Origin of the sequence: Amycolatopsis orientalis, assembly GCF_000943515.2 — a bacterium.
Lineage (GTDB): Bacteria > Actinomycetota > Actinomycetes > Mycobacteriales > Pseudonocardiaceae > Amycolatopsis > Amycolatopsis orientalis.
Genome location: NZ_CP016174.1, coordinates 3,646,931 through 3,877,616, shown reverse-complemented (window position 1 = coordinate 3,877,616; position 230,686 = coordinate 3,646,931). Strand labels below are relative to the sequence as shown.

General features: G+C 70.5%; 142 protein-coding genes (2 of these 142 cut by a window edge). 55 read left to right on the top strand and 87 right to left on the bottom strand.

All coding sequences use genetic code 11. From position 1 onward, the window contains the following. The 3 genes from SD37_RS17100 to SD37_RS17090 form a co-directional block, all read right to left on the bottom strand. On the bottom strand, positions 1-514 hold the 5' portion of the coding sequence (locus SD37_RS17100; protein WP_044850575.1) for a non-ribosomal peptide synthetase. It extends 17,540 nt beyond the left edge of the window; only the first 514 of its 18,054 coding nucleotides appear in the window; its start codon is at positions 512-514; its stop codon lies beyond the left edge, outside the window. Between the two features lie 108 nt (positions 515-622). Continuing rightward, positions 623-1,867 carry a serine hydrolase domain-containing protein gene (locus SD37_RS17095; RefSeq protein WP_256376592.1) on the bottom strand — a complete coding sequence of 415 codons (1,245 nt, stop codon included), beginning with the start codon at positions 1,865-1,867 and terminating at the stop codon, positions 623-625. A gap of 631 nt (positions 1,868-2,498) precedes the next feature. After that, entirely contained in the window at positions 2,499-2,972 is a 474-nt protein-coding gene (locus tag SD37_RS17090) for a hypothetical protein (RefSeq protein ID WP_044850576.1), read from the bottom strand. A 230-nt stretch (positions 2,973-3,202) separates the two neighbouring features. Between SD37_RS17090 and SD37_RS17085 the strand changes: the two genes are divergently transcribed. The 7 genes from SD37_RS17085 (at position 3,203) to SD37_RS17055 (ending at position 11,541) form a co-directional block, all read left to right on the top strand. After that, a complete protein-coding gene (locus SD37_RS17085) occupies positions 3,203-4,081 on the top strand; it encodes a VOC family protein (RefSeq protein WP_052674831.1) in 879 nt (292 codons plus the stop codon). Positions 4,082-4,084: 3 nt separating this feature from the next. Beyond that, on the top strand, positions 4,085-5,317 hold the full coding sequence (locus tag SD37_RS43760) for a carboxylesterase/lipase family protein (RefSeq protein ID WP_044850577.1): 1,233 nt from the start codon (positions 4,085-4,087) through the stop codon (positions 5,315-5,317). Between the two features lie 184 nt (positions 5,318-5,501). Further along, positions 5,502-6,485, top strand: coding sequence for an Lrp/AsnC family transcriptional regulator (locus tag SD37_RS17075; RefSeq protein WP_044850730.1), 984 nt, complete (start codon positions 5,502-5,504; stop codon positions 6,483-6,485). A gap of 155 nt (positions 6,486-6,640) precedes the next feature. Continuing rightward, positions 6,641-7,105: a hypothetical protein gene (locus tag SD37_RS17070; RefSeq protein ID WP_044850578.1), complete on the top strand. Its 465-nt coding sequence runs from the start codon at positions 6,641-6,643 to the stop codon at positions 7,103-7,105. Positions 7,106-7,143: 38 nt separating this feature from the next. After that, complete coding sequence (locus SD37_RS17065; protein ID WP_044850579.1) at positions 7,144-7,512, top strand: hypothetical protein; 369 nt, start codon at positions 7,144-7,146, stop codon at positions 7,510-7,512. Beyond that, positions 7,509-8,528, top strand: a complete 1,020-nt coding sequence (locus SD37_RS17060) for a hypothetical protein (protein WP_065912862.1) — start codon at positions 7,509-7,511, stop codon at positions 8,526-8,528. The genes SD37_RS17065 and SD37_RS17060 overlap by 4 nt, the downstream gene beginning before the upstream one ends. Positions 8,529-8,601: 73 nt before the next feature. Continuing rightward, positions 8,602-11,541 (top strand): AfsR/SARP family transcriptional regulator, encoded by a 2,940-nt coding sequence (locus SD37_RS17055; RefSeq protein ID WP_167369646.1) that lies wholly within the window; start codon positions 8,602-8,604, stop codon positions 11,539-11,541. A 60-nt stretch (positions 11,542-11,601) separates the two neighbouring features. On the opposite strand, the gene SD37_RS17050 is transcribed toward SD37_RS17055, so the two are convergent. After that, entirely contained in the window at positions 11,602-12,003 is a 402-nt protein-coding gene (locus SD37_RS17050; RefSeq protein ID WP_145926645.1) for a hypothetical protein, read from the bottom strand. Positions 12,004-12,276: 273 nt separating this feature from the next. On the opposite strand from SD37_RS17050, the gene SD37_RS17045 reads away from it, so the two are divergent. Continuing rightward, positions 12,277-12,678 (top strand): hypothetical protein, encoded by a 402-nt coding sequence (locus SD37_RS17045; protein ID WP_052674834.1) that lies wholly within the window; start codon positions 12,277-12,279, stop codon positions 12,676-12,678. A gap of 285 nt (positions 12,679-12,963) precedes the next feature. Continuing rightward, the gene (locus tag SD37_RS43160; protein WP_167369645.1) at positions 12,964-13,140 is read left to right on the top strand and encodes a hypothetical protein; all 177 of its coding nucleotides are present in this window, start codon (positions 12,964-12,966) and stop codon (positions 13,138-13,140) included. A 93-nt stretch (positions 13,141-13,233) separates the two neighbouring features. On the opposite strand, the gene SD37_RS17040 is transcribed toward SD37_RS43160, so the two are convergent. After that, positions 13,234-14,898, bottom strand: a complete 1,665-nt coding sequence (locus SD37_RS17040; protein WP_044850582.1) for a helix-turn-helix domain-containing protein — start codon at positions 14,896-14,898, stop codon at positions 13,234-13,236. A gap of 286 nt (positions 14,899-15,184) precedes the next feature. Here SD37_RS17040 and SD37_RS17035 point away from each other — a divergent pair, with 286 nt between their 5' ends. Then, positions 15,185-16,084, top strand: coding sequence for an RICIN domain-containing protein (locus tag SD37_RS17035; RefSeq protein WP_044850583.1), 900 nt, complete (start codon positions 15,185-15,187; stop codon positions 16,082-16,084). Positions 16,085-16,229: 145 nt separating this feature from the next. Then, the gene (locus SD37_RS42005) at positions 16,230-17,525 is read left to right on the top strand and encodes a hypothetical protein (RefSeq protein WP_083254994.1); all 1,296 of its coding nucleotides are present in this window, start codon (positions 16,230-16,232) and stop codon (positions 17,523-17,525) included. A 55-nt stretch (positions 17,526-17,580) separates the two neighbouring features. Here the strand turns inward: SD37_RS42005 and SD37_RS17025 are convergent, their stop codons facing one another. After that, positions 17,581-18,444: a LysR family transcriptional regulator gene (locus SD37_RS17025; RefSeq protein WP_044850584.1), complete on the bottom strand. Its 864-nt coding sequence runs from the start codon at positions 18,442-18,444 to the stop codon at positions 17,581-17,583. Positions 18,445-18,537: 93 nt separating this feature from the next. Here SD37_RS17025 and SD37_RS17020 point away from each other — a divergent pair, with 93 nt between their 5' ends. Both SD37_RS17020 and SD37_RS17015 read left to right on the top strand, forming a co-directional pair. Next, positions 18,538-19,275 (top strand): SDR family NAD(P)-dependent oxidoreductase, encoded by a 738-nt coding sequence (locus tag SD37_RS17020; protein WP_044850734.1) that lies wholly within the window; start codon positions 18,538-18,540, stop codon positions 19,273-19,275. Between the two features lie 72 nt (positions 19,276-19,347). Next, entirely contained in the window at positions 19,348-20,016 is a 669-nt protein-coding gene (locus SD37_RS17015) for a 3-oxoacid CoA-transferase subunit B (RefSeq protein ID WP_044850585.1), read from the top strand. Positions 20,017-20,116: 100 nt separating this feature from the next. Here SD37_RS17015 and SD37_RS17010 read toward each other — a convergent pair whose 3' ends face one another. The 9 genes from SD37_RS17010 to SD37_RS16970 all read right to left on the bottom strand — a co-directional run bounded on the left by SD37_RS17010 (position 20,117) and on the right by SD37_RS16970 (position 46,273). Continuing rightward, the gene (locus SD37_RS17010) at positions 20,117-21,061 is read right to left on the bottom strand and encodes a TauD/TfdA family dioxygenase (protein WP_044850586.1); all 945 of its coding nucleotides are present in this window, start codon (positions 21,059-21,061) and stop codon (positions 20,117-20,119) included. Continuing rightward, a complete protein-coding gene (locus SD37_RS17005; protein ID WP_044850587.1) occupies positions 21,058-22,335 on the bottom strand; it encodes an ATP-grasp domain-containing protein in 1,278 nt (425 codons plus the stop codon). Before SD37_RS17005 ends, SD37_RS17010 begins: the two co-directional genes overlap by 4 nt. After that, positions 22,332-23,603 carry an ATP-grasp domain-containing protein gene (locus SD37_RS17000; protein ID WP_044850588.1) on the bottom strand — a complete coding sequence of 424 codons (1,272 nt, stop codon included), beginning with the start codon at positions 23,601-23,603 and terminating at the stop codon, positions 22,332-22,334. The genes SD37_RS17005 and SD37_RS17000 overlap by 4 nt, the downstream gene beginning before the upstream one ends. Next, positions 23,600-29,032, bottom strand: a complete 5,433-nt coding sequence (locus SD37_RS16995) for a non-ribosomal peptide synthetase/MFS transporter (RefSeq protein WP_065912860.1) — start codon at positions 29,030-29,032, stop codon at positions 23,600-23,602. Before SD37_RS16995 ends, SD37_RS17000 begins: the two co-directional genes overlap by 4 nt. Then, positions 29,029-32,067 (bottom strand): non-ribosomal peptide synthetase, encoded by a 3,039-nt coding sequence (locus SD37_RS16990; protein ID WP_044850590.1) that lies wholly within the window; start codon positions 32,065-32,067, stop codon positions 29,029-29,031. The genes SD37_RS16995 and SD37_RS16990 overlap by 4 nt, the downstream gene beginning before the upstream one ends. Positions 32,068-32,165: 98 nt before the next feature. Continuing rightward, positions 32,166-37,478: a type I polyketide synthase gene (locus tag SD37_RS16985; RefSeq protein ID WP_044850591.1), complete on the bottom strand. Its 5,313-nt coding sequence runs from the start codon at positions 37,476-37,478 to the stop codon at positions 32,166-32,168. A 10-nt stretch (positions 37,479-37,488) separates the two neighbouring features. Continuing rightward, positions 37,489-40,944 carry a non-ribosomal peptide synthetase gene (locus SD37_RS16980; RefSeq protein ID WP_065912859.1) on the bottom strand — a complete coding sequence of 1,152 codons (3,456 nt, stop codon included), beginning with the start codon at positions 40,942-40,944 and terminating at the stop codon, positions 37,489-37,491. Beyond that, positions 40,941-44,369, bottom strand: a complete 3,429-nt coding sequence (locus SD37_RS16975) for a beta-ketoacyl synthase N-terminal-like domain-containing protein (RefSeq protein ID WP_065912858.1) — start codon at positions 44,367-44,369, stop codon at positions 40,941-40,943. The genes SD37_RS16980 and SD37_RS16975 overlap by 4 nt, the downstream gene beginning before the upstream one ends. A 494-nt stretch (positions 44,370-44,863) precedes the next feature. Continuing rightward, the gene (locus tag SD37_RS16970; protein ID WP_052674836.1) at positions 44,864-46,273 is read right to left on the bottom strand and encodes an alpha/beta hydrolase family protein; all 1,410 of its coding nucleotides are present in this window, start codon (positions 46,271-46,273) and stop codon (positions 44,864-44,866) included. Between the two features lie 216 nt (positions 46,274-46,489). Here SD37_RS16970 and SD37_RS16965 point away from each other — a divergent pair, with 216 nt between their 5' ends. Together SD37_RS16965 and SD37_RS16960 are read left to right on the top strand one after the other, a co-directional pair. Next, a complete protein-coding gene (locus tag SD37_RS16965) occupies positions 46,490-47,500 on the top strand; it encodes a hypothetical protein (RefSeq protein ID WP_145926643.1) in 1,011 nt (336 codons plus the stop codon). Between the two features lie 123 nt (positions 47,501-47,623). Further along, positions 47,624-49,183, top strand: coding sequence for an alpha/beta hydrolase (locus SD37_RS16960; protein WP_044850595.1), 1,560 nt, complete (start codon positions 47,624-47,626; stop codon positions 49,181-49,183). A gap of 178 nt (positions 49,184-49,361) precedes the next feature. Here SD37_RS16960 and SD37_RS16955 read toward each other — a convergent pair whose 3' ends face one another. Continuing rightward, on the bottom strand, positions 49,362-51,647 hold the full coding sequence (locus SD37_RS16955) for a cellulase family glycosylhydrolase (protein ID WP_044850596.1): 2,286 nt from the start codon (positions 51,645-51,647) through the stop codon (positions 49,362-49,364). A gap of 198 nt (positions 51,648-51,845) precedes the next feature. Further along, positions 51,846-52,328: a hypothetical protein gene (locus tag SD37_RS16950; RefSeq protein ID WP_044850597.1), complete on the bottom strand. Its 483-nt coding sequence runs from the start codon at positions 52,326-52,328 to the stop codon at positions 51,846-51,848. 250 nt (positions 52,329-52,578) lie between these two features. On the opposite strand from SD37_RS16950, the gene SD37_RS16945 reads away from it, so the two are divergent. Next, a complete protein-coding gene (locus tag SD37_RS16945; RefSeq protein ID WP_044850598.1) occupies positions 52,579-52,809 on the top strand; it encodes a hypothetical protein in 231 nt (76 codons plus the stop codon). 81 nt (positions 52,810-52,890) lie between these two features. Then, the gene (locus tag SD37_RS16940; RefSeq protein ID WP_044850599.1) at positions 52,891-53,688 is read left to right on the top strand and encodes a class I SAM-dependent methyltransferase; all 798 of its coding nucleotides are present in this window, start codon (positions 52,891-52,893) and stop codon (positions 53,686-53,688) included. Positions 53,689-53,694: 6 nt separating this feature from the next. On the opposite strand, the gene SD37_RS16935 is transcribed toward SD37_RS16940, so the two are convergent. The 4 genes from SD37_RS16935 to SD37_RS16920 form a co-directional block, all read right to left on the bottom strand. Then, the gene (locus SD37_RS16935) at positions 53,695-55,065 is read right to left on the bottom strand and encodes an aspartate aminotransferase family protein (protein ID WP_044850600.1); all 1,371 of its coding nucleotides are present in this window, start codon (positions 55,063-55,065) and stop codon (positions 53,695-53,697) included. Then, the gene (locus SD37_RS16930) at positions 55,062-59,126 is read right to left on the bottom strand and encodes a Pls/PosA family non-ribosomal peptide synthetase (RefSeq protein WP_044850601.1); all 4,065 of its coding nucleotides are present in this window, start codon (positions 59,124-59,126) and stop codon (positions 55,062-55,064) included. Before SD37_RS16930 ends, SD37_RS16935 begins: the two co-directional genes overlap by 4 nt. Continuing rightward, positions 59,123-60,391 (bottom strand): aspartate kinase, encoded by a 1,269-nt coding sequence (locus SD37_RS16925; protein ID WP_083254992.1) that lies wholly within the window; start codon positions 60,389-60,391, stop codon positions 59,123-59,125. Before SD37_RS16925 ends, SD37_RS16930 begins: the two co-directional genes overlap by 4 nt. A gap of 516 nt (positions 60,392-60,907) precedes the next feature. Beyond that, positions 60,908-61,498: a DinB family protein gene (locus SD37_RS16920; RefSeq protein WP_044850736.1), complete on the bottom strand. Its 591-nt coding sequence runs from the start codon at positions 61,496-61,498 to the stop codon at positions 60,908-60,910. Positions 61,499-61,775: 277 nt separating this feature from the next. Here SD37_RS16920 and SD37_RS16915 point away from each other — a divergent pair, with 277 nt between their 5' ends. Next, entirely contained in the window at positions 61,776-62,564 is a 789-nt protein-coding gene (locus tag SD37_RS16915; RefSeq protein ID WP_044850737.1) for a hypothetical protein, read from the top strand. Between the two features lie 569 nt (positions 62,565-63,133). On the opposite strand, the gene SD37_RS16910 is transcribed toward SD37_RS16915, so the two are convergent. The 3 genes from SD37_RS16910 to SD37_RS16900 form a co-directional block, all read right to left on the bottom strand. After that, positions 63,134-65,794 carry a tetratricopeptide repeat protein gene (locus tag SD37_RS16910; protein WP_236725464.1) on the bottom strand — a complete coding sequence of 887 codons (2,661 nt, stop codon included), beginning with the start codon at positions 65,792-65,794 and terminating at the stop codon, positions 63,134-63,136. 152 nt (positions 65,795-65,946) lie between these two features. Continuing rightward, positions 65,947-66,384 (bottom strand): hypothetical protein, encoded by a 438-nt coding sequence (locus tag SD37_RS16905; protein ID WP_236725391.1) that lies wholly within the window; start codon positions 66,382-66,384, stop codon positions 65,947-65,949. 61 nt (positions 66,385-66,445) lie between these two features. Beyond that, complete coding sequence (locus SD37_RS16900; protein ID WP_044850604.1) at positions 66,446-66,799, bottom strand: TfoX/Sxy family protein; 354 nt, start codon at positions 66,797-66,799, stop codon at positions 66,446-66,448. 136 nt (positions 66,800-66,935) lie between these two features. Here SD37_RS16900 and SD37_RS16895 point away from each other — a divergent pair, with 136 nt between their 5' ends. Then, positions 66,936-67,298, top strand: a complete 363-nt coding sequence (locus tag SD37_RS16895; RefSeq protein ID WP_044850605.1) for a VOC family protein — start codon at positions 66,936-66,938, stop codon at positions 67,296-67,298. Between the two features lie 6 nt (positions 67,299-67,304). Here SD37_RS16895 and SD37_RS16890 read toward each other — a convergent pair whose 3' ends face one another. The 13 genes from SD37_RS16890 to SD37_RS16830 are packed head-to-tail and all read right to left on the bottom strand — an operon-like array spanning position 67,305 to position 82,137. Beyond that, the gene (locus tag SD37_RS16890; RefSeq protein WP_236725390.1) at positions 67,305-68,204 is read right to left on the bottom strand and encodes a class I SAM-dependent methyltransferase; all 900 of its coding nucleotides are present in this window, start codon (positions 68,202-68,204) and stop codon (positions 67,305-67,307) included. Beyond that, positions 68,186-68,440 (bottom strand): helix-hairpin-helix domain-containing protein, encoded by a 255-nt coding sequence (locus SD37_RS16885; protein WP_044850606.1) that lies wholly within the window; start codon positions 68,438-68,440, stop codon positions 68,186-68,188. The genes SD37_RS16890 and SD37_RS16885 overlap by 19 nt, the downstream gene beginning before the upstream one ends. Before the next feature lie 5 nt (positions 68,441-68,445). Then, positions 68,446-69,963, bottom strand: a complete 1,518-nt coding sequence (locus tag SD37_RS16880) for an MFS transporter (protein WP_044850607.1) — start codon at positions 69,961-69,963, stop codon at positions 68,446-68,448. Beyond that, positions 69,953-70,795: a DUF4346 domain-containing protein gene (locus SD37_RS16875; RefSeq protein ID WP_052674837.1), complete on the bottom strand. Its 843-nt coding sequence runs from the start codon at positions 70,793-70,795 to the stop codon at positions 69,953-69,955. The genes SD37_RS16880 and SD37_RS16875 overlap by 11 nt, the downstream gene beginning before the upstream one ends. Continuing rightward, positions 70,789-72,600, bottom strand: coding sequence for a B12-binding domain-containing radical SAM protein (locus tag SD37_RS16870; RefSeq protein ID WP_065912857.1), 1,812 nt, complete (start codon positions 72,598-72,600; stop codon positions 70,789-70,791). Before SD37_RS16870 ends, SD37_RS16875 begins: the two co-directional genes overlap by 7 nt. After that, complete coding sequence (locus SD37_RS16865) at positions 72,593-73,954, bottom strand: alkaline phosphatase family protein (RefSeq protein ID WP_044850609.1); 1,362 nt, start codon at positions 73,952-73,954, stop codon at positions 72,593-72,595. Before SD37_RS16865 ends, SD37_RS16870 begins: the two co-directional genes overlap by 8 nt. Next, entirely contained in the window at positions 73,951-75,189 is a 1,239-nt protein-coding gene (locus SD37_RS16860; protein ID WP_052674838.1) for a GTP-binding protein, read from the bottom strand. The genes SD37_RS16865 and SD37_RS16860 overlap by 4 nt, the downstream gene beginning before the upstream one ends. 7 nt (positions 75,190-75,196) lie before the next feature. Beyond that, a complete protein-coding gene (gene cysD / locus SD37_RS16855) occupies positions 75,197-76,003 on the bottom strand; it encodes a sulfate adenylyltransferase subunit CysD (protein WP_044850610.1) in 807 nt (268 codons plus the stop codon). Then, entirely contained in the window at positions 75,984-76,661 is a 678-nt protein-coding gene (locus SD37_RS16850; RefSeq protein WP_044850611.1) for a hypothetical protein, read from the bottom strand. The genes cysD and SD37_RS16850 overlap by 20 nt, the downstream gene beginning before the upstream one ends. Further along, a complete protein-coding gene (locus SD37_RS16845) occupies positions 76,658-78,001 on the bottom strand; it encodes an alkaline phosphatase family protein (protein WP_044850612.1) in 1,344 nt (447 codons plus the stop codon). Before SD37_RS16845 ends, SD37_RS16850 begins: the two co-directional genes overlap by 4 nt. After that, a complete protein-coding gene (locus SD37_RS16840) occupies positions 78,001-80,322 on the bottom strand; it encodes a beta-ketoacyl-[acyl-carrier-protein] synthase family protein (protein WP_052674839.1) in 2,322 nt (773 codons plus the stop codon). The genes SD37_RS16845 and SD37_RS16840 overlap by 1 nt, the downstream gene beginning before the upstream one ends. Before the next feature lie 11 nt (positions 80,323-80,333). Then, entirely contained in the window at positions 80,334-80,591 is a 258-nt protein-coding gene (locus SD37_RS16835) for an acyl carrier protein (protein WP_044850613.1), read from the bottom strand. A gap of 13 nt (positions 80,592-80,604) precedes the next feature. After that, positions 80,605-82,137, bottom strand: a complete 1,533-nt coding sequence (locus SD37_RS16830; RefSeq protein ID WP_044850614.1) for an alkaline phosphatase family protein — start codon at positions 82,135-82,137, stop codon at positions 80,605-80,607. 107 nt (positions 82,138-82,244) lie between these two features. On the opposite strand from SD37_RS16830, the gene SD37_RS16825 reads away from it, so the two are divergent. Genes SD37_RS16825 through SD37_RS16815 form a run of 3 tightly spaced genes read left to right on the top strand, consistent with a single transcriptional unit; the run spans position 82,245 to position 84,028 of the window. Then, positions 82,245-82,946: an HAD-IA family hydrolase gene (locus SD37_RS16825; RefSeq protein ID WP_052674840.1), complete on the top strand. Its 702-nt coding sequence runs from the start codon at positions 82,245-82,247 to the stop codon at positions 82,944-82,946. Continuing rightward, positions 82,939-83,397, top strand: coding sequence for a type II 3-dehydroquinate dehydratase (locus SD37_RS16820; RefSeq protein WP_044850616.1), 459 nt, complete (start codon positions 82,939-82,941; stop codon positions 83,395-83,397). The genes SD37_RS16825 and SD37_RS16820 overlap by 8 nt, the downstream gene beginning before the upstream one ends. Positions 83,398-83,401: 4 nt before the next feature. Continuing rightward, positions 83,402-84,028 (top strand): PIG-L deacetylase family protein, encoded by a 627-nt coding sequence (locus SD37_RS16815; protein ID WP_044850617.1) that lies wholly within the window; start codon positions 83,402-83,404, stop codon positions 84,026-84,028. Positions 84,029-84,176: 148 nt separating this feature from the next. On the opposite strand, the gene SD37_RS16810 is transcribed toward SD37_RS16815, so the two are convergent. Genes SD37_RS16810 through SD37_RS16780 form a run of 7 tightly spaced genes read right to left on the bottom strand, consistent with a single transcriptional unit; the run spans position 84,177 to position 92,047 of the window. Beyond that, positions 84,177-85,043, bottom strand: a complete 867-nt coding sequence (locus tag SD37_RS16810) for a glycosyltransferase family 2 protein (protein ID WP_065912856.1) — start codon at positions 85,041-85,043, stop codon at positions 84,177-84,179. Beyond that, a complete protein-coding gene (locus tag SD37_RS16805) occupies positions 85,040-86,074 on the bottom strand; it encodes a Gfo/Idh/MocA family protein (protein ID WP_065912855.1) in 1,035 nt (344 codons plus the stop codon). Before SD37_RS16805 ends, SD37_RS16810 begins: the two co-directional genes overlap by 4 nt. Positions 86,075-86,076: 2 nt before the next feature. Further along, positions 86,077-87,282 carry a DegT/DnrJ/EryC1/StrS family aminotransferase gene (locus tag SD37_RS16800; protein WP_236725389.1) on the bottom strand — a complete coding sequence of 402 codons (1,206 nt, stop codon included), beginning with the start codon at positions 87,280-87,282 and terminating at the stop codon, positions 86,077-86,079. Then, positions 87,279-88,103: an ROK family protein gene (locus tag SD37_RS16795; protein WP_044850619.1), complete on the bottom strand. Its 825-nt coding sequence runs from the start codon at positions 88,101-88,103 to the stop codon at positions 87,279-87,281. Before SD37_RS16795 ends, SD37_RS16800 begins: the two co-directional genes overlap by 4 nt. Further along, positions 88,097-88,855 carry an SDR family NAD(P)-dependent oxidoreductase gene (locus SD37_RS42000; RefSeq protein ID WP_052674842.1) on the bottom strand — a complete coding sequence of 253 codons (759 nt, stop codon included), beginning with the start codon at positions 88,853-88,855 and terminating at the stop codon, positions 88,097-88,099. Before SD37_RS42000 ends, SD37_RS16795 begins: the two co-directional genes overlap by 7 nt. Then, entirely contained in the window at positions 88,852-90,939 is a 2,088-nt protein-coding gene (locus SD37_RS16785) for an AMP-binding protein (protein WP_065912854.1), read from the bottom strand. The genes SD37_RS42000 and SD37_RS16785 overlap by 4 nt, the downstream gene beginning before the upstream one ends. Continuing rightward, positions 90,932-92,047: a radical SAM protein gene (locus SD37_RS16780; protein ID WP_044850621.1), complete on the bottom strand. Its 1,116-nt coding sequence runs from the start codon at positions 92,045-92,047 to the stop codon at positions 90,932-90,934. Before SD37_RS16780 ends, SD37_RS16785 begins: the two co-directional genes overlap by 8 nt. A gap of 108 nt (positions 92,048-92,155) precedes the next feature. Between SD37_RS16780 and SD37_RS16775 the strand changes: the two genes are divergently transcribed. Both SD37_RS16775 and SD37_RS16770 read left to right on the top strand, forming a co-directional pair. Then, on the top strand, positions 92,156-93,370 hold the full coding sequence (locus SD37_RS16775; protein WP_044850622.1) for a 3-deoxy-7-phosphoheptulonate synthase: 1,215 nt from the start codon (positions 92,156-92,158) through the stop codon (positions 93,368-93,370). A gap of 91 nt (positions 93,371-93,461) precedes the next feature. Beyond that, a complete protein-coding gene (locus tag SD37_RS16770) occupies positions 93,462-94,727 on the top strand; it encodes a helix-turn-helix domain-containing protein (protein ID WP_044850623.1) in 1,266 nt (421 codons plus the stop codon). A 389-nt stretch (positions 94,728-95,116) separates the two neighbouring features. Here SD37_RS16770 and SD37_RS16765 read toward each other — a convergent pair whose 3' ends face one another. Further along, positions 95,117-96,100, bottom strand: a complete 984-nt coding sequence (locus tag SD37_RS16765) for an SAM-dependent methyltransferase (RefSeq protein ID WP_052674843.1) — start codon at positions 96,098-96,100, stop codon at positions 95,117-95,119. 429 nt (positions 96,101-96,529) lie between these two features. On the opposite strand from SD37_RS16765, the gene SD37_RS44110 reads away from it, so the two are divergent. The 4 genes from SD37_RS44110 to SD37_RS16750 all read left to right on the top strand — a co-directional run bounded on the left by SD37_RS44110 (position 96,530) and on the right by SD37_RS16750 (position 100,192). Then, positions 96,530-96,652, top strand: coding sequence for a hypothetical protein (locus SD37_RS44110; RefSeq protein ID WP_256376583.1), 123 nt, complete (start codon positions 96,530-96,532; stop codon positions 96,650-96,652). Positions 96,653-96,753: 101 nt separating this feature from the next. After that, on the top strand, positions 96,754-97,899 hold the full coding sequence (locus tag SD37_RS16760; protein WP_044850624.1) for a YcaO-like family protein: 1,146 nt from the start codon (positions 96,754-96,756) through the stop codon (positions 97,897-97,899). Continuing rightward, positions 97,896-99,011 carry a TfuA-like protein gene (locus tag SD37_RS16755; protein WP_052674844.1) on the top strand — a complete coding sequence of 372 codons (1,116 nt, stop codon included), beginning with the start codon at positions 97,896-97,898 and terminating at the stop codon, positions 99,009-99,011. Before SD37_RS16760 ends, SD37_RS16755 begins: the two co-directional genes overlap by 4 nt. Before the next feature lie 8 nt (positions 99,012-99,019). Further along, the gene (locus SD37_RS16750) at positions 99,020-100,192 is read left to right on the top strand and encodes a pyridoxal phosphate-dependent aminotransferase (protein WP_044850625.1); all 1,173 of its coding nucleotides are present in this window, start codon (positions 99,020-99,022) and stop codon (positions 100,190-100,192) included. Positions 100,193-100,200: 8 nt separating this feature from the next. On the opposite strand, the gene SD37_RS16745 is transcribed toward SD37_RS16750, so the two are convergent. Next, positions 100,201-100,740: a GNAT family N-acetyltransferase gene (locus tag SD37_RS16745; protein ID WP_044850748.1), complete on the bottom strand. Its 540-nt coding sequence runs from the start codon at positions 100,738-100,740 to the stop codon at positions 100,201-100,203. Between SD37_RS16745 and SD37_RS16740 the strand changes: the two genes are divergently transcribed. Together SD37_RS16740 and SD37_RS16735 are read left to right on the top strand one after the other, a co-directional pair. Further along, on the top strand, positions 100,739-101,365 hold the full coding sequence (locus SD37_RS16740; RefSeq protein ID WP_236725388.1) for a hypothetical protein: 627 nt from the start codon (positions 100,739-100,741) through the stop codon (positions 101,363-101,365). The two genes, SD37_RS16745 and SD37_RS16740, sit on opposite strands and share 2 nt — an antisense overlap. Before the next feature lie 64 nt (positions 101,366-101,429). Further along, positions 101,430-101,984, top strand: coding sequence for a hemerythrin domain-containing protein (locus SD37_RS16735; RefSeq protein ID WP_044850627.1), 555 nt, complete (start codon positions 101,430-101,432; stop codon positions 101,982-101,984). A gap of 31 nt (positions 101,985-102,015) precedes the next feature. Here the strand turns inward: SD37_RS16735 and SD37_RS16730 are convergent, their stop codons facing one another. Next, positions 102,016-102,432, bottom strand: coding sequence for an FHA domain-containing protein (locus SD37_RS16730; RefSeq protein WP_052674845.1), 417 nt, complete (start codon positions 102,430-102,432; stop codon positions 102,016-102,018). A 285-nt stretch (positions 102,433-102,717) separates the two neighbouring features. Here SD37_RS16730 and SD37_RS16725 point away from each other — a divergent pair, with 285 nt between their 5' ends. The 5 genes from SD37_RS16725 (at position 102,718) to SD37_RS16705 (ending at position 109,687) form a co-directional block, all read left to right on the top strand. Next, positions 102,718-104,094 (top strand): glycoside hydrolase family 10 protein, encoded by a 1,377-nt coding sequence (locus SD37_RS16725; RefSeq protein ID WP_044850628.1) that lies wholly within the window; start codon positions 102,718-102,720, stop codon positions 104,092-104,094. A 211-nt stretch (positions 104,095-104,305) separates the two neighbouring features. Continuing rightward, positions 104,306-104,530 (top strand): MbtH family protein, encoded by a 225-nt coding sequence (locus tag SD37_RS16720; RefSeq protein ID WP_037306096.1) that lies wholly within the window; start codon positions 104,306-104,308, stop codon positions 104,528-104,530. After that, on the top strand, positions 104,527-106,299 hold the full coding sequence (locus tag SD37_RS16715) for a fatty acyl-AMP ligase (protein ID WP_052674846.1): 1,773 nt from the start codon (positions 104,527-104,529) through the stop codon (positions 106,297-106,299). Before SD37_RS16720 ends, SD37_RS16715 begins: the two co-directional genes overlap by 4 nt. Then, positions 106,296-108,026, top strand: coding sequence for an acyl-CoA dehydrogenase family protein (locus SD37_RS16710; RefSeq protein ID WP_065912853.1), 1,731 nt, complete (start codon positions 106,296-106,298; stop codon positions 108,024-108,026). The genes SD37_RS16715 and SD37_RS16710 overlap by 4 nt, the downstream gene beginning before the upstream one ends. Beyond that, positions 108,023-109,687: an acyl-CoA dehydrogenase gene (locus tag SD37_RS16705; RefSeq protein ID WP_044850629.1), complete on the top strand. Its 1,665-nt coding sequence runs from the start codon at positions 108,023-108,025 to the stop codon at positions 109,685-109,687. The genes SD37_RS16710 and SD37_RS16705 overlap by 4 nt, the downstream gene beginning before the upstream one ends. A 354-nt stretch (positions 109,688-110,041) precedes the next feature. On the opposite strand, the gene SD37_RS42665 is transcribed toward SD37_RS16705, so the two are convergent. Beyond that, the gene (locus SD37_RS42665; RefSeq protein ID WP_063774562.1) at positions 110,042-112,099 is read right to left on the bottom strand and encodes an ArnT family glycosyltransferase; all 2,058 of its coding nucleotides are present in this window, start codon (positions 112,097-112,099) and stop codon (positions 110,042-110,044) included. 166 nt (positions 112,100-112,265) lie between these two features. On the opposite strand from SD37_RS42665, the gene SD37_RS16695 reads away from it, so the two are divergent. The 3 genes from SD37_RS16695 (at position 112,266) to SD37_RS16685 (ending at position 114,731) form a co-directional block, all read left to right on the top strand. Further along, positions 112,266-112,802, top strand: coding sequence for a metal transporter (locus tag SD37_RS16695; RefSeq protein WP_236725387.1), 537 nt, complete (start codon positions 112,266-112,268; stop codon positions 112,800-112,802). 130 nt (positions 112,803-112,932) lie between these two features. Further along, a complete protein-coding gene (locus SD37_RS16690; protein WP_044850754.1) occupies positions 112,933-114,069 on the top strand; it encodes a sensor histidine kinase in 1,137 nt (378 codons plus the stop codon). Then, the gene (locus SD37_RS16685; protein WP_044850630.1) at positions 114,066-114,731 is read left to right on the top strand and encodes a response regulator; all 666 of its coding nucleotides are present in this window, start codon (positions 114,066-114,068) and stop codon (positions 114,729-114,731) included. The genes SD37_RS16690 and SD37_RS16685 overlap by 4 nt, the downstream gene beginning before the upstream one ends. A 23-nt stretch (positions 114,732-114,754) precedes the next feature. Here SD37_RS16685 and SD37_RS42660 read toward each other — a convergent pair whose 3' ends face one another. The 8 genes from SD37_RS42660 to SD37_RS16650 form a co-directional block, all read right to left on the bottom strand. Continuing rightward, complete coding sequence (locus SD37_RS42660) at positions 114,755-115,072, bottom strand: hypothetical protein (RefSeq protein ID WP_145926640.1); 318 nt, start codon at positions 115,070-115,072, stop codon at positions 114,755-114,757. Between the two features lie 112 nt (positions 115,073-115,184). After that, the gene (locus SD37_RS16680; RefSeq protein WP_083254983.1) at positions 115,185-117,770 is read right to left on the bottom strand and encodes an amino acid adenylation domain-containing protein; all 2,586 of its coding nucleotides are present in this window, start codon (positions 117,768-117,770) and stop codon (positions 115,185-115,187) included. A 35-nt stretch (positions 117,771-117,805) separates the two neighbouring features. After that, entirely contained in the window at positions 117,806-118,630 is an 825-nt protein-coding gene (locus tag SD37_RS16675; protein ID WP_044850631.1) for an SDR family oxidoreductase, read from the bottom strand. A gap of 3 nt (positions 118,631-118,633) precedes the next feature. Continuing rightward, positions 118,634-119,344, bottom strand: coding sequence for a thioesterase II family protein (locus SD37_RS16670; RefSeq protein WP_044850632.1), 711 nt, complete (start codon positions 119,342-119,344; stop codon positions 118,634-118,636). Positions 119,345-119,506: 162 nt separating this feature from the next. Beyond that, positions 119,507-145,597, bottom strand: a complete 26,091-nt coding sequence (locus tag SD37_RS16665; protein ID WP_065912852.1) for a non-ribosomal peptide synthetase — start codon at positions 145,595-145,597, stop codon at positions 119,507-119,509. Further along, entirely contained in the window at positions 145,597-166,614 is a 21,018-nt protein-coding gene (locus SD37_RS43755; RefSeq protein ID WP_065912851.1) for a non-ribosomal peptide synthetase, read from the bottom strand. Before SD37_RS43755 ends, SD37_RS16665 begins: the two co-directional genes overlap by 1 nt. Then, positions 166,611-172,886 carry a non-ribosomal peptide synthetase gene (locus tag SD37_RS16655; protein ID WP_052674848.1) on the bottom strand — a complete coding sequence of 2,092 codons (6,276 nt, stop codon included), beginning with the start codon at positions 172,884-172,886 and terminating at the stop codon, positions 166,611-166,613. Before SD37_RS16655 ends, SD37_RS43755 begins: the two co-directional genes overlap by 4 nt. Then, a complete protein-coding gene (locus tag SD37_RS16650; protein WP_044850635.1) occupies positions 172,883-173,155 on the bottom strand; it encodes an acyl carrier protein in 273 nt (90 codons plus the stop codon). The genes SD37_RS16655 and SD37_RS16650 overlap by 4 nt, the downstream gene beginning before the upstream one ends. Before the next feature lie 253 nt (positions 173,156-173,408). Between SD37_RS16650 and SD37_RS16645 the strand changes: the two genes are divergently transcribed. The 6 genes from SD37_RS16645 (at position 173,409) to SD37_RS16620 (ending at position 182,210) form a co-directional block, all read left to right on the top strand. Beyond that, positions 173,409-174,236, top strand: a complete 828-nt coding sequence (locus SD37_RS16645) for an alpha/beta fold hydrolase (protein ID WP_044850636.1) — start codon at positions 173,409-173,411, stop codon at positions 174,234-174,236. A 44-nt stretch (positions 174,237-174,280) separates the two neighbouring features. Next, entirely contained in the window at positions 174,281-176,233 is a 1,953-nt protein-coding gene (locus SD37_RS16640) for an ABC transporter ATP-binding protein (protein ID WP_083254982.1), read from the top strand. A gap of 35 nt (positions 176,234-176,268) precedes the next feature. Beyond that, positions 176,269-177,195 carry an ABC transporter ATP-binding protein gene (locus tag SD37_RS16635; RefSeq protein WP_044850637.1) on the top strand — a complete coding sequence of 309 codons (927 nt, stop codon included), beginning with the start codon at positions 176,269-176,271 and terminating at the stop codon, positions 177,193-177,195. Beyond that, positions 177,192-178,217, top strand: a complete 1,026-nt coding sequence (locus SD37_RS16630) for an ABC transporter permease subunit (RefSeq protein WP_065912850.1) — start codon at positions 177,192-177,194, stop codon at positions 178,215-178,217. The genes SD37_RS16635 and SD37_RS16630 overlap by 4 nt, the downstream gene beginning before the upstream one ends. Positions 178,218-178,374: 157 nt before the next feature. After that, complete coding sequence (locus SD37_RS16625; protein ID WP_044850639.1) at positions 178,375-179,877, top strand: tryptophan 7-halogenase; 1,503 nt, start codon at positions 178,375-178,377, stop codon at positions 179,875-179,877. Continuing rightward, positions 179,874-182,210, top strand: a complete 2,337-nt coding sequence (locus SD37_RS16620; RefSeq protein ID WP_044850640.1) for a penicillin acylase family protein — start codon at positions 179,874-179,876, stop codon at positions 182,208-182,210. Before SD37_RS16625 ends, SD37_RS16620 begins: the two co-directional genes overlap by 4 nt. A 255-nt stretch (positions 182,211-182,465) precedes the next feature. Here SD37_RS16620 and SD37_RS16615 read toward each other — a convergent pair whose 3' ends face one another. The 7 genes from SD37_RS16615 to SD37_RS16585 all read right to left on the bottom strand — a co-directional run bounded on the left by SD37_RS16615 (position 182,466) and on the right by SD37_RS16585 (position 190,689). Continuing rightward, positions 182,466-184,835, bottom strand: coding sequence for an aminotransferase class I/II-fold pyridoxal phosphate-dependent enzyme (locus SD37_RS16615; RefSeq protein ID WP_052674849.1), 2,370 nt, complete (start codon positions 184,833-184,835; stop codon positions 182,466-182,468). Positions 184,836-184,869: 34 nt separating this feature from the next. Then, positions 184,870-185,943, bottom strand: coding sequence for a 4-hydroxyphenylpyruvate dioxygenase (gene hppD, locus SD37_RS16610; protein WP_044850641.1), 1,074 nt, complete (start codon positions 185,941-185,943; stop codon positions 184,870-184,872). A 36-nt stretch (positions 185,944-185,979) separates the two neighbouring features. Continuing rightward, positions 185,980-186,951: a ParB/RepB/Spo0J family partition protein gene (locus SD37_RS16605; RefSeq protein WP_236725386.1), complete on the bottom strand. Its 972-nt coding sequence runs from the start codon at positions 186,949-186,951 to the stop codon at positions 185,980-185,982. Positions 186,952-187,231: 280 nt separating this feature from the next. Then, the gene (locus SD37_RS16600; protein ID WP_236725385.1) at positions 187,232-188,227 is read right to left on the bottom strand and encodes a ParB/RepB/Spo0J family partition protein; all 996 of its coding nucleotides are present in this window, start codon (positions 188,225-188,227) and stop codon (positions 187,232-187,234) included. Between the two features lie 522 nt (positions 188,228-188,749). Next, positions 188,750-189,673: an alpha/beta fold hydrolase gene (locus tag SD37_RS16595; RefSeq protein WP_044850643.1), complete on the bottom strand. Its 924-nt coding sequence runs from the start codon at positions 189,671-189,673 to the stop codon at positions 188,750-188,752. A gap of 33 nt (positions 189,674-189,706) precedes the next feature. Further along, the gene (locus tag SD37_RS16590) at positions 189,707-190,261 is read right to left on the bottom strand and encodes a TetR/AcrR family transcriptional regulator (protein ID WP_083254981.1); all 555 of its coding nucleotides are present in this window, start codon (positions 190,259-190,261) and stop codon (positions 189,707-189,709) included. After that, a complete protein-coding gene (locus SD37_RS16585) occupies positions 190,258-190,689 on the bottom strand; it encodes a nuclear transport factor 2 family protein (RefSeq protein ID WP_044850644.1) in 432 nt (143 codons plus the stop codon). Before SD37_RS16585 ends, SD37_RS16590 begins: the two co-directional genes overlap by 4 nt. Before the next feature lie 248 nt (positions 190,690-190,937). Here SD37_RS16585 and SD37_RS16580 point away from each other — a divergent pair, with 248 nt between their 5' ends. Together SD37_RS16580 and SD37_RS16575 are read left to right on the top strand one after the other, a co-directional pair. Next, entirely contained in the window at positions 190,938-192,146 is a 1,209-nt protein-coding gene (locus SD37_RS16580; RefSeq protein WP_044850645.1) for a 3,4-dihydroxy-2-butanone-4-phosphate synthase, read from the top strand. Further along, entirely contained in the window at positions 192,146-192,565 is a 420-nt protein-coding gene (locus tag SD37_RS16575; protein ID WP_044850646.1) for a PaaI family thioesterase, read from the top strand. Before SD37_RS16580 ends, SD37_RS16575 begins: the two co-directional genes overlap by 1 nt. Positions 192,566-192,800: 235 nt before the next feature. Here SD37_RS16575 and SD37_RS16570 read toward each other — a convergent pair whose 3' ends face one another. The 7 genes from SD37_RS16570 to SD37_RS16540 are packed head-to-tail and all read right to left on the bottom strand — an operon-like array spanning position 192,801 to position 202,175. Next, on the bottom strand, positions 192,801-194,261 hold the full coding sequence (locus tag SD37_RS16570) for a rhamnulokinase (protein WP_236725462.1): 1,461 nt from the start codon (positions 194,259-194,261) through the stop codon (positions 192,801-192,803). 23 nt (positions 194,262-194,284) lie between these two features. Continuing rightward, positions 194,285-196,315 carry a bifunctional rhamnulose-1-phosphate aldolase/short-chain dehydrogenase gene (locus tag SD37_RS16565; protein WP_044850647.1) on the bottom strand — a complete coding sequence of 677 codons (2,031 nt, stop codon included), beginning with the start codon at positions 196,313-196,315 and terminating at the stop codon, positions 194,285-194,287. Continuing rightward, complete coding sequence (gene rhaI, locus SD37_RS16560) at positions 196,312-197,487, bottom strand: L-rhamnose isomerase (RefSeq protein WP_044850648.1); 1,176 nt, start codon at positions 197,485-197,487, stop codon at positions 196,312-196,314. Before rhaI ends, SD37_RS16565 begins: the two co-directional genes overlap by 4 nt. A gap of 45 nt (positions 197,488-197,532) precedes the next feature. Beyond that, on the bottom strand, positions 197,533-198,606 hold the full coding sequence (gene rhaS, locus SD37_RS16555; protein ID WP_044850649.1) for a rhamnose ABC transporter substrate-binding protein: 1,074 nt from the start codon (positions 198,604-198,606) through the stop codon (positions 197,533-197,535). A 5-nt stretch (positions 198,607-198,611) separates the two neighbouring features. Continuing rightward, positions 198,612-199,628 (bottom strand): ABC transporter permease, encoded by a 1,017-nt coding sequence (locus tag SD37_RS16550; protein ID WP_044850650.1) that lies wholly within the window; start codon positions 199,626-199,628, stop codon positions 198,612-198,614. Further along, positions 199,621-200,646 (bottom strand): ABC transporter permease, encoded by a 1,026-nt coding sequence (locus tag SD37_RS16545; RefSeq protein ID WP_044850651.1) that lies wholly within the window; start codon positions 200,644-200,646, stop codon positions 199,621-199,623. The genes SD37_RS16550 and SD37_RS16545 overlap by 8 nt, the downstream gene beginning before the upstream one ends. Next, a complete protein-coding gene (locus SD37_RS16540) occupies positions 200,643-202,175 on the bottom strand; it encodes a sugar ABC transporter ATP-binding protein (protein WP_044850652.1) in 1,533 nt (510 codons plus the stop codon). The genes SD37_RS16545 and SD37_RS16540 overlap by 4 nt, the downstream gene beginning before the upstream one ends. A 130-nt stretch (positions 202,176-202,305) precedes the next feature. On the opposite strand from SD37_RS16540, the gene SD37_RS16535 reads away from it, so the two are divergent. Then, positions 202,306-203,358 (top strand): LacI family DNA-binding transcriptional regulator, encoded by a 1,053-nt coding sequence (locus tag SD37_RS16535; protein ID WP_083254980.1) that lies wholly within the window; start codon positions 202,306-202,308, stop codon positions 203,356-203,358. 361 nt (positions 203,359-203,719) lie between these two features. Here the strand turns inward: SD37_RS16535 and SD37_RS16530 are convergent, their stop codons facing one another. Beyond that, the gene (locus SD37_RS16530; protein ID WP_044850653.1) at positions 203,720-204,439 is read right to left on the bottom strand and encodes an SGNH/GDSL hydrolase family protein; all 720 of its coding nucleotides are present in this window, start codon (positions 204,437-204,439) and stop codon (positions 203,720-203,722) included. A gap of 500 nt (positions 204,440-204,939) precedes the next feature. Between SD37_RS16530 and SD37_RS16525 the strand changes: the two genes are divergently transcribed. The 3 genes from SD37_RS16525 to SD37_RS16515 are packed head-to-tail and all read left to right on the top strand — an operon-like array spanning position 204,940 to position 208,731. Next, positions 204,940-205,470, top strand: coding sequence for a MarR family winged helix-turn-helix transcriptional regulator (locus tag SD37_RS16525; RefSeq protein WP_044850654.1), 531 nt, complete (start codon positions 204,940-204,942; stop codon positions 205,468-205,470). Further along, a complete protein-coding gene (locus SD37_RS16520) occupies positions 205,467-206,627 on the top strand; it encodes a cytochrome P450 (protein WP_044850655.1) in 1,161 nt (386 codons plus the stop codon). Before SD37_RS16525 ends, SD37_RS16520 begins: the two co-directional genes overlap by 4 nt. 52 nt (positions 206,628-206,679) lie before the next feature. After that, on the top strand, positions 206,680-208,731 hold the full coding sequence (locus tag SD37_RS16515) for an NACHT domain-containing protein (RefSeq protein WP_044850656.1): 2,052 nt from the start codon (positions 206,680-206,682) through the stop codon (positions 208,729-208,731). An 11-nt stretch (positions 208,732-208,742) separates the two neighbouring features. On the opposite strand, the gene SD37_RS16510 is transcribed toward SD37_RS16515, so the two are convergent. Next, on the bottom strand, positions 208,743-209,480 hold the full coding sequence (locus tag SD37_RS16510) for a hypothetical protein (RefSeq protein WP_044850657.1): 738 nt from the start codon (positions 209,478-209,480) through the stop codon (positions 208,743-208,745). A gap of 93 nt (positions 209,481-209,573) precedes the next feature. On the opposite strand from SD37_RS16510, the gene SD37_RS16505 reads away from it, so the two are divergent. Both SD37_RS16505 and SD37_RS16500 read left to right on the top strand, forming a co-directional pair. Then, positions 209,574-210,554 carry a class 1 isoprenoid biosynthesis enzyme gene (locus SD37_RS16505; RefSeq protein ID WP_065912849.1) on the top strand — a complete coding sequence of 327 codons (981 nt, stop codon included), beginning with the start codon at positions 209,574-209,576 and terminating at the stop codon, positions 210,552-210,554. Positions 210,555-210,665: 111 nt separating this feature from the next. Continuing rightward, complete coding sequence (locus SD37_RS16500) at positions 210,666-211,076, top strand: hypothetical protein (RefSeq protein ID WP_044850659.1); 411 nt, start codon at positions 210,666-210,668, stop codon at positions 211,074-211,076. 79 nt (positions 211,077-211,155) lie between these two features. On the opposite strand, the gene aztD is transcribed toward SD37_RS16500, so the two are convergent. From aztD to aztB, 4 genes are read right to left on the bottom strand one after another with little or no spacing between them, the layout of a single operon-like run. Next, complete coding sequence (aztD, locus tag SD37_RS16495) at positions 211,156-212,322, bottom strand: zinc metallochaperone AztD (protein ID WP_044850660.1); 1,167 nt, start codon at positions 212,320-212,322, stop codon at positions 211,156-211,158. Positions 212,323-212,368: 46 nt separating this feature from the next. Next, a complete protein-coding gene (gene aztC, locus SD37_RS16490; protein WP_044850661.1) occupies positions 212,369-213,268 on the bottom strand; it encodes a zinc ABC transporter substrate-binding protein AztC in 900 nt (299 codons plus the stop codon). Further along, the gene (locus SD37_RS16485) at positions 213,265-214,476 is read right to left on the bottom strand and encodes a WD40 repeat domain-containing protein (RefSeq protein ID WP_044850662.1); all 1,212 of its coding nucleotides are present in this window, start codon (positions 214,474-214,476) and stop codon (positions 213,265-213,267) included. Before SD37_RS16485 ends, aztC begins: the two co-directional genes overlap by 4 nt. Continuing rightward, the gene (gene aztB, locus SD37_RS16480) at positions 214,473-215,324 is read right to left on the bottom strand and encodes a zinc ABC transporter permease AztB (protein WP_044850763.1); all 852 of its coding nucleotides are present in this window, start codon (positions 215,322-215,324) and stop codon (positions 214,473-214,475) included. The genes SD37_RS16485 and aztB overlap by 4 nt, the downstream gene beginning before the upstream one ends. 47 nt (positions 215,325-215,371) lie before the next feature. Between aztB and aztA the strand changes: the two genes are divergently transcribed. Further along, on the top strand, positions 215,372-216,079 hold the full coding sequence (gene aztA, locus SD37_RS16475) for a zinc ABC transporter ATP-binding protein AztA (RefSeq protein ID WP_044850663.1): 708 nt from the start codon (positions 215,372-215,374) through the stop codon (positions 216,077-216,079). Positions 216,080-216,149: 70 nt separating this feature from the next. On the opposite strand, the gene SD37_RS16470 is transcribed toward aztA, so the two are convergent. The 6 genes from SD37_RS16470 to SD37_RS16445 all read right to left on the bottom strand — a co-directional run bounded on the left by SD37_RS16470 (position 216,150) and on the right by SD37_RS16445 (position 221,422). After that, entirely contained in the window at positions 216,150-218,405 is a 2,256-nt protein-coding gene (locus SD37_RS16470) for a heavy metal translocating P-type ATPase (protein ID WP_044850664.1), read from the bottom strand. 23 nt (positions 218,406-218,428) lie between these two features. Next, positions 218,429-219,376: a hypothetical protein gene (locus tag SD37_RS16465; protein WP_044850665.1), complete on the bottom strand. Its 948-nt coding sequence runs from the start codon at positions 219,374-219,376 to the stop codon at positions 218,429-218,431. A 56-nt stretch (positions 219,377-219,432) separates the two neighbouring features. Continuing rightward, positions 219,433-219,639, bottom strand: a complete 207-nt coding sequence (locus tag SD37_RS16460; protein WP_044850666.1) for a heavy-metal-associated domain-containing protein — start codon at positions 219,637-219,639, stop codon at positions 219,433-219,435. A gap of 197 nt (positions 219,640-219,836) precedes the next feature. Continuing rightward, positions 219,837-220,388, bottom strand: a complete 552-nt coding sequence (locus SD37_RS16455) for a cysteine hydrolase family protein (RefSeq protein WP_044850667.1) — start codon at positions 220,386-220,388, stop codon at positions 219,837-219,839. Between the two features lie 33 nt (positions 220,389-220,421). After that, entirely contained in the window at positions 220,422-220,844 is a 423-nt protein-coding gene (locus SD37_RS16450; protein ID WP_044850764.1) for a VOC family protein, read from the bottom strand. Positions 220,845-220,849: 5 nt separating this feature from the next. Continuing rightward, positions 220,850-221,422, bottom strand: a complete 573-nt coding sequence (locus SD37_RS16445) for a PadR family transcriptional regulator (RefSeq protein ID WP_044850668.1) — start codon at positions 221,420-221,422, stop codon at positions 220,850-220,852. A gap of 123 nt (positions 221,423-221,545) precedes the next feature. Here SD37_RS16445 and SD37_RS16440 point away from each other — a divergent pair, with 123 nt between their 5' ends. Together SD37_RS16440 and SD37_RS16435 are read left to right on the top strand one after the other, a co-directional pair. Further along, positions 221,546-221,929, top strand: coding sequence for a nuclear transport factor 2 family protein (locus SD37_RS16440; protein ID WP_044850669.1), 384 nt, complete (start codon positions 221,546-221,548; stop codon positions 221,927-221,929). A 283-nt stretch (positions 221,930-222,212) separates the two neighbouring features. After that, positions 222,213-222,407 (top strand): ANTAR domain-containing protein, encoded by a 195-nt coding sequence (locus SD37_RS16435; RefSeq protein WP_044850670.1) that lies wholly within the window; start codon positions 222,213-222,215, stop codon positions 222,405-222,407. 44 nt (positions 222,408-222,451) lie between these two features. On the opposite strand, the gene SD37_RS16430 is transcribed toward SD37_RS16435, so the two are convergent. The 5 genes from SD37_RS16430 to SD37_RS16410 all read right to left on the bottom strand — a co-directional run. Next, positions 222,452-223,120: a DNA alkylation repair protein gene (locus SD37_RS16430; protein ID WP_065912848.1), complete on the bottom strand. Its 669-nt coding sequence runs from the start codon at positions 223,118-223,120 to the stop codon at positions 222,452-222,454. Between the two features lie 104 nt (positions 223,121-223,224). Continuing rightward, the gene (locus SD37_RS16425; RefSeq protein WP_044850672.1) at positions 223,225-226,590 is read right to left on the bottom strand and encodes a hypothetical protein; all 3,366 of its coding nucleotides are present in this window, start codon (positions 226,588-226,590) and stop codon (positions 223,225-223,227) included. A 53-nt stretch (positions 226,591-226,643) separates the two neighbouring features. Further along, complete coding sequence (locus SD37_RS16420; RefSeq protein WP_044850673.1) at positions 226,644-229,742, bottom strand: helicase HerA domain-containing protein; 3,099 nt, start codon at positions 229,740-229,742, stop codon at positions 226,644-226,646. Continuing rightward, positions 229,742-230,380 carry a hypothetical protein gene (locus SD37_RS16415; protein ID WP_044850674.1) on the bottom strand — a complete coding sequence of 213 codons (639 nt, stop codon included), beginning with the start codon at positions 230,378-230,380 and terminating at the stop codon, positions 229,742-229,744. Before SD37_RS16415 ends, SD37_RS16420 begins: the two co-directional genes overlap by 1 nt. 48 nt (positions 230,381-230,428) lie before the next feature. Beyond that, a protein-coding gene (locus tag SD37_RS16410) for a KGGVGR-motif variant AAA ATPase (protein ID WP_044850675.1) crosses the window boundary here: on the bottom strand, positions 230,429-230,686 show its 3' portion. The gene runs 1,371 nt beyond the window's last position; only the last 258 of its 1,629 coding nucleotides appear in the window; its start codon lies beyond the right edge, outside the window — the gene reads right to left on this strand; the stop codon is at positions 230,429-230,431.

Genomic DNA, 230,686 nt, shown 5'->3' with positions numbered 1-230,686 from the left:
GCACACCGGTCGACCCGGAGGTGTACATCACGTACGCGAGCTGGTCCGGATCCACCACCGTGCCGGGCGAATCGGCGGATTCGCGCTCCAGCGTGGGATCGTCGAGGCGCTGCGCGCGGACACCGGGAAGCGGATCCTCCGCGTCGGTGAGCACGACCGAAGCCCCCACCTCGGCGAGCACCCGGCGCGACCGCGCTTCGGGAGCCCTCGCGTCGAGCGGGACATAGACACCGCCTGCCTTGACGATCGCGATCTCGGCGACGACGAAATCGCGCGAGCGGGTCAGGCTCACCGCGACCGGGTGTTCGGCGCGGACGCCGAGCCGCGCCAGGCGGTGCGCGAGCCGGTTGGCCCGCTCGTCGAGTTCCCGATAGGTCAACGGATCGAAATCCCCGGTCACGGCGATCGCGTCCGGGGTGCGCGCGACTTGACGCGCGAACAGTCCGGGGAGGCTCGCGCCTGCTTCCGCGGCCGGCTCAGGATGGTGGGCTCTGGCGATGTCCTGGGATGTCATGGAACGTCGAACCTTCCGAGCGCGCGTCGAGGACCGCCTCTGGGGACGGCGGGACGGGAGAAAGGGGAAGAAGACGGCCTCTCGGGCCGTACGGCGGCGCGACCGCCTTCAGTGCCTCACCCGCTCGGCGAGACGGCCACCGACCTGCAAGGCGGTGACGCGTCCGGTGCGGGGATCGCGGACGATGCGGCCGCAATCGGCCCGCTGTCCGGTGGCGGGGTCCGGGACCGACATCGTCCCGCAGTCGTAGAGGGCCAGGTCGCGGTGGACTTCACCGTCCACCGTGAGGCAGACGACGCCCTCGGTGTCGGTCTCCACGACGTACTCCAGCTCCCCGTTGCGGTAGCCGCCGCGGCTCTCGGCAGGCACGGTGACCCGGCGGGCGCGCTCACCGCGCGCCCGGTAGTCCGGGATGTCGAGGCCGAGTGCGCGCAGTTCCCGCAGCACCGAGGACCACAGTGCCGCTCCGCCGACGGCGTTGGTGGTCAACGCGACGACGGTCTGTCCTTCACCGTCGACGCGCAGGCGGCAGGACGTGCCGTCCGCCGTGCCGTCGTGGCCCAGCCACGTGGTGCGCTTGCCATGGAACCGGGCCAGCCCCAGCCCCCAGCCGTCGGCGAGGCCGAAGGGTTCGGCGTCGCCAGGGGCGTACATCTCCCTCGCGGTCGCCTCGTCGAGCAGACAGGGCTTGCCCAGATGAACCTGCCCGAACTTGATCAGTTCGCGGGCGCTCAGTGCCAGGCCGCCCACGGGAGCCAGCACCGGTGCCAGCATCTGCTCGACCACCCGGGGCCGGGCTCCGGGACGACCGGCGTGTCCTTTGGCTGTCGGCTCCCGGCCCGCGCAGCCGATGAAGGCGGCGTCCATGCCCAGCGGGCGGATCAGGATCGTTTCGAGGGCTTCCTGCCACGGCATCCCGGTCGCTTCTTCGATGAGCATGCCGACGAGGGCGTAGCCGACGCTGGAGTAGGAGAAGGCGGTGGCGGGAGCGCAGACCAGCATGTCCGGGCGCAGCCAGCCGAGCAGGTCGCGGCGGCTGGAGCAGTGTTCGGCGGGGTCGGAAGGCAGGCCGCTGGTGTGCCCGAGCAGCTGCCGGAGAGTCAGCAGGCCACCCAGCTCACTGCCGCGCAACTCCGGGAGGAACTCGCCGATGGGCGTGTCGAGTTCGAGATCGCCGTCGGCGACCAGGAGCATCGCGAGCGTCGCGGTGAAGGCCTTGGTGATGGACCCGACGGGCACCGTCGAATCCGCACTCATCGGCCGGTCACCGTCTTCCACCCCGGCCTCGGCCACCGAGAGTTCGTCGCCGTGCCACACCGCGAGCTGGGCTCCCGGCACCTGGTGCCGCTGGATCAGTGAACTGAGGACCCCGGCCAGCCTGCGTGGCGGGATGGGGCGGATCGACTGCCTTCCGGAGGTTGCGGGAACACACGACTCTGCCACTGACGAAAACACTTAACTGACCTTCCGAGCACGTCAACTGCCACGGGAAAAAAATCGCACGTACCAATGACCGCTGTGGCGCACTGAAAAGTTCGCCGCGCATCATTCTCGCCAAGAGACGTCTCACACTTTGCCCACCCCGCTCGGTTTTCGATACCACCAAGTGGACCAATCCGAAAAACAAACGAAGATCGTATCGGCTCGCAATCAATAGGCACAGAATTGTCATGATCGCAATTCGAGCGCCGAAATCGAAATTGGCCGCCGGTCAATTCCATGTTGTGGAACCGCGGCACAGTGGGTCTTGAACCACGGCCCGACCTGCGGTATTGCGCCACCATGACCGGTGTCGGACGTCGTCACATCGGAAGAAAATTCGCGAATTCTCCTTCGGTGCGTAAAGTCACCTCGTCAGCGCGTAACGAAAACCGGACGGAATGTCTCCACGCCCGAGCGGGCGCGTTATACCCAGAAAACAACCATTCAAACGTCCGACCCGGAAGTAGTTTCCCCGGCGGCCACATTCAAGCGGAGCCGGGGGTTACGCCGTGTGGGCCGAATCCAGCTCTTCGATCCTGCGTACGGACCGACGGTGCCAGTGTGCCGCCTGGAGATCGGCGTTGTGGCCGGCCGCTTGCCGGAAGAGGGCGAGGGCCAGCTCTGGTTCGCCCGCTCCTGCGGCCACCTCGCCGAGGAAGTGGTCGATGGAGCCCCAGCAGAGAATGCCCGAACCGTTGGTGACCGCCCGTCCCGTGTACGGCAGCAACCGTTCCAGCGCGTATCGGCAGGAGGCGGTGTCGCCGCACAAGGCCCAGATGTAGGCGCAGGACCAGCTGGAGCTGCCGTCGTGGAACTCGGCCAGCTGACAGCCCGAGCCGAGAGTCTCGGCGCAGACCGCGTTGCCCTGGCCCTGCGAGGTCAGAGGGGTAAGGCAAACGTGACGCGTGGCGGCCGAGTCGCACCCTGGCCTGGTTCGCGACCGCGGGTTCCGTCGCCAATTCGTGGCGACGGCCATGACGACACAGCCGTCGCGGGCCGACCCCGAGCTTGTCCATGAAGGAATCGGGACATTGAACGTCCCAATTCCTTCATGGACGCGGGCGCCAGACACCTGCCGACTCGCCGTGCCTCTGCGCGACACAGCTGGAGAGGGATTCCACCACCTCGCGCCCGGCTATGTCGGAATCCACCAGTCGAGCCTCGGTAGCTGGAAGAACCTAAGGTGGCGGCAGCAGCCTGTGGGACATGACCGATCATGACATCGACAGGATCGACCACTCCGTCCTCTACACCACCGACATGGACGCCACCGCGGCGACCTACGAGGCGCTCGGCTTCACCCTCAGCCCGTTGTCCATGCATACCGGCTCCGATCGCCCCGGCGGCAAGCGTAAGCCGATGGGCGCCGGCAACCGGTGCGCGCTGTTCGGCCGGACTTACCTGGAACTGCTCGGACTTTTCGGGGACGGCTCGGTCGACCCGTGGAACATCCGCCCGCTGATCGCCCAGTACGAGGGCCTGCACGGCTGCTCATTCGGCTGCGCGGACGCCGCGGCCGTCGAGGAGAGACTGCGCAAGGCGGGGCTTTCGTCGTCCGGGGTGCTGCCGCTGCAACGGGACGTGGAGACCGCCGACGGGGTGGCGACCGCGCGGTTCCAGGCGGTTCACCTCGACCGCGCAAGCACTCCCGAAGGGTTGATCCACATCGCGCACCACCTGACACCCGAGCTGATCCATCAGCCTCGCTACCTGGACCACGCCAACGGCGCTATCCATCTGCACAGCGTGTTGCTGGTGGTGGACGACGCCGAACTGGAGGCGACGGTCGCCCGCTACGCCCGCACTCTGGGCACCGAACCAGTGGCCGAGGGGCCGCTGCGGGTCCTTCCCCTTCCGGCGGGGCGAATGGACATCGTCGCGGTCTCCGTTTTCGGGGAGGTTCTGCCCGGTGAGCCGGTGCCCGCGCTGCCTTACCTCGCGGGGCAGGCCGTCGCCGTCAAGGACGTCAGTGCGGCCCGGACGCTGGTGGCAGGCAACGGATTCACCGTCCGCGACATGCGGGGCGGGTTCTTCGTCGGCGCCGGTGAGGCGCGCGGTGCGGCCATCGCCTTCCTGGATGCCTGACAGATGACCGACCTCGTCCACGTGTCCGGCGGAGCGCTGCGCGGTGTTTCCACCGGCCCTGCCGCGGCTTTTCTCGGTATTCCGTACGGCAGCGCGGAACGCTTCGCCGCGCCGCAGCCGGTCCCCGCCTGGGAGGGGGTGCGGGACGCCGACCGCCCGGGGCCGGCCGCCCCGCAACCACCCTCCCGGCTGGAACGGGTCATGGGACCGGGCAGTGACCTGGCCCAGGCCGAGGACTGCCTGTTCTTGAATGTCTGGACCCCGGGCGGCACCGGACTGCCGGTGCTGGTCTGGCTGCACGGCGGCGGCTTCTCCAGCGGTTCGGGCGCGGAGGCCTGGTATGACGGGACACTCCTGGCCGAACGCGGCGGGATGGTGGTCGTCACGGTCAACTACCGGTTGGGCGCCCTGGGGTATTCGTACCTGTCACCGGAGTTCGCTCCGGCCAATCCCGGCCTGCTCGATCAGCTCGCCGCGTTGGGCTGGGTACGGGACAACATCGGCGCGTTCGGCGGCGACCCGGACCGTGTCACGCTGGCCGGCCAATCCGCCGGTGCGCTGTCGACGCTCGCCTTGCTGGGCCACCCCGCCGGTCCTGGCCTGTTCCACCAGGTCATCCTGCAGAGCACGCCGACCGGAGTCGAACCCTTCAGCCCACCGGAAGCAGCCAGGATCGGCTGCCATCTGCTGGACATTCTCGGCCTGTCCCCCGACGAGACAGCACAGCTGCGGACCGTGCCGGTTCCCCGCCTGCTGGCTGCTCAACAGGAACTCGCACGGCGCATGGCCGCGCCGCTCACCGTGACCCCGCCGTTCCAGCTGGTCGCCGAGGGCGGCGTACCCGCCGATCTGCTCGCCGGTGTCCCCGACGACCTTCCGGCACTGATCGGCACCACCCGCGACGAGGCCTGGGCATTCTTCCCCGGCGCGCCCGCGGACCTGACCACGCGGCTTTTCGCCGACGGCAGCCGGAAACTGGCCCGGCAGGCCAGTCCGGCGTTCGCCTTCCAATTCGACTGGGCACCACCCGGCAGTCCTTTCGGCGCCTGCCACTGCGTCGAGCTGCCGTTCGTGTTCGGCGGCTTGGACGCCTGGCATGCGGCGCCGATGCTGGCCGGCGCCGACCCCGCCGATCTACGGCGGCTGGTGGACCAGGTGCAGCGTGCTTGGACGGGTTTCGTCCACACCGGCTCACCCGGTTGGCCGTCGTTCCCGTACGTCAGGCACTTCGCCTAGGCCGTGTCCTGTGAGTCTGTTCGATGGGCTTCGTGATCCAGGTGGTTCCTGGCGGTGCGGGCGGATCGGCCTCGTACCGGGTCGTACTCGGCCGCATCCGCCCGTACCGTCAGGGACCATCTGGGCGCGAAGACCGCGAACAAGACTTGCAGGACACGGCCTAAGGCCAACTACCGTGACGCTGGTGAGCAATCCGGTACTGGACGAGCTTGACCGCTCGATCGTCCACGCGCTGCACATCGACGGGCGCGCGTCCTTCAGCCGCATCGCGTCGGTGCTGGGCGTGTCAGACCAGACGGTCGCGCGGCGCTACCGCAGGCTTCGGTCCGCCGGATCGCTCAGGGTGATCGGGCTGCCGAACGCCCGGCGGCTGGGCTGGGTGGAATGGTTCGTCCGGGTGCAGGTGACACCCGACGCGGCGGTGCCCGTCGCCGACGCGCTGGCTCGTCGGCCGGACACTTCCTGGGTCTGCCTCACCTCCGGCGGGACACAGATCTGCTGCGTCACGCGAGTGCGCAGCTCGCATGAACGCGACGCGCTGCTGCTCGGGCAACTGCCCAGGACCCCGCGGGTCACCGGCGTCACGGCGCACTGCCTGCTGCGCGTCTTCGCCGGTGGCCCGTCCGGCTGGCACGGCAGAGCCGATTCGCTGACGCCCGAACAGGTCAGCGCCCTCGCACCCGAACCACCCGGCGAACGACAAGGGCGGGTCGCGCTGCAGGACGGCGACGAGCGGATACTGGCCGCTCTGGCCCGCGACGGCCGCACAACGTATCCCGATCTCAGCAAGGCGACCGGCTGGTCGGAGATGACGGCCAAACGCAGACTCGCGCAACTGCGGCGGTGCGGCGCGCTGTTCTTCGACGTGGACATCGATCCGCTGCTGCTGGGAGCCGAGACCCTCGCCATCCTCTGGCTGACCGTCGATCCAGCCCGGATGCGCTCGACGGCCGAGGCCATCGCCGCGCATCCCGAGGTTCCCTTCGCCGCCGCCACCACCGGCCCGACCAACCTGCTGGTCTTCGCGGCCTGCCGCGACGTGGACTCCCTGTACGACTTCCTCGAACGCGGAATAGGAAACCTGCCAGGGATCCGCCAGCTGGAGAGTGCACCGGTCATCCGGAACAGCAAGCGTGTCGGTGAGACCCAGGCACCCGGTTCACAGTGAGGGGCCATGAGGCAGCCCATCGAAAGTCCTATGTGGACATCTTTCCGCCGGTGACGTGGCCCGCGGGCATTACCCGCCAGGTAATCGACGGTGTTCCTCTTCGACAGCAGAATCGGTTTCACCCACGAACGCCCGGTTCAGCGAAGGAGAACAGCATGATTTCCCCTGCCATCACCGATGAAAACGTCACCGCTCCGGCCGGCTTCCTGCGGCGGGCACTTATGCTGGACGCGCTCGTGACCAGCGGGAACGGCCTCCTGTACCTGCTCGCGTCCGAACCGATCGCCGAGTTCTTCGATATGCGGACCACCCCACTGCTCGTCGTCGGCGCATTCCTGGTGGCGTACGGAATCATGGTCGCCGCGACAGCGAGGCCATCGCGGCCGGCACCGTGGCCCACCAGGCTGGTGATCGAGGCGAACATCGGCTGGGCACTGGTCAGTATCGTCGCTGCCGTGTTCGGCTGGCTCGGGACGAACCCGATCGGCACCGCATGGACGGTGGCGCAGGCGTGCGTGGTCGCCGGCTTCGCCGCGCTGCAGTGGGTCGGCCTGAACAAACTGCAGGCGCGGACGGGCGGGTCAGCCGTGGATCAGCGGGCGGTAAGGACTCCTTCCTAACCTGCTGGGCAACCGACCAGCCGAGGGGGTTGCCGACCATGCCGGATTTCGAAGTGGAGCTGACCGAGCTGCATCAAGCGGCCATCAATCTCGAGAAAGGAGGCGACGCCGTCCTGAGCGCCTGGTCCGGCACCGGGAAGGCCGACATACCGGATATCCCGCTGCCGGCGAGCGTCATCCCCCGATCGGACGGGAAGGGGCACTACGCCGTGCCCAAGTCCGAAGCACCGGACAACGCGTTCGGCCGCCAGCTGGGCTTCGTGGATGTCGCCCGCGCCTACGACGAGTACCGGGTGGAGCTGGAAGGTCAGCTCAGAACGCTGGGAGACCACACGGTCGACCTCGCCGAAGCGTTGCGGAAGGTGTCCGAGCTGTACCGCGCCGCCGACCAGGGGCTGAGCCGATGAGTTTCTTCGATGACCTGCTCGATCCGCCGTTCAACCCTGACGAGATCGACCCGGACCTGCATGACGCTCTAGGGTCGATCATCGAGAATCTCGAACTCCTGGACCACTCGACCATGCAGGGATTCAAGCGGGTCCACCCCGACGCCCGCCAGGAGGTGACGTCGCTGTTCCGCGATGTGTCGGACACCGATGTCAGGCAGCTCGAAGAGCTCATCGAAACCCTGCACCGCACGTGGTACCGGCTGGGCAACGATTACCCCGCCGATTTCAAGGTGGCGATCGACCAGCTCGCGAACTGGTCCGGCACCGGCGCCACCGCGGCCAAGGAGCGCATCGTCCGGGCCAACGAAGCGATCGGGATCAGGGTCAGTAATCTCAGCCGGCTCGAGGCCGGGGCGGTGGCCGCACACGACATCGCCGTCGCGGCCAGGGAGGACCTGAAGAAGCTGGCCGAAGCCTTCGAGGAGTCGGTCAAGCAGTTCGCGGCATCCCAGCACACAAAAGCGAACGTGGGGCTGAAGGTCCTGTCGGCGGCCCTGGGCGGGGCCGCCACGGGCCTGCTCGGACTGGCCCTGGCCCCGCCGACCGGGGGGATCACCCTCATCGCGGTCGGCGCCACCGGGGCGACGGGTGCCGCGGGAGGAATGCTGAGCGCGGGGTTCGCGGAGATGTCCGCCGATCCGGTACAGCTGGCAGGTGGCTCGCCGCTCGAACTCTCCGAGTCGCTGATGGAGAAGCTCACCAAGATGCGACTCGGCATGGAGCACGCCAATGGGGAGGTCGCGGCGAAGCTGCGGCAGCTCACCGAAATGGCGAGAGGGGACGAAATGCCCGAGCCGCTGGACCTGGTCCCTGGCGGGAACTTCGACCCGGTGACCTTCCGGACCGACGAAATGCCCGCCGCGCTGATCCAGAAGTTCCAGGAAGTCCGGCATCCCCAGGGCATCGCCGACGGCATCGCGCCCATGGACCCGGGCAGCACGGTCTCCCGCCGGCTGTCGGGCCTGGCCGGGTAGCGAGTGCAAAGTGTTTCCCGGCAAGAGGAACTGACCGAAGCCGGGCACAGTCGACACCCTTATGGATATCGGTGTGCTGGGCCCGGTGGAAGTCACCAAGGACGGCCGTCACGTCCCGCTCGGCGCGGCTCGACTGCGCTGTGTGCTGGGCTTGCTGGCCCTCGAAGCGGGCCGGGTCGTGCCGACCGAGCGGGTCGCGGAAGCGTTGTGGGGCGAGCGTCCTCCGCGCAGGCAGGCCAATTCGATCCAGGTCACGGTCTCGAAGCTCCGCCGGGTGCTCGCGGGTGGGGCGGCCATCACCCGGCGCGGCCAGGGCTATCTGCTCGATGTCGACCCCGGCGCCGTGGACCTGCACCGGTTCCGGAACGCGGTGACGAGGGCCGGCGCGCTCGGCGCGGGGCAGGACGTCCGGGCGGAGGCGATCCTCGCCGACGCGCTGCGGCTGTGGCGGGGCCGTCCACTCGCCGACGTCGACTCGGAGCTGATCCGCCACCGGCTCGTGCCGCCACTCGAACAGGAATGGCTCAGCGCCCGGCTCGACCACGCCGAGGTGACCCTGCGCCTCGGCGGGCATGCCAAAGCGCTGCCCGAGTTGACCGCGCTGGCCCGGCAGCATCCTCACCAGCAGCGACTCGCCGCGCAACTGATGCTCGCGCTCTACCGCGACGGCCGACCCGACGACGCTCTGTCGGCCTACCGCCGCCTGCGGGCGGATCTGGGGCAGCACAGTGGACTCGAGCCTTCCCGGGAGCTCCGGAAGCTGCACCAGGACATCCTGCGCGCCGATCCGGCACTGGATCCGACCGCCACCGAGGCCGCCCGCGTCACCCTGCGCGCGGTGAAGCCCGCGCAGCTGCCGCTGGCCGTCGCGGAGTTCACCGGCCGGGACGCGGAGGTCGCCCGGCTGCTCGGTCACGCGCGCGCCGGGTCGATCTCCGCACTGGCGGGACAGGGTGGCGTGGGCAAGACCGCGCTGGCGCTCCAGGTCGCGCACGAACTGGCGGCCGAGTTCCCGGACGGGCAGCTCTACGTCAACCTCGGCGGCGCCCGGCCCGGCCCGCTGGAGCCGTCGAAGGCGCTGGTCGGGCTGCTCTCCGCGCTCGGCGTGCCGAGCGGGCATCTGCCGGACCGGCTGGAGGAACGCTCGGCACTGTTCCGCAGTCTGCTCGCGGGCCGCCGCCTCGTCATCCTGCTGGACGACGCGGCGAGCGAAGCGCAAGTGCGGCCTCTGCTGCCGGGCACGCGCTCGGTGGCCGTGCTGGTGACCAGCAGGACCTCCTTGCTGGGACTGGAAGGCACCCGTCACTTCCGGCTGGACGTGCTCACCCGCGGGCAGGCGGTCGGACTGCTCGCCAAGGTGGCCGGTGCCACCAGGATCGGCGTCGAGCCGGAAGCGGCCGCGGAGCTGGCCGGGCTGTGCGGCTACCTGCCGTTGGCCGTCCGAGTGGCGGCGGCCAGGCTCGTCGCCCGGCCGCGCCTGAGCGTTTCGCAGCTCGTCCGCCGCCTCTCCGACGAACGACGCCGCCTGGACGAGCTGGTGGCAGGCGACCTGGCCGTGCGGGCCAGCTTGCGGCTGAGCTACCAGGGGCTGGCCCCGCGGCTGCGACACGCGTTCCGGACCTTCGCGCTGCTCGGAGTACCCGACTTCGCCGCATGGGCGGGCGCCGCGATGCTCGGCGTGTCCGCGGCGGAGTCCGAGGAACTGCTCGAAGCGCTCGTCGACGTGCACCTGGTCGAAGTGTCCCATGTGGACACAACAGGACGGGCGCGATACCGGTTCCACGACCTGACCCGGTTGTTCGCCAGGGAATGCGCGTTCGAGGAGGACGACGAGGCGGTCCGCGCGGAGTCCCTGCGCCGGGTGATCGGCTGCTGGCTCGCGCTGGCGGACGAGGCGAACCGGCGCCTCCCCCACCAGGTGCTGGACTTGATCGGCGGGACCGAGCCCCGGCCCGAGCTTGCCGAAGGCTGCACCCGGGAGCTGCTCGCTGATCCGATCGCGTGGTTCGACGCGGAACGCACCTCCCTGCTCGTGCTGGTGCGGGACGCCGCCGAGGCGGCCTGCCCGGCACCCGCGTGGGAAGCCGCCCAGATCTCCGCCGGCTACCTCGCGATCCGGAACCTGCGCGACGAATGGGCCGAGACGAACCGGTCCGCGCTGCGAGCGAGCATCGCTGTGGGCGATCGGCTGGGCGAAGCGGTGACACTGCGAGGCCTCGCCCTGCACATCTTGCCGGTGGACCACCGGGAAGCGCATGAGCACGCCGCCGCGGCGCACCGGCTGTTCGCCCGGCTCGGCGATCGCCGGGGCCAGGCGGACGCACTGCGGCTGCGCGGCGCCGCACTCCGGCTCGCCGAGCGACCGGACGAAGCGATGGAGTGCTTGCGAAACGCTGTCGAGACCGCGCACGGCGAAGCATGGGTGAGCACTGTGAGCGCTTTGCTCCTGATGGCGCTCATCCACCGCGACGCCGGACGGCTCGACGAGGTCGCGCCGTGCCTGCATCGGGCGAGGGCACTGGCCCGGCGGCTCGGGGACGACCCGAGCGAGGCGTTCGCCTGGCTGCTCGAAGGCTCGGTGCTCAGCACCCAGGACAAGACCGGCGCCGCGGTCGCCGCTTTCGAACGGGCGCTGGCGTTGTTCCGCGCCCTCGGCCACCGGGCGACCCAGGCCATGACGCTCGTCTACCTGGCTTGCGGCTACACCCGCCAGGGTGACGTGCGCGCCCAGTCCCTGCTCGACGAAGCCCTGCGGTTGGCGAAAGAGCGCGGTCCCGAGCCGACCGGCTCGATGGCGGTCGGCGCGCTGGTCCGCTTCGTCTTCCCCAGCGCCGAGTTCGAGCGCGCCCTGGCGGTCCTCGTGGCGACCGTGCGCCGGGACAGGCCCGCCAGCGTGGGCCTGGTACCCGAACTGTTCCGCGAGCTGGGTGACTCCTATCTGGTGATGGGCGAACCCACGAAAGCCGACGATGCCTGGGAGCGGTCCCGGCATCTCCTGGCGACCGGGTTGTGACGATCTCCGACGAGGCCAACCGGCCGACGGTGATCCGCTGGACACACTCGGGAACCGCGTTCACGACAACCAACCCACGACGCCCGGCTCTCCCGGAAGCGACCATCGACCGCCGGGCCATTCGGCTGCCGCCGGGCGCCGGCCGAGCAAGGTCTTCCTGAAGAGCAGCTCAAGCTCCCCATCGACCAATGCCCGCGTGAACGACGCGAACTCTTCGACGTCCTCCGGCAAGGCCTCGTCCACTTCGAACGGATCCAGATCGTCGAGGAACACTTCCCCGGCGCTTCCGGTCATGCGTAGCTCCAGGCTCGGCGCGCCGGAGACGACCGGCTCAAGCCGGGCGACCGTCTCGGCATCATCATGGTCGACGGCGAACGAGACCGTACCGTCCTCGATCAGCCCCTGGTAGGCGGTTCTGATCATCCCCACGAACCGGTCCGCTGATGGTCGCGAGTAGCTCATCGTCCTCCCTTGACTCCGCGGTACAGGTACGAAATCCGGAGAAGCCGGTCAGTGTACGGAGGGAAAGCGCTGTCAGCCGCCGAAGTCGGCAAATCCCGGGCCCACAAACGTTTTTTCCCGTCAGACACTTACGGGTGCCTTTTCGTATTCGATATTCGTTCAGTGGTCCACTCAGTGGTATGAGCCGGTTCGATTCAGCCGACTTTGTTCCGGCGGTTCGGTTTCGCCGGCAGGCCGGGACTCGCTCTTCAACCTGATTCAGGAGTTCCGCTCATGAACATGAACCTCTCCCGTCTCGCGGCCTCGTCCTTCGCCGTCGGTGTCCTCGCGATGCTGACCATGGCACCGATCAGTGCCGCCGCGTCCACTACGAACCTCGCACCGGCGAACGCTCCTCCCGCCGGTTGCGCCACCGCCATCGCCGCCGCGGTCGACACCGCGAACTCGGCCACCGCCGCCGCGGCCAACGTCGCCGACTCGGCCGCCGCTGCCGCCGCCGCCAAGGCGTTCGCCGAGGGCGTGCTCACCGGGACACCGGCCGCGATCAACGACGCCGCCGCCAACCTGGGCGCTTTCACCACGGCTGCCGCCACCGCCGCGGCGGCGAGCGCGGCCGCGCACGCCACGGCCGCGAACGCCACCATCGGCGTCATCGTCGCCTGCGTCAAGGCGTAGTAGAAGTTCGGGCCCGTCACGTGAGAGCTCCTCACCTGACGGGCCCGTCCCCGTGCCGGGACCGGCGAATCCCTCCGAGTCACGGAAATCCCGTCGTCGATCACCCATGCGGCCCAAGCCGGACCGAGGTGACCACGCGCCTGGATCTGACGTCGTTTCAGGAAACCACCGCGCCGGTGCGGCGAGCACTGCCATGCTCTAGCCGACATCGGACACCGGATCCAGGGAGTCATCCATGATGAACCGGACAATCAGGCTCTTGGGCACGAGCTCGCTCCTCGTCGCATGCGCCACCCTCGCGGCACCGGTACCTTCCGGATCAGGATCGACTGCCGGACGCCGGGACAATCCAACACCTACCCGCGCACCGGGATCTGGGCGCACCCGGGACTGCAGAAGAGCACCATCTGGTGCTACTCCGGCGACTTGGCGTCCGGCAAGACCATCAACTACGGCACCTGAGCCGCCTGAACCTGTAAGCGCTTTCTCAAGGAGAAGTCGAGTACGTGCCCGGTACGGTTCTTCTGCCGAAGAGGCAGGTGTCATGTGCGGTGCTCAACGCCCCGCCGGGTCCGACACGACCAAGACGGGTTCTTCGCTCACGGCGATCGGGTCGCCCGGCTGCACGGGCTCCTCGGTCCCGTCCAGACGGTGCAGCCGCCGGGTGCCCGCGCTCGCCGTCAGAGTGGCGGCTCCCCGATCGGCCCACACGACCGCGGCGTCGTAGGTGCGTTCAGGCTCGATCACGGTGAACTCGCACCTCCAGACGTTCTCCGGCAGGCCCGACGGCGTTCCCTGGCCGCACGACCGGCTCTGGGCACGGTGTAGCCAGCGTTGCAGCACTTCCACCGCGAGCGCGGCCGCCGTGGGTGTTCCGCCGACCGGCTGCAGCACGATCGGCACCCTCGTTCCGCCCCAGTTGTAGAAGTACATGCGTTCGAGGTTGACCTTGCGCGCGTAGAGGCCCACCAGGAAGAACCGGACGGCGTGGTTGCGCGCGGTGACCTCGTCGAGCGGCGCCTGGGTCGCGATCGAGTACGTCGTCCCGGTGTTCCACAGGCGCGGGTGGACACCGGCCTCGTGCATGACCCGGTCGATCGTCGCGGTCAGCTCCAGCATGGACTCCGGCGGATCGCTCGCGCTCTTCTGGAACAGCTTGACACTCGCGACGTCGCACTGGTCGTACCCGTTCAAGTCCGCGAAGCGCCGCAGGAAGGAAACGCCTTCCGGTGTCCACAGCTGGCCCATGCCCGGACACACCACCGTCGCCCCCGGGTCGCGCGACCGGATGATGGCGGCGGCCCGGCGGGTCATGTCGACCAAGGTTTCCACGGTGCCCGCGAAAAAGCGTCGGTCGTTGGCCAGTACCCACAGCTCGTAGGCGTCGATCCGGCCCCGATAGCGGTTCACCACCGAGCTGACGAACAGCTCCCAGTCGGCCAGGTCGACGGGCGGGGCCGGGGTCCCCTCCGGGTACGGTCCGGCCGGGCCGTTGGGGCTGGCCCACCTCGGAGTCCCGCCGAAGACGAACAGGGACGGCAGGTCCGCCTCCTCCGCGCCTGTCACCAACCGGTCGAGCGTGGCCCAGTCGAACTCTCCGCGCAGGCGCTGGACTTCCGACCACCTTGTCCCGCCGTCCCAGAACCGGACGGCGCCGACGTGGAACGACGGCATCCTTCCCGTGGCGCTGTTGATCGTGACCCCGAAGAACGTGCTCGGCACCGGCGCCGGTGGCAGCTTCCACGCCGGCCCGCCGATCCGCTGCGCCTGCGCGTCCTCCGCCGGGCCCGAGCCGGCCGTGCTCGACACGAGGAGGAAGGCCAGGAACCCGGCCATCGCCGTGACGATGCCCGGCACCAGCCATCGTCGCCGTCGGCGGGGGAAGCGTGCCGGTTCGGCAGGTGCGTGCCGGGGTTCCGCTTCGGATGGAACAGGTGCCGTCTCCGGGACGGCTCCTTCGGCGACCTCCCCCGCGGGTGCCGTGGCGCGCAGCCACAGACGGTGCAGCGCGACGATCTCATCCCGGCTCGCGCCGCACGTCAGCGCGATGCGCTCCACGACGCCGAACTCCTTCGGCGCGCTCAACCCCGTGCAGTACCGGTGCACCGCGGACTTGCTCAGGTGGATTTTCCGGCCGATGCCCGAATAGCTGTGCCCGCTGCGCGCCTTGAGCTCTTCCAACCGGTTGCCCAAGTCCCGATAACGCGCGACGCCGGCCATGGCCCTCCCGTCCCGCGACATCGTGGTGCACCAGTTTAGGTGAGTGACGAACCCGGGAAAGACGCTGTTCGTCGGCAACCGGAAATCCGTTCGCGGGTCATTCCGGCCCGTCCCCGGACCTGGCGACGACGCAGGTCAGACCGGCCGGGACGTCCCATCGTCCCGACCCCGGACGACGCCGTTGCCGGGTGCGGTGCCCGCGAGGAGAGTGACCGGCGGGACCGTGGTGGCGGCACGGGGAGATCGCCGCACCTGACGGTCCCTTCCGTTGGGAGGAGCAACTGTCATGACCTGGTTTCACCATTCATCCGCGTCGCCCGCGCGGCGATGGGTCATCGCCGCGGTGCTGGCGATGACGGCTTGGGCGTCCATCGGCCTGGCGGCCCCATCCGCGGCCACGGCCTCCGCCGCGGCCGATCCCGAGTGCTCGCCGGTGCCTGGTCCCATCGAAGACCTGTGCAGTGCGACCAAGAACAAGACCGACAAGGACATCACGGTCGCGAGGAAATTCTGCGGAGACGACGACGCCGGAGGGCCATGCTCGTACTCGGACCCCGAGCTGGACTTCAAAGTGCTCGGCAGCGGTGCCCGGACGCCCTTCGATGAGGACTGGGACGCGTTCTTCGTACCTCCAGGATGCGTCTTCAGCGGGAACATCGACATACGGCTCGGCCCTGTCGACCGTGATTTCAGGGTGGCCGCCGACAAAGACGGCTTCTGGTTCCACGTCCCGCGTACCGCGATCTATGAGATCGAGCAGATGGCCTGTGCCCATCTCAACGACCACGTCGTCCGCCTCCGCAACCAGAACTCGGGACTCTGCCTGCTGGCCCGCAACACGCCGGGTGAGAACGCGGTCATCCAATACCCGTGCGGCGCGTACGCGGACCAGCGCTGGCAGATGCCGGGCCAGGGCGTTGGCCGTGTCCAGCTTCGCAACCTCGAGTCGCAGAAGTGCGCGGCCACGCGCGGCACCGGCGAGTCACCTGGTACCGCGACCACCTGTGGCTCCCACTGGATGGACCAGATCTGGCACCGCGAACTCGATGCCCCGACGGGGAACTACCGCTTCCGCAACGTCAATTCGGGCCTGTGCCTGGTCGTTCGCGGCACCGCGGCCGAAACCCGCGCACTCCAGTCGACCTGCGGCAACTGGGCCGATCAGTTGTGGAACGAGCTGGCCTGACTCGCTCCCCCGATGGTGCCGCGAGCGTCGGCCGCGGCACCATCGGCCGATCGCCGACGTCAGGACGCTGAGCCGGTCCACAGATTCAGCGACGGTGGCGATGCTCGGTCCGGCTCTGACAAGACGTTCGGGCAGGATGGGGGACGTGGACGCGACACTGAAGAAGGCGCTGGAAGGCATAGCGCGGAATCCCGCTGCTCCGCTCGAGGTTCTGCTTCGCCTGGTGCCCGTGGCGGCGCATGAGATCGCGTCGCGGCGGGAGGACAAGTCGCCGGAGCTGGTCGAGAAGCTGCTCGCGACCGGCGACTCGCTCGGGTTGGAAGATCCGGCCGTACAGCTGGAACTCATCCAGCACTCGATCGACAGGCACATCCCGGTCTCGGCGTCCGACCTCGCACTGTACGCCGGGGAGGATCTGTCCACACTGGCCACGCATGCGGACCCGAACGTCCGGGCCGCTCTTGGCCGCGCCTGGGATTACCGCATGCCGGAGGATGTCCGCCGCGCGTTGCTCTCCGATCCGGATCCCGGGGTGCGCGAAAGCGTCGCCGGCTATCCCCACGGCGACGCACCCGAGGATCTCCATCAAAAGCTGCTGGCTGACGAGGCCACCAGGGAGAGCGTCGCGTCCTACGCCACTTTGAGCAGGGATATCGCCGAGGAACTCGTGGCCGCCGACAACGAAGAGTTGCGCGCCGAAGTCGCCAAGAATCCGAGCCTGCCCACCGACCTGCGGGATCGGCTGGCCGAGGACCCGAGCGCGTTCGTACGGGCGCACGTGATCCTCCGTCAGGACCTGTCCGAGGACAGGCGCCGCGAGCTGCACCGAGACCTGTGCTCCGCCGCCGAGGGGCCGTGGAGTGCGGAATCGTTCGCGCTGACAGTGCTGAACGCGAGCGCTGTGCCGTGGGTTTCCTTGCTGCCATTGGCAGAACGGCTGTCCTATCTGGACTCCCCGATTCACTGTTTCCGTGCGGAAGTCGCGGCGAGTCCCGATCTGCCGCCGGAGGTCGTGGCCGCCCTGCACGACGACAAGGACGTCGGGATCCGCCGATTGGTCGCGCACCGCCCGGACACTCCCGGCGACGTCCTCGAGCGACTGGTGGCCCAGCACGGCGAGCACCCGAAGCACCGGCCGCTGATCGTCGACCACCCGAACTTCCCACCGGAGGCCTTCATCCGCTTCGCCACGCATTCCGACCCGCGACGGCGATCGATCGCGCTGAAAGGTCCCGACCTGCCGCTCGAGATCCTGGCCGAGCTGGCCACCGACCCCGACGACCAAGTCCGCGCGGATGTGGCCGGTCACCTCAAGACCCCGCCGGAGATCCTGCGGGCACTGATCGAAGACAGAGACCTGAGCGTCTGCGCGGCCGCGGGCGCCAACCCCAGGCTGCCGCGGCAAGTCATGCTGGACCTGCTGGGCAAGGCCGGGTTGTGAGCGACCCGAGCACAACGGAAACGCGGCACCGTCCCGGCACACGCTCCACCCGGGGCTACAGCTCGACGGCCGTGCGGATCAGCTGGGCGAGGGTGCGGGAGCGGCTGTGCGGGGGCCAGGCAATGTGGGTGATGACGGGAGGCGCGTCGGTGAGGGGTACGGCGGCGTGTTCGGCCCATAGCCAGGTGCGGGAGGAGTCGGGGCAGATGGCCGCGGCGCGTCCGAGGGCGATCAGCTGAGCGAGTTGGGTCTGGTCGCGGACCTCGGGGCCGGGGCCCGGAGGGTAGGTGCCGTCACGGGGCCAGCGGGCGAGCGGAAGGTCGGGGACATCGGTGACATCGGCCAGGGACAAGGTTTTGTGCGCGGCGAGCGGGTGCCCCGCGGGCAGGACGGCGATCCGTCCCTCGGTCAGTAGCTCCTCGCTGTCGAACCCGGCGAGGGAGTTGAACGGCGTCTGCATGAGTGCCACATCGGCGCGGCCGTCGCGCAGCAATTGTTCCTGTTCGCCGATACCGCACGGCAGCAATTCGATTTCGGCGGCGCCGGGCTGGGCCGCATAGGCGTCGAGAAGTTTCCGCAGCAGCTCTTGGGACGCGGCGGCCTTGACCGCCAGTATCAGGCGATCGCGGGTGCCCTCGGGACGATCGGCGCCACCGGCGCGGCGGGTGCGGCGTGCGGCGGCGGCGGTCGCGTGCAGGGCCGCGCGCCCCTCGTGCAGCAGGACTTCTCCGGCGCCAGTCAGCGAAACGCCGCGGCGGTTGCGGTCCAGCAGCGAGACGCCGAGGCGCCGTTCGAGCCGCTGGATCGCCCGGGACAGCGGCGGCTGGGCGATGCCGAGCCGCTCCGCGGCGTGGCCGAAGTGCAGTTCCTCGGCGACGGCCACGAAATACCTCAGCTCGCGGGTCTCCAGGGTGTCCATGTCCAGAGCGTACTTCCGGTGATACCCCGCGAGTATCACCGGACGCCTTATCGGTGTTGGTCACGTCTCCGTCGGTGAGTGAGCATCGATCCCGTGAACGAAACGAAGATCGCACTGGTGACCGGGGCGAACAAGGGAATCGGGTACGAGATAGCGAACGGTCTGGGCGCCCTCGGATACCGCGTGGGCGTGGGAGCCCGGGACGAGGCCCGGCTCGAGACCGCCGTGGAGAAGTTACGCGCCGCCGGGGTGGACGCGTTCGGGGTGCCGCTGGAGGTGACCAGCGACGACAGCGTCGCCGATGCCGCGGAACTGGTCGAACGGCGGGCCGGGAGCCTGGACGTCCTGGTCAACAACGCCGGGATCTCGGGAGAGTCCGGTCCGGGATGGGTGCAGGACCCCACCACGCTCGACCTCGGCGTGGTCCGCACGGTCGTGGAGACCAACGTCCTCGGCGTCATCCGCGTGACCAACGCGATGCTGCCGCTGCTGCGGCGCTCCCCGTCGCCGCGCGTCGTCAACGTCTCCAGCAGCGTCGGCTCCCTGACCCTGCAGGCGGACCCGGACATCGACATCGGCCCCGTCATGGCGGCCTACGCGCCGTCGAAGTCGTTCCTCAACGCCGTCACCGTGCACTACGCCCGGCAGTTCGCCGGTACGGGCATCCTGATCAACGCCGCCTGCCCGGGCCTGGTCGCGACCGACTTCACCGGCTTCCACGGACCCCGCTCCCCCGAGCAGGGCGCGGCCATCGCGATCCGGCTCGCCACGCTTCCCGGCGACGGCCCGACCGGTTCGTTCTTCTCCGACGACGGCGCCGTCCCCTGGTGACCCCGGCCCTGCCACCATCCGGCCGTGGCGGCGCCGTGGCTACTTCTGGCAGCTGAAGAGGACGACGCGCTGATGCCCTGGACCCGCGACCAGATGGCCGCCCGCGCCGCGGCCGAACTCACCGACGGCAGCTACGTCAACCTCGGCATCGGCCTCCCGACGCTCATCCCCGCCCACGTCCCCGGCGACATCCACGTCGTCCTGCACTCCGAAAACGGGATTCTCGGCACCGGCCCGTACCCCACCGAAGACCAGGTCGATCCCGACCTGATCAACGCGGGCAAGGAAACCGTCACCACCCTCGCCGGAGCGAGTTTCTTCGACTCCGCGCAGTCGTTCGGCATGATCCGCGGCGGCCACATCGACATCGCGTTCCTCGGCGCCATGCAGGTCTCCGCACGCGGCGACCTCGCCAACTGGACCATCCCCGGCAAAAGGATCAAAGGCATGGGCGGGGCGATGGACCTCGTCCACGGCGCCCGGCGCGTCATCGCCCTCACCGAGCACACCGCCCGCGACGGCAGCCCCAAGATCATCGAGGACTGGACCCTCCCCCTCACCGGCCGCCGATGCGTCAGCCGGATCATCACCGATCTGGCCGTCCTCGACGTCACCCCCGACGGCCTCCGCCTGGCCGGTATCGCACCGGACGTCACCGTCGCCGACGTCGAGAAGGCCACCGGCGCCCCCATCACCGTCCCACTCGACGCATCCCTCCGAGCGGCGACGGGAGCCCCATGACGGTCCGTCTGAACATCGACATCCACTCCGTGCACCGGGACAGCGCCACAGAGGACTCGACGATCGTGACCGAGGCCGTTCCCCGGGATGGCCCGGAGGGTCACGTCATCGCGACCAGGGTCCGCCGGGTGCCGGTGAACGGTTCGCGTCCGTGGGCCATCAGCATGTTGTTGATCACCATGATGTCGCCCGGCTGCCACGGGAACGCGTAGCTGACCTCGTCGTAGGCCGCCTTGATCGTGGCCAGGTCCGCCAGTGGAATCGGTGAGCCGTCGGCGAAGTACGCGTTGCGGGGCAGGTCCTCCTCGGGGTACAGCTCCAGCAGCGCCTCGCTGACCTCCTCCCCCAGGCTCGACACGTGGAACAGGTTGGCCTGGTTGAACCACACCGTCGCGCCGGTGTGCGGTTCCGCGACGAAGGACGGGCGGATGTGCCGCGTGCGCAGGCCCTCATCGGTCCACTCGTACGTCTGCCCGTTGCCGGTGCAGTAATCCGCCACCGCCTGGCGGTCTTCGGTCTGGAACGCCTCTTGCCAGGTCAGCCCGAGGCCTTCACGGAACGCCCTGGTGTAGGTGACGCCGTCCGCGAACCGCTCGCGCAGGTCCGGCGGCAGCAGGCGGTACATCGCGCGGCTGTCGGCGATCGGTGTCGCGCCGCCGGTCTCGGCCGCCTTGTCGCACAGGAAGAACAGGCGGTCCGGCCAGTGCGCGGAGTACGAGTTCTCGTTGTGCATCGGGATCGACTCGGCGGGCGGGTACTCCGTCGAGGTGTAGATGTTGCCCGAGACCGCCGATCGCGGCGTCGACCGTTCCGTGTAGGTCAGCAGCGAGCCGCCGATCTCCTCGGTGACCTGGTTGAACACCGTCAGGTCGGCAGGCATGCCGCGCAGCAGGATCGCGCCGTGCTCGCGCAGCCGGTCCTGCAGCGCTTCGCGGTGCGCGCGCACCCAGTCCAGGCCGGTGGCGGCGTACACGGTGATCTTCGTGTGTTCGTTGCCCTCTACGTGGTGGGCGCTGCCGGGGTTCGCCGCGAGTTCGGCGGTCATGACTCCTCCAGTTCGAATCGGATCAGCTTGGCGGCCTCGGCGTGCAGCGCGGCGAGGTCTTCGGTGTCGGCGAATCCCGCGGCGAGGACGTTCACCGCGTAGATCTCCTGGTCGTCGGTGAGCAGCTGGCCGGGGCGCACGATCGTGACGACCTCCAGGACTTCGGGCAGCTCGGCGACCTCGTCGGTGCCTTCGACGCGGACCAGCCGCCCGGTGCCCTCGGCGTAGAAGATCAGGTAGCCCACCGGCACCGGCAGGCCCGCACCTCGCGCGGGCGGTGGTGTGCCCAGTGCGAGCGACACGGCCTCGGCGGTGACGTCGATGCCGGTCGCGAGCTTCAGGAGCACGGGCTGGGCGCCGCCGGCCGGGCGGCCCGCGTTCACCTCGACGATCACCGGGCCCAGCTCGGCGTCGTCGATCAGTTCCACGTGCGCGCAGGTGCTGTCCAGGCCCAGTGCGAGCACGGCCGCTGTGGCCGCCGCGAACAGCCGTCCGGTGTCCTCTTCGGACAGTTCGAGCGGCGGGCAGACCATGCCCAGCTCGAATTTGCGCTCGTCGATCAGCGGCTTATCCACCACGGCCACCGGCTCCGCGACGCCGTCGCGTACCAGGACGTCGACCGCGTACTCCGGCCCACGCAGCAGACCTTCCACGAGGAACGCCTTCAGCGGGTCGATCGGCGACGGCCCGCCACCGACGGGCCGGTGGTACCGGGCGTCCTCCGACAGCGGCAACCGCTCCGCCAGCAGCCGGTACGCCGCCGCCAGTTCCTCCACAGTGGACACGGTGCGCACGAGGTTGCTCGCCGCCCCGTTGACCGGTTTGACGATCGCGGGGAGCCCGACCGCCGAAGCCACCGACGCCGCCTCGTCCGCCGACGAGATCAGCGCGCAGCGCGGCCCCGGCAATCCGGCCGCGGCCAGCGCCTGCCGGACCGCGAACTTGTTGTGCGTCACGGTGAACACCGACGCCGGGCAGCGCGCGACACCGAGCAGTTCGGCCGCACGGGCGACGCTCGCGATGATCCCCTCGGCGGCGGTCACCACCCCGGCCGGACCGGCGTCCCGCGCCCGGATGGCCTCGGCGACGGCTTCGGCGTCACGGACGTCGTCGACGACGACGAAGCCGTCCACCAGGTCCGCCAGCTGCGCCTGCTCGGCCGGTTCCAGCGGCTGGGTGACCAGCTCGGCCCGCAACCCGCTCGCGCGCACGGCGGCCACGACGTCGGCGATCCACTGCCCGGCGGTCTCCCGGACCACGTACGCGGTGTTCACACGTCCTCCAGTTCCAGCCGGACGAGCTTGTTCGCTTCGGCGTGCAGGGCGGCGAGGTCGTCGTGATCGGCGAATCCGGCCACGACGAGGTTGACGGCGTAGGTCTCCTGTTCGTCGGTGAGCACCTCTCCTGGGGAGACGGTGGTGACGACGTCGATCACCTCGGGCAGTTCGGCGATCTCGTCGAGTCCGCCGATGCTTCTCAACCGGCCCGAACCGGCCGCGTAGAGGATCAGCATGCCCAGCGGGATCGGCAGTTTCGCGGGTTCCCGCACCGGCGGCGGAGCGCCCACGGCGAGGGCCGCCAGCTCGGCGAACACGTCGATGCCAGTGCGCAGCTTCGCCAGCAGCGGCATGATCGACCCCGCCGGGCGGCCCGCGTTGACCTCGACGATCGTCGGGCCGCGGTCGGCGTCGTCGATCAGCTCGACGTGGGCGCAGGTGTTGTCGAGCCCCAGTGCGGTCACCGCCGCGACCGCCGCCGCGGTGACCAGACCGGCCCGGTCGCCGGTGAGCCCGGCCGGCGGGCACGACAGCGCCAGCTCGAACTTCCGCTCGTCGATCAGCGGTTTGTCGAGGATTTCGACCGGCTCGGCCACGCCATCACGGATCAGCACGTCCACCGCGTACTCCGGACCGGACAGGAACCCTTCGACGAGGAACGTCTTCGAAGGATCCAGTGTCCCCAGTGGACGGTGGTAGCGCGGATCCGCGGATTCGGGCAGCCGCGCGGCCAGCAGCTCGTACGCGGCCGCCAGTTCATCCACAGTGGACACGGCGCGGACGAGGTTGCTGCCCGCCCCGTTGACCGGTTTGACGATCGCCGGGAACCCGACCGCCGAAGCCACCGAAGCCGCCTCCTCCGCCGACGAAATCAGGGCATAGGCGGGTCCGGGCAGCCCCGCCGCGGCGAGGGCCTCCCGGACCGCGAACTTGTTCGCGCACAAGGCGAACACCGACGCCGGGCAGCGCGCCACCCCGAGCAACTCAGCGGCGCGGGCGGTGCTCGCGATAGCGCCGTCCGAGCCGGTGAAGATCCCTGCCAGCGCACCGCCGTCGATCTCCCGGATCTTCGCCGCGACGGCTTCCGGGTCGTGGACGTCGTCGAGCGCGACGACGTCGTCCACCACTCCCTCCAGCGCCGCCCGCCCGGCCGCGTCCATCGGCGGGGCGAGCAGCACCACGCGGTGCCCGGCCGCCCGCATCGCCGGGGCGACCTCGCCGACCCAGTGCCCGCGCGCCTCCCTGACCAGCACTGCCGTACTCATGCGGCTTCCTTCCCGGCGAGCTTGCGCTCCCGTTCCTGCGCCCCGACCAGGTCGTCGGGCAGCGAATCGGGCACTTCGGTGTCGAACCGGCGCAGCAGCCGCAGCGAGAACCCGCCCACGTTGATCAGCAGCAGGATCAGCGCGAAGACGACGTAGGCGAGCCCGATGCCCCGGGTCTCGCCAGTGCCGAGCACGGCGCCGACCGACCCGGTCAGCGCGCCACCCGGCGCCAGCAGCGGCGAGAACCAGCCGACGGCGAGCGGTGCCAGCACGGCGAACCCGATCGGCAGCGTCGACCACGTGATCGTCTGGTTGATCGCGAACACCCGGCCGTGGAACCGTTGCGGCACCTTGACCTGCACCAGCGTCGCGTAGATGCCCTGTGACACCGACATCGCGGCGGCGAGTAGGAACACCCCGGCCGCGACGACGATCAGTGACGGCCGCAGGCCCATCACCAGGCTGCCGAGCGCGATCCCGACGTTGCCGACGAGTACGCCGACCATCCGCCGGTGCCGCGGGCCGCCCCACAGGGCCATCCCGATCCCGCCCGCCACCGCGCCGACGGCCTCCGCGAGTGCCACCTGAGCGACGTCGGTGACCGAGCCGAACGACAGCACGAGCGGCGAGAGCAGCACCAGCGCGGGGGCGAGGAAGACGTTCGCCAGCGCGAAGTACAGCAGCATCGTGCGGAAACCGCGGTGGTTCCACGAGTACCGCAGCCCGCCCGCGATCGCGGTCAGCAGCGGTTCGCGCGGGCGCCAGCCCATCAGATCGGGGAAGCGCACCAGCAGCAGGCCCACGATCGCGAACGCGTAGCTCGCCATGTCCAGGATCAGGATGCCGGACAGCTGGATCGTCGCCAGCAGCCCGGCCGCGATCACCGGCATCAGCAGCTGGGCGAACCCGGTGGACAGCTGCGCCAGCCCCATCGCGTGCCCGAGGTACTGCTTCGGCACCAGCTGCGCCACCGACGACTGATAGGCGATGCGCTGGAACGAAGCGGCCACCGACCCGAGCGGGATCAGCACGTAGAACAACCACAGCTGGACGTGCCCGGTGATCAGCAGCAACGCCAAGAGCAGCTGGATCCCGCCCGCGATACCGCTGGCCGCGATCATGATCCGCCGCCGGTCACCGCGGTCGACCAGCGCGCCGGCCACCGGCAGGACGAGCACGCCGAACAGCAGCGCGAGCGCCCACAGCAGGCCGAGGTCGGCGACCGAGCCCGTGCGGGTGTAGAGCCAGATCGGCACCGCGAACGACGTCAGCGCCGAGCCGGTCGAGGACACCAGCTGCCCGACCGTGATCGTCACGAACCGGGCCATACTCGGCCGCACCGCGGGTTTTTCGTCCACAGCGGACTTGTGGGTCTCGTGCACCGCCCAGCCCGCGTCCTCGCCGCGGGCCCGGACGTCGAGCTCGCCGGGATCGTCCAGCGCCGGGTGCACCCGCGTGACGATCTCCGCGAGTTCGTCGGCCCGGTAACGCAGGAAGAAGTGCCCGGCCCGGTCGAGCACCACGAGCCCGGTGGTGTCGGTGAGGAACTCCCATTCCCGGTACCGCTCGGCGTAGTAGTCGGTGACCGGGTCCTCGGAGCCGACCACCGACACGATCGGCGCGCGCAGCTTGGCCACGCGGGCGTCGAGCAGGCCGCTGAAGTACTCCTCGGCGGCGCGGCTGTCGGCGCGCATGTTCGTGATGATGCGATCGGCCTGCGCCGGGTCGAGGTCGTCGGTGTCGACGCCCATGCCCTTGAGCCAGTTCGAGTAGTACCGGTTGCTGCGCAGCTTCTCCAGCCGGGTGCGCAGCGTGCCCACCGGGCCCTTCATCCGGGCGAACGGGAAGATCGCGCCGATGTAGACGACCTCCAGTTCGCGGCCGCGCTCTTCGAGCAGCCGGGCGACGCCGACGGCCAGCGCGTTGCCGACCCCGCAGTGGCCGTAGATGGCCAGCGGGCCGTCGACGCGGTCGAGGATCTCGTCGGCCAGCCGCTCGACCAGGTCGTCGAAGGGCAGGGCCTCTTCGGTCAGTCCGACGTCGTGGCCGGGAATGGCGACCGAGTAGAGCGAATAGCCCTCCGGGAGCGCGTCGGCCAGCGGCTGGTACACGATCGCGCTGCCGCCGCCGTAGGGGAAGCAGACGTAGGTCAGAGTCCGCTGCTTCGCCGGCTTGGTCAGCTCGTACAGCAGGTGACGCGGCCGGTCGGCGGTGTCGTCGTCCATGAAGGACGCCAGCTCGCGGATCGTGCGGTGCTGGAACAGGTCCATGACGCCGACCTGGCCGGCGTCCGCCTTGCCGATCCGCGCCACCACCTGGGTGGCCAGCATCGAATGGCCGCCGAGGTCGAAGAAGTCGTCGTCGACGCCCAGTTCGTCCACTTTGAGCACGTCGCGCCAGATCTCGGCCAGCAGGATCTCGACCGGGTTCGACGGCGCGACCAGTTCCTTGGTCGCGTCCCGGGACGCGACCGGGGCGGGCAGTGCCTTGCGGTCGAGCTTGCCGTTCGGGGTGAGCGGCAGCTCGTCGAGCGCGACGAACGACGGCGGGACCATGTAGTCCGGGAGGCTCTGCTTGAGCGCCGTCCGCAGCGTGCCGGGTTCGGCGTCACCGACGACGTACCCGACCAGCCGCTTGTCCCCCGGCGTGTCCTCGCGGACGATCACGGCGGCGTCGCGCACCCCCGGCTGGGCGCGCAAGGTCGTCTCGATCTCCCCCAGTTCGATGCGCAGGCCGCGCAGTTTGACCTGGTGGTCGATCCGGCCGAGGAAGGCGATCGTCCCGTCCGGGCGCCAGTGCGCGAGGTCGCCGGTGCGGTACATCCGTCCACTGTGGAACGGATCGGGCACGAACCGTTCGGCCGTCAGCTCCGGGCGATTGTGATATCCCAGGGCCAGGCCGACACCGGCGATGTGCAGTTCGCCGGGCACCCCGACCGGACAAGGCCGCCCCGCGCGGTCGAGGACGTAGATCCGGATGTTCTGGATCGGCGCCCCGATCGGCACCGACGCGACCTCGGCGAGCGCGGCGGGCGTGCAGTGCCAGGCGGTGACGTCGATGGCGGCCTCGGTCGGGCCGTAGAGGTTGTGCAGCTCGCAGTCCGGCAGCCGCCGGGTGAACTCGCGGGCGGCGTCGAGCGGCAGTTCCTCACCGCTGCACACGACCCGTCGCAGCGCCGTGCAGGTCTCGACGCCTTGCTCGGCCAGGAAAAGCGTGAGCATCGACGGCACGAAATGCGCGGTGGTGACGCCTTCGGACGCCAGCAGCTCACGCAGGTAGGCCGCGTCCTTGTGACCGCCCGGTTCGGCGAGCACGAGCCGCGCGCCGGTGATCAGCGGCCAGAAGAACTCCCAGACCGACACGTCGAACCCCGCCGGGGTCTTCTGCAGCACCGAATCGGTGCCGTCGAGGCGATACGCGCGCTGCATCCAGTCGAGCCGGTTGACGATGCCGCGGTGACCGTTGGGCACGCCCTTCGGCTGCCCCGTGGAACCCGAGGTGTAGATGACGTACGCCGGGTCGTCCGGTCCGGCGAGCGGCTCGGGCTGGGTGCCCGGCTGCCCGGCCGTCTCGGCAGGGGCGTCCAGGACAACTACGGTCGCGTCACCCGGCGGCAGCGTTTCGCGCAACGCCGCCTGCGTCAGCACGACGGGCGCGGCCGCGTCCCGCAGCATGAACGCCAGCCGGTCGGCCGGATACTCCGGGTCGAGCGGGACGTACGCGCCACCGGCTTTCAGCACGCCGAGGAGCGCGACGACCAGCTCGAACGACCGCTCCGCGAACACCCCGGTGAGCACGCCCGGCCCGACGCCGAGACCACGCAGCCGGTGCGCGAGCCGGTTGGCCCGTTCGTCCAGCTCGCGATAGGTCAGCGACGCGCCGCGGAAGGTCACCGCGGGCGCGTCCGGCGTCCGGGCGGCCTGCTCCTCGACGAGCGCGTGCAACGTGGACTGCGGGAACTCGGCCGTCGTGGCGTTCCAGCGCTCCAGGACGAGTTCGCGCTGCGCCGCGTCGAGGATGTCCACTTCGGACAGCCGCCGGTCCGGTTCGGCGACGATCGAGCGCAGCAGCGTGACCAGCCGCCCGGCCATCCCGGTGACCGTGTCCGCGGTGAACAGCGCGGTGTTGTAGACGAGCTTGCCGATCAGCCCGCCTTCGACCTCGATCGCGTGGAACTCGAAGTCGAACCGGGTCGCGGGCAGGTCCATCGGCAGCCAGCGGAAGTCCACTTCGGACCGTCCGGCCGCGCCCATCCGGCCCATCTCGTAGTTCTGCAGCACGAACATCGCCTGGAACACCGGTGAGCGGCTGACGTCACGGGGTACGCCGAGCGCGTTCACCAGCCGCTCGAACGGGACGTCGGCGTGGTCGAACGCGTCCAGCACATGCCGCCGGGTGCGGTCGAGCAGTTCGGCGAACGTCGGGTCGCCCGCCAGCTGGGCACGCAGGGGCAGCATGTTGATGAACATGCCGGCCACGGCCTCCAGTTCGGGCAGGCCGCGCCCGGCCGACGACGAACCGATCGCGAAGTCCTCCTGGCCCGAGTACCTCGAAAGCAGCACCTGGTAGGCCGCCAGCAGGGTCATGAAGAGCGTGACCCCGTGCTCGCGGCTCAGCTCGCCGAGGGCCCGGGCGAGGTCGCGCTCGACGAAGAACTCGTGGATCGCGCCGTCGAAGCTCTGCTTGGCGGGCCGGGGCCGGTCGGGGGGCAGTTCCAGGGGCTCGACCCCGGTGAGCTGCGCCTTCCAGTGCTCCAGCTGCCGGTCGAGTTCGCCGCCGGTGAGCGTGCGGCGCTGCCAGTGCGCGAAGTCGCCGTAACCGATGCTCAGCGGGGGCAGCTCGGCCGTGCCACCGGTGCTCAGGGCGTGGTACTGCGCGGCGAGGTCACGCAGCAGCAGGTCGACCGACCAGCCGTCGCCCACGATGTGGTGCGTGCACAGGACGAGCAGGTGCTCCTCGTCGGACACCCGGGCCAGCGTCGCCCGCAGCAGCGGGCCCGTGGCCAGGTCGAACGTCTCGGCCGCGGCGGCGTCGACGGCGGCACGGGCGGCTTCCTCGCTTCCGGCGTCCACTATGGACAGATGGACCGGCACCGTGGGTTCGATGTGGACGGTCGGCTGTCCGTCTTCTCCGGCGGGGAAACGCATCCGCAGTGCTTCGTGCCGCGTCGGCAGAGTGTTCAATGCGGACTGAAGCGCGGCGACGTCGAGCCTGCCGGTCAGCCGGATCGGCACCGGGATGTGATACGACCCGGTGCCCGGCGCGAACTGCTCCATGAACCAGACGCGTTCCTGCTGATAGGACAGCGGAACCACGGCGTCGGCGGGGCGCGGCGTGATCGTCGCGGCCGTCTCCGTGCGCTTGCGTAGCCGCCGTTCGAGCAGGGCGCGGCGCGCGGCCGCGCTGCTGGTCTCGTCGATCGCGGTCATGAGGGCTCGCTTTCGGCCAGCTGACGCTGGACCTCTTCGTCGCTGAGCTGGTCGAGGTCTTCGGCGAGCCGCCGCTCGATCTCGGCGGCGAGCCCGGCGACGGTGGTGAGGGTGAACAGCCCCCGCACCGGGATGTCGACTTCGACCTGTTTGCGGATCCTGGCCATCGCGCGGATGGCGAGCAGCGAGTTGCCGCCGCGGGCGAAGAAGTCGTCGTGCGCGCCAAGGTCGTCGACCCCGAGCAATTCGCCGAGCACCTCGGCGACGAGTTCTTCGGCCGCGGTCCGGGGTGCGACGTACGCCGGCGCTTCACCGGGTTCCGGATCCGGCAGCGCGGCCCGGTCGAGCTTGCCGCTGGCCGCCATCGGCAGCGCGTCGAGCGGCACGAACCTGGTCGGCACGAGGTAGTCCGGCAACGTCTTCCGCAGGGCCTCGGCCGCTCCCTCGGCGCTGCCGACGACGTAGCCGACGAGCGTGTCGCCGCGGACCGCCACGGCCGCGTCCCGCACCTCCGGCAGCTCGCGCAGCGCCGCTTCGACCTCGCCGGGTTCGACGCGGTAGCCGCGCAGCTTCACCTGCTCGTCGAGGCGGCCGAGGTAGTCGAGCGTGCCGTCGCGGCGCCAGCGGGCGAGGTCACCGGTCGCGTACATCCGGCCGGACGGGCCTTCCACGAACTTCCCGGCGGTCATCTCCGGCAGCCCGAGGTAGCCGCGGGCCAGCTGCGCACCGGCGATGTACAGCTCGCCCGGAACACCCGGTGGCACCGGCCGCCGCCGCTCGTCGAGGACGTACACGCGGGTGCCGGGCACCGGACGGCCGATCGGGACGGCTCCGGGCGGCAACTGGTCACCGGGTTCGATCCGGTGCACGACGCAGCCGACCGTGGCCTCGGTCGGGCCGTACTCGTTGACGACGAGCGTGCCGGGGTGCCGTTCCCGCCACGGTTGCACGGCCTCGGCCGTCAGCGCTTCGCCACCGAGTACCAGCTCACCCGTCGGGAACAGCTCCTCGGCGAGGACGGCGAGATGCGTCGGGGTCGCCTTGACGAACGTCGGGCGGCCGCCGTCGACCACCGCGCCTCCGGCGGTGAGGGTGCCGAGCAGGGTCGTCACGGTGAGGTCGAACGACGGGGACGTGTGCAGCAACGCCCGTCCGGCCAGGCCGGGATAGGCCTCACGCGCCCACGCCAGGTAGGTGTCGACGGCCCCGTGCTCGACCTCGACGCCCTTGGGCCGTCCGGTCGAGCCCGACGTGTAGATGACATAGGCGACGTCGCCCGGTCCGGCCGCCGGTTCCGGGTCCTCGGTGGCCGCGGCGGACCACTCGGCCGGGTCGTCCAGGGCCAGTGTCTTGGTGTCCACTGTGGACTCTCCGGCGACCAGCACGTACGGGACCCCCGCGTCGGCGAGGATCAGCGCCTGCCGAGGGGCCGGGTTGGCCGGGTCGAGCGGGACGTAGGCCGCGCCGCTCTTCAGCACCCCGAGCACACCGGTCAGCAGGTCCGCCGAGTTCGGCACGCACACGCCGACGACGGTGCCGGGACCGGCGCCCAGCTCGCGCAGCCGGTGGGCGACGCGGTTGGCTCGCGCGTTCAGCTCGGCGTAGGTGAGGCGCACCCCGCCGAGGTCGACGGCGGGCGCGTCCGGCGTTTGCCGCACCTGGGTCTCGAACCGGGCGTGCACGGCGGTCGTGTCCGAAGTGGACAGTTCGGTCGCGTTCCAGCCGGTCAGGACCAGCTCACGCTCGGCGTCCGACAGCAGTGGCAGGTCCGCGATCGGCTGGGCCGGATCGGCCACCGCCGCGGTCAGCAGCCGCACGTATCGCTCGGCGACGGCTTCGGCGGTCTCGCGGTCGAACAGGTCGGTGCGGTAGACGAGCCTGCCGTCCACGGTGGTCAGGTCGATCGCGATGTCGTCCTTCGCGGTGGCCGAGCGGATCGACTCCAGCCCCGAATCGGGCAGGAAGTTGAACCCGAGCTGGTACAGCGCCTGCACACCGGGGTCGCGCTCGGCCACGACCGCCTCGGCGACCGTCTGGAACGGCACCTGGCTGTGGTCGATCGCCTCCAGCAGCGTGGTCCGGACCCGGCCGACCAGCTCGGTGAACGCGGGTGCGCCCGAGCAGTCGACGCGCACGGCCATCTGGTTGACGAACATGCCGATCAGGTCGGCCAGCTCGGGCAGGTCGCGGCCGGCGACCGGGACGCCGACGACGATATCGTCCACTCTGGACAGTCGGGACAGGAGTGCCGTATAGCCTGCCAGCAGCACCATGAACGGCGAAGCCGACAGTTCCCTGCTCAGCTCGCCGACCCGGTCGATCAGCCCGTCCGGGAGGGCGAAGTCGACCTGGTCACCGGCGAAGGTCAGCTCCGCCGGTCGCGGGCGGTCGGTGGGCAGGCCGTGCACCGGCGGCAGCCCGGCGAGCTGCTCGCGCCAGTAGTCCAGCTGTTCGCTGGAGGCTTCGAGCTGACCGCGCTGCCAGGCCGAGAAGTCCGGGTACTGGATGGTCAGCTCGGGCAGCTTCGGCTCGCGGCCCTCGAACACGGCGTCGCACGCCTCGCCCAGCTCGGCCCCGAGGACCTGCACCGAGGCGGCGTCGAACACGGTGTGGTGCACGACGAACGTGAGCACCCACTCGTCGTCGGCCAGGCGGCACAACTGTGCCCGCCACGGCGGCGGCGAGTCGAGCGGGATGGCCTCGCGCGACACCTCGCCGTCGAGTTCGGCGAGCCGGTCGTCGCGGGCATCGGCGGGCAGGTCCCGCAGGTCGTGCACCGCGGGCTCGATCGGCACCTCGGCGTGCACCACTTGCGTGAGCGCGCCGCCTTCCATACGGAACGACGTGCGCAGCGCCTCGTGCCGCCCGACGACGATGCCGAGCGCGGTACGCCACTGGCCGGCGGTCAGCGGGCGGTCCAGCCGGGCCTGGCAGTGCAGGTTGTACACCGGGGACGCCGGGTCGAGCTGGCCGGACAGCCAGATCCGTTCCTGCCCGAACGAGGCCGGGAACGTCCATTCCTTCGTGTCGCTCATGATTTCCTGTTCAGTGCGAGGCCAAGCGAAAGTGGCGTGGTGGGTCCAGCTGGTCGTGAGTGGCAAGTGTCGTTAGAACGGCACTTGCCACTCACGACTCAGCGCTCGAGCTTCGGGATCGTGGTCCGGGCGGGTTCGGCGGGCGCCTCGGCCTTGCCGGCGCGCAGCTCCTCGATCCGCTCGGCCAGAGTGGCCACTGTGGACGCTTCGAACAGCGTCTTCATCGCCAGCCGCGTCCCGGTGGCCTTGCGCACCTGGGCGATGAGCTGGATGGCGACCAGCGAGTTGCCACCGAGGGTGAAGAAGTCGTCGTGCACGCCGATCTTCTCCACCCCGAGCAGCTCGGTCCACTGGCGGGCGATCTCGGCTTCCAGGTCGGTGCGCGGGGCGACGTAATCGTCTTCCGACACCTTCGCCGGAGCTTCGCCGGGCTCGTCCAGTTCCTCGGCGCTGACCCGGTGCTCGATCAGTTCCCGCACCGGCAGGGTGCTGATCACCACCTGCCCGCCGAGGCCGGGGGCCAGCGCCCGGACGAACGCCTCGGCGCCGTCCACCGGCCGGATGCCGGTCGACGTTCCCACAGTGTCCACAGTGGACACCGTGGCCGACGGATTCAGACCGCCGCCGACGGCGTCCTGATCGACCTGGCGCAGCACGAAGTCCTCGATCGTGACGAGTACGCGGCCGGTCTCGTCGCACAGCGAGAGGTCGGCCGCCACCACCTGGTCGCCGCCGGAGTCGCGGTAGCGCAGGTGGCTGCGGAAACTCGCCGGGAGCGCGTCGTGGACGACGATCCGGCCGTAGCTCATCGGCAGATAGGTGCCGCTCCCCCGGCCGCGGCCGAACGCGGTCGCGACGTCCAGCAGTGCCGGGTGCAGCCCCCACGCGCCGAGGTCATCCGCCGCCGCGTCGGGAGCGGTGATCGTGGCCAGTTCCTCCTGTGCGCCGATGCGGTGTTCGCGCAGCGCCGCCCAGCGGGGGCCGAAGGTGACCATGCTGGTGCGGCCGGTGCCGAAGCCGTGCCCGTCGTCGATCGGCTCGGTCCGCCCGGCCACCGCCTCGATGTCCACAGTGGACGCCGATTCGGCCGCGACCCACCCGGCGGATCCGCGCACGTGGGTCCGGCTCGCGCCGGCGACGTGGCTGGTCACGGTGAAGTCGTCGCCGTCGAACTCCACGCGGTACTCCGCGGTGGCACCGTCCGGGACGCCGAACGGCTCCAGGAACACGACGTCCCGCAGTTCGACGACGTGCCCGTCGCCGGGCTTCGGCAGCGCCGCCGCCACCGCCGCGCGGACGGTTTCCAGATGTCCCGTGCCCGGGACCACCGGCACACCGGCGATCCGGTGTTCGTCGAGCAGCCAGTGCGTGGCCGCCGAGACGAGCCCGTGCGCGCCGTCTTCGGTGCGTGTGGTGAGCACGGGGTGCTCGACCGGGCCGAGCGACCGCGACCGGGCGGTGCGGATCGTGGTCGGCGCGGCCACCTCCGCGGCCATGCCGACCTCGTCCCAGCCACCCCAGGCGTGCGAGATGAGCCGCGCCTGCCAGCCGTGGTCACCCCGCGCGTAGGCGTCGAGGAAGTTGTTGGCGGCGCAGTAATCGACCTGCCCGATGCCGCCGACCACCGCGGTGATCGACGAGCACAGCGCGACGAAGTCCATCGGCAGATCGGCGAACGCCTCGGCCAGTGCCAGCGTCCCGGCGATCTTCGGGGTCAGTACGGCCTCGGCTGCGGTCCGCTCCTTCACCTCGGCGACACCTCCGCCGGGCAATCCGGCGGCGTGCACGATCCCGTCGAGGCCGCCGAACTCGCGTTCGGCCAGCTCACGCACTTCGCGCAGGCGCGCCGCGTCGGTGACGTCGGCGGCGACGACGTGCACCACCGCGCCCGCGGCCTCCATCCGCCGCACGGCGAGCATCGTGCGCCCGGCGCGGTCGGTGCCGCCGTGCGCCGCGAGGTGCGCGTCCCATTCCGCCCGCGGCGGCAGCCCGGTGCGGGCGAGCAGTACGAGCTTCGCCCGCACGCGACGGGCGAGGTCCTCGGCGAGCGTGATGCCGATACCACCGGTCCCGCCCGTGATCAGGTACCGGCCGCCGTCCCGCAGCACCGGCTCGGCGGCCGCGGGGAGTTCGAGCTGGCTGTAGTCCAGCACCCAGCGACGACCGGCCCGCAGCGCGACCTCGGCCGCCGCGTCGGCCGGACGGAACAGCTCGGCGACGGCGTCTTGCGGACGGTCGACGTCGATCCGGCGCACCACCGTGCCCGGGCTCTCCAGCGGTACCACCCGGGCGATGCCGGCGAGGGTCGCGTGCTCGGGACGGGTCAGATCGGTGCCGGTGACGTCGGCGGTACCGGTGCTCACCACGTCGATCCGCACCGGCTCGCCCCATGCCTGGACGAGGTTGAGCAGGCTGAAGAACCCGTGGTCCTGCGCGGCCATACCGCGCTCGTCCCCGGCCAGTGTCCAGGCGTGCACCACCCGCTCGGGCCGGGTGGGCAGCGCGGCCACGAGCGCGTCGTAGTCCTCGCGTACCCCGGGCCGGACGGTGAAGCCGGTCTCCGTCGCGGCGAATCCGTCGCCGGGACGCACCTCGGTGACCTTCACACCCGCGTCGCGCAGCAGGCCGGGCAGGACGTCGTCGGCGGCGAACACGAGCGCGCCCGCGAAAGGCTCGCGTCTCAGGTCCGGTTCCGCCTGCCGCCACGCCGGGACGGCGAACCACTCGGACAGGGGCAGCGGACCGCTCCGCCGCGCGGGATCGGTGGCCGTGATCGGGTCCGGATCGACCCAGTACCGCGTGCGCGCGTACGGGTAGCCGGGCAGCGGTACCCGGTTGCCGGGGGCGCCGAACGTCTTCGCCCGGAGGGAAACCCCGTTCGTCCACAAGAGACCCGCCGCGCCGTACAACGTTTCGACGTCGCCGATGCGCTCGGTACGGCCCGGCAGGCTCGGCTGCGGCGCGGGCATCCCCTTCGGGACCTGTCCGCGAGCCAGCCCGGACAGCTGATGTCCCGGTCCGCATTCGACGAGCGCCCAGCGGCCGCCGCGCGCGAACAGGTTCTTGACGCAGTCGCCGAACCGGACGGCCTGCCGCAGGTGGGAGGCCCAGTAGGCGGGATCGGTGGCCTGGGCGTCGGTGATCCAGTCACCGGTGACGTTCGACAGGAACGGCAGCGCGGGCGCGGTGCGGGAGACGGCGGCGACGGCCGCGGTGAACTCGGCGAGGACCGGGTCCATCATCGGCGAGTGGAACGCGTGCGACGTCACCAGCTCGCGGCACTGCACGCCGCTGGCCTTGAGCGTCGCCGCGAAGTCCGCGACCGCGTCCGGCGGCCCGGCCACGACGCACGTGCCGGGCCCGTTCACCCCGGCGATCGCGAGGGTGCCCGGCAGCCGCGTGGCGACGCTCTCCTCGTCGAGCTGGACGGCCAGCATCGCCCCACCGGGCATCGACTGCATCAGGCGGCCGCGGGTGACGACCAGGTTCAGCGCGTCCGGCAGGGTGAAGACCCCGGCGACGGTGGCGGCGACGTATTCGCCGACCGAGTGCCCGATCATCGCCGCGGGCCGCACTCCCCAGCTCTGCCACAGCATCGCCAGCGCGTACTCGACGACGAACAGCGCGGGCTGGGTCACGCGGGTTTCCCGCAGCGCCTGCTCGCCACCGCGCCCGAAGATCAGGTCGCGCAGCTCGGGTTCGAGCAGCCGCAGGCACTCGTCGACGGCCGCGGCGAACACCGGCTCGGCCTCGTACAGCTCGGCACCCATCCCGGCGTACTGGGAACCCTGCCCGGGAAAGAGGAACGCCACGTTCGTCTCCCCGGCCTGTGCGGACACGAGGCGCCGGGAGTCCCGCAGCCCGTCGACAGCGTCCTCCAGGTCACGGGCGACGACGGCCGCGCGGTGCGGGTATTCGGTGCGCCCCGCGGCCAGGGTGTGGGCCACGTCGGCGAGATCGAGGTCGACGTCCCCGGCCAGCCGGTCGGCCAGCCTCTCGACCGCGGCCGAGAGCGCTTCCGCGGTGTTGGCCGACACCCGCAGCAGATGCGCCGGATGCGGCGTCCGGCACCGCTCGCGGACCGGCGCCTCCTCCAGCACGACGTGCGCGTTGGTGCCGCCGACGCCGAACGAGCTGACGCCCGCCCGCCGCGGCGCCGGGCCCGCCTCCCACTTCGTCACCACGCGCGCCGGGTAGAACGGGCTCGCCGGGAAGTCGATACCCGGGTTGGGTTCGTCGTAGTTGATGGTCGGCGGGATCAGCCCGTGCTCCATGACGAGCACGGCCTTGATCAGCGAGACCACGCCCGCCGCCTGCGACAGGTGGCCGATGTTGGACTTCACCGAGCCGATCGCGCACCAGCCGGTGTCGGCGACCCCGTTCCCGTACACAGTGGACAGTGCGGTGATCTCCATCGGATCGCCCAGCGCGGTGCCGGTGCCGTGCGCCTCGACGTAGCCGATGGTGCGCGGGTCGATCCCGGCCATGCCGACGGCCTGCGCGATCGCCTCGGTCTGCCCGGACACGCTCGGCGCGGAGAAGCCGACCTTGGTGGCGCCGTCGTTGTTGATCGCGTTGCCCAGTACGACACCCCGGATGTGGTCGCCGTCCTCGATCGCCTGCGACAGCCGCTTCACCAGCACGACCCCGGCGCCGCTGCTCCAGACCGTGCCGTTGGCGCCCGCGTCGAACGTGCGCACGTGACCGTCCGGCGAGGTGAAGCCGTCGACACCCATGTAGCCGATGCCGTGCGGCATCTCCAGGTTGACCCCGCCGGCCAGTGCCATGTCGCACTCGCCGTTGCGCAGCGCCTCGCAGGCCAGGTGCACCGCGACCAGGGACGTCGAGCAGGCGGTGAACACCGCGAGGCTCGGGCCGCGCAGATCGAGCTTGTACGACACCGAGGTGGTCAGGTAGCTCGGCTGGTTGCCGGTCGAGATGCCGATCCCACCGTGCTGCGAGGCCATGATCCGCGCGTTGCGCAGCAGGTTCTCTTTCAGGTAGCCGGTGCCTCCTGACCCGCCGTAGACGCCGATCGCGCCGTCGAAGCGGGCCGGGTCGTAGCCCGCGTCGGTCAGCGCGGCGTGGCACGACTGGAGGAACAGCCGATGCTGCGGGTCGGTGATCTCGGCTTCGCGGCTGGTCATGCCGAACAGTTCGGCGTCGAACTCGTCGAAGCCGTCGACCACCGCGGTGGCGTTCACCCAGCTCGGATCGTCCACAGTGGCCGGTTCGGCGCCGCGGGCGATCATCTCCTCGCGGGTGGCGGGCACGATCGACTCGACGCCGTCGACGAGGTTGCGCCAGAACTGCCGCGCGTCACGCGCGCCGGGCACGCGCACGTCCAGTCCGACGATCGCGATCGGTTCGGCTCCGGGATCGCCGGTGCCGGTTTCGGGAAGGTGGGTCACGGTGGTGCTCCTATTCGGGACCGGCCGGGCCGGCGGTGCGACGGGGTCTTCTGGTCTGGATGCGGCCGCGGCGGGCGGCGACGCGCTCGGCGGCGCGGGCCAGCTCCGGGGCGGCGCCGCCGCCGAAGTGCAGGTGCGTGGCGAGGGCGCGGACGGTGGGGTGGCTGAACAGGTCGACCATCGGGATCCGGCGGCCGAGCCGGGCGGTGAGCTGGGCGTGCACCCGGGCCAGCGCGAGCGAATGCCCGCCCACGTCGAAGAAGTTGTCGCTGTGCCCGACTTCGGCGACGCCCAGGACGTCGCACCAGGCACGGGCGATCACGGCCTCGGTCGCGGCGAGCGCCACCGGGTCCGCCACCGTCGGCCTGGCCAGGGCGCGGGTCGTCGTCGCGTCCGGCGCGGCGGTGCGGACGCCCGCGCGCGGCAGCTCCGGCACGGTCGTCCCGACCGGCGCGTCCGGCGCCGCGGCCAGCGCGGCGAGCAGGGCGACGTAGTCCTCGGCGAGCCCGGCCATCCGGCCGTGGTCGAACAGGTCCGGGTTGTACAGCAGCTCGACGCCGTCGTCGTGGACGTACACCGTGAGGTCGAACGGTGACCCCGGCTTGTCGACCGGCAGCCACGCCGAGGCCACGCCGGGCAGGTCCAGCCGCGGCTCGCCGAAGTTCAGGACGTTGAACATCACCTGCACGAGCGGGGCGCGCGCGGGATCACGGGGCACGCCGAGCGCCTCGACGAGCCGCTCGACCGGCGCGGCCGGACGCGCGGTCGCGGCGAGGAGTTCCGCGCCGCCGCCGCGGACGTGCGTGGCGAAGTCCGCGGCGTCGTCGGCCCGCAGCCGCACCGGCACGATGTCCACGAAGAATCCCGCCACCTCCTGGAACTCGGCGAGCTGCCGGTCCGCGACGACCGTGGCGACCAGATGGTCGGTCGCGCCGGTGAGCCGCCGCAGCAGCTGGCCGAACGCGGCGAGCAGCACCCCGGCGCGGGTCGTGCCGGTGCGGGCGGCCAGCGCCCGGACCGATTCGTCGGCACCGTCCGGAAAGGACTGACGCAGGCTCGCGCCCCGATAGGTCTGCACGGCCGGGCGCGGCCGGTCCCGTGGGAGATCCACTGTGGACGGTGCACCGGACAGATGTCCGGTCCACCAGGCGACGTCCACGGCCTCCCGGCGTTCGTCGCGTCCGGCCCGCCACACCGCGTAGTCCGCATAGGACGCCACCGGTGGCGGCAGCGGCTCACCCCGGTAAGCCGCCGACAGGTCGGCGCACAGCAGCTCCTGCGACCAGCCGTCGAACACCGCGTGATGCAAGGTGAAGCCGAGCACGTGTTCCGCCTCGCCGAGCCGGTAGAGCCGCACGCGCCAGGGAGCTTCGCGGTCGAGACGCACGGGCGTCGCGGCGTCGGCGGCCAGCCGGGCCCGCAGGCCGTCCTCGGTCAGCGGCGCCACCGGCAGCGGAACCTCCGCCGCCGGCAGGCGATCCGCCAGCGGCGCGCCGTCGACGGCCCGGATCCGCCAGCGGAGTACGTCGTGCCGCTCGGCCACCGCGTACAAGGCGTGGCGCAGCGCGTCGACGTCCAGCGCGCCGGTCAGCCGGAACGCCATCGTGATGTTGTACGGCGCGGCGTCCGGGGCGAGCTGGTCGAGGAACCACAGCCGTCGTTGCTGGGGTGACAAGGCGGGCGCGTGCCCAGTGGTCAGCCCCGGCCCGGTCAGCGGCGACGCGGCCGCGACCCGCCGGGTGAGCCCGTCGAGCGTGCCACCGGCGAAGACGTCCTCCGTGGCGACGTCCGCGGCCAGCTCCGCCCGCAGTGCCGCGACCAGGCGCATCGCCGCGATCGAGTTCCCGCCCGAGGCCAGGAAATCCGTCCCCGCGCCGTCGCCGAGCACGCGCCGCCAGAGGGCCGCGACCGCGCGTTCGACCGGAGTGCCGAGCGGGCCGAGGTCCTCCCGTTGTCCCGCCAGCGCCGCTTCGGCCAGGTCACGCAGCGCGGGCCGGTCGATCTTGCCGGTGACGGGGTTGACCGGCAACCGGTCGAGCACCCGGACCGCGGCCGGGCGCATCGCCGCGGTGAGCCGGTCCCGGCCGAGTTCGTCCACATCGGACGGTGCGGACGCCGGTGCCAGGAAGGCCACCAGCCGGGTGCCGCCCGGTCCGGGGACGGCCGCCACGGCGGCGGCGTCGACGTCCGGGTGCGCCGTGAGCGCGGCCTCCACCTCGCCCAGCTCGATCCGCTGGCCGCGGACCTTCACCTGCCGGTCGGCGCGGCCGGCGAACTCGAGACGGCCGTCGGGCAGCTCGCGGGCCAGGTCTCCGGTGCGGTAGAGCCGTTCTCCCGGCGTGGTCGGGTCGTCGACGAACTTCGCGGCGGTCAGCTCCGGGCTGCCGAGGTAACCCCGCGCGAGGCCCGGCCCGCCGATGAGCAGTTCGCCGATCTCGCCGGGCGCGACCGGCCTCAGCTCGGTGTCCACGACGTACGCCCGGTGGTTCGGCGTCGGGCGGCCGAGCGGCAGCGGGTCGGCGGGGATGCCGGTGACCTCGTCGGTGACGACCACGACGGTGGTCTCTGTCGGACCGTAGGCGTTGAAGAACCGCCGTCCCGGCATCCAGCGCGCGGCGAGCTCCGCGGGCACCGGCTCACCACCGCAGGCGATGACGCGCCAGCCGGGAACGGCCTCGGGGTCCACCATGGACAGCAGCGTCGGCGTGACGAAGCCCCACTCGACGTCGTGCTCGACGAGGACCCGCCGCAGCCGTTCGGGATCGGCCCGGTCGGCGGCGCCGGCGAGCTGGACCGATCCGCCGTGCGCCAGCGGGACGAACACGTCCATGGTGAAGGCGTCGAACGCGAGCGAGGAGATGCCGAGCGCCCGGGCGCCGGGCCGGATCCCGAGGGCGGCGGCGAACCCGGTCACGAACGCGACCACGTTGCGGTGACTGGTCAGCACGCCCTTGGGCCGTCCGGTGGAGCCGGAGGTGTAGAGGATGTGGACGAGATCGTCGGGGCCGGCGGGGCATTCGACGGGCCCGTCCGCGGGCGGGGGCACGTCGAGGGCCTCGATGCCGTCCGTGGCACCGAATTCGGCCCGCGCGCGGTCACCGACGACGAGGGAGACCCCGGCGTCCGCGGCGATTTCGGCCAGCCGCGCCTTCGGGCCGCCGGGTTCGAGCGGCACGTAGGCGGCCCCGGACAGCAGCACGCCCACGACGGTCGGGATCAGCTCCGGACTCCGGTCGGCGCAGACGCCGACTCGGCTGCCGGGCCCGGCACCCCTGGCCCGCAGCAGCCGGGCGACGCCTGCCGCCGACGCGACCAGTTCGCGGTAGGTGAGCCGGGCGTCACCCTGCCGGACGGCGACGGCGGCCGGGGTGCGCGCGGCCTGGGCGAGGATCAGCTCGGTGAGGGTGGTGTCCGGATAGGACAGTGGCGGGCCGTGGCCACCCGCGACGGGCAAGGTGTCGGTCACCGAGGGGTCTCCTGGTCGGTTGCGTGGTGATGCGGTGGCTCGATCCAGTGCCGCTCCCGCTGGAACGGATAACCCGGCAAGGGGACGCGGCCGGGATCGCCGTCCGCTTCCGCTTCGAGCTCGCCGCCTGCGGCCCAGTGGGCAGCCAGGTCCCGTTCTTCCCCGGCCGGGCCTTCGACGTCGGTTCCGTTCGCCAGCAGCGCGTCGAGCGCGGCGACCGCCGACGCGGCCGAGTCCGCCACCACGGCGGCCCGGCACGCGAACGCCCGCCGGACCGAAAGCGTGTGCGCCACGTCGCCGAGGTCCGGCGGATCCGTGGCGAGCCGCTCGCGCAGCCGGGACACCGCCTCGCGTAACGCCTTCGCGTCACGTGCGGACACCGGCAGCACGAACGGACCGCTCGCCGTCCGCCGTGGCGGGAGGGCGGGGGCCTCCGCCACGATCATGTGCACGTTCGTGCCGCCCATGCCGAACGAGCTGACCCCGGCCACCCGCCGCTCGCGGGCGGGCCAGTCGCCGGCCTTCGCCGGGACGTACCAGGGGCCGCCCGCCAGGTCGACCTCCGGATGCGGGGCGGTGAAGTGCAGGCTGGGCGGGATGACGCCGTGCCGCACGGACAGCACGGCCTTGATCAGCCCGGCGACGCCCGCCGCCGCGTCGAGGTGCCCGATGTTCGTCTTCACCGAGCCCAGCGCACACGTTCCCGGAGGCGCGTCCCGGTAGACGCGGTTGAGCGCGGCCACCTCGATCGCGTCACCCAGCGGGGTGCCGCTGCCGTGGGCTTCGAGCAGCGCGACCTCGTCGGGGGCGATCTCCGCGACGGCCAGCGCCTCGGCCACCGCGGCCGCCTGCCCGGCCGGCCCCGGCACGGCGTAGCCCGCGCGGTCCGGGCCGTCGTTCGCGATCGCCCAGCCGGGCAGCACGGCGTAGATGTGGTCGCGGTCGGCGACCGCGTCCGCCAGCCGCCGCAGCACGACCACCCCGGCGCCCGAGCTGAATCCGGCGCCCGCCGCGTCGACGTCGAACGCACGGCACCGGCCGTCCGGTGAGACGAGCCCGCCACCGCGGTACCGCGGCCACGTCACATTCGCCCCGCCGGCCAGCGCGACGTCGCACCGGTAGTCCGCGAGGCTCTGCGCGGCCAGCGCCACCGCCGCGAGCGAGCTGGAGCACGCGCTCTGCACGGCCACCGCGGGCCCGGTCAGCCCGAGCCGGTAGGCGACCTGACCGGGCAGGTGGTCGGTGAGCTGGCGGCCGGTCAGCCGCCCCTCCCAGTCGTCCGGGTCGACGTCGCCGGTCACCGCCGGGTTGCCGAAGAGGTGAAACAGGAAATAGCGGTTCACCGAGGTGGAGGTGAACACCCCGACCGGCCCGGTCTCGGCGGCGGGGTCGCGTCCCGCGTCTTCGAGTGCCTGCCACGCCGTTTCGAGGAACAGCCGGTGCTGCGGATCGGTCCGCGCGGCCTCGTCGGCGGTGAACCCGAAGAACCCGGCGTCGAACTCCTCGACACCTTCGATCCGGCCACCCGCCCGCACGTACGCCGGGTCGGCACGCAGGCCCGGCCCGATGCCCAGCGCCGCCAGCTCGTCGTCGGTGTAGTCGTGGATCGAGTCGGTGCCCGCGCAGAGGTTCCACCAGAACGAGGCGGCGTCCGGCGCGCCGGGGAACCGGCAGGCCAGCCCGACGACGGCGATGAGATCCCCGGCCGGTTCCTCCGCGGTGGCGGGCGACGGGGTGTCCGAAGTGGACTCCGTGAACCAGGCGGCCTGCCCGGCGATCGTCGTGCGCTCGAACAGGGCGAGCAGCGGTACCTCCACCCCGAACTCGTCGGCCAGCAGCACCTGCCCCCGCCCGAGCCGCAGCGAATCGCCACCGGCGTCGAAGAACGCCTCGGTGCGCCCGACCCGGTCACGACCCAGCACGGCGCACCAGATCCGGTGCACGCGTTCCTCGGCCGGGGTCAGCCGCTCGGCCGGGACGGCCGCGGCCGCCCGGGGGTCCGGCAGCGCCAGTTCGTCGAGTTTCCCGGTGACGGTCAGCGGGAAACCGTCCAGGACGGCGACGGCCGCGGGTACCGAGTAGCCGGGCAGGACCTCCGCCAGCGCGGCCCGCAGCACCCGGCCGTCCGGACGCGGGCCGGACGCGGTCACGTAGGCGAGCAGGTCGCCGTCGCGCACGATCGCGCGGGCTTCGGCCACGCCGGGCTGTTCGGCGAGCCGGGTCTCGACCTCGGTCAGCTCCACCCGGAAGCCGCGGACCTTGACCTGCCGGTCGAGGCGACCGAGGCACACGAGGTCGCCGTCCGGAAGCATCAGGCCGAGGTCGCCGGTCCGGTAGCGACGGCCGCCGTCGGCCGTCACCCCGAACGCCGGGCTCGGCTGGTCGAGGTAGCCGTCGACGAGATGCCGTCCGCGCACTTCGAGTTCGCCGCTGTCCAGCACGGTGAGCGTGAACCCGGGCAGCGCGCGCCCGATCGGCAGCGGCCCGTCGGCGTCCGGGCCCAGCTCGGCGGCGGTCGTCCGGTACTGCGCGGCGAAAGTCACCTCGGTGGCGCCGTAACCGTTGACGAACACGCAGTCCGGCGCGAACCGGCCGCGGCGGACGTCGGCGTGGGTCGCCTGCTCGCCGCCGAGCAGCACGGTCCGCACGGACGGGAGGCCGATCTCGCCGAGGGCGTCGAGCAGGTGCCGGTAGACGGTGGGCGTCGAGTGGTAGACGGTCACCCCGTGCCGGTCCAGCTCGCGCGCGGCGTGGGCCAGGCCGTGCGCGCGCAGATCGACCGGCACGAGCGCGGCGCCGGTGAGCAGTGCCGGGTAAAGGTCCGGGATCGCCGCGTCGAAACCGAACGACGCGAGCAGGCTGAGCCGGTCGGCCGCGGTGATGCCGAGCGCGTCGATCTGGTTGTCGACGACGTGCAGGAGGTTGCGGTGGGTCTGCGCGACGGCCTTCGGCAGGCCGGTGGAGCCGGAGGTGAACAGCACGTACGCCGGGCTGTCCGGATCGGGTTCGGGCACCGGGAGCGGCGCGGTCTCCCTGCCCGAGCGCACCAGCCGTGCGGATCCGGTGCGGCACAAGGACTCCGCCAGCTCGACGTACTCCGGATCCGCGAGCACGGCGGTCACCCGCGCGGCCGCGACCTGGTACTCGAGACGCTGCCGGGGGAACGTCGGGTCCAGCGGGACGTAGGTGCAGCCCGCGGCGAGGGTGCCGAGGATCGCCGCGATCGCGGCGCTGCCGTGCCCGGTGACGAGCCCGACCCGCTCCCCCGGCCGGACACCGGCGTCGCGCAAGCGCAGCGCGCGGCCGCCCGCGAGCCCCGCGAGCCCGGCGTAGGTGAGCCCGGTGCCGTGTTCGAAGACCGCGATCCGGTCGGGCGACTGCCGGGCGTGCGTGTCGAATCGGCTGACGCAACCGGGTTGTGTCATCGGGCGTCGAGCAGTCGCTCCGAGGTTTTTCGGGCGCGCGAGAACAACGGCGTGGACTTCATCTTGCTCCCCAGTGAAGATTCAGGCGAAGAATCACGCAAGGTTAAGACGACCGGCCGCGCCGAGGAATACGAATTTCAAGGATTTAGTCCGAACGATCTACCTATATTGGACCATACGTCGCAGTTATCCCCCGTCATACGCCCGAATCCGCAGCACAGACAGGAGTTCGCGGCCCACCCTAAGCCACCGTCCACACTCGACTGATCACCTTCAGTAATGTGTCGGATATTAACGAACACCATGCCCCGGAATACGTTCACGAACAATCTTCGGCGAATTCGCCAAAATCGATTCAGAGCGGATTCCGGGCATAGGCATGTTCGAATCCCAGGCCGGGTAGCGCGGAAATATCGTCCTGACGGGAGCGGCCAGAGCGGCGCGTGGGCGCCTCCCCCGCCGGAGCGGGGAAGGCGCCCACCGGGCAGGGAGGATCAGAACGGCAGCGGTGCCCGGACGACCTCCAGCTCGGCCGGGTTGATCACCGGCCCCGTGCCGGCGGTTTCGAACCCGACGTCGGCCCAGCGGCGCACGATGTCGGTCGCCACGAGACGGTCACCGGCGGCGAGAAGAGAGATCTTCGCGCCGTGATGCGCACCGGGTGCGGTGTAGAGGTGCGAGTCGTACGGACTCGGCGTGAACCGCTCGGCGCTCCAGGGGTCGTTCTCCCCGTAGACGAACATGATCCGCTGCGCGGAGGTGCGCACCCACCGGTCCACGTCGAGCATCGGCTCCGGGTTGTGCGCCCGGTGCAGGTCCGGCGGCACGTTGGAGTACACCGACGACGAGTCCGGGTACTTCAGATAGGGCCGCACGTGCGCGAACTGCGGCTGGGGCCAGCCGAGTTCGGTCATCGCGTGGAAGTAGTACGGCGTCATCTGACCGAGGTCGTTGTCGCCGAACGAACCGAAGGAGACGGTCTTGTCGATGTACTCGAAGATCTCCTGGGTGGAGGCGGAGACCGGCGGCACCTTCGCGCACTCGCCCTGGCCGAGGAACTGCCAGAACGCCCAGCCGAGCATCATCACCGACTTCTCGAAAGCCTGGTCGAGGCTGCCGACGATCTTGTCGTAGGTCCAGCCGAACTTGGCCGCGTACTGCGTCAGCAGCGCGACCATCTCCGGCCGTCGCTTGAACGCCTCCACCTGGAGATCGGCGAGCGCGGTGCGGCAGGCCTCGGGGCCGACGGACGCGAAGAACCGGTCGTAGGCGCTGTCCTCGTCGTTGTCGCGGTCGTTCGGCGCCACGTACGCGACGACGCCGTCGACATCGCCCGGGTAGAACCGGCTGTGGTAGACCGAGGCCATCCCGCCCTTGCTGGCTCCGCTGGAGAGCCACTTCTTGGCGTAGAGCGGCTTCAGCGCATTCACCAGCCGGTGATGATCGGTCGCCGCCTGCCAGATGGTGAGCTGGTCCCAGTTCACCGGCTCCGGCCGGGACGGCGGGAAGAACCTCTGCTCGGTCGAGATCTGGTTGCCGCCGACGAGCTGGGTCGTCTCGGTGCGGAACGAGGTCGGATAGAGCCCGTACCCGGTGGTGTGCAGGATCATCGGACGGTCGACCGCCTTGTGCACCAGGCTGAACCGCTGCTGGAAGGTGGCACCGTCCGGCCGGCGGTGGTCGACGGGCTGCGTGTAGGCGAGCACGAAATAGCGATGCTCCGGGGCCGGTGGCGTGCCCTCCGAAAGCACCGTCAGACCCGGGATCCGCTTGAGCTGGTCGAGGATGTCGTCCTGTGGCGCGGCATCCGCCGCACCCACCGGACCGAGCAGTCCCGCGACCATCGCGACCGCGGCGCCGACGGCCGCGGTTCTCCATGACTTGGTGAAGAAAATCGGACTCATTTCTCGGACATGTCGTCCCCCCAGTCGGTGACGACGACGAGAGTTTGGCCGAAATCGCCACATTCGTCCCCCGAACGGGTGAGGCCGCAGTGTGGTGGCCGTCACATCGACCGGTCGTCCGGGATCTGTGTCAGCTGACGCAGACGCCGCACCCGCGGATCTGCGAACGTCCCATTCCAGCTGGAAGGACCAGCTGACTCAGAGCAGGGGGACGACATGACGCCCGCACCGAAATCTCGCAGAACGGCCGTGCTCACCGGGATGCTCGCGCTCGGCGCGCTGCTCGCCGCGCCCGCCGAAGCGGCGACGGCCCAGGAAGTGGCGTGCACCTGGCAGGCCAAGACCTTGCCGGTCCCGGCGGGGACGGTTTCCGCCTCGGTCGAGGGCACCGACGGACGGGGCGAGTTCTCCGGGCAGGTCTCGGACGGCTCGGTGTCGCGGATCATCCGGTGGAAGCACGGCGGGTTCACGCTGCGGGACATCCCGGCCGGCTACGAGCGAGCGTCCGTGAACGACCAGAACCGAGGGGGCGACATCGTCGGCTACGCCTCGACGCCCGGCTCGACCGACTACACGTCGTTCGTCCTTTCCGGGAGCACCTACCGGTTCCTGCCGACGCTGGAGGGACACCGCTACCCGCGCGCTTCGGCGATCAACTCCCGCGGCGACGTGGTCGGCGTCGTCGCCCATCTCGACCCGTACTACGAGGTCCCGGTGCTGTGGCCGGCGGGCGGGAATCCCATCGCGATCACCAACACGCAGAATCTCTCGAACCCGATCGACATCGATGACGACGGCACGGTCCTCTTCGGGGACGGTTCGGGCGGGCCGTACACGTGGAAGGACGGTGTCCTCACCTCCTACGCACTTCCGGCGGGTTATGACGACTCCTCGCCGGTCGCCATCAGCGCGGGCAAGGTGATCGCCTCCCTGTCGGCGGGCGGCCGTTACACGGGCGACGGTTTCGTCTGGGACGACCCGCGGTCGCCGCGTCGCCTCGAACGCAACACCGGTGTCTTCGCCATCAACCGGTCGGGAGTGGTCGGCGGCCAGATCGACACCCAGCAGATCGGCCCGCCCGCGGTATGGGACGCCGCCGGGCGGCCGACGCGGCTTCCGCTGCCGGACGGCGCCTCGGGCGGCCGCGTTTCGGTCGTGGGTGACGACGGACGGATCGGCGGCACCGCCGGATGGTCCACGCCGGTCGCCTGGCGCTGCGTGAGCTGAGGGCCGTCCCCTCGCATTCCGACGGCGGAATGCGAGGGGCACCGGCACGATCTTGGCGAACACGCGGACGAGTGGCCGGCGTTGCCGCTACATTCCCCCGGTCCGATCGAACTGGGGGTTCGAATGAGGAGATTCCTCACCATCGGCCTGACCGCGCTGCTCACCATGGGCACCGCGGCGGCCGTCAGCACACCGGCGTATGCCGCTTCGCAGCTCGACTTCGGGGCCTGTCCGGCGGATGTCGCCCAGGCGTACCCGGCGCTGAAATGCGCGACGGTCAACGTCCCGCTCGACTATTCGCGGCCGTTCGGCGCGCGGATCGACGTGCTCGTCTCGAAACACGCCGGCACCGACCCGGCGAAACGGCGTGGCGTGCTGTTCGTCAATCCCGGCGGCCCGGGGATTTCGGCGGCGATGCTCCCGGGCAAGCTGTCCCTTCCGAACGCGACCGGGTACACCCGGCTGCCCAAGGAAGTGCTCGAGGCCTACGACATCGTCGGCCTCGATTCCCGCGGCACCGGCCACAGCCAGCCGCTCAGCTGTGTCGGCGAGGACTACTGGCGCGGGCTCCAGCCCGACCCGGACCGGCCCGAAGAACGGGACAAGAGCTGGGAGACCTGGAAGGCCTTCGCCCGCTCATGCGCGGAGAAGAACGGCGAAAAGCTGAAGTACACCGGCAGCCGCAACGTCATCCAGGACATGGACCGCGTGCGCACGCTGCTCGGCGAGGAGAAGATCAGCTACCTGGGATATTCCTACGGCACCTACCTCGGCAGCGCGTATGCCGAGCGGTATCCGGACCGGGTGGACCGGATGATCCTCGACAGTTCGATGAATCCGGTGGAACCGCAGATGTGGTACCACAACTCGACCGGTCAGGTCACCGCGGGCGTCGCCCGTGAACGGGCCTACCTGAGCTGGATCGCCAAGTACGACAACGTGTTCCACCTCGGCAAGAGCTACGACGAGGTGAACGCGGCCTGGCAGAAACTGCTCGGCGACTTCCGGAAGTCGCCGCACGGGCCGTCGAAGAACGTCGGCGCGGTGGAACTGATGGACGTCTACATCGCCAACCTCTCCCACGAGCTTTACTGGGAACCCCTCGCGAAGGCGATGGCCGACTACGTCCTGCGCGGTGACGATCGTGCCGTACTGGACTGGGCGACTCCCTCGGGTGGCGCGGCAGGCGAGAGCTACATCGCCGGGATGATCTCGATCGCCTGTGTCGACTCCGAGGCGCCGACGGACCGGGCGAAGATCGAACACGACTTCGGCGAGCTGGCCAAGACCAGCGATTTCGCCTGGTACAACGTGTCGATCCCGTCCGCCTGCGCCAACTGGCCGGTGCGTGACCAGCGAATCGTGCCGTCGGGCAGGAACCTGCCGCCGACTCTGCTGTTCGGTGTCGAAGGCGACTCCGCGACGCCCTACGCGAACACGGTCGCGATGCACAAGCAGCTGCCCGGTTCGGTGCTGGTGACCGAACGCGGTTCCGGTACCCACTGCGTGTTCGGCAGCCACCCGGCGATGGCCAATCCGGAGGCCCAGCGGATCGGCAAGGAATACCTCGTCGACGGCCTGCTGCCGCACGGTGACCTCGACATCGCGCCGCATCCGCTGCCGGTGCCGACGGCGGGAACCGCGGCGGCCGCACGTCCGGCCGTCGTTTCGCAGCACTCGTGAACTCGCTGACCCGCCCTGTGCCCACCGGGGCGGGTCAGCGTCGCGAAAGTCCCGGAGACGGGAGGGTGTGTGGAAATAGAGACGTTCACTGTCCCTATTTCCACACACCTCTCACCCTGAGTGACAACTCGCGCTCTCGGTGACCTGAGCGAGCGACCTTGATCGCGGTAGTTCCCGATCAGCCGACCGCGCAGGTGCTCCCGTTGAGGGTGAACGAAGCCGGTGCCGGATTGGACCCGTTGTACGTGCCGTTGAAGCCGATGCTGGTCGAAGCGTTCGACGCCAGCGTGCCGTTCCAGGACAGATTGGTGGCGGTGACCGCGCCGCTGTCGGACTGGACGAAGGTGGCGCCCCAGCCGGGCAGGGTGACCCGTTGGCCTCTGGTGTAGGTGAAGGCCAGAGTCCAGCCGTTGACCGGGCTCGTTCCCGTGTTGGTGATGGTCACGCTCGCCGTGAACCCGCCGCCTCCGCCCCAGATGGGCGCGGAGTAGGTGACCTTGCACGGCCCGGTGCCGCCTCCCGCGCCGGTCGTCGCCGTCACGACGCCGGAGTGGGCCGAGACGTTCCCGGCGGCGTCTCTGGCGCGCACCTGGTACCGGTAGGTGGTCGACGCGGTCAACCCGGTGTCGGTGTACGTGGTCGTCCCGGTCGAGCCGACCAGGCCGAACGTGCCCCCGCTCGCGCCCGGTGCGCGGAAGACGTCGTATCCCGTGACGCCGACGTTGTCGGTCGACGCGGTCCACGTCAGCGTGGCACTGGTGGCCGTCACCGCCGAGACGGCCGGAGTGTCCGGTGTGGACGGTGGCTGGGTGTCCGTGCCGCTCCCGCCGTAGATGGTGGCTTCCTTCGAGGTCTGCCGGACACCGTTGGGGCCGTTGAGGAACCGCTCGCCCCACGGGGTGAGCCTGGCCGGGTCGAAGGAATCGACCAGGTCGAGGTAGCCGACCTCGCTGCTGTTGCCGCTCCAGGACCAGCCGAGGTAGCCGAGTCCGCGAGCCTGCGCTTGCGCCATGATGGTGTTCTCGTCCGGGTCGCCGTCGGAGTGGTTGTGCCCGAACTCGCCGACGACCAGCGACAGGTTCGCGGCCTGGAACGCGTCGAAGTACGCGGTGATCTCCGCCGCCGTGTCGTAGACGCCGTACATGTGCACGGAGAACACGGTGTTGCGCTGCGGATCGGCGTTGAGCACCGCGGCCGCGTTGTCCCGCATGATGTTCTGCCAGTCCTGTCCCCACATCGGCGCGTCGGCCATCAGCAGATGCCGCAGTCCCGCCTCGCGCAACCGGGTGATCGCCTTGCTCGTCGCGCTCGTCCAGGTCGCGCTCACCTGCTGGTCGTTACCGAAAGGCTCATTGCCCAGGTTGATCACGACGTGGTTCTCCTGGCCCTTCAGTTCGTCGGCGACGCTCAGCCAATAGCTTGCCGCTTGGTCCAGGGTCGCGGCACCACTCTGATCGCCGTACCCGGTGGTGTCGTGTACTTCCAGTACGCAGATCTGCCGCGACTGCTTGCACAGGGAGATGACGTTCCTGACGTTGGCGGACGACGACGGGCCCCACCGCTGCCCGCTCCCGAGGACCACCCGGACCGTGTTGGCACCGAAGGATTTCATGTTCGCGAAGGAGCCGGTCTGGTTCGGATACCAGACATGCGCGTGGTTCACCCCGCGCATCACGAACGCCGCGCCGTTCGCCTCGACGACCCGCGTGCCCTCGACGTGCAGACCCACCGCGGCCGGGCTGTCCGGGCGCAGGGCCGCGACAACGGCGGGATACCAACGGCTTTCCATCTTCTGGATGCCGGTGGAGCTGTTCGGGTGCACGCCGTCGGTGGTGTCGGCCGCGGTGTCGAAGCCGGTCCACTGATCGACCACCGTGATCGGTGAAGCCGCCGTGGAACGCGCCCGCGCCCATCCGGGAATGGCGTCGTTCAGCTCGACCACGCGCTGCCCGCAGGCCGAGCAGGTGGCCGGGTTCATCGGGATGATCCGGGCCACGATCAGCTTCATGGCCGGGTTGCTCGCGCGCATCTGGTCCAGCATCGTGGTGTAGGCGTTCAGGATCGCTTGCGCCGGGACAGCGCTCCACACGTCGTTGGTGCCCAGGTGCATCAGGACGATGTCCGGGCGCGCCGCCGACAACCACCCCGGCAGCCGGTTGTCCCGCACGATGCCGGTCGCCAGGATCCCCCCGTGGCCTTCGTTCTCACCGTCGTGGGCGAAACCACAGCCCTGTGCCGGCAGGGAACCGACGAAGTCGACGTCGGTATGGCCGCTGTCCTGCAGGTGTTTCCACAGCAACGCCCGCCAGCACCCGGGTGAACCGGTGATGGAATCGCCCAGCGCCATGATCCGGGCCGGGGCCGCGGCATCAGCCGGGGAGGCATCGGCCGGGGCGGAAGCCACGGCCATACCGGCGGCCAGCAGCAGACCGGCCATCACCGCCCGGAAAAGTCGCCAGGTCATCCGGCCTCCTGAGAAACGGCATATGCTGGGAGCGCTCCCACTGCCAGATGGTATTCACTCGGTCACCCGGAGGCATACCGCCAACCGGCTCAGCGCCTTGGTCCACTGTGGACAGTGCGGGGACGGCCCGCCGCCGCAGCGACAGACCGTCCCCGGCTCGTTCATCGCCCCGTTGAGCGAAGGGCGCTTCCGCCTGACTCAGCGCAGGTAGTGGACCTCACCGCGCAGCGCCGGCGCGTCAGGGCTGCCGCAGCGCTGTTCGAACGTGGCGTCGAGGGCGGTAAGTCCTTCGGCGCCGCGTTCGATGCGGCTGATCGTGAACGTCGAATAGTCGTCCGTACAGCCCAGACCGGTGGCGATCGCGAGGATGCGGGCTCCCTCCGCGTGATCGTACGAGCCGACCTGGAGCGCGCCGGACGGGGCGCTGAAGTCGAGCCTGAAGTAGTAGCGACCGCCATCGGCGTCGGCGTCCACCCGCAGGACATCGCCGACCTCGCGGATCATCACCTCGTGCTCGGGCGAGTCGGCCCAGTACCCGCTCTTCCCGTCGACCGGGAAAGCACCCTGTTCGGCCGTGAAGTCGATGCTCGCGATCGGCTCCTCGGCCACCGCGACGGGCGCGAACACGCCGATCAGGCCCGCGGCGACGGCGAGTGTGGCGAAAGCATGACGAAGCTTCATGATTCTCCTCGGTGCACGCCGCCCCCAGTGAGCGGACACCACCGATGTTGCCAGCGGCTGCGGTCGCTCCACACGAGTAGAACTACTCTGCCTGGTCGTGAGTGGTAATGACGGTTAGAACCGTCATTACCACTCACGACCGACTGCCTGGCAGCAGGCGATGGGCTACATCAGCCAGTCCGGACCCGCGCCGGGACGCGCCACCTCCGACTCAACGCTCGATAAGATCGAGAGGAGACGGAGGTGCGAAATGACGGATGAACAGCTGCTCATCGAATTCGCGCTGACCAGGATGGATCATCCCGACCTCGATCTCGAGGAGGTGGCCACGCTGACCGTCCGCCGCCTCGGCGAAGACCGGATGCTGGACTTCGCCGGGCACACCCTCGCCAGCCGCGGCGAACTCCGCGGGGCCGTGTTCCCGGCGGCGGTCGAACACGTGCTCCGGGTCGTCCTGACCCTGCGCGGCCCGGACGACTAGGCCTGTCCACGAGACCTGTCCGGGTGTCCGCCGACGGCGAAAGCGCGGGCGGAGGACCGGTCCGCCGGTCATGATCACGGCATGACGACCCTGAAGTTCAGCGGCGAGGTCGCCGGGTTCTACCGGCGCTACCGCCGCGGCTACCCGGAGGCCGTCCTCGACGCGCTGGTCGCCGAATTCGGGCTCACCGCCGAAGACACGGCGCTGGACCTCGGCTGCGGCACCGGTCAGCTGACCCTGCCGCTCGCCGCCAGGACACGGGCGGTGGTCGGCATGGACCCGGAGCCCGACATGCTGGCGGAGGCCAGGAAGGCGGCCGCCGGGGTCACGAACGTGTGCTGGCTGGTCGGCGCGGACAGTGACGTCTCCGCGCTGGAACTGGTGCTGGGCGGGGAGAAGCTCGGCGCGGTGACCATCGGGCAGGCGCTGCACTGGATGGACCACGAGACCCTGTTCCCCGCGCTGCATTCCCTGCTGCGGCCGGGTGGCGGCGTCGCGGTGGTCACCAACGGCGCCCCGATGTGGCTGCACGACACCCCCTGGTCGAACGCGCTGCGCGAGTACCTGTCCGGCTGGCTGGGGAAGCCGCTTGTCCGCACCTGCGGTGCCGAGCAGGAGGAACAGGACCGCTACCGCGCGAGTCTGGCCGCGGCCGGGTTCACCACCGGTGAAACGGACGTCGACTACGAGGACGAGATCGATCTCGAACACCTCGTCGGCGCGGTGTACTCCGCTATGCCGGAGGATCTGCTGCCGAAACCGGACGAGCGCGCGGGGTTCGAGGAACGGCTCAGCGTGGCCGTGTCACCGTTCGCCCCGTTCGTCGAGCCGGTGCGGGTGCGCGTGGTGAGCGGCCGGAAGGACGCGACGTCGGTCTGAGCACGACTACCGTGGCGGATCACAGCGCTCGATCGCGCCGAACAGGATCTCGCAGGCGATCTCGACCTCCTCGGCGGTCACGGTGAGCGGGGGCATCAGCCGGATCACGCTGTCGTCGCGGCCGCCGAGTTCGACGATCAGTCCTTGCCGCAACGCGTCCGCCTGCACGGCGCGGGCGTAGCCGCCCGCCGGACGGCCATCGCGCGGATCGCTCAGCTCGATCCCCCACATCAGGCCGAGACCGCGCACCTCACGGACCCAGACGTGATCGCGCAAGGTGGCGAGCCGTTGTTCGAGCTGCCGCCCACGCTGCCGGACATTGCCCAGTACGTCGTCGCGCCGCACGACGCGGACGGCCGCCGCGCCCGCGGCGAACGCGGCCTGGTTGCCCCGGAACGTGCCGGTGTGCGCACCGGGCGCCCAGCCGTCCAGGCGCCGGTCGTAGAAGATCACCGCCACCGGAAGTCCCAGTCCGCTCAGTGCCTTCGAGGCGATGATCACGTCCGGTTCGATGTCGTACCGCTCGAACGCGAACCAGGTCCCGGTGCGGCCGCAGCCGGTCTGTACCTCGTCGACGACGAGCGGGATGTCCAGTTCCGCGGTCAGCGCGCGGACACGCCGTACGAAGTCCCGGGTCGCCGGGATGATCCCGCCTTCGCCCTGCACCAGCTCCAGGATCACCGCGGCGGGAAGGGGGATGCCGCCGTTCGGATCCCGCAGCGAACGCTCCAGCAGGCCCACGCAGTTGGTCTCGCAGGTGTCCGGCGAGAGGCCCACCGGACACCGGGCGCAGTAGGAGTACGGGAAGAAGTGCACCCCGGGCACTCCGTTGGCGATCGGCCGTTTCTGCGCGACGAGCCCGGTCAACGCCATCGCGGCGTGGCTGGAGCCGTGGAATCCGCCCTGGAAGGACACCAGGTCACCACGGCCGGTCGCGGTCTTGCAGAGTTTGATCGCGGCGTCCACGGCGTTGGCCCCGCCGGGGCCGCAGAAGTGCATCCGCATCCGCGAGCGCAGATCCGGCGGCAGCATGGACAGCTGAGCGTCGACGAACTCGCGTTTCGCCGGGGTCGGGAAGTCCAGTCCGTGGGTGAGCACGTGCAGTTGCTCGGTGGCCGCGTGCACCAGTTCGGGATGATTGTGGCCGAGGGAGAGCACTCCCGCGCCCGCCAGGAAGTCGAGGAAGACGTTCCCGTCCATGTCCCACAGATAACTTCCCTGCCCGCCCGCGATCGCGATGGGCAGGTGGCGCGGATACGCTCGTGCGCTGGATTCCCACTGTCGCTGGTGTTCGAGGTACTCGGCCGAGCGCGGGCCGGGCAGTGCGCCCTCGACGCGAGGCGCCGGTGCCGGCCTCGCCGTGGGGGTGTGCGTCATGGCAGCCTCCTTGTCGTGGTGATCTCTCGCGCCGTACCGAACTCGACCGCCGGATTGGCGTGCCAGCGCGTTCCGGCAGGCACCGCGGTGCCCTTCATCAGGAACGCGTCCGCCTCGGCGATCGACGCCTCCGCCATCGTCACTCCATAGTGGACGAAGGAGCCGGTGCCGAGCGTGCATCCGGCGCCGATGGTGATGTGGTCGGATTTGAAGGTGCCGTCCTCGAGTGAATGTCCTTGCACAACGGTGTGCTGGTTGAGCACGCAGTCGTCGCCGATGCTCACCAGGGACCGTTCCGGGATCGCGCATCCGTCGTCGAAGACGCGCCGGCCGATCCGGACGCCGAGACAGCGCAGCAGGAAGGGCTTGAACGGCGTCCCGTCGAACAACGAGAGATAGCGGGCGGGGCTGAGCTTCCAGAACCGTTCGTGCCGCCAGAACACCGGATCGTAGATCGAGCAGAACCGGGGCCGCAGCGCCCGGAAACCCTGCACGGCGAGTTCCGCCAGCATGAGGTACGCGACCGAGAACACCAGCGTCGCCACGATGCCGCCGCCGACAGCGAGCCAGCCGGACCGTTCGTGCAGGGCACCGGCCGCCGTGCCGATCAGCAGGACGCCGAGCAAATGCAGCCAGTGCACCAGCAGGTAGAGGAGGATCGTGACGGTGTTGTGGCGGTTCTTCGCCCGCAGGCCCCGGCGCAGGCCGTCCCCGGTCCCGAGGTGCTCGAACCCGGTGTCCCGGCGGACGGTTCTGGGGATTTCGAACGCGGGTGACCCGAGCAGCCCGACGTTCTCCCGGACCGGCCCGTCCAGCGGGACGAGGACCTTGGTGGCCAGCAGGCAGTTCCGGCCGATCCGCGCGCCCGGCGGATAGGCGATCTCGTTGCCCAGGAACGCCTGCGGCGGCACGGAGGCCCGGCGCAGCCGGAACGACGAGGCGGAGAAGTCCGCGTTGAGCAGCGAGAGACCGTCCGAGACCATCGTCCCGGTGCCGACCGTGCTGAGGAACGGTGTCTCGTGCTTGACCTCGACCCCGAAGTTGGAGCCCGTCTGCTGGACCTTCGACAGGTCGTAGCCCAGCGCACGCAGGTAGTGGACGATGTAGCTGCTGTCACCGAACAGGTAGGTGAAAGCCCGCAGATTGGTCAGCCGGGCGACCAGCCGCTGGAGTGCGAAATGCCTGCCGTAGAGCGGGTACACCTGCTCCGGCCGGAGGAACAGCCCGAGCAGGCGGGGAATCGTGAGGACGACCGCCAGCCCGGCGAGCAAGGCGCCGAAGTACAGCAGCGCCGAATCGGCGATCCGGCCGCGGTAGAACTCCCAGCTCGTGAAGTCCGCCGATGTCGTGAACCAGCGATCGACGAACATGCCCGTCCCGCCCATCGTCACGGGCAGCGTCACCAGCAGCAGGAGCAGCAGACTGGACAAGCAGTAGACGAACGGCCTGAGCCCGCCCCACGCGCCCGTGGCCAGCGCCCGGTAGTCCACAGTGGACGGGCGGGCGGGCGATCCGTGCCAGCGTTCACCGCCGGGGACCGTCTGCCCGGTGTGCAGGGACGACGAATGGCCGAGCTGCGCGTCGTCGCCTAGTGCCGTGCCGATGTCGAGCACGGTCATTTCACCGACGAAGGCGTTGTCGCCGAGGGTGACCCGGCCGGTCTGGATCCGGCCGGCCCTGGCGCGGTAGCACGAGAAGTAGGCGTCCTTCCGGATGACCGCCCCCACACCGACGCGGAGCAGATCCGTGCAGATCGGCGGATTCCGGGACAGGATCACCGCGCCTTCGCCGATGTGCGCACCGAGCGCCCGCAGGTACCACGAGTAGAGCGGCGTGCCGACGAACAGCATCAACGGACTGAACCGGACCAGCGTCTTGACCGTCCAGAACCGCAGGTAGCCGAAACTCCACAGCGGGATCTCCCCCGGTTTCCACCGGCCGACGATCACCCACTTCGCCAGGATCGGCACCACGGAGAGAACGACGAAGACGACGAGCCCGAGTCCCACAGCGCGTGCGTAGCTCTCGGCAAAGCTTGTCGCGGCGTCGATCCAGGCGAATCCCGTGTCGAGCATCCAGCCGGAACCGGCCGCGTAGGCGAGGAAGGCCAGGAGCTGGAACACTCCACAGAGGACATTCGCCGCGGTGGACGCCCGGTGCGACTTCTCGGCACGAGCGGCCGTGGCCGGACCCGCGGCGGGAATCGACTCCGCGAGATCGCGGACGGTGGGGTGGAGGTAGACGTCCCTCGCCGAGAGCGGCCCGACGTCCCCACGCTCGCGGACCAGGGCGCAGAACTTGGCCAGCAGCAGGGAATCGGCGCCGTAGTCGTCGAAGAAATGCGCCGTCGCGGAGATCCGCTCGATCCCGAGGACCCGGCTCAACGCCTCCGCCAGATTGAGCTCGGTCTCGGTGGCAGGCGCCACGTACTCGACATCGTTACCCGCTCTTCGGGGGCCGCTGGGCGCCGGCAGATGCTGGCGATCGGCTTTGCCGGCCGGGGTCAGCGGGACGCGGTCGAGCCGTTCGAGATAGGCGGGCACCATGTAGCCCGGCAGCAGTTCCGCCAGGCGGCGACGCAGGTCTGCGGGGTCGATGTCCGCCTTGTCGCGTCGCAGGCTGTAGTAGGCGACGAGTTCGGTCGTGCCGGGTTCCGGCTGGTGGGTCTCGACCACCGCCTGGGCGATTCCCGGTATCCGCAGCAGAACCGATTCGATCTCGGTGAGTTCGACCCGGTAGCCGCGGATCTTCACCTGGGTATCGGCGCGGCCGTGGTACTCGATCTCCCCGTCCGGGGTGATCCGGCCCAGGTCGCCGGTGCGGTAGATGCGGCGGGACGGGTTGTTCCCGATGCCGAGGAAGTCCGGGATGAACGCGCGCTCGGTCAGGTCGGGCCGGTTCAGGTAACCCCCGGCGAGCCCGATCCCGGCGATGCCGATCTCCCCCAGTTCGCCGGCGGCCAGCGCCCTGGGCTCGTCCGGATCGAGGATGACGACCGAATAGGTGGGCAGGGGCACCCCGATGGTCACCGGCCGGTCCGGGCGCAGCACCGACCACGTCGCGGTGACCGTGGCCTCCGTCGGGCCGTAGACGTTCAGGAACCGCCTGTCCGCGCGATGCCAACGGCGCACGAGGTCTTCGGGGCACGCTTCACCGGACACCAGGAGGAAGCGCAGCAGGGGCAGATCTTCGTCGAGGCTGGCCAGCAAGGTCGGGACACAGCACAACGCGGTGACCCGGTGGTCCCGCAGGAATTCGAGCAGATCGTGGCCGACGAGGGCGGCGCCGCCGGGTTTCGGCACGAGCGTCGCGCCGCTCAGCAGCGGTACCCAGATCTCCTCGACCGAGAAGTCGAACGCGATCGTCATGCCCTGGTAGACCCGGTCGGTGCCCTGGATGCCGTAGACGTCGGCGGCGACCCGGACGAAGTTGCAGATCGAGGCGTGGTCGATCGTCACGCCTTTCGGGCGGCCTGTCGAGCCGGAGGTGTAGACGACGTAACAGAGTTCGTCCGCCGGTGTGCCCTTCTCGTCCGCGCTGAGCCGTCCGCCCGGCAGCGCGGCGATCCGGTCGGAGTCCTCGTCGAGGCAGATCACGCCGACGCCGTCCGGCTCGAACCGGTGTCGCAGGGCGGAACTCGACACCACCAGGTGGACACCGGCGTCCTGGACGATCCAGGCGAGCCGGTCGTCCGGAAACGCCGCGTCCAGCGGCACATACGCCGCGTTGACCTTGAGCACGGCCAGCATCGCGACGTAGGAATGGACCGGTTCGTCGAACAACAGCCCGATCCGGTCGCCGGGCCGCACCCCGTGCGCCCGCAGATACCTGGCGAGCCGATTGGCGCGCTCGTCCAACCCGTCGAAGGTGAGCCTCGTGCCCCCGGCGTCCACCGCGAGACGAGCACCGAGACCGTCGGCACGCAGCCGGTCGCAGAGCCGCTCGTACAACTGCTCCAGCCGATCGCCGACGCTCCAGCGAATCCGCTGTTCGTGGCCGTCACAGGTCAGGACCAGGCCATCGGTGGTGAACTGACCCGACGGCTGCCCGTACGGGCTCATCGCGTGTCCTCGGCCAAGCCGAACGCGTCGTGCAGGGCGCGGACGGTCGTGTCGACGGCGTCGGCGGGGATCACGGCGGTGAGGCGCGTCTGCGAGGTCGTCATCGACGGCACCGTGACCCGGTGGCCGGCGAGGATCCGCAGCAGCTCGGGCAGGAATCCCGGCGGATCGAGCAACGCGGTGCCGACCACGGAAACGGAGCCGAGCTCCTCCAGAACCGTGGAGCGGGCCTCCAACTCCATCGCGAGTTCGCCGATCGGCGGGCCGAGCGGTTCCGAACCGCGGACGGTGAACCGGAGCTCACCGGGGTCGGGCCAGCTCAGGTTCTCCGGTCTCACCCCGCTTCCCGCCAGCGTCGCGAGCACACGGGCGTACTGGTCCGGGCCGGAGGGCGAGACCTGGACCCGGACCAGTCGCACGTCGCGTTCGTGCGCGATGCCGATGACGCGGGGAGTTCCTTCCAGCGACGCTTCTCCCGCCGCGACGACGGTCGAGGGACCGGGTTCCGAGGAATGCGCGACCCGCACCGCCACCCCATGACGGCGCGCCAGCTCGACGGAGCGGGGATGCAGTACGCGGGCACCGAGCCCGGCGAGTTCGACCATGGTGTCGTAGGAGATCGTCCGGACCGGCCGGGTGTCCGGGACGATCCTGGGGTCGGCCGTGCGCACTCCGTGGACGTCGGTGCGGATCTCGCAGTCGGCGCCGCCGAGCGCGGCCGCGAGCGCCACCGCGGTGGTGTCGGAACCGCCCCTGCCCAGCGTCAGCAGTTCGCCGTCGGCGTCCCGCCCCTGGAACCCGGCGACCACCACGACCTGCGCGGAACCCAGCCGGGCGACGACCTTGCCTGGATCGACCCGCACGATGGCCGCCGCTCCCGGTTCGCCGCTCACCTCGATCCCCGCCTGGTCGCCGGACAGCGAAACGGCCTCGATCCCGCGCTCGGTCAGCGCCATGGCGAGCACCGCCGCGGAGACCTGTTCCCCGGTGGCCATCAGCTGGTCGAGCTCCCGGGGAGCGGGTGGTTCGGCGAACTCCCCGGCCAAGGCGATCAGCCGGTCGGTGGTGTCCCCCATCGCCGACACGACCAGGACCATCCGCGTTCCCGCCGCGGCGATCCCGGCCACCTCGTCGGCGACGTCGTTCACCATTCCCGGCGTGGCCAGCGACGAGCCACCGTATTTTCGTATGACCAGTCCCTCGCTTCGCGCCTTCGGTAAAGGCCGGTGCAGGCTGACATCGAGACTCGGGGAAGAATTCACCATTTTCCTTAGCAGATCGACACGCCTGCCGTTTTCGCATTCGGACAATCAGCCCGCCGCAAATCACCGCGATCGCGGCCGGACATACGACGGGGCGCGGAACTGCTTGCCGGGCAAGGCGTCCTGATGAGGCGACAGGTCTGAAAAGTAGTGCGGGCGACTTTCCACTGGTACCTCCATAAGTACGAAAGACCCGTCGTCCGTTTCTCGCAGGTCATAACCCGGCGACAGTGGGCGATGTTATAGCTGCAAACAGCCGAGTTCGATGGAAGTAGGTCAGAAGAATGACGTATTCACAGTGATTTCGAAATTCGGGGAAACGAGCGCGTGACAAAACGGAACTGATTACCGGACACGCCGGAGGTTACGAGATCCTTTTACCTGCCTGGAAACCGTCAAAATTACCATGGCGCACCGAAGGCCGAAACCCGGCATTTCTTCCTGGAGTGCGTAAAGAGGACACGGTACGGCGCGGCCGGCTGTCCATTATGGACGCCGGCCGCGGCTGTCGTGCGACGGTCAGACCGTGGCCGCACCGGCGGCTTTGGCCGCCCGCTCGATTTCCACCCTCCGCCGCTCCCAGAAGGCCGCGTCCTCCCCCCGCCGGGCCATGCCCGCCTCGTCCATCTCGACCCGGCCGTCCAAGTGTTCGCGCAGGATGTCGGCGTGCCCGGCGTGCCGGTTGGTCTCGGTGAGAATATGGACCATGACGTTGAACAGCTTCACGTCAGGACGTGGCCACCAGGGGACGTGACCGGGCGTGTCGATGGCGAGAGCGGCGATGGTCGCGTCGGAGTGCTCGCAAACGCGCCGGTAGCGGCTCACGATCTCCTCGCGCGTCTCGTGTTCGGTCGCCCACAGGTCGGTACCGCGCTGTTCGGGATCGTCCCATCGGGGAGCGGGCTCGGGGAACGGCCGGCCGAAGACCTCGCCGAAGTACCGGGACTCCCACAGTGACAGGTGCTTGACCAGACCGAGAAGGTTGGTCCCGGTCGAGGTCAAGGGACGACGGATGTCGTACTCGGACAGCCCGTCGAGTTTCCGGATCATCGCCTCACGGATCTCCCGGAGGTCGCCGTGCAGGTACTCCTTCGCGAAATCATCGATCATGCTCACGAGCATGCACCAATTCTCCGGCGAGCGGCGACCTCCGCGGACCGGATCAGGGCATCTGTTCCGCACGGCCGTCCGCGCCGAGCCCCGGTGGTATGTCATGAGGGGTCCCCATAGGACGAAATTCGTCCCATGGGGACCCCTCATGACATCGGCGGGCGACCGTCCATAGGGGACAGTGAGCTGCCTCGATCGACGGACACACCTGCTCGACGTATTCCAGGGCGGCCCGACAAGTAGTCTTCAGCGGACAACGGGAACAGGGAGAGTGATCGTGGCCAGCCACTTCGAGGCGATCGGGATCGGCATCGCCAGCCAGGACGAGTTCGAGGAGAAGGTGATCTCCCTGGTCAGCGCGGGCACGGTCCGGCAGATCACGAAGAAGGTCACCGAGCATGTCTGGACCGACCCCTCCGGCGCCCGGCTGATCGCTCAGGTCCGCGGCGGCAAGCTCGACTTCCTCCTGCCGTGCCTGGCGGGCACGGCGCCCGCGGTACCGGTGCGCGACGTTCGGCTCGTCGATGCCGAGACCGCGATGCTCGACCTCGTCGACGGCGTCGACGGCGAGTTGGTCTGTCCGATCGCGGTGGAGCTGGAAGACCGAGCGGTCCTCGCCCACTCCGGCGGGCGGATCGAGACCGGCTCCATGGCGCTGTCGGCTCTCGCCGAAGAGGTCACCGTGCACGCCGACGCCGAGGCCTACGATGCCTCGCAGGACGACGAACTGAAGTTCGCCCCCGACCACTTCATCCCCTCCGGGGCTTTCCCGCTCGAAGAACCCTCGCCCGACTGGACGCCCTCCGCGCACGCGCTGTTCGCCGGCGAGGTCATCGAGGTCGAGACTCCCGTGAACACCGTGACCGGCACGGCATTCCACCGGATCCGGGTCCGCACCATCGCCGCGATCGAGCTTGACGTCGCTGTCGCGACCGCCGGCCTCGAGCGCCCACCTGCGCGCGGCAACATCGTGAGCGGGACCTTCTTCCTTACCGGAAGGCTGGGACTCCAGCCGGCCGACCCCGCGGAGAACGCGGCGAAGCGGCGTCGCTGGTTCCGACGGTAGGCCCGGCCGCGGACCTTTCGTGGCGAGGTCTGGTCTCCGAACGCCGAGGGGTTGTGACACCCCAACTGAATGTGTCACACTCCGGGGGCTCGAACCACTTGTTCGGACACTGGGGCACAACTGGATTTGGGGGCTTCGATGAAATCTCGGACTGCGAAGATCATGCTCGCCGCGACACTGGCGAGCGTCGGGCTGTCCATCGCCGTAGCGTCACCGGCATCCGCGGCCACTCCGCCCTATTGCACCGCGTCGCCGCACGGAAACGGGGCGACGGCCTACTGTTACACGTCTGCTCGGGGCACACAGTTCCGGGCAGTCGCCCGCTGCAAGTACCAGACCCCTACCGGCAGCTACGACTACTCGAACTTCTACAGCGGCTGGCAGAGGCAAGGAGATCCCGGCAACGCCGTCGCCCCTTGCGGCCTGGGATGGACCTTTCTCGAGCCCAGCGCCCAAGTTCGCTGATGATCGCTCACTGATGCCTTGACCACGCGAAGAGCGCTGATCGATCCGATCTGCGCTCTTCGTTGTTTCGGCGTAATCCAAGACCCAAAGCCGCACCGCTTGGATCAGGGCTTGGATTGAGCGTCGTAGAGGCGCTGGCGGACTTCGGTGGCTTTGTGGGGATAGCCGGCGTGGTCATAGACGGCGGCGGCTTCCTGCCAGCACGTGATGGCTTCATCGGTGCGGCCGAGTTGGTGGAGGCAGGCCGCCAGGACATCCAGTGGATCAGCGATTGTGTTGTTGCGGTTGAGTGGTGTCCTGTGGCCGAGAGCTATCGCCTCACGACACAACACGATTGCCCTGTCTGGATCGCCAAGTTGATCCCAGGTGCGCGCCAACTGCGTCAACGCCCATGCTTCGCCCGTGACATCCCCGACTTGGCGGCGCAGCTCCAGGCCTCGTTCGGCGTATTCGAGCGCGACCTGGCTGTGACCGAGGCCGAGATGGGCGGCGCTGAGATTGCCCTCCACCACCGCCTCCCAGCGTACGGAGCCGATCTTCTTACTCAACGGCAACGCCAGTTTGAGCAGCCGTACCGCCTCCTGAAACCGGCCCTGTCGAAGCAATAGCAGGCCGCGACCGTTGAAGTCGGACACCCGAAGACGGGGATCGACGAGTTGCCGGACCAATGTGGCTGCATGGTCGAGGTCGGTATGAGCCTGATCCCACCAGCCCAGATCACTGGCCGTTTCCCCGCGGTCGATCAGGAGAATTGCTTCCTGAGTGCGGTTGCCGACACGCTTCGCGGCAGCGATCCCGGCGCCGTGGGCTCGGATCCATTCTTGCGGGCCGCCCAGGGAACAGAGGAAGCGGCACGCATGAGCGAGAGGGATCGTGTGGTGATCGAGCCGCCGTTCGGCGGCATGTTGGAGGGCGGCCAAGATGTTGGCACGTTCGGTGCCGAGCCAAGCCCATGCCTCGTCTGGGGTGTCGATGGGGTGCGGGTGGCGGGGTACGGCCACGGCCGCCGGCATCTGAACGAAAAGGTGGTAGATGTAATAGTCGGCAGTGCAGACGGTGTAGGTGTAGAAGGTCAGTAGGGCTTCCAACGCCCGCTCTCGCTCTTCGTCGGTGTCGTAGTGACGGGCTTGGTCGGCGGCGTAGGCGCGCAGTAGGTCGTGGAACCGGTACCGGCCACCCGCGGTGGGCTCGATCAGATGCGCGCCGGCAAGCGCCGCCAGCAGGGGGCGGGTCTCCGCCGGCGGCAGTTCGGCGAGCGCGGCGGCCGCGGGAAGGGACAGGTCGGGGCCGGGGTGCAGGCCGAGTCGCCGGAACAGCCGTGCCTGCTCGGGCGGGAGCCGGCGATAGGACCAGTCGAACACCGCTCGGACGGCGGCCCGCTCATCGGCGAACTCGCTGAGGACGTCGAGCCGGGTGCGGTCGTCTTCCAGTTCGGTGACGACGTCGGCGACCGTCAGATGCGGGTGGGCGGCGGCCCGGCTGGCCGCGACCCGCAATGCCAACGGCAGCCGTGCGCACAACCGGATCAGCGCGGCGACCGCGTCCGGTTCGGCGGCGGCCCGCTCGGCGCCGAGGATGCCGGTCACCAGGTCGAGCGCTTCGGGCGGGGTGAGCAAATCAAGGGTCAGGCGGTGGGCGGCGTCGGTGACGACGAGACCGGTGAGACTGTCGCGACTGGTGACCAGCACCATGCAGCCCGCCGTACCGGGCAGGAGAGGCCGCACCTGTTCGGCGCTATGGGCGTTGTCCAGCACGAGAAGCGTGCGTTTGCCCGCGAGCAGGGAGCGCAGCAGCGCCGCCTGGGCGTCGACGTCGGCAGGGATCGCGCGCGCCGCGACCCCCAAGGCCCGCAGGAACCCGCTGAGCGCTTCGCCGGAGGTGACCGGGGTTCCGGGACCGTATCCGCGCAGATTCACATGCAGTGTGCCGTCCGGGAAGCGGTCCTGTATCCGGTGGGCCCAGTGCAGCGCGAGGGTGGTCTTGCCCATCCCGCCCGCGCCGTCGACCGCGGTGATCACCACCGAACGTGGTCGCTCGTCGTACTGGCCGGGCTCGGGCGGGATCAAGGCGTCGAGCGCGGCCAGGTGCTCCGCCCGCCCGGTGAAATCCCGCACCGATCCCGGGAGCTGCCGGGGAACCACTCGGCCCGAAACCACATTCGGGCGTCCGGGGTGCGATACCCGGGTGTCCGCCGTCGCCGGATCCGGCGCGGCCGGGTAGGGATGATCGGGCAGGGTGATCCAGCCGGTCGTGGTGACTTCCTTGACCTCGACCGAAACGGTGCGCCAGGTCGCGGGCGCGGCGCCAGGGGTGTGGCGGATGACGTCGTCGAACAGCCAGTCCGACGCGATCACCGCCAGCACACCGGGTGACGCGGCGAGCGCGGTCTTCAGCGGTGGCGCGTCGCACAACCGGAACGCCAGCGTCAACGAAGACGAGGTCACACCGTGCCCGTCGTAGCCGACTTCCCCGGCGTGGAGGGCGATCCGCAACCGGATCCGCTGCGCTTCCGGATGGGTGTCGTTGTGCACCCGCAGGCGCGTCACCAACGTCGGCAGCGCGGCCTCCACGAACGCGGCTTTGTCGACCTCGCCGGGCACGAGGACGAATAGCGCGTCTCCGCGGTCCTCGTGGTAGCAGTCTCGCCATACCACTCCGGTTGCGGTGAACGCCGCCTCGATGGCTTCGTAAAGCCCGTCGCGCACCGCCCGTTGGTGTGGCCCTGTCCGGCGCCGGTCGCCGAATCCCTCCACGTCGGCCACCACGATCAAGTGGTGCCGCGAACCGCGTCTCGCCACCATCGCCGCTCCCTCCTCGGCCCGTGGGCCAAGGGTCTCAGGGAAAGTGATGCGGGGATATAGCGCACGTTTCCGCCGGTTCTGACGGGTCGCCGTGGCCTTCACACGCTGCGTGCGGCCTAGCGCGGAGTTGTCAGCAACGTCGGTGTCGGCGGTATCGAGGCGCGGTCGACGGAGAAGACGGCGAGGAAGTAGTTCGCCTGCGCGCAGTTGATGTTCTCCCCGCCGACGAGTTCCGCGGTCAGCGTTCCGCGCTCGACGATCAGCTTGGCGCCGTCTTCGGCGCAGCCGGGTACGACGAAAGCGAAGCCGCGCCGATCGGGCGGCGGCGCGAACGACAGAGCGGCACGCACTTTGTCCGGTTTCGAATACTCGGCGCGTTCCAGGGTTCGCTGGAACTCCTGAGCTTCGGCCGTGCCCAGTTCCGTGGGCGCCACATTCACCAACCGGACGGACGAGCCGAGTGCCGTGAAGGCCTCCAGGCTCACCTGCCCCGCGCCCGCCCCGGTCCCACATCCCGCCACCAGCAGCAGAAGACACCCCGCGATCCATCTCATGTGCCCAGGACGGAGCGGACCGGTCCCCCGGTTGCACCGGGCGGGGATCACGGCAGGCGGGTCAGCTTTTCTTCCGGGGCTTCGGTGCCGGTGCGGTCTTCGCCGCCAGAAGCAGCCATTCGGTGAGGACGTCGTCGTCGGCGATGTCCTTGTCGGACAGGGTGATGTAGGTCTTGCTGTAGGGCTGGTCCGCCGAATGACGCATCCGGGTGGCGCCCGGCCGCGCCAGTGCCCGCTCCTGATCCGCGGGCAGGAGCTTGACCCCGAGGCCGCCGGAGGAGATCGACACGAAGACCTTGCCGTCGGCGTACCCGATGAACCCGCCCATCATCGGACGGGTGGTCACTTCGAACGGCAGGCCCGCGGCGATCTCGTTCAGCCTCGCGAGCAGTTCGTGGGGATTGTGTGCTTTCACGTCGCCTCCTTGACCATCGGCCGCCGACGCTACCGCACCCTTCCGGCGGACCGATCTATCAGGCGTTCCGTTGTGCTAGCGTGTTCTCGAATTATCGCCCACGAACTTGATCTTCGCGTATCTCAGAGGGGTTAAGATGAGTGTTGATTTCCTTGGCATTCGCACCGTTATCTACCCGGCGCCGGATCTCAAGGCCGCCAAGAAGTGGTGGACTTCGGTACTGAACATCGAGCCGTATTTCGATCAGCCCTTCTACGTCGGTTACTCGGTCGCGGGTTACGAACTCGCCCTCGATCCCGACGGTGACCCCGAAATCGGCCCGATCACCTATTGGGGTGTCGAGGACGTCGAGGCAAGCGAAGAGGCGCTGCTCGCCGCCGGGGCGACTTCACATTCCGGGGTCGAAGAGGTCGGCGGGGACATCAAGGTCGCCGTCGTCCGCACTCCCGACGGCAATCTTGTCGGCCTGATCTACAACCCGCATTTCAAGGCCGAATAAAGACGTTCAGCGGGCACGCTCGCCGGACCGGACTCCCACTCCGATGAGCGTGCTCGCGTCGAGATGTGTCACCCGATTCTCCGCCAGATCCGCATAAAACAGCTCGCGCACCTCGGCGACCTGATCGGCGTCCATTCCGGCGAGGAAACGGCGCGGCGCCGCGCCGAGAAAGAACCGCCACGCGTCGTCGCCGAGCAGCGGCTGCCGGAATTCCACCCGGTGCACTTCCACCTCGGCCAGCCCGAGCGAGGACAGCCACTCCCCCAGCCGGTCCGCGGTGTTGATCCGGGTCCGGGGATCCGGCGCGCCGGAAGCGGCTTGCGGTTCGGGACGCACCTTCAGCGCGGCGGTGCGGGCCGTCCGCACGATGGTGTCCATGCCGCCTTCGACCCACGTGGTCACGGCCAGCCGCCCGCCGGGCCGCAGCAGGTCGACCAGATGCGCGGTGCCCGCGTCCAGCTCCGGGAAGAAGAACACCCCGTAGCAGCACTGGACGAGGTCGTATCCGCCGTCCTCCGGCCGCCAGGTGGTGACGTCCGCGTTTACGAACCTGAGCTGTCCCAGCCCCAGCCGCCTGGCCGTCTCACGCCCCTGCTCCAGTAGCGCGGGCGCCAGGTCGACGGCGTCGACGTGGCCCGTCCGGCCGACGGCCTGCGCGGCGGGCACCGCCGAGGCACCCGAACCGCAGCAGGCGTCCAGCACCCGTTCGCCGGCGGCCGGGCGCGAGACCGAACTGGCGAGCGCCCCCAGCGGTCCCCACAGCCGGGGATACCAGCCCGCGAACTCGCGGTGCGTGGCGTCGAACAGGCCACCGACCGGGCCGAGCGAAGAATCCACGCCCGCGTCGAGCAGTTCTTCCCGTGGGGACGTCGTAGAGGTCAACGTGCTCAGTCCTTCCAGTTCCACCAAAGGAGTTTGTCCGGTTCCCGGCCGTCCTCGGCGTAGTAGACCGCGCAGCGGAAGACGTAGAGCATGCAGCGATCCACATAGCCGCCTTGCATGGCCATGAGTTTTTCGTAGAGCAGTTCCGGATCCTGGCCGCGCAGCGACTCGACGGTCGGGAAGCCCAGCCCGATGAGGTCGCCTTCGACGGCCTTGCCGACGCCGGGGATCTGCTGGAGTCCGCTCTTCGCCCGTGCCATCGCGGTCAGCCCTCGGCCTTGGGCTTGGCGTCGCGCATCCCCAGCGACAGCAGGAGGGCCACGAGGAGCACCGGGACCGCGGTGAAGAACACCCCGCTGAGCGAATCGGCGTAGGCGGCGGTGAAACCGGCCCGCACGTCGGGCGGGAGTGCTTCGAGCGCCCGTGCCGAGATGTCGTCGACCGACTGGAGTGTGCCCGGCGCGCCGGGGACGTGCTCGGGCAGAGCGGTGGCGAAGCGGGCGGCGAACACCGAGCCGAACACCGAAACCCCGAACGCCGCGCCGACCAGGCGGGAGAAGGTGACCGACGCCGTGGCGGCGCCGATGTGCCGCGGCGGGGCCGCACCCTGGACCGCGATCATGAACACGGGCATCGAAAGTCCCGACCCCACCCCGAGGACGACCGAGTAGAGCATCACCAGCAGCCAGCTCGTCTCCGCGGTCATGGTGGAGAGCAGCACCGCCGCCACCGCGGCGACGGCCATGCTCACCGGCGGGAACCAGCGGTAGGTGCCGAGCCTCCCCACGGTCTTGCCCGTGTAGGTCGACGCGGCGACGAGGCCGAACATCATCGGTGCGAGCAGCAGCCCCGAAACGGTCGCCGAGGCGCCGGAGGCGGCCTGCAGGAAGATCGGGAGGAAGTTGACCGTTGCCAGGATGGCGAATCCGGCGAGGAAGGTCACCGCGTTGGCGAAACCGAACGTCGGCGAGCGGAAGAGCGAGGGCGGGATGATCGGCTCGGCGGCCCGCCGTTCGACCAGCGCCCACAGGACGATCATCACCACGGCGCCGGCCAGCAGGCCGAGCACCACCGGCGACGACCACGGATACCGCGTCCCCGCCCAGGAAGCCACCAGCGCGACACAGACGGCCACGCCCGCGAGCAGGATGGCCCCGGCGAAATCGATCCGGGCCTTGCCTTCGGGGCGCCGCGCCACGAGCAGCGTCCCGACCACCGCGAGCGCCGCGGCACCGATCGGCACGTTGACGTAGAACGTCCATCGCCAGCCGAGGCCGTCGGTGATCAGGCCGCCCGCCAGCGGGCCCGCGATGCTCGCGACGGCGAACACCGTCGTGGTGTAGCCCTGGTACTTGGCGCGTTCCGCCTGCCCGAAAAGCGTCCCGACGAGCGAGAACGCGGAAACCACCAGACCACCGCCACCGATCCCCTGCAGGATCCGGAAAGCGATCAGCTGCGGCATGGACGACGCGATGCCGCACAGCGACGAACCGACGACGAAGACGACGACGGCGCCGACGAAGATCTTCTTGTGGCCGAACAGATCGCCGAGTTTCCCGCAGATCGCGGTGGTGACGCTGAGCGCGAGCCCGTAGCCGATGATCACCCAGGTGAAGGAGTCGAGCCCGCCGAGTTCGCTCACCACGCTCGGCAGCGCGGCCGCGATGATCGACTGGTCGAGCGTCGACAGAAGCAGCCCGAGCATCAATCCCCAGAACACGAGGACGGGTCTGGCCGTCTGCGGTGGTGCGGGTGTTTCGGCGCGCGACGATTCAGCCGTCATGGTTTCCTCCCCGTAAAGCCACGACCGGGCCCGCGAGGGGCCGGTCCTGCGCGTAGCCCAGATCCAGCCGCAACGCGGTTTCGGCTTTCGCGAGTTCTCCGCCCAGATAGCCCGCGTGCGCCGGATCCGAAATCAACCCGTGAGAGACTACGCTCGTCATAAGCGCGGCGGCACTGTGATGGCGCAATTCGTGACCGGTCGTCAGATCCGGCCGGTAATGCCGCAGCACGATGCGGCGGGCGGGCCGGTCGAGCGAAACGACGAAGTAGCCGTTGCCGCCGCTCGCGATCGGGGATCTCTTGCCCTGCACGGGAAGCCTTTCGAGCACGGGGCCGCTGCACGCCATTTCGGCGGCGATGCTCGATATGTCATCAATGCCCGTTTCGGCGGCTTCGGGACGGCGTAATTCACTCATTCGCGGGAATTCTTTCATGATCGGTAACGCCGCGACGGTGGTCAGCACCTCACGTTCGTTCTCGCATTCACGGAGGTCGTGCACGGCGATTCTGCGGCGGAACTCCGCCACCACCGCCGGCCGCAGCGTCCGCAGCCGGGGCCGGTGACCGGCGGCGCCGATGATCGTCCCGTCGTCGGCCACGCCGTTCGCCGCCAGGGACAGCAGGCTCTGCCCGGGGTGGAAGAGCCGGGAATCCCTGCCGCAGACCACCACGTGCCGGACCGACGGCCGCGCCAGCGCCCCGAGCACCAGGGTCTCGATACCGAGGTTGGCGGTCGCCAGCCCGGCCGCCACGGCGACCCGCGGATGCGCCGACACCCTGGCGGACAGCGCGGGCGTGCCCAGGGTGCAGACCGCGACGTCCGCCGTCACCATGTCGGCGCCCCGCCGTTGTAGCTGCGGGGAGCGCCTCCCCCGGTGACCTCGGGCAGCGACGAGCTGATCTCGGTGATGTCCACCCCGAGCCGGTGGGCGGCCATGCCGATCCGCAGCTGCTCGGTGCGGATCCGGTCGATGCAGGCCCGGAACCGCCGCTCGACGTCCTCCAGCTGCCGGATCCGCTTCGCCGGGTCCAGCCGGTCGGCGAGGACGTCGTCGAGGTTGTCCATGAAGAACGCGTGGTTGGCCTGCCCCATCTCCTGGCGGGTCACGTGCAGGAAGTCCTTGAACCGCTCCAGCAGCTCCACGACCCCCGGCAGATGGTGGAACCGGCGGTACATCCGGGACACGAACGTCTGCACCACGACGTTGAACGTCTCGAACTCGAAGACCGCGCTCTGCTCGGTCAGCACGCCGCGCTCGTGGTAGTCGTCGTTGTTGTACAGCGACGCGAAATGCCCCGCGAGCCGCTGGACCCGTTCGTCGACGAAGGTGTAGTCGTACGGATCGAGCGTGCTCTGGTACCGCTCGCCGAGCAGGCCGTCCTCGCTCATCCGCTTCGCGATGGAGGTCCCGGGATAGACCTCGAGCCGTTCGGTGAGGCGCCGGAGATTGTGCCCGGCGTGGGCCCGCAGGAACTCGGCGTTCTGGGTCAGCGTCTCGACGGTGGCGTAGGGGTGGAACGGGATGAAGCCCATGGCGAGGTAGATGCCGTGCTCCCGCAGCAGCCGGATGACCCGGACGTTGTCCTCGACGGTCGCCCGTTTCTCCCACAGCAGGAGTTCTTCGGCCACGCCGGACTCGATCCCGATGTTGACCTTTTCCAGACCACTGCGGACCAGGAGATCGAGCAGGTCGTGATCGTCGTCGGACCAGTTCTCCGCGCGCATGCAGACGTTGTAGAAGATGTCGAGGCCGCGATCGAGGATGCCCTGCGCGATGGCGCGGACGCGTTTCTTGCCGACCCGGCCGCCATCGGGGTCCTCGAAGGTGGAGTCGATGATGTCGAAGGTGCGGAACCGGTGCTCCCGCACCAGGGTCTCCAGTTCGTCGAGGACGTGCTCCGCGCCCACACCCCGCCACGCCTTGCCTGCCTGCACCCTGTTGCCGAGGTTCGGCGCCGAGCAGAAGGTGCAGCGCGCGACGCAGCCCCGGCTGGTGCTGACCCGGACGTATTCGAGCTTGTTCCCGTGCGCGATCAGCTGGTCCCGCGCCGGATAGGGCAGCGCTTCGAGGTTGTGCACCAGCGGGCGCGCGGGGTTCTGGCGCAGGGAACCGTCGTCCGCCCGGTAGGCGATCCCGGGGCAGTCTTCGACGCTCTCGCCGAGCGCGAGCCGCTGGGCGAGGTCGAGGATGATCGGCTCCCCCTCGCCGACGGCCACCAGATCGGCGAACGGATTGGCCCGCAGGATGTCCGTGCCGGTGAACGTGCCCGCGGGGCCGCCGCAGGCGATCACCACGTCGGGCAGCTCGGCGCGGAGACGTTCACAGAAGGCCAGGCAGCTCGGCACGTTGAGGCTCATGAGGGTGAAGCACACCAGCCGCGGCGCGAACTCCAGGACGCCGGCGATCGCCTTTTCGTGCTGATCGTGCTCGGCTTCCCTGATCTCGCAAGTGAATCCGGCTTCGCGCAGGGTCGAGGCCATGTAGGCGACACCGAGGTGCTCCGGCGACATCACCAGGTCGCCGTCGAGCAGGATCACGAAACTCACGCGCAGCGCGGAAGGATCGGTGATCCTCGGATCGAGGGCGATCTCGAAATGTCCCGGCTTCCGCCTGGGCTCGATCGACAGCTCAGTCATGACTTCTCCCCCCGTCGAGCGCCGGGATCCGGCCCCGGACGTCGGTGCCCTCCATCCCCGGCAAGGGATCGAGACCCATCGACGCGAGCACCGTCGGCGCGACGTCGCGCATGTGCACCCCTCCCTCACCTTGATCCCCGCGGCACCAGAAGGTCGCGTCGGTCCGCGTGTGCGTGCCGGTGAGCGGGGAAGCGGCGGTGAGCCCCGGCTGGTTCCACGCCCCGCGGATCTGGACGTCCGCGGCGGGCATCACGACCAGATCCGGCGCGGCCGCCACGCACGGCCCGGAGTACAGCTCGACCCCGTCGAGCACCTCTTCGGCCACCGGCAGCCCGGGACCGCCCTCGGTCACGGTGCCGTCCTCGCCGACGCGCAGCGCGAGCACCCGCGCGGTCAGCTCGTCCAGGAGGTTCCGGCGCTCCCCAGCCGACAGCGACCGGCCCCGCGGATACCGGGAGGCGTCGTTGAGATAGAGCCGCCCGGGATCCAGTGCGAAGGCCGCCGTGCCCGCGTCGAGGTCTTCGAGTGAGGCGGCGTCGGCGGGCAAGGCGAGATAGCCGGCTTCGCGCAGCCACGAGTTCAGATAGAACTGGGTGCCCGCGGGACCGAAACCGTGATCGCTGACGATCATGAGCGCGCCGTCGCCCGCCCGCTCCGCCAGTTCCGCGACCGCGGCGTCCACCCGCGTGTAGAACTCCAGGATCCGTTGGTGCAGCGGCGAAGCCGGGTCCATCAGATCCCGCCACAGGAAGTGGTGCACCCGGTCGGTCTCGGTGATCACGCAGACCGCCAGCCGCCAGTCCACCGCGCCGAGCAGCTCGCGGAACGCCGCGCGCCGCGCCGAGAGCACGGCGTCGACCCGGTCGAGGAAACCGAACGGATCCGCCGCCACGTCACCGACCTCGACGTCGAGTTCGTAGCCGCGGGAACGCAGGCGGTCCCCCCATTCCGGCGGGTACACCGCCCGGCCGAAGTCGGGGGCCACGAACCCGGAGACCAGGAGGCCGTCCATTCGCGGCGCCGGATAGGTGCCCGGCACGTTGACCACGACGCTCCGGTCGACGGCGTGCCACAACGGTTCCGCGCGCAGATCCGGGAACTGCGGGAAGTAGGTCCGGTATTCGCCGGGGACGAGGTCGATGAAGCCGTAGACCCCGTGGGTGCCGGGATCCGTCCCGGTCAGGAAGCTCGCCCACGACGTCGAACTGATGTCGGGCACCGGGGCGCTGAGCGGGCGCAAAGTCCCTTGGGGCAGCAGGGCGGCGGTCTCGGGCAGCACGCCGTCGTCCGCGAGTTTCCGCAGCAGCCAGTGCGGCACGCCGTCGAGTCCGACGACCATCGCGGTCCCGCTCATCGCGTTCCCCCTTCGCCCGAGATCCCGTCCACCACACCGAGTCCCACGGCGTGACCGTCGGCGTCGCACAACATGAAGCGGCCGAGCGGCGGGCAGTCGCGGACGGTGTCCGCCGCCGCGGGCCGGTCGAGATCGAGGCGCAGCGCGGCGGTCTCGCTGAAGGCCACCTGTTCGCCGCCCCGGCCCGCCGTTTCGGGTCCGGCACTGCTCCAGCGCCGGTCGATCGCGGCGATCGTGCCGTCGAGGGAGGTTCCCGCGTGCCGCACCACGCACCGGTCACCGGCGGCGAAACCGGCTTCGGCGGTGCACAGCACCCGCGCCGTCCAGCGGTTTCCCCAGGACGCCGGCTCGCCTTCGAGGGTGAGCAGGGCACCGGAAGGCGGTGGCTCGCCGTCGAGGAGCAGGCCGACGCAATCGCCGATGACCGCTCGCTCCAGCGGAGGCTCCCCGAATCGCTCGATCCCGCCGAGGACCCAGGTTCCCCGATGGCGTCCGTCGGTCAGCCGCTGTCCCGGCACCGCGACCCCGCTCAGGACCCGCCCGAGCACCCGGCCCGCCGAAAGGCCCTGGACCTGCAGGCGCAGCGGTCCTTCCCCGGCGGGCCGGACTTCGAGCTTCGACAGCGTCTCCAGCAGCGGTTCCCCGCCGTACCAGGACAGTTCCGGGGCGACGGCGCCGGTCACGTTGAGCCCGCCGACCGCGCTGACCGGGACCACGGCCGCCAGGTCGATCCCGCAGCCTTCGGCCAGCCCGACGACCTCGGCGGCCACCGCCTGGAACGCCTTCTCGTCGTAGCCGACGAGATCCATCTTGGTCACCGTCGCGACGCAGGCGCGCACGCCCATCATCGCCAGCACCCGCAGATGCCGGGCTGTCTGCTCGGCGGCCCGTTCGAGGCAGTCGACGACGACCACCCCGACCTCGGCGTGCGAAGCGCCGGTCACCATGTTCTTCAGCAGTTCGAGGTGGCCGGGGACGTCGATCAGGACGTAACGGCGGCCGCCCGTCTCCACGACGGCCTGCGCGGTGTCGAGGGTGAACAGGTCGGCCTGCTCCTCCACCAGGCCGTCGAGCAGGAACGCCAGGCCACCGTCGCCGATGGAGGTGCCCAGCCGGTCCGGGGTGATCGCGCCGGTGTCGTAGAGCAGCCTGCCCAGCAGGGTGGACTTGCCGTGATCGACCTCGCCGACGAACGCGACACGCAGCGTCGGGGCGTGCTCAACAAGGGTGGTCATCGGTTCCTCACATGTAGCCGAGGGCACGCAGCTTCTGCATGGCGGCGGCGTCCTCTTTGTCCTGGGCCCGGCCGGCGCGTTCGCCTTCGCGGGAGGTGCGGACTTCGAGCACGATGTCGGTCACCGTCCCGGCGGTGCTGCGCACCGGCGAACAGCAGCATTCGCAGCCGATGGAGCGATAGCGGTGACCTTGTTCGCTGAAGTAGAGGCCGGGTACCGGAATCCCTTCCGCCTCCACGTATTCCCAGATGTCGACCTCACGCCAGCGCAGCATCGGGTGCACCCGCACGTGCCCGCCTTCGCTGACGGCGGTCTGGCGCTGGTCCCAGAACTCCGGCGGCTGGTTGCGGTAGTCCCAGCTGAACGACCGGTCGCGCGGGCTGAACACCCGCTCCTTGGCGCGGACGCCGTGTTCGTCACCGCGGATGCCGAGCAGCACCGCGTCGTGCCCGCCGTGTTCGATGGCCTGCTGCAGCGCGTTCGTCTTCAGCGCCGTGCAGCATTCGAGTTTGGTGCCGACCGTCGGGCCCATCCCCGCCGCGAGCGCCGCTTCGTTGCGGTGCACCCGCAGATCGAGGCCCCATTCCTTGGCGTAGCGGTCCCGGAACTCGTACATCTCGGCGAACTTGTACGAGGTGTCGATATGCAGGACCGGGAACGGCACTTCGCCGAAGAAAGCCTTGCGGATCAGCCAAAGCAGCGTGGTCGAGTCCTTGCCCATCGACCACAGCAGCGCGGGATCGCCGAACCGCTGGGCGGCTTCCCGCACGATCTGGAGGGTGTCGTTCTCCAGTTCACGCAACGCCGGGCGCATCCATGACTCCTTTCTGCCAGGCGGGCAGGTCCGCGTCCGCCGTGAGCACGCCTACGACCAGGGGGTGGCACCCCCGGAACCGGCCGGGGAACCGGCCGTTGGGTTTCGTCAGCCCGATCGAGAGGAACACCGGCGCGGCCGCGAGCACCGTCTGAGCTCCGGTGAGGTCCCCGGTTTCGCCGAAGGCCCGCAGGACGCGGACGTCGCGGACGATCCAGTCGTGGTCGGCGCCCGCCGGATCGGTGAACGCGACGCGGACGAACGACCGGCCGCCGGTGGACCGCCGTCGCTCGAAGCCGCGGACACGGGCGCGGACGAGACCGGCGCTGCGCTCGCCCGCGAAGGCCCGCTCGACCGAGTCGTCCGCGATCCGGTCGAGCAGGCCGGCCCGCTCGGCGGTGTCCAGCGCGGGTCCGGCGTCGGTCACCGGTCCGGCGATCGCGCGGTCCTCCGGCCTCGCACCGGGTTCGGCCGAGGCCGCGAGGGTGACGGTGACGGGCTGGAAGAACCGGTAGCGGGGCACGGCACCGGTGACGTCGGCCGCGGTGACCGGTTCCGGGCGGAGCCACCGCCCGGCCGCCGTCACGCCCGCGACGCAGGCACCGCCTTCGGTGTCCAAGGTGATCGCCAGCGGGACCAGTGTGGTGGGGACGGTCATCGCGCGCCGCCCAGCACGGTGCCCTCGAACTCGGCGGCGACGCCCACCCCGAGCATGTCGGCGATCGTCGGGGCGACGTCGACCGTGCGCGCGGCTCGCGTCGATCCGGGCGCGAACGCGGGTCCGGCCCCGGCCCAGACCGACTCGTGCCGGTGCCAGCCGCTCTGCAGCCGCCGGTTGGTGCGGCCCGACCAGAACGGGTCACCGAGCGGCAGGTAGCGCCGGTCCGCCGGGACCAGCACGAGGTCGGGGGCGTTGTCGAGCGCGGGTCCGTCGTACACCTCTTCGCGGGGCACCGCGTCGGCCAGCGGCAGCCCGGTGTGCGGGTTGACCGCGGCCCGGATCACCGCCTGGACGTCTTCCCGTGCCCGCACCCGGTCGGCCGGGTCGACCCGGCCGTGCTTGTACCGCCCCGCCAGGTTGACGTTGACGCCCTGCGAACCCTGCACCGACTCGAAAGCCGTGGTGTGCTCCCAATCCGGGCCGCCGTCGGGACGCAGCGACAGCAGGCCCGCGGCGGCGAGGACGTCGTTGACCGAGCAGTACGCGCGCAGCGGGCCGAACCCGATCTCGGAGAAGGTCAGCAGGCTGGTCGTCTCGTCGACGCGGTCCAGTAGCCGTCCCAGTACCTCGTCGGCCAGTCGGTACGCCTTGAGGACGGCGAGATCCGCCTCGGCGACCGTGCTGCCGGCTTCGAGTTCCTGCCAGTACACATGGGAAAGCCGGTCGATCGCGGTCAGGTTCAGCACCGCGAGGTCCGGGACGTCGCCGAGTTTGCCGTCCAGCATCGCGAAGGTCGCCTCGGCGCGCTGGCGGTCGGCGTTGAGCACGTCGGCGACGAACGTGTCCTTCGGCCCTCCGGTGAACCAGACGGTGACGTCGTGGACCGGCCGGATCCCCTCGTGCGCCAGCCGGATGGGCAGATCGCGGGGATGGCACGCGTGGACGGTGCCGCGCATGGGATAGCCGATGCAGTAGCCGTTGACCGGCCGCACCGGATGTGTCCCGAAGACGTTGACCACCGCGACCGTGCGATCGGCGAACTCCTCGCGCTGCCACAGGAATGGATGCCGCGACGCGGTGCCGTCCAGGGTCAGCGGCCGGTAGTCCGGCGTGTGCACCGCCCAGTAGGAGAAACAGCCGTGCTCGGCCGGGTTCCGTCCGGTGAAGGCGCTGAAGAGCCCCGGCGGCTCGTACGGGACGACCTCGGCCCGCATCGGCCCGGCGGCGCCCTGGTCGCGGATCCGGTGGAACGACGGCAGGAGCGCGGGTCCCCAGCGGTCGATCAGGTCGGGGCTCGCCCCCTCGGTGATGAGCACGAGCGCTCGCCGCCGGGCCATCAGCGGACCGCTTCCAGGCGCAGCGCGGCCGCGGCACCGCCCGGCGCCGCCGCCGTCACCAAGGCGGGCCCCGCCGGATCGGCGGCGAGCTGGCGCACCGCGGCGACCACGGCCAGTACCGGCGTCGCCGCCAGCGACCGGCCGAGCCGTCCGGGCCGGAACCCGGACGAGACGACCTTGTGCGTCGGGACGTCGGGCGCCGCGCCGCCGACGTGGTAGCCGAGATGCGGCTGGTCCTCGCCGGAGGGCAGAACGGTACGGAGACACTGCTCCAGCGCCGGGCCGGAGCCGCCGGGCTCACCCGGTGCCGCCGCTTCCGCCCAGCTCGCGCACGCGGCCAGGCTCGCCTTCACCGGCGCGCCACGCCTTCGCGCGTCGTCCGCGCGCTCCAGCACCAGACATCCCGCGCCGTCGGCGAAAGTGGCGGCGAACGCGGCCGGATCGGCGTGGCCACGCCGTCGGCCGAGCAACCGGGCGGCGTGCCGGATCGGTTCGTCGATCGCTTCGGCGGCACCGACGATGGCGATGTCGCAGGCGCCGGCGGCCAGCAGCGCGCGCCCGATCTCGATCGCCTGCAGCCCGGCGGTCAGACCGGAGGTCAGCGTGATCATCGGACCGGTGCTCTCCGCCGCGCGGGCGGTCAAGGTGGCCGCGAGCTGCGGACCGTGGTCGAGCGCCATGGTCGGCGTGATCCGGGTCGGATCCGCGAGCAGATGCGGGCAGAGCACCTCCGCCGCGGTCGACAGGCCGCCCACCGCGGTGCCCATGACGACCGCGACCCGGTTCGCCGCGAACGGTCCCTCCAGCGGAAGCGGCCGGGGCAGGCCGGCGTCGGCCATCGCCATCGCGGCGGCACCGAAACCGACCTGGGCGGTCCGGCTGATGTACTGGTAACCGGCCTCCTCGCCGATGTGGTCCAGTACCGAGAACTCCGCCGTCCGGGGCGAGACGTCCTCGGCCACATACGCGGAGCTGAGGCTCTCGGCCCCGTCGCCGAGACGGCTGACCGCACCGAGCCCGGTCACCACGACGTCCGCTTCGGCGGCGGGCTCACCGCCGCTCGGCCGCGGGGCCGCGGACGCGCCGGTGCCCAGCGCGCGCAGGACGACGACGGTGTTGGTGCCGCCACCGCCGAGCGAATTCGAGATCGCGGCCCGCAACGGCTTGGGTTTTCCTTTCAGCGGCACGTAATCGAGGTCGAGGGCGGGATCGACCTTGTCCAGCCGCGCAGTCGGGTGCACCCACTGCTCGCGCAGGCAGAACACGGTGGCGATGGTCTCCACGACCGGTGAGGCCGCGGCGAGGTGCCCGGTGATGGATTTGGTGCTGCTCATGGAGATCCGGCGGGCCTGCTCCCCCAGTGACGCCTTCGCCGACGCCGTTTCGAGCCGGTCGATCAGCGGGGTGCCGGTGCCGTGGGCGTTGAAGTAGTCGATCTCCGACGGGTCGAGCGCGCCGTCGGCGAGGGCGAGCCGGATCGCGGCGGCGTTGGACGCGCCGTCCTCCGGCGGGATGATCGGCTGCGGGTTGTCGTCACAGGTGATGCCCCAGCCGGCCAGCTGGGCCAGCGCGGTGGCCCCGCGGGCGGCGGCGGTCGCGGCGGGTTCGAGGACGATCGCGCCAGCGCCGTCGCCCAGCACGCTCCCGTCCCGCTCGGCGTGGAACGGGCGCAGGTCGTGGCCGATGAACCCGCTGCGTTCCGCGCCCCAGTAGGAGCTGGGCTTCAGCTGGTCCGCGCCGACGACGACGGCCCTGTCGATCACCCCGCGGCGAAGGGCGGTCATCGCCATGGCCATCGCGATCGACCCGGAGGCGCAGGCGTTGGTCGCCACGTACCGCGGCCCGGACAGACCGATGCGGGCGGCCACGACGTCGGCGAGCACCCCGATCGGGAACCGCACCAGCGCCTCGGCCAGCTCGTCGTCGATCTCCGGCTCCGCCCCCGAGGCCAAGGCCTGCCGTACGGAGAGGAAGTCGGCGTAGCGGTCCTCCAGGACCCGGCTGTCGCCACCGGTCGTGCCCACGTACAGACCCGTCCGCCCGGTCATCCGCGCCGGGTCGAGCCCGGCCTGCGCGAGGGCCTCGGCGACGGAGTCGCACGCCATGTCCGAGACCCGCCACGGTCCGCTCCTGGCGGGATCCTCGATCTGCGCCGAGCGGTCCTTCCCGCGGGCGACGGTCATCCCGCGCAGGGTGTGCAGCCCCGAACGGCCCGCGCGCAACGCGGCGAACAGGGCCTCGCAGCCGTCCCCGAAGACCGTGACCGCGCCCATGCCCGTGATCACGAGCGGCGCCGTGCCGGGCCGTTCCGTCGCCGTCATGCCGCCCGCCCTCATCCGGCCGCGGCGGCTGTGCGCGAGTCGACGTACTCGGCCAGCTTGTCGAGCGAGTCGACCAGCTCGACGTTGAGGTCCTCGTCCTGGATCTGGATGCCGAACTCGTTCTCCACCCAGATCAGGAACTCCAGTCCCATCACCGAGTCGATCCCCAGTTCCTCACGCAACCCACTGTCCGGAATGGACTCCGGCCGCCGCGGCAGGCGCAGGGAGTCCACCAGCACCCGGCGGAGCCGGTCCTTCGTCGTGTTCATCCGCTCTTCCTCCTCACAGGTAGCCCATGGCGCCGAGCGTCCTGGCCGTCACGTCGTCGTCGCTGAGATGGCGTTCCAGGTCTTCGGCGGTGTCGGGCACGCCGGGCTCCTCGGGCAGGAACACCGCGTCGCCCGCCGCGTCCGGGGCCAGCCAGGTCAGGGGCCGTCCGGCGATCCCGGCCGGGAAGCGCAGCCCGAGCACGTCCATCAGGGTGGGCGCGAGATCCTGCAGCGCCACCGGATCGCCGTACTTCCCCGGCGGCAGCGGGCCGCCCCGCAACGCCCACATCCCGGTGTGGCGGTGCATGCCCGTCTGGTCGCTCGGCCGCCAGACGGGGCCGTCGAACGCCGGTGACGCGAGCACTCCCTCGTCGGCGGGGAGCAGCAGCAGATCCGGCGCCGCGTCGCACATCGCACCGGGGTAGGCCTGTTCCCTCGGCAGCGCGCCCGCGAACACCGGCCGTCCGGTGTCGGGCGCGCACAGCCCGCGGAACAGGTCCGCCACCTCGGCCAGCACCGCCTCGCGGTCCCGTTCGGCGACGATGCCGTCCCGTTGCCTGCCCCGCTGGTTGACGTTGACCGCGTAGCACCCCGGGGTCGGCATGTAGGCGCGGGTGCGCCCGAAGTCGACGGCCTCGCGCTCGGTCCGGAACCAGCTCGCGTGGCCGTCCCGGACGGCGGGCCCGGTGGCGAGCAGGCCCGCGTCGGCCAGCACCCGGTTGACCGAGAGGTTGTACCGCCCGCGACCGAAACCGTGGTCCGACAGCAGGAGCACCGGGACGTCGTCGCCGACGAACTCGAGGATCTCGCCGAAGACCTCGTCGATCGCGACGTAGGTGTCGCGGATCGCGTTCGCCCAGCCCTCTTCCGCGGCGGGCTCGTGGCGCGGATGGCAGGCGTCGGCGAAATGCCAGTAGTGGTGGCAGATCCGGTCGATCTCGGTGAGCACCGCCATCACGACGTCGACCGGGCGCTCACGCAGCAGGTACTGGATGGTGCGGCCCCGCGCGCGGACGTGCTCGACGGCGAACTCCGCGTAGGACAGGTCGCCCTTGTACATGGCGGCGATGTCGGGTTTGAAACCCGCGCCGGCCTTGGCGAGTTCCCCGAGCAGACCGGGCGGATCGCTGTAGCGCAGGGTCGCCGAAAGCGGCCAGGTGAGCTGGTAGCCGGGCACGTCCCGCGGCGGATGCGACATCGGGACGTTGATCAGCCCGACCGACTTCCCCTGGCCGCCCAGCCATTCCCACAGGGTGCCGCAGCCGAAGTCGCCGGTGCCGACGAGCCGGTCGCCGTAACCGGCGTCCTGGGTGTCGAAGAACTGGTAGATCCCGTGCCCGCCGGGCAGCCTGCCGGTGACGAACGTGCTCCACCCCGGCGCGGTGTGCGCGGGCCAGGTGGTCGTCGTGTCGCCGTACGCGGCGCCGGACAGGAGTCCGCCGAGCACCGGCAACCGGCCTTCGGCGACGAGCGGCTCGATCAGGTCGAGGCTGCCGCCGTCGATGCCCAGTACGAGCATCCGCGGCGGGGACGGCTTGCGGGTCATCGGCTCTCCCCCCTGTCGGAACCGAACAGTAGGCCGACGTATCAACTAAAGTCAACGAGACGGCTACGCGCGTTGACTTTGGTCATTTCCTGAGTCACCGTGGAACCGTGCCACCGACACTCGACTCCCACCCCGACGCCGTCGTCTTCGACCTGGACGGCGTACTTCTCGACACCACCGAGAACATGCGTCTCGCCTTCGCCGCCACCTGGACCGCGGCGGGACGCGACGGCGAGGCCCCGTTCGCGGAGTTCCTGACCCATATGGGCGCACCGCTGCCGCGCATCCTGGGGCTGCTGGGCCTGCCCGAGACGCTCACCGACGTGTACTCCGCCGAGAGCAGACGACATCTCGGTCTCGTCGAGGCCTACCCCGGCGTCCGCGAACTGCTCTCCGCGCTCAAGGCCGCCGGGACACCGGTCGCGATCGCCACCGGCAAATCCCACGAGCGGGCCATGCTGGCCCTGCGGAGCGCGGGACTGGACGGCGATATCGACGTCGTGATCGGCAGCGATCTGGTCGGCCGCCCCAAACCGGCGCCGGACATCGTGCACACCGCGCTGGCGCGACTGCGCGCGTCCACCGGCAAGGCGATCGATCCGCGCCGCACCCTTTTCGTCGGTGACAGCGTGCTGGACATGCGCGCCGGGACGGCGGCCGGCGTCGTCGTGGTCGCGGCGGGCTGGGGACAGACCGCGCCGGAGATCCTGCGCGCCGAAGGACCGGACGGCTATGCCGCCCGCGTGGCCGACCTCTTCGGCGTCCTCGGTCTCCCGACACCGTCGAGCCTGGAGGTGAACCTTGCCTGACAACGTCGATCTGCTCCTGCTCAACGGGCCCAACCTCGGTGCGCTCGGCACCCGGAAACCGGAGGTCTACGGCCGCACCACCCTCGCCGAGATCACCGCCACGGTGCGGGAAACGGTGGCGGAAGCCGGCTACGGGCTGCGGTGCGTGCAGAGCGACACCGAGGGCGAACTGGTCCGCGCGGTCCACGAGAACGCCGACTGCTTCGGCGCGATCGTCAACCCCGGCGCGCTGATGATGGCGGGCTGGAGTCTGCGCGACGCGCTGGAATGCTTCCCCGCCCCCTGGATCGAGGTGCACATCTCGAATCTCTGGGCACGGGAACCGTTCCGGCACAACTCGATCCTCTCCGCGCTCTCCTCCGGCGTGATCAGCGGTCTCGGCGCGGACGGCTACCGGATCGCCGCGATCGCCCTGCTGCACCGGATCAGCCTCCCCGCCGGGGTTTCCTGACCTCGTGCGCCGTCTCGTGGTCAGTCCCCATCCCGACGACGCGGTGTGGTCCTGCGGCGGGATCCTGCACGCGTGGGCCGCCCGCGGCGACGACGTGGTGGTCTGCACGGTCTTCGACGCGGACGGAGCGCGGCGGCAGGAGGACGCGGACGCGCTCGGCCTCCTCTCGGTGCGGGTGCGGAGCCTGCGGATCCCCGAAGCGGCCGAACGGGGCTTCTATCCAGGGCCCTTGTCCCGCAGGCGCGGCATCCACGCCGAAGACCGCGGCACCGTCGAAACCGTCGCCGAGGCACTGCTTCCTCAGCTGAGCGACGCCGACGTCGTCCTCCTCCCCCGTGCGGAGCGCACCCACGTCGACCACCTCATCGCCCGCCTCGCCGGCGAGCGGGTGGCGGCCACGCTCGGCACGGAACTGAGCTATTACCCCGAATTCCCCTACTCCGCACCCCTCGGTGCCCCCGCCCGGGTGCACCGCGTGGACTTCCGCCCGTGGCTGCGCGCGGGTCTGGCCTATCGGTCCCAAGTGGACGGTATGTTCGGCGGCCCGGTGCGGTTCACCCGCGCGCTCGCCCGGCACGCGCGCACGCCGGGCGGGCACTGCGTCTGGCGGGAGATCCCGGGCGTGTCGTGAGTGGTAATGACGGTTAGAACCGTCATTACCACTCACGAGACCGGACACCCGACCATCCCGGCCCACCGAGCGCGTGAAGGCCCCCTTCCCTCGGCTGAGCCGAGGGAAGGGGGCCTTCACGCGCAAAAGAACCGGGCAGCGCCTCGACTCAGTCTTCCCGGTCGAGCCGGGCGAAATAGCGCCCCGCCGAGCCCGCCTCGCCCAGCAGTTCCGGCAGCGCCCGGACGTCCGCGCGATCGTGGAGATCGCGGAACCGCGTCAAGGTGATGTCGTGCTGCTTCCACCGATCCGGCCGGGCGTGGGTCAGATGCACCCCCGCGGCGTCGTGCGCCACCACCGGCGCGCACCCCGCGTCGCACAGCCGCACGCCGAGTTCCAGATCCTCGCAACCCCAGTGCGTGCCGAAACCCTCGTCGAATCCGCCGACCCGGTCGAAGACCGTGCGCGGTACGGCCAGATTCGCCCCGACCGACGCCAGCCAGGGCACGCCGACCGCCGCCCGGCCGCTGTCGACCGCGAGGATCGCCGCCTCCAGGCTGCCGCGCATCAGCCGTTCACCACCGCCGAGCACCCTGGCCGCTTCGCGGGCCAGTTCGCCGTCCTCGTCGTCCGCGTGGGCCTCCAGCCAGCGGCGTGCCCCCGGGAACTCGCGCAGCGGCCCGTGCGCGAAACCCGGATCGTCCGCCAGTGCCAGGTGAGCGGCCAAGAACCCTTCCGCGGTCAGGATGTCGTCGTCGAGGAAGAGCAGGCGAGCGTGTCCCGTGTCCTCCGCGCCGAGGTTCCGGACGGCCGCCCGTCCCCGGCGCGGTCCCTTGATCCGGCGGACGTTCAGCCTGCTCTCGAACCGTCCGACCACCTCGGCGACGGCCCGGCCGTCGTCCTCGCCGTCGTCGACCACCCGGATCTCCACCCGGTCCTCGTCCGCCGCGAGCGGGGACACCGCAAGGCAAGCCAGGGTGGCCCGCAGCGAGGCCGGTTTGTCCCTGGTCGGTATGACGACGGAAAGGCCCGTCATCGGACCGCGGCCAGCGGGCGGTCCGCGGCCCGGTACGCGGCGTCCAGCAGCGCCACCACCGCGGCGGTCTCCTCCAGTTCGGCCGCCCAGTCCAGCCGCGCGTCGGCGAAGTCGACCATGGCCGCCAGCTGGGCGTCGTATTCGGCACCGATCTCGTGCGGCACCGGGATCCGTTCCACACCCTCCACAGTGGACAGGACGAGTTCGGGGCCGGTCACCCGGTTCGGGCTGAAGCCGAACGTCGTGGTCAGCTCCCAGCCCCGGTCGCCCTGCGCCACCGCGAGCCGCGTGGCGTCCACTGTGGACTCGCTACGCCAGGCCGCGCGCAGGACCAGTTCGCTGCCGCCCTCGAACCGGGCCCGCAGTGTCCCGTCCAGTTCGACGTCCACCACGCCGGGACCGGACACCGGATCGGCCCGCCAGCCAGCCGCGGGCGGCGGTGTGGTCCCGGCGCCGGTCAGCTCCGCTTCGACGGCGACCGGGCGCGGATAACCGAGCAGCCCGAGAGCCGCGTCGGCCAGATGCCAGCCGAGGTCGAGCAGCGCTCCGCCGCCCGCCTCGGCGCGGCTGGTGAACCACGAGCCGGGCCGGGGTGTGCCGTCGGCCCGCAACCAGCTCGCCTCGACGGAAAGCGGTCCGGCCGGCAGGCTCGCCGCGAGCCGCCGGACGTCCGGCCTGCGGATGGCGCATCTGCTCACCAGCACGCCGGTCTCCCGCTCGCGCGCGCGGGCCGAAAGCATCTGGAGTTCGTCCTCGCCCAGGCACAACGGTTTCTCCACCACCACCGGGATCCGGCGGTCGAGCGCGGCGCAGGCGAGTTCGACATGCGTCCGGTTCGGGGTGCCGACCACCACGAGGTCGAGCCCGTTGGCGAAGAACTCCCCGAGGGAGCCGCAGAGCCTGCCGGTGCCGGGCGGGGCGGCCGGGTCGTACACGGCGGCCACCGTCGTCCGGGGATGCGCCTGGAGCCGGGGTGCCCAGACGGTGCGGTTCCCCCAGCCGTATCCGAGCAGCCCGACCCTGATGCGCATCGTCACGCTCCCGCGGCCGGAAGCCGTCCGACCAGCGTGCTGATCACCTCGGCCACCTCTTCGATGACCTCCGGTTCGGCGAGCAGCACCCGGTGGTGCACCCAGAGGCCGTGCGCGCCGACCCGTTCCGACACCGCGCAGCGTTCCGCCAGTTCGGCCTCGCTCGTCGTCGGCCTGGGCCCGTGCCCGAACCCCGGGGTGCGGTAGACCGGGGGGAAATTGACGCAGGCGGGGATCCCGGCGGCCATGAGGTCGGTGACCATCCGGTCCCGCCCCTCCCGCCCGAAGGCCTCGTCGAGGGTGAGCAGGTACATGTAGTGCGGGTTGACCGCCATCTCCGGATCCCTGCCCTGCACGGAAAGGCCGGGGACGCCGGACAGCAACTCGTCGAGGAGACCCGCGCGCCGTTCCCGGATCACCGTCTGCGCGGCCAGCCTGGCGAGCTGGGCCCGCAGCACCGCGCCGGTGAACTCGGTGATCCGGTGGTTCGAGCCGCCGGTCGTGTGGTTGTACCGGACGTCGCCGCGCGGCCGCCCGCAGGTGTGCATGAGGTACGCCTGTTCGTAGGACTTCTCGTCCGGGAAGGTCAGCGCCCCGCCTTCACCGGCGGTCATCAGCTTCCCGTTCTGGAAGCTGTAGCAGGCGACCGTCGGATGCGCGCCGATCAGCGCGCCGTCGCGGACGGCACCCTGTGCGTGCGCCGCGTCCTGGATCAGGATCAGCCCGCGCTCCGCCGCGATCCGGCTCAGCCCGGGCAGATCGGCGACGTGCCCGGCCATGTGCACCGGGATCATCGCGCGGGTCCGGCCGGTCAGCGCCGCCCGCACCGCTTCCGGCGTGAGACAGTAGTTCCCGGGGTCGACATCGGCGGGAACCGGTGTGGCGCCGACGTTCTGGACCGCCAGGGAAGTGCTGATGAAGGTGAAGGCCGGCACGATCACCTCGTCGCCCGGCCCGATCCCGTTGATCCGGAGGGCGAGTTCGAGCGCGGCGGTGCCGCTGTTGACCGCCAGCGCGTACGGCGCGCCCTGGTACCGCGCGAACTCCTGCTCGAACAGCTCCACCTCCTGCCCGCCGACCCGCCACCACTGGCCCTGATCCAGCGCGCGGGACAGCGCGGTCCGCTCCGTGTCGTCGTACTGCGGCCACGAAGGCAGCTTGCCCGGCTCGATCTTCAGCTCCGGTTCGGCGGTGGTCATGCGGGTCATGCGGACTTCCTTTCAGTCGGGTCGACGGCCGCCGCGCGGGCCGCCAGGACCGCTCCGGCGAGAGAGGAACGGACACCGTGGACGGCGGGCTCGAACACCGGCACCGTGGTGCCGGGCCGCAGCCAGTCCGCGCACGCCGCGGTCAGCCGCGGCACCAGCTCGGGGACTCTGGCCGGAAGACCACCGCCGAGCACGACGACCTCGAAGCGGTACAGCTCGGCGAGGTTGGCCACCGCGATCGCGAGGGCGCGGACGGCGAGTGCGGGCACCGGGCCGTCCGTCGCCTTCGTGGCGACGTAAGCCTGGAGGCAGCCGCCCCGGCCGCAGGCGCACCGTTCGCCCGCCCCCGGCCACACCAGGACGTGCCCTGGCTCGCACGGGACGAACGTGTCCGGCCGCGCGGCCGCGCGCGGCGGCAGATAGGCCCCGCCGACGCCGGTTCCGAGACCGAGGTACAGCATCCCCCGCGATGCCGGCCGGGAGGTCGCCTCGGCATAGGCGGCCATGAGCGCGTCGTCGCGGATCTCCGCCTGGCCGCCGAACCATTCGGCGACGAGCCCGCGCAGCGGCAAACCGGTCCACTGTGGACGGTTCGGCCAGCGGCCGACGATCCCGTCCGCGCCCAGGGAGCCGGGGAACGCGACCCCGACGGCGTCGGCCTTCCGGCCCGCCAGCACCGAACGGGCCAGCCGCGCGACCTGGTTCGCCTCGAAGGCACCGTCCCCGGCCGTCCACCGGAGATCGCCGCCGGTCTTCCCGGTGTCCGTGCTCACCTGGACCCGCGCGCCGGAGCCGCCGATGTCGATACCGAGGATCACCATCGGGCGCCGCCGTCGACGAGCAGGGTCTGGCCGGTGATGTAGGCCGCGCCGGGACCGGCGAGGAACGCGACGGCCTCCGCCACTTCGGCGGCGGTCGCGAGGCGACGCAGCGCGATCCGCTCGGTGATCGCCTGGTCCTCTTCCGCGGTGTAGGTGCGGGGAGCCGTCGCGTGCGGGTCGGCTTCGACCGCGCCCGGCGCGACCACGTTGACCGTGACGCCGAACCGCCCGAGTTCCCAGGCCGCCGACGCCGCCCAACCGGACAGCGCGGCCTTGGTCGCGGCGTAACCCGCCTGGCCGGGCATCCCGGCGACGCCCGCGCGGGAGCCGAGCAGGACGATCCGGCCGCTCCGGGCCCGGATCATCCCCTTCACCGCGGCGGCCGCGAGCCGCCGGACCGAGCCGACGTTGACCGCCCACAGTTCGTCTTCCTCGTCGGCCGGGGTCACGACGCTCCGCCGGACCGTCCGGCCGTGCGCGCAGACCAGGATGTCCGGCACCAGGCCGAGTTCCCTTGTCCGCGCGAACAGCGAGCCGACGCCGTCCGGATCGGTCAGCTCGGCCTGGACGACGGACACCTTGCCCGGCCCGTCGCCGAGTTCTTCCGCCAGTGCCCGCGCCCTTTCCCCGCCGCGGTGGAAAACCCCGACGAGGTCGCAACCCTGTCCGGCCAGTACCCGGCACACCGCCGCGCCCAGCTGTCCGCTCGCGCCGGTGACCAGTGCGGTGTGGCCGGTCAGCGCGGTCGTCACGACGGCCGTCCCGGTGCCCTGGCGACCATCAGTGTGCACTGTGGACGTCCGGTGTGGACGGTTCGTTCGACGGTCAGCCCCGCGGTGGTCAGCCCGAGCGCGAGCGACGATTCCGTCGGCCAGGCGAGCCCGCCGTGGGTGAGCCAGTCGAGCCGGGTTTCGGCGGGCAGTCCGCCTGGGACGCCGAGGAAGACGTCGTCGATCAGCACCGTGCCGCCCGGTGCGAGCAGGGTCGCGAGCCGGCGCAGATCGCTCGCGCCCGGGAGATGGATGGCGTTGGCGAGCACGACGAGGTCGAAGCCGCCGTCCGGGATCGGCCGCCCCGCCGGGGCGAGCGCGCCGACCGTCGCCACCGTGCCCGCTCCGGCGCTGTCGACATACCGGCCGGGGCCGCAGGTGATCTCCAGGAGCGAGCCGCCCGTCCGGTGCCCGGCCAGTTTGAGGCCGAGCCCGGCCCTGCGCCGCGCACCGGCGTCGTGCATCGCCTCCAGGTAGATCTCGCGAAGCTCGTCACCGGGCCCGGCGCGGTCGAACCGGCGGCCGCCGAGCCCGCCCCGGCCCAGCGCGGAAAGCTCCTCCCTGGTCACCCAGGCCCGCGAGAGTTCCTGTTCCAGGCGGAGCACCGGCAGCGCCTCGACGGCGGCCGGATCCGGTGCGGGCCCGAGGATCCCGGCCTCCTCGGCCGTGCGCATCAGCTCCGCGCAGACGTCGTGGTCGATCCCGAGCGCCCCCGCCACCTCGGCGGGCGTCGCCGCCCCCTCGGCGAGCCGGTCGACGATGCCCAGATCCAGCAGGGTGAACAGCAGTTCGCCCTGTTTGTACGCGGTCGCGGCGGCGGTGAGGACGTCCGGCCCGGAAAGCCCGAGCGGCCGCGGCGGCAACGGTTTGCCCACCGGGCTGCGCGGGACGTCGCCCACGAGGTGCCAGCGATCGGGCACCTTGTGCGGCGCCAGTGCGGCCTTGGCGTGCTCCCGGATCCCGGCGTGCCCGGCACCGGGGCCGCGGACGTGCACCACGTCCGCGTGCAAGGTCGTGCCTTCCGGCCGGGCCGAACCGGCGTACACGCGCACGTCGGCGACGTCGGGATGGGCGCGCAGCACCGCTTCGATCTCCTCGGGCGCGATCCACCGGTCCCCGCGCCGGACCGCCCGGGTGCGGCGCCCGAGGGGAAGCACCCCGGATTCGCCGGTGACGACGAGGTCGCCCATCGCCCGCCACGGCCCGCCGTCGAGCCGGACGTGCAGTTCACCCGCGGTCCCCGCCGGGACCTCCGTGCCGTCCTCGTCCAGCACGCGGAGTTCGACCCCGTCCAGCGGATGCCCGACCCACCGCGATGGCGCCCCCGCCTCGGCGCTGAACAGGGCACCGGTCTCGGTCGAGCCGTAGTTGCGGGCCAGCCCGATCCCGAAGGCCGCCCGGAACGCGTGGTCGAGTTCGTCGTCGACCGGCCCCGCGCCGACCATCGCCAGCCGCAGCCGGTTCTCCGGTCCCGCCGCCCGCCGCCGCGCGGCCAGCAGCCGCGCGACCACCGGGACGAGCGGCAGGACCGTCGCGTCCCGTGCGATCAGTTCGGCGCACCGGGTGAGCCCGGTGGGCGGCACCGGCGTGAGCGCGCATCCCGTCAGGAGGACGGCGTGCACCCAGCCCAGCGCGTAGGCGTGCCACATCGGCAGCGGCAGCACGACGTGGTCCTCGGGCGAAAGCCCCGACCACCGGGCATGCCGCCTGCCTTCGGCCCGGAGTGACGCGACGGAGCGCGCGACGAGTTTCGGCGCGCCGGTCGACCCGGAACTGGGCAGGAGCACCGTCCCCGGCGGATACGCGCCGGTGACCGGTTCGCCCCGCAGCTCGACCTGGCCACCGTCTCCGACGATCGCGAGCCGTCCGCCGCCCGCCTCCTCGAGACGCCGGGCGTGTTCCGACCCGGGCGCGTCGTGGTCGAGCAACAGGACGACGGCGTCCGCCTCGATCAGCTCGCGATAGGCCGTGAACCAGGCCTCGTCGTTCCGGCCCGCCAGTGCGATCGTCTCTCCCGGCGCGACCGCGGGCGCGCGGAGGGCGGCGGCCGTCGCCGGATCAGCCACCGTGCCGTACCCCGTCCCGTTCGGCCAGGTAGAGCTTCTTGCGCTCTTCGATCAGCGCGCGGATACCCGGCGGGGCATAGGTCGGCGCGGCGCACAGTTCGTCGAGCGTGATCTCGTCCTCGAAGTACATCGACAGCGTGTCCCAGGGCGTGAAGCACCCTTTGCACGCCTTGAGGCGGGGCTTCGGCGCCAGCAGCGCCGCGTACATCCCGGTCTCGCCGACCCGGCCGAGTGACTCGCCGTAGTCGTCGGCGAGCAGGTTGCCCATGTCGGAGAACCAGATGTTCGGGCAGGGGGTCACGACGCCGTCGCTGAAGGTCGAGATGACCAGCCTCGGCAGGTGACAGCGGAACGTGCGCTCGCCTTCGCGGTAGAAGCTGAGCAGCCGGTCGAAGTACGCGGCGGGCGGCAGCACGGCGGCCAGTTCCCCGTGCCGCGCGGCCAGCCGCTCGATGTGCCCGATCTGGTCTTCGCGGACAGCGAACCGGTCGGCGTCCGGTCCGCGCACCGGGAACGGGAAGTACGTCGGCGGGTTGTCGCGGTCGGCGAGCCAGTCCGCGAACTCGTTCATCTCCTCGATGCTGCGGTCGTTCAGCACACTGTAGATCTCCACCGGCAGGCCACTGTCCACAATGGCCTCGACCCGGCGGAGCACCTTGCCGTGCAGCGATTCGGAGGCGACCCGGTAGGAGTTCCCGGAGTACAGGTGGCTGTCCAGCGAGACCTGCAGCACGACATTGCCCCAGCCCGACAGTTCGGCGAGCTGCTCGTCGCGGACGAGCACGCCGTTGGTCTGCACGACCAGGACCTCGTGTTCGCGTGCCTGTTCGCGCAGGAAGTCCATGATCCCGGCCACCAGGAAGATCTCCCCGCCGGTGACCTTGAGCAGCGGCACCCGGAACGTCTCGTCGATCCGGCTGTCGATGATCGGCAGGTTGCGGCCGAGCAGGCTCCCCGTTTCGTAGTGGTCCTTGGTCGGCGGGCCGAAGATCAGCTGCGCGTCGTGTGATTTCTTGAGGTTGCTCTGCCCGGTGAGGCAGTACGTGCAGCTCAGGTTGCACGAGTCCTCGTTGATGACGAGATCGTTGCCGAGCAGCGAATCGATCACGACGGCCCCATTTCCGACGGTGAACCCGGTGCGCGGGATCGCGGTTACGGTAACTATCGTCATTGACTAAAGTCAACACAAGCTATCGCCGGGACCCGGAGGGCGCAGATGCGAGGTACTCAGGAAGCACCGATCGCCCAGGAGCCCCCTTGGCCCAGCGACGGAACGCTGGACGCGGTCCTCGCCGAACTCGCGGGCCGCCCCGCGCTCGTTCCCGCCGCCGAGGCGGAGCGGCTGATCCGGCGCCTGGCGGAAGTGGCCGAGGGCCGGGCGCATCTGGTGCAGGCGGGTGACTGCGTGGAACTGTTCGACGAGGTCTCCCCGGCCGCGACCAGGCGCAAAGTCGCCCAGCTGACCGGATTCGCCGAGACATTCGAGGCTCACACCGGGCTCCCCACGGTCACCGTCGGCAGGCTCGGCGGCCAGTTCGCCAAGCCCCGGTCGAAGCCGGTCGAGCGACGGGTCGACGTCGTCCCGGGTTCCGGCGTCACCAGGGTTTCCTGGCTGCCGGTCTATCGCGGTGAAGCGGTCAATGACCGGGAACCCAGCGAAAGCGCCAGGACGGCCGACCCCGCTCGCCTGCTGCGCGCCTACGACAAGGCCGCCGAGATCCACGCGGCGATCCCCGCCGGCTCGGACGTCTTCACCAGCCACGAAGCCCTCTTGCTCGGCTACGAACGGGCCTTGGTGCGGCGGCACGGTCCTGAGGGTGTCGCGTACTCGGCGTCGGCCCATCTTCTGTGGATCGGCGACCGGACTCGTGCGCCACGGGGACCGCATCTGGATTTCGCGGCCTCGGTCGCCAACCCGGTCGCGGTCAAGCTCGGCCCGTCCGCGCACCCCGCCGACGTCAGGGCCCTGGTGGACCTGCTCGACCCGCACCGGACCCCGGGACGGCTGACCCTGATCACCCGGCTCGGTGCCGCGAACGTGCACGCGGCCCTGCCCGGACTGCTCGCCGCCGCGGCCTCGCATCCCGTGATCTGGCTCTGCGACCCCATGCACGCCAACACCTTCATCAGCGGATGCGGCCGCAAGACCCGGGCCGTGGACACGATGCTGGCCGAGGTCGACGGCTTCGCGCGGGTGCTGCGCGCCCACGGCACACATCCTGGCGGGCTCCACCTGGAGGTGACCCCCGACCAGGTGACCGAATGTGTGCCCACCGCCACGGCCGCCGAGCACGGATTCGACGCGGAAAGCTACCGGACGGGCTGCGATCCGCGGCTCAGCCGGACACAGGCCGCCGCGTTCGTCGCCCGCGCGGCGGCCGGTTTCGCCGGGGTGACCGAGCACGTACGGAGCGGCGTCCTGCCGGGTTGATCCGCATACTATAGTCATCGTGCGTGCAATGACCGACACGGGCAGCCACCACCGCCCGGAGGCCGCGCCGGAAACGTAGGGACGACACATCGTGAAGCCGGTACAGAGTCAGCAGCCCGAGTTCGGCAGGCGCCTGCGCAAACGCCGCGAAGAGCTGGGGATGTCCCAGCGCGACCTCGCGGCCGATTTCGTCACCGCCAGCTACATCTCCCTGCTGGAGTCCGGTCGCCGCTCCCCCACCCTCGACCTGCTCGTGCATCTGGCGAAGCTGCTCGAAATGCCGATCGAAGCGTTGTCCGGCCGCGGGAGCGACCTTCCCGCCACCACCGCCGGGACGCCCGGCGACGGCGGGCTCGACGCGGCGCTGACCAGGACGGCGGTACGGGTCGCGGCCGAAGTCGGCGACTACGACCACGCCGCGGACCTGCTCTTCGCCGAACTCCGCGCCGCGGACGGCACCGCGCCCTTCCGCTACCTCGACACCGGCCTCGAACTGCAGGAGATCCTGCGCGCGGCGGGCCGCGTGACCGATCGGCTGATCCTGCTGGAGGAGCTGACCGGGCAGCTGGCGGGTTCCGACGATCCGCGCGTCGATCTCACCCTGTACACCGAACTCGCCACCGCGCAGCGTGACGCCGGCCGGCTCTCCCAGGCCAGGAAGTCCGCCTTCACCGCACTGTCCAAAGTGGAGCGCGCGGGGCAGTCCCGGAGCACCGAGCACATCCGGCTGCTCGGCATCGTCGTGTCGATCCTGTGCGAACTCGACGATCTCGACCAGGTCGAACCGGTCCTCGACGAACTACTGGGCATGGTCGAGTCGGCGCCTCCGGCCGTGCACGGGCGCGCGCACTGGGTCGCGGGGATCGCCTACTCGCAGCTGGGCGACCACGAAGCGGCCCACCGGCAGATGGTCGCCGCCCAGGCGATCCTCGCCGCGCCCGACACCCCGGTGCGCGATTGGCTGCGCTTCGTCCGCTCGACGGCGAACGTGGCACTGGACGCGGGCCGGACGGAGGAGGCTTCGGACTGGCTCACGACGGCGGAGCGGGTCGCGGACCTCGTCGATTCCCCCAGCGAGAAGGCCAAGGTCGTCGCGCTGCGGGCGCGCTACGCGTTCGACAACGGTGACCACGCCGAGGCTGTGGAGCGCTCCGAAGAACTCGAGCACACCGGTGCCGAACTCGCGGGCCCCGATCTCGTGCGGGCCAGGGTGATCCAGGCGCAGGCGCTGGAGGCGCTGGGCCGGGGCACCGAGGCGGAGAAGGTCCTGCGTTCGGCGGCCGAGCTCTGCGAGGAGATGGGCGCCTTCCAGCTCGGTGTCCAGATCTGGAAGGACATCGACCGGCTCCGGCGCTAGCGCGTGCCCCGGCACCGAAGCGTGGCGACCGGAGGGTGCCCGGGCCGGGCTGAAGGGGCCCTTCACCGCATCCAACGCGACGAAAGCGCCCTTCACCGCATGCCATGCGAGGAAAGGCCCCTTCACCTCCGTCCCCGGCAAGGCAGGTGACCAGGGCCGGTCACCATGGCCAGTCACCGCATTGCCGGTCCCGGCGGGGTGTCCGCCGCTCGGGCCGCGCCGTCCGGGACCACCCGTGGGTCACCGGATGCGGCGATTCGGTTTCGGGGACGAACTCGGCGGTCCGGACACGACCGAAGGAGCACGGCTCTTTCTTGTTTCCGAGGCTTGCACCGGATTCTTCGGCATCAGTCATCGGGATTGCCAATCTGAGTCGGAGAAGGCACGAATCAGGAAAATAACCAATCCGATGTCGTCGAACACCGGGCGATCATCAGGGTCGTGTTCGCTGATTTGATCGGCACGATCCGTTCGGCCGTCAGCGCCGCGTTCGCCAATTCGGCGGCGAGGCCCTCGCGGTCGAGCAGGAAACCGGATCCGTTGGCCAGCCAGTCCACCACCAAGGCCGCCTGCTCGGGACCCTGTTCCGCCTGATCGCCGAGGAAGTCGTGCACGACGACGAGGTCGCCCTCGCCCAGCGCGGAGCGGACCCGGCGCAGCAACCCGGCGCGCTGATCCGCGTCGAGAAGGTGGAGGACATGGGAAAGCACCACGGAGTCGTGCCCGGCGGGCACCTCGTCCGCGGTGAGATTCCACGGGACCAGGTCGATCCGGTCGGCGAGCCCGGCTTCGGCGACGTTCTTCTCCGCGTGCGCCAGCATTTCCGGCCGGTCGTAGACGGTCGCGCGGAGATCCCCGTGCAGACGGCAAAGGGTGATCGCGTATCCACCGCTCCCGCCGGCGAGGTCGGCGAAATGCCGCCTGTCACGCCATTCCGGCAGCCTGGCGACATGGGGCGCCGTCGCCCGCGCGCCGCGGGCCATCGCCTCGGCCAGGTCACCCACATGTCTGCGGGGAATTTCCGGCGGGCACCGATGACCGCGCAGCGCGGCGACGATCCCCCGCGCGTTGAGATGGTCTTCGGCGGCCCATCTTTCTATGCGCAGTAACGGAAGTACTCCGTCGCGTCCGCCGGAGCCCACCAGCGGCGCCCACTCCTGCCCCAGTGTCCACCGCTCGCCGTCCTCACTCAGGACACCACTCCAGGCGAGGAGTTCCAGCAGGTCACGGAGAACTTCCGGGGCGATGCGGGTGAGTTCGGCCAGTTCCGTGGTCCGGCGCGGCCCGCGTGCCAGCTCCTCGAGGAGTTTCAGATCGTCCGCGGCCTCGATCAGGGCCAGCGTTTTCCGCGCTCGAAACAACTGATCGATCAAGTGAAGATCACTCCCCCTCGCCATAATGATCATTTCCCGCGATCAATGATCATTCCCCGCCCGCTTCGTGAAAGACGGCGATCGCGACTTCGCCAAGTCGCATTAACACCGTCATCCCACGATTCCGAACAAAGACCGCCAGGCCGGTACCGAATTCCCCCATCCGGCCGAGCAGGCCTCCCCGCTTCCGGCACGCTACCACAGCTTCTCGACCGATGTTGAAGATCGATCTTCACCGTTCTTCACCGCAAAGATCGCGAACGCCGAATTAATCGAGCACCGAAAGGGCGGCACACCGGCCGTCCTTCCGGGCAATTCGGACAAGCGCGCAGTTGACACCAGCTTGACTCTGAGTTGATGCGCCAGTTGACACCCTTCCACGCGGGATCTACCTTTTCCCTGTCGCCAGAGCGAAAGGGGGTGAATCGCATGATCGACAAGCTGTTCGAGGAGACCGCTCAGGTCCAGGACACCACCCACTCGTACGACTTCGTGGACACGAACTCGTACGACTTCGTGGACACGCAATCGTTCGACTTCGTCAAGTCCTGACCGACCGCACCACAGTGAGGTCGGGCCGGCGTGCCGTCGGGCCCGCCGCCCGGCCGTGCGTCCGGCCACGCCGAGTGCCGCGCCCAGGGAGAGGAAGCCGTGTGAAGGCCTATCGGACCGGCACACACCGTGCCTGCCCGCCGGAGCAGACCTGGGGCAGGCTGCTGCACCTGCTCCCCCGCTTCGGGATCACCAGGATCGCGGACGTGACCGGGCTCGACGATCTCGGTATCCCGACCGCCGTCGCCGTCCGCCCCGGCGCGCATACGGTTTCGGTCAGCCAGGGCAAGGGCGTCTCGCCCACGCTGGCGAAGATCAGCGCCACGATGGAGAGCATCGAGACCTGGCACGCGGAGAACCGCACGCCGTCCGCGGAGGTCACCGACACCCCCGCCGGGGCGGGAGTGCCCTACGCGCCGGAAACCCTGCCGGACTGCGCCGCTCCCGGCCTGCTCGCCGACCAGGCGCAGGACTGGATCACCGCGCGGGGTGCGCTGAGCGGACGGGAGGCGCCGGTCCCCCGTGACTACGTCGACATGGGACTCTCGTGCCAGTACCGGCCTTCACGGCTGTACTCCTCGACCAGCAACGGCCTCGCCGCCGGGAACACCCGCACCGAGGCCGTCCTCCACGGGCTGTACGAACTCGTCGAACGCGACACCATCTGCGAACTCAAGAACCTGCCGCTCGACGCACGCCGGTACCTGGACCTGGACTCGGTCACCGATCCCGACTGCGCGCGGATCATCGAACGCTGCCGCGAAGCCGGTTCGTGGCTGGAAGTGGTGCACGTTCCCGGACGGCTCGGGGTCGCCACCTTCGTCTGCTACCTGTGGTCCGAGTCGTTCCCCACCGTGATGGCGGGCTCCGGCACACACCTCGACCCGGTCGTGGCGCTGTTGCGAGCAGTCACCGAAGCCGCTCAATCGCGGCTGACCGCGATCACCGGGACCCGGGAGGACATCTCGCCGGGCGTGTACGCGAGCCATCGCCGGATCGACGAACCGGTCACTCCCGCCTCCGCGCCCCGCGAGGACTTCGCCGACGTCCCCGACGGAGGCACCGACTCCCTCGACAAGGACCTCGACCATCTCTGCGCCACGGTCTCGCCGTTCTGTGGCGAACCACTGGTGGTGGACCTGACCGATCCGCTGGTGGGCATCGACGTGGTCCGCGTCATCGCCCCCGGGCTGCGCTTCGACCGCAGGCATCACCTGCCGCGCCTTCAGCAGGCCGGTGCCCGATGACCGTCCACGTGTTCCTGGGCCCGACGCTCTCCGCCGAACGCGCGCGGGCGATCGTTCCGGACGTCGTCGTGCATCCGCCGATCCGGCATCTCGACGTGCTCCGCCTCGATCTCGAAGCCGGTGACACGGTGGCCGTCGTCGACGGCCTGTTCTTCCAGACCGCGGCCGTCCGGCACAAGGAACTGCTGTGGCTGCTCGATCAGGGCGTCCGGGTCGCAGGCTCGTCGAGCATGGGCGCGCTGCGGGCCGCGGAGCTGGCGCCGTTCGGCATGCGGGGCGTCGGCACCGTGTACGACGCTTTCGCCAGCGGCCGGGTGGACGGTGACGACGAGGTCGCGGTCGCGCACGGCGACGCCGAGTCCGGCTGGCGCTCGTTCACCGATCCGCTGATCAACATCCGCTGTGCCGCCACTCGCGCCGGTGAGGCGGGCATCCTGACCGAACTCGAAGCACACGCCGTCGTCTGCCATGCACGGGAAATGCCCTTCACGCAACGGAAACTGACGAGGGCGATCCAGCGGTGCCACACCGCGGGCGGTCTCGGCGCCGATACCGCCGCCGACTTCCAGGACTGGGCGCAGGCGCATTCCTGGGACGCCAAGGCCGAGGACGCCGTGCTGCTCCTTTCCGAGGCCGCGGCCGGTGGCTGGGCGACCCGGCCGAAGGATTCCGCCGACCTGACCGTCGACGGCTACCCGCCGCTGGTGCGCGACTGGCTGGAGCGCACCCGGCCGATCCGGACCGGACACGGCACCACCACCGACTGGCAGGTCGAGTCGGTGCTGCGTCTGTTCGGGCCGGAACCGTTGCCGCGCGGGGACCACACCCCCACTCCGCCGCCGCGCCCGCGCTTCGAAGGCCATCCGGCGGCGGACATCGCGGTCGCCGCGGCCGCGTACAACGACGAACTCGCCCGCCGCGGGGAACGCTACCGGCCCAGCCATATCGCGGACGCGACCGTCGACCGGTTCTTCGGTGACCTGTGGGCGGCCCAGGACGACCTCGTCGCGGAGGTCCGGCGCCGGGGCTTCACCGATCTCCACGACTTCCGTTCCCGGGCAAGGCTCTTCCTCGCCTACGCAGTCGCGCACGGCGCTCCCGTCCCCCTGTGAGGTTTTCCGTGAAAGACCTGTCACCCCACGCGCTCGCCATCCGCCCCTCGCCGACGTTGGCGCTGAACGCTCAGCTCAAGGCCCGGGCGGAGGCCGGCGAGCGCGTGCTGAACCTGTGCGTCGGCGAGCCGGACTTCCCCATGCCCGCACTGGCCGCCCGGATGGCGATCCAGGCCATCGAGGACGGCGAATCCCGCTACACCGACGTCGCGGGGACGCTCGCCCTCCGCGAGAGGATCCGGCGAAAGCTGCGCGAGGAGAACGACCTCGACTATCGCACCGACCAGATCATCGCGTCCACCGGCGCCAAACAGGCGCTCTACAACGCCTTTTTCGTCCTGTGCGGCGAAGGCGACGAGGTCGTCGTCCCCGCGCCGTACTGGGTCACCTATCCCGAGCAGGTGCGGGCGGTCGGCGCGACCCCGGTCATCGCGACGGCCGGCCGTGACAGCGAGTACAAACTGACCCCCGCGCTACTCGAACGGCACGTCACCCCGCGGACGAAGGCCGTCGTGCTCAACAATCCGGGCAACCCCACCGGGACGACCTACACCCGTGGTGAACTGGAGGCGATCGCCGAGGTCGTCCTGAGGCACGATCTCTACGTCGTCGAGGATCTGATCTACGAACATTTCCATTACGGGGAAGGCAAAGTCGAAAGCATCGCCGCGCTGGGCACGCCGCTGCGGGACCGCACGATCGTGATCAACGGTGTCTCGAAGTCGTGCGGGATGACCGGCTGGCGAGTCGGCTACTCGGCGGCCCCGGCGCGGATCTCGGCGCTGATGAAACGGCTGCAGAGCCAATCGACGTCCAATGTCACCGCCGTCGCCCAGCGCGCGGCGATCGGCGCGATGGACGACGTGCCGTGGACCGCGCTCGCCGCCTACCGGGAGCGGAGCGAGTCCGCCTACCAGCAGCTCACCGCGATCGAGGGCGTCGACTGCCCACCGCCGACCGGGGCGTTCTACCTGTTCCCGGACATCTCCCGGTTCCTCGGCGACGGCGGGCCCGCCACCAGCGACGAGTTCTGCACCCAGCTGCTCGAGCACACGGGGGTCGGGATCGTCCCCGGCACGGCGTTCGGCAGCCCGGGCAACGTGCGGATCAGCTACGCGGCGGCACCCGGCGTCGTGGCGGAAGGGCTGGAGCTGCTGCAGAAGTTCGTCGTGAGCCTCTGACGCGGGACTCAGCCGAGCCGCCACTCCTGCGAGGCGACCTCGTAAATGATCCCCAGGCCGTCCTCGTCGTCCCAGTCCTCGCCGATCTCGACAAAGCCGTACTGCGCTGCCAGCCGGTAGGAAGCCACGTTGTCGGGACTGATGGTGACCCGGACGGTGCGCACACGTGGCTCGTCGGCGGCTCGGCGCAGCAGGGCTTCCAGCGCCGCGCGGGCATAGCCGCGGCGCCGGTGTACCGGTTCGACGGCGTAGCCGATCTCCACCATCCCCGACGGGTCGGGAGGCCCGTGGTAACCGGCCCGGCCCACGGCCAACTGCCGCTCTTCGTCCCAGATGACCCCGGTGACCCAAGCCGCGCTCGACTGGTCTTCTTCCACCTGTCTGCTGCGCATCTGCCACACTCCGCGCCACTCCGGTCCGGCGAAGTAAGCGGAGACGGGGACTGGACTGACCGCGTTCGCCGCCGTCAGGTCGCCACGGGCGAGAGCGTGGAAGACCGGACCGGTCAGGTGCACGATCCGTATCTCCGGCCTTGGCTGATCGGTCATGGGGAAACCCTCGCACACCGGCCGGGTGGACGTCTTGACTTCCCGGCATCCGCCGGTTTCGGCGGCCGCGAAGCGGGCAACCTCGACCATGCGGGTGATCATCCAGCCGTCGTACGGCACGAAAGACGCGCGGCGGCACTGGGCGCGGACGCTGGACCGGCCGGTCCCCTTCCTGCGACCGTCCTACGCCGAAGTGCTGAGTCCGGCGGAACGCGCAGGATTGGTCGCCGAGCACCCGGAGGGGCAAGCGCGTTTCTGGGGCGCGACCGCACAGCACGACCGGAAGATGGACACCCTCGACGTCGGGGATTTCGTGCTTCTCACCGGTCGCAAGCACGTGCTCGGGATCGGAACGGTCGGTTGCCGCCTGCGAAACGACGAATTCGCCCGTCGGCTGTGGAACCCGGATCCGGCCCGCTGTCTGTGGCGCAACGTCTACAGCTTCCGCGTCTTCCGTGCGGTCTCGATCCCTTACGAGCGAGTGTGGGCGCTGCCGGGCTTCACGACCGGCGACAACTTCATGGGCCTGCGCTTCCTGAGCGAGGAGAAGAGCCTGACCGTAGTCGCCGGGCTCGGCGTCACCGAGCTACTCGCACAGGAACCAGCGTCGCGCGGTGAAGTGTAAAACCGTCCGATGCGGGAACCCGGCGGCAACCGGACATCGACCGCCGGACGGAAGGAAAGATTCCGTGGCTGATGAAGAGAACGAAGACGTGATCGCCCTTTTGCACCGTCAGCATGACGAGATCCGGCAGCTGTTCGCCGAACTGGAGACCGCGGAGGGTGACCGGCGCCGGGACTTGTTCCGTGACCTGGTCCGGTCGCTCGCGGTGCACGAGACCGCCGAAGAAGAGGTGGTCCATCCGGAAGTGCGTGGCCTGCACGGCGGCGGACAAGTCGTGGAAGCCCGTGTCGGGGAAGAACACCGGGCCAAGCGCCTGCTCGTCACCTTGACCGAGCTGGGCCCGGAGGCCGAAGGGTTCGACACCTTGCTCGTCCAGTTGCGCGAGGACGTTCTCGCGCACGCCGAACATGAAGAGCGGGAGGAGTTCCCGCTGCTCCGCGCGGCGCACGGGCCCGACCGGCTCCGCGCCATGGCCGCGACCGTCCGGGCGGCGGAGGCGATCGCGCCGACACGGCCGCATCCCGGGGTGGAGAGCGCCACGGCGAACCTCTTGCTCGGCCCGCCCCTCGCGATCATGGACCGGGCCCGCGACGCCATCCGTGACGCACTCGGCCGCTGATCTTCGCGTCGCGGCCGAGTCGTGAGGAGTGCTACTCGCCGGACCGGAACAGCAGCCGGTACCGGCCGACCCACACCATGTCCCCGTCGGCGAGGACACGACGATCCATCGGGATCCGGTTGACATAGGTGCCGTTGAGTGAGCCGAGGTCGGTGATGACGACCTCGCCGCCGGACCGGCGTAGTTCGATGTGGTGACGCGAAACGGTCGGATCGTTCAGCACGACGTCGCTGGAAGGATGCCGGCCGACGACCGTGGTGTCCTTCGTGAGTTCGATCGTGACCGGTTCCTGGATCCCCGGGCCGCGGACGATGTTCAGGGTCGCGCCGGGCCGCGGGATCACCGGTGCTGCGGCCTGAGGTTCCTCGGACGGCCGAGGCACCGGTGCCGAGACGGTGCGGCTGGTGTGGGCGAGCGGGTCCGGGTCGCTCCGGCCTTCGTCGCTCATGGTGACACCTCCTCGTAAAGAATCCTATGAATCGATCGTGGGCCGGGCAAGAAGCGGATCTCGAGATCGTCCATTGTGGATCATGACGCCCCGAGACGGACGAGGACCGAAAGTTCCTCGAAACTCTTTGCCCGGTGACGCCGCGCCGTGTTCTGCTGCTCGCGGTAGGTGAACATCATCGATTTCGTCCAGGTCACCGAAGACTTGGTTCCCGGTGCCGGCTCGCCGGCGGGGACATGTCCCGAGGTGGGCATCCCCTGGGCGGCGCCCGGGAGGAGACCACGGATGGCAAGAAGTTCGTCGGACCTGCACGGCAGGCGGTGGTGGCGGTCATCGGCCGCGCGGATACTGGCGGGGGTGGCCAGCGTGGCCGCCACGGCCGCCGTGCTGGTGACGGCTCCGGGCGCTGACGCCGCGGCCAGTACCTTGGGCGCCGCCGCGGCGCAGTCCGGCCGGTACTTCGGCACCGCGATCGCCGGCGGGCGGCTCGGCGACTCCGCCTACACCACGATCGCGGCACGCGAATTCAACATGGTGACGGCCGAGAACGAGATGAAGCCCGACGCGACCGAGCCCAACCAGAACCAGTTCAACTTCTCGGCGGGCGACCAGATCTACAACTGGGCGGTCAGCCGTGGGCTGCGGGTCCGCGGTCACACCCTCGCCTGGCACGCGCAGCAGCCAGGGTGGATGCAGAACATGAACGGCAGCGCCCTCCGCAGTGCGATGATCAACCACATCCAGAAGGTCATGGCGCATTACCAGGGCAAACTCGCGCACTGGGACGTGGTCAACGAAGCCTTCAACGAAGACGGCAGCCGCCGTTCGTCGAATCTGCAGGGCACGGGCAACGACTGGATCGAGGTCGCGTTCCGGACGGCGCGCGCGGCCGACCCGTCGGTCAAGCTCTGCTACAACGACTACAACATCGACAACTGGAACTACGGCAAGACGCAGGGCGTGTACAACATGGTGCGGGACTTCAAGGCCCGCGGCGTGCCGATCGACTGTGTGGGCCTGCAGGCGCACTTCACCGGCGGCAGTTCGGTTCCGAGCAACTTCCAGACCACGATCTCCAGCTTCGCCGCGCTCGGCGTCGACGTGGCGCTCACCGAGGTCGACGTCACGAACGCTTCCACCGCCCAGTACACGGCGCTGACCCAGGCTTGCCTGAACGTCGCGCGCTGCGTCGGCATCACCGTGTGGGGCGTGCGTGACAGCGACTCCTGGCGTTCCAGCGAAAGTCCTCTCCTGTTCGACGGCAACGGCAACAAGAAGGCCGCCTACAACTCGGTACTGAACGCCCTCAACGCCGGAAGCCCGACCACGACACCCACCACCCCGACGAATCCCACCACACCCACCACCCCGACCACACCCACGACTCCGGGCGGGGGAGGTTGCACCGCCACGCTTTCGGCGGGACAGGCCTGGAGCGACCGGTACAACCTGAACGTTTCGGTCAGCGGCTCCTCCACTTGGACGGTCACCATGACCGTTCCGAGCCCCGCGAGGATCAGTGCCACCTGGAATATCAACGGCACCTGGCCCAGCAGTCAGGTCCTCGTCGCCAAACCCAACGGCAACGGCTCCAACTGGGGTGTCACCATCCAGCACAACGGAAACTGGAACTGGCCCAGCGTCAGTTGCAGCACATCCTGATCCACTGACTCGTGAGTGGTAATGACGGTTAGAACCGTCATTACCACTCACGAGCGTCTTGGGGCTCGGTGCGGTGTGCCGTCGTCCAACTGAGGGCTGGGCAGCGGTTGGACGTCTCCGGCACCGGACGGCATTGCCGGTCAGCCGATCGCGGAGGCATAGTGAGCCGCCTGCCGGACTCACCGCACTTCGCCGAGAGAGGGGCAATTCCGTGCCAAATCCTTTCGAGGACCCGGACGCCAAGTATCTCGTCCTGGTCAATGACGAGGGTCAGCATTCCCTTTGGCCCGTTTTCGCCGATGTCCCCGCCGGATGGAAATCCGTTTTCGGGGAATCCGGACGACAGGAATGCCTCGACTACATCGAAAAGAATTGGACCGACATGCGTCCGAAGAGCCTCATCGAGGCGATGGAGAAAACCGCACCGGCGTCATGACCGCCGACCTCACCGGATACCGGAGCCTGGGTGAGGCCTTCGCCGCGCGTGCCGCCGAGTTCCCCGATCGCACCGCGCTGACCCTTTACCGGGGCTCGGCCGAGGCGGACCACGAGAGCGTCGGCTACCGGGAACTGCTGCGGCGGGCCCAGGTGCGCGCGACGGAGCTGGCCCGGCGGCTGGAGCCCGGCGAACGGGTGCTCATCGCCCTGCCGACGGGCCTGGAGTTCGTGGAGATCTACCTCGCCTGTCTCTTCGCCGGGCTGATCGCCGTGCCTTCACCGGTACCGGGTCCTTCGTCGAGCGCCAACGAACGGGTCGCCGCCATCACGGCCGACTGCGCGCCGGGGCTGACCATCACCACCGACGCCGCGCTCGCGGAGATCACCGCGCGCCGGCGCGAGCACGGTTTCGCGGGACTGCCCGTCGAAGCCGTGCGCCCCGCGAGCGCGGAGCCGGTGTCCTGGCCGTCGGCCGGGCGCCCGGTCGGCCGCGACACGGACGCGGTGCTGCAGTACAGCTCCGGCTCCACCGGCTCGCCGAACGGCGTGATCCTCACCCATGGCGCCGTACTCACCAACCTCGCGGCGCTGTGCACGCATCTGCGGCTCGGCCCGGGGGACCGATTCGGCGGCTGGTTGCCGCTGCATCACGACATGGGCCTGTTCGCCCAGCTCACCGCGGCACTGCTGTGCGGCGCCCCGGTCGTCCTGATGCCGCCGACGACCTTCGTCCGGCGGCCGGTCGAGTGGCTCCGCATGCTCGACCGGTTCAAGGTCACCTACACCGGCGGCCCCAACTTCGCGTACGACCTCTGCGTACGCGCGATCACCGACGAGATGCTCGAGGGGCTCGACCTCTCGGCGGTGCGCTACTGCCTGAACGGCTCCGAACCCATCCACGTGCCCACGATCCAGGCGTTCACAAATCGGTTCGCCCGGATCGGGCTCGACCCCCTCACCCACTCCCCCGGCTACGGCCTGGCCGAGACCACGGCGTACGTGGCCTGCATCCCCGACGACGTCCGGCCGACCTTGCTCACGGTGGACACCCGGCGCCTGGAAACGGCCGAACGACCCGAACTGCGCGCGGTGCCCAATGGCACCGGTAGACAGGTGACCGGGGTGGGACGGCCGCACGCCTTCGACACGCTGATCGTCGACCCGCGGACCCGCGAGCCGGTACCCGCGGGCCGGGTCGGCGAGATCTGGTTGCGCGGCGCCAGTATCGGCCGCGGCTACTGGGGCAAGCCGGAGCTGTCCGCACGCGTCTTCGACGCCGCCCTGGCCGGCGTCGAGGACGGCGGCGGCTGGCTACGCACCGGCGACCTAGGTGCCTTCGCCGACGGCGAGCTTTTCGTCACCGGCCGCCTCAAGGAGATGCTGATCGTCCACGGCCGCAACCTGTACCCGCAGGACGTGGAACACGAGGCCCGTGCCGCGCATCAGGCCCTCGGCGGTCAGCTCGGGGCCGCGTTCGGTGTCGGGGCGCCGGACGAGCGTGTCGTGCTGGTCCACGAGGTCCGTCCCAACACCCCGAAAACCGAGCTGCCCGCGGTGATCACGGCCGTCACCCGCAGGCTCAACCGGTCGTTCGGCTTCCCCGTGCGCAACGTCGTGCTCGTCCGGCACGGCACCGTTCGCCGCACCACCAGCGGGAAGATCAGGCGCACCGCCATGCGGGACCGGTTCCTCGCCGGCGAGATGAAGGTGCTGCACGCCGAACTGGAGCCGGGCCTGCGTCCCGCGCCGTCGGGAGCGGAGCCGTGACGTCCACCCGGTCCGGTGTCGAGATCGAGGTCGCGCTGGACACGGCTCTGGCGGAAGTCCCCGCGATTGGCCGCCGGATCGCCGAACTGGACGCCGCCGAAGAATTCCCGGCGCCCTTCGTCGAGCGGCTGGACGCCTTCGGCCTGCCCGCGTACTACGTCCCCACCGGCTGGGGTGGCGCCGTCGAGGACCACGAACTGCTGCTGCGTCTCTGGCGCACCGTGGCCCGGCGCGACCTGAGCGCCGTGGTGGCGCATGGCAAGACCTATCTCGGGGCCGCCTCCGTGTGGATCGCGGGCGACGCCGAGCAGGCCGCCACCACCGCGGCCCGGATACTGGACGGCGGCCGGATCGCCTGGGCACTGTCCGAACCGGACCACGGCGCCGATCTGCTCAACGGCGAGTCGACGGCGACGGCGTACCGCGACGGATATCGGCTCGACGGCGTGAAATGGCCGGTCAACAACGCCACCCGCGCCCGGTACCTGACCGTCCTCGCCCGCACCGGCAAGGCGGGCACCGGGCGCGGTCAGAGCCTTTTCCTCGTCGACAAGGCCGCGCTCGCTCCCGGCACCTGGCGAACGCTGCCCAAGGAGCCGACGCACGGGATCCGCGGTGTCGACATCTCCGGTATCGCGTTCCAGGACGCGCAGCTGCCCGCCAACGCGCTCCTCGGCGCCGAAGGCACCGGTGCCGAGACCGTTCTGCGCGCGCTGCAGCTCACCCGGACCCTGTGCTCGGCCTTGTCCCTCGGCTCTGGTGAGCACGCGCTCCGGCTCGCCGCGGCCTTCGCCGCCGAACGGATCATCCAGCGCCGTCCGTTGCTGGGCCGCGCCTATCCGCGCGGCACCGTCGGCCGCTGCGCGGCGCTACTGGCCGCCGCCGAGGCCACCGCCTTGGTGAGCGCTCGTTCGATCCACACCCTCACCGGGGAGATGAGCGTGATCTCCGCCGTGGTCAAGGCCCTGGCGCCCACACTGGTCGACGCGATGCTCGGTGAACTCGCCGAACTGCTCGGCGCGCGCTCGTTCCTCACCGACGTGTACGCGCACGGCGCGTTCCAGAAGATCGGGCGGGATCACCAGATCGTCGCCGTCTTCGACGGCAGCACCCCGGTGAACCGCAGCGCATTGGTCCAGCAGTTTCCCCGCCTGGTCAAGGAATTCGCCGCCGGTACGGTGGACGGTGACGGACTCGCGAAGGCGGTGTCGACCGGCGGCCCGCCGGGTCCGCTGGACCGGGGCGCCCTCGCGCTGCTGTCGCGGCGGGGATGCTCACTGGTGCAATCCCTTCCCGCGCTGGCCGCGTCGATCGCCGCCGGGGCGGCGCCGGACGGGCTCGCGGCGCACGCGACCGCATTGGCCGTTACCACCGGGAAGGTCCACGAACTGATGGCCGGCGTCGCTCCGGCCGCCCGCCCGGCGATGGCCGCCTACGAACTCGCCGCCGCCTATGAACTCTGTTACGCGGGCGCGGCGTGCCTGCATACCTGGTCGGCCGAGCGGCACCGCGACGAGCCGTTGTGGGACAACGGTCTTTGGGTACGGGCGGCGCTCCGCGCGCTGCGGGCCAGGCTCGCCGCCACGCTGCGGCTCCCCGCGCCCGGCCCCGAGGAGGGCGACGACCGGATCGACGACGCGCTCGCGGCCCACGTGGCCGAGGCCGCCCGCACCGGCGCCCCGGTCACGCCGTTCGGCACCCCGATGCTCCCGGCGGACCGGTCATGAGCGCCGCCGAACTGGACGCGCTCCTCGGCGATGCCTGGGACGACCGGAACCCGGTGGGATATCAGGCGATCCTCGCCGCCGACGAACGGCGGGAGATGCTCGCCGCGGGCGAACGGGTGCTGGACGAGTACGGTCTGAACGCCGAGTTCGTTCCCGTGGCCTACGGGGGCCGCTGGGACCGCGCCGACCGGCTCGCCGAAGTGTTACGCACGGTGTGGCGGCGGGATCCGTGTCTCGGTCTCGGTTACGGCTTCAGCTCTCTCATCGCCTCCGTGAACATTTGGACCACCGGCGACGAGGAGCAGCGCCGCAACACGGCCGGACTGCTGCTGGCCAACCGCCGGATCGCCGCCGCCTTCCACGAATTGGCGCACGGCAACGATTTCGCGAACGCCGAGTGCGTCGCCCGGCCGGACGGCGGGGGCTGGCTGCTCTCCGGTCGCAAGGAGATCGTGACGAATCTCCGGCGGGCCGAGGCCATGGTGCTGTTCGCCCGGACCGGCGCGGCGGGCAGCCGCGGCCACAGCCAGTTCCTCGTCCAGCGCGACGACCTGCTCGCCGCGGGAATGCGGGATCTGCCGCGTTTCCACAGTTCCGGTATGCGGGGGGTGCAACTGGGCGGCGTCGAGTTCGACGGCTGTCCCATTCCCGGCGCCGCCCTGATCGGCGAGCCCGGCCAGGGCATCGAAGTGGCGCTGCGCTCTTACCAGGTCACACGGTCGGTGGGTGCCGCGATGTTCTCCGGTCCGCTGGAAACCGCGCTGCGGCTGGCGATCCGCTGCTCGCTCGACCGGCGCCTCTACGGTGGCGCGGCGGCCGACCTGCCGTACGTGCGCGCGATGATCGCCCGCGCCTACGCCGATCTGCTGGCCATCGAGACGTTCTCGGCGGTGGTCCTGCGCGCACTGCATCTGGCGCCGGAGTCGATGGCCGTCTACGCCCCGGCGGCGAAGTACCTGACCGCGCGGATCCTGCTCGACGCGTTCGGGGATCTGCGCGCGGTGCTGGGGGCGCGTTCTTATCTCCGGCAGGGTCCGTACGGGATGTTCCAGAAACTGGCCAGGGACATCGCGCCCGCCACCTTCGCCCACATTTCCCTCACCGCCGCGCTGGTGACGCTGCTGCCGCAACTTCCCCGGCTGGCCAGGCGATCGTGGCCGGCCGGCCCGGCCGCGACGCCCTCTCTGTTCGCCCTCGGCGGCGATCTGCCCGCGCTCTCGCTGGACCGGTTGAGCGCGGGGATGCCGCGCCAGGATGGGATCATCGGCGCCCTCGCCGAGATCGCGGACGAAGGTGCTGACGATCCTGTGCGCCGGTTCGCCGCTCGCTACGCGGAGGAACTGCGTGCGCTGCGGGACGGATGCGCCGCGCTCGGGCCCGCGGACCTCGCCATCGACGCGTCGCCCGCGGCGTTCGCGCTGGCCGACCGGTACACCGTCGTCCTCGCCGCCGCCTCCCTGCTGGCGGTGTGGCGGCACGGCGGCGAGCGCCTCGACGAGGCGATGCTGCTGGGCGCGCTGGACCGGCTGACCGAACGGCTGGGCGGTCCGCCGGTGCTCACCCCCGCCGAACGCGAGGAGACGGAGCGGCGGCTGTTCGAGCAGGCCGTCGCGCGCCACCTCGACGGACGTGCGCTCGGCCTGTTCCCGCTCTCCGCGTGAAGTCCCGGCCTCGCATTTAGCGGGCTAAACGCGAAGCCAGGCCCCTCCCGACCTCGGGAGTGGCGCAATGAAAGGTCCTTTCCTCGCAAAATTTGCGAGGAAAGGACCTTTCATTGCGCCGGTTCATCCTGGGGTTCCGAGGGAGCGGGGGCAGGGCCTCGCGCAGTTAGCCTGGATCCATCGGTGATCGTGGGTGAGGTTGGTCGTGAGTGTTGAGTGTCGTTAGAACGACACTCAACACTCACGACCAGCTGGACAGGGAGCGCGGGTGTCCCATGCGCCTCGCCGGGGACGGTCAGCGTCTCAAGCGTGGCGCTCGCGACCCTCCCGAAGCCGAAGCGGGCGTCACGGGGGTCAGGCGCCGGCGGTGCAGCGGAAGACGAAGAGGCCGGGGTCACCGCCGTGCTCGGCGGGCGGTACGAGCGGGCAGCCGGCCGCCGCCCAGGCCACGATCCGGTACAGCTCCGAATCGGTGGTGAGGAGGCCGCCGGCGCCGCCCAGCACCACGTACCGCAGTTCCCCGGCCGCCACCATCTGCCGTACCTGCGCGAGCGTCGGCTCCGGTACCTGCCCGGAGAATCCGCCCATCGGCAGGAACCGCTCTCCGGTCGGCACGATGAACTGACCGGCGGTCTGCCAGGACGTCGTGGCCGCGAGGTAGCGCGCGCCTTCGCGATTCGCCTGCAGGTAGTCGTACAGCCTCCGCTGCGCGTCGGTCAGGGTGTCCCTCGTGCCGCTGTCCAGATCCACTCCGACGGGCCCGCTCGGCCCGGCGCCGGCCTCGAAGGCGGTGCCCGCGTACTTGTGGTCGAACGCCGACAACCCCCATGCGCACGGAAGCATCAGCACCGCGGCGAGTCCGGCGACGGCCGCGGGCGCGACCGTCGTGCGCTGCAGGACGCCGACGGCCAGCACAGCGGTCGCCACCGCCGCACCGCCGAGGGAAATCCAGGCCAGCCAAGGCAGGAAGTCCGCGTACCGCGTGGCCAGGTACCCCACCCACGCGAGCTGCGCGACGAGCACCGAAGGCAGCAGCCAGGCCGTCCGGCGTTCGCGGTAGAGCCGCAGGCCCAGCACGGCCCCCGCCGCGGCCAGGGCGGCCAGCGGCGGCGCGAGGGCGACGAGGTAAGCGCTGTGCATGACGGTCATCCGGCTGAGGACCACGGCGAAGGTGAGCAGCCACAGCCCCCACAGCAGGAATCCGCCCCACACCGGGTCGTCGCGCCGGGTCCGGCGGTACCGGACGAGACCGGCCGCCAGCCCCGCCAGGGCGAGCGGGTACAGCCAGCCGACCTGGGTCGCGTAGCGGTCGCCGAACAGCTTGTGCCAGGCCTGGGGCGGTTCTTCGGCCTTGGGCGCAGGCGCTGGCTCAGGTGCAGGTTCCGGAACGGGTTCCGCGCCGGGCTCAGGAACGGGTTGCGGCTCCGGGACTTCGGGCGGCGGGGCGGCCAGGCGCTCGAGTTCGGGCGGCAGCACCAGGTCCGCGGAGCGCGAAGGATCCGTGAAGTCGGTCCGGGCGGCGCCCGGAACATGGAGTCCGAACCGGTCCACACCGTTGTACCCGAACACCATCGAGAACGCGTTGTCGTTGGTGGTCGCGTCCACGTAGGGCCGCTCCCCCGCGGGAGTCACCGTGTAGAGCAGGACCCAGCTCAACGAGACCGCGGCCAGGACGACGCCGGCGATCGCGACCTGTCCGGCCCGCCGCCGCCACGACGCGGGAGCGACGAGCAGGTAGGTCACGGCGAACGCGGGCACCACCATCCAGGCCTCGAGCATCTTCATCTGGAAGCCGACGCCCACCCAGACCGCGGCGAGGATCAACCAGCGCGTCCGTGCCCCCGCCACCGCGATCATGAACGCGTCCGCGGCCAGCAGCAGGCACAGCGTCAGCGCCCCGTCTTCCATGGCGTGCCCGAACACCGAGGCCACGATCGGCGTGAGCGCGAACAGGCCCGCCGCCAGCAGGCCCGCGGCGGCACCGAGCCAGCGCCGCACCAGCCGGTAGAGCACGAGCACCGAAAGCACTCCCCAAACGACCTGCGGCAGCGTCAGCGACCACTCGTGATAGCCGAAGATCCGCGCGGACAACGCCTGCGGCAGAAAAGCCCCGGCGAGTTTGTCGAGGGTGATCGAAGCGCCCGGATCGAAGGCACCGTAGAAGAACGCCTTCCAGCTCACCGACATGCTCTTCACGGCGACCGCGTAATAGTCCGCGTATCCGCTCCGCCCGATGTTCCACGAATACAACGCGCCCGCGAGAACGACGATGCCGAGCAACGCGGGACGCGCCCAGTGCGGTTGATCAGGTGGTGAGCGCCAGAACCGCAGCCGCGTCCGGCCACGTTCGGGCGCCCCGGCGGATTCCGTGGTTCCGGTCTGCGTCAACGGGGAAAGAGTCTCTTCGGCCACGGCGAGCCCCTCGACACGTAGGTGAAGTTACTGCGGTGAAGAGCACTTTAGGCGCCAGGAGCCGGACCACCGCAGTGTCAATATCGGCCTAAAGCACGGCCTTTCCCGCGCCCTCCTGTACTTTTGACCGGTTACCCGCGCGACGGCGCTTCCTATTCTTGGCCGCATGACTTCAGCGGAACGACCAGCGGGCATCATGGTCAACGTCGGCCTCGGCATCGTGTTCGCCGCGGGGATCGTGTTCACCGCAGTCATGCTCATGAACAGCTGGGGCGGCACGTCCTGGGTGTTCGGCTCGACCGTCGCGGTGGTGCTGTCCGGCCTCGCACTGCTGCGCGAACGGCAGAAGACCCTCGTCGCGGGCGCGGGCGTTGCCGTCGCGGCCCTCGCCGTCGTGGTGTCGCTGATCGCCGGTGACTCCTTGCCGAAGGAGCCCTCGCCCATCACGGGACTGGCCTTGGCCGTCCTCGTCGGCTCCGCGATCCGGACGCTCCCGAGCGGGACGGCCATGGCCATCGCCGCGGGCGGGATCGCGGTCACCGTGGGCGCCTGGGTCGACGGGCGGACCACGGTGCCGTACCTGGCCACTGCGGTCATGGTCATCGCGCTGGTGGTGGGGCCGTCGCTGCGGGCCCGCGATCACCACCTCCGGGTGACCGGTGCCCCGCCGCGGTCGTACTGGTCCGATTCGCCCCAGCGCTGACATGCGCGAAGACGCTCACCACGCTCGGCCCGTCGGCCAGGACGAAACCCCCAGGTCCGACCGCTTCGGGCTGCCCGAGTCGCCGCCGCACGGCCCCTCCGTGCGGCGGCGATTCGGTAATCTGACCGGCGTGACCACTCCGGAGCGCTGGGTCAAGGTCGCATCCGACACCGGGCTCGGCGTCCTGTTCCTCGCCGCGATCGCGCTCCAGGTCTTCGCCCTCGCGTCCAGCTGGGGCGGCGTGTCCTGGGTTCCGGGCGCCCTCGCCGCCGTCGTGGTGTGCGGGCTCGCCCTGGCACGACGCCGCGAGCGCACCTGGACGGCGGTAGTCGGGCTCATTGTCGTGGCGCTCACGATCCTGCTCGGCCTGCTGCCCGCCATCCACCTTCCCGCCGAACCGGGACCGGCCATGGCGCTGGGCCTCGCGGTGCTCATCGGATCCGCGGTCCGGGCACTGACGCCGGTGCGGGCCGGTGCCATCGGGGGCACCGGACTGCTGCTGATCGCCGTCCAGCTCATCGCCGGGCCGGTGTCGGCCGTACCCGCCATCGCCGCCGCGGCCTGCCTGGCGGGAGTCACGGCAGGGCTGGGGCTGCGGCTGCACGACGGCCGGACGCGGGCCGCCGCCGACCGGGTGCGCCGGGACGAACGGCTGGAACTCGCCAGGGAACTGCACGACATCGTGGCCCATCACCTCACCGGGATGCTGCTCCAGTCGCAGGCCGCCCAGGTCATCGCGCGGCGGAATCCGGACAAGGTCGCGGAGACGCTGGCCGAGATCGAGGCCGCGGGCACCGACGCCATGATCGCGATGCGCCGCGTCGTCGAGTTGTTGCGCGACACCGACGACACGGCCCCCGCCTCACCGGAGCCGGAGGGGCTGGGCGAGCTGGTCCGGCGGTTCGGCAAACAGCACGCGAACGTCCGGCTCAGCACTCCCGGCGACGAGTCGGACTGGCCGCCCGAGGTGACCAGCACGGTGTACCGGATCGTCCAGGAGGCGCTGACGAACGTGCTGCGGCACGCGCCGCACGCCCGTTCGGTCGACGTGACCGTCGGCCGGGACACCGACGGCGTCACCGTCGAAGTCGCCGACGACGCCCCGCCGAGTCCGGCCCGCCCCCACTACCGCGGGGGCTACGGTCTGATCGGGATGCGCGAACGGGTCGAGACCCTCGGTGGGTCGCTGTCGGCCGGTCCGCGGCCCTCCGGCGCGGGCTGGTCCGTGCGGACGACCCTGCCCATCCCGACCAGGGAGCCCCGATGACCATCAAGATCCTGCTCGCCGACGACCAGGCGATGGTCCGCGCGGGCCTGCGGCTGATCCTGGAGGACCAGCCCGATATCGAGGTCATCGGGGAGGCCCAGGACGGCGCGGAAGCGATCAGCATGGCCAGGCGGCTGCGGCCGGACGTCTGCCTGGTGGACATCAGGATGCCCAAACTCGACGGCATCCAGGTCGCCCGCGCGCTGGCCGGCCCGGGGGTCACCGATCCGATGCGGATCGTCGTGGTCACCACCTTCGATCTCGACGAGTACGTCTACGGGGCGCTGCGCGGCGGCGCGGTCGGCTTCGTGCTCAAGGACGCCGGGCCGACGCTGCTCATCGAGGCGGTGCGGGCCGCGCACAACGGCGAGGCCCTGGTCTCGCCGTCGATCACCTTGCGGCTGCTCAAGCATCTGAACAGCACCGGTGAGGTGTCGCAGACCGATCCGGCGCGGGCGGCGGCGCTGTCCGGCCGGGAGATGGAGGTCGTGCGGACCATCGCCCGGGGGCTGTCCAACCGGGAGATCGCCGCCGAACTGTTCATCTCCCTCAGCACGGTCAAAAGCCACGTCGCCGGGATCCAGACCAAGCTCGGGGCGCGCAACCGGGTCGGGATCGCCGCGTGGGCCTGGGAGAACCGGATCGTCCAGGGCACCACCTGACTACGCGCCTGGGCGCTGGAATGTCACGAGCGCTTGTAGCTTTGGAAGTTGGCTATGCCGCCCTTGGCTTCACCGGGTGCCACATGCACCCGATTTGTTCCACCGCAGTTCTTGTCCCAGTACACGTAGTGGCCGTGGTCGGAACGGTTCAACGCGTAGGTGACCCAACCGCCGATATCGATGTTGATGCACTCCGACCCTTCGGCCGGAGGCCGATTGGCACACACGGCCCCCGTATTACAGAACCTCAGGTATCCGGACGGAACAGCCGCCGAGGACACCGCGGGCGCAAAGCTCAGCACAGCCGCCATTGCCGTCATCGTCACCACGGAATTGCGCATGATTCGCATCACTACCACTTCCTTTCGTTTACGAATGCTTCCACCCTTTTATGCTCTCGTACAAAGCCTCGACAACACCAGTGCCGACCAATAGACGTATCCGGACAGGCCGTCAGGACCGCAGCGCATCGGCCAGCGCGCGCACCGTGGGGTTGAGATAGAGCGCACGCGGGTGCAGTGGCGGCAGCCCGCGCTCGCGCATCGCCGCCGCGATCCGCATGGCCAGCAACGAATTCCCGCCTATTTCCCAGAAACTGTCGGACGCGCCGACGGCGAAACCGAGCACCTGCCGCCACACCGCCAGCAGCTCACTGGCGAGGTCGTCCCCCGCCGCAGGTTCATCGTCCACATCGGACTCCGGAAGAGACCCGGCCGCAGCGGGTTCCGGGAGCGCCGCGAGGTCCACTTTTCCGTTGGCGGTCACCGGAAGCGCGGGCAGCGCGGTGATGGTCGCCGGGACCATGTGATCCGGCAGGACACGGGCGATCCGCTCCCGCACCGCCGCCGTGGTCCCCGCCGAAAGCACCACGTACGCGTCGAGCCGTCCGGTGGCCGCGTCCGCCGCGTCGGTCCGGCGCAGCGTGACCGCGGCCGCGACCACCCCGGCGCATTCCGCCAGCACCGACCTGATCTCGCCCAGTTCGATGCGGAACCCGCGCAGCTTGACCTGGTCGTCCAGCCGTCCGAGGTGTTCCAGCACGCCGTCCGGCCGCAGTCGTCCCCGGTCGCCGGTGCGGTACATCCGCCCGCCGCCGAACGGGTCGGCCGGGAAGCGTGCGGCGGTCAGTCCCGCGCGTCGCAGATAGCCGAGCGCGATTCCGCGGCCGGCGACGTGGATCTCGCCCGCCACGCCCGGCGGCGCGAGCCGTCCCGACTCGTCCAGCACGGCCACGCGCCAGCCGGGAATCGGCCTGCCGACGGATCTCGACCCGGTGAGGGCGTGCCACCGGGTGATGGTCTCGGCGGTGACATGCACGGTGGTCTCGGTGATGCCGAACATGTTCACCAGACGGCAGCGGGTCTCGGGATACCGGTCCAGCCACGGCAGCAGGCTCGCGGCGTGCAGGGGTTCGCCGCCGAAGATCACCAGCCGGACCGCCAGCCGTTCGTGGTGCGCGCGATCCACCTCCGCGAGCGGGGCGAACGCCGACGGGGTCTGGCTCAGCACGGTGACCCCTTGCCCCGCCAGCAGTTCGCGCACCTGCTCCGGCGACCGAGACACCCAGTACGGGACGACGACGAGGTGCCCGCCGGTAAGCAGGCAGCCCCAGATCTCCCACACCGAGAAGTCGAACGCGACGGAGTGGAAGAACGTCCAGACGTCGGTGGCGCCGAGGGCGAAGTCGTCCCGGGTGGCGTCCACCAGCGCGACGACGTTGGCGTGCGGGACGAGCACGCCTTTGGGCCTGCCGGTGGAACCCGACGTGTAGATCACGTACGCCGCGTCGTCCGGGCCACCGCCGACGGTGGCGGGCCGGCCGTCGCCGCACAGGGCCTCGACGGTCTCCGGCGTCAGCACCCGGAGTCCCGGGGAGGCGGGGAACCCGGGGAGCGTGGTGATGACGACGGAGAGCCGGGCGTCGTCGACCGTGTAGGCGAGCCGTTCCGCCGGATAGGCCGGATCGAGGGGGACGTACGCGGCGCCCGCCTTGAGCACGGCGAGCAGGACCGCCACCAGTTCCGCCGACCGGTCGAGGCAGACACCGACGAGGTCTCCCGGGTTCACCCCGGCGCCGCGCAGGCCGTCGGCGAGCCGGCCGGACCACCGGTCGAGTTCGCGGTAGGAGACCTGACCGTCCTCATCGGACAGTGCGATCGCGTCGGGCCGTTCGGCGGCGCGCTCCGCGAACACATCCGGGATGCGGCGCGGCGCGCCGTTCGGGACGCGTGCCGGACGGCCGAGCGCCAGCACGTGCGCACGCTCCGCCTCGTCGAAAATCTCTTTCCCCGCCGTGCGATGGGCTTCGGCGAGATGCCGGACGAACTGGGCGGCGACCGGCGGACTCACCCAGGCGGGCCGGTAATGGCACCGCAGCTCGGCCGGGCCGACCGTGACGGTCAGCGGGAACGGGGGCGCCAGGCAGGACACGTACTCCCCTGCGCTGTCGAGAGCGAAGCCGTCGAGGGCGAACAGCAACCCCGCGCCGGCGGTCCGCCCTGGTGGCTCCCCAGGCTCGTACCGCGCGAGGACGGCGGCGAGCGCCGACGTCCACCGCTCGGGGTCCGGATCGGTGCCGGACGGCAAGGAGACCCGGAATTCGGCCTGCTCGTCGTCGCCGAAGGCCCGGTCACCCAGTCCCCATTCCGGTACGTGCTCCGCGCCGGACCGGCGGGCCGGTGCCCGCGACCGCGCGGGAGCCGGACCGCCCTCCAGCACCGCGGTGGCGAGCAGACGCAACGCCGGGCCGTCGAACGCGGCCCGGTGCGCGACCACCACCAGCTCCGCCCGGCCGTCGGAGTACTCGATCAGCGCGGCCCGCGCCCCACGCCGGGCATCGACGGGCCTGGCCAGCTCGCGGGCCCGGCGCCGGGCACCCGCCGGATCCTCCGCGGTGAAAGGGACCCGCTCGGCCCAGAGCGCTCCCGGCGCCGCGATGCGCGCGAAGCGCCCGGCGACCACGTCGGCGTCGACGGGGCCGTCGAGCCGGAGGCACAGCGCGTGGCAGTGCCTGGCGTTCCTGGTCTCTTGCGAGGACATGACCACATCCATCCAGGGTTCGGCGGCGGCCGCGGTCAGCGGGCGGTGAACCCGCCGTCGACGGTGACGACCGATCCGGTGACCTGCCGGGATCCGTCGGAGGCGAGCCAGACGGCGGCCTCGGCGACGTCGGCCGGTTCGATCAGGGCGTTCATGGGCTGCGACTGGACGAACGCCGCTTCGTGCTCGCCGTCCGGCACCCGCAGCGATCTGGCGATCGCCGCCAGCATCCGGCCCTCCACCGCGGGGTCGTCGCGGACCGACCCCGGGCAGAGGGCGTTGACCCGGACCTTCACCGGGGCGAAGTCGAGCGCCGCGGCCTTGGTCAGCCCGATGACGCCGTGCTTCGCCGCGACGTAGCCCGCGAAGTGGCGGTACCCGACCAGTCCGGCCGTCGAGGCGACGTTGATGATGCTGCCGCTCCGCTGGGCGGTCATGATCTTGCCGACCGCCGCCGTCGCCCGCCAGGCGCCGGAGAGGTCCACGTCGATCATCAGCTGCCACTCGTCTTCGGTGATCTCGTCGGTGGGGGTACCCGACGGCGTGGCGATCCCGGCGTTGTTGACCAGGACGTCGATCCGCCCGCTCCAGCCATGGGCGGCATCGACGGCCTGCCGCAGCGCGGGAAGGTCCCGCACGTCCGCCTGCCGGGTCAGCACGGCGGCGCCTCGCTCGCGGCACAGGCCGGCGGTGTGCTCGAGCTGGCTCGCACTGCCGAGCGGGTACGACACCCCGGGCAGGTCCGCGCAGACGTCGAGGAGGACCAGATCCGCACCCTCGCGGGCGAAGGCGACCGCGCAGGCCCGGCCGAGGCCGCGGGCCGCGCCGGTGATGATCGCGGTCTTGCCGTCGAGTCGCATGGCTCAGTGCTCCCGGTGGGCTAGTTCGTCGTTCACCAGGCGCAGCAGGGCACCGGGATTCTCCGCGAGGTACATGTGCCCGCCCTCGATCTCCTCCTGCGCGAACTCGGCGCTGGTCGCCTGCAGCCACTCGGCCGTCTGCGCGGCCGTCACCAGGTCGTCCTCGGTCCCGCGCACGGCGGTGATCGGCCGCGGCAACGGCCGGGCGAGCGTGGGCACGTAGTCCTCGTGCATCTCGACGTCCGCGCGCAGGGTCGGCAGGATCAGCTCCCGCATGTCCGGATCGGCGAGCGCCTCGTGGTCGTATTTGGCGAACTCCTTGACCCTGGCCAGGAACTCGTCGTCGGGGAGGCCGGTCGCGCGCCGGGTCCGCCGCGTCCAGGGGCCGGGCGAGCCGCTCACGAACAACCGCACCACGTCGGCGTCGCTGCGTGCGACCAGCAGGTGGGCCAGTTCGTAGGCCAGTACCGCGCCGAGGCTGTGGCCGAAGACCGCGATCCGTTCGCCGGGCGCGAGTTCGGCGGTGACGGCGGGCAGCAGCCCGGCCGCCGCCTCCGCGACGTTCCGGTACGGGTCCTCGGAAAGCCGCCATTCCCGTCCGGGCAGTTGCAGCGCGATGATCCGCGGGTCCCCGTCGGTCAGTGCCGCCCAAGAGTGGAAGAACGATGCGCCCGCCCCCGCGAAGGGGACACACACCAGGGATGTCCGTCGCATGTCCGCTCTCTCCGTTCCTTCCGCCGATGCTGTAGGCGGGTCCACCTCGGGGCGCTCCCGCGTTTAGTCCTCTGATGGCGGCCACGTGAGTCCGGCAAGCTCGGGGTGACGGTGGAGGATTCGGGACGTTGAGCGTCCCCAATCCTCCACGCTCGGCTCCCGTCATCGCGCTTCCAGCCAAGCCGCGATCGCCTGCCAGACCAGGGCCATCATGTCGGGGCGGACCATGTCCGCGTGCTCACAGGGAATGGACGTCTCGGTCAGCTCGCCGGAGACGTAAGGCGCCCACCGGTCCCGGAGCGGCCCGTCCTCCGGCGCGTTGTCGGTGGCCGTGAGGATCAGCGTGTCGCCGTCGAACCGGCCGGTGGAGTGCGCGCCCCGGATCCGGGTGTTGTTCTCGAAGATCCGCGCGAACACGGCGATCTCCTCGTCGGAGAACCCGCCGAGCAGGTGGCCGAACTCGGTCCGGATCACCTCCTCCCACGGCTCGTGCTCCTCCGCCGCGTCACCCGCTTCCCTCATGCTCTCGTCGATCGGGAAGGAGTCCATGATGATCAGCGCGACCTCCTCGCCCTGCGCCCGCAGCCGGACGGCGATCTCGTGCGCGGGCGTGGCACCGAAGGAGTAGCCGACGAGGTAGTACGGACCGGACGGCCGCACCGCGCGCAGTTGCCTGATGTAGTCGGCTGCCATCTCCGCCACCGAACCCGCGAGCGGGGTCCGGCCGTCGATGCCGCGTGCCTGCAGGCCGAAGACGGGCACTTCCCGCGGCGCGTGCCGCGCGAAAGGTGTGTAGCACCAGCTCAATCCGCCCGCCGGATGCACACAGAACAGCGGTGGACGGTCGCCGGTGCCGCGGATGGTCAGCAGTACGCCGAGCGAGCCCCGCACCGACGACAGGCTGAGCGTGTTCAGCAGCGCGGTCGCGGTCGGGGCGGCCATCACGTCCTGGACCGAGGTGGTGATGCCCTTGCGCTTCAGCCGTTGCACCAGGCTGACCGCCATCAGCGAATGCCCGCCGAGCGCGAAGAAGTCGTCGTTCACCCCGACTTCGGGAAGCCCGAGCACTTCGGCGAACGTCTCGCAGACGGCCTGTTCGAGGACCGCGAGCGGTCCGTTCGCTCCGCCGGTGCCCGCTCCGGCTCCGTACTGGGGCGCGGGCAGCGCCTTCCGGTCGAGTTTGCCCTGACCCGTCAGCGGCAAGGCTCCCAAGTGGACGAACGCGGACGGGACCAGGTAGTCCGGAAGCCGTTCTGCGACATGGCCTCGCAGCGCGGTGTCGTCGAGAGTGGCGTTCTCGTGCGGGACGACATACGCGACGAGACGTTTGTCCCCCGGAACGTCCTCACGCACGACGACCGCCGCGTGGGCGACACCCGCGTAGCCGCCGAGCACGGCTTCCACCTCGCCCGGTTCGACCCGGTACCCGCGGATCTTCACCTGGTCGTCCGCGCGCCCGACGAAGACCAGCGTTCCCTCCCGCGACCACTTGACCAGGTCCCCGGTGCGGTACATCCGCGCTCCGGGCGCCCCGTGGGGGCAGGCCACGAACCGCTCCGCGGTCAGCCGCGGCTGGTTGGCATAGCCACGCGCGACACCGGCCCCGGCCACGTACAGCTCCCCGGCGACACCGTCGGGCACCGGGTTCAGCGACCCGTCGAGGACGTAGACCCGGGTGTTGTCCATCGGCCGTCCGATCGGCGCCACGCCCACGACCTCGCCGGCGTCACGGACCTCGTGCTGGGTGGCGCACAACGTCACCTCGGTCGGCCCGTACAACTGCCGCACGACCACGCCGGGATTCGACTCCAGGACCCGCCGCACCGCTTCGGCCGGGACCACGTCCCCGCCCGTGAGCACCTCACGCACCCCGGTGAAACAGGCCGGATCCTGCTCGGCCAGCACCCGCAGCAACCCGGCGGTGACATGCACGTGGGACACCGCGTGCGCGGAGATCCACCGCCGGAGCACGTCCACGTCCACCCGCTCGTCCGGCGCGATCACCACGGCTCCGCCCGAAAGCAACGGCACCCACAGCTCGTACGACGACGCGTCGAAAGCGTGCGGCGCGTGGAACAACACCCGCGCGGGCGTTCCCCAGCACCGGTCCTTCGCGAGGGCGACCACGTCCCGGTGGGTCACCACCACGCCCTTCGGCACACCGGTCGACCCCGACGTGTACATCACGTACGCCGCACTGGCCGGGGACACCGGCGGCACCACGGCCCCGCCGTCCGTCTCCGCGCTTGGCCCGGCCGAGATCCGGCGAAGCCCCGCCGTGCGAACGAATTCGTGGCCGCTGGTGGTCTCGTGCACCACCACAGACCGGGCGCCCGCGTCCCGGACGACCGCGCGCATCCGGGCGACCGGCCACGACGGGTCCAGCGGCAGGTACACCCCGCCCGCCTTCAGCACCGCGAGGAACGTCACGACCACATCGGCCGTTCTGTCCAGCAGTACGGCGATGGTCTGTTCCGGTCCGTCCACCGCGAGCGCCCGCGCCAGCCGTTCGGAGCGCGCGTCCAGTTCGGCGTAGGTGAGGGTGAAACCCTTGTCCACCACCGCGATCGCGTCCGGAGTGGCGGCCACGCGCTCGGCGAAGGCCTGGGGCACCGAAACATCCGCCGTCGCGACCGAGGTGTCGTTGCGCCTCTCGACCAGCTCGGCCGACGCGGCTTCGCCCAGTACGTCCACCGCGAACAGCGGCGTGGCGGGCGCCTCCGCCAAGGCGGTGACCAGGTTGTCCAGGCAGGTGTGCAGAAGCGCGCAGACCTGGTCGGGATCGGCGGGGGCCACCGCGTCCACGGCGATCGTGAAGCCGGTCCCGTCGACGTCGATGGCGACGCCGAGCGGATAGTCGGTCAGATCGCGGACGGACAGCAGCCCGATGCCGTCCATCGTCTCCGCCTCGTCCCTGGACACCTCCTGGTTGTGCCGGTAGTTGAACAGCGAGGTGAACAGCGGGCTGCCGGACAGGCCGCTGGCCGCCTGCGCCAGTGCCAGCGGCGCGTGCTCGTGGACCATCAGGTCGGCGAGCTGGTTCCGCAGTCCGGTCAGCGCCTCGCCGACGGACAGCCCGGCGAGCCGCACCCGCACCGGAAGGGTGTTCATGTACAGGCCGGGAACGCGGTCCGCGCCCGCCCCCGAGTTCATCCGGCCGAACACGATGGTGCCGAACACCACGTCGTCCCGGCCCGACAAGGCCGCCAGCACGCGGGCCCACGCCAGGTGGAACACCGTCGCCGGGCTCACCGCCAGCGAACGCGCGATCTCCTTCAGCCGCAAGGAAAGCGCCTCATCCACCCGGAGGCCGGCCTGCCCGGTCGTCGTTCCGTCGCCGTGGACCTCGGTCAGCCCGTACGGCGCGGTCGGCTCGGTGACGTCGCCGAGGACCTCCCCGAAGTAGCGCTCGTGTTCCTCCCGCGACACCCCGAACCGTGCCTGCGCGACGAACTCCCGGAACGGCAGCGGCGGCGGCAGTTCGTCGGTCCGGCCGGCCAGATGCGCCCGCAGCTCGGTGAGCATCACCTGCATCGCGGTGTGGTCCTGGAGCAGGTGGTGGACCCGGAGCAGGCACAGCCACCGGTCCGCCCGCGGATCGGCGGCGACATGCGTGGTCAGGAGCGGGGCCTGGTCCAGCGGCATCCAGTCGCGCACGGCGGCGGTCAGCGCCTCGGCGGGATCCGCCTCGCCCGGCGGGAGCACGACCTCCGAGATCGGCAGCGCCGCGTGGCGCACCACGACCTGCACCGGCTCGGGAAGCCCATCGGAAAGGACCGCGGTGCGGTAGATGTCGTGCCGGTCCACCACCCATTGCAGGGCCGTGAGGAACTCGTCCAGCCGCTGCCGCGACTCGAACTCCATCACCGCGGGCGTGACGTACACGTCCGTGCCCTCGTGGCCGACCATCAGGTTGTGGAAGAAGATCCCTTCCTGCAACGGCGCCAGCGGGTACACGTCCGCCACGTTCGCCGCACCGCCGGGAACCTGCTCCACCAGCCTGTCGACCTCCGCCTCGGTCAGCTCGACCATCGGCAGCATCTCCGGCGTGATCCTCTCCGCCCCGGCCGGGATGAGGTTCGGCGGGACGACCACCGGTTCCGGGCCGGACGCGGTGGCCAGTCCCGCGGGCGTCGGCGTCACGAACAACGCCCGCACCGAAACCGACACCCCGCGCTGCCGCAGCCACTCCACCAGCGACACCGCGAGCAGGGAATGCCCGCCCAGCGCGAAGAAGTCGTCGTCCACCCCGACCGAGGGCAGCCCCAGCACCTCGGCGAACGCCTGGCACAGCAGCTCTTCCTCGGTCGTGGCGGGGACGCGGCCCGAACCGGTCGTGTAGGCGGGCGCCGGCAGCGCCCTCCGGTCCAGCTTGCCGTTGACGGTCAGGGGCAACGCCTCCAGTTCCACCACCGCCGACGGCACCAGGTACGACGGCAACCGCTCCGAAGCGAAGGCCAGCAGCCCGCCGACCTCCACACCCTCGTCGGGCACCACGTACGCCACCAGCCGCGGGTCGCCGGGCGAGTCCTCCCTCGCGATCACCGCGATCCGGGACACCCCGGGATACGCTGCCAGTACGGCCTCGACCTCGCCGGGTTCGATCCGGAACCCGCGGATCTTGACCTGATCGTCCGCGCGGCCCGCGAAGACGAGCTGCCCGTCGGCGTCCCAGCGCACCCGGTCGCCCGTCCGGTACATCCGCCGTCCCGGCTCGAACGGGCAGGCCACGAACCGCTCGGCGGTCAGCAACGGGAGCCCGAGATAGCCGCGCACCAGGCTCGCGCCCGACAGGTACAACTCGGCGACCACGCCCGTGGGCACGGGACGCAGCGCGGCGTCCAGCACGTACACGCGGGTGTTGGCGATGGGACGGCCGATCGGCACCGCCTGCCCCGGTTCGAGACCGGGACGGCACCGCCACACCGTGGCGTCGACGGTCGCCTCGCTCGGTCCGTAGGTGTTGAACATCGTGCGGCCGTCCGACGTCCACCGTTCGACCAGCTCCGGTGGGCAAGCCTCGCCCCCGACGTCCAGCACGAACGCCGGATCCAGCACGCCGTCGGGCATCGTCGCCGCCACTGCGGGCGGCAGCGTCGCGTGTGTCACCCCTTGTCCGACCAGGAACCCGGCCAGCTCACGTCCCAGCCGCCGCTCCGGCGGCACGATCACCAGCGCCGCCCCCGACAGCAACGCCAGCAGCCATTCCTCACAGAACATGTCGAAACCCACCGACGCGAACTGCGCGACCCTGCTGCCGGGCCCGGCCCCGTACCGCTCATGGCTCACCGAGAGGCTCACGCACGCCTCGTGCGTGACGACCACGCCCTTCGGCCGTCCCGTCGACCCCGACGTGTAGATCACGTACGCCGGATGGGACGGCGACAACGGCGCGAGCCGGTCGAGGTCGGTCACCGGGGTGGACGCGTACTCCGTGGCCTCGTCCTCGAAGCCCGGCGCGTCCAGCACCAGTGCCGGGGCGGCGTCCTCGATCATGAACCGGACGCGCTCCGCGGGCAGCTCCCGGTCGATCGGCAGGTAGGCGCCCCCTGCCTTCAGCACCGCCAGTACCGCGATCACCAGCTCCGGCGAGCGCTCCAGGTTCAGGCCCACCACCGATTCCGGCCCGACCCCCTGTGCGATCAGCCGTCGCGCCAGGCGGTTCGCGCGTGCTTCGACGTCGCCGTAGGACAGCTCGACGCCGTCACCGGCGAGGGCCGTCGCCTCGGGTGCCCGCGCCGCCTGCTCGGCGAACAGCTCGGGCACCAGCCGGTCCGGCACCGGGCGGGCGGTGTCGTTCCATTCCTCGACGATCCGGTGGTATTCGGCCGGATCGAGTACCTCCACCGCGCTCACGCGGACTTCGACGTCGGCCGAAACCGCCGTGAGGACACGGATGAGGTACCCGACGAGCCGTCCGGTCGTGTACTCGTCGAACAGATCGGAGGCCGCGGTGAGGGAGCCGGACATCCCGGCCGGGGCACCGGTTTCGTCGAAGGTCTCGCCCAGGCTGAGGTCGAGGTCGAACTTGGCCGACACTCCCGCGCCCAGCACCAGCGGGGCCGTCCGCAGACCCGGCAGCCCGGCGGCCGGTCCGCCGCCCGCCCCGGTGGTGTTCTGCACCGTGAGCATGACCTGGAACAGCGGATGCCGGGCCAGTGACCGCGTCGGTGACAGCTCCTCGACCAGTTTCTCGAACGGCACGTCCTGGTTCTCGTACGCCGACAGGCTGGCGGCCCGCACCCGGGCGAGCAGTTCGCGGAACGTCGGGTCGCCGGACAGATCGCTCCGGATCACCAGGGTGTTCACGAAGAAGCCGACCAGCTCGTCCAGCGCCTGGTCCATCCGCCCGGCGACGGCGGCCCCGATGGGGACGTCGGTACCCGCGCCGAGGCGGTGCAGCAATGTCGCGAGCGCCGCCTGCAGCACCATGAAGACCGTCGCGCCCTCGGCCCTCGCCAGCTCCAGCAGCCGCGCGTGGACCTCGGCGGGCACCAGGATCGGCAGCTCGTGGCCGCGGTGGGACGCCTCGGCCGGCCGGGGCCGGTCCGCGGGCAGCTCCAGTTCGTCCGGCGCCCCGGCGAGCGCGCCCCGCCAGTACGAGACCTGCCCGGCCAGCACCGTTCCCTCGGCCTCCTCGTCACCGAGCAGATCCCGTTGCCAGAGCGTGTAGTCGACGTACTGCACCGGCAACGGCTCCCACGCGGGTCCGTGCCCTTCGAGACGGGCCGTGTAGGCCGTCGCGAGGTCGCGGGCGAGCGGTTCCATCGACCAGCCGTCACCCGCGATGTGGTGCACCACCAGGACGAGCGCGTGCTCCGCCGTGCCGAGGCCGAACAACCAGGCGCGCACCGGGATCTCCGCGGCGAGGTCGAACTCGTATCCCGCCGCCGCGGCCGCCGCCGCGTCGAGGTCTTTTTCGGACACTTCCGCGAAGTGCAGCTCGAATCCGGTCTCCGCGATCGGCAGGATCCGTTGGCACGGCTCCCCTTCAGTGGTCTGGACCACGGTGCGCAGCACCTCGTGGCGCTCGATCACGTCGCGGAACGCGGCCTCCAGCGCCTCCCGGTCCAGCTCGCCGGACAGCCGGAGGCCCAGCGGGATGTTGTACGCGGCGTTCGGCCCGTCCAGCTGCCCCAGGAACCACAACCGCCGCTGCGCGAACGACAGCGGCACCCGATCGGGCCGCTCCCGCACCACCAGCGCCGCCCGCCCCGGCCTGGCCTCGCCGAGCCTGGGGACGAGGGCGGCCGGGGTCGGCGTCTCGAACAGCGCCCGGACCGGCAGCTCGACGCCCAGCACCGCGCGGATCCGGCTCACCAGCCGGATCGCGAGCAGGGAATGCCCGCCCAGTGCGAAGAAGTCGTCGTCCATGCCGACCGACGGAAGCCCCAGGACCTGGGCGAAAGCACCGCACAGCAGTTCTTCACGGGCACCGGAGGGCGCGCGTCCTTCAGCGGCGGTGTAGCCGGGCGCGGGCAGCGCGGCGCGGTCGAGCTTCCCGCTGACCGTCAGCGGCAACGAGTCCAGCTCGACGACCGCCGACGGGACCAGATGCGAGGGCAGGCGCTCCGCCACGAAGGCCCGCACGGTGTCCACCGGCTCATCGGAGTCCGCGACCGGCACCACGTACGCCACCAGGCGCCGATCGCCGGGGACGTCCTCACGGATGACGACCGCCGCCCGGTGCACCGCCGGATGCGCGGCCACCACGGCCTCGACCTCACCCGGTTCGATCCGGAACCCGCGGATCTTGACCTGATCGTCCGCGCGGCCGAGGAACACCAGCTGCCCGTCCGCGGCCCAGCGCGCCCGGTCGCCCGTCCGGTACATCCGCCGTCCCGGCTCGAACGGGCAGGCCACGAACCGCTCGGCGGTCAGCCCCGCCCGGCCCACGTAACCGCGGGCCACACCGGGACCCGCGACGTACAGCTCGCCCGGCACACCGGCCGGGACAGGCGCCAGCCTGTCGTCGAGCAGGCACATCCGGACACCACCGATCGGACGGCCGATGGGCGGCGCCTCGCCGGGACGCAGGACTTCGCTCAGCGTGCACAGCACGGTGATCTCGGTCGGGCCGTAGGCGTTCACCATCCGCCGCCCCGGGGTCCAGCGCCCGACCAGCTCCGGCGGGCACGCTTCCGCGCCCACCACGAGCGTGACCAACGCGTCGCCCGCGTCCTCGGGCACGGTGGCCAGCACACTCGGCGGGATCAGCGTGTGGGTGATCCGGTCCGACCGCAGCACCCCGGCGAGTTCGTCCCCCGCCAGGGGCCCCGCCGCCGCCGGGACCACCAGCGTCGCCCCGCACGACAACGCCATGACCATTTCCATGACCGACGCGTCGAAGCTGAGCGAAGCCAGTTGCAGGACCCGGGACGCGGCGTCCAGCGCGAACGACTCGATCTGGGCCCGCGCCAGCTCGGTGAGGCCACGATGGGGGACCACCACGCCCTTCGGCCGCCCCGTCGAGCCGGACGTGTAGATCACGTACGCCGGGTGATCCGGCAGCAGCGGGGTGATCCTGTCGGCGTCGGTGACGGCGCCGTCGTCCAGATCCGCCAGTTCCGCCTCGAACTCCGGAGCCCCCAGCACGACCACGGGCACGCCGTCCGGCACCACCGCCACACTGTCGGCGTTCGTCACCACCAGCGCCGGACCGGCGTCGGCGAACATGAGCCCGACGCGGTCGGCGGGCAGGGCCGGATCGACCATCAGGCAGGCCGCACCGGCCCGCGCGATCGCCAGGAAGGCGATCACCGGTTCCAGCGAACGCTCCAGCACCACCGCGACCACCGATTCCGGCACGGCGCCCCGCGCGATCAACAGCCGCGCCAAACGGTTCGTGACGGCGTCCAGCTCCCGGTACGACAGTGCGACGTCCCCGCGCGACAGCGCCACGGCGTCCGGCGTCTCGGCCACCCACTCCGCGAACAGCTCCCCGAAGGGCACCGGCGGCACCTCCCGGGCCGGCCCGGTCCCCGCCTCCAGTACCCGGCGTCGTTCGGCGGCGTCCACCACCGCGACCGCCGAAAGCGCCGCACCCGGGTCTTGTTCGAGCACTGAGGCCAGGCTGTCCAGACAGGCGTGCAACAGCGCGCAGACCTGCTCGGGATCACCCGGGGCGAGCGCGTCCACGGTGACCAGGAACCGGTCCGCCACGTCGTCGACGGACACCGTCAGCGGGTAGTTGCTCTGCTCGCGGTACGCCAGCAGCTCGATGCCGTCGCTCGCGTCGCGCTCGTCCGGCTCCCCGCCCTCGGCCGGGGCCGCCGTGAAGCGGTAGTTGAACAGCGACGTGAACAGCGGGAGGCCGCCCGGCACGCCACTGACCGATTGCGCGAGGGTGAGCGGCGCGTGTTCGTGCACCATCAGCCCGGCGAGCTGGCCCCGCATGGCCGAGAGCGCCGCGCCCGCGCCGGTGCCGTCGAGGCGGACGCGCACCGGCAACGTGTTGATGAACGGCCCGGCCGCCCGCCGCACGTCGGCCGTCGCGTTCATCCGTCCGAAAAGGACGGTGCCGAACACCACGTCGTCGCGACCGGCCAGTGCGCCGAGGACCCGGCCCCAGGCCAGGTGGAAGACGGTCGCGGGGCTGACCCCGCGCGCACGGGCCAGTGACCGCACCCGCCGGGCGAGCGTGTCGTCGATCCACCGGTCGGCACGCGTCACCGCGTCGCCGCCACCGTGCACGTCGAGCAGGCCGTACGGCGCGGTCGGCTCGGTCAGATCACCGAGCAGCCCGGCGAAGTAGGCCTCGTGTTCCTCCCGCGCGACCCCGAACCGCGCCCGCGCCACGTATTCGCGGAACGGCACGGGCTCGGGCAGTTCCGCGGCGCGGCCTTCGAGTATCGCCCGCACCTCGTCGAGCAGCACCTCGAGCGCGGTGTGGTCCTGCACCAGGTGATGGATGAGCAGCAACGCGACCCAGCGCCCGGTGCCGGGTTCGCGGGCGACCCGGACCCGCATCAGCGGCGCCCGATCCACCGCGATCCCGGCGCCGGCCATCAGTTGCCCGGTGAGGTCACCAGAGCCGTCGGAGCCGTCGAGGACGACTTCGTCCACCGGCAATTCGGCGGTACGGCACACGACCTGCACCGGTTCGCGCAGTCCTTTCCAGACGATCGCCGTCCGGTAGGTGTCGGTCCGGTCCACGATTCGCCGCAGGGCGCCGAGGAAACCGTCGAGGAGGTCCCGCGAGCCGAAACGCAGCACTGTCGGCAGCAAGTAGACGTCCGCGTCCTCCCCCTTGGCCATCAGGTGATGGAAGAACATGCCCTCCTGCAACGGGGCCAGCGGGTACACGTCGGCGATTTCGGCCGCGCCGCCCGGTACGGCCTCGACGACCGTGGCGATCTCGGCCTCGGTCAGGTCGGCCAGGGTGAGCATCTCCGGGGTGATCTCGGCCGCGCCGGGCGGGATCAGGTTCGGGGGCACCACCACCCGGTCCGGACCGGCCGCGGCGGCCATCCCCGCCGGGGTGGCGTACTCGAACACCGCCCGCACCGAGACCTCGGCCCCGTGTTCGCGGAGATACTCCACAAGGGACACCGCCAGCAGCGAATGCCCGCCCAGTGCGAAGAAATCGTCGTCGGCACCGACCGCGTCGAGACCGAGAACGTGGGCGAACGCCGCACAGAACAGCTCCTCCCTCGGCCCGGCGGGGAGCCTGCCCATGCCCGCGACCGTCGCGGGGCCGGGCGCGGGCAAGGCCTTCCGGTCCAGCTTCCCGTTCGGGGTCAGCGGCAACGCGTCGAGCGGCACGATCACGGACGGCACCATGTACGACGGCAGCCGTTCGGACGCGTACGCGCGCACCGCGCCCGCCTGGTCGTCACCGGTGGCCACCACGTAGGCGACGAGCCGCTTGTCCCCCGGCGTGTCCTCGCGGACGACGACCGCGACCCGGTCCACCGCCGGGCAGGCGCCCAGCACCGTTTCGACCTCGCCCGGCTCGATCCGGAACCCGCGGATCTTCACCTGGTCGTCCGTGCGCCCCAGGAACTCCAGCTCGCCGTCCGTGCGCCACCGCGCCAGGTCACCGGTGCGGTACAGCCGCTCCCCCGCGCCGCCGAACGGAGAGGCCACGAACCGTTCCGCCGTGGCCCCCGGACGCCCGAGGTAGCCCCGCGCGAGCTGGACACCGGCCAGGTACAGCTCCCCCACGGCGCCGGGCGCGACCGGCCGCAGCGTGCCGTCGAGCACGTACGCCCTCGTGTTGGCGATCGGCCTGCCGATCGGCACCCGGCCGGGGCCTTCGCCGTCGAGGACGGCCGCGGTCGCCCACACCGTCACCTCGGTCGGGCCGTACAGGTTGGTGACCGTGCCCTCCGACGCCGCGGCCAGGCGGCCGGCCAGCGGGCCGGGCAGCGCCTCGCCGCCGACGAGGGCGCGCACCCCGCGCGCGGCCTCGGCGTGCGCGGTCAGCAAGGCCTGCCACAGCGCGGGAGTCGCCTGCAGGGTCGTGACCTCGAACCGGTCGATCAGCCCGGCCACCGCCGCCGGATCCCGGACGGCCGCGTCCTCCGCCAGTACCACCCCGGCGCCCGCGAGCAGCGGTACGTACAGCTCCAGGACGTGGATGTCGAAGGACACCGTCGTGACGGCCAGCAGGCGGTCTTCGGTCCCCATCGGGAATCGGCCGCCCATCGCCGCCACGAAGTTCGCCATGGCGCCGTGCGGGACGACGACCCCCTTGGGCCGCCCGGTGGAGCCCGACGTGTAGATCACGTAGGCCGGGTTGCCGGGCGACAGCGGCCCGTGCCGTTCGGCGGTGGTCAGGTCGCCGTCGTCCAGTGCGGCGAGTTCGGCCGCGACCCGGGGATCGTCGAGCACGATCCGCTCCGGTCCGGGGACGGCGATCCCGGTGCCCAGCTCGGTGAGCATGAGCCTGGGGCGGGCGTCGTCGAGCTGGTAGCCGACGCGCTCGGCCGGATGCGCGGGGTCCACCGGCAGATAGGCGCCGCCCGTCTTGAGCACCGCGAGCAGCGACACCACCAGCTCGGCGGAGCGGCCGAGGCATACCGCGACGGACGACTCCGGCCCGGCTCCGTGCCGGACGAGCAGCCGGGCGAGCCGGTTGGCCCGCGCGTTCAGCTCGGCGTAGGTCAGCCGGGTGCCGTCGCCGTGCAGTACCGCGATCGCGTCCGGCGTTCTCGCCACCTGCGCCTCGAAGGCCTCCGGCACGAGCAGGGCAGGCCGCGGGGCGTCCGTGCGGTTCCACTCCTCCACCACCCGGCGGCGCTCGGCGGGATCGAGCAGGTCCACCTCGCTCAGCCGCGTGCCGGTGTCGTCGGCGAGCAGGCCCAGGACCCGGACCAGGCAGCTCGCGAGGCGGTCGGCGGTGTGCTGGTCGAACAGATCGGCGGCCGCGATGAGCATGCCCTCCATCCCGGCGGGCGCCCCGGTCGCGTCGAAGGATTCGCCCATCGACACGTCGAGGTCGAACTTGGCCGCCACGCCGTCGGTGGGCAGCGCGCCGATCCGCAGGCCGGGCAGCGTCACCGCGGCCCCGCCGCCCGCGTTCTGCAGGGTCAGCATGACCTGGAACAGCGGATGCCGGGACAGCGACCGGCTGGGTGCCAGCTCCTCGACGAGCTTCTCGAACGGGACGTCCTGGTGGCCGAAGGCGGCCAGCGACGTGTCCCTCACCCGGCCGAGGATCTCGGCGACCGTCGGGTCCCCGGACAGCTCGGTCCGCAGCACGAGCGTGTTGACGAAGAAGCCGACGAGGTCGTCCTGCGCCTGGTCGGTGCGCCCCGCGACGGCGACCCCGATGGGGATGTCCGTCCCGGCGCCGAGCCGTGACAGCACCGCGGCCAGCGCGGTCTGCACCGTCATGAAAAGGGTGACTCCCCTGTCCTTCGCCACCGCCCTGAGTCGCCGGTGCAGCCCGGCCGGGATCTCGATCGGGGCGAGCAGGCCGCGATAGGACGCGGTGGCGGGCCGTGGCCGGTCGGCGGGGAGGTCCAGCTCTTCCGGCGCCCCGTCGAGGGCTTCACGCCAGTAGGCGACCTGTTGGGAGAGCAGGCTTTCCGGATCGTTCTCGTCACCGAGGAGGTCACGCTGCCAGAGCGCGTGGTCCGCGTACTGCACCGGCAGCGGGGTCCACGCGGGTTCCGCACCCCGCAGCCGCGCCGTGTAGGCCGCGGCGACGTCGCGCGACAGCGGCTCCATCGACCACGCGTCCGCCGCGATGTGGTGCACCACCAGGACCAGGACGTGGTCCTCCGGCGACAGCGCGAACAACGACGCCCGCACCGGAGGCTCGGTGGTCAGGTCGAACGCGTGTCCCACCGCTTCGGCGATCGCGTCGTCGAGTTCCCCGGCGGTCACCCCGGCCACGTCCAGGGCGAAGGCGGCCTCGTCCACCGAAAGCACGCGCTGGTAAGGCTCGCCGTCGGCGAGCGCGAACACGGTCCGCAGCACCTCGTGCCGTCCGACGACGTCCTGCAGCGCGGCCGCGAAAGCCGACCGGTCCAAGGAACCGGTCAGGCGCAGCGTCAGGGGGATGTTGTACGTCGGGCTCGGGCCTTCCAACCGGCTCAAGAACCACAACCGCCGCTGCGCGAACGACAACGGCACCCGGTCCGGCCGTTCCCGCGCCACCAGCGGCGTCCGGTCGGGGACGCCCAGTGCCGGCGACGCCGCCAGCTCCGCCGGGGTCCGGGCCTCGAACAGCGCGTGCAGCGGCACCTCCACCGACAGCACCACCCGCACCCGGCTGGCCAGCTGGATCGCCAGCAGCGAATGCCCGCCCAGTTCGAAGAAATCGTCGTCGACGCCGACCCGGTCCAGGCCCAGCACGTCGGCGAACGCCTGGCACAGCAGCTCTTCCGTGGCGTTCGCCGGGGCCCGGCCCGCACCGGCCGAGTACTCCGGCACCGGCAGCGCGGCGCGATCCACCTTCCCGTTGACCGTCAGCGGAAGGGTTCCCAGCTCCACGAACGCCGCCGGGACCAGGTACTCCGGCAGGCGTTCGGCGGCATACGCGCGCGCCGTGACGCCGACGGCCGTGCCCGGTCCGGCGGGCACCAGATAGGCGACCAGCCGTTTGTCGCCCGGCACGTCCTCACGGACCAGCACGGCGGCCTGCGCGACCGCCGGATGCCCGGCGAGGACGGCCTCCACTTCGCCGGGTTCCACCCGGAACCCGAGGATCTTGGCCTGTTCGTCCGCGCGCCCGACGAACACCAGACGGCCGTCCGGGGTCCACCGGACCAGATCGCCCGTCCGGTACATGCGGTCGCCCGGACCACCGAACGGACACGCGACGAACCGCTCCACCGTCCACAAAGGACGATTGAGGTAGCCGCGCGCGACACCGGCACCGGCGACGTAGAGTTCACCGGCCACCCCGGCGGGCACCACGTCGAGCCGGTCGTCCAGGACGTAGACGCGCGTGTTGTCCAAGGGCCGCCCGATCGGCAGCACTCCCGCCACCGCACCGGGATCCCCGACCTCGTACTGGGTCGCGCACAACGTCACCTCGGTCGGCCCGTACAACTGCCGCACCCGGACACCGGGGTTGGCCTCCAGCACTCGCCGCACGGCGTCCGGCGGGACCACGTCGCCGCCGGTCAGCACCTCACGGACACCGGCGAGACAGGACGGATCCTCGTCCACGAGCACCCGGAGCAGGCCGGCCGTCAGATGGACATGCGACAACTGGTGTCCCGTGATCAGCCGCCGCAGCGCGGTCGCGTCCACGCGTTCGGGCGGGGCGACCACCACGGTCCCGCCCGAGAGCAACGGCACCCACAGTTCGTACGACGACGCGTCGAAGGCGTGCGGTGCGTGGAAAAGCACCCGCGACGGCTCGCCCCAGGACCGGTCCTTCGCCAGGCGCACCACATCCCGATGTGTGGTCACCACGCCCTTCGGCACCCCGGTCGAACCGGAGGTGTACATGACGTAGGCGGCTTGTCCCGGCGGGCATGCCGGTGGCAGTAAAGCGTCGACGGCGGTGTCGGTGGTGTCGGCGGAGATCGTCCGGAGGTCCAGCCCGGTCAGGAATTCGTGGCCCGCCGTCGGTTCGTGCACCACCAGCGTCGCGGCGCCGGAATCCTCGGCCACCGCCTGCATCCGCGCGACCGGCCAGCCCGCGTCCAGCGGCACGAACACCCCGCCCGCCTTGAGGATCGCCAGCAGTGCCACCACCAGCTCGGCCGAACGCTCCATCAGCACCGCGACCGGCGACTCCGCGCCCACCCCCGAAGCCACCAGTGCCCGCGCGAGCCGGTCCGAGCGAGCGTCCAGCTCGGCGTACCCGAGCTCCAGCTCACCGGCGACCAGCGCGGTGGCGTCCGGCGTACGGGCCACATGCGCCGCGAACGCCTCCGGCACCGAAACGTCCGGAACGGCCACGGTCGTGTCGTTCCATTCCTCCCGTAACTGCCGTCGGGTCCGCGCGTCGAGGACGTCCACTTCGGTGAACGGCGTCTCCGGAGCCGCCGCGAGCGCGGTGACGAGGTTGCCGAGACAGGTGTGCAGCAGGGCGCAGACCTGGTCGGGATCGGCGGGCGCCACGGCGTTCACGGTGATCGCGAACGCCGGGCCGTCGTTGTCGATGGAGACGTGGAGCGGATAGTTCGTGTGCTCCCGGGTGAAGACGGTCCGGATGCCGTCGATGCCCTCGCCGGTTTCCGGCTCCTCCTGGTTGTGCCGGTAGTTGAACAGCGACGTGACCAGCGGGCTGCCACCGGGCAGTTCGGCCGCGGCCTGCGCCGAAGCCAGCGGCGCGTGCTCGTGGACCATCAGATCGGCGAGCTGGCCCCGCATCGCCGCCAGCGCCTCGCCCACACTCGCCCCCGCCAACCGCACCCGCACCGGAAGCGTGTTGAGGAACAGGCCCGGCGCGCGGTCGGCGCCCGCGCCCGCGTTCATCCGGCCGAAGAGGAGCGTGCCGAACACGACGTCGTCCCGTCCCGAAACCACGCCGAGTACCCGTGCCCACGCCAGATGGAACAGCGTCGCCGGGCTCACACCGAGCGTCCGCGCCACCTCGCGTGTCCGCGCGGCCAGGGTGTCGTCCACCCGCCGGTGGGCGAGCGCGGCCGCCGCTCCGTCGCCGTAGGTGTTCAGAAGTCCGTACGGTGTGGTGGTTTCGGTGACGCCGTCGAGCACTTCGCTGAAGTAGCGTTCGTGGTCGTCCTGGGACACCCCGCGCCGGGCCTGCGCGACGAACTCGCGGAACCGCGACGGCGGCGGCAGTTCGCCGGCCCGCCCGGAGAGGAACGCCCGCAGGTCCTCGATGATCACGTCGAAGGTGGTGTGGTCCTGGATCAGGTGGTGGATGCGCAGCAGCACCAGCCAGCCGCCCGCCGGATCGGCGGCGACGTACACCCGGATGAGCGGGGCGGCGGTGAGTTCCATCCGGCCGTCGCCCGCGGCCAGGAGCTGGTCGACGGGTGCGGGGCCGTGGGGGTCGAGGGTGATCTCCTCGACCGGCAGCGGGGCGTGCCGGGCGACCACCTGCACGGGCTGCGGGAGCCCTTCGGACACGATCGCCGTGCGGTAGATGTCGTGCCTGTCGACCAGCCATCGCAACGCCACGAGGAAACCGTCGAGGCGTTCGCGGGTGTCGACGGACAGCACGGTCGGCGTGGCGTACACGTCGATGCCGTCACGGCCGGCCAGCAGGTGGTGGAAATAGATCCCTTCCTGCAACGGCGCCAGCGGATAGACGTCCTGCGTGTTGGCCGCGCCGCCGGGGACGGCCGCCACCACCGTGGCCAGTTCCTCCGGGGTCAGGTCGACCAGCGTGAGCATCTCCGGTGTCAGCGCGGTGGCACCGTCCGGGATCAGGTTCGGCGGCACCTCCACCGCTTCCGGGGCCGCCACCGCGGCGAGCCCGGCCGGGGTCGGGGTCGTGAACAGGGCCCGCACCGACACCGACATCCCGCGACGGCGCAACCACTCCACCAGCGACACCGCCAGCAGGGAATGCCCACCCAGCACGAAGAAGTCGTCATCGACGCCGACCCGTTCGAGGCCGAGCACCTCGGCGAACGCCTGGCACAGCAGCTCTTCCTCGACACTCGCCGGAGCACGTCCACCGCCGGCGGTGTACGAAGGCGCGGGCAAGGCCTTCCTGTCCAGTTTCCCGTTGGCGGTCAACGGCAGCGCCTCCAGCACCACCACCACCGACGGCACCAGGTACGACGGCAGCCGTCCCGCGGCGAACCCGCGCACCGCCTCCGCCAGACCGTCGGCGTCGGCCCCGGCGGCGGGCACGACGTACCCCACCAGCCGGACGTCGCCGCCGACGTCCTCCCGCGCGATCACCGCGGCCCGCGTCACGTCAGGGTGCTCCGCCAGCGCGGCCTCGACCTCACCCGGCTCCACCCGGAACCCGCGAACCTGCACCTGATCGTCCACGCGGCCCGCGAACACCAGCAGGCCGTCGGCGGTCCAGCGGGCCCGGTCCCCGGTCCGGTACATCCGGGCGCCGGGAGCACCGAAGGGGCAGGCCACGAAACGCTCGCTCGTCAGCCCTGGTCGGCGCGCGTAGCCCCGCGCCACTTGCGGACCGGCCACATACAGCTCACCCATGATTCCCGCGGGGACCGGGCGCAGCCATTCGTCCAGCACGGACACCGAGAACCCCGGAAGGCCGCGGCCGATCACGCTCCCGTCCGTCTCCGGGGCGAGGTCGTAGCGGGTGACGTGCACCGTGGTCTCGGTGATGCCGTACATGTTCACCAAGCGGGGACCGGAATTCCCGGACCGCGCCCACCACTCGGCCAAGCGGGCGGGCTCCAGCGCTTCCCCGCCGAACACCACGGTCCGCACGTGTGCCAGCGCGGCTCCGGAGTCGACGGCCAGCAGCTGATAGAACGCCGACGGTGTCTGGCTCAGCATCGTGACCCGTTCGCGCTCCAGCAACTCCGCGAACTCCCGCGGCGACCGCGACACCTCGAACGGCACCACCACGACGCGTCCGCCATGCAGCAACGCGCCCCAGATCTCCCACACCGAGAAATCGAACGCGAACGAGTGGAACCACGACCACACCTCACCGGACCCGAACAGTTCCCGGGTGGCGGCGAACAACGCCACCACATTCCGATGCGGAACCACCACACCTTTCGGCGTTCCCGTCGAACCCGACGTGTAGATCACGTACGCCGGATGCTCGGGGCGGGCGAGGCTCGGCGGGGCGGACACGATGTCGTGCCCGGATTCGTCCACCACGACGACCGGAACACCCTCAGGCACCAACGAAACACAGTCCGCCGTCGTCACCACGCACATCGCGGCCGCGTCCGCCAGCACGAACGCCCTCCGCTCCGCCGGAGCGTCCGGATCCACCGGCACATACGCAGCCCCTGCTTTGAGCACGGCCAGCAACGACACCACCAGCTCGGCCGACCGCCGAGCGACCACACCCACCACCGACTCCGGGCCGACACCCCGAGCCACCAACCGATGAGCCAAGGCATTCGCCCGCGCGTCCAACTCCGCATACGACAACCCGGCACCATCCGCCGTGACAGCGATCGCCTCCGGCGTCCTCGCCACCTGCGCCTCGAACAGTTGGGGCAGCGTCGCCTCGGGTACCGGCGGACCCGGCTCGGTCCATCCCTCCAAAGTGGACAGTTCTTCGGCGCCGAGCAGGTCGATCGCGCCGAGTCGCAGCTCCGGGCGCCGGGTCACCTCGTCGAGCACCCGCGTGAACCAGGCGACGATCCGGTCCGCGGTGTCCCGGTCGAACAGGTCGGCGGCCACGACGAGCGTTCCGCGCACCCCGGCGGGCGCGCCCTCCTCGTCGAAACCCTCCTCGAAGGCGAAGTCGAGGTCGAATTTGGCGGGCACCGCCCCCGTGGGTTCCATCGAGGTCCGCAGGCCGGGCAGTTCGGCGTCGGGCCCGGCGGTGTTCTGCACGGTCAGCATCACCTGGAACAACGGATGCCGGGTCAGCGACCGGGCCGGGGCCAGCTCCTCGACCAGCCGCTCGAACGGGACGTCCTGGTTGGCCAGCGCCGCGAGGAGGTTTTCCCGTGCCCGCCCCAGCGTTTCGGCGAAGGTCGGGTTCCCGGACAGGTCGGTGCGCAGCACGAGGGTGTTGACGAAGAACCCGGCCAGCTCGTCGAGGGCCTGGTCGGTGCGCCCTGCGACGGCCGTGCCGATCGGGATGTCCCGGCCCCCGCCCAGCCGCGCCAGCGTCACCGCCAAAGCGGCCTGCAGCACCATGAACACGGTCACGCCCTCGGCCCTCGCCAGCTCCAGGAGCCGCCGGTGCAGCCCGGCCGGTAGCTCGGCCTCGGCCACGTGGCCCCGGTGGGACAGTTCCGCCGGACGTGGCCGGTCGAACGGCAGGTCCAGCTCTTCCGGAGCGCCCGTGAGCGCGGCCTTCCAGTAGCCCACCTGCTGCGCGATCACACTGCCCGGATCGTCGTCGTCACCGAGCAGTTCTCGTTGCCAGAGCGCGTAATCGGCGTAGTGCACCGGCAGCGGCGCCCAGCGGGGAGCCGCCCCGCCCAGCCGGGCCTCGTACGCCAGCGAAAGGTCGCGAGCCAAGGGCGCCATCGACCAGGCGTCGCCCGCGATGTGGTGCACCACCAGGACGAGCACGTGCTCGTCCGGCGCCACCGTGAACAGCGAGGCGCGCACCGGGATCTCCGCCGCCAGATCGAAGGGATACGCCGCGGCCCGCGCCACCGCGTCCGTCAGCCCGCCGGGCGGCACTTCCGCCACGGACGGCGTGAACGCCGCCTCGTCCACCGAAAGCACGCGCTGGTACGGCTCGCCGTCGGCCAGCGCGAACACGGTCCGCAAGACCTCGTGCCGTCCGACGACGTCCTGGAGCGCGGCCGCGAAAGCCGTCCGGTCCAGGGAACCGGTCAGGCGCAGCGCCAAGGGGATGTTGTAGGTGGGACTCGGGCCCTCCAACCGGCTCAGGAACCACAACCGCCGCTGCGCGAACGACAACGGCACCCGCTCCGGCCGCTCCCGTGCCGCCAGCGCCGCCCGTCCCGGCGCGGCGACCTCGGCGAGCCGCACCGCCAGCCGCGCGGGGGTGCGGGCCTCGAACACGGTCCGGATCGGGAGTTCGACGGCCAAGGTCGCGCGGACCCGGCTCACCAGCTGCATCACCAGGAGCGAATGTCCGCCGAGGGCGAAGAAGTCGTCGTCCATCCCGGCCGACGGCAGCCCCAGGACGTCGGCGAAGGCCTGGCACAGCAGCTCTTCCGTGGCGTTCGCCGGAGCCCGGCCGGCCCCGGCCGCGTACTCGGGAGCGGGCAACACCGCCCGGTCCACCTTCCCGTTGACCGTCAGCGGAAGCGCGCCCAGTTCCACGAACGCCGCCGGGACCAGGTACTCGGGCAGGCGCGCGGCCAGGTGGTCGCGTACGGCGTCGGTGATCCGCGCGCCTCTGTCCACGGGCACCACGTAGGCGATCAGCCGCTTGTCCCCCGGGACGTCCTCCCGCACGACGACGGTGGCCTGCGCGACCGCCGGATGCCCGGCCAGCACGGCTTCGACCTCACCCGGTTCCACCCGGAACCCGCGGATCTTCACCTGATCGTCCGCGCGCCCGGCGAACACCAGCCGTCCGTCCGGCGTCCACCGGGCCAGGTCCCCGGTGCGGTACATCCGCCCGCCCGGCCCGTACGGGCAGGCGACGAACCGCTCCGCCGTGGTCTGCGCGCGGTTGACGTAGCCTCGCGCGATACCCGCCCCTGCCACGTAAAGCTCACCGGCGACCCCCACCGGGACCACGTTGAGCCCGTCGTCGAGGACGTAGACGCGGGTGTTGTCCAGCGGCCGCCCGATGGGCAGCGCGCCGGTGGTCCCGGCGGCGTCGGTGATCTCGTGCTGGGTGGCGCACAGCGTGACCTCGGTCGGCCCGTAGAGATGCCGCACGACCACCCGCGAACCGGCCGCCAAGACCCGGCGCACGGCGTCGGCCGTCACCACGTCCCCGCCCGTCAGCACCTCGCGCGCCCCGGCGAAGCAGCCTGGGTCGTCCTCGGCCAGCGCCCGCAGCAGACCGGCGGTCACGTGGACGTGCGTCACGTCGTGCGCGGCGATCAACCGCCGGATCAGGGCCGCGTCGACGCGCTCGTCGGGGGCGATCACCACGGTGCCGCCCGACAGCAACGGCACCCACAGTTCGTACGACGACGCGTCGAACGCGTGGGGAGCGTGGAACAGCACCCGGGTCGCGGCGCCCCAGCACCGGTCCATCGCCAGGCGCACCACGTCCCCGTGGGTGGCCACCACGCCCTTCGGCTCCCCTGTCGAGCCCGACGTGTACATCACGTAGGCGGCACAACCCGGCGGCACCGGGTCCGGCAGCTCGACCGCGGTGCCCGCCTCGGCCTCGACCGTCAACGCCGCGACCCCGAGTTCGAGCCCGGCCGTCGCCTCGTGCGCCAGCAGCAGGCAGGCGCCCGCGTCCGCGGCCACCGCGCGTAGCCGGGCCTCCGGCCAGCCGGTGTCCAGCGGCACGAACACGCCGCCCGCCTTCAGCACCGCCAGCAACGCCACCACCAGGTCGATCGACCGCTCCATCGCGACCGCCACGGCCGACTCCGGCCGCACGCCCGCGGCGACCAGCGCCCGCGCCAGCCGGTCCGCCCGCGCGTCCAGTTCGCCGTAGGACAGTTCCACTTCGCCGGAGACGACCGCGACGGCGCCGGGGTCGGCCGCGACCCTGGCCGCGAAGGCGTCCGGTACCGACACGTCCGGTACCGGGACCGCGGTGTCGTTCCAGCCGTCGAGCAGCGCCGACAGCTCGGTCTGGTCCAGCACGTCCACCGTGCGCAGCGGGGTGGCGGGTTCGTCGGCCAGTGCGGTGGTGAGCGCCTCCAGACAGGTGATCAGCAGCGCGCCGACCCGCGCCGGATCGGCGGGCGCCACCGCGTCCAGGGTGAGCGCGAAGCCGGACTCGTGGGCGTCGACCGCGACCGCGAGCGGGTAGTTCGTGAGGTCGCGGGCCGACAGGACCTTCATCCCGTCCAGCGCCGGGCGATCCTCCTCGGCGGTTGCCGGGTTGTGCCGGTAGTTGAAGATCGAGCTGAACAGTGGGCTGCCGCCGGAAAGTCCACTGGCCGCCTGGGCGAGCGCCAACGGCGCGTGCTCGTAGGCCAGCAGGTCCGCGAGCTGATGCCGCAGTCCGGTCAGCGCTTCGCCGACGCCCTGCCGATCGAGGCGGACCCGGACCGGCAGTGTGTTGATGAACAGCCCCGGCACGCGATCCGCGCCGACGCCGGCGTTCATCCGTCCGAAGAGGACAGTGCCGAAAACGACGTCGTCGCGTCCCGACACCGCGCCCAGCACACGGGCCCACGCCAGGTGGAACACCGTCGCCGGGCTCGCGCCCCACGACCGCGCCACCTCGCGGACGCGGTCGCCCAGCGCGTCGTCCACCCACAGGTGGGCCTGTTCGGAAGCGGTGCCGTCGCCGTGCAGATCCACCAGCCCGTACGGGGCGGTCGTTTCCGTGACGTCGCCGAGGAGGCCGGCGAAGTACCGCTCGTAGTCTTCCCGGGGGACCCCGAGCCGTGCCTGCGCCACGAATTCGCGGAACGGCACCGGCGGGGGCAGCTCCCCGGCCCGTCCGGACAGGAACGCCCGCAGGTCGTCGAGCAGCACTTCCAGGGTGGTGTGGTCCTGCAGCAGATGGTGGACGCGCAGCAGGCCGAGCCATCGGCCGCCGCTCGGATCGGCGGCGAAGTGCACGTCCATCAGCGGCGCCCGGCCCAGGTCCAGCCGTCCGCTCACCGCGTCCAGGAGCTGCTCGACGGCGTCGGGGCCGCCGGGATCGAGGACGACCTCCTCGACCGGCACCTCGGCGTGGCGCACCACGACCTGCACGGGTTCCCGCAGTCCTGTCGAGACGACGGCGGTGCGGTAGATGTCGTGCCGGTCCACCATCCAGCGCAACCCGGCGAGGAAGGCGTCGAGGCGGTCACGCGTGTCGAACTCGATGACGGTGGGCGTCACGTAGACGTCGGTTCCGTCCCGGCCGGACATCAGGTGGTGGAAGAAGATGCCTTCCTGCAACGGCGCCAGCGGATACACGTCCTGGATGTTCGGCGCCCCACCGGGAATCGCCGCGACCACGCGCGCGATCTCGGCCGTGGACAGGTCGGCCAGCGGCACCATTTCCGGCGTGATCTCTTCGGCGTCCGGCGGGATGAGGTTGGGCGGGACCACCACCGGTTCCGGGCCCGCGGCCGCGGCGAGTCCGGCCGGGGTCGGCGTCAGGAACAGGGCCCGCACCGACACCGAAACCCCACGCTGACGCAGCCATTCCACCAGCGACACCACGAGCAGCGAGTGGCCGCCCAGCGCGAAGAAATCGTCGTCGACGCCGACCCGTTCCAGGCCCAGCACGTCCGCGAACGCAGCGCAGAGGATCTCCTCCCGGGCATTCGCCGGTGCGCGGCCGGAACCGGCGAGGCCCGCGAAGTCGGGTGCGGGAAGTGCCTTGCGGTCGAGTTTCGCATTGGGGGTCAAGGGAAAGGCGTCGAGGGGGACGATCGCCGACGGCACCAGGTACGCGGGCAGTCGCTCGGCGAGGAAGGACCGCAAGTCCTCAATGGACACTGTGTCGGCCGGAATCACATAGCCGACCAGCCGGAGGTCGCCCGGAGTGTCTTCCCTGGCGATCACCACGGCCTGTTCGACGTCGGGGTGCGCCAGCAGGGCAGCCTCGATCTCACCCGGTTCGACCCGGAAACCACGGATCTTCACCTGGTCGTCGGTACGGCCCAGGAACATCAGCTCACCGTCGGCGTTCCACCGCACCCGGTCCCCCGTGCGGTACATCCGCTGGCCCGGTTCGAACGGGCAAGCCACGAACCGTTCACCGGTCAGCCCCGCGCGGCCCGTATAGCCCCGCGCCAGACCGGTCCCGGTCACGTACAGCTCGCCGCCCACCCCGGCGGGAACCGGCTCCAGAGCGTCGTCCAGGACGTACACCCGGACGTTCGGGATCGGCCGTCCAATGGAGACGGTGTCCGATCCGTCGGCCCGGCACCGCCACACCGCCGCGTTCACGGTGGTTTCGGCCGGACCGTAACTGTTGAACATCACGTGATCGCCGGCCCACCGCGAAACCAGTTCGCCCGGCAGGGCTTCCCCGCCCACGTCGAGCACGAACCCTTCGGGCAGACCGTCTTGCGGAAGGCTGGCCACCGCGGCGGGCGGCAACGTCGCGTGCGTCACCCCGAACTCGCTAAGGAACCCCGCCAACTCGGCACCCAAACGCCGCTCCGGCGGCACGATCACCAACGCCGCCCCCGACAGCAACGCCAGCAACCACTCCTCACAGAACATGTCGAAACCCGACGACGCGAACTGCGCCACCCGAGACCCCGGACCCACCCCAAACCGACCATGACTCACCGACAAATTCACAAACCCACGATGAGAAACAACCACACCCTTCGGCACCCCAGTCGACCCCGACGTATACACCACATACGCCGGATGCCCCGGCAACAACGGCGCAATCCGGTCACCATCCGTCACCGGATCGGCAGCATACCCAGCAAGATCCACAAAGGACTCACTCGAATCCACCACCACAACCGCGGCCGAATCCTCCACCAGAAACCGAACCCGCTCCCCCGGCAGATCCGGATCAATCCCCAAATACGCGCCACCGGCCTTCAACACCGCCAAAATCGCGATCACCAGATCCGGCGAACGCTCCAGGACCACAGCCACCACCGACTCCGGCCCCACCCCCACCGCAATCAGCTCACGCGCCAACCGATTCGCACGAGCGTCCACCTCGGCATAACTCAACTCGACACCGCCACCCACCAACGCTGTCGAATCCGGAGAACGCATGACCTGAGCGGCGAACAGATCCGGCACCACCCCACCCGGCATCACGACCGTGGTGTCGTTCCATTCCCGGAGTACCCGGCGCAGTTCGCCGTGGTCGAGAATCCGCAAGGACCGGACGGGGACGGACGGTTCGGCCGCGACGGTCTCCAGGACGCGGCCCAGCCAAGTCGCGATCCGTTCGACGGTCTCGACGTCGAACAGGTCCGCCGCGCCGATGAGGGCACCCTGCAGCCCCGTCGGGTTTCCCTGGGCGTCGAGGGTCTCCCGCACCACGAGATCGAGGTCGAGATCGCCGGACCGCCGGTCGTCGGGGATCAGGTCGATCCGCAGGCCGGGCAGCTCCAGCGCCGGCCCGCCGCCGCGTCCGGCGGAGACCAGATCCGCGCTTTCCACCGCGGCCATCACCTGGAACAGGGGATGACGGGACAGCGACCGGGTCGGTGACAGCTCCTCGACCAGCTTCTCGAACGGCACATCCTGGTTTTCGTAGGCGTTCAGCGCGGCTTTCCGTACCCGCCCGAGGACTTCCGTGAAGGTCGGATCGCCCGACAGGTCGGCCCGGATCACCAGGTTGTTGACGAAACAGCCGACGAGGTCGTCGAGCCCCTCGTCGGTCCGGCCCGCGACCAGGGTCCCGATCGGGAGATCCACACCGGCACCCAGCCGGGACAGCAGCACCGCCAGCGCGGAGTGCACCACCATGAACAGGGTCGCCCCGTGTTCCCGCGCCAGCTCCAGCAGCCGCCGATGTATGTCCGCGCCGAGTTCCAGCTCGGCCGTGTGGCCCCGGGGGTTCAGCTGCGCCGGACGCGGCCGGTCACCCGGCAGGTCCAGTTCCTCCGGTGCCCCGGCGAGGGCTCGCCGCCAGAACGACACCTGCTCGGTCAGGGTGCTCTCCGGATCGTCCTCCGCACCGAGGAGTTCACGCTGCCACAACGTGTAATCGGCGTACTGCACCGGAAGCTGCGTCCATTCCGGCGCGCCGCCCGCCAGCCGTGCCGCGTACGCGGTGGAGAGATCGCGCAGCAACGGGCCCATCGACCAGCCGTCGGCGGCGATGTGGTGCACCACCACCACCAGCACGTGCTCACGCGGGTTCACCGGGAACAGCCGGGCCCGGACCGGGATCTCGTTCGCCAGGTCGAAGGCGTACGCGCTCGCACGCGCCACCGCGTCCTCCGGTACCGGCGCCTCGACGACCTCGAGTTCGAAGCCCGTCTCGTCGGTCCGGAGCACCCGCTGGCAGGGTTCGCCGTCCTGGGCCGGGAACACGGTCCGCAGTACCTCGTGGCGGCCGAGTACGTCCAGCAGGGCGGCGGCGAGCGCGTCGCGGTCCAGCTCCCCGGTCAACCGCAGCGCCAGCGGGATGGTGAAGGTGTCGCTGGGGCCGTCCAGCCGCCAGAGGAACCACAGCCGGCGCTGCGCGAACGACAACGGAATCATCAGAACTCCTTTTCGTGCTCACGCATGGGCCGGAGTACCGGCCTCGTTTTCTTGCCGGTACCGGCGTTCGCCACGATCCACGCGGCCACCTCGGCGGCGGTCGGGTTCTCGAACAGGACCCGGAGCGGCACCTCGGCACCCGCGACCGCCCTGATCCGGCTGAGCAACCGGGTGCCCAGCAGGGAATGCCCGCCGAGGGCGAAGAAATGGTCGTCGGGGCCGACCCGGGGCAACTCGAGGATTTCGGCGAACGCCTCGCAGACGAGTTCTTCCTCCCGCGTGGCGGGCGCCCGTCCCGCCCCGGCGGTGCCGTGTCCGGGCGCGGGAAGCGCCTTGCGGTCGAGTTTCCCGTTGACGGTCAACGGAAGCGCGTCGAGTTCGACGAACGCGACGGGCACCATGTACGCGGGCAGCCTGCTCAGGGTGTACTCCCGGAGCACCTCGCCGAGGTCGTCGGTCCCCGGCTCCGCGCGGACCAGGTAGGCGACCAAGCGCCGGTCGCCCGCCCGGTACTCCCTGGCCACGACCGCCGCGTCGGCGACCGCCGGATGCTCCGCCAGCACCCGCGCGATCTCGTCCGGCTCGATGCGGAAGCCGCGGATCTTGAGCTGGTCGTCGACCCGGCCCTCGAAGAGCAGCCGTCCGCCGGTGGTCCAGCGGGCGCGGTCGCCGGTGCGGTACATCCGCTGCCCAGACCCGAACGGGCAGGCGACGAAGCGTTCGGCGGTCATCGCCGTCCGTCCGAGGTAGCCGCGGGCCAGGCTGGCACCGGCCACGTACAGCTCCCCTCGCACCCCCGGCGGCGCCGGGGCCAGGGCGTCGTCGAGGACGTAGACGCGGGTGTCGAGGACCGCGGCCCCGATGTCGGGCTGGCCACCGGGCGCAAGCGGGGCCGACATCGACGAGCAGACGGTGGTCTCGGTCGGTCCGTAGGCGTTCACGAACCGGCGTCCAGGTGCCCAGCGCCGCACGACGTCGCCGGTGAGCGCCTCCCCCGCCGACACCAGGGTGGTGACCGGCGCCAGATCCTCCGGCGCGGACGCGGCGAGCAAGGCGGGCGGCAGGGTCGCGTGGGTCACCCCGTGCCTGGCGACGACTTCCGTGAGCCCGGCGCCCGAGAGCAGGTCCTCGGTCACCACCAGGCGGGCGCCGGTGCACAGCGCCATCACCAGTTCCCAGACCGACGCGTCGAACCCCGGGGACGCGAACTGCAGCACCCGGCTCTCGTCGGTGACGGCGAGCCGTTCGACTTGGGAGGCCACGAGGGCGGCGATGCCGCGGTGCGGGACCACCACGCCCTTCGGCCGCCCCGTCGAACCCGAGGTGTGGATGAGGTAGGCCGGATGTTCCGGCAGCGGCGGGACGACGGGCGCGGTCTTCCGCTCCTCGGCCACGTCGAGGACGACGACCGGCGGCACCGTGCCCTCCGGGATCGACGCCCGGCGCTCGGTGGTCGTCAGCACGCATACCGGCCGCGCGTCGACGAGCACGTACTCGATCCGTTCCGGCGGGAGCACCGGGTCGATCGGGAAATAGGCGGCGCCCGCCTTGAGCACGGCGAGGAACGCGATCACCAGATCGACCGAACGGTCCAGCACCACCGCCACCGCCGACTCGGGGCCCGCGCCGTACCCGGCGAGGACGGCGGCCAGCCGGTCGGAGCGCGCGTCCAGTTCCGCGTACCCGACGACGGAGTCCCCGGTCTCCAGCGCGACCGCTTCTCCCCTGCGCGCGACCTGCGCGGCGAAGAGGCCGGGCACCGTCGCCTCGGGCACTTCGACGCCCGCCGGGTTTTCCTCGCCGAGCACCTGACGACGTTCTGCGCCGGTCAGGAGATCGATCCGGCTCAGCGGGCGGGCGGGTTCGGCCACGGCGGCTTCCAGCAGCCGCACCAGCCGTGCGACGAGTGCCTCCGCCGTCGACCGGTCGAAAACGTCGGCACCGAACTCCAGCGCACCCGACATGCCGTCCGGTGCGCCCTCCTCGTCGCGTCGCTCGGCGAGGCTGAGCATGAGGTCGTACCGGGCGACGCCGTGGGCGACTGGTTCGCCGCTCACCTCCAGCCCGGGGAGCCGGAGCTCCGCCTCGGGCGCGTTCCGCACGTCCAGCGCCACCTGGAACAGGGGCTGCCGCGACAAGGAACGTTCCGGGACGAACTCCTCCACGACCCGGTCGAACGGCAGGTCCTGATGCGCGTACGCCGCCAGGTCGGTCTCCCGCACCCGCCGCAGCAACTCGGCGAAGCCCGGGTCTCCCGAGACGTCGGTACGCAGCACCAGCATGTTGACGAAGAAGCCGACCAGGTCGTCCAGCGCGTCGTCGGTGCGGCCGGCCACCGCGGTACCGATCGGGATGTCGGCGCCCGCGCCCAGTCTGCTCAGCAGGGCCGCGAAACCCGCTTGGAGCACCATGAAAACTGTGACCTGTTCGGCCGAGGCGAGGTCCACGATCCGCCGGTGCAGACTCGCGGGCAGCTCCACCGTGACCTCGCCGCCCCGGTGCGTCGCCACCGCGGGACGGGGCCGGTCCACCGGCAGCGGGATCTCTTCGGGGACACCGGCGAGGGTCTCGCGCCAGAACGCCAGCTGCCGGAACAGGACGCTCTCCGGGTCGTCGGCGTCACCGAGCAGATCCCGTTGCCAGAGCGCGAAATCCGCGTACTGCACGGGCAGCGGCGCCCACTCCGGCGCGTGCCCCGCCGCGCGTGCCGGGTACGCGACCGACAGATCCCGTGCCAGCGCCGCGGTCGACCAGCCGTCGGTCGCGATGTGGTGCACCGCCAGCACGAGGACGTGGTCGTCCGGTGCCACGCGGAGCACCCGCGCCCGGATCGGGATCTCCGTGGCGAAGTCGAACGCGTAGCCCGCCGCGCGGTCGATCTCGTCCGCGACCTCCCCGGCCGCGACCTCGACCACCGGCAGCCGGAAATCGATCTCCTCGATCGGCAGGATCCGCTGGTACGGCTCGCCGTCCACGACCGGGAGCACCGTCCGCAGCACCTCGTGGCGGCCGATCACGTCCCGCAACGCCGTGGCCAGAGCCGCCGGGATCAGCGTGCCACGCAGCCGGAGCGCGATCGTGTTGCTGTAGCTCGCACTCGATCCTTCGAGCTGGCTGACGAACCAAAGCCTGCGCTGCGCGAAGGAAACAGGGGGCCGTTCCGGGCGCTCCCGGGCCGTCAGCGCCGGCCTGCCGGTCTCCGCCTGCCCCAGCCGTCCGGCGAGGCGGGCCACGGTCAGCGTCTCGAACAGGACCCGGATCGACATCTCGACACCGAGCACCGAGCGCACCCGGCTCACCAGCCGGGTCGCCAGCAGGGAGTTCCCGCCGAGCGCGAAGAAGTCGTCGTCGGGTCCGACCCGCTCAAGGCCCAGCACCTGCGCGAACACCCGGCACAACAGCTCTTCGTGCGCGGTGGCGGGCGCACGCCCGGCACCCGGCGTGCTCGCCTGTGGGACGAACACCGCCCGGCCTGGGGCCTCCGCTTCGGCCTCGTCGAGCAGCAGGCGACGCGGCCAGCCGGGCAGGCTCTTCGCCTCGCCGGTGGTGGTGATCAGCACCAGCGCGCCGGCGCCGGTGAGCGTGGCGGCGACCTCCTCCGGCGGATCCGCCGGATCGACGAGCACGTGACCGCCGCCCACCCGGCCGACGGCGGCCAGTGCCACCGCCAGGTCGCCGGGTTCCCGCACGCCGATCGCGACCACCGACTCCCGGCGCACGCCGAACGCGGTCAGCCGCCGCGCGAGCCGATCGGATCCGGCGCCCGTACCCGGTTCAGGATGGGCCCGGCCGGTCACGTCGAACACGTCCAGTGACAGGAGCGGAAGCTCCGGGGTCTCTTCCAGCGCGGTGGTCAGCTTCGCGAGCGAGGTGTGCAGCAGCCTGGCGAACCGGTCCGCGTCCACCGGCCGCACGACACCGACGAAGACACTGAACTCCACGCCGTCGTCGTCGATCGACACGCTCAGCGGGTAGTTGTCGTGCTCCTGGGTGAACACGGTCTCGACGTCACCGAGCACGTCGCCGGGCTCGACGACGACGGGCCGGGCGTGCCGGTAGTTGAACAGCGCGGCGAACAACGGGCTGCCGTGGGGCAGGCCACCGGCCTCCTGCGCCAGTGTCAGTGGCGCGTGCTCGTGCACCAGCAGCTCGGCGAGCTGGTCACGCAGCTCCGTCAGCGCCGTTCCCACCGGCTTCCCGGCCAGGCGGACCCGCACCGGAAGGGTGTTCATGAACAGCCCGGGCACCCGGTCCGCGCCGACGCTCGACCGGCCGAGCAGCACCGTGCCGAACACGACGTCGTCGCGGCCCGCCACCGCCGCGAGCAGCCGCGCCCACGCCAGGTGGAAGAGCGTCGCCGGGCTCGTCCCGAGCGATCGCGCCAGCGCCCGCACCCGAGTCGCCAGGCCGTCGTCCACCGTCAGCCTGGTCTGGCCGGTTTCCGTGCCGTCGCCGTGCACGTCCAGAAGTCCGTAGGGCGAGGTGGTCTCCGTGACATCCCCGACGAGCCCGGCGAAATACTCCCGGTGCGCCTCCTCGGGCACGCCGAGCCGGGCTTGCGCCACGAAGTCCCGGAACGGCGCGGGGGCGGGCAACTTGTCGGCCCGGCCCGCCAGGATCGCCTTGATCTCGTCGAGCACGATGTCGAGCGCCGTGTGGTCCTGGACGAGGTGATGCATCCGGATCAGCACCAGCCATCCGGCACCGTCGCCGGGTTCGGCCGCGAGGTGCACGGTCAGCAGCGGTGCCCGGCGCAGGTCCATCCACCCCCCGGCGGCGGCCAGCAGCTGCCCGACCGTGTCCCCGCCGCCCGCGTCGAGGGTGACCTCGGTGACCGGCAGCTCGGCGTGCCGCCACACGACCTGGACCGGCTCGGCCAGCCCGTCCGAGACGAGCGCGGTGCGGTAGACGTCGTGCCTGTCGATCACCTGCCGCAGCGCGGACAGGAAGGCTTCAAGCCGTTGCCTCGCCCCGAAGCGCAGGACGAACGGCATGGCGTAGACGTCGTCACCACCCCGGTCGGTCATCAGGTGGTGGAAGAAGATGCCTTCCTGCAACGGCGCCAGCGGATAGATGTCCTGGATGTTGGGCGCCCCACCCGGAACCGCCTCGACTACCCGCGCGATCTCGGCCTCGGTCAGGTCGGTCAGCGGCAGCATGTCCGGGGTGATCTCGTCGGCGTCCGGCGGGATCAGGTTGGGCGGGACCACCACCGGTTCCGGGCCCGCCACCGCCGCCAGCGCGGCCGGCGTCGGCGTCACGAACAGCGTCCTGACCGAGACCGACCCCCCACGCTGCCGCAGCCACTCGACCAGCGACACCGCCGACAGCGAATGCCCGCCGAGTGCGAAGAAATCGTCGTCGGCGCCGACCGCGGGCAAGCCGAGGATCTCGGCGAACGCCTGGCACACCAGCTCTTCCTGGGCGGTGGCGGGGGCGCGTCCGCCGTCCGTGTCGCGCCGGGGGCCGGGGAGCGCCGCCCGGTCCACCTTCCCGTTGACCGTCAGCGGCAGGGCGTCCAGCTCCACGAACGCCGACGGCACCAGATACCCGGGCAGCCGCTCGGCGGTGTGCGCGCTCACCGCGTCGACGATCGAGGTCCCGGTGTCCGCGGGTACCAGATAGCCGACGAGCCGCTTGTCCCCCGGGACGTCCTCCCGCACGAGGACGGTGGCCTGCGCGACCGCCGGATGCCCGGCGAGCACGGCCTCGACTTCGGCGGGCTCGACCCGGAAACCGCGGATCTTCACCTGCTCGTCCACGCGGCCGACGAACACCAGCCGCCCGGCGGAATCCCACTTCACCCGGTCGCCCGTGCGGTACATCCGTTCGCCGGGTCCGCCGAACGGACACGCCACGAACCGCTCCGCCGTCCACAAAGGACGATTCAGGTAACCGCGCGCGACACCCGCGCCTGCCACGTACAGTTCACCGGCGACTCCCACCGGGACCGGCCGCAATCCCTCGTCCAGCACGTACACGCGGGTGTTGTCGAGTGGCCGCCCGATCGGCAGGACGCCCGCCACCGCACCGGGATCCGCCACCTCGTACTGGGTCGCGCACAACGTTACCTCGGTCGGCCCGTACAACTGCCGCACCCGCACACCCGGATTGGCTTCCAGCACTCGGCGCACCGCGTCCGCCGGGACCACGTCGCCGCCCGTCAGCACCTCACGCAGCCCGGCGAAACACCGCGGCTCCTGATCGGCGAGCACCCGGAACAGACCCGCCGTGACATGCACGTGCGAGAGCGTGTGGTCCGCGATCAGCCGCCGCAGGACGGTCGCGTCCATCCGCTCCACGGGTGCCACCACCACCGTGCCGCCCGACAGCAACGGCACCCACAGCTCGTACGACGACGCGTCGAAGGCGTGCGGCGCGTGGAACAGCACCCGCGGTGTCGCGCCCCAGCAGCGATCCTTCGCCAGCCGCACGACGTCCCGGTGGCTCACCACCACACCCTTCGGCGTCCCGGTCGAACCCGACGTGTACATCACGTACGCGGCGCCGTCCGGTGAGACCGCGCCGGGAAGATCCACCGCGACGTCCGTCCCGGCGTCCGCCCGGATCGCCGGGATCCCGAGGTCGTGCTGAGCCGTCTCGTCGTGCATCACCAGCACCCCGGCGCCCGCGTCCTCGGCCACGGCGCGCATCCGCGCGACCGGCCAGCCGGTGTCCAGCGGCAGATAGGCGCCACCGGCCTTCAGCACCGCCAGCAGGGTCACCACGACGTCGGCCGAGCGCTCCAGCAGCACCGCGACGACCGACTCCGGTCCCACTCCCGAAGCGGCCAGCACCCGCGCCAGCCGGTCGGCCCGCGCGTCCAGTTCGCCGTAGCCGAGCCGGACGCCGTCGGCGATCACGGCCACCGCGTCGCGATCGGCGACCGCCCGGCGCGCGAACGCCTCCGGTACCGACACCTCCGGGACGGCCACCGGCATCGCGTTCCACTCCGTCAGGATCCGACGGCGTTCGCCCGCCGCGAGCACGTCCACCGAGGCGATCGAGGCGCCCGGATCCCGTGCCATCGTCCGCAGCACCCGGACCAGCCGATCCGTCAGCAGCGCGGCGGTGCGGGAGTCGAACAGGTCGGCGGAGACGAGGAGAGTGCCGCTGATCCCGGCCGGCGCGCCCGCCTCGTCAAAGTTCTCGCCGAGGCTCAGATCGAGGTCGACCTCGAGCGACTTGACCACCGAAGGCAGCGCCACGGCCTGTAGCCCCGGCAGGTCCAGTAGCGGCTCCCCGGCGCGGCCGGTGTTCTGCAGGGTCATCAACACCTGGAACAACGGATGCCGGGCGAGCGAGCGGACCGGGGCCAGCTCCTCCACCAGCCGTTCGAACGGGACGTCCTGATGCGCGAACGCGGACAGCGAGGTCTCGCGGACGCGGCCGAGCACCTCGGCGAAGCTGGGCTCGCCGGACAGGTCGGTGCGCAGGACGAGGGTGTTGACGAAAAAGCCCACCAGCTCGTCCAGAGCCTGGTCGGTCCGTCCCGCCACCGCGACGCCGATCGGGATGTCCGTGCCCGCCCCCAGGCGCGAGAGGGTCACGGCGAGCCCCGCCTGCAGCGCCATGAACACGGTCACGCCCTTGGCGCGCGCCAGCTCCGACAGCGCGCGGTGCAGGTCCGCCGGGATCTCGACCCCGGCCGGATGCCCGCGGCGCGAACTCTCCGCGGGCCGGGGCCGGTCGGCGGGCAGGTCCAGCTCCTCCGGTGCGCCGTCGAGCGCGTCGCGCCAGTACGCGATCTGCCGCGCCATGAGGTTCTCGCCGAGCAGTTCCCGTTGCCACAACGTGTAATCGGCGTACTGGACGGGGAGCGGCTTCCAGGCCGGGCTCCCACCGGCCAGCCGCGCCGCGTACGCCGTGGACAGGTCGTGGGCCAGGGGTTCCATCGACCAGCCGTCGCCCGCGATGTGGTGCACGACCAGGACGAAGACGTGTTCCTCCGGCGTCACCGGGAACAACGACGCCCGGATCGGCGGCTCGGCGGCGAGATCGAACGCGTGCCCGGCGGCTTCGGCGATCGCGTCGTCGAGCTCCCCGGCCGCCACCTCGGCCACGTTCAGCGCGAACGCGGACTCCTCCACCGGAAGCACGCACTGGTACGGCTCTCCCCCGGCGGTCCGGAACACGGTGCGCAGCACCTCGTGCCGCCCGACCACGTCGCGCAACGCCGCCGCGAAAGCCTCCCGGTCCAGCGGCCCGGTCAGGCGCAGCGCCACCGGGATGTTGTAGGTGGGACTCGGGCCCTCCAACCGGCCCAGGAACCACAACCGGCGCTGCGCGAACGACAACGGCATCGGTTCCGGCCGCTCCCGCGCCACCAGCGCCACCCGGCCCGGCTCGGTCACCTCGGTGAGCCGGGCCGCCAGGCGCGCGGGGGTCGGGGCGTCGAACAGCGTGCGCAACGGCACCTCGACCGACAGCGCCAGGCGCACTTGACTCACCAGCCGCATCGCCAGCAGCGAATGCCCGCCGAGAGCGAAGAAGTCGTCCTCCACCCCGACCGACGGCAGCGCCAGCGCTTCCGCGAAGGCCTGGCACAGCAGCTCTTCCGTGGCGTTCGCCGGCGCCCGGCCCGCACCGGCCCGGTACTCGGGCGCGGGCAAGGCCGTCCGGTCCACCTTCCCGTTGCCCGTCACCGGGAAACGGTCCAGTTCCACGAACGCCGACGGCACGAGATAGTCCGGCAAACGCTCGGACAGGTAGCTCCGCCATGGTTCGACGTCAGGGAAGTCCCGGGGTACCACGTAGCCGACGAGCCGCTTGTCACCGGGAACGTCTTCCCGGACGACGACCGCGGCCTGCGCGACCGCCGGATGCCCGGCGAGCACGGCCTCGACCTCCCCCGGCTCGACCCGGAAGCCGCGGATCTTCACCTGACCGTCCGCCCGGCCGACGAACGCCAGCCGTCCCTCGGCGTCCCACTTCACCCGGTCCCCCGTGCGGTACATCCGGCCACCCGCGCCGTCGAACGGGCAGGCCACGAACCGCTCGGCGGTCCACAAAGGACGATGGAGATAACCCCGCGAGACACCCGCTCCGGCCACGTACAGTTCGCCGGCCACGCCCACCGGGACCACGTCGAGAGCGTCGTCCAGCACGTAGACGCGGGTGTTGTCCAGCGGCCGTCCGATCGGCAGTACCCCGCCGACCTCGTCCGGGGTATCGCTCTCGTGCTGGGTGGCGCACAACGTCACCTCGGTCGGGCCGTACAACTGCCGCACGACCACCCCGGGATTCGACTCCAGCACCCGCCGCACCGAACCGGCGGGAACCACGTCACCACCCGTCAGCACCTCACGCAGACCGGCGAAGCAAGCCGCGTCCTCGTCGACGAGCACGCGCAGCAGACCCGCCGTCACGTGCACGTGCGTCAGGGCGTGGTCCGCGATCAGCCGCCGCAGCATGGTCGCGCCGACGCGTTCGTCCGGTGCCACCACCACCGTTCCACCGGACAACAACGGCACCCACAACTCGTACGACGACGCGTCGAAAGCGTGCGGTGCGTGGAACAACACCCGTGACGGCTCACCCCAGCAGCGATCCTTCGCCAACGCCACGACATCCCGGTGCGAGGCCACCACACCCTTCGGCACGCCGGTCGACCCCGACGTGTACATCACGTACGCCGCGGCGGCTTCCCGGACGACCGGCAGTACGCCTTGGTCCGTCCCGGCGTCCGCCCGCACTTCCGCGACACCGAGGTCCTGCCCCGCCATCGCCTCGCTCACCACCAGCAGGCAGGCACCCGAGTCCTTCAGCACCGAACGCGTCCGATCCGGCGGCCAGGCCGGGTCCAGCGGCAGGTACACCCCACCGGCCTTCAGTGCGGCGAGGGCGGCCACGACCAGCTCGGCGGACCGTTCCATCAGCACGGCGAACACCGGTTCCGGGCCGATCCCGCCACCGGCGAGCACCCGCGCGAGCCGGTCCGAACGCGCGTCCAGGTCGCGGTAAGTGAGTTCGCGGCCGGCCTCCACCACGGCGATCGCGTCCGGGTCCGCCGCGACGCACGCCGCGAAGACCTCCGGCAACGACCCGCCGGGACCAGGGACCGCGGTGTCGTTCCACTCCGCGAGGATCCGCTCCCGCTCGGCGGTACCCACCACGTCCACTGTGGACAAAGCGGTGCCCGGGGCCTGTTCCAGGGCGGTCGCTAGGCTCTCGGCGCACGTGAGCATGAGTTCGCCCGCCCAGGCCGGGTCGACCACGGTGGCGGCCTCCACCTCCAGCTCGAAACCGGTCCCGTCGTCGTCCACCGACACGACCATCGGATAGTTCGAGTAGTCCCGCACCAGCACCGGGGTCACACCGTCGAGCCCGCCGCCCGAGTCCTGCTCGGCGGACTGGTTGTGCCGGTAGTTGAACAGCGCGGTGAACAAGGGGCCCGTCCCGGTGACCCCACCGGCCCGTTGCGCCGTGGCGAGCGGGGTGTGTTCGTGGACCATCAGCTCGGCGAGCTGGCGGCGTACCGCCGTGAGGGCCTCGGCCACGCTCGGGCCGGCCAGGCGCACCCGCACCGGCAGCGTGTTGATGAACAGCCCCGGGGTGCGACCGGCGCCGGAGTTCATCCGTCCGAACAGGACGGTGCCGAACACGACGTCGTCCCGCCCGGACAACGTCCCGAGTACCCGCGCGAACGCCAGGTGGAACAGTGTCGCCGGACTCACCCCGAACGTCCGCGCCAGTGCGCGCAACCGCCCGGTCAGCGTGGCGTCCACCGGCAACCGGACCTGCGCTGAGCCGGTGCCGTCGCCGTAGACATTCGTGAGGCCGTAGGGAGCGGTGGTTTCGTCGACACCGGTGAGGAGCTGGGCGAAATAGCGTTCGTGGTCCTCTGTGGACGCTCCGCGCCGCGCCTGCGCGACGAAGTCACGGAAACGGGCGGGCGGCGGCATCCGGTCCGCCTGCCCGGAGAGGAACGCACGGAGTTCGTCGAGCAGCACGTCGAAGGTGGTGTGGTCCTGGATCAGGTGGTGGATGCGCAGCAGCACCAACCATCCGCCGTCCGGGGCCGCCAGCATCCACACCCGCAGGAGGGGCGCCCTGGTCAGGTCGATGGCGGATTCGCTCGCGGACAGCAACTGATCGACCGGATCCGGGCCCTGCGGGTCGAAGACGACCTCCTCGACCGGCAGCCAGGCGCGGCGGGTGACCACCTGTACCGGCTCCCGGAGCCCGTCGGACAGGACGGCGGTGCGGTAGATGTCGTGCCGGTCGATCGCCCAGCGCAACGCCCTCAGCAGGTCGTCCACCCGCTCCAGGCTGTCCACGGCCAGCACCGTCGGTGTCGCGTAGACGTCCGTGCCGTCCCGGCCGGACATCAGGTGGTGGAAGAAGATGCCTTCCTGCAACGGCGCCAGCGGATACACGTCCTGGATATTCGGCACGCCACCGGGAACCGCCGCGACCACGCGCGCGACCTCTTCCACGGTCAGATCGGCCAGCGGCAGCATCGCCGGTGTCAGCTCGGTGGCGCCGTCCGGGATCAGGTTCGGCGGTACGTCGGCCCGCTCGGCCCCGGCGGCCGCGGCCAGCCCGGCCGGGGTCGGCGTCAGGAACAGCGTCCGCACCGACACCGAAATCCCCCGCTGACGCAGCCATTCCACCAGTGACACCGCCAGCAGCGAATGCCCGCCGAGCGCGAAGAAGTCGTCATCGACACCGACTCGCTCCAGGCCCAGCACGTCCGCGAACGCGGCGCAGAGGGTCTCCTCCCGCGCGTTCACCGGCGCGCGACCGGCGCCCGCGAGGCCCGCGAAGTCGGGTGCGGGAAGTGCCTTGCGGTCGAGTTTCGCATTGTTCGTCAACGGAAACGCGTCGAGAGCGACGATCGCCGACGGCACCAGGTACGCGGGCAGCCGCTCGGCCAGAAAGGACCTTAAGTCCTCAATGGACACTGTGTCGGCCGGAATCACATAGCCGACCAGCCGAAGGTCGTTCGGAGTGTCTTCCCGGGCGATCACAACGGCCTGCTCGACGTCCGGATGCGTCAGCAGGACGCTTTCGATCTCACCCGGCTCCACCCGGAAACCACGGATCTTCACCTGGTCATCGGTACGCCCCAGGAACACCAACTCGCCGTCGGCGTTCCACCGCACCCGGTCCCCGGTGCGGTACATCCGCTGGCCGGGTTCGAACGGGCACGCCACGAACCGCTCGCCGGTCAGCCCCGCGCGGCCCGCGTATCCCCGCGCCAAACCGGTCCCGGACAGGTACAGCTCACCGCCCACCCCGGCCGGAACCGGCTCCAGCGCGTCGTCCAGGACGTAGGCCCGGGTATTGGCGATGGGGCGGCCGATCGGCACCGCGCCAGGGCCCGCGTACGGACGGCACCGCCACGCGGTCGCGTCGACAGTCACCTCGCTCGGGCCATAGGTGTTGAACATCGTGCGGCCGTCCGAAGTCCAGCGTTCGACCAGCTCCGGCGGACACGCCTCACCCCCGACATCCAGCACGAACGCCGGATCCAGCACGCCGTCAGGCATCGTCGCCACCACCGCGGGCGGCAACGACGCGTGCGTCACCCCGGCCTCGGTGAGGAACCCGGCCAGCTCGGCACCCAGCCGCCGCTCCGGCGGCACGATCACCAGCGCGGCCCCGGACAGGAGAGCCAACAGCCACTCTTCGCAGAAAAGGTCGAAACCCGACGACGCGAACTGGGCCACCCGAGATCCCGGGCCCACCCCGAAACGACCGTGGCTCGCCGACAGATTCACGCAACCCCGGTGGGTGACGACCACACCCTTCGGCGTCCCGGTCGACCCCGAGGTGTACACGACATACGCCGGATGTCCCGGTAGCAAAGGCGAAACCCGATCGGCGTTGGTCACCGGGCCGGCGTCGAATCCGGCGGCCTCGGCCACGTACCCGGGCGAATCCAGCACCAGCGCCGCCGAAGAATCCTCCAGCATGAACCGGATCCGCTCCGGCGGGAGGGCCGGATCGATCGCGAGGTAGGCGCCACCGGCCTTCAGCACCGCCAGGACCGCGACCATCAACTCCGGCGAACGGTCCAATACCAGAGCCACCACCGACTCCGGTCCCACTCCACCGGCGATCAGCTTCCGCGCCAGCCGATTCGCCCGAGCGTCGACTTCCCCATAGCTCAGCTCGGCACCCGCACCGACCAACGCCGTCGAGGTCGCGGAACGCACCACCTGCTCCGCGAACAGATCCGGCACCACACCGTCCGGCACCGCGACCGCCGTGTCATTGACCTCACGCAGCAGATCACTGAACTCGGGATCCACGACCGGCACGGTCGCGAGCCTGCGCTCCGGAGCCTCAACCAGCGCGATGACCAGGTTCTCGACACAGGCATGCAGCAACGCGCACACCCGCACCGGATCCACCGGCGCCACCGCCTCCACGACCAGATCGAAACCGGTGACGCCCTGGTCCACCGAGACGTCGAGCGGATAATTGGTGTGTTCCCGCACGGAAAGAACCTGGACACCGTCCATTTCGGACTCGCCGGTTCCGACGTCCTGAACGTGGCGGTAGTTGAAGATCGAGGTGAACAGCGGGCTGCCGGACAGGCCGCTGGCCGCCTGCGCCAACGCCAGTGGCGCGTGCTCGTGCACCATCAGGTCGGCGAGCTGATCACGCAGGCCGGTCAGCGCGCCGGCGACGGTCTGCCCGGCGAGGTCCACCCGGACCGGGAGCGTGTTGATGAACAAGCCCGACACCCGGTCCGCGGCGGCACCGGCGTTCATCCGTCCGAAGAGGACGGTTCCGAACACGACGTCGCCCCGGCCGGACACCGCCCCGAGCACGCGGGCCCACGCCAGGTGGAACACCGTCGCCGGGCTGACCCCGAGGGTCCGCGCCACGTCCCACACTCGGTCCGCCAGGCAGGCGTCCATGGCCAGCCTGCCTTCCGCTGCCGTAGTCCCGTCACCGAGTACGTCCGTGAGGCCGTACGGCGCGGTCGTCTCGGCGACGTCCGTCAGCAGCTCGGCGAAGTACCGCTCGTGGTCCTCGCGCGGCACCCCCAACCGCGCCTGTGCCACGAACTCGCGGAACGGGACCGGTGCGGGCAGGTTTCCGCCCTGTCCGGTCATGAACGCCCGCACCTCGTCGAGCAGGACGTCCGAGGCCGTGTGGTCCTGCACCAGGTGGTGGACGCGCACCAGCGCCAGCCATCCGCCGGTGTCTTCGTCCGCCGCGACGCGCACGTCCATCAGCGGAGCGCGGCCGAGGTCGAGCCGCCCGCCGTCCGCCGCGAGTACCCGGGCCGCGGATTCTTCGGCGACCGGCAGCTCCGCGTGGCGAACCACCACCTGCACCGGTTCCCGCATCCCCTCCCAGACGATCGCCGTGCGGTACACGTCGTTGCGCTTCACGACCTGTCGCAACGCGTCGAGGAAGGAGTCGAGACGGTCTCGCGAGTCGAAGTGCAGCACCGACGGGGTCACGTACACGTCGATGCCGTCGCTGCCTGCCAGCAGATGATGGAAGAAGATGCCTTCCTGCAACGGCGCCAGCGGATACACGTCCTGGATGTTCGGCGCCCCACCCGGAACCGCCTCGACCACCCGCGCGATCTCGGCCTCGGTCAGCTCGAGCAGTGTCACCATCTCGGGCCGCAACTCGGTGGCGCCGTCCGGAATCAGGTTCGGCGGGACCACCACTGGTTCCGGGCCCGCCACCGCGGCCAGCCCGGCCGGAGTCGGCATCGAGAAGAGCGTCCGCACCGACACCGACACGCCACGGCGTCGCAGCCATTCCACCAGCGACACCACGAGCAGCGAATGCCCGCCCAGCGCGAAGAAGTCGTCGTCGACACCGACTCGTTCCAAGCCCAGCACGTCCGCGAACGCGGCGCAGAGGATCTCCTCCCGCGCGTTCGCCGGTGCGCGGCCGGAACCGACGAGGCCCGCGAAGTCCGGAGCTGGCAGTGCCTTGCGATCGAGTTTCGCATTGGGGGTCAACGGAAACGCGTCAAGGGAGATGATCGCCGACGGCACCAGGTACGACGGCAGCCGCTCGGTCAGGAAGGCACCCACCTCCTCGACCGGCACGCCGCTACCCACGACATAGCCCGCCAGCCGGACATCGCCCGGTGTGTCTTCCCTGGCGATCACCACGGCCTGCTCGACGTCCGGATGCGTCAGTAGCACGCTTTCGATCTCTCCTGGCTCGACCCGGAAACCGCGGATCTTCACCTGATCGTCGGTACGCCCCAGGAACACCAGCTCACCCTCGGAGGTCCACCGCACCCGATCTCCCGTGCGATACATCCGCTGTCCTGCCTCGAACGGACAAGCCACGAACCGCTCGCCGGTCAGTCCCGCGCGGCCCGCATAGCCCCGCGCCAAACCGGCACCGGCCACGTACAGCTCACCGCCCACCCCGGCCGGGACGGGCTCCAGCGCGTCGTCCAGGACGTAGACCCGGGTGTTGGCGATCGGCCTGCCGATCGGCACCGGATCGCCGGGCTCGACGTCGGCTCCGCAGCGCCATACCGCCGCGTTCACCGTGGTTTCGGCCGGACCGTAACTGTTGAACATCAAGTGATCGGTGGCCCACCGCGAAACCAGCTCGGCGGGCAGCGCCTCTCCGCCCACGTCCAGCACGAAATCCGGGGGAAGGCTCGGCAACGTCGACACCGCGGCGGGCGGCAGCGTCGCATGCGTCACCCCGAACTCGGCCAAGAACCCCGCCAACTCCGCACCCAAACGCCGCTCCGGCGGCACAATCACCAACGCCGCCCCCGACAGCAACGCCAGCAACCACTCCTCACAGAACATGTCAAAACCCGACGACGCGAACTGCGCCACCCGAGACCCCGGACCCACCCCAAACCGACCATGACTCACCGACAAATTCACAAACCCACGATGAGAAACAACCACACCCTTCGGCACCCCAGTCGACCCCGACGTATACACCACATACGCCGGATGCCCCGGCAACAACGGCGCAATCCGGTCGATGTCGGTCACCGGGGCGACCGGGGAGGTGAAGGACGCTTTCACCTCATCCCACGCGACGAAAGCGCCCTTCACCGCATACGACGCAACGAAAGGCCCCTTCAGCCCCCCACCACCCACCACCACACCCGCGGCCGAATCCTCCACCAGAAACCGAACCCGCTCCCCCGGCAGATCCGGATCAATCCCCAAATACGCACCACCAGCTTTTAACACCGCCAAAACAGCGACCACCAACTCCGGCGAACGCTCCAGAACCACAGCCACCACCGACTCCGGCCCCACACCCGCCGCAATCAACCTCCGCGCCAACCGATTCGCCCAGGCGTCGACCTCGGCATAACTCAACTCGACACCGCCACCCACCAACGCCACCGAATCCGCACAACGCGCCACACACTCCGCGAACAAATCCGGCACCACCCCACCCGGCACCGCGACCGTGGTGTCATTGACCTCACGAAGCAGCTCGCTGAATTCGGGATCCAGGATCGACACCGTCGCGAGCCCCCGGTCCGGGGCATCCACCAGCGCGGTGATCAGGTTCCCGACACAGGCGTGCAGCAGCGCGCACACCCGCACCGGATCCACCGGCGCCACCGCCTCCACGACGAGGTCGAAGCCGGTGGGGCTCTGGTTCACGGAGATGTCGAGCGGGTAGTTCGTCGGGTCTTCCGCCCGCAGGGCCTCGACGCCTTCAATGCCGGTGCCCGTCTGTTCGACGTCCCGTCGGAGGTGCCGGTAGTTGAAGATCGAGGTGAACAAGGGGCCGCCGCCGGACAGGCCACTGGCGGCCTGCGCCAGCGTCAAGGGTGCGTGCTCGTGCACCATCAGGTCGGCGAGCTGGTCACGCATCCCGGTCAGCGCCTCGCCGACGGTCTGCCCGGCGGTCTTGACCCGGACCGGCAGCGTGTTCATGAACAGGCCGGGCACGCGGTCCGCGCCCGCGCTCGCGCGGCCCAGCAGCACCGTGCCGAACACGACGTCCTGGCGCTCGGACACGGACGCCAGTACCCGCGCCCACGCGACGTGGAAGAGCGTCGCGGGACTCACGCCCCGAGACCGCGCCACCTCCCGGATCCGCTCGGCCAGCTGGTCGTCCACCGGCAACCGGCCCCGCGTGATCCCCGCGCCGTCACCGTGCACGTCCAGCAACCCGTAGGGAGCGCAGGTCTCGGTCACGTCGCCCAGCAAGCCGGCGAAATGCCGTTCGTGGTCCTCGGCGGACATGCCCAGCCGGGCCTGCGCCACGAAGTCACGGAACGGCACGGGAGCCGGTAGCGCCCCGGCCCGTCCTTCCATGAACGCCTTGATCTCGTCCAGGACCACTTCCAGCGCGGTGTGGTCCTGGATCAAGTGATGCATGCGCAGCAAGGCCAGCCAGCCGTCACCGCTGGGATCGGGTGTGACACGGACGCTCAGCAGCGGTGCCCGGGCCAGCTCCATCCACCCGCCGTCGTCGAGGGGGCCTTCGGTGACCGGCAGTTCGGCGTGCCTCCACACCACCTGGACCGGCTCCGGCAGGCCTTCCCGGACGATCGCCGTGCGGTACACGTCGTGCCGGTCGACGACCCGCTGCAGGGCGTCGAGCAGCGCGGTCAGCCGGTCCCGGGTGTCCAGCCGCAGGGTGAACGGCATCGCGTAGACGTCGTCACCGTGCCGGTCGGCCATCAGGTGGTGGAAGAAGATGCCTTCCTGCAACGGCGCCAGCGGGTAGACGTCCTGCACGTTCGCCGCGCCGCCCGGAACGGTCGCCACGATGCGGGCGATCTCTTCGCCGGTCAGGTCGACCAGGGGCAGCATGTCCGGCGTGAGTTCCGTCGCGCCTTCGGGGATGAGATTGGCGGGCACCGGCACCGGCTCGGGCCCCGCGACGGCCGCCAGCGAGGCCGGGGTCGGCGTCACGAACAAGGCCCGCATCGACACCGAGACCCCGCGCTGCCGCAGCCATTCGACCACCGAGACCGCGAGCAGCGAATGGCCGCCGAGGGCGAAGAAGTCGTCGTCGACGCCGACGGCGGGGAGTTCCAGCACCTCGGCGAACGCCTGGCACAGCAGCTCCTCGCGCACGGTGCCGGGCGCGCGACCGGTACCGGACTCGTACTCGGGAGCGGGAAGTGCCGCGCGATCCACCTTGCCGTTGACGGTCAGGGGCAGGACGTCCAGCTCGATCAGTGCCGAGGGCACGAGGTAAGAGGGCAGGCGCTCGGCCACGTACTCGCGCGCGGTCTCGGCGACGGCCGCGCCCTGGACCTCGGGTACCAGGTAGCCGATCAGCCGTTTCCCGCCGGAGGTGTCCTCTTGGACGATGACCGCGGCCTGCGCGATCGCCGGATGCCCGGCGAGCACGGCCTCGACTTCGGCGGGCTCGACCCGGAACCCGCGGATCTTCACCTGCTCGTCCGCCCGGCCGGCGAACACCAGACGGCCGTCCGGGGACCAGCGGACCAGATCACCCGTGCGGTACATCCGCTCGCCCGCGCCACCGAAGGGACACGCCACGAACCGCTCGGCAGTCCATAGTGGACGGTTCAGGTAACCCCGCGCCACACCGGTTCCGGCCACGTACAGCTCACCGGCGACCCCCACCGGGACCGGGCACAATCCCTCGTCGAGCACGTACACGCGGGTGTTGTCGAGTGGCCGCCCGATCGGCAGCACCCCGCCGACCTCGTCCGGGGCACCGCTCTCGTGCTGCGTGGCGCACAACGTCACCTCGGTCGGCCCGTACAACTGCCGCACCACCACCCCGGGATTGGCCTCCAGCACCCGTCGCACCGAACCGGCCGGAACCACGTCACCACCCGTCAGCACCTCACGCAGTCCGGAAAAGCACTCCGGATCCCGGTCCGCCAGCACCCGGAACAGACCGGCCGTCACGTGCGCGTGCGACAGGGCATGCCCGGTGATCAAGCGGCGCAGCACGGCGGCGTCCATCCGCTCGACGGGCGCCACGACGACCGTGCCGCCCGACAGCAAGGGCACCCACAACTCGTACGACGACGCGTCAAAGGCGTGCGGTGCGTGGAACAACACCCGCGGCGTCACACCCCAGCAACGATCCATCGCCAGACGCACCACATCCCGATGCGTCGCCACCACGCCCTTCGGCACCCCGGTCGACCCCGACGTGTACATCACGTACGCCGCGGCCGCGGGCAGGATCATGTCCGGCAGCTCCGCGGCCGCGTCCGCCTCGGCGTCCGCCCGGATCACGGCGATCCCCAGGTCGGCCGAGGTGGTCGCCTCGTGCGTCACCAGCACCCCGGCGCCCGCGTCTTCGAGGACCACCCGCATCCGGGCTTCCGGCCAGCCCGCATCGAGCGGGACGAAGGCGGCACCGGTCTTGAGGATCGCCAGCAACGCCACCACCAGGTCGGCCGAGCGCTCCATCAGCACCGCGACCGGCGAGTCCGGCCCCGCCCCGGCGGCCACCAGCGTCCGCGCGAGCCGGCCGGAACGCGCGTCGAGTTCTCCGTAGGTGTATTCGCCGCCGTCCCACGCGACCGCCGTCGCGGCCGGATCCGCCGTCACCTGTCCGGCGAACGCCTCCGGTATCGAGATGTCCGAAGTGGACACTTCCGTCGCGTTCCACTCCTCCACCAGCCGGGCACGTTCGGCGGCGTCCGGGAGCTCCACCGCATCGACGGGCAGGTCCGGGTTCGCGGCCATGGCCGTCAGCACCCGCACCAGATAGCCCGCGATCCGGGCCACCGTGCGCGCGTCGAACAGGTCGGCCGAGCCGGTGACCACACCGCGGATCCCCGCCGGGGCACCCGTTTCGTCGAAGACCTCGCCCAGGTTCACCTCCAGATCGAATTTGGCCGTCGTCCGGCCGATCGAGAGCACCTCGGCACGCAGGCCCGGGACCTCGGGGGCGGCGCCGTCGTCCAGCGGTGCCAGGACGACCTGGAACAGGGGGTGACGGGCGAGCGCGCGGACGGGGGCAAGTTCCTCGACGAGCCGCTCGAACGGCACGTCCTGGTGGGCGAAGGCGCGCACCGCGGTGGCGCGCACGCGGTCGATCACCTCGCCGAACGTCGGCTTGCCGGACAGATCGGCCCGGACCACCAGGGTGTTGACGAAGAAGCCGATCAGATCGTCGAGGGCCTCGTCGGAACGACCGGCGATCGGGGTGCCGAGGGGGATGTCGTGCCCCGCGCCGAGCCGGGACAGCGTCACCGCGAGCCCGGCCTGGAGCAGCATCGGCAGCGTGGCACGGCGTCCGCGGGCCAGCGCGACGAGTTCGCCGTGCACCGCCGCCGGCACGCCGACCCCGATCGCGTGCCCGCGATGGGACGGTTCCACCGGACGCGGGCGATCGGCGGGGAGGTTCAGCTCCTCGGGGACGCCGGCCAGCTCGTCGCGCCAATAGCCGATCTGCCGCGACAGCAGGCTTTCCGGATCGTTCTCCGAGCCGAGCAGTTCCCGCTGCCACAGCGTGTAGTCGGCGTACTGCACGGGCAGCTCCGCCCACTCCGGTTCCCTGCCCGCTAGCCGTGCCGTGCAGGCGGCGGCGAGGTCCCGTGCGAACGGGCCCGCCGACCAGCCGTCGGTGGCGATGTGGTGGACGACCACCACGAGCACATGCGATTCCGGGGCCCGCGCGAACAACCAGGCACGCACCGGGATCTCGGCGGACAGGTCGAACGGGTGGGCCGCCACCCGGGCCACCGCGCCCGGCAGCTCACTCGCGTCGATCTCCGCACCGGGCGGCTCGGCGGCCGCCTCGACCGACGGCAGCTCCGCGGGCTGACCCCATTCCAGGTCCCGCAAAGACGGGATACCCGGGTGCACGGCCGGATCCCCGGTTCCCGTCACGCACACCACCGGCAGATCCCAGGACAGCTCACCGGGTTCCACGATCCGCTGGCGCGGCCCACCGTCCACCTCGGGGAAGACCGTGCGCAGCGCCTCGTGGCGGATGATCACGTCACGCAGCGCGGCGGCCAGTGCCGCCCGGTCCAGCGGTCCGGTCAGGTGCAGGATCGTCGGGCTGTTGTAGGTGGCGCCCGCTCCTTCGATCCGCCACTGCAACCACAACCGCTGTTGTGCGAACGACGCGGGAATCATCGGCCTCTCCTCGAGTGACGCATCCGCCGCAGCGCGGGCCTGACCCGTTCGGTCCGGTCGCCGTGCTCGGCGAGCCAGGCGGCGAGCCCGGCCGGGGTGGGAGTCGCGAACAGTTCCTCGATCGGCAGTTCCGTCCCCAGCGACGCGCGGACCCGGGCGACGAGCCTGGTGGCGAGCAGGGAATGGCCGCCGAGCAGGAAGAAGTCGTCCTCCGCGCCGACCTCGGGTACGGCCAGGGTCTCGGCGAAGGCCGCGCACAGGGCCGCTTCGCGCTCGTTCGCGGGACCCCGGCTCCTGCGGCGGGCCGCCGCGTAATCCGGTGCGGGCAACGCGGCGACGTCGACCTTGCCGTTGGGGGTGCTCGGCAAGGCGTCGAGCACCGTGACGGCCGACGGGCACAGGTAACCGGGGAGCCGCGCCGCGACGTGCGCGCGGACCTTCGCGGCGATCTCCCCGGCGGTGCCGGTGTCCTTGGCGTCCCGGGTGGGCACGACGTAGCCGACCAGCCGCAGGTCGCCCGGCAGGTCCTCCCGTGCCGTCACGACGGCCTGGGCGACCGCCGGATGCCCGGCGAGCACGGCCTGGACCTCCCCCGGCTCGACCCGGTGGCCGCGGATCTGGACCTGGTCGTCCACCCGCCCGGCGAACACCAGATCGCCGTCGCCGGTCCGGTGTGCCCTGTCCCCCGTGCGGTACATCCGGGCGCCCGGAGCACCGTAGGGGCAGGCCACGAAACGCTCACTCGTCAGGCCCGGACGGCGCGCGTAACCCCGCGCCAACTGGGCCCCGGCCACGTACAACTCACCCACGACACCCGCGGGTACCGGGCGCAACCCTTCGTCCAGCACATACACCGACAAACCAGGGAGACCCCGGCCGATCACACTTCCCTCGGTCTCCCGGGCGACGTCGAAATGTGTCACGTGCACCGTGGTCTCGGTGATCCCGTACATGTTCACCAAGCGGGGACCGGAATCGCCGAACCGTGCCCACCATTCCGTCAACCGCGTGGGCTCCAGCGCTTCCCCGCCGAAGACCACCGTCCGCAGTCCGCCCAGACCACCGATTCCGAATTCGTTGTCCAGCAACGAAAAGAACGCCGATGGCGTCTGACTGAGCATCGTGACCCGTTCGCGCTCCAGCAACTCCGCGAACTCCCGCGGCGACCGCGACACCTCGAACGGCACCACCACGACACGCCCGCCATGCAGCAACGCACCCCAGATCTCCCACACCGAGAAATCGAACGCGAACGAATGGAACCACGACCACACCTCACCGGACCCGAACAAATCCCTGGTCGCCGCGAACAACGCCACCACATTCCGATGCGGAACCACCACACCCTTCGGCATCCCCGTCGAACCCGACGTATAAATCACATACGCCGCATGAGACGGCACCACAGACACGGCCGGACCGACCTCCGACAGTGCCCCGTCCACCACCACAACCGGAACACCCTCAGGCACCACCGAAACACAGTCCGCCGTCGCGACCACACACGCCGCGGCCGCGTCCGCCAGTACGAATCCCCTCCGCTCCGCCGGAGCGTCCGGATCCACCGGCACATACGCAGCCCCGGCCTTGAGCACCCCCAGCAGTGACACCACCAGCTCGGCCGACCGCCGAGCGACCACACCCACCACGGACTCCGGGCCGACACCCCGAGCCACCAACCGATGGGCCAAGGCATTCGCGCGTGCGTCCAACTCCGCATACGACAACCCGACATCGCCCGCCGTGACAGCGATCGCGTCCGGCGTCCTCGCCACCTGCGCCTCGAAAAGCTGGGGCAGCGTCGCCTCGGCTGTTTCCGGGGCCTCGTCGTGGACCTCGTCCAGCAGCCATCGGCGTTCTCCGGGAGACAGCAGGTCGAGAGCACCCACCCGCCGTCCGGGATCCTCGGCCACCTGCTCCAGCAGCCGGGTCAGCCGGTCCACCAGCGTCCGAACCGTTGCGGCGTCGAAGAGATCGGTGGCGTACTCGACTGTCCCTTCGACACCGGCGGGCGCGCCGTCGTCCCCGTAGCGATCGGCAAGGCCGAACATCAGGTCGAACCGGGCCGTGCCGGTGCCGAGTGGTTCCGGCCGGGTTTCGAGGCCCGGTAGCTCGAAGGTCGCGAACTCCGCCTCCTGCAGGGTCAGGCCGACCTGGAAGAGGGGGTGGTGTGCCGGGGAGCGTTCGGGATTGAGCACCTCCACCAGGTGTTCGAACGGGACGTCCTGGTTGTCGTACGCGGCCAGGTCCGTTTCCCGGACCTGCAGAAGGAGGTCGTGGAAGGTCGGATCGCCGGAGACGTCGGCGCGCAGCACCAGCGTGTTGACGAAGCAGCCGACCAGGTCGTCCAGTGCCGCGTCGTGACGGCCGGCGATCGGTGCTCCCAGCGGGATGTCGTCCCCCGCGCCGAGCCCGGCCAGCAGCGCGGCCAAGGCCGCGTGCACCACCATGAACAGGGTGGCCCCGCGTTCACTGGCGAGGTCCATCAGATCCCGGTGCAGGGCGGGCGTCAGCCGGAACGACAGCAGGTCCCCACGCTGGGTCGCCACGGCCGGACGCGGCCGGTCGGTGGGCAGCCTCAGCCGCACCGGCAGTCCGGCCAGCCGCTCCCGCCAGTAGCCCAGCTGGCGGCCGAGCACACTCTCCGGATCGTCTTCCCGGCCCAGGAAGGTGTGCTGCCACACCGTGTAGTCCGCATACCGCACCGGCGGTCCCGGCAACCGCGGCGCCTCGCCCTGGCTCCTGGCGGCGTACGCGGCGGCGAGGTCACGCGCCAGCGGCCGCGTCGACCAGGCGTCGCCCGCGATGTGGTGGACGACCAGGACCAGCAGCTGCTCGTCCGGCCCCACCGCGAACAATTCGGCCCACAGCGGCAATTCCGTGGCCAGGTCGAACACGTGACGAGCGGCCGACGCCCACTGCTCCGGACCGCCGCCCTCGTGCACCACCAGCCGCGGCCGGGCCTCGCCGGGGCCGAGGATCCGCTGGACCGCCATGCCATCCGCTTCGGGGAACACGGTGCGCAAGGCCTCGTGCCTCGCGACCACGTCGGCCAGCGCCGCCTCGAGGGCCGCGGCGTCCAGCGCGCCGGTGATCCGCAGTCCCAGTGGAGCGTTGTAGGTCGCCGACCGGCCCTGCATCCGGTGCAGGAACCACAAGCGCCGCTGTGCCGGGGAAAGGGGCACGGGCTCCTGACGCGGCACCGCGCGCAACGGCGGGCGGGCGGCGGCGTGGCCGTCCAGTCCGGCGGCCAGCTCCGCCATCGTGGGTGCCCGGAACAGGGTCCGCATCGGCACTTCCAGGCCGAGAGTGGCCCGGATGCGGCCGATCAGCCGGGTGGCGGCCAGCGAATGCCCGCCCAGTGCGAAGAAATCGTCGTCGACACCCACCTTCGCCAGCCCGAGCACCTCGGCGAACAGCCGGCAGAGAATCGCCTCCCGCGGGGAGCGGGGCGCGCGGTCCGACACCACCACCGCAGGCACCGGCAAAGCCCGGCGATTCACCTTTCCGCTGGGAGACAACGGAATCTCCGCAAGCACCTGCACCGCCGAGGGCACCATGTGGTCCGGCAGCACCCGCGCGGTGAACCGGCGCAGCTCCGGCGCGTCCACCTCCGCCCCGGCCGACGGCACCACGTAGGCGATCAGCCGCGCGCGATCGCCCGGTTCGTCGGTGGCCACCACGACCGCCCGAGCGACCGCCGGATGCCGGGCCAGCACCGCCTCGATCTCGCCGGGCTCGACCCGGTATCCGCGGATCTTGATCTGCTCGTCGACGCGGCCGAAGAACTCCAGGACCCCGTCCGCGGTCCACCGCGCCAGATCGCCCGTCCGGTACATCCGTCCCGCCGCGCCGTCGAACGGGCAGGCCACGAACCGTTCCGCGGTGAGTCCCGGACGGCCCGCGTAACCCCGCGCCAGCCCCGCTCCGGCCACGTACAGCTCGCCCAGCACTCCCGGTGGGGCCAGGCCCAGCGCGTCGTCCAGCACATAGAGCCGGGTGTTGGCGATCGGCCTGCCGATCGGCACCGCGTCGTCCACCGGATGCCCGGCGGTCAGCTCGAACACACAACAGCCGACCACCGTCTCGGTCGGCCCGTACTCGTTGACCACGACCGTGCCCGGGGCGGCCGCCAGCCAGTCCCGTACGTCGGCGCCGGGGAGCGCCGCTCCGCCCACCACCAGCCGCCGCGCCGACGCCCGCCCGTCCGCCGTCAGCGTTTCGGCCAGCAAGGGCAGGTGCCCCGGCACCACCTTCACCAGCCCGAACCCGTCGTCCCCGGCGGCCCGCATCAGCTCGGCCAGTCCCTCGGGGCCGCCTTCGGTACTGATCACCACCGTGCCGCCGCATACGAGCGGCGCCAGCACGCTGGTCACCGTGAGATCGAACGCGAGCGACGAGTGCAGCGGAACCCGGTCCCCCGTACCGATCCGGTAGAACTCGACCGCCCACGCGAGGTAGTTCGCCAGCCCCGCGTGAGTGACCGCGACGCCCTTCGGCACGCCCGTCGAACCGGACGTGTACATCACGTACGCCAGCTGGCCGGGCACTACGGCCGGCGCGGGTGCCCGGGATTCCCCGTGGCCGGAGACGCCACCGGGCCCGATCACCACGGTGGCACCGCTGTCGGCGCGCGTGAACTCCGAGCGTTCGGCGGGATGGTCCGGGTCGATCGGCACGTACGCCGCCCCGGCCAGCCAGGTCGCCAGGATCGCGGCGAGCAGCTCGGGTCCGCGTGGCAGGCAGACGGCGACCACCGACTCGGTGCCGACGCCGCGCTCCACGAGCGAGCCAGCCAGTACGTGTGCGCGGTCGGCCAGCTCGCGATAGGTGAGTTCCGCCTCGCCGCACACCACCGCCACCGCGTCCGGGGTGCGCGCGACGTGCTCCTGGAAGCGGTCGAGCGCCGTCGCATCGGTGTCCCCGGTGCCGGTGTGGTTCCAGTCCACCAGCAGACGTCGCCGTTCGTCGTCGCCGAGGACGTCGATCCGGTCCAGGCGCTCGGCAGGCGACGCGGCCGCCAAGCGATTCAGCGTCCGGCGGAACCTGCGCGCGATCTCCGGTCCCGCCGCCGGATCGTGCAGCGCGGGATTCAGCTCGACGAGCAGCTGGACACCACCGCCCATCGCACGCTCGAAGACGTCGATGCCCAGATCCTCGACAGGCCCGCTCGACAGGCCGGCCCGGGTGGCGACGGCGTCGGCGAAGCGCAGTGGACGGCCGAGGGACATCACGTTGACGCTCAGGGATCGCAGTGATCCCCGGCCGACGAGGCCGCGGTCGGCGAGGATCTTCCCGTACGGGTACCGCTGATGGCGCAGGCAGTCGAACACCGCGCGCGAGGTCTGCCGGACGAAGGCGCCGACGGTGCCGCCGCGCGGGATCGCCAGCCGCAGCGGCACCACATTGGACGTCATCCCCGGGATCCCGAGTTCCCGTGGGGTGATCCGCCCGCTGACCGGCAGCCCGAGGACGACGTCGCGATCCCCCGTCGTCCGCTGCCGGTACAGAGCGGCCGCGGACAGCACCAGCCCGGCGAAGCTCGTCCGCAGCCCCCGTGCCGCCGCCTTCAGCCGGGCGGCTTCGTCCGCGTCGATCTCCTCGGCCCACAGGACCGGGCGCCCAGGCAGGTCCCGGGTCCGGTCCGTCCCGGTGGGATCCGGCAGATCCGACAGCGCGTCGAGCCAGAAACGCCGGTCCCGTGCGGAATCGGCGGAATCGCGGTAGGCGCGATCGGCGTCGAGGAGGATCGAAAGTGGCTTCAGAACACCGTTTTCCGGTTCCCGGCCGGCGGCGAGTGCCGTGTAGACGTCCGCGACACGGGCCGCGAACGTCGAAAGGCTCGTCCCGTCGAGGACGAGGTGGTGCACGCGCTGGTACCAGACGACCCGGTCCGGCCCGAGCCGGAACACGGCATGGGCGGACGGCGGGCCCGCGAAGAGATCCACCGGCCGGTCCAGATCGGCCGCCATCCATTCTTCGGCCGCCCCAAGGGGATCCGGCGAGGCACTGAGATCCGCCACGTGGATCCGGTGCTCCATCGAGGCGTCGAGGTATTGCCGGGGTGTCCCGTCCTCCAGCCGGAACCGGAGCTGATAAGTCTGGGCCTCCGCCAGGGTCCGGCGCAAGGCCGCGACGAGCAGGGCGACGTCCACCTCGCCGCGGATCTCCAGGTACTCGGCGATGTTGTAGGCCGGGCTCTCCGGCGCGAGTCGCTGGGAGTACCAGATGCCGAGCTGACCCGAGGTCAGCGGGAGGTCCAGACCACTCATACAGCGGCCAGCTTGGCGAGATGGGTGGTGAGCGCGGCGACGGTGTCGACGTCCCAGAGCAGGATGGGCTCGACGAGCAGGCCGAGCGTGTCCTCGATGTCCCCGCACAACGCGAAGGCGTACACCGAATCCAGCCCGTATTGCGCCAGCGGGACATCGGCTTCGATCTCCTCGGCGGGAATCATGGCGTAATGCGCCACGCGCTCGACGAGCCACGGCTGGATCTTCTCGGCGGTAAGGGGGGTGGCGGTCAGATCGGCATCGGACACGACGGGCCTCCTCGGGCTCAAGGCGGCTCAATATGTCCCACGGAAACGCGGCATATCAACTGATCGGCGGGAGGTTCGTGGACGCCCAACTGACGCCGCTCCCGCAGTTGGACGCGCGGACACCGCTGTCAATCACGGTCGTTCGCGAAGCCTGTACCCGAAAACCCGCCCGATGCCATAGTGACGCCGCTCCTGATTCGGGACGGACGCGGCAATCGCACGCCCTCCGGCGAACGGGCTGAAGGGAAACGACATGGGTGGTGCCGCCGACCGGCCCGCCGCGAACTTCGTCACCGCGAACGGGATCCGGCTCGCGTACGAACGTTCGGCTGGCGGCGACCCGGTTCTGCTGATCGCGGGATCCGGTTCCGCCGGCCATTTCTGGACGCTGCACCAAACACCCGCGCTGAAGGCCGCGGGTCATGGCACGATCGTGTTCGACAATCGCGGGATTCCCCCGTCCGACGCACCCGACGGCAAATATTCGCTCGCGGATTTCGTCGCCGACACCCGGGGAATCATCACGGCACTCGACCTGGCACCGTGCCGGATCGTCGGGATGTCCTTGGGCGCGATGATCGCGCAGGAACTGGCGATCGACCATCCGGACCTCGTTCGGAGCGCGGTGCTCATCGCCACCAGGGCCCGCGCGGACGCCGCCAGGCTGGCGATGACCGAAGCCGAGATCGCACTGGTGGAAAGCGGCGTGCGGCTCCCCGCCGCGTACGAGGCCGCCACCACGGTCTTCAAGATGTTCTCATCGTCCACTTTGGACAACGACAACGCGGTGACGAGCTGGCTGGAGGTCTTCGAGATGGCCGGGACTCCGGCCGTGGCCCCGGGGCAGACCTGGGCCGACCTGGTCGGTGACCGGCGCGCGGCCCTGAGCCGCGTGACGGCACCGTGCCGGGTCGTGACCTTCACCGACGACCTCATCACCCCGCCGCACCTCGGCGCGGAGGTCGCCGAGGCGATCCCCCGCTGCGACCTCGTGGAGATCCCCGGCTGCGGGCATCTCGGCTGTCTCGAACGCCCGGACGCGGTCAACGCGGCGATCACCGGCTTCTTCGCCGACAACTGAGTTCGCCAACAACTGAGTGCGACCACAAACTGAGGAGGGCTTTCGTGACCATCGGAGAAGACCCCAGCCTCGGCACGATCGGGCTGCGTGTCGAAGGCCTCGTCGAGCCGCAGCCGATCAAACCCGGCACGGTGAAACGCATCATCCCCTACGCCCTGCGCTATCGCTGGTCACTGCTCGTGGTGATGGTGGCGACCGTGATCGAGGCGGTCATCACGGTGTCGACCCCGCTGTTCCTGAAGGGGATCATCGACGACGGCATCGTCCCCGGGAACATGTCCGTCGTGCTGACGCTGGCCCTGACCGTCGTCGGGCTCACCTTGGTCAGTGTCGTCGCGATCTACGCGCAGACCTGGTTCTCCGGCAGGGTCGGCCAGGGCCTCATCTTCGACCTGCGCACCAAGGTGTTCACGCATGTCCAACGGCAGCCACTGGCGTTCTTCACCCGCACGCGGACCGGGTCGCTGGTCAGCAGGCTCAACACCGACGTCGTCGGCGCGGAGCAAGGGATCTCGACGCTGCTGTCGCAGGCGCTGTCCACGGTGCTGACGCTCGTGCTGGTGCTCGGCACGATGTTCTACCTGTCGTGGCCGATCACCCTCGTGGCACTGGTGCTGATCCCGATCTTCTTCCTGCCGGGGAAGATCATCGCCACCCGGCTGGAACGACTGGCGCGCACCGGCATGCAGACCGACGCCGAACTGGGCTCGACGATGACCGAACGGTTCAACGTGGCGGGCGCGATGCTGGTCAAGCTCTACGGCCGCCAGGGCGAGGAGGCCACGGACTTCTCCCGCAAGGCGGCGAAGGTCCGGGACATCGCCATTTCGATGGCCGTGCACGGACGGCTGCTGTTCATCCTGGTCACGCTGCTCACCACGGTCACGACCGCGATGGTCTACGGCTTCGGCGGCTGGTTCGTCATCGACGGCACCCTGCAGCTCGGCACGCTCGTGGCGCTGGTGGGCCTGCTGCTGATGCTCTACAGCCCCATCAACCAGCTGACGACCATCCAGGTGGACATCACCACCGCGCTGGTCAGCTTCGACCGCGTCTTCGAGGTGCTGGACCTGGAACCGATCATCACCGAACGACCGGACGCCCATCCCCTGCCCGCCAAGGAAAAGGGGAACGGCACCGCACCGCACGTCGAGTTCGACCGGGTCGCCTTCCGGTACCCCGCCGCCGAAGAGGTCTCCCTCGCCTCCCTGGAGGCGGTGCCGGCCCGCCCGCCCGAGCAGGGGGAGAACGCGCTGGTGCTGAACGAGGTCTCCTTCCACGCCCCGGCGGGACGGCTCACCGCGCTCGTCGGCCCCTCCGGCGCGGGCAAGACCACGATCACCCATCTGGTGCCCAGGCTCTACGACACGACTTCCGGCACGGTCCGGATCGGCGGCCACGACGTCCGGGACCTGACCCTCGACTCGCTGCAGGACGCCGTCGGCGTGGTCACGCAGGACGCGCATCTGTTCCACGACTCGATCCGCGCCAACCTGCTCTACGCGCGGCCGGACGCCACCGAAACCGAGATTGTCGAGGCGTGCGAGGCCGCGCGGATCTGGCAGACCATCTCCCAGCTACCCGACGGACTGGACACGGTGGTCGGCGATCGCGGGTACCGGTTGTCCGGCGGGGAGAAGCAGCGGCTCGCGCTGGCTCGGCTGCTGCTCAAGTCGCCGCCGATCGTGGTGCTCGACGAGGCGACCGCGCATCTGGACTCCGAGTCCGAGGCGGCCATCCAGCGGGCGTTGAAGACCGCCCTCGCCGGGCGCACCTCGCTGGTCATCGCGCACCGGCTGTCCACCATCCACGACGCCGACCAGATCCTGGTGATCGACAAGGGACGGATCCAGGAGCGTGGCACGCATCGGGAGCTGCTCGCCAACGGCGGACTCTATGCCGAACTTTACCGGACCCAGTTCGCCCAGCAGCGGGACTTCGACGCAGAACCGGTCAAAAGTGCGACCGTGGACAGCGGAAACCATGCTTTGGGTTGATGCCGGGAAGAACGGGCGAATCCCAGGATGAGGGCATGCCACACGCAGACTCCCCTCCGGTGCTCCACGCCACGGACCTGGCCAAGAAGTACGGCCGCCGGGGCAAACAGGCACTCTCCGAGGTGAACCTCACCGTTCCCGCCGGCCGGGTCATCGGCCTGGTCGGCCCGAACGGCGCGGGCAAATCGACCCTCTTGCACCTGGCCTGCGGGCTGATCGAGCCGACGGCGGGATCGCTGACCGTGCTGGGGGCCCGTCCCGCGGCGAACGCGGCGCATCTGGCGAAGGTGGGGTTCGTCGCGCAGAACACCCCGGTTTACGGGTCGTTCACCGTGGCGGAGCACCTGAAACTCGGCGCGAAGATGAATCCGGGGTGGGATCAGGCACTGGCCGAACGCCGCATCCGGCAGGTCGGGCTGAATCCGGCACAGAAGGCGGGGCAACTGTCCGGTGGTCAGCGCGCACAGCTCGCGCTGACCATCGCGGCCGCCAAACGACCCGACCTGCTGATCTTCGACGAACCGGCCGCCGCGCTGGATCCGCTGGCCCGCAGGGGTTTTCTCCGTAACCTGATGGAATTCGTGATCGAGCTCGGCGCCAGCGCGGTGCTGTCGTCGCACCTGCTCGACGACATCGAGCAGGTCTGCGACTACCTCATCGTCCTGTGCGACTCGCGGGTGCAGGTCGCGGGCGACGTCCGCGACCTGCTGACCGGCCACGCCCGGCTGGTCGGCCCGCGCGGCGGGCTGGACCGCCTCCCCCTCGGTGTCGAGGTCATCCGGACGGAACACAACGGCCACTACAGCCACGCGATCGTCCGCATGGACACCGCGGCGGGCCCGCTGCCCTACCCGCCCGAGCCGGTCTCGCTCCAAGAACTCGTCCTCGCGTACATGAGCAGGGCCGCCGGTCTGGAGATCGGCGTGCACGGCCGGACCGAAGCATGGGAGACCCAGCGATGATCTGGCTGAGCTGGCGGCAATTCCGCGTCCAGGCGCTGGCGGGCGCCGTGGCACTGGCGGGGATCGTCGCCTACCTGCTGTACGTGGGCATGGACGTCCGCGAGGGCTACGACGTCTACCAGGCGAACTGCCGCGGTCAAGGCGACTGCGCGCAGGCGAAGGCCCAGTTCCGCTCCGCCTACGAGAACACGCTGCTGTTCCTCGCCGCCGGTCTCGCCCTGGTCCCCGCGGTCATCGGGACCTTCTGGGGCGCGCCGATGATCGCGCGGGAACTCGAAGGGAACACCCACACCCTGGCGTGGAACCAAAGCGTCACCCGGCCACGCTGGCTGCTCACCAAGGTCCTGGTCGTGGGCGTCGGCGCCATGGTCGTCACCGGGGTGGCGGGAGCGGCGCTCACCTGGGCGGCCGCGCCGTTCGACGAGGTCGTCAAGAACCAGTTCAGCACCTTCGTCTTCGGCGCGCGGTACATCGCCCCGATCGGCTACGCCGCGCTGGCGTTCACCGTGGGCGCCCTCGCCGGGCTGCTACTGCGCCGGACGCTGCCCGCGATGGCGCTGACGCTCGTCGGCTTCATCGCCTTCCAGTTCTTCTTCGCCAACGTGGTGCGGCCCAGCCTCGTGCCCGCCGAGCACGCCGCGTTGCCGATGACCGCCGAGGCCATCAACGAGGCGCAGAACCTGGGCAGCATCACCGGCGGCTCGGTCATCAGCGGGATCCGCGTCCCGGACGCGCCCAACGCCTGGATCGCCGACATCAGCCCGTTGCGCACCCCGGACGGCAAGACCCTCGACAGCACCAAATTCGGCACCTGCATCAACACCCCGCCCAAAACCGGGGCAGGCGGGACCTTCGGTGACGCCGCGGTGTGCCTCGCGAAGTACGACCTCCACGTCGACGTCAGCTATCAGCCCGCCAGTCGCTATTGGACGTTCCAGATCCTGGAGACGGTGGTCTACCTGGCACTCAGCGGAGGTCTCATCGCACTCAGCCTCGTCCGCATCCGGCGCCCGGTGAGCTGATACCGCGGGTCGTGAGTGGTAAGTGTCGTTAGAACGACACTTACCACTCACGACCCGCTGTCCGTTTCCGGGAACTGTCCAAGGTGGGTACGGGGCATTTCTTGTGGAACCCTGAACCGGGAAACAATGACCCCGGCAACGTGTTCCAGGAGGCCGAATGAGTACGGCACGAAACGAGGAATTCGACGTGGCGGTCGTCGGCGGCGGCCCCGCCGGTTCGACGCTCGCGTCGCTGGTGGCCATGCGGGGACATCGCGTCCTGCTGCTGGAGAAGGAGACGTTCCCCCGATACCAGATCGGCGAATCGCTGCTGCCGTCCACCATTCACGGCGTCTGTCATCTGCTCGGTGTCGACGACGAAATCGCCGAAGCGGGCTTCCTCCGTAAACGCGGTGGCACTTTCCGATGGGGCGCCAATCCCACGCCGTGGAACTTCGCGTTTTCCGTCTCGCCCAAGGTCGCCGGGCCGACGTCGTTCGCCTATCAGGTCGAGCGGAGCAAATTCGACAAGATCCTGCTCGACAATTCCGCTCGCAAAGGTGTCGACGTCCGCCAGAACCGCACGGTGACCGACGTCCTGGAAAGCGAAGACGGTCGTGTACGCGGATTGCGCTACACCGATCCGGACGGCACCGAGCACGAAGTTTCTGCCCGGTACGTCGTGGACGCCTCCGGCAACACCAGCCGCATTCACAAACGGGTCGGCGGTTCGCGGAAATACTCCGACTTCTTCCGCAGCCTGGCCCTGTTCGGGTATTTCGAGAACGGCAAACGCCTGCCGGCACCGAACTCCGGCAACATCCTGTGCGTCGCCTTCAGCCACGGGTGGTTCTGGTACATCCCGCTCAGCGACAAGCTGACCAGCGTCGGCGCGGTGGTCCGCCGGGAGGACGCGGCGAAGATCCAGGGCGACCCCGAGGCCGCGATGCGGAACCTCATCGGCGAGTGCCCGCTCATCGGCGAATACCTCGACGGCGCGACCAGGGTCACCACCGGCCAGTACGGGCAGTTGCGGGTACGCAAGGATTACTCCTACCACCAAACGAATTTCTGGCGGCCGGGTATGGTCCTCGTCGGCGACGCGGCCTGCTTCGTCGACCCCGTGTTCTCTTCCGGGGTCCACCTGGCCACCTACAGCGCGCTGCTGGCGGCCCGCTCCATCAACAGCGTCCTGGACGGGAGCGTCGGCGAGCAAAGGGCCTTCGACGAGTTCGAAGGACGCTATCGCCGCGAGTACGGCGTCTTCTACGAGTTCCTGACCTCGTTCTACGACATGCACATCGACGAGAACTCCTACTTCTGGTCGGCGAAGAAGGTGACCAAGAGCAGCAACACCGAGCTGGAGTCGTTCGTCGAACTCGTCGCGGGGATGTCCAGCGCCGAATTCGACCTCACCGACACCGAATCGGGTGTCCTGCGGCTCAAACAGCGCTCGGCGGAGTTCGCCGACGCCGTCGACACGCTGGTCGAAGCCCGCGAGGAGAACATGGCGCCGCTGTTCCGGTCATCGGTGGTGCGCCAGGCGATGCAGGAGGGATCGCAGGTCCAGACCAGGGCCCAGCTCGGCGACGAAGCGGGCGAGATCACCCCGGTCTTCGACGGCGGACTCGTCGCCACACCCGACGGCATGTCCTGGTGTGAACCGGATCCGGGCCGATGACGAGCCGCGGGCGGTGGCTGGGCACGATACTGGCCGTCATCGCGCTGCTGTCCGGCACGGCTCCCCCGGCTATATCCGCCGGGCCGCGTACCGAGAGCTACCAGGTCCCCGGGCTGAGCCGTCCGGTGCGGATGGTCGTGGACCACTGGGGTGTGCCGCACATCTACGCCCGGAACGTCGACGACCTCTTCCTCGCACAGGGGTTCAACGCCGCCCGCGACCGGTTGTTCCAGATGGACATCTGGCGCCGCAGCGGTCTCGGGCTGCTCTCGGAGATCCTCGGTCCGTCGTTCGTGCAGCAGGATCGCGCGGCCCGGCTGTTCCTCTACCGCGGCGACATGGACCGCGAATGGGCAGCCTACGGTCCCGAGGCGAAACAAGCGGCCATCCGGTTCACCGAGGGCATCAACGCCCGCTTGGACTGGCTCGAGCGGCACCCGGAAAGCCTTCCGCCGGAGTTCACGGAGTTCGGCTTCAAACCGGGCCGGTGGCGGCCGGAGGACGTGGTGCGCGTCCGCAAGCACGGGCTGTCGATGAACGCGGCGTCGGAGGTGCTCCGGTCGCGCCTTGTCTGCGCGGGCGGTATCGAGGCCGACAAGTTCGCCCACGCGCTTGAGCCCGCCCACACCCCCGCCGTCCCGGACGGGATCGACCCGTGTTCGATCCCGATGGACGTGCTGGACCCGGTCGCCCCGGCGGAGCGGCGAACGGCCTTCGGCGGGCGATCGCCGTACAACTCCGGCATGGCGGAGGGCAGCAACAGCTGGGTGGTGTCACCGGGAAGAACCCTGACCGGGCGCCCGATCCTGGCCAATGACCCGCACCGGGCGCTCACCGCGCCACCACTGCGGTACATCAGCCATCTGTCGGCGCCGGGCCTCGACGTCATCGGCGCGGGCGAGCCGTTCCTGCCCGGGGTTTCGCTGGGGCACAACGGAACGGTCGCTTTCGGGCTGACCGTGTTCGGCATCGATCAGGAGGATCTGTACGTCTACCGGCTCGACCCGGACAACCCCGGCCGGTACCGCTACGGCGACGGGTGGGAGTCCTTCCGGACGGTCACCGAGGAGGTACCCGTCCTGGGAGGGCCGCCGCAGCGGATCGAGATGCGGTACTCCCGGCACGGTCCCGTGCTGCGGGTCGACGCGGCACGCAACGTGGCCTACGCGCTGCGCACGGCCTGGACGGAACCCGGGACGGCACCGTATTTCGGCTCCCTGCGCTACTTGCGGGCCCGGAACTTCGGCGACTTCTCCGCCGCGCTGCGGCATTGGGGCGGACCGGCGGAGAACGTCCTCTACGCCGACACGGCCGGGAACATCGGCTGGGTCGCGGCCGGGCGGGCGCCGAAGCGGTCCGGTTACGACGGCCTGTTCCCGACCCCCGGCGACGGCCGCTCCGAATGGACCGGCTTTCACGACGGCGCCACGCTGCCGCGCTCCTACAATCCGAAGAGCGGCTTCATCGCCTCCGCCAACGACCACAACGTCCCGGCGGGCTTTCCGTTCCAGGTGGGCTACGAATGGGAGCCGCCGTACCGCAAGCAGCGCATCGACGACGTGCTCTCCGGCGGCCGCCGTCAGTCCGTCGACGACTCGGTCCGGCTGCAGAACGACCAGCTGTCGCTGCCGGCACGCCGTCTGGTGCCGCTGCTGGCCGGCCTGCGGAGCACCGATCCCGACACGGAGCGGGCACTGAACCTGCTCCGCGGGTACGACGGCGTCGCACACGTCGATTCCGCGGCCACCGCGCTCTACGAACCGTGGTTCACCAACCACCTCGTCCCGGCGTTCCTCCGCGTGTTCCTGAACGAGGAAGCGGCGTCACTCGCGGCGATCCCCGGCGGGAACGTCGGCCTGATGCTCGACGCGCTCGAACATCCCGGCCAGTGGTTCGGGCCCGGCGGAGAGGCGGCCAGGGACCGGCTGCTGCTGACCACCCTCGGCGCCGCTTACGCCGACGTGCGCGGGAAACTCGGCGCGGATCCGGGCAAGTGGCGCTGGGGTGCGTTGCAGCACACCGAATTCCTGAGCACCACCGGACGGCACGTCGGCCCGGTGGAGCGCGGCGGCTCCGCGTACACAGTGGACGTTTCGAAGTACGACCCCACCACCTACGGGCAGGGCGTGGGCGCCTCGTTCAAGATGGCGCTCGACGTCGGGCGCTGGGACGACTCCAAGGCGGTCAGCGCCCCCGGTCAGTCCGGCGACACGACGGGGCCGCACTACCGCGACCTGCTGGAGCGCTGGCGGACGGGAGACTACTTCCCGTTGCTGTACAGCCGGGCCGCGGTCGAACGCAACGCGGAGACCGTGATCATGCTGCTTCCCTGACGGCGGGTCGCGTGGGTCGTGAGTGGTAAGTGCCGTTCTAACGGCACTTACCACTCACGACCCACACCCTCTGCCGAAGGGCGCGTCAGATGAGGGGAAAGTCCCCTTCAGCCCCTCACACCCGACCTCAGGGTTGCGAGTGGCGCCAGCGACGTGGCATGCGCGAGCGTGGAGGATTGAGGACATCGAACGTCCCTGATCCTCCACGCTTGGGCGTGTGCTGTCGCAATTAGTCGACTACTTGCGACGGTCCGCTCAGCGGCCCAGTCCCGCTTCCGACTCCACGAAGCCACGCAGCCGCGCGACGCCCTTCTCGATGTCCGCGTGCGTCAGGTAACTGGTCGAAAGCCTGATCGTGGTCCGGCCACCGCCCTGCGGATAGAAATACGACATCGGTGTCCAGATCACCCCGAAGTCCTGCGCGGACCGGGTCAGCGCGGCGTTGTCGGCGGGAAAAGGCACCCGCAGGGTCAGGAAGAAGCCCCCGCCGGGCGCATTCCAGCTCACCCCCAGCCGCGCCCTCAGCCCGGCCGGGAACTCGTGCTCCAGGCATTCCAGCGTGCGCCGCATGGCCTCGCCGTAGTACGCGGACGTCTCGGTGGCGAACTCCGAAACGCGGCCACCGGAGTCGAGCAGCGCGCCCGCCACCGCCGCCTGACTCAGCGGCGAGGTGTTCACGGTGATCATGCTCTTGATCTTGGCCAGTTCGGCCGCGAGCAGACCGGTGCCGCCGTCCGGCGCCAGCACCGGCTGGTCCGCGACCACGAAGCCGACGCGCGCCCCGGGGAACACGGTCTTGGCGTAGGAACCCAGGTGGATCACCTGCCGCGTCCGGTCGAGCGCCTTGAGGGCCGGGATCTGCGGCCCCGGGCTGACCCGCCGGTACGGGCTGTCCTCCAGGACGAGCAGGCCGAGCCGTCCGGCCAGGTCGAGCAGCGCCCGCCTGGCTTCGAGCGGCATGGTGACGCCGGAGGGGTTCGAATGGTCCGGGACCACGTAGACGGCACGGGGACGTTTGCCCCGCGCCCGCACCGCCTCGACAGCGGCTTCGAGCGCCTCGCACGAGAGGCCGTCATCGTCCTCCTCGACGGCGACCACCTCGGCGTCCAGCAGTTTGGCGGCACCGGTGATCCCCACATAACAGGGACTGGCGACCAGCAGGACGTCGTCCGGGCCGGAGATCAGCGCGCGCACCGTGAGGAACATGGCCTCCTGACAGCCGACCGTGACCACGATCGACTCCGGCGGCACTTCGATGCCCTCGTCCACCCGCAGGGAATCGGCGATCAGCTCCCGGATCAGCCCGGCGGCGGGCCCGTACTGGAACACCGCTTCCCGCACCTGGTCCGGCGAGTGGCCCCGGTCGGCCAGATGATCCAGATAGCGGCGCACGTAGCCGAAGATCTGCTCGGTGTCGAAGAACCCGGCGTACGGCCGTCCCGGTGCGAACGACACCGCGTCCGGGTAGCGCGCCGTCACCTCGTTCAGGAAGTTCATCGTGTCCATACCGGGATCGGCGACACTCGCGTGAAGATCCGTCAGGCGCAGCTCACGTACAGGCGTGCGACGCCGCACCGGCGCCTGGCCGACGAGCTCGGGGCCCACGTCGGCCAGGGTCCGCAGGCCGGCCTGCGCCATCGCGTCGGTCAGTTCGTCGAGGAGAACGGTGAAGACGTTCCGCACGCCGTCGGCTCCCCCGGCCGCGAGGCCGTGCAGCACGGGGCGCCCGACAAGGACCGCGTCGGCGCCCAGCGCGAGCGCCGCCAGCACATCCCGGCCCCGCCGCACCCCGCCGTCCAGCAGGATCGGGACCCGCCCGCCGACGGCCGCCGAGACCTCGGGGAGCACGTCTAGTGTTCCCGGGACGCCGTCGAGCTGACGACCTCCGTGGTTGGACACCACGATGCCGTCCACCCCGGCCTCGGCCGCGCGCCGAGCGTCGGCCCCGGTGAGGATCCCCTTGAGCAGGATCGGCAAGGCCGAGACCGAACGCAGCCAGTCCACCACCGACCAGTCCAGGTCGGGGTCGAACGCCGCGCGCGAGTGTGCCGACGGTGAGGAGAAACCGTCTCCTTCCAGGTTGGCGGGAGTCACCCCCGGCGGCAGCCGGAAGTCGTTGCGCAGATCCCGCAGACGGCGGCCGAGGCGTGGCGTGTCCACGGTCAGGACCAGCGCCTCGAAGCCCGCGCGCTCGGCGCGTTCGACGAGGTGCCGGGTGAGCGCGCGATCCCGCAGGCAGTAGACCTGGAGCCAGAGCGGCACGGCGGTCTCGGCCGCCAGTTCCTCGAAAGTGCGGCCCGCGAAGGTGCTGACCACCACCGGGACCTTCGCGGCGGCCCCGATCCCGCGGACGGTGGCCAGCTCACCCTCGGGGTGCGCGAGCGTGTGGAAGGCGACCGGCGCGACCGCCACCGGAGCGGCCCAGGTCCGGCCCAGGATCTTGACGCCGGTTCCCGGGCGCCCCGCTCCCCGCAGCACCGACGGCCGCAGCCGGATCCGGTCGAACGCGGCGGTGTTCGCCGCCAGCGTCCGCTCCTCCCCCGCGCCGCCTTCGAGGAAGTCCCAGACCGGCGGGTCCAGCCGTTCCCTGGCCCGCCGCGCGAACTCCCCCAGCGTCAACTCCATGACGGCCCCCGTTCCCGTCGGCACACCGGACGCGTCAGCCGTTCCGGGCGGCCGTGTCGGCCGCCTGCTGGCGTTCGACGGCCTCGTACAGGGCGTGGATGTTGTTGCTGCCGAACGTCCGCGCGCCCCGGCGCTCGATCAGCTCGTAGAAGAGGGTTCGCCGCGGATGCGTGGACTCGGTGAAGATCTGGAACATGACGCCCGTGTGGTCGCGATCGGCGAGGATGTCGAGCGCGCTGAGTTCGTCCACCGGGACGCCGATCTCGCCGAGCCTGCCGGGCAGTGCCTCGTAGTAGCTCAGCGGTGTGGAGAGGAACCGCACGCCGCGCTCGGCGCTGGTGCGCACCGCGGTCCTGATGTCCCCGGTGAGGAAGGCGACGTGCTGCACACCCGCCCCGCCGTGGGACTTCACGAACTTGTCGATCTGCCCGGGGGCGCGCGTGACGTCGGGCTGGATGACGGTGAAGGTGAGCATCTCGGACCGGCTCTGGACGACCTTGGAGTCCATCGCCTGAGAACCGACGACGATCCGCTCCTCGAACGTTTTGGTGAGACCGAAGATGTCCTGATAGCGGCGGACGGTCTCGTCCAGTTCCCCGGCGGGAACGCACACCGCGAAGTGGTCGACCCGCTTCAGCAGGCCGCCGGACGCGCCGGTGCCGGTCTCTTCGATGGCGGGCGCGAACGGGCCTCCTGGCTTTTCCCGGGAGACGAAGCGATGCTCGATGTCGCCGAGCCCGAGCACGGACGCATAGGTGACCCGCGCGCCCACCGGGCCGAATTCCTCAGGCGGGGCCACGGGGACGGCCCCGCGCTCCACCGCCTCGCCGAACGCGGCGTGCGCGTCGCCGACCCCGATGCCGATCACGCCGACACCGTCGCCGTGGTGCCGCAGGTACTCGGCCGCGCGGTGGTCCGGGCTGGTGGCCGTCGTCAGCAGGAGCGCGATGTCGTTCTGCCGCAGGAGCACCGACTCGCAGCCGCGCAGGCCGGTGTGCTCACCGCCCCGGCCGGCGAGCGCGAACCCGAAGGAGTCGCACAGCCTCGCCGCCGTCCCTTCCGCGTCCGCCACGAACAACTCGACATGGTCGACTGATCCGATTTCCACTTGACACCTCCGAAATAGGTTTTCGACAAATGGCCATTAAGCCGACTTCGATCCTTTGTGTTCGATACGGAACGCGATCTCCGACCATTTTTCGGCGCAATAACGCGCCAGCTCGGCGATCGTTTCCGTGCTGTGCGGCGGCACGCTGTCGATGATCCTGTTCCAATCCTCGGAACGGACCAGGTGGATGTTCAGCAGCCGCAGGAGTTCCCGCCCGTTCTCGTTGAGCCGCAGCGCGGGGTCCTCCCGCAGCCGCGCCACCACGGTGGCCGGTGGCGGCTTCACCTCGCACCGGGTGACGACGCGCTCCGCGGGGCGGTCTTCGTCACCCCATCCCCCGGGTTTCGCCTGCCGTTTCCGCGGGACCGGGTCCTCCCCGCGCAGCATCCGGTTCTTGACGTCCCGCACGGTCTCCGCCGAGATCCCCGCGGCGCGGGCGACCTGGCGCAACGACAGGGTGGGGTCCCCGACGATCATCTCGTGGGCCAGCCTGCGACCCGCGCTCACGTCGATGGAGCGGACCCGGCCGTCGCGGCCGATACGGGCGAATTCGCCCGCCGCACCGATTTCGGTGCCGCGGCGGATGTCGGCGACCGTCTTGGCGGACATCCCGACCACCGACGCGATCATCCGGTCGGACCACCGGCCGTGGGTGGCGATGATGCGCTCCGCCGCCTGCCTGCGATCGGCGGCCGACAGCGGCAGCCCGTGCGCGATATTGGACTCCACCGCCAGGATGAAGGCGTCTTCCTCCGTGCCGTCGAAGAACCGCGCCGTGATGGTCCCGCGGCCCGCCAGCATCGCGGCGCGGAGGCGGTGCACGCCGTCGATGACCCGCATCGAGGGCCGGTGCACCACGATCGGTGGCAGCGGCACATTGGCGGCGACCAATGCTTCCACGTGTTCCAGGCTCTCGCCGCCGATTCGCGGAGAGTCGCCGACGGAGAGCGAACGGATTTCCACTTCTTCGGTCGAATGCAGATCGTCGTGCCCCAGCGCGAACCGCAATGTCCAGCTCCTTAGTATTCGACTTGCACTGCACTCATGCAGGGCGATTACGCACCATGCCCCAGCGGAGTGATGTGTGGCCACCGTGTTCAACTGCCGCCTTTCGCGCAGTTGAACACGAATACGGGGAAACGCGGCGGAATAGCCGGAAAGTGAACGCGATACGGCGTTCGTCGATTTTCTTCGCACGGGAGGCGAGGATCGGTCCGGGCCGCGCGCGAGGACGCACCCCAAGGCGAACGGTGCCCGGCGGCCGCGGCACCCGGGCCGCCGGGACCGGTTACTTCGTGTCGTCCACCGGACGGACCCCCCAGGGGTCGGCGATCGCCGCGCGATCGTCCAGTTCCTCCGCGAGGGAGAGCCAGATCTCCGAGAAATGGCGGGCGAGACTGGTGATCATCGCCAGGCAGTGGGGCGGCACGGTCTCGGTGGCGCCGAGCCAGTCCTTGGCCTCGGCTGCGGTGTGCTGGATGAGCCGCAGGAGCCGCCTGCCCTGCTCGTTGTGCCGCAGAGAGGGATCCCGCAACAGTTTCTCCAGCGCGTACCGCGCCGCCTCGCGATCCGCGTCGAAGCTCCCCTCGGCCACCGTGTCGGGCTCCCGCTCCGCGGACTCGAGCAGGGCGGCCTCCTTCTTCGCCCGCTCGATCGTGCCGCCCTGCCGAGGCTCGGGCGACACGGCCCCCTCCCCGCGTTCGAGCCGCTTGCGGACATCCCGGACCGTGCCCGGGGAAACACCGGCGGCCCTGGCGACCTCCCGCAGTGACGCTTTCGGGTTCCGGGCAAGGAATTCGGCGGTGCGCCGCCGCCCTTCGCCGTGATCGACCGGGCGCACCTTGCCGTCCCGGCCGATCCGCGTCGTCGCCTCCGGGACGGAGTCGCTGGATCGCCGGATCGACGCGACGGTCCTGGCGCCGAGGCCGGTGATCTCCGCGATGGTCCGGTCCGACAGCCGGGGATGGGAAGCGACGATCCGGATCGCGGCGGCCCGGCGATCCGCTTGGGACAACGGGAAACCGTGGGTCACGTTAGCCTGAACGGCCCTCAGGAATCCTTCTTCGGGATCGCCGTCGAAGAACTCGACATCGATCGTGTCCTGGCCCCGCATCGAGGCGGCCATCAACCGGTGCATCCCGTCGATGACCCGCATCGTGCGCCGGTCGACCAGGATGGGCGGCAGCGGCGCGTCCGTTTCCGCGAGCCGCGCGACATGTCTCTTGTCCTCACCTCTCAGTCTTGGCGATTCACCGGGACGCAAAGACAAAATCGGAATTGTCACGATTTCCTCATGCGCCACTACCGGCCGAAACAACCGTGCACTCATGTCGATCATGAATCCCCCATGACGTCCGACACCGTCCCAGGCCCGGTACCGCGTCCCCCGCTGTTGCCGTCAAGCCGGGAGAGACGCCCGCACACCCGACCGGCACTCCTCCACTGAGTCGAAGTGGCAGGCTCTGATCCGTGACCCCCGCGCAAGCATCGCCGATCCGACCGGGGTGAGCAAGAGTCGCCGCTCCGCTTACCGGGCTGCTTGAACCGCCCGGTGCCACGCCGGTTTCCGTCGAATGCGGGACTTTTCCTCTTGCGGGCGCGAGGATGTCATGAGGTGATCTTGGAAGGGCGCGTGCCGAATACCCGCTTCAGTGGCGAGGTCGGCATTTTACCGAAAAATGCACGACGACGCACATCACTGACGGTGAGCGATTCCGTTTCGACCTGTCGGTCACGATCGATTTCGAAGCCGACGTCACCCGGCGACCGCGTTTTCCGTTCCGTCGGCGCCGAAGGGGCGAAGGGGTCACAACTGCTTGAAGAAGCCGAGCAGCGCCTCGTTCACTTCGTCAGGGCGTTCCATCTGAACCCAATGACCCGCCCCAGGGATGTCGACAACACCGCGCACGTCCGTCGCGGCTTTGGCGATATTTCCGGTATCGGTGAACGCGCGGGTGATGTCCTCGTCACCGCAGAGGTAGAACGCGGGCGGCGTGATCGGCTTGCCCCGCCACGGTGCCAGCAGCTCCCAGTTGCGATCGATGTTGCGATACCAGTTCAGCCCGCCGGTGAACCCGGAGCGCGCGAACGACTCGACGGCGACGTCGATGTCCTCGTCATCCAGCCAATCCGGCAGCCGGTCGACGTCGGTGAATCGGTCCAAGAAACCCTCGCCGTCCCGGACGACCGGGGCCCCGGCGGAGGAGGCGCCGAGCAGTCTCCGGAACGTGGTGCGCGGATCCGCGCCGAACTCGGCTTCGGCGACGCCGGGCCGCTGGAAGTAGATTTGGTAGAAACCCTCGCCGAAGTGCTGTCGCAGCAGGCTCAGCGGCGGCGCCGGGGCCCGAGGCGCCGGTGGCACGCTGATCCCGGCGACCCCGCGCACGATGTCCGGGCGCAGCAACGCGGTGTGCCAGGCGACCGGCGCACCCCAGTCGTGCCCCACCACGATCGCCTGCCGCTCACCCAGTTCCTCGATCAGGCCCACGACATCACCGACGAGATGCAGGAGCGTGTACTGCTCCACCCCGGCAGGACACTCGGTGCGGCCGTACCCGCGTTGATCCGGCGCCACGACGCGATAGCCCGCTTCGGCCAGCGGGCCGATCTGGTGACGCCACGAATGCGAGGTCTCCGGCCAGCCGTGCAACAGCAGGACCAGAGGTCCTTCCCCCTGCTCCACGAAGTGCATCGTGATCCCGTTGACCTCGGCTGTCCGCTTGGTGACCAAGACCTGTTCTCCCGTTCTTCCTTGTCGAACCGCTCAACCGGCCGGGGGCGGCGGATCGGCGAGTTCGAGAATCCATGTGCTCCAGGCCAGATCCGCGCGCTGTTCGGGCAGTTCGAGTGCCGCGGAGATCGTCTGCACGAGCCCAGTGGCGAAAAACGTGCGTACCTGCAACGCGTCCGCGCCGCTCGACCGGGCGACCGAGTGCATGAGGCCGACGTGACGTCGCCGTACTTCTTCCTTGACGGTCGCGTCGGCCGTCGCCGCGTATCCCTGGAGTACGACGAGCCCGACGGTGGGATCGCTCCGCAGAAGCCTCAAGTACGCGGCGCCCAGCGCGGCAAGCGTCGGCTCGGCGCCCTCGAACGCGGCTTCGATCCGGTCGAAGGCCGCGTGGACGACTTCGAGGAACAACTTCCGTTTGGAACCGAACATCTGCACGATGCGCGGATGCGAGATCCCGGCGCGGCCGGCGATGGCCTCCAGCCGCGTACCCGCCAGGCCGTTCGCGGCGAACTCGGCATCGGCCGCCCGGATGATCCCCGCCCGCCGTACCGCGGCGGGCATGCGGGCGCGAGGGGTCTCGCTCACGCTTCCGCCACGGCGCCGCGCAGCTGACCCTCGACGAACTTGTTGTCATACAGGCAGCGATAGGCGCGGATCAGCCCGTCCTCACCCAGTTCCAGCCGGTCGTCACCGTGGAATCCGACGCGACGGCCCGTGCGGGCGAAGGTGCCGCTGAAGCGCCACGCGACCAGCACGGCGTTCCGGGTCACCTCCGCGTACAGCCCCTCACGCGTGAAGGAGTAGTCCGGATAGCCGCGCGCCATGCGGTTCACGAAGTCGCGCAGGGAATCCGGGCCGTGGACCGTCGTGCCCAGCGCCGGTTCGTCGTAGACGAGGTCGTCCGCGCACATCGCCGCGACCGCGTCGCCGTCGTGCCCGTTCCACGCCTGCTCCCAGCGGCGGCAGAAGGCCTCGACCGCGTCCAGATCGGAAGTGGCCTTGATCGTCGTCATAAAGCTAACTTACAAGTAAGTAAGCTCGCGGGGCAAGTCGCGGATCCGCCCCTCGAAACTGATCGACAGGATGGATATGATCGGCTCGTGGTGCGATTCCACGGTGTGGCCGTATAGCCGGCCGGTTCCGCCGAGGGGGCGGAACGACCCGGTGCGATTCCGGGGCCAGGCGGTGAGACCCCGCGTCCCCCACGTCCGGCACGCGCCGGGCTTTGCTGGGGTACGGCGTCAAAACGGGGTGATGATTCGTGTTCACTGGCCGGATCGGCGAGCTGGGTTCCATCGAAGAGATCAAGGGCGACGTGCTGCGGGTGCGCGCGCCGAAGTGCGCGGACCGCGTCGGCGACGGCGGTTCGGTGTGTGTCAACGGAGTGCGGCTCACCGTGCGACCGCTGGACGGCGTTCTGGAGGCGGTGCTCTCCGCGGAGACCCGGCGCCGGTCGACGTTCGACACGCTCGCGACCGGGGATTCCGTCAACGTCGAGACGCCCCTCCACGTCGGTGACCCGCTGGACGGCCACCTCGTCCAGGGATATGTCGACGCGGTCGGCAAGGTGGTGCGGATCGATGACGAAGGCGGTGCCCTCCGGATCTGGATCCGGCCGCCGGAGCGCCTGCTGGACAGGCTGCTCGCGAAGACCCCGATCGCGCTCGACGGGGTCAGCGTGACCATCGCCGAGGTGCTGCGCGACCGGATCTCGGTCGTGCTGCTCCCGATGACCCGCTCGGCCACCACGCTCGGCGAACTGAAGTCCGGTGACCGCGTCAATCTGGAACTCGACCTGGTCAGCCGCTTGGTGGAGAAAGCACATCCTTCGGCACTGGACCGGGCCTTGCCCCGGCTGCCCTGGGCCGGGCACGTCGGCGGCCGCGTCGGCGTGGAGAAGGTCCTGCGGCAGCTCGCGGCGGGTGGCGGCGTCATCGTCTGGGACCCGGAGACCGAGGGCGAAGGCGACGTGATCTTCGCCGGCGCCCGGCTCCGCCCGGAATCGTTCACCTTCCTGCTGACCAAGGTCTGCGGTTTCCCGGCGGTACCGTGCGCGCCGGAAGTGCTGCGGCGACTGGAGATCGCGCCCATGCCCGGCGAGGGCGACCGGCAGGGAACGGCCTGGTCGATACCGGTCGATCTCGCGGCCGGGACAGGGACCGGCGTCTCCGCGGACGAACGTGCCGCCACCGTGCGGAAGCTGGCCGATCCGGCCGCGACGGCCGGTGACTTCCTGCGTCCCGGACACGTTTTCCCGCTCGCCGCGCGGCCGGGTCTGCTCGCCGACCGGTCCGGGCACACCGAGGCGACGGTCGCGTTGTGCGTCGCGGCGGGCCTACCGCCGGTCGGCGTGTGCTGCGAGGTCATGAACCCCGACGGCACCATGGCCGGCAGCGCCGACCTCGAAGTCGCGGCGCTGCGCTGGGGGATGCCCGTGGTGGATCTGGCCGATCTGAAAGCATGGCTCTGATGACCGCACTGACCTTCGAAGACGCCCGGAAGGGCCTCGCGTCGCAACCGTTCAGCGTCCTGCTCGGTACCCGGCTGGCCTCGTTCGGCGACGGCGAGACGACCCTGGAACTCGACATTCGCGAAGACCTGTTGCAGCAGAACGGTTTCCTCCACGGCGGCGTCCTCGCCTACGCCGCGGACAACGCGATCACCTTCGCGGCCGGGACGACGCTGGGACCGGCCATCCTCACCGGCGGATTCAGCATCAACTATCTCCGGCCGGCGAAGGGGCTCAGACTGCTGGCGCAGGCGCGAGTCCTGCACAGCGGCCGTTCGCAGGCCACCTGTCGCTGTGATCTCTCCGTGCTCGGCCAGGACGGGACCGTGACGCTCTGCGCCGCGGCACAAGGCACCGCGGTGTCCATCGTACGGCCCTGAAGGTGTCGTGAGTGGTAATGACGGTTCTAACCGTCATTACCACTCACGAGCTACTTGGCCCAGGTCGTGACCTGCGGCTTTGCTCGCGGTGACTGATGGTGCCACTGAGCCTGGTGGCGATGGTCCGAGCTGGCCGTGAAGGCCTCCTTGAGGGACCCTGAGTCCCTCAAGGAGGCCTTCACGGCCAACCGCTAACGAACCTACGCCCGGTGCGTATCTAAAACGTCATTACCACTCACGAGTCACTTGGGCGCTGCAGGCGGGCCTCGGCGGCGTCCCAGCCGTCGCCCCGGCCTGAGGGTGGATACCGCCGCGGCGGATGCGTCCGCCGGACCAGCGCCCGCATCGCGGTCAGGTCCGGCAGGTCCTCGCCCAGGGTCCGGGCCTGCACGAGCACGTTGCCCAGGGCGGCGGCCTCGACCGGACCGGCCAGCACCGGCACGCCGCACGCGTCCGCGGTCAGCCGGCACAGCAGTTCGTTGCGGGCTCCGCCGCCGACGACGTGGACGACGTCGACCGTCCGGCCCGTCAGTTCCGCGGCCCGGCGGACCGTGCGGCGGTAGGCCAGCGCGAGACTGTCCACAATGCACCGGACGATCTCGCCACGGGTGGACGGCGGCCGCTGGCCGGTCTCCCGGCAGGCCCGCGCGATCCGGAACGGCATGTCCCCCGGCGGGAGGAACGCGGGCGCGTCGACGTCCACCACCGCGGCCAGCGGCGGTGCTTCGGCCGCCTCCGCGAGCACTTCGGCCAGGTCGGCGCGCTCGCCACGCGCGGCCCAGGTCCGGAGCGTTTCGGTCAGCACCCAGAGCCCCATCACGTTGCGCAGGAAGCGGATCTTGCCGTCGACGCCGGTTTCGTTGGTGAAGTTCGCGGCGAACGCGGCGTCCCCGAGTTCGGGGGCGTCGAGTTCGAGACCGACGAGTGACCAGGTGCCCGACGAGATGTAGGCGAAGCGCGCGCCGGGTTCGGCGGGCACGGCGACCACGGCCGACGCCGTGTCGTGGGAACCGACGGCGATCACGGGCACCGGGGGCAGGGCGAGGTCGGCGGCCAGTTCTGGCAGCAGGGTGCCGATCCGCTCCCCCGGCTCCCGCAGCGGGGGCAGCAGCCGCGGCGGGATCCCGGCCCGGGCCGCGAGGTCCACCGCCCAGGTCCGCGCGCGGACGTCGTAGAGCTGGGTCGTCGAGGCATTGGTCCGTTCCGCGCCGACCTTCCCGGTCAGCCAGTAGCCGAGCAGGTCGGGGATCAGCAGCATCGTCTCCGCCGACGTCAGTCTGTCCACTTCGGACACCAGCTGATAGAGCGTGTTGAACGGCAGTTGCTGTACTCCGGTGACGTCGTAGAGCTCCCGCGCGGGGATCGTCTTCACGACCCGGTCCGGTACCCCGTCGGTGCGGCTGTCCCGGTAGTGCACCGGATTGCCCAGCAGCGCGCCGGAGCCGTCGAGCAATCCGTAGTCCACCGCCCACGAATCGATCCCGATCCCGGACAGCCCGCCACCGGCTTGCACCGCCTGGATGCCGTGCAGCGTCTCGCGATGGATGCCCAGCACGTCCCAGTACAGCGTCGAGCCGGCCCGGACGGGGCCGTTCGGGAACCGGTGCGCCTCCCCGACGGCGAGGTGTCCCGGCCCGGCCGACCCGGCCATCACCCGTCCGCTGGACGCGCCGAGGTCGACGGCCGCCACCCGCAGCACCGACACCGTCTTCTCCCGTCTCAGCGAAGGAACGCGGCCGCCACACCCGCGTCGACGGGCACGTGCAACCCGGTGGTGTGGGTCAGGTCGCCGCCGGTGAGCGCGAACACCGCCGCGGCCACGTGCTCGGGCAGCACCTCGCGTTTGAGGATCGTGCGCTGAGCGTAGAACGCGCCGAGGTCCTCTTCCGGCACGCCGTACACCGCGGCCCGCTGCGCGCCCCAGCCACCGGCGAAGATGCCCGACCCGCGGACGACCCCGTCCGGATTGACGCCGTTGACGCGGATACCGTGCCCGCCCAGCTCGGCGGCGAGAAGGCGGACCTGGTGCGCCTGGTCCGCCTTCGCCGCACCATAGGCGACATTGTTCGGACCGGCGAACACCGAGTTCTTCGACGAGATGTAGACGATGTCACCGCCGATCCCCTGCGTGACCATCGCCCGCGCGGCGGCCCGTGAGACCAGGAAGGACCCCTTCGCCATCACGTCGTGCTGCAGGTCCCAATCGCGCTCGGTGGTCTCCAGCAACGGTTTGGAGATCGACAGGCCCGCGTTGTTGACGACGAGGTCGATACCGCCGAACGCGAGCACGGTGGCGTCCACGGCGGACTGGACGGCGGCGGCGTCGGTGACGTCCGCGGTCACCGCGACGGCCTGGTCGGTGCCGCCGATGCCCGTGGCCACCCTGGCCGCCGCCTCCGCGTCGAGGTCGGCGATGGACACGCAGGCGCCCTCGGCCGCGAGCCGCTCGGCGATCGCCTTGCCGATCCCCGAACCGGCACCCGTCACCAGCGCGATCCGCCCCGCGAGGGGTTTCGGCTCCGGCATCCGCCGCAACTTCGCTTCTTCCAGCGCCCAGTACTCGATCCGGAACTTCTCGCTCTCCGTGATCGGCGCGTAGGAGGACACCGATTCGGCTCCGCGCATCACGTTGATGGCGTTGACGTAGAACTCCCCCGCCACGCGCGCGGTCTGCTTGTCCTTGCCGTAGGAGAACATGCCGACGCCGGGGACGAGCACGATCGCCGGGTCGGCGCCGCGCAGGGGCGGGCTGTCCGGGGTCGCGTGCCGCTCGTAGTAGGCGCGGTAGTCCGCGCGGTATGCCCCATGGAGTTCCTTCAGCCGCTCGACGACGTCGTCGAGCGGAGCGGTCGCGGGCAGCTCCAGCACGAGCGGCCGGACCTTCGTGCGCAGGAAGTGGTCCGGGCAGGACGTGCCCAGCGCCGCGAGCGGCGCGAGCTTCTCCCGTGCCAGGAAGTCGAGCACCGCGTCGCTGTCGGTGTAGTGCCCGACCTGGCGCAGATCCGTCGAGGCGAGCCCGCGGATCCCCGGTGCGAGCGCCGCCGCCCGCGCATGGCGCTCGGCCTCGGGCAGCGGTTCGAAGCCCGGCACGATCGCCCCGAACGGCTCGGCTTTCCCGCGTTCGGCGAGGAACTTCTCGGCCGTGCGGATGATCTCCAGCGAATTCCGGCGGCACTCTTCGGAAGTCGCGCCCCACGCGGTGATGCCGTGCCCGCCGAGGATCACGCCGATCTTCCGCGGATCCGCGGCGTGCACCGCGGCGATGTCCAGTCCCAGCTGGAATCCCGGCCGCCGCCAGTCCACCCACGCCACGCGGTCGCCGAAGCATTCCTTGGTGAGTGCCTCGCCGTCGGCCGCGGTGGCCAGCGCGATGCCGGAGTCCGGATGCAGGTGGTCGACATGAGCGGCACCGACGAGCCCGTGCATGGCGGTGTCGATCGACGGCGCCGCCCCGCCCTTGCCGTGCAGGCAGTAGTCGAACGCGGCGACCATCTCGTCCTCACGCTCGACACCCGGGTAGACGTCGGCGAGCGCGCGCAGCCGGTCCAGCCGCAGCACGGCCAGCCCGGACTCGGTCAAAGTGCCGAGGTCGCCCCCGGAACCCTTGACCCACAACAGTTCCGTCGGCTTGCCGGTGACCGGGTCGAGCACTTCCCCTTTCGCCGAGGTGTTGCCGCCGGCGTAGTTCGTGTTGCGTGGATCGGCGCCGAGCGCGTTGCTCCGGGCGACGAGTTCGGCGGGTACGCTCATGCTCCCCACCCCGCCTGCGTGCCGTCGGCCCGTTCGGCCACGATCTTCTCCTGGTATCCGCTGCGGTGGTAGGCCGCGATCGGGTCCGGGTCGAGCCCGGCCTCGGTGCGCAGTTCGGCCAGCAACGGCCGGACGTCGGTGTTGTAGGCGTCCATCACGATCGCGTTGGCCTCCAGTACCTCTCCGTCGCGCTGCGCGGCCCGCAGCGCGTCCCGGTCCACCAGCAGGGCTTTCGCCGTGGCCTCCTGGACGTTCATCACCGACCGGATGATCGCCGGGATCTTCGCCTCGATGTTGTGACACTGGTCGAGCATGAAGTTGATGCCGTACGCCGGATCCAGCGCGTCACCGCGGACGATCTCGTACATGATCCGGAACAACTGGAACGGATCCGCCGCCCCCGCCATCAGATCGTCGTCGGCGTAGAACCGGGAATTGAAGTCGAACGCGCCGAGTTTGCCCGCGCGCAACAGGAACGCGACGATGAATTCGATGTTCGTCCCGGGCGCGTGATGCCCGGTGTCGATGCACACCGTCGCCTTCTCGCCCAGTTCCAGGCAATGCGCGTAAGAGGTGCCCCAGTCCGGGATGTCGGTGGCGTAGAACGCGGGCTCGAAGAGTTTGTACTCCAGCAACAGCCGCTGGCCGTCACCGAGCCGGTCGTAGGCCTCCCGCAGCGCCGCCGCCATCCGGTCCTGGCGGTCGCGCAGGTCGTCCTGGCCGGGATAGTTGATACCGTCGGAGAACCACAGCTTCAGGTCGCGTGATCCGGTGGCGTCCATAATGGACACCGCCTCCAGCAGATGATCGGTCGCCTTGCGGCGCACGGCGGCGTCCGGGTTGGTCACCGAGCCGAGTTTGTAGTCCTCGTCCTGGAAGACGTTCGTGTTGATGGCGCCGATCCCGATGCCCAGGTCTTTCGCGAAACCGGTGAGCGCGGCGAAGTCGTCGACCCGGTCCCACGGGATGTGCAGGGCGACACTCGGCGCGGCACCGGTGAACCGGTGCACGGTCGCCGCGTCCGCGATCTTCTCTTCCGGCGTGCGCGGCACACCTGCCTGCGGGAACACCTTGAACCGGGTGCCGGAATTGGCGTACGCCCACGACGGTGTCTCGATCCGCTGCTTCCGCAGTGCGGCTTTCACGGCGGTGAGGTCGGGCAAGTCGATCACGTCTTTCCTCGTCGAGCGCCGGTCAGGCGCTGGGGAACACCTCGGTCAGAAGTCGAACTTGTCGATGTTCGCCGCGTCGAACGTCGTCGGCGGGCCGAGCACGATCTCCCCGTTCGCGCCGATGGTGTACTCGCCGAGCTTGCCCGCCTTGAACTTCTGCCCCTCGGTACCGGTGATCTGCCCGGAACTCAACGCCACACCGGCGTACGCGGCCAGGTAGCCGATGTCGGCCGGGTTCCACAACGCGAACTGCTTGACCGTGCCGTCCTTGACGAAGGCGCGCATCTGGTTCGGGGTGCCCAGCCCGGTGACCGCGACCTTGCCCTTGTAGCTCGACGAACTCACGTACCGGGCCGCGGCCGCGATGCCGACGGTCGTCGGCGCGACGATGACCTTCAGGTCCGGGAACGACCGCAGCAGCCCTTGCGCCTCCTGGAACGACTTCTGGTCGTCGTCGTTGCCGTAGGCGACCTTCACCAGTTTCAGGTTCGCGTACTCGGGTTTGGCCAGCGTCTGCTTGGCGACCTCGATCCAGGCGTTCTGGTTGGTGGCGTTGGGGGTCGCCGACAGGATCGCGATCTCGCCGGACCCGCCGGACAGCTCCTTCGCCTGCTTCACCAGCTGCTCGCCGATGCCCTGGGTGGTGGCCTGGTTGATGAAGACGTCACGGCAGTCCTTGGCCGCGTCGGAGTCGAACGCCACGACCTTGATCCCGGCTCCGCGTGCCTGGTTGAGCGACGGGCACACCGCGTTCGGATCGTTCGCGGCAATGCCGATGACGTCCTGCCGCTGTTGGATGAGCGTGTTGATGTAACTGACCTGCGAAGACGCGCTCGCGTCGTTCGGCCCGACCAGTTTGTACTCGCCCTTGAGCTCCTCCAGCGCCTGTTTGCCGCCGCCGACCTCGATGTCGCTGTAGGGATTGTTGAGCTGCTTGGGCAGGAACGCCATCTTCACCCCCTCCTTCGCGGCCGCGCCCGGATTCGCGGCGGCGGTGGACCGGTCGGGGCCCGAGCCCGCGGTGTCGTTCTTGGTGGTACCGCCGCAAGCGGCGAGCACGACCACCAGGCCGGCCGCGGTGAAGGCCGAAAGGACGCCGGTGAGGAATGGACGCGTCATGGTCGTCAACCTTTCTGGGGCGGAGATGCGGTTCGCCGTCCGCGCCGGATTCCGGCGCGGACCGACGAGACGAGATTGGGCAGGAGCACCGAGACGATCAGCAGCACGCCCGTCACGATGTTGAGCGCTTCGTTCGACACGTCCTGCAGGCGAAGGGCGTTCTGCAGGGTCGCCAGCAGCACGACACCGGCGAGCACCCCCGGCAGCGTGCCCTTGCCGCCGAAGATCGACACCCCGCCGAGCAGCACGGCGGCCACCACGGCGAGTTCGAGGCCGAGGCCGTTGTCGGCCCGCGCGCTGGAGTACCGCAGCGTCCACAGCACCCCGGCCAGGCCCGCGATCGCCCCGCCGGCCACGAACAGCCAGAACTTCAGCCTGCCGGTGCGGATCCCGGCGAACCGCGCGGCCTGTTCGCTCGCGCCCGCCGCGAACACCCCGCGTCCGGTCGGCGTCGCGTGCAGCACCACCCCGAAGATCAGGGCCAGTACGACGAGTGGGATCAGGACGTTCGGGATCGGTTCGCCGCCGAGGGTCCCGGTGACCCAGCCGGTGTAGTCACGCGGGAAATCCGCCACCGCGCCGTCGCCGAGCACGACGAACGCCAGCCCGCGGTACAGCGCCAGCGTGCCGATCGTGACCGCGAGCGAGGGCAGCTTGAACACGGTGACGAAAACGCCGTTGAGCGCGCCCAGTACCGCGCCGAGGCCGACGCACAAGGGCATGATCGTCTCGATCGGCAAACCGCTGTCCCACAAGGAACCCATCACGGCCGAGGTCAGCCCCAAGGTGCTGGCCACCGACAGGTCGATCTCGCCGGTGACGATCACGAACGTCATCGGCAACGCCACCAGCGCGATCGGCAGCAGGTCCAGCAGCAGGAACGTGAAGTTGCGGCCGGTGCCGAAGTTCTCGACCGTGCCGGAGGCGATCAGCAGCACGACGACGGTCACCATGATCACGGCGGCGTCCCAGCTCGCCAGCCTGGACAGCCACGGGGTACCGGACTGTGCCCGCTCAGACATGGGAGTCCCTCTTCTTCAAGGCCTTCGCGACGCGGACCGCGACCAGCCGGTCGGCGCCGATGGCGAACAGGATCAGCGCGCCGACGATCGCCTGCTGCCAGAACTGGTCGATGTCGAGTACCGCCAGCGCGCTGCCGATCACGGTCAGCAGCAGCGCGCCCAGACCCGCGCCCCACGCCGAACCGCTGCCGCCGAACACCGCGACCCCGCCGACGACGGCGGCCGCGACGACGGTGAGTTCGTATCCGGATCCGGCGGCCGCGTCGACGGTGCCGAAGCGTGCCGCGAACAGGACCCCGGCCAGGCCCGCGAGCGCACCGCCTGCCAGGAAGGCGGCGCTGGTGTTGCGGCCTACCTTGATCCCGGCGAGCTTCGCGGCCTCCGGGTTCGAGCCCATCGCGTACAGCTCGCGCCCGGCGCGGTAGTCGCGCAGGAGAACGGCGGCGGAGACCAGGACGGCCACCGCGATCAGCACCAGCCACGGCACGCCCAGCAGCGTCGCGGTCCCGAAACCGAGGAACGAGGGCGGCAGCTTGTCGGCGTTGATCTGCTGCCCGCCCGCCCACAGGTAACAGACCCCGCGGAAGGCGTACAACGTACCGAGGGTGACCACCAGCGCCGGTACCTGGCCGAACCGGACGAGGGTGCCGTTGATCAGACCGCAGACGGCGCCGAGTGCCAGACCGGCCAATACCGCCACGATCACCGGCAGACCGGGGTTGTCCCGCATCAGCGAGCCGACCGCGAACGCCGACAGGCCCAGTACCGAACCCACGGACAGGTCGATGTTCCGGGTGATCATCACGATCGACTGGCCGACGGCCAGCACCGCGAGGATGGCCGTGCCGAGCAGGATGTCGCGGATGCCCTGCCCGGAAAGGAATCGGGAGTTCTGCGTGGCGGTGAACGCCACCAGCGCCACCAGCGCCAGGGCGATCCCCGACTCGCGGGCTTTGAACACCGTGCCGAGCACCGAACGCTCCCGAGGCCGGGGTGCCGCCACTTCGGTCGCGCTCACGCGGCGGCCCCCTGTCCCATCGCCGCGAACATCACCGAGTCCTCGGTGGCCTCGGCGCGCGGAAGTTCCGCCACGATCCGGCCTTCCCGCATGACCAGCACCCTGTCGGCCATGCCCAGCACCTCGGGAAGTTCCGAGGACACCATCACCACCGCGACCCCCTCGGCGGCCAGTTCCGACATCAGCCGGTGGACCTCCGCCTTCGTGCCGACGTCGATCCCCCGGGTCGGCTCGTCCACGATCAGCACCCTCGGCGCCGTCGCGAGCCATTTGGCCAGCACGACCTTCTGCTGATTACCGCCGGACAGCGTTCCGACGGCGTCGGTCAGACGGCGGTATCGGGTCCGGAGCCGCTCCGTCCAGTGCCGCGCTTCCCGCCGTTCCCCCGCGCCGCTGAGCAGGCCGAGCCTCGCCAGCGCCCGCGAACGCGGCAGCGTCACGTTCCGCTCGATCGACAGGTCCATCACCAGGCCCTGCTGCCGCCTGTCCTCGGGTACGAGCGCCATCCCCGCGGCCATCGCCGCGCGCGGCGAACGCGGCCGGATCCGCTTGCCGTTCAAGCGAACCGTGCCCGTGTCGCGTTCGTCCACCCCGAACACCGCCTGCACGACCTCGGACCGGCCCGAGCCGACCAGCCCGGCGAAGGCGACGATCTCACCGGCGCGGACCGAGAAGGAGATGTCCCGGAAGACACCGGCGCGGGACAGGTTTTCGACCTCCAGGACGACCGCGCCCGGTTCGACGTCCTGTTTGGGGAACAACGCGTCGAGGTCGCGGCCGACCATGCGGCGCACCATGTCGTCGACCGTCAGGTCCCCGGCCGGATCGGTCGACACCTGCCTGCCGTCGCGCAGGATCGTCACGCGACCGCACAGTTCGGTGATCTCCTCGAACCGATGCGAGATGAACATGATCGCCGCGCCTTCGTCGCGCAGCGTCCGTACCACCGAGAACAAGCGCTCGACCTCGACCAGGCTCAACGCCGCCGTCGGCTCGTCCATGATCAGCACCCGCGCGTCGGCGCTCAGCGCCTTCGCGATCTCGACGATCTGCTGATCGGCGATCGACAGCCCGCGCGCCGGCCGGGCCGGGTCGATCCGCACCCCGAGCCGGGCGAACAGCCGCCGCGCCTCGGCTTGGACGGCGGGATGGGCGATCCTGCCGAAGGCGCGGCGCGGATGGCGGCCCATCACGATGTTCTCCGCCACCGACAGATCCGGGAACAGGGTCGGTTCCTGGTAGATGACCGCGATACCGGCGGCCTTCGCGTCGGCGGGCGAGGCGAAGGTGACCGGTTCGCCGTCCAGCAGCAGCGTCCCGGCGTCCGGCCGGTGCACCCCGGCCAGCATCTTGACGATGGTCGACTTGCCCGCGCCGTTCTCCCCGACCAAGGCGTGTGTCTCCCCCGCGTACAGGGGGAACGACACCCCGGCGACCGCCGCGACCGCGCCGAACGACTTCGTCACGTCGCGGACCTCCAGCAGGGGCACGCGGCCCGGCTCGCCAGTCGACCGATCCTGCCGCGCCATCGCGACCTCCGGATTGAAAGGTTTCACAAGCCTGGAGCGGTGAAGCTACTATGGCCCGAAAGGTCAAGTCAACGACTAGCCAGGGCGGCTTGACCGCTGCATAGTGTTACGTTTCAACAGAGAGGTGCCGATGACCGACCGAGGCTCGAAGGAAGCCCGACTCGAGACCCGGGCGGCGGGCATCAAGGATGTCGCGGCCGCCGCCGGTGTCTCCCTCGGCACGGTCTCGAACGTGCTCAACCGGCCCGACCGGGTCAGCCCCGGCACCCGCGCGAAGGTCGAAGCCGTCATGGCCGAACTCCGCTTCGTGCGCAACGAATCGGCGCGCCAGCTGCGAGCGGGCCGCAGCCGTGTCCTCGCCTACGTGATGCTCGACGGCAGGAACCCGTTCTTCACCGACGTCGCCGCCGGGATGGAGGAGGCCGCCGGCGCGGACGACCTCTCGCTGTTCCTCTGCAACAGCGCCAACCTCCCCGGCCGCGAGAAGGCCTACCTCGACCGGCTCGAAGAGCAACGGGTCCAAGGCATCCTGATCACCCCGGCCGATCCGGACTCACCGCTGCTCGACGAAATCGCGCGTCGCGGCACCCCGGTCGTGATCGTGGACCGCACGCGGGACACCGCCACCCACTGCTCAGTCGCGGTCGACGACGTCTACGGCGGCGAGATCGCGGTGCGGCACCTGATCGAACAAGGCCACGACCGCATCGCGTTCGTCGGCGGCCAGACCGCGCTCGGTCAAGTGCGCGATCGCCGCGAAGGCGCCCTTCGCGCGCTCGCCGAAGCGGGCCTGGGACCGGATCGCCTGATCGACATCACCAGCCCGACGCTGACCGTCGCCGACGGCCGCAACGCCGGCGAACGCCTGGCGGGCCTGCCCGCGCCGATCCGCCCGACCGCCGCCTTCTGCGTCAACGACCTGCTCGCGCTCGGCCTCCTGCAGGCCTGCGCCACCCTGCGCGTGAGCGTCCCCGACGACCTCGCGATCGTCGGCTACGACGACATCGAGTTCGCTTCCGCGGCGGCGGTCCCGCTCACGTCGGTACGCCAGCCACGCCACCAGCTCGGCCGCACCGCCGCGGAACTCCTGATGGCGGAGACCACCGAACCGGCCCACGAGCACCGGCAGGTCATCTTCACCCCGGAACTCGTCGTGCGCGCCTCCACACGCCGCCGCGAGTAACCGGCGGGCCGGGTGGATCGTGGAACTCAAGATCGCGGCCGAGACGCGCGACAGCGGGATCACGGACGCCACGGCGGTCATCACAATGTCCCGTGTCAGGGCCAGGCGAGCGTCATCAGCACGTCGGGCGCGACGTCGCCGGAACCGGTGGCCTACGACTATCAGTCCCCTGGCGGGAAGTCGAGTGACCGGTGGGCCGGGCGAGACTGAAGGACGCTTTCCCCGCATCTCATGCGACGAAAGCGCCCTTCGCCGCATCTGACGCGAGGAAAGGGCCCTTCGCCCACGCAGCCGATACAGGACCTCGTGAGTGGTAAGTGCCGTTAGAACAACACTTACCACTCACGACCCACCGGGCGACCTACCCGACCGCCGCGCGCGGATTCCCGATGCTTCCCGGAACCGACAACAGGGCGCGGTACCAGACCGCGGCCATCTTGTCGTACCCCGTGGCGTTCGGATGGACGCCGTCAGGAAGGTCGGCGGCGGTCAGCGCGCTGTACTGGTCCACCAGGTGCACGCGCTTGCCCGCGTTCACCTTGTCCCGCACGATCCCGGGCAGCGCGTTGTTGAACGTCCGCACGGTGGCGTCACCGCTCCCCCACCCCAGCGGGATGAGCTTCGCGACGAACACGTCGGCGGTGGGCGCCGTCGCGGTGATGTGGTCGATCAGGGTGGACAGCCTGCCCGGCGCGCCCGCCACGTTGTAGTTCTGCAGCACGTCGTTGGTGCCGATGTGCAGCAGCACCGAACGCGGACGGTAGGTCCGCAGCCAGCCGGTGATGTTCGCGTCGATCTGGTCGATCCGCCAGCCGGGGTGCCCTTCATGGTCGTGGTCCCAAAGACTGCCCGGCCCGTTGAACTGCGAGCCGACGAAGTCGTTGGTGTACCGGCCGGCCGCCAGACGTTTCCAGAGGCCGATCCGGTACCCGCCGGGATCGCCGGTCCCGTAGGTGATCGAATCGCCCAGTGGCATGATCCGCACGCCCCCGTTCGATTCGGCGTGGCCGGCGCCCGGCAGTCCGGTGATCGCCACGACCACGGCCGCCGCGGCGGCCAGCATTTTCGCGCGTGTTTTCATCGTCGACTCCCGCTCAACAGGTGGAATTCGTCTGGGTGAGGAGACCTAGCCGCCAGGGCAGGCTGTGGTAGTCGCCGCTCGCGGACGGGTTCAAGCCCTGGTACAGATACCGGAACCGGGAGCGGAAGTAGCGGCGGCCACGAAGAGTCGTATCCGGGATTTCACGAAACCTCCTGCGGGCACGGGAAAGTAAGCCGGTGGCGGCCGAAACTTTCGCCATCGGGCGGAGAAAATCGCTGAGTGACGAAATTTTCGCTGACGCTGTTAGCGATAACATTCCGTCGGGTTGTCAGCTTAACGTCTCGTTCACATCGTGACAACGGTCGATGACCGCTCCCTCACCCGCGGTGGCTCTGATCATCCACTGTGGACGGACATCGCCGACATCGATGACATCACCCCTGACCTGGGAGCGATCCCAGGTCGCACCGGCGCCCCTCGCCTCGATCGACCGACCGACCGCTCGCCATTTACATCGCTTTCGATGTATCGTTTCCGATATGAAGGCCAGTGAGCTGTACCTGCTCGGCAAGCACCTGATGGAGCTGGCCTCCCACGGCATGCGCGACGACACGGATCCCGAGGCCCCGGAGATCTACGACCTGCTGATCTCGGTACTCGTCGAAAGTCCGGGCATGTCGATCGGCGAGCTGACCGCGCGCACCGGTTTCGCGCAGAGCCACGTGTCCGCCGCCGTCGCGAAGATGCGGGACGAAGGCGCCGTGGTGACGGGGCCGGATCCGGCGGACCGGCGACGGACCTTGGTCACCCCGGTCGACGCCCTGGTCGAGGTGGTGGCCCAACGGCAGCAACGGGACGCCGAACAGGTCATCGCGGCGGCGCTCGCCGAACTCGATCCGGACGCGGAGGCGGTCACGGCCCGCGCGGCGCGTCTCACGCTCGCGGCGGAGGAGCTGTACCGGGTACTGACCGCCCGCGCGCTGGGCGTGAGCGGTGACGCCGTCTTGATACCGCTGAACTCGCTGAGCGAGAAAGCGACCGAACGACCCAAGAGAAGGGGGAGATCATGACCGGGGAGAGCGACTATCCGTTCGCGGAGGCGGAACCCTTGCGGTGCCCGGCGGAATTCGCGCGGCGGCAGGACGAGGAACCCGTCGGCCGTGTCCGGCTGGCCTCCGGCGAGGACGCTTGGCTGGTCACCCGTCACACCGACATCCGGGCGGTGCTGGCCGATCCGCGGTTCCGCCCCTGGATTCCCGGGACCCCCGCCACGGACGGAGAGCAGCTGCTCTTCACCATGTCGGGTCCCGGACACGCGCGGCTGCGCCGCATCGCGGCCAAGGCGCTCACCCCTCGCCGGGTCGAATCGCTCCGGCCGCGGGTGGAGGTCCTCGCGGCGGAACTGGCCGCGAAGCTGCTCGCGCAAGGCCCGCCGTCCGACGTGCTGGTCGGGTTCGCCATCCCGTTCGCCCTTTCGGTGATCGACGAACTTCTCGGCGTCCCGGCGGCGGCTCGCGACGATCTGCGGACCTGGACCGACGGGATCGTCGCGGTGTTCACCGCCCCGGATTACGCGGAAATGGCCGAGGCGGCGCGGAATCTGGGCGGCTATCTCGCGGAATTGGTGGAACTGAAGCGGAAATCGCCCGGCGACGACCTGCTGACCGGACTCATCGAGGCACGGGACGACTCCGGCGACGCCCTTCGCCCGGACGAGGTCACCCATCTCGCTTTCGCGATCATGATCGCCGGCTACGTCCCCTCCGCGAACGCGCTGGCCCAGGCCGTCCTACGGCTGGCCGTCACGCCGGAACTCCCCCGCGATCCCGCCACGATCCCCGCATTGGTCGAGGAACTCCTGCGCCAGGACCAGGGTTCCGCCGCCGATCAAGGACGGGTCGCGACCGAGGACGCCGAGATCGGGGGAACGCCGATCCGCGCCGGCGAGTTCGTCCTCGCGCCGCTGCGAGCGGGCAACCACGACCCCCGGCGGTTTCCCGCGCCCGAATCGGTGGATCTCGCTCGCGCGCCAGGGCATCTCACCTTCGGGCACGGGCCCCACCACTGCCTGGGCGCGGCCTTGGCCAGGCTGGAACTCCAGACCGGCCTCACCGCGCTGCTGGCCGCCGCGCCCCGCTTGCGGCTGGCCGTCCCCTTCGGCGAACTCGCGTGGCGGCGGATGTTCCTCACCCTCCAGGGTCCGGTCGCCGTCCCGATCGAGTGGTGAACGTGTCCTCAGCTCATTGAACGCGACGCCGCCGCCCGGTTGAATGACCGCTATGCAACGCCGGATTCTCGGGCCCGCGGTCATCTGGTTCGTGCTCGCGTCGGTCATGGTCTGGGTGATCATCCGCTACGGCGCGGGGCCGGTCACCGCGGTCTCCGGCGTCGTACTGGCGTTGGTGACGGCGGCGCCCTTCGCACCGGCCGTCCGGCGCTGGTGGCTGTGGTCCGGTGAGGCGAGCACGCCCAGCCAGATCGACGACGCGGCTCTCGTCCTCCGGGAAGCGGTGCGCAAGCAGTGGACCGAGGAGGCGGGACGGCGGCACCAGTTCGCCGAAGAAGACCGGATGGCCGTCCGGTGGGAGGTCGTGTCGCGGCCCGCGCCGCGCGCCGGGGTCGAGAACCTGTTGCCGGACAACGGTTCCCTCGAAATCCTTCTCGAAGCGTACGAGGCACGGCCGTGGCCGATGATCGTGGTGGGCGACGCCGGATCGGGCAAGACCGGGCTGTGCGTCCTGCTCACCCTGGAGCTGGCGAAAAAGGAGGCGCAGCAGCGGATCCCGGTGCTGTTCCAGCTCGCGTCGTGGAATCCGGCGGAGAACTTCGAGCGGTGGCTGCTCGGCAGGCTGAACGAGGACTACCCGTTCCTCAACGACGAGGCGCGCTGGGGTGCCACTGCGGCGCAGGACCTGCTGACCGGCGAACGGCTGCTGCCGATCCTCGACGGCTTCGACGAATTATCCGAGGAAGCCCGCAGCGCGGTGATGCGGACCGTCCGCGAAAGCCCGGTGTTCGTCTCGCCGTTCGTCCTCACCAGCCGGACCGCCGAATTCGCCGAAGCGGCCGGGAAACGCACGGTCAGCGGCAAGACCGTGGTGCGGCTGCTCCCGATCGACGACGTCGCGATGGGCACCTACCTCCGTGAGGTGTTCAGCGCCGACATCGACCGCTGGCTGCCGGTGCTCGACGAGATCGAGCGCAGACCGGGCGGCCTGGTGGCCACCACCCTGGCGAAACCGTTGATGCTCTTTCTCGCGCGCACGACCTACGAGGGGCCGGACCGCTCCCCGGCGGACCTGCTCGATCAGCACCGGTTCGGCACCGCCGACCAGCTCGAACACCATCTGCTCGACAGCTTCGTGCCGACCGTGTTCGCGCGAAGGTCCAGGCCGCTGGGGCACAACCCGGCCCGGCCCTCCGGACATTGGGGCCCGCGCCAGGCCGAGCGGACGTTGACCTTCCTCGCGCGGCATCTCAGCTCCGGCAGGAAGGAAGGAGACCGGGGCGCGACGGATCTGAGCTGGTGGCAGCTGTACCGGCTGGTGCCGATGACCGTGTTCGTCCTGACCCCGGTCGTCCTGGGCGCCGCCGGCTGCGGGCTGCTGGGCTGGTCGGTGTTCAGCCTGTTCGGGCGCCCGGTGTTCGGGCTCGTCTTCGGGCTTTCGATCGGCCTGCTCGGCGGATTCGCGCTCGGCGTGATCCGGCCGGAACCACCGATGCGGTTCGTCCCGAGGGCACCGCGGTGGAACGCGGCCGGACGTCGTTCGCTGCTGCGGGACCTCGGTTTCGGCGTGATCGGCGCGGCCTCGGGCGGCCTGATCGCGGGAACCCTCGCCACTGGAGTGCACGGCTTGATCAGCGGCCTGATCTTCGGCCTCACCTTCGCCATGGTCCGGCGGTTCACCCGCCCGACGGAGCCGAAGTCCGCGGTCACCCCGCTCGGCGTCCTGCGCAGCGACCGGGCGGCCGTCGGCTATGGCGTGGCCGTCGGCGGTTTCGCCGGTCTGGTGGTCGGTGTCGCCGGGAGTGTCGCGGTGCCGGAACTCGCGGCGCAGCTCACCTTCCGGATGAACCCGCTGCAGCAAAGCCTTTTGGGCGGCTTCGTGGGCATGGTGCTCGGTGGCGGCGGGCTGGGGATGATGGTGCTGGCCAGCAGCGCCTGGGGCCATTTCGTCACCGCGCGGATCTGGCTCTTCGTCATCGGCGCCACGCCGCTTCGGCTGATGCGGTTCCTCGACGACGCGCACAAGCTCGGGGTGCTGCGGCTGACCGGGCCGCACTACCAGTTCCGTCACGGGCTTCTTCAAGACCGGCTGTCCGGCGGCTGAAGTCGTCCTCGCTATCCGGCGGCGGCGTGCACCGTGGCCGGGCCGAGCACCCAGAACGTCGTCTCGCTCGGTTGCCGCCAGCCTGTCCGGTGCAGCGACGGCTGCGCGTGATAGCGCGCCTCCGGGAACCGGACACGTGCCCGGCGCGCACCCTCCGCGCGGACGATCGTGACGTCGTCCAGATCCAGGTACACCACCTCGATCGCCGCGCGTCGCGCCGGCCCCAGAAGGTAGGAGAACTCGAGCTTCACCTGCGATGACCGGCCTCGGGCACGGTCGTCGCGCTGCCGCTCGATCAGCATCTCGACCTCCGCGGGCCGGGTGAGGTCGTAGGACTGGGCCCGGCCGCGAGGACGTCGCTCGAACGGCGTCGACACCTCGAACCGGACGATTTCGAACGAGGCCGTGCGCAAGACGGCCGACTGCGCCTCCAGCCACCGGGGCTCGAAGGCGCGCTGGCGGCGCCGCAAGGAGTTCAGCGCGAGGAGACGGCAGACCAGGTCGAGCAGGAGCAGGGCGGCGGCGCCCAGCAACCATGGCCGCAGCGAGGGGACGACGGCGAACTGTGCCGCCGTCAGCGCGGCGGCCCCCGCCAGGGCGCGGAGGGTCCGGCGATGGGCGTCGGCGAACCGCGGTTCACTCAGCCTGGCCAGCGTGGCCTCGATCCTGGCGGTCGCCAGCAGGGGAACGCGCAGGTCGGGGCGCAGGCTGTCGGCCGGCTCGATCCTGGGAAGGTCATCCGTTTTCACCGGTACTCCGCCTCTCTTCGCGGACGCGGTCGGCTCCAGCCTCCGCCGTGCTCACGGCTCTGACAAGGCTTCCGTACTGTTAGCCTGCTCGACATGGGTGGGGTGCTCCGCGATGCGCTCGGGGTGACGCGCTGCGTGCCGATGGCCGCGGGGCTGCCCGGCGTGGTGCGGTACGTGGTCCGTGACGCGCGGGAGATCATGAGCGTGTTCGACGAGGTCGTCGCGCCACTCGTCGACCGGTCGGTGGGGGCCACCCCGGCGCTGTCACGGGACGCCCGCGACGCCTTCTTGGCGACGACCGTCAAGGTCGGGCTGGCGATGCGCGGCTACGCGGAAATGGCGGGGGTACCGTTCGACCCGGCGCTGGCGGCGCTCGGCAGTTCGTTCACCCGCGTCTACGACGACCTGGTCGACAACTTCGACCGGCCCGACCTCGACGACAGGCTCGCCGAGCTGTTCCGGGGTGAGGCCTTCGAGCCGATGTCCGAGGTGGAATCGCTGCTTCTCGCCCTTTACCGCGCGATGGAGGCCCGGCTGGCCCGCCCCGCCGAGGACACCATCTTCACCGTCATGCGGGACCTGCACGACTACGAACGGCAGTCGCGGCGCCAGCGGGATCCGCGGCTGCCGCTCGCCGAGGTCGAGCGGATCACCCGCGGCAAAGGCGGTCTCGGGGTCACCGCGCTGTTCGCGCTGCTGCGGCCGGGGATGACGGCGGACGAACTCGACCTTCTCGTCGAGCTGGGCGACGTGCTCCAGCTTCTCGACGACTACCACGACGTCGCCGTCGATCACCGTGACGGAGTGGTGACGGTCGCGACCCTGGGAGAGCCCGGTCTGGCGGTGCTCGCCGACAAGATCCGCGGGCTGCGCTCCCGCTTCGCGCGTCACTACGGCCCAGGCCGTGATCGCCGTCTGGCCGCGATGTTGTTCGTGATGCTGGTCGGCGCCTTCGCGGCGGGACGGCGACGACTCGACAGGCCGGTGCGGTCCACGCGGTCACGGCGCCCTTTCGTCTTGCTGTTCTCCCGGACCGGCACGATCACGCCGGGCGGCGCGGGATTCGACGGCTGACGAACGGGACGTCGGCGAAAGGCTGATCATTCGACTGCACGTTGGTGCGTTCACGATTCGGTGCCGGGCTGGTCTCATGGAGATATTCCCGTCAAGAAAGGAATACTCGAGATGTCCATCGCGACCAGGAAAGCACTCCGGCTCGGTATTGCCGCCACCATGGCCGCGGGCCTGGCCTTGACCGTGACGCCCGCCGCGTCGGCGGCCACGGGCTTCGCGGGTAGTTTCGACTGGCAGGCGGATTTCAAGCTGCTCCTGAAGTCCCGCCTCTGGAACCAGAACGCCGGGAGCACGAAAATCACCAGTTACGCCAACTGCTCCACCGATCCGGGACTGACGTCCTACGCGATCGAACTGTGGAAAGACGAATTCTTCGACAAGAGCTACGGCAACGTCAGTTACCAGTGTGACTCGGCCCGGGAATACACCTGGAACAACCTGCCCGCCGGGACCTACTATTTCATGATCGCCAAGCGGGACGGCAACGCGATCCACGCGAGTGGCACCACGTACTACCCCTGATCGCGACGGGCCCAGTCTCGTGAGTGGTAATGACGGTTAGAACCGTCATTACCACTCACGACCCGCCCTTGCGGCTCGCCTAGTGCGCGAGTACGCCGCTGACCTCGTTGGGTGTACCGGGCAGCGAGCCGGTCGTCGTCTTCGTACCGGAGGCGAGGTCGACCGCGTGGATCTCCTTCTTGCCCGGATCCGTGACGTAAGCGGTCCCGCCCCGGACGAAGATCGCCGGACGCGGACTCTGCCATTCGAGCGGTTCCTGCCAGGAGCCGAGCACCGCGATCTTCCGGGTCACCGCACCGGACACCGGGTCGATGACGTGGAGCTGCCCGTCGGTACCGAGCACCAGTCCCTCCCCCTGCGGTCCGCGGGCCAGCGACCGGAAGGTGTAGCTGACCCCGAGTTCGACGTGCTTGAGCGTGGCCTTCTCGGTGTCGATCAGCGACACCCTGGTCGGCCGCTCGAGTTCCGCCGCCTTGTCGACCTTGTAGTCGCCCAAGGTGATCGGAGAGAGATCCGACCCGGCCTGGTTGCCGATCCGGCCGTAGGGGTCCGGGCTGGGGACCTTGGTGATGGCGCCGTTGCGGTAGATCAGGACGCCGGTCTCGCAGCCGATCACCACCGCTTCGCCGCGCGCGGCGGCTTCACCGTGCACGCCAGGGCATTGGTCGTTGCGCGCGATCTCCTTCTTCTCCTTGTCCAGCACCACGATGCCGGGCCGTTCGTCCTCGTTCCCGATGGTGGTGACCAGTTCGCCGCCCGCGAGTTCGACGGCCACCCCGTGATGCGCTTCCGGCGTCTTGTGCTTCGGCGCGGGCAGGGCCCCGCCCCCGAGCGTCTTCGGATCGAACACCGTCACCTCGCCGGTGCCGTCCGCGAAGAGCACCGTCTTGCCGGCGTGCCGGACGACGTGTCCCGGTTTGGGCGCCTTCACCTCGGTATCGGTCAGCACGGCGCCGACGGCGTCGAGCACGCGGAACCCTGTGGACGTCGAGACCAGCAGATGCCGGTCGTTCCCGGCGGGGTTGAGCCGGTTGAAACCGCTGAGCGGAAGGTCTTTGGCCACCTTCAGGGTCTTCCCGTCGAGCAGCAGGATCCCCCCGTCGTAGGTGACGGCGACGGGTTCGGCCACGACGGCCGCCGCCGGGGTCCCGGCCTGGGCCTGCGGGGCCGGCTGTTCGGTCGCGCAGGCGGTGAGCGCGAGCACGCTCACCGCCGTCAGCGCGCCGTACCGGATGGGTCGTGCCATTTCACTGCACCTTTCTTCTGTGCCAAGTCATTCAGGGCCAAGTCGTTCAGGGGCGCGTCAAGCCGGTGGCGATCGACTCGGTGTTGGCGCGCATCATGTCCAGATAGGTGGCCGCGCCCTGCCCGGGTTCGCTGAGCGATTCCGAGAACAACGAGGTCACCGCCACGTGCAGACCGGCCTGCTCGGCCAGGACCCGCGCGAGCTTGTCGGGCTGGGAGGAGTCCGCGAAGATGACCGGCACACCGGCCGAGCGCACGGTGTCGGCCAGCGCCTTCAGATCCGAGGGGCTGGGTGAGGCGAGGGTCGTGCCGCCGGGGATCACCGCGCCGACGACCTCGAACCCGTAACGCTGGGCGAGGTAACCGAAGACATGGTGGTTGGTGACCAGTTTCCGGCGGTCCGGCGGGATAGCCCCGAACCTCTCGGTCATCGTGGCGTCGAGTGCCGCGATCTCGCGGCCGTAGCGGTCGGCGTTGGCCCGGATCACCGCCTCGTCGACGCCGCCGACATGGGCGACGATCTGGTCGGCGATCAGCTTCACCGCCTCGCGCACCCGTCCCGGGTCGGTCCAGAAGTGCGGATCCGCCGCGCCTCCCGGATAGCCGATCGGATTCGCCCGTTCTCCCACGGGAAGCGACGGCACCCCGTTCTCCTCCGCGGTGCGCACTGTGCGCAGCATGCCCTCTTCGAGGCCGAGTCCGTTGTAGACGATCAACCCGGCGCGTTCGACTTCGGCCGCCTGCTGCGCGGAGATGCCGAACGAATGCGGGTCGGCGTTCGGTTTCATCAACACGGTCACCCCGGCCTGGTCCCCCACGATGTTGCGGGTGATGTCGCCGAGGATGTTCGTGGTGACGACGACGGACTTCCCTCCCCCGCCGCTCCCGGAGCATCCGGCGACCGCCAGCAGCACGGCGGCGAGCAGCGCGAGCACGCGGCGGTTCATCGGCCCGTCTCCACGATGAAGGCGGCCTTGCCCTCGACCTTCAGTGTCCTGGCGCGACGGAGGTTGTCGTTGTAGTCGATTTCGTACACCTCTCCGGAATGCGGGTTGTTGACGTACGCCCGCGTCGTGTCGACCTGCACGGAGGGAGTGGCGGCCGCGGCCGCTTCGGGTGGCAGCAAAGGGATCTGCGCCTGCTCCTTCCCGGTGGCGCCGTCGAAGGCACGCAGTTTCCCGTCCCGGCTCAGCACCAGGACGGGGCCGCCCTCCCCCACCGCGTTCACCGCGGCGACCGGCCCGGTCTCGAGGTACCGCCAGGTCCGGCGGCCGACGTCCAGCGACCACACGCCGCCGTCCCCGGCCTTGGCCACGAGCGTGGTACCGCCCGGCCGGTGGGAGAAACCGGTGGCACGTTCCCGTGCGGCCGCCTCCGGCGGGTACGGGATCTTCTCGCCGGTGAAGGCGCCGTCCTTTTCCGTGACCAGCAACGCGCCGTCCGCGCAGCCGAACACGACACCCCGCCGGGTCACCGCCTGGCCCCGCAGTTCCGGACACGGCTGGCCGATCTCCGCCACCGGTTTCCCTTGCCGGTCATGGACCCGCACCCGGTTCCCGTACTTCGTACCGGGGTCCGCCACCGAAGCCAGGATCTGCTTGCCATAAGGGACGGCGACGCCGTCATGGGGTTCACGCACGATCCTGCCCAGTTCGGCGACGGATCCCTTGTCCAGCAAAGCCCGGTCGAGCACGACCGCCGTACCGTCCGAAAAGGACACCGCGGAAGCCACCGGATCGCTGTACGCGCTCAGCGGTTGTTTCCCGGGCGCCACACCGACTTCCCGGGGCTTCGCGCGGTAGTAGTGCACGTGGTCGCCGTGATCGACCATCCAGGCGCCGCTGTCGACCACGCGGACCGAACCGTCACCACCGGTCAGATAACCGAATCGCCCGTCGCCGGTGAGGGCGCGCACGCCGTCCACGCGACCGGTTTCGTGCACCTCTTCGGTGATCAGGTCCACCACGCGCACGGCGCCCGACGCGGTGTCCGCGACGATCAACCGTGACTGTGCCTCGGCGGCTTCCTCGGCACCTTCGACATAGCCGTGCGGCGTCTCCGCGGGAACGTTCTTCTGCGGCTCACCGCCGCACGCCGTCATGGCCACCGCCGTGACCGCGAGGATCGCCGCCACCCGGCTCTTGTTGAGTCTCATCGTGAACGCTCGGTCTCCAGGGTCAAGGAACGGAAGCGCTGTCGCGCGAAGGAAAGGAACGCAGAGAGGAAGAACACCAGTACCGCGCCGGCGGCGATGGTCGCGCCCGCCGCGGTGCCCCAGTGCCACGAAACGAGCAGGCCGCCGACCGTGGCCGCGACCCCCAGCAGCGCCGCGACGAACATGATCGTGGTGATCCGCCGCGACCAGAAGAGCGCCGCCGCCGCGGGTGCGATGAGCAGGCCGAACACCAGCAGCGTCCCCACCACGCGGAACGAGGCGACGATCGTCAGCGTGACCAGCGCCAGCAGCACGGCGTTGGCCAACCGCGGGCGCAGGCCCAGGGTGTGCGCCTTGCGGATGTCGAAGGTGAGCGCGGTGAACGAGCGGTGTCCCAGCAATGCCACCACCGCCACGACGGCCAGCGTGATCACCAAGCCCACCAGATCGGCGGAACCGACGGCGAGCACGTCACCGAAGAGGAACCCGGTGAGGTCGACCGCGAACGACCGTGAATGCGAAACGATGATCACGCCGCTCGCGAGCATGCCCACGAACAGGAGCCCGATGGTGGTGTCCTCCGACAACCGCCTCGACCGGCCGAGGGCCGTGACGCCGAGCGCCATCACCCCGGCGCTGACCGCCGCGCCGATCAGCAGGTTCACGCCGGTCAGCGAAGCGATCGCCACGCCGGGCAACATGCCGTGCGACATGGCGTCGCCGATGAAGGCCATGCCCCGCAACACCACCCAGGTGCCCACGATCGCGCACACCACCGACACGAGCACCCCCGCCACGAGCGCTCGCTGCACGAACGACACCTCGAAGGGGACCAGTAACCACTCCACGCGGATCACTATAATGGCAATGATTGTCATTATCTGAATGAGGTGGGATGAAATCGGACACAACGGTCCTCACACTCGACGGCGTCCACGCGCACTACGGCCACCGGGAGGTGCTGTGCGGGGTCACCGCCGAGGTGCCGCACGGGCGTCTCACCGCGGTCGTCGGGGCGAACGGAGCGGGTAAGTCGTCCCTGCTCAACGTCGTCGCCGGGGTGCTGCCGCCGACCGCCGGGTCGGTCGGCCTCCGGGATCCCCGCCGCGTCGCCTACGTGACCCAGCAGAGCGAGGTCTCCCAGACGCTCCCGATCACCGTGCGCGCCACCGTCACCATGGGCCGGTGGGCGCACCGCGGCCCCTGGCGGCGGCTGACCGCCCTGGACCGTGAGGTGGTCGAGGAATGCATGGCACGACTGGACATCACGTCGATCGCGCACAGGATGCTCGGCACCTTGTCCGGCGGGCAGCGTCAGCGGGCACTGGTGGCACAAGGACTCGCGCAGCGGGCGGGGCTCCTGCTGCTCGACGAGCCGTCGGCCGGTCTGGACCTGCATGCCCGGACCATGATCGACGAGGCGCTGCGGGCCGCGCTCGACGAGGGCACCACGATCCTGCGCGTCACCCACGACCTCACCGTCGCCCGCCGGGCGGATCACTGTCTTCTGTTGCGGGACGGCCACCTCGTCGACGCGGGCCCACCGGATTCGGTGCTGACGCCGGGCCGGGTGGCGGAGGCGTGGGGAATCCCGCTGGTCTAGCTCGTGAGTGGTAATGACGGTTAGAACCGTCATTACCACTCACGAGGCTTGCGAACCGGCCAAGGCGCGATCAGCTCGCCGTGCCGCGGAATCCCTTCAGCCGCAGGCTGTTCGTGACCACGAAGACCGAGCTGAACGCCATCGCGGCACCGGCGATCATCGGGTTGAGCAGCCCCGCCGCGGCCAGTGGCAGCGCCGCGACGTTGTAGGCGAAGGCCCAGAACAGATTGCCCTTGATGGTGCGCAGCGTCCGCCGGGAAAGCCGGATCGCGTCCACCGCCGACCGCAGATCCCCGCGGACGAGGGTGAGGTCCGACGCCTCGATGGCGACGTCCGTGCCGGTGCCCATCGCCAGCCCGAGGTCGGCCTGGGCCAGCGCGGCCGCGTCGTTGACGCCGTCCCCGACCATCGCGACCACCTTGCCTTCGCCCTGCAAGCGCTTGACCACGTCGACCTTGTCCTTCGGCAGGACCTCCGCGATCACCTCGGTGATGCCCACCTCCGCCGCCACCGCGCGGGCCACGGCCTCGTTGTCACCGGTGAGCAGGACCGGGGTCAGCCCGAGGGCGCGCAGCCGCGTGATGGCCTTGGCCGAGGTCGGCTTGACCGTGTCGGCGACGACGAGAACGGCGCGGGCCTTCCCGTCCCAGCCGACGACGACCGCGGTGCGGCCTTCCTTCTCCTCGGCGGCCTTCGCCTCGGCGAGGTCCTCCGGCAGGTGATGCGCCCACTCCTCCAGCAAGGCGGAGCGCCCGGCCAGTACCGCTTTGCCGTCGACGATCCCTTGCACCCCAAGGCCTTCGACGTTGGTGAACTCCTCGACACCCGGGAGGTCCCCGGTGCGCTCCCGCGCCGCGCGGGCGATGGCCTGCGCGATCGGGTGTTCGGACGCGTCTTCCAGCGCGCCCGCCAGCCGCAGGGTCTCGTCGGTGTCGACGCCTTCGGCGACGTGGACGGCCACCAGCGACATCTGCCCCGTGGTCACGGTGCCGGTCTTGTCGAGGACGACCGTGTCCACGGCACGGGTCGATTCCAGCACTTCCGGGCCCTTGATCAGGATTCCGAGCTGCGCCCCGCGACCGGTGCCCACGAGCAGCGCGGTCGGCGTCGCCAGGCCCAGCGCGCACGGGCAGGCGATGATCAGCACGGCGACCGCCGCGGTGAACGCCGCCGCGACCGAGCCGCCCGCGCCGAGCCAGAACATCAGTGTGCCGACGGCGAGCGCGATCACGACCGGCACGAACACCGCCGAGACCCGGTCCGCCAGCCGCTGGACCTGCGCCTTCCCGGTTTGGGCGTCCTCCACCAGCTTCGCCATCTGCGCCAGCTGCGTATCCGTGCCGACCCGCGTCGCGCGGACGACGAGCCTGCCGCCCGCGTTGACCGTCGCGCCGACCACCGCGTCACCGGGGCCGACCTCGACCGGGACGCTCTCCCCGGTCAGCATGCTCGCGTCGACCGCGGAACTGCCTTCGGCGACGACGCCGTCGGTGGCGATCTTCTCGCCGGGCCGCACCACGAACTCGTCCCCCACGGCCAATTGGTCGACCGGGACACGCACTTCCTTGCCGTCACGGAGGACCGCGACGTCCTTCGCGCCCAGCTCCAGCAGCGCCCGCAGCGCGGCACCCGCCCGCCGCTTGGAGCGGGCCTCGAAATAGCGCCCGGCGAGGATGAACGTCGTGACGCCGGCGGCGACTTCGAGGTAGATGTTGCCGTCACCGGCCATCCGCCGCACGGTGAGCTCGAAGGCGTGCGTCATCCCCGGCGTTCCCGCCGTCCCGAACAGCAGGGCGTACAACGACCACAGGAACGCGGCCAGGGTGCCCATCGAGATCAGCGTGTCCATGGTGGCCGCGCCGTGGCGCAGGTTCGCCCACGCCGCCTTGTGGAACGGCCATGCCGCCCACACCAGCACCGGCGCGGCCAATGTCAGCGAGATCCACTGCCAGTAGGTGAACTGGAGGGCGGGCACCATCGCCAGCAGGATCACCGGTACGGAAAGCACCGCCGAACCGATCAGCCGCTGCCGCAACGGCGTGATCGGGTCGGCCTCTTCACGGGGCTCGTCCGGGTCGGCCGTCTTCGCGGGGGCCGGGACGGCGGCCGCGTAACCGGCCGCCTCCACCTGCTCGATCAGCCGCTGCGGCTCGAGGCCCGCCGGATAGGTGACCTTGGCCTTCTCCGTGGCGTAGTTGACCGTCGCGGTGACCCCGTCGAGTTTGTTCAGTTTGCGCTCGATGCGCATGGCGCAGGACGCGCAGGTCATGCCGGTGATCGCGAGTTCGACTTCGGTGGTCCGCGCCTCGTCGACGTCGGTTGTCATGGTGATCCCTCCCTTTCGCGCGATCAGCCGTGTCCGCCATGCCCGCCGTGCCCGGGTTCTTGCGCCGGAGGCTGGGCCGGGGTGGTCACGGTGGCGACGGTGAACTCCGCGGTGCGGACCTTCCCCTGGTGCCGGAAGTCCAGGAACAGCCGGTAAAGGCCGTCCGACGGGACTTCGGCGAAGAAGGTGATGCCGGGTCCTGGCGCGGTGCGGCCGTCGCCGGGTTCGCCGTCCGGGTGGACGTGGAGGTAGGCGAGGTCGCCGCCGCGCAGCGCCACCAGATGCCCGTAGGCGCCGAGGTAGGGCTGCAAGTCGGTCACTTCCCGGCCGTCTTTGGTCACCGTCAAGGTCACCTTCGACGACCGGCCCGGCGCCAGGTCGCCGTCCAGCCGGACCTGGTAACCGTCGACGTTCGCGACGCGCGAAGGCCGATGGTCGACCGGCCTGAAGTCCCCGGCCGCGGCGACGTCGACGCCGAGCGTCGTGGCCGTCCCGCCCGAGGGTTTGAAGTCGGCGAAAACCCGGTAGGAGCCCGCTTCCGGCAGCGCGAGCGGCACCGTCCACACGCCGTCCGCCCCCAGTTCGGGATGCACGTGCTGGAAGCCGGCGGTGTCGCGGCGGACGACGATGAGGTGCATCCGCTTCTCGTGCTCGACGTCGTAGCCGGTGACCGGCGCGCCGTCGGGTCCGAGGATTTTGAAGGAGAAGGGCTGGGTCGTCCCCGGCGTGAGCGTCGTGGTGGTGGGCGTGAGGGTGTAGCCGCCCCTGGACGACGCGAGCCCGCCGGGCTCTTCGGTCCGCGCTGCCTCCGCGACGGTGCCGCTGTGAGCGTCCCCATGCCCGGCGTCCTCGCCGCCGGGCAGGCCGGCGGCGCCGGCGAAAGGACCGACAGCGGTGCCGGCGGCCCAGGCGCCACCGGCGACCAGGGCGAGTGCCACACCGTAGGCGGAAAGCTTCGCTGCTGTGTTCATCGTGAAGTCCTTAGTACGGGCCTGTGCGGCCCGCTGTCAGGGAGCCGTCCCGCGAGTCAGGCGGTCAGCTCGTAGCCGGCTTCTTCGACGGCCGCACGCACTTCGGCGACCTCGGGTTCCTGGGAACTGATGACGGTCACCGCGCCGGTCGGCAGGTCGACACGGACATCCGTGACGCCGCCGATCTTCCCGACCTCTTCGGTGACCGAGCTGACGCAGTGGCCGCAGGTCATGCCGGTGACGGTGTAGGTGGTCTCGCTCATCGTGGTTCTCCTCCGGGTTTCTTGCGCGTATCCGCGCATCGCGACCTTCCGACAACGACCCTACATACCCTAGGGGGGTAGGGCAATCGGCATACCCCCGTGACGTATGCCACTGACCGCCTCGGGCCGTTTTCGGCACGCCGAGGGGCAGCTTCGTGGTCTTCGGAAAAGGGACGGATACCGGCCAGACAGGCCGCTTACGCCTTCGCCGTCCAATCGGCACAGGACACGACCTCGAATCCCCGACCGGGGAAGACGGTGTCCATGAAGAAGTCGTGCGTCGCCGGGTCGCCGTCGGCGCAGCCATCGCGCAGCACGGTGACGCGGTAATCCCGGTCCGCCGCGTCGTAGCAGGTCGCGACCACCATGGCGCTGGTCGCGACTCCGGCGATCGCGATCGCGCCGACGCCGGCGGCCCGGAGCACCAGGTCCAGATCCGTGCCGGCGAAAGCGCTGGCACGGCGTTTCAGCACGACGACGTCGTCCTCGGCGACCGGCAGGTCGATCTCGGTTCCGGCCGAGCCCTCGTGGAAGGCGTCCCCCGCCTCGTAGAACGACCTGAACAGCGCGTTACCCGGCGGCAGGTCGGCACCGTTGGGCCGGATCGCGAACCGCACGAACACCACGAGCGCGCCGGCCGCGCGGGCGCGCGGCAGCAGATCGGTGATCGGCGGGAGGACCTGCCTGGCGAACGGGTAGGCGCCCGTGATGCCTCGCTGGAGGTCGCCGACGATCAGCGCGGTGGTCATGGCTGGCTTCCCTCCGGCGACGGAAAAGACCTGTCAAGCAACGAAAATACAGAAAGGATGCCCGGCGGGGTCCGCGTACACGCGCAGCGGTTCGTCCGGATGGTCGCTGCGGTCGAACAGGAGGCGTCCACCCAGTTCGAGGACGCTGTCATGCTGTGCGTCGAGGTCCTCGACCGAGTCCACGGTCAAGTCCAGATGCAACTGCTGCGGTACCGGGGCCGGATCCGGCCAGCTCGCTTCGGGAAGCCGATCGACCTGCTGGAAGGCGAGCTGCACGCCGCCGTCCGGATTTCTGAGCACCAGCCAGTCCTTGTCGCGCTCGCCGTCCCGGGGCGGCTCGTCGCCGGGGCGATATTCCCAGCCCAGCAGGCGCCGGTAGAAGTCGGCCAGCACCCGGGCGTCGGTGCAGTCCAGCACCACCTGACGGAATTTCGGACCCGGCTTTCGTTCGGCCACGCCGTTCACCTCCACTGTGCTTCCGCGGCCGCTCGCTGCTCGAGAACGGCGAGAACCCTTTCACACCAACGAATGTTCTCTTCTTCGAACGCGATCCCTCGGGCGAGGGTCAGATAGGGGCCGACGCGGGGTGCGGCGGCAAGGAACTCCGGCTCCGTGGACTCACCGAGCAGACGCTCCCGGAGACGTTCGAACCGCTTGAGTTTCGCTTCGGCGGCGGCCATCCTGTCCGCGACGGCACGCCGGACCGCCTCATCGTCGCCCGCTTCGACAGCCTGGATCTGCACGAGGAGTTCGTCACGGATCGCGGTCGGTTTCGGTGCCGTCGTGGTGAATCCGGCGAGTTCGGCCTCCCCGGCCGCGGTCAGGGAGAAGAGCCGCTTGTTCGGACGGCGCCGCTGTTCGACGACCCGCGCGGTCACCAGGCCCTGCGACTCCATCTTGTCCAGTTCCCGGTAGAGCTGCTGAGGTGTCGCGGTCCAGAAGTTGGCGACCGACGCGTTGAAGCTCTTCGCCAGGTCGTAGCCGGAAGACTCGCCTTCGAGAAGCATCGCGAGGATCGCGTTCCGCAGCGCCATGACGCGATGATAGTCATCTGGGTATTAGTCGCAAAGTTGATTAGACACTTTGATGGACACCGATGCGGCGATCACCTACGCTCGGCGTCATCTACTCAACAAGTTGACTATGAGGAGATCGTCATGCCCACGTTCCGCCAGGCCGTCGAGGCTAAGGACGCCGCCGCGATCGAAGCGATGCTCGCCGACGACGTGGTCTTCACCAGCCCCGTCGCCTTCAAGCCGTACCAGGGCAAGGCGATCACCGCGGCGATCCTGCGCGGCGTCATGCGCGTGTTCGAGGACTTCCGCTACATCCGCGAGATCCAGGACGGCGCGCACCACGTGTACGAGTTCGAAGCCACGGTCGACGGCCTGACGATCAACGGATGCGACCTCCTGACCTTCGACACGGACGGCAGGATCATCGACTTCAAGGTGATGGTCCGGCCGTTGCGCGCGGCCGAAGCCCTCGCGGCGCGGATGGGCGCCCAGTTCGAAGCCATCAAGGCAGACGCCCTCGGCTGACCCCTCGTGAGTGGTAATGACGGTTAGAACCAGGGCGTTCAGATACCCGCCGGGGGTAGGTTCGTTAGCGGCTGTCCGTGAAGGTCCCCTTCGCTCGGCTCAACCGATGAAACTCGACCTTCACACCTTCTCCGGTACATGATGGTTAGAACCGTCATTACCACTCACGAGTCACCCAGGCACCCCGCCGGATTGGGCCGATCGGGGTGGAACCCGTCACCCGTCCTGGTCGGTCTGGCGGGGCCGGGTTTCCGGGCGGGCGGGAGTGCGCGATCCTCGATCGGTGACGACCAACGAGAAAATCGGTGACGCGCGATGGCGCGCGTCCCTGTGGCGCGAGATGGCGGCCATCGAGCAGGCCAAGGGCGCGCTCATGGCGCGTCACGACGTCGACAGCCACGCCGCCGCGGCCCTGCTGGCGCTGTGCGCCGAGCAGAACGGGATCGAGATCTCCGAAGCCGCCCAGCGGCTGAGCTGAAGTCCAGCGGCGATCGGCCCGAACCCGGACGAGACCCCCGCTTCCTAGGCCCGCTGTCGCCGCACCATCTCCGAGATCCAGACAGGCGCGTACGGCGACGTGCAGTTCGGCGGGGTCGGATAGTCCTTGAGCACCTCCAGGCGCTCACCGATGTCGATGGCCCTGGCGCGGTACGCGGGGTGGTCGATCCCGATCTGCGCCAGGCAATGGTTCATCGCCCACTGCAGGCGATCCGGGGCGCCCTTCAGCTCCGCCTCGATGACGTCGAGCAGCCGGGCGAGGTCGAGCCCGTCCGGTTTCTTCGCGACACGTTCGGTGGTCAGCGCCCAGCCCGCGCTCGCCACCACCGGATCCGGATCGGCTGACCACGCCAGACGCAGCTCTTCGGCGTGCGGGCTCTTCTTCACCACGTAGTTCACGAGCCAGTCGTGCACCTTCGGGGTGCGCGCCTCGCGCACCATGCGGTCCAGGTCCGCGCGCTCGAACGCCTTCGGACGGCAGATCAGCAGCGCGAGCAGTTTCGCCGCGGTGTCGTCCGTTTCCCAGAGTTCGCGCGCGAGTTCCTGCTGCGTCTTCAGCCGTTTGGCGAGCGCGCGCAGCTTGCCGAGGTTCACGCCGTGATCGTCACCGTGTCTCTCGTTCACCTCGCGCGCCCTCGGATCGTCGAGCGCGGCCAGTTCCGCCATCACTTCGGCCATCGTCGTCCCGGCCACGTCAGCCTCCTGTCCACCGCGGATGACGTTCAGCCTAGGAGAATCGCCGGCTGGAGAAGCCCCTCGACTCCTCCACCCGGCGATTCGCTCCCCCAAGCCGTGTCCTAGCCGCGACGGGTCAGGTCGTCCGCGTGGTCACGCAGGAGCGCGGCGACCCGCGGCCAGCCGACGTTGATCCGCCGCGCCCGGCCACGATGGAGCTGAGCGAGTTCTCCCGGGTCTCCGGCCTGGACGGTCATACCGATCGCGAAACCTTCCCGAAGCTGCGCGCCGTCGGCGACGTCCAGGATGTCCCGGACCGGCTCGGGCGGCCAGCCACCGTCCGGCCGGGCGGACCCGCCCGCGAGCAGGGTGCCGATCGCCAGGTCGCCGGATTCGGCCCGGCCACGCTCGGCGAATTCCGCGCGAGCGCGCGCGACCCAGGCCTTGAGCGCGGTCCCGCCCGGCATGGTGCGCGATTCGAAGATCGCGAACCACGCGTTGACCAGTTCGACGCGCGGGGAATCGTCGTCCTCGGGATGGATCCGGGTGTAGAGATCGACGAACGCGACCGGGTTCTCGGCGAGGATCCGCAGGAGGCTCCGGGGTTTCCGGTGCTGTTTGAGCGCCGCGTGGTATCGCAGCTCCAGCCGCGCGACCGCGACGTCCGATCCCCCGGCCTCCACCAGCTGGTCCAGCAGTGGGCCCACCTGGGCGACGGCTTTGCGGTCGGGCGGCTCGATACCGTCGGCGGACGCCTGGAGCAGCACGTCTTCGATCAGGGACGCCGCCGGGGAGAGCGGTTCGGCCGCACGGAGGCCGAGTGCGAGGGCCTCGACCGCGGCCCACGGCCGCCGCCGCGCGAGGTGCGTCACGAAGGACGACTCCTGCCCTTCCGGGAGCGGCCACGGGCCGACACGAGCCCAGTAGCTCTCGTGCACCGCGTCATCGGCGGATTCGAGGAGCGCCGACGCGTGCTCCGCGGGCACGGCCAGGAGGTAGTCGACGAGCCTGTCCTGCCCCTTGAGCTGTGTCGCGGCCTCCTGCCACCACTCCTCACCCCGCGTCCGTGCCATCTCCCCCACCCAGCCGGACGCCCATTCCTCGCGGCCCAGCACCGCGAGCGCGTCCTCCTGGATGTCCTCCCCCGCCACCGCGGCCGCGACGCTCCCGACCAGCCGCGGCTGCGCGCTCTCGGCGGCGAGGGCGCTCACCCCCGCGACACCGTGTTCGCGCAGGACTCCTCCGACGGCGTCCCGGCGGAGACGATCGATCTCGGTCTCGCGAGCCTCCTGATCGAGGGAGTCGCCACCCTCCAGATACGGGCGACGGCCGAACAACCGGACGTGCCGTCCCGGGTTCACCGTGGGCTCGATCATCTCGGCGCAGGATTCCAGCCACTGCAGCAATTCTTCCGGTAACGCCCAAGCGGCACCGGCGTAGTGACGATGTTCGGCGGTCAGTTCGGTGAGCCGGTTCCACAGCAGGAGGCGTTCGTCCGCCGAGAGCCTGTCGGCGTCCAGCCGCGTGAGGGCTTCCACGACGCGGTCCCACTGCGCCGTGCTCAGCTCGCGCCGCCGCTCGAAGAACTCGCCCCACCGCGCGGGCCGTTCCTCCAGCGCCGCCAACGCCGCGGTGACCAGTTCGTCCTGGAACTCCGCCACGTCGGGAACGGCGGCCGGCGGCACCGGGACCGTCCAATCGAGACGGACGCGGGGCCGCCGGGGACTCGCGAGGAGATGTCCCCGCGGACCGCCCAGCAGCGCGAGGACCAGCCGCCAGCCGGTTTCCGGGGTCCGGCGGCCGATCGCCTTGACGAACTCGGTCCGCTGTCCGCCGGGCAGGTCGAGGTACGGATACCACGGCTGCACGAGAGTGATCAGGGATTCGAGCGGCTGTCCGCCGGCGCCGCGGTCCGGCCGCGCCAGCTCGGCCATCAGGGACACGACCATCGGCAAGGCGTCGTCGGACCAGCAGACCGTTTCCAACGCCGTCGTGAGGCCGTCGGACGAGCCGTCGATCGGCGACGGATCGCTGGTCAGCGCACGATCGACGGCACCGAGGAATTCATGCGGAGCCGCTTCGGCGAGCAACGGCAGCACATCGGCGAGCGACCGCCAGAGCACGCCGTCCGCGGTGTCGCCGGCCCGGCCGAGCACCTCCCGGACGAACCGCGCGGCATGCTCGGCGCACGCGACGCCGTCGGACAGCGTCGTCTCCCCCTCGGCCGCCAGCAGCGCCGCACTGGCCGCCAGCCCGTGCCGCAGCTCCGCCGACCACGTCCGCCCGGGTTCCGGCTCCGCGAGCACCTTGACGGCCTCCTCGTGCCAGCGCCGCAGATCCTGCGCGCTCAACCGACCGCGCAGCAGCGTCCAGGCGTCGTAGGGATCCGCCAGCCGCACCCGATCGCCGGACCGGGCGAGCAAGGGGTCGTCGCCCGCCTCGGACCTGGCGAAGAAGCGCTCGAGCTCGTCGGTCTCCCGGCCGGCGATCGCGGCGATCTCCTCCAGATCGTGCCGCGAATCGGCCGTCCAGCGGCCGATCAGCAGGAGCGGTGCGGCGAGATCGCGCTCCAGCGGGTTCACCCACTTCGGGAGAGCACCGGCGACGGCCAGCCGTCGGCGCAGGCTGCCGAGGCTCCGCCGCGCCACGTCCGCGTAGGTATTCGCGTCGGCGGGCGGAACCCCGGCCGACGCGAACGCCTCGGCGGCCTCGTCGCGGGGAATCCTGGGCAGGACCAGGGCATCGGTACCGTTCCGGTCCGGGGTGCCTCGCACCACGACGACGTGGCCTTCGCCGGCGTCGTCCACCTCGATCCCGGGGCCGTCCACCACCGCGACGAAGGGAGCGGCCAGGCTCCGGCAGTGCCGCCAGCCTTCCTGGCTCGACACCCGCACCGCTCGCAGGCCCGGCCGGTGGGCGGCCAGCGCGGTCGCGACGAACGCCGCGGCCTCGGTACGGCTTCCGGCGTACACGGGCAGAACCGACGGCGCGCCGTGCAGCCACCCGCACAACCGGTCGATCTCCCGGTCCCGGCCGAGCACCGGGAGCGTCTCGGGCAGTACTGGACGCGTCTCGTCGCGCCAGGAGTCGAGCCACTCCGGCAGGTCTTCGAGGCCTTTGACGACACCGATCCCCAGTTCCGGGGCGACGCGGATCAGTTCGGTGATCAGGCTCGCGATGTCCTGTTCCCGGGTACGGCGACCGAGCCGCCGGTACGGCAGGCGGGAGAACCCCGCGATCCCGGACGGCATCACGGCGTCCTCGGTGAGTACCGGGACGACCTTCTTCCCGAGCCGCAGCGCCTCGGCGATCTCCTGCCGGACCCCGTCGTCGAGGCCTTCGGCGCCGATCGGCACCACCAGGACGGACGCGGGATCACTCGACCGGAGAACCCGGTCCGTTCCGAACACGTGACGCAGACTCCGATCGAGACCCCGGAGGCGATCCTGACCGTCACCGGGCTGGACGGTGATGAAGATTCCTGCCATGGTGCGAAATCCTTTCCAGCGAGCACAGTTGATGAGGCGGACGGGCTGTGGTTTCACTCGGCGCCGGCGCGAGCGCGGGTGAGTACTTCCTCGATGCGGAGCGGGCTGGCCGGATGGTGGGTGAGGCACAGCGGGGTGGTCACCCGCTGGAATCCGAACGCCTCCCCCGCCACGTAGAACTGAGCGCGTTCCAGCCGCGAGATGTCGTCGACCGGGCTGCCCTTGGCCCTGGCGAGTTCGTTGGCCGCGGCGATCTGGGCGGGACTGTTGAGCCTGCCGAAGAACTGCGTCATCGCGTTGCCGACGACCTGGTTGTGCAGGCCTTTCGGGGCCTGCGTGGCGAACAGCAGTCCCAGGCCGTACTTCCGGGCCTGCGAAGCGAGCACGATGGTGCTGCGGGTACTCGCCGTGAGGGTGCCCGACGCCGCGAGCATTTGCGCCTCGTCCATGACGAAGAGCGCGCCCAGTGGCCGGTCACCAGCCGGATTCCTCTTGGCCCAGGCGAAAAGTTCCATCTGGAGCTGGTTGACGAAGTTCTGCCGTTGCTGCTCCGACGGCAGCCCGACGAAACTGATGACCGAAACCCTCGCTCGCTTTCCTTCCCCCGGAGCGAGCAGGACACCCGGGTCGACAGGCTCGCCGCCGCCCGCCAGGAGCGGGTCGTTGACCATGGCGGCCTTCAGCCACTCGGCCAGGTCGGCGGCGACCTTTTTCCCGTCGTTCAAAGTGCTCACACCGTCAGGCAGATCTTCGAGCACTTCGATGAGTTCCGGCAGGCTCCGCGACCCGGTGCGGGCGTGGTGCACGACCGCCTGCCGCAGCACCGCCAGCCCGACGGTGGCCTTCGCCGTGCTGCCGGTCAGCCGGACCTGGGGAGCGAGGGTGGCCACGGCGACCTCGACGGCGGCGTTGAACTCGTCCTCGTCGTCGAGGACCCCCGCGAAATCGGGCAGCGGCTGGAACGCGAGCGGCCTGCCGGTGGCCCGCCCCGGCGTCCACACGACGACGTCGGTCTCGGCCAGGTACCGCTCGGCGAGCCGCGCGTCACCCGGCCCCCACGCCGACGGCTGGTCCGGCCAGGCGTCACCGAGCCGCGCGAGGTCGTTGTTCGGATCCAGCACGATCGCCGAGACGCCCTGCAACGCGCACTCTTCCACGATCCGCCTCAGCAGCACCGTTTTGCCGGACCCCGATCCCGCGAAGATCGCGGCATGCTTGCGCAGCGCGGACAGTTCGATCCGGACCGGTTTCCCGCTGCCGACCACGGTGCCGATGGTGATCTCGCCTTCGACGGACGGCGGCGGTTCTCCGTCGGAAGCGGAACCGGGTCCTGGCCGGGATCGCGGAAGCGGCTCGGGGAGAACGGCCGACAGAAGTTCCGACTTCCCGGCGGGGCGCCGGTCGACGAGCCATTCGTGGAGTTCCCGGCTCCCCTCGGCGAACATCTTGTCGAGCGCCCAGAACGTGCGAATGTCCGCATCGGACAGTTTGAGCCGCTTGCCGCCTGCCTTTTCGAACTCCTTGAGTTCCTCCTGCGTCTTCGGCCCTTTCGACCACGACGAGTTGCGGATGAGGATCAGATGCCGGTTGTCCACCCCCTTCCGCAGCCCGGCGGCGGACCGTGCCTTCCGGAAGCGGTGCAGTACGGCAAGGTGATGTGGTGCCGAGATGGCCCGGAAAGCCCAGTGTTCTTCGAGGTCGGACGCCTCGTCCACGGTGTGGGTGAGGCGGGCGTGCAACTCGTTCCGGTCGTTCTTGGCCTCGCAGACCCATTCCATGTTGTCGTCGCCGACTTCGGTGATCCAGCCCCTGAGCGCCGCGTGCAGCAGTCTGGGCATCGCCTTGTCCTCGGCGTTCTTGTCCAGCAAGGCCGACGGTTCGGCCGAGGACCGTAGCTCCTCGAACCGCTTGTCGAGTTCCACGAACCGATCGGCGGCCATCACCGGGCGGAGTGGGGTGACCGTACGGGCCACCTGGTCGTCGAACGTGGTCAGCTCGGTGATCCGCCCGGTGCGCAGGCAGGTGTCGATATGCGCGCCGATCCGCTTCAACACCTCCCGCGGGGTCAGCTCCTCCCAGCTGACCTCGAAGGCCTCGGGTGCTACCGGCCAGGTCGGGTACGGCGGCACGAATTTCATGGCGCTGTAAGCGACTCCGAGCCGCTTCTCCACCAGAGCCCTGCCGACGGCGGCGTCGGTGACCCGCCCCAGGATCAGGGCTTCCCGAAAACGGTCCGGAACGGTGTCGGCCGCCTTTTCCTTGAGCAGCTCCCAGGTACCGGGCAAGCAGGCGAGGACCGTCATGGTCCTCCTGGTCACTTCCCGCAGTCCCATCAGGCCGTCCGCGATCTGGGCGACGAGCAAGCCGTCCTCGTCACCGTCTCTGACTTTCTGGAACGCCCGCGCCGAGCGGGCCACCAAGGTGTCGAGCTGATCGACGGCGATGACGATCGGGCCGGTGAGCGCGAGCAGCGTCGTGATGTTCTTCACCTGGAACAAAGCGGATCTGGGATCCGAGCGGATCCCCCACTTGTTCCGGTCCCCGGCCTTCGATTCGGTGAACCCGCCCAAGAAGTCGTCCCCGACATAGTTCTTGTTCGAATCCTCGCTCGCGTAGAGCACGAGCGCCCTCGCCGTGTCGGCGCACTCCCTCGCGACCTGCCGATCCAGGGTCTGCAATCCATCGACGAAGGCGTCGACATCGCTCCGTGAAACACCACGCCCGGTGAGGATCTTGTCCGTGACGCCCGCGTCGACACTGGCGCGAAGGCACACTCTGCGGAGAAAGCTGGTGAGCTGGGGTACGCCCGCCTCGTCGAGTCTGGACAGGCCCCTGCGCAACGCTTCCGCGGTGTTCTCCCAGAATGCGTCGCCCGCAGTGAGGTCGTTGAGGAAGAAGTAGCCGCGAGCCTGATGCGCCTGCTTGCGGACAAGGCCGAGCAAGTGCGTCTTGCCCACTCCCTTCTGTCCTTGCAGCACCAGCCCGATGGGGCTCGGTCCGTCACTGGCCACGGCGTCGCGGATCCCCGCGCTCGACGACGCCAGGACATCCGCGTGCAGGCCGTCGACGTGGTACGGCGAATCACGCCATACGTGGTCGGGCGTGTCGGCCCAGTCGAAGCGCAGGGCCGCGAGCGCTGTCAGCTGGTCCATCACGGCTCCTCGATCGAGAGCAGATGGTTGTCCTCACCGCCGACACGGATGGCCGCGGCGTGATCCGCGGCGGTGAGCGCCTTGCGATTCGATTCCGGCACCAGATGCGCCTGTCCCGAACGGCTGAGTTCCTTCAACACCGTGTCGACGTCCACAGTGGACGCGGCACCGAGCATCGGCCGCAGATCCACCAGCGCGACCCAATCCTTCGGGGTACGGGACAGTTTGCGGTAGGCGATCCGGATCCGGCTCTCGATCTCCTCGGCGGTCAGTTCGACTTCGGGCATGAAGAGGTCGACCAGCCGGAGTTTTTCGCGCCGGAGGTGCCTTTCGAGCCCGCCGAGCAGGACATACAGCGCACTGCCCAAACTGCTTCGGGGCAGTGGCGCCTCTCCGACGCTCAGCTCCTCCTCGCACCAGGCCCAGCCGCGCTCGGTCAGCTCGTGGACGAAGGGCCGTCCGCGGAGGACACTGCTGCGCTCGCTGGTGACCAGATCGAGCTTGTTGAGCTTGGTGCGATCCTGGCCGTCCAGCGGAAAGCCCACGATATCCCGGAGTTCCGGGTTGGGCACCTCCCGCGCGATGACCATCAGCGCGAGCATCGCCGCGGTCTGCTTCTGTCCCAAGCGATCCGTCATCCGTGATCCTTCCGTAGCTTCGTTGCCTGCCAGAACGGCCGTCAAGGTCTACTGATCGAGAAATCCGCTGAATCCGTGCCGCGTCGCCCTGGCCTCGGCGATCTGCACAGTCCACTCGATCGCCATGCGGGTACTCGGTGGCGCGAGCACTCGCCGATCGGACCCGGTGTCGGTCGATCGGGAACGTGTGGCCAGCAGCAGGTCTTCGGCGAGTTCCTGAGCCCGTTCGCTCTCCCCCGCGCCGATCGCGACCTGCAGATCGGCGACGATCTCGTCCACCAGCCCCCACAACAGCGGACGCAGCTG

What these genes read in the sequence shown, in the direction of transcription:
- SD37_RS16935 (WP_044850600.1), bottom strand. Translation starts at nt 55,065, where the DNA reads ATGACGCACACCCCCACGGCGAGGCCGGCACCGGCGCCTCGCGTCGAG.
- SD37_RS16845 (WP_044850612.1), bottom strand. Translation starts at nt 78,001, where the DNA reads ATGGCCCGGCGGCGAGCGCTCGTGCTCATCACCGAGGGGGCGAGCCCC.
- SD37_RS16835 (WP_044850613.1), bottom strand. Translation starts at nt 80,591, where the DNA reads ATGAACACGACGAAGGACCGGCTCCGCCGGGTGCTGGTGGACTCCCTG.
- SD37_RS16905 (WP_236725391.1), bottom strand. Translation starts at nt 66,384, where the DNA reads ATGAGATGGATCGCGGGGTGTCTTCTGCTGCTGGTGGCGGGATGTGGG.
- SD37_RS44110 (WP_256376583.1), top strand. Translation starts at nt 96,530, where the DNA reads ATGATCGACAAGCTGTTCGAGGAGACCGCTCAGGTCCAGGACACCACC.
- SD37_RS16420 (WP_044850673.1), bottom strand. Translation starts at nt 229,742, where the DNA reads ATGGACCAGCTGACAGCGCTCGCGGCCCTGCGCTTCGACTGGGCCGAC.
- SD37_RS17045 (WP_052674834.1), top strand. Translation starts at nt 12,277, where the DNA reads ATGAACATGAACCTCTCCCGTCTCGCGGCCTCGTCCTTCGCCGTCGGT.
- SD37_RS16485 (WP_044850662.1), bottom strand. Translation starts at nt 214,476, where the DNA reads ATGAGACTCAACAAGAGCCGGGTGGCGGCGATCCTCGCGGTCACGGCG.
- SD37_RS17035 (WP_044850583.1), top strand. Translation starts at nt 15,185, where the DNA reads ATGACCTGGTTTCACCATTCATCCGCGTCGCCCGCGCGGCGATGGGTC.
- SD37_RS16975 (WP_065912858.1), bottom strand. Translation starts at nt 44,369, where the DNA reads ATGACACAACCCGGTTGCGTCAGCCGATTCGACACGCACGCCCGGCAG.
- SD37_RS16865 (WP_044850609.1), bottom strand. Translation starts at nt 73,954, where the DNA reads ATGAGCGGGACCGCGATGGTCGTCGGACTCGACGGCGTGCCGCACTGG.
- SD37_RS16715 (WP_052674846.1), top strand. Translation starts at nt 104,527, where the DNA reads ATGACCGCCGACCTCACCGGATACCGGAGCCTGGGTGAGGCCTTCGCC.
- SD37_RS16830 (WP_044850614.1), bottom strand. Translation starts at nt 82,137, where the DNA reads ATGACCCGCAAGCCGTCCCCGCCGCGGATGCTCGTACTGGGCATCGAC.
- SD37_RS16875 (WP_052674837.1), bottom strand. Translation starts at nt 70,795, where the DNA reads ATGGTGACGGCGGACGTCGCGGTCTGCACCCTGGGCACGCCCGCGCTG.
- SD37_RS16745 (WP_044850748.1), bottom strand. Translation starts at nt 100,740, where the DNA reads ATGACCGATCAGCCAAGGCCGGAGATACGGATCGTGCACCTGACCGGT.
- SD37_RS16455 (WP_044850667.1), bottom strand. Translation starts at nt 220,388, where the DNA reads ATGACCACCGCGCTGATCGTCGGCGACCTCCAGCGAGGCATCACGGGC.
- SD37_RS16810 (WP_065912856.1), bottom strand. Translation starts at nt 85,043, where the DNA reads ATGACGGGCCTTTCCGTCGTCATACCGACCAGGGACAAACCGGCCTCG.
- SD37_RS16585 (WP_044850644.1), bottom strand. Translation starts at nt 190,689, where the DNA reads ATGACGACGATCAAGGCCACTTCCGATCTGGACGCGGTCGAGGCCTTC.
- SD37_RS16665 (WP_065912852.1), bottom strand. Translation starts at nt 145,597, where the DNA reads ATGATTCCGTTGTCGTTCGCGCAGCGCCGGCTGTGGTTCCTCTGGCGG.
- SD37_RS16860 (WP_052674838.1), bottom strand. Translation starts at nt 75,189, where the DNA reads ATGACCACCCTTGTTGAGCACGCCCCGACGCTGCGTGTCGCGTTCGTC.
- SD37_RS17085 (WP_052674831.1), top strand. Translation starts at nt 3,203, where the DNA reads ATGACCGATCATGACATCGACAGGATCGACCACTCCGTCCTCTACACC.
- SD37_RS16840 (WP_052674839.1), bottom strand. Translation starts at nt 80,322, where the DNA reads ATGACGGCGACGGAACGGCCCGGCACGGCGCCGCTCGTGATCACGGGC.
- SD37_RS16630 (WP_065912850.1), top strand. Translation starts at nt 177,192, where the DNA reads ATGATCTGGCTGAGCTGGCGGCAATTCCGCGTCCAGGCGCTGGCGGGC.
- SD37_RS16945 (WP_044850598.1), top strand. Translation starts at nt 52,579, where the DNA reads ATGACGGATGAACAGCTGCTCATCGAATTCGCGCTGACCAGGATGGAT.
- SD37_RS16800 (WP_236725389.1), bottom strand. Translation starts at nt 87,282, where the DNA reads ATGACCCGCATGACCACCGCCGAACCGGAGCTGAAGATCGAGCCGGGC.
- SD37_RS16850 (WP_044850611.1), bottom strand. Translation starts at nt 76,661, where the DNA reads ATGACCGTCCCCACCACACTGGTCCCGCTGGCGATCACCTTGGACACC.
- SD37_RS16995 (WP_065912860.1), bottom strand. Translation starts at nt 29,032, where the DNA reads ATGACCGCGATCGACGAGACCAGCAGCGCGGCCGCGCGCCGCGCCCTG.
- SD37_RS16795 (WP_044850619.1), bottom strand. Translation starts at nt 88,103, where the DNA reads ATGGTGATCCTCGGTATCGACATCGGCGGCTCCGGCGCGCGGGTCCAG.
- SD37_RS16685 (WP_044850630.1), top strand. Translation starts at nt 114,066, where the DNA reads ATGACCATCAAGATCCTGCTCGCCGACGACCAGGCGATGGTCCGCGCG.
- SD37_RS16540 (WP_044850652.1), bottom strand. Translation starts at nt 202,175, where the DNA reads ATGGCGCGGCAGGATCGGTCGACTGGCGAGCCGGGCCGCGTGCCCCTG.
- SD37_RS16680 (WP_083254983.1), bottom strand. Translation starts at nt 117,770, where the DNA reads ATGTCCTCGCAAGAGACCAGGAACGCCAGGCACTGCCACGCGCTGTGC.
- SD37_RS16670 (WP_044850632.1), bottom strand. Translation starts at nt 119,344, where the DNA reads ATGCGACGGACATCCCTGGTGTGTGTCCCCTTCGCGGGGGCGGGCGCA.
- SD37_RS16565 (WP_044850647.1), bottom strand. Translation starts at nt 196,315, where the DNA reads ATGAGCGTACCCGCCGAACTCGTCGCCCGGAGCAACGCGCTCGGCGCC.
- SD37_RS17010 (WP_044850586.1), bottom strand. Translation starts at nt 21,061, where the DNA reads ATGACCGCCGAACTCGCGGCGAACCCCGGCAGCGCCCACCACGTAGAG.
- SD37_RS16740 (WP_236725388.1), top strand. Translation starts at nt 100,739, where the DNA reads ATGGGGAAACCCTCGCACACCGGCCGGGTGGACGTCTTGACTTCCCGG.
- SD37_RS16525 (WP_044850654.1), top strand. Translation starts at nt 204,940, where the DNA reads ATGAAGGCCAGTGAGCTGTACCTGCTCGGCAAGCACCTGATGGAGCTG.
- SD37_RS16755 (WP_052674844.1), top strand. Translation starts at nt 97,896, where the DNA reads ATGACCGTCCACGTGTTCCTGGGCCCGACGCTCTCCGCCGAACGCGCG.
- SD37_RS16645 (WP_044850636.1), top strand. Translation starts at nt 173,409, where the DNA reads ATGGGTGGTGCCGCCGACCGGCCCGCCGCGAACTTCGTCACCGCGAAC.
- SD37_RS16880 (WP_044850607.1), bottom strand. Translation starts at nt 69,963, where the DNA reads ATGACGGCTGAATCGTCGCGCGCCGAAACACCCGCACCACCGCAGACG.
- SD37_RS17060 (WP_065912862.1), top strand. Translation starts at nt 7,509, where the DNA reads ATGAGTTTCTTCGATGACCTGCTCGATCCGCCGTTCAACCCTGACGAG.
- SD37_RS16775 (WP_044850622.1), top strand. Translation starts at nt 92,156, where the DNA reads ATGCGAGGTACTCAGGAAGCACCGATCGCCCAGGAGCCCCCTTGGCCC.
- SD37_RS16415 (WP_044850674.1), bottom strand. Translation starts at nt 230,380, where the DNA reads ATGACGGATCGCTTGGGACAGAAGCAGACCGCGGCGATGCTCGCGCTG.
- SD37_RS16550 (WP_044850650.1), bottom strand. Translation starts at nt 199,628, where the DNA reads ATGTCTGAGCGGGCACAGTCCGGTACCCCGTGGCTGTCCAGGCTGGCG.
- SD37_RS17040 (WP_044850582.1), bottom strand. Translation starts at nt 14,898, where the DNA reads ATGGCCGGCGTCGCGCGTTATCGGGACTTGGGCAACCGGTTGGAAGAG.
- SD37_RS16695 (WP_236725387.1), top strand. Translation starts at nt 112,266, where the DNA reads ATGACTTCAGCGGAACGACCAGCGGGCATCATGGTCAACGTCGGCCTC.
- SD37_RS16970 (WP_052674836.1), bottom strand. Translation starts at nt 46,273, where the DNA reads ATGAGTCCGATTTTCTTCACCAAGTCATGGAGAACCGCGGCCGTCGGC.
- SD37_RS16930 (WP_044850601.1), bottom strand. Translation starts at nt 59,126, where the DNA reads ATGAGCCCGTACGGGCAGCCGTCGGGTCAGTTCACCACCGATGGCCTG.
- SD37_RS16730 (WP_052674845.1), bottom strand. Translation starts at nt 102,432, where the DNA reads ATGAGCGACGAAGGCCGGAGCGACCCGGACCCGCTCGCCCACACCAGC.
- SD37_RS16920 (WP_044850736.1), bottom strand. Translation starts at nt 61,498, where the DNA reads ATGATCGATGATTTCGCGAAGGAGTACCTGCACGGCGACCTCCGGGAG.
- SD37_RS16500 (WP_044850659.1), top strand. Translation starts at nt 210,666, where the DNA reads ATGTCCATCGCGACCAGGAAAGCACTCCGGCTCGGTATTGCCGCCACC.
- SD37_RS16675 (WP_044850631.1), bottom strand. Translation starts at nt 118,630, where the DNA reads ATGCGACTCGACGGCAAGACCGCGATCATCACCGGCGCGGCCCGCGGC.
- aztA (WP_044850663.1), top strand. Translation starts at nt 215,372, where the DNA reads ATGAAATCGGACACAACGGTCCTCACACTCGACGGCGTCCACGCGCAC.
- SD37_RS16515 (WP_044850656.1), top strand. Translation starts at nt 206,680, where the DNA reads ATGCAACGCCGGATTCTCGGGCCCGCGGTCATCTGGTTCGTGCTCGCG.
- SD37_RS43160 (WP_167369645.1), top strand. Translation starts at nt 12,964, where the DNA reads ATGCGCCACCCTCGCGGCACCGGTACCTTCCGGATCAGGATCGACTGC.
- SD37_RS16460 (WP_044850666.1), bottom strand. Translation starts at nt 219,639, where the DNA reads ATGAGCGAGACCACCTACACCGTCACCGGCATGACCTGCGGCCACTGC.
- SD37_RS16805 (WP_065912855.1), bottom strand. Translation starts at nt 86,074, where the DNA reads ATGCGCATCAGGGTCGGGCTGCTCGGATACGGCTGGGGGAACCGCACC.
- SD37_RS16990 (WP_044850590.1), bottom strand. Translation starts at nt 32,067, where the DNA reads ATGAGCGACACGAAGGAATGGACGTTCCCGGCCTCGTTCGGGCAGGAA.
- SD37_RS16575 (WP_044850646.1), top strand. Translation starts at nt 192,146, where the DNA reads ATGACCGCACTGACCTTCGAAGACGCCCGGAAGGGCCTCGCGTCGCAA.
- SD37_RS16520 (WP_044850655.1), top strand. Translation starts at nt 205,467, where the DNA reads ATGACCGGGGAGAGCGACTATCCGTTCGCGGAGGCGGAACCCTTGCGG.
- aztC (WP_044850661.1), bottom strand. Translation starts at nt 213,268, where the DNA reads ATGAACCGCCGCGTGCTCGCGCTGCTCGCCGCCGTGCTGCTGGCGGTC.
- SD37_RS16895 (WP_044850605.1), top strand. Translation starts at nt 66,936, where the DNA reads ATGAGTGTTGATTTCCTTGGCATTCGCACCGTTATCTACCCGGCGCCG.
- SD37_RS16625 (WP_044850639.1), top strand. Translation starts at nt 178,375, where the DNA reads ATGAGTACGGCACGAAACGAGGAATTCGACGTGGCGGTCGTCGGCGGC.
- SD37_RS16530 (WP_044850653.1), bottom strand. Translation starts at nt 204,439, where the DNA reads ATGAAAACACGCGCGAAAATGCTGGCCGCCGCGGCGGCCGTGGTCGTG.
- SD37_RS16705 (WP_044850629.1), top strand. Translation starts at nt 108,023, where the DNA reads ATGAGCGCCGCCGAACTGGACGCGCTCCTCGGCGATGCCTGGGACGAC.
- SD37_RS16885 (WP_044850606.1), bottom strand. Translation starts at nt 68,440, where the DNA reads ATGGCACGGGCGAAGAGCGGACTCCAGCAGATCCCCGGCGTCGGCAAG.
- SD37_RS17015 (WP_044850585.1), top strand. Translation starts at nt 19,348, where the DNA reads ATGCCCTGGACCCGCGACCAGATGGCCGCCCGCGCCGCGGCCGAACTC.
- rhaS (WP_044850649.1), bottom strand. Translation starts at nt 198,606, where the DNA reads ATGACGCGTCCATTCCTCACCGGCGTCCTTTCGGCCTTCACCGCGGCC.
- SD37_RS17025 (WP_044850584.1), bottom strand. Translation starts at nt 18,444, where the DNA reads ATGGACACCCTGGAGACCCGCGAGCTGAGGTATTTCGTGGCCGTCGCC.
- SD37_RS16425 (WP_044850672.1), bottom strand. Translation starts at nt 226,590, where the DNA reads ATGGCAGGAATCTTCATCACCGTCCAGCCCGGTGACGGTCAGGATCGC.
- SD37_RS16925 (WP_083254992.1), bottom strand. Translation starts at nt 60,391, where the DNA reads ATGGTGAATTCTTCCCCGAGTCTCGATGTCAGCCTGCACCGGCCTTTA.
- SD37_RS16955 (WP_044850596.1), bottom strand. Translation starts at nt 51,647, where the DNA reads ATGACCTGGCGACTTTTCCGGGCGGTGATGGCCGGTCTGCTGCTGGCC.
- SD37_RS16965 (WP_145926643.1), top strand. Translation starts at nt 46,490, where the DNA reads ATGACGCCCGCACCGAAATCTCGCAGAACGGCCGTGCTCACCGGGATG.
- cysD (WP_044850610.1), bottom strand. Translation starts at nt 76,003, where the DNA reads ATGCGCCCGGCGTTGCGTGAACTGGAGAACGACACCCTCCAGATCGTG.
- SD37_RS17050 (WP_145926645.1), bottom strand. Translation starts at nt 12,003, where the DNA reads ATGAGCTACTCGCGACCATCAGCGGACCGGTTCGTGGGGATGATCAGA.
- SD37_RS43760 (WP_044850577.1), top strand. Translation starts at nt 4,085, where the DNA reads ATGACCGACCTCGTCCACGTGTCCGGCGGAGCGCTGCGCGGTGTTTCC.
- SD37_RS43755 (WP_065912851.1), bottom strand. Translation starts at nt 166,614, where the DNA reads ATGATTCCCGCGTCGTTCGCACAACAGCGGTTGTGGTTGCAGTGGCGG.
- SD37_RS16655 (WP_052674848.1), bottom strand. Translation starts at nt 172,886, where the DNA reads ATGAGTGGTCTGGACCTCCCGCTGACCTCGGGTCAGCTCGGCATCTGG.
- SD37_RS16960 (WP_044850595.1), top strand. Translation starts at nt 47,624, where the DNA reads ATGAGGAGATTCCTCACCATCGGCCTGACCGCGCTGCTCACCATGGGC.
- SD37_RS17000 (WP_044850588.1), bottom strand. Translation starts at nt 23,603, where the DNA reads ATGAGTACGGCAGTGCTGGTCAGGGAGGCGCGCGGGCACTGGGTCGGC.
- SD37_RS16505 (WP_065912849.1), top strand. Translation starts at nt 209,574, where the DNA reads ATGGGTGGGGTGCTCCGCGATGCGCTCGGGGTGACGCGCTGCGTGCCG.
- SD37_RS16440 (WP_044850669.1), top strand. Translation starts at nt 221,546, where the DNA reads ATGCCCACGTTCCGCCAGGCCGTCGAGGCTAAGGACGCCGCCGCGATC.
- SD37_RS16615 (WP_052674849.1), bottom strand. Translation starts at nt 184,835, where the DNA reads ATGGAGTTGACGCTGGGGGAGTTCGCGCGGCGGGCCAGGGAACGGCTG.
- aztD (WP_044850660.1), bottom strand. Translation starts at nt 212,322, where the DNA reads ATGGCACGACCCATCCGGTACGGCGCGCTGACGGCGGTGAGCGTGCTC.
- SD37_RS16870 (WP_065912857.1), bottom strand. Translation starts at nt 72,600, where the DNA reads ATGACTGAGCTGTCGATCGAGCCCAGGCGGAAGCCGGGACATTTCGAG.
- SD37_RS16445 (WP_044850668.1), bottom strand. Translation starts at nt 221,422, where the DNA reads ATGGCGCTGCGGAACGCGATCCTCGCGATGCTTCTCGAAGGCGAGTCT.
- SD37_RS16725 (WP_044850628.1), top strand. Translation starts at nt 102,718, where the DNA reads ATGGCAAGAAGTTCGTCGGACCTGCACGGCAGGCGGTGGTGGCGGTCA.
- SD37_RS17065 (WP_044850579.1), top strand. Translation starts at nt 7,144, where the DNA reads ATGCCGGATTTCGAAGTGGAGCTGACCGAGCTGCATCAAGCGGCCATC.
- SD37_RS16950 (WP_044850597.1), bottom strand. Translation starts at nt 52,328, where the DNA reads ATGAAGCTTCGTCATGCTTTCGCCACACTCGCCGTCGCCGCGGGCCTG.
- SD37_RS16620 (WP_044850640.1), top strand. Translation starts at nt 179,874, where the DNA reads ATGACGAGCCGCGGGCGGTGGCTGGGCACGATACTGGCCGTCATCGCG.
- SD37_RS16940 (WP_044850599.1), top strand. Translation starts at nt 52,891, where the DNA reads ATGACGACCCTGAAGTTCAGCGGCGAGGTCGCCGGGTTCTACCGGCGC.
- SD37_RS16465 (WP_044850665.1), bottom strand. Translation starts at nt 219,376, where the DNA reads ATGAACACAGCAGCGAAGCTTTCCGCCTACGGTGTGGCACTCGCCCTG.
- SD37_RS16470 (WP_044850664.1), bottom strand. Translation starts at nt 218,405, where the DNA reads ATGACAACCGACGTCGACGAGGCGCGGACCACCGAAGTCGAACTCGCG.
- SD37_RS17070 (WP_044850578.1), top strand. Translation starts at nt 6,641, where the DNA reads ATGATTTCCCCTGCCATCACCGATGAAAACGTCACCGCTCCGGCCGGC.
- SD37_RS42660 (WP_145926640.1), bottom strand. Translation starts at nt 115,072, where the DNA reads ATGCGCAATTCCGTGGTGACGATGACGGCAATGGCGGCTGTGCTGAGC.
- SD37_RS16635 (WP_044850637.1), top strand. Translation starts at nt 176,269, where the DNA reads ATGCCACACGCAGACTCCCCTCCGGTGCTCCACGCCACGGACCTGGCC.
- SD37_RS17090 (WP_044850576.1), bottom strand. Translation starts at nt 2,972, where the DNA reads ATGGCCGTCGCCACGAATTGGCGACGGAACCCGCGGTCGCGAACCAGG.
- SD37_RS16535 (WP_083254980.1), top strand. Translation starts at nt 202,306, where the DNA reads ATGACCGACCGAGGCTCGAAGGAAGCCCGACTCGAGACCCGGGCGGCG.